The organism is Novosphingobium profundi, assembly GCF_020524485.1.
Taxonomy (GTDB): Bacteria; Pseudomonadota; Alphaproteobacteria; order Sphingomonadales; family Sphingomonadaceae; genus Novosphingobium; species Novosphingobium profundi_A.
Genome location: NZ_JAIVLF010000003.1, coordinates 1 through 230686, shown reverse-complemented (window position 1 = coordinate 230686; position 230686 = coordinate 1). Strand labels below are relative to the sequence as shown.

The window sequence follows — 230686 nt, the reverse complement described above, 5'->3', positions numbered from 1 at the left end:
ACTGGATTCGCGGCTTCGTCGCCTGCAGGCCGGACGCACGTCCGATCCGGCCCTGATCTCCCTCCTGCTCACGGCAAAGGAAACCCTTCGGAACAGGCTCCAGCGCCTGCCATCCCCCATGGCAACGGCCTGACAGCGGCCTGTTCCTGCGCCGGCGCGTAAGTCCCCCTCCGACGCGCCGGCGCTTCCTTTTCCCCGTACCAAGCAGGTCCTGATCCATGGAATTTCTATCGACCTACTGGATGGGCACGAGCCTGTGGTTCTGGTTCGCGTTCATTGCCATCGTCATCGCCCTGACCGCCTTCGATCTTGGCGTCCTGCACAAGGACGACAAGGAAATGGGCATTGGCGAATCGCTCAAGCTGTCGGTCTTCTACATCGGCATCGCCATGATCTTCGGCGGCTGGATCTGGGTCCAGAAGGGCCCCACCGCGGGCATGGAGTACTACACCGGCTACTTCATCGAGAAGGCGCTCTCGATCGACAACGTCTTCGTCATCTCGATGATCTTCAGCTTCTTTGCCGTGGAGCGCAAATACCAGTACCGCGCACTCCTGTGGGGTATCCTCGCGGTGATCGTGCTGCGCGGGATCATGATCGCGGGCGGCGCGGCAATGATCGAGAGCGCCTACTGGGTGATGTACCTGTTCGCCGCGTTCCTGATCTTCACCGGCCTCAAGATGCTGGTGACGGGCGAGAGCGAGCCGGACGTGGGCAACAACGCGGCCGTGCGCTGGATCTCCACGCACATGCGCGTCACCAAGGAGCACCACGCCGAGCACTTCTTCGTGAAGGTTCCGGCCAATCCCGAGGCCCCCGAGGGCGCGCGCGGGAGCCGTCTGGTATGGGCCGCGACGCCGCTGTTCCTGGCCCTCGTCGTCATCAACCTGGCCGACCTTGTCTTCGCGGTCGATTCGGTTCCGGCGATCTTCACGATCACGCGCGACACCTTCATCGTCTACACCTCGAACATCATGGCGATCCTGGGCCTGCGCGCGCTGTACTTCGCGCTCGCCGCGATGGTCCACCGCTTCCACTACCTGCAGTACGCGCTCGCGCTCGTCCTTGTCTTCATCGGGGGCAAGATCTTCGTCTCCGACTTCCTGCTGTCGGGCGCCAAGATTCCGCCGGTCTTCAGCCTGGGCGTGACCGTCGCGCTGATTGCGGGCGGGGTGATCTGGTCGCTGCTTATGACGCGCGGGGAAGAGGCGAAGAAGGTCTGAGGAATGAAGATTTCCGAGGGCCATCGCCCTCGGGCTCCCCATAATGTCTAGCTCACCTGCCGCGCGCCGCCCTGGCCGAGAAAGGTGAGGTCGCCCATTCCGGGGTCAAGGGGCGATGGCCCCTTGAATCAATCTTCCTTCTTCAATCCTCGCTCCTCAGCAGCGCGTGCCGTTCCCGCACCAAGGCAATGTCCGGACCAGAGAGGTGCTCGGCGGCCTGCTCGGCCAGCCGGTCCATCTCGTCCAGCAGCAACCGGCGCCGGTGCGCGGAGGTTACCTGCTGCGACGCGGTGTGGAGGGCTTCGAGTGCCATGAGCGCGGCAAGGCGGCTGGTCGCCACCGCGCTGCGCATGGCGATGAAGCCGCGCTGGAGAAAGTGCGCGAAGTCGCTGTGGAGGCGCGCGACGGGGCAGGCGGGATCGCCCCTGTTCCAGGTCTCGAAGGCAAGGTCCCGGCGCCCGAAATCGGCGGTCGCCGCGCCAATCCAGTGGAGCGCGGTAATCGCGGTGAAGGGATCGTTGATGCCCGGCGACAGCGCGCGCAGGGCAATCTCGACCAGTTCGTCCATCGAGAACTCGATATCCTGTTCGGCCGTGCGCGAGGCGCCGAGCGCCATCGTCGCGCGCACCTCATCGGGGAAGGCGCCTTCAAGGCGGCGCGCGTCGGTATGGGCAAGGACCACGCCGGGATAGACGAAGTCGCCGGTGCGCACGGCCAGGTTGACGAGGTGATCGTGGCGCGCGGCGACCTCGCACAGGGTGTCGAGTTCGATCACGCGCACGTAGCCGGTCTCCTGCGCGCAGATGGGCTCACCCTGCGGCGTCGCGCGCCGGGCCGGATCGCGCGAACCTTCCTCGGGATAGCGCGTGGCGATCTGGCGCAGGAGCCGCCGGCCGATCGATTCGAGCACGGTGTCGATGCGGATGCTGGCAGGGATGTGGTGGAGGAAATAGACCAGCACCGCCGTCGTCACGATCAGGAAGGCGAACGCGACAAGGAGCGAGATCTGGGGCACGAAGGCTTCGTCTCCGCCGCCGCCGCGCATCGCGCGCAGGACGGTGAGGCCATAGACGAAGGTGCCGATGAAGGTTGCGAGGCTGAGCTGGTTGCCCTTGTCCTCCATGAAATTAGTGAGGAGGCGGGGGCCATAGTTGCCGCTGGCATAGGCCACCGCGGCAAGCGTGATCGAGAACACCGTGCCCGCCACGCCCAGCATCGAGCCGGTGGCAACGCCCAGGAGATCACTTGCATCCGAGGCGTGCATCGGGCGCAGCCAGCCATCCTCGACGAACTGCGCGAGGGCGTCAGTATGGTCCAGTTCCACCGTCAGTGTGCCCAGCAGCACCGAGCACAGCGCAAAGAGGGCAGGGTAGAACCAGTAGCTGGCGCGCAGGGCGTACCAGTACGAATGCAGGCGGGCGATCATTGACGTTTTCCTTCCAACCGGCAAAGTGCACGAAAGCACACGCTTGTTCCCCCCAATCCGGTCGGAGACCCCTTTTCGCGATGGCGCGCCTCATCCTGTTCAACAAGCCTTTCGACGTGCTCTCGCAGTTCACCGATGCCCGCTCGCCCAGTCCGCGCGCGACGCTGTCGGACTATATCGACGTGCCCGGCGTCTACCCGGCCGGGCGGCTCGACCGCGACAGCGAGGGGCTCCTGCTCCTGACCGACGACGGGCGGCTGCAGTCGCGCATCTCGGACCCGAAGTACAAGACCGAGAAGACCTACCTCGTCCAGGTCGAGCGCGAGCCTGACGAAGCCGCGCTCGCCGCGCTGCGCAAGGGCGTGATGCTGAAGGATGGCATGACCCGCCCGGCCGACGTGCGCCGGATCGACGAGCCGGACCTGTGGGCGCGTACCCCGCCTGTGCGCTTTCGCAAGTCGGTGCCCGACTGCTGGCTGGAGCTCACTATCCGCGAGGGACGCAACCGGCAGGTGCGGCGCATGACCGCCGCGGTGGGCCACCCGACGCTCAGGCTGGTGCGCTGGCGGATCGGGGACTGGACCCTTGAGGGCATCGCCAATGGCGAATGGCGCGAGGCGTGAGGGGGATGCGCGCAAGGCTTGCCTTCGCTGCGGCTCTGGGGCTGGTCCTCGCGGGTCCGGCCTTCGCGCAGGACAAGGAGGACCCGCTCACCCGGCCCGTCGCGCTGCAATATGCCGAGGCTTTCGGGGAGCCCGGTCCGCCGCGTCTGGTTCATGGGGCGACCTGGTCGCTGGGCTCGCCCACGCTCGCGGTCACGCTGATCGACAGCGGGGCAGGGCTCGTGCTGATCGATGCCGGGCTTGCGCAGTGGGCTCCGGTCCTCGAGGCGCATCTGACCCAGATCGGCTATGACATTGCCGACGTGAAGCTGATCCTCAGCACCGAGCCGCACTACGATCACGCCAGTGGCCTGGCCGCGCTTGCCCGCGACAGCGGCGCGAAGGTGCTGGCAAGCGCGGCGGGGGCCAAGGTGCTGCGCGAAGGCCACTCGACCCGCAGCGATCCGCAACTGGACGAGCTGTTCGCCTATGCTCCGGTGCCTGAGGTGACGGTGGTTAGCGATGGCGAGGTGGTGCGTCTGGGCGGGCTGGAACTGACCGCGCACGCGACGCCCGGCCACACGCCGGGAAGCCTCACCTGGTCCTGGCAAAGCTGCGCGAATGCGGACGGCTGCCGCAATCTTGTCGCGGCGGCCAGCCTGACTTCGCGCACCGATGGCACCTATCGCTATTCCGCGCCCGAGAATGCCGGGGCGCTGGCCGCGTTCCGGGACGGGCTGACGCACCTGGCAGGGCTTCCCTGCGATCAGGTGCTCAGCCGCCATCCCGCCCATGCGCAAGCGGCGGGCGCGACAGGGGCGCAGCCGTGCAAGGCGCTCTCGGCGCATTTCGGCGCGGCGCTCGACGCGCAGCTGGAACAGGAAGCGGCCTCAGGGCAGCCCTGAGGCGGGCGCGGCCAGAACGCCGCGGGCAACCAGATCGCGGATGCGTCGGCGCTGCGCCTGAGCGTGATTCTCGCCGGGGGCGGGCGGCGCATCGAAGCGGGCGGCGGCGTAGTCGGGGGCATGGAGCCCGCTCTGAAGCTGGAGCAGCGCGTTGGCAGGCCCGGGGGTGCAGCGCGCGCGGCGCTGGGCCTCGATATCGAGCGTGGCCGTGATCGCGCGGGCACCGGCATCGGGGGAGGCGGCCAGCACGTTGCCGTGGTAGTCCACGATTTCGCTGGGCTGCATGTCGCCGAGCGGATTGCCGTCGGCCTCGCCTACCGGACCCAGGTTCGCGGTCAGCATGTAGGCCATGTTCTCGTAGGCGCGCAGGCGCCGGGCCATGACGGGCAGCGCCGGATCGTTTGCGTCAGGTGCGTCGGGGGCGCGTTTTGCCGGGGAACTGGGCGTCACGTTGGGCGAGGCGAGGCAGGTGGCGACGACTTCGGCGCCCCGCAAGGCAAGGCTGCGCACCATTTCGGGCCAGTTCGCATCGGTCCCCACCGTCAGGCCGATCCGGCCCAGCGGGGTATCGGCCACGGGAAACAGCGGATCCTCGCCGTACAACTCGCGCCATTGGGGCAGGACATCGCTCGGCCGGGTCTTGCCGGTAAGATCGTAGAGCTTGCGGTAGGTGAGCGCGGTCTCGCCTGAGGGGGAGAGCAGGAGCCCGGTCAGGAAATAGCGCCCGGGAAACGCGGCGATGGCCTCGACCGGATTGAGGACGAGGTAGGCGCCTGCGCGCTGCGCGGCGGCGCGAAGCCGGGCGATCTCGGGGCCGGAGAGGTCCACCGCGCCCGCTTCCCATTGCTCGGGCGCAAGGCGCACAAGCGGCATCTGCAGGCAGAACTCGGAAAAGACGAGGAGTTTTGCGCCGCTCTCGCCCGCCGTGCGTTCGATGGCGCGCGCGACGGTCTCGACATTGGCGGCGAGCGCCTCGGGCAGGGGTGCGCCGCTGGAGGACCAGGTGGGCCGCACGCGGGTCTGCACGCAGGCCGCTGTGTAGGGCGCGATGGCACGGGGCACACCCGCACGCGACGCGGCGGAAAGGAAGGGGGCGCCCGCCGCCAGTCCTGCGCCCAGCAAGGCGGCTTCACGCAGGACGGTGCGGCGGGCGGGCATGTCTCAGCGGTTTCCCAGGTCGCCCTTGCCGACCGTGCCCGAGGCCATTTCGAGCATGGCATCGAGGCTCTTCTTGGCGTCGAGGCGCAGGGTTTCCTCGATCTCGATCTTCGGCTCCAGGTCACGCAGCGCGATATAGAGCTTTTCCATGGTGTTGAGCGCCATGTAGGGGCAGATGTTGCAGTTGCAGTTGCCGTCCGCACCCGGCGCGCCGATGAAGGTCTTGTTCGGGAGCGCGCGTTCCATCTGGTGGATGATGTGCGGCTCGGTCGCGACGATCAGCGTGTCGCCTTCCATCGCCTTGGCGTAGTTCAGGATGCCGCTGGTCGAGCCCACGTAATCGGCGTGGTCGACGATGGTGGGCGGGCATTCCGGGTGCGCGGCAATCGGCGCGCCGGGATGCTGCGCCTTGAGCTTCAGAAGCTCGGTCTCGCTGAAGGCCTCATGCACGATGCACACGCCCGGCCAGAGCAGCATCTCGCGGTTGAACTTGCGCGACAGGTAGCCGCCCAGGTGCCGGTCGGGGCCGAAGATGATCTTCTGGTCGGCCGGGATCTGCTGGAGGATCGTTTCTGCACTGGAGCTGGTCACGATCACGTCCGAGAGCGCCTTCACCTCGGTCGAGCAGTTGATGTAGGTGAGCGCGATGTGGTCCGGGTGGGCCTCGCGGAACGCCTTGAACTTCTCGGGCGGGCAGGAATCTTCCAGGCTGCAGCCCGCTTCCATGTCGGGCAGGATCACGGTCTTCTCGGGCGAGAGGATCTTGGCGACTTCGGCCATGAACTTGACGCCGCAAAAGGCGATGACGTCCGCGTCGGTCTCGGCGGCCTTGCGGCTGAGTTCCAGGCTGTCGCCCACGAAGTCGGCCAGGTCCTGCAGCTCGGGCTTCTGGTAGTAGTGGGCGAGGATGACGGCGTTGCGCTCCTTGCGCAGACGCTCGATCTCGGCCCGCAGATCGAGGCCCTTCAGATCGGCACGATCAGGCATGGCAGTCATGGCGGATTTCCCTTCGGTCCTTGTCCGGGCGTCTCGGTTCGCGGCGCGCCTGCGCCCGGTCCTGTGCCCTTTTGCGGCTTACTTAGGGGCGGGTGTGCAAGGACCCAAGGGAAAAATGCGCAAGGGCGCGGCGGACGGCGGCCTGGCCGCCAGGTGGACGCGCTTAGCCTTGCGCGATGCGCTCGGCCAGCGCGTGGACGGCGGGGAGACGGCCCATCATCTCGACCAGGGTGTGCGAGAAGGCCACGGCTCCAAGCGAGACCAGCGTGGCGCGGTGGACCCGCCCGAACTGCGCCAGATCGTGGCGTGCGACCAGAGCCAGGACGCCCAGTTGCAGCACCATGACCGCAAATTCACCCCAGGGCTGCATCAGCGGGAAGGGGAGGAGCCGTCCCAGCGCGGGTTCCAGGATCATCACGTTGGCGCCCACGATCAGGCGCGGGTGCGCCGTGATGTCGCGGCCGAGCGCGATGACCGCGCCCAGCACCAAGGCGCCGAAAGTCGCGATGTTGATGGTGTTGAGCGTCAGGAAGTAGGACGGCGCAAAGAAGCCGGGCACATGGCGGCTCGCCACGCTCATGTAGGTGGAATAGGCGCCCAGCACCACGACGCCGAGCGCGAGGACGAGGGCGATGGTCCCGGTCTGGCGATGGCGGGCGACATCGCCGCGCGCGATCAGCGTGGGCTGGAGGACGAAGAAACCGAGCCAGGCGAGCATCGCGGCGGCGTGTAGATGGATCCACAGCGGCGCCGCGCCGACATCGACGAATCCGCGCGCGGTAAATTGCAGGAACGCGAAGAGATCAAACGCCGCGATTCCCAGCGCGACTTTTTGCCAGAAGCTCAGTGCCTTGGTCTTGGCAGGTGCCAAGCTTGCCATATGTCTTCCCCCAGTTTTTCGGTTTTTCTGGGGGGCAGAGTACGTCAACTCGTGCGATTTGCGAAATCCTGTTTTACATTTTCGCAATTATCGCCGGGGTGCTGTCAAGCGATTCCCTCGGGCAAATGCCACGCATCGCCGCAGCGCACGACCAGGTCGCGGCGCTCGAGGTCGATGAGGTGGGCCAGCACGGAGCGGCCTGCCGCGGGCCAGAGGCGCTCGTCGACGCCCTTGTACATGAGAGGGACCATGGCCGGGATGGTGGTGTTGCCCGCCTCGATCTGGCGCAGGATCTGGCGCTCGCGGCTGCGCCGGTGGCCCAGCATCCCGCGCACGAGCTGGTGGGGCTTGGTGATCGCAGGGCCATGCGCGGGAAAGTAGATGGTGTCCTGCGTACGCTCGTAGAGCCGCGCGAGGCTGGAGAGGTAGTCGCTCATGTCGCCGTCGGGCGGAGAGACGACGCTGGTCGACCAGCCCATGACGTGATCGCCCGTGAACAGCGCGCCGGTCTCTTCCAGCGCAAAGCACAGGTGGTTGGAGGTGTGGCCAGGCGTCGCAACGGCGGTGAGCGTCCAGCCTTCGCCCGAAATGCTCTCGCCGTCGGCCAGCACGCGGGAGGGGCGGTAGTCGGCGTCGAAGGCGGCATCGGCGCGCGGGCCGTCGTCCTCCAGCGTGAGCGGCGCGCAGCCGATGATGGGGGCGCCCGTGCGCGCGCTCAGCGGCGCGGCTGCGGGCGAGTGGTCGCGGTGGGTGTGGGTGCACGCGATGGCGACGAGGCGGGCCTCGCCCAGCGCGTCGAGGATCGCGGCGAGGTGCTCTTCTTGCGCCGGGCCGGGATCGATCACCGCGACTTCGGCGCCATCGCCCACGAGGTAGGTCTGGGTGCCGGTGTAGGTGAAGGGCGAGGGATTGCGCGCGAGCACGCGCCGTACCTTGGGGGCAATCGTCTCGGCCAGGGCATAAGGCCGCTCGGGTTCCGCGTCGCTCTGCATGGAGGCGCTATGGGGGCTTGGGGCGTCCATGTCGAGGCGTGTCGGCTGCGAGGAGCGCGCGCCGGGCGATCAGCTGGCGAGGCGGCCCTCGATGCGCTGGCGCAGCCGTTCGATGGCGCTGGCCGCCGCGGCCTCCTCGCGCGACAGGCTCCAGGTCTCGTCGAGGCGCTCCAGGCGCGCGTAGAAGGTGCGGGTGCGCGCGACGAGGCGGGTGATCCCGGCGTCAAGCAGGGCCTCGTCGCATTCGCGTCCCTCGCGGGCATGGCGCAGGTCCTGGGCCAGCCGTCCGTGGCGGCGCAGCTGCTCCTCTCCGATCTCGCCCATGAAATAGGCGCGGTGCTGGAGCAGCCAGGCAATCGCGTGCATCATGCGCGTGGTCGTGGCGAGCCCGACGCGCGAATAGGCGATGCGGATGCGCTCCTCGTCGGTGCTGGGCGCCTTCGCGCCGGACGCCGGACGGGCCGGGGGCGCAAGCTGGCCGGACATCCGGCCGGACGCGGAGAAAGTCCCGCGCACGTCCTCCGACAGCGCGAGCGCCTCGCGGTAGAGGCCCTCCACGATGCGGGGGCAGATGGCCAGCGTGTGGGTCATGGCCAACAGCTATTTCGCATGCGCGAATCAGGGGCAATGGGAAAGGTGCGCAAACCCGTGCCGGGCAGGGCATGTGTCCCTGACTGGCACGGTTTACGGTTGATGTACTTTAACCTTTATCACGGATTTACCCTGATTTTTCGCACGAGGCCGAGAGTTGCGCGCCGGATCGCGGTGAGTCTCAGGCGATGATGTCGGGAATCAGGTAGTCCTCGATATGGGTGATCTGGTCCTTTAGGCCCAGCTTGCGCTTTTTCAGGCGTGCAATCTGCATCTGGTCAGTGCCGCCCGCCGCGCGCAGGGCATCGATCGCGGCGTCGAGGTCGCGGTGCTCGATCCGCAGGATTTCCAGCCGTTTACGCATTTCCTCTTCGGTCACGGCGGATTCCTCGAACGCTAGAATGGGCCCGTTTGTGCAGTGCAATTGGTGAATCCGGCCTGACGCAGGTTTCACGCAACTCACCGATATGTAGCAATCCCGGACTTCGCAAGATGCTGTGAATGTGGTTCCCTTCGATTGCGCCGGTCCCTGAGAACCGAGTCGCCAATCCGGGCCACCGGAAAGAGGGATCGCGTATCCACGAAAGAGGAGACACCATTCATGGAAAGTTCTCACGTCAGCGCCCTGCAGCTCAAGCACGCCGGTATCGATCGCCGGCTTCACGACGAATTGAGCCGCCCGATGCCTGATGCCGTGGTGATACAGGCCCTCAAGAAGCGAAAGCTGATGATCAAGGAGGAGATCGGCCGGGGCTGAACGCTTCGCGCTGGGCCTCGCGCCGCGCGTGACGCGGCCTTTTCCAGCCCTGTTTTGGGACAAGCTCCTCCGGAAGCGGAGGCCTTATCCATAGCTGGGTCGATTTGCGCGCTCCAACCGCGTTTCCAAACGCCCGCGTTTGGGGTACTCCCCAAGGCATGACCAGCGGAGCCGTCGACGCAGCACGAAACATCCTCACCGGCCTTCACGAGGTGATGGCCTCGCGCCAACACGCGCAGGCCAAGCTCAATACGGTCGTGGAAGTGATCGGGGAGAGCCTCCATTCGGAGGTCTGCTCGATCTACCTCCTGCGTGAGGGCATGCTGGAGCTCTTCGCCACGCGCGGCCTGGCCCAGGAGGCCGTCCACGTGACGCGCCTGGCCATTGGTGAGGGTCTCGTCGGCACGATTGCCGAGAAGATCGAGACCCTCAACCTGGCCGAGGCTGCGGCCCACCCCGACTTCTCCTATCGTCCGGAAACGGGCGAGGAAAAATTCCACTCCTTCGCGGGCGTCCCCATCGTGCGGCGCGAGCGGGCCGTGGGCGTCTTGGGCGTCCAGCATGTCGAGCGGCGGCGCTACGAGGAAGTGGAAATCGAGGCGCTGCAGACCGTGGCGATGGTGCTCTCCGAGCTCATCACCAACGCAGGCCTGATTGACGACGAGGACACCGCCTCGCTCGATCCTGCGCACAACGCGCCCGAGCAGCTGCGCGGCCTGTCGCTGGTCAAGGGACTGGCGCAGGGCACGGCGGTCTACCACCAGCCGCGCGTCACCATTGAGCACATCGTCGCCCAGGACACCGAGGCCGAGCGCCAGCGCGTGATCCTTGCCTTCGACAAGATGCGCGAGCAGATCGACCGCATGGCCGGGCAGGCCGAGTTCGGCGTGGGCGGCGAGCATGAGGAAGTGCTCGAGACCTACCGCATGTTCGCCTATGACGAAGGCTGGACGCGCCGTATCAACGAGGCGATCGATTCCGGCCTTACCGCCGAAGCTGCCATCGAACGCGTGCAGCAGCGCACCCGCATGCGCATGCGCCAGATCGACGACGCGCTCCTGGCTGACCGCATGCACGATCTGGAGGACCTGGCGAACCGCTTGCTGCGCATCGTCTCGGGCCAGATCGGCACCGCCGCCTCGCTGGGTCTGCGCAACGATGCGATCCTGATCGCGCGCAATCTGGGGCCGGCCGAGCTCCTTGAGTACGACAAGCGACGCCTGAAGGGCGTGGTTCTGGAAGAGGGCTCGCTCACCAGCCACGTGGTGATCGTCGCGCGCGCGATGGGCATTCCGGTGCTGGGCCGCGTGCGGGGGCTTCGCGGCTACGTGCGCGAGGGCGACATGCTGCTGCTCGATGCCGAGCAGGGCATGGCGACCGTGCGCCCCTCGGCAGGGGCGATCGAGGCCTTCGAGGCGCGCTTTGCCAAGAATCGCGAGAAGCAGGCGGTCTACGCCTCGATGCGCGATGTCGAGCCGGTCACGAAGGATGGCACGCGCATCCAGGTGCGCATCAATGCTGGCCTGCGCGATGATATCGCCAATCTCAGCCTGACCGGCGCGGATGGCATTGGCCTCTTCCGCACCGAGTTCCAGTTCCTCGTCTCGGCCACGCTCCCGGCTCGCGAGCGCCAGACGCGGCTCTACCGCGACGTTCTCGATGCGGCGGGCTCCAAACCGGTGGTCTTCCGCACGGTCGACATCGGCGGCGACAAGACGCTGCCCTACCTGCGCCACGATGACGGCGAGGGTGAGGAGAACCCGGCGATGGGCTGGCGCGCGCTGCGCGTCGCGCTCGAACGTGAGGGGCTGCTCAAGGTTCAGGCGCGCGCGCTGCTCGAAGCGGCCGGAGGGCGCGAGCTCAACGTGATGTTCCCGCTCGTGGCTGAGCCCTGGGAGTTCGACGAGGCCAAGGCCGTGTTCGAGGGGCAGCTGGCGTACCTGCGCAAGACCAAGCGCATGCTGCCCGAGGCGATCCGCTACGGCGTCATGCTCGAGGTGCCTGCGCTGGCTGAGCAGCTCGACATTCTGGCCCCCAAGATCTCGTTCCTCTCCATCGGCACCAACGATCTGACCCAGTTCCTCTTTGCCGCAGACCGCTCCAACCCCAAGCTGGCCGAGCGTTATGACTGGCTCAGCCCCGCGATCCTGCGCTTCCTGCGCCGCGTGGTGACCTCGCTCGAGGGCAGCAACGTCGATATCGGCGTATGCGGCGAAATGGGCGGGCGCCGCCTGGAAGCGCTGGCGCTGCTGGGGCTGGGCATCCACCGCCTTTCGATCACCCCGGCTTCGGTCGGGCGCATCAAGGACCTTGTTGGCAAGACCGATCTGGGCGAGATCGAGACCGCGATGCGCGGCTGGCTGGCCGAGCCGCCCGCCAACTTGCGTGAGACGATGCACGCCTGGGCCTCGGCGCGCGGGCTTCTCACCGACTGATCCCTGCTGATCCTTGCATGGGGCCTGTGCGCCGTCGTGTCGCGCAGAAACGCGTGGGCGCGGACGGCAGACGTGCAAATTGCACGTTCTGGCGCGCGGTGGTGGGAAGGTGTCAAAACTTTTTGGTCCCAGATGCCCTCTTCGATTGACTTTGTCGTGTCGTAAAGGTTGGTTAGCGCGCGCAAACAGACCGTGTTCTGATCGCCGCTCGTGCCCCTCGGAGCCTAATGGATAACGTGGAAACACCCGAACCGACCTCGCAGCCCCTCACTGCGGGCCAGACCCTGCTCAAGGCCCGCGAAGAGGCCGGTCTCAGTCGCGCCGACATCGCCTCGCGCACCAAGGTTGCCGAGCGCCATATTCTCTCGATCGAGGAGGACCGTTTCGAGGACCTCGCCGCGCGCACGTACGCGGTCGGCTTTTCGCGCGCCTATGCCCGCGCGATGGGGCTCGATGAAAAGGTCATCGCCGACAAGGTGCGCGCCCAGCTTGACGCGCACGAGCCCTATGCGCCGGTCACCCAGCCCAGTTTCGAGCCCGGCGATCCCGCCCGCGTGCCCTCCAGCGGCCTCGCCTGGCTGGCGGGGGGCGCGGTCGTCCTGGTGATCGGCCTCGTCTTCTATTTCTGGAGCAGCGTGTTCTCGCCCGAAGGCGAGCTGCCCTCGCTTCTGCCCGGCGAAGAGCCGAGCGCGGCGCCCGCTCCGGCGCAGGCGGTCGCGGCGGCGTCCCCGTCGGCTGCGGTCCCGTCCGGCCCGGTGGTGCTGACGGCCAATGCCGACCAGGTCTGGCTGCGCGTCTCGGATGGCAGCGGCGCCACTCTGGTGGAAACGGTGCTGGGACGTGGTGAGAGCTGGACCGTGCCCGCCGATGCCGACGCGCCCAAGCTGCGCACCGCGCGCCCTGACGCCCTGGCGATCACCGTGGGCGGCGTCGCTGTGCCTGCGCTTTCGGACAAGCCCGAGACCGTCTCGGGTGTCTCGCTCGCGCCGCGTGATCTGCTGGGGAGCGCCGCGCCCGCGCCCGTCGCGAGCCCGGCTGGCACGCCCGCCCCAACGCCCGCACCCACGGCTACGCCGACGCCCCGCGCGACCTCGACGCCGACCCCGCGCTCCAGCCCGGCCGCCAGTCCGCGCCCGAACCCGACGCCGAGCCGCACGGCCACGGCGCGCCCGAGCCCGGCGCCCAGCCGCACCGCGACCGCGCGTCCGGCAACGGCCAGCCCGACGCCGAGCGCGTCGGCCACGCAGGAGAGCGGCGGCCCGGTCTCGATCCTTCCGACCGGCAACGCGAGCCCCAGTCCGACTTCGGGGCCGACTGCGGTATCCACGACTTCCGAATAAGCCAGCCTCGACAGGTGCAGGTGCCTTGCGGCAAGCAGGGGGCCTGTCGCCCGTGGTTCATCCCCTGTTCGATGCCGGGCGCCCATGGTTGCAGCCGCCGGGCCTCAGGGGCCCAGAGACGGAGAAGAATTAGGCGATGATTGCGTATCCCACGAAGACACAGGTGCTCCGCCGCCTGCCGCGCACTTCGGCCCTGGCCGCACTGGCTGTCGCGCTCGTGGCGAGCGTAAGCCCGGTTTCGGTGGCCGCGCAGGACAACACCGATGCGCGCCTGCGCAAGGTCGAGAAGGAAGTGAGCGCGCTCCAGCGCAAGGTCTTCCCCGGCGGCAGCGGCACCTTCTTCGAGCCCCAGATTACCGCGCCCGCAGCCGGATCGCCGGAGCCGCAGACGGCCACCAGCACCCCGGTCAGCGATCTCCTGAACCGCATGGAAGCGGTGGAATCGCAGATGGCGCGCCTGACCTCGCAGGTCGAGCAGAACAGCAACCGCCTGGCCCTCCTTGAGGAAAAGGTCGCCGCCAATGCCGCTGCCTCGGCTTCGGTTCCCGCCGCGCCCGCGGCCCAGAGCGCCCCGCAGGCCGAGCCGGTCAGCGCCTCGCAGAACAACCTCTCGGCGATGAGCGGCGGGGTCATCAAGACGCCCCCGGCTGCGGCGGAAAAGCCGGCGCCCGCCCAGCCTGCACCTGCCACCAGCGCCCGGGCGCAGGGCGTGCAGGCCATCGTCAAGCCGCAGACCGGCGATGCGGGCGAGGACGAATACACCTACGGCTTCCGCCTGTGGGACGCGGGCTACTTCCCCGAGGCGCGCCAGCAGCTCAAGATCTACCTTGAGAAGTACCCCAACCACCGCATGGCAAGCTATGGCCGCAACCTGCTGGGCCGCGCCTGGCTCGACGACAAGAACCCGTCCGAAGCGGCCAAGTGGTTCCTCCAGAACTACCAGGCCGACAAGCAGGGTGCGCGCGCAGCCGACAGCCTGCTCTACCTGGGCATCGCGATGAAGGAGCTGAAGGACACCAAGCGCGCCTGCATCGCGCTGGCCGAATTCAGCGAGACTTACGCGGCCGAGGCGGCGGGACGCCTAGGCTCGCTCTATTCCACCACGCGCAATGGGCTCGACTGCAACTGATCCCGCGCTGGTCCCGGCTCCCGAGGCGGTCGAACGGTTTCGCGCCGATCTGACCGCGCTGTGGGGCTGGGCGCTGGCCGATGAGGCCGTGCGTCTGGGCCTTGCGGTCTCGGGCGGGCCCGACAGCACCGCGCTGCTGCTGCTCGCCGCCGCCGCGTTTCCGCGCCGGGTCGAGGCGGCGACCGTCGAGCATGGCCTTCGCCCCGAAAGCGCGCAGGAAGCCGCCGATGTTGCGGCGCTTTGCGCGCGGCTGGGCGTTCCCCACGCCATCCTTCCCGTTACCGTGCCCGAGGGCAACGTGCAGGCCATGGCCCGCGCCGCGCGTTACGCCGCGCTGGCGAGCTGGGTCGAGGACCGTGGCCTCGCCGCGATCCTCTCGGGCCACCACGCCGATGACCAGGCCGAGACGCTGCTGATGCGCCTCAATCGTGCAAGCGGTGTCGCGGGCCTCGCCGGAACGCGCGCGCTGGGCCGGGTGCCCGAAACGCAGATCCCGCTTCTGCGCCCGGTGCTGGGCTGGCGCCGCAGCGAACTGGCCGAGATCGTCGAGAAAGCCGGGATCAAGGCCGCGCAGGACCCCAGCAACGCGAACGAGCGCTACGACCGGGTGCGGCTGCGCAAGGCTCTCGCGCAGGCCGACTGGATCGACGTTTCGGCGATCGCGCAAAGCGCCGCGCATCTGGCCGAAGCGGATGCCGCGCTCGCCTGGATGGCGGACCTGGAATACCGCTCGTGCCTCAAGAAGGAGCCGATGGGGGTGCGCTACAAGCCCCAGGCCCCGCGCGCGGTGGCCCTGCGCGTGGTCGCGCGCATCGTCACCGAACTCGACGGGCAGGAACCGCGCGGAAGCGCCGTTGCGCGCCTGTTCGACGCGCTGTGTGCAGGTGAGCCTGCCTCTATCGGCAATCTTGTCGTCCGTCCCAACGCGGGCGGGTGGAGCTTCGCCAAGGCGCCGCGCCGGGCGGTGAAGAGATAGAAGGAGGATATCCGAGGGCCATCGCCCTCGGGCTCCCCATACCGTCTAGCGCACCTTACGTGCGCTGCGCTGGCTGAGAACGGCAAGGTCGCCGATTTTGGGGTCAAGGGGCAATGGCCCCTTGAATCAATTCCTACCCTTCGACGAGGCTGTCGCCCATGCCGATCTGCTTGCCGCGGGTGATGTAGACCTTGTCGCCCAGCTTGGTCATCTGGAACAGCCTGGCCGCGAAGGGATCGGGCATGCCCACGCAGCCGTGGCTGGCGTAGCCTTTCTCCACTTTCGAGCCGTGCAGCGAGACCCCGTCGTTGGTCAGGCGCTGCATGTAGGGCATCGGCGCGCCGGTGTAGATGTTCGAGACGTGGTCGATGTCCTTCTCGGTGATGGGAAAGACGCCGGTGGGGGTGGGCTTTTCCTGGCTTCCCAGCAGAACGGCCGTCGCCCCGATCTCGTAGCCGCCGCGAAAGACCGAGAGCACGCGCGCGTCGAGGTCCACGGTGATGACGAGCGGGCCATCGGGCACGCCATCCTCGTCCCAGTGCCATTCGCCGTAGCGGATCGGCCCTTCGATGGGGAGGATGCGCTTGATGACGAAAGGTTCGTCCGGCGCGGGGGCGGGGGGCTCGGCCGGGGCTGGCGCAGTTTCGGCCTCGGCAACCTCCACCGGGCTCGGCGTGGCTTCGGGCGCCGGGTCCGAGCGGCCTGCGAGTGTCAGCACGCCGCCGATGACCACGATGGCGCCGAGGCCGGAAAGCAGGAGAAGGCGGGAACTCACGTCGGCTGGTCACTTCGTGTGGAGGCTGTCTAGCCCATCCTGATCGCAGATCGCCCGCCTGTGCGCCAGTGGCTTGGCACCGGGTGTCCCGCAGCGGGAAAGGGGCCTTACTCGGCCGGATCGTCGCCGTGCGCGGTGATCCCGCCGCGCAGGATGGCGTTGGCGATCTCGGCCACTTCGGCGGGGCTGCGGTCCTGCGTCCACACCGCATAGCGCAGGCCCAGGAACACGTTCATGCCCATGATCGCCCAGGCGTGGGCTTCTTCCACGTTGGCGCGGAGCTCGCCCTTGCGCACCCCGTCGGCGAGGCGCTCGGTGATGCGGCTCGCGGTGCCTTCGTAGTGCGCGCGGAAGGTCGCGGGGTCGACGAATTCGCACTCGTCGATGATCCGGTAGATCTCCTTGTGCTCGTTCGCGAACTTGAGGAAGTTCGTCAGCGCCACCCGTTCGGCTTCCAGCGCGGGCAGGTCGGTGCGCCGGGCCTCGCGCGCGGCTTCGCGCACGCGCGCGCTGAGGTCGCTGACGAGCGCGCGGTAGATCTCGTCCTTGGAATCGAAATAGGTGTAGAAACTGCCCAGCGCGGTTCCGGCGCGCTGCGTGATCGAGGTGATCGAAGCCTCGTGAAAGCCCCTTTCGCCAAATTCGATAGCCGCCGCGTCGAGCAGCTTGCGCCGCGTCTTGCGCCCGCGCTCGGTGCGCGGAACCTTGTCCGCTGGCGGGTTTGCGCCATTCTCGGCCGGGGGCGGCGCGCCGTTCGGATCCTCCAGGGGGGGCTTTTCTGTGCTCACGAAGCCACAGCTATCGGCTCTTGCGAGCCTTGGCAAATCTTTGGAGTTGAAACCCGGTTCAAGTATCAATAAGCAGGGCCCAACAAGAATTGGTTCATTGGGAGTGAATGCTATGAACAAGGCGCGATTCCGCGTTCGTGAGGCGAGTGCGCTGGCGCTTCTCGCCGGGTTGGGGGCTCTTGTCCTGACGGCTCCGGCCGCCGCGCAGGAGGCGCAAGCCACCCCCGCACAGGCCGAGACGCCGCCCGAGGCCACCGGCGGCGCGATCATCGTCACCGCCCGCCGGCGCGAGGAGCGCCTGGTCGATGTGCCCATCGCGGTGACCAGCTTCAGCGGTGAGCAGCTCGCCAAGACCGGCGCGCTCGATGTCACCGAGATCGCCCAGTCGGCCCCCAACGTGACGCTCGAACCCTCGCGCGGCACGAACTCCACGCTGTCCGCCTTCATCCGCGGCATCGGCCAGCAGGACCCGGTCTCGGGCTTCGAGCAGGGCGTGGGCATCTACCTTGACGATGTCTATCTCAACCGTCCGCAGGCCGCCGTCCTCGACATCTACGACGTCGAGCGCATCGAGGTTCTGCGCGGGCCGCAAGGCACACTCTACGGGCGCAACACCATCGGCGGCGCGGTCAAGTACGTGACCAAGAACATGCCGCTCGACCCGTCCATCAAGGTGCGCGGCACGCTGGGCACGTACGACCAGGCGGACGTGGTGGTGACGGCCTCGACGCCGCTGACCGACCTCATCCGCGTGGGCGGATCGTTCGCGCGCCTTTCGCGTGGAGGCTTCGGCGACAACCTCACCACGGGCGAGGAAAACTACAACAAGGACATCTGGGCGGGACGCGCCAGCCTTGAGATCGGCGGCTACGGCGAGCCGGTGCTGATCAAGATTTCGGGTGACTACACCAAGGACAATTCCAACGCGCGTGGCGGTCACCGTCTGATCCCGGGCTTTTCCAGCGGCGCGCCGGTGCTGGACGATGTCTACGACACCCGCGGCGGGCTGATGGACCCCAGCCAGTACGTCGAGGCCTACGGGCTGTCGATGAACGCGACGGCGGATCTCTCGGACACCCTGACCCTCAAGTCGATCAGCGCCTGGCGCAAGGATTCCAGCGCCTCGCCGATCGACTTCGATGCGCTGCCCGCGGTCGACCTCGACGTCCCGGCCTACTACCGCAACGAACAGCTGAGCCAGGAATTCCAGCTGCAGTACGATGACGGCGGCGCGCTCCAGGCGCTGGTCGGCTTCTACTACCTGACCGCAACCGCCGACACCCAGTTCGACGTGCGCCTGTTCACCGCGTTCGATGGCCTCACCGCCTTCACCCAGGCCGATGTCGACACCGACACCTGGGCGGCCTTTGCCGACTTCACCCTCGACATCACAGACCAGCTCAGCCTGTCGGGCGGTGGCCGCTACACCTGGGACAAGCGCTCGGCCTCGATCCTGCGCCAGAACTACCTGGGTGGTGGTTCGCCGGTCTATGGCGGTGCGGGCATTCCCTTCGGCGGGGCGAGCACCAACTTCTCGGGCTCGGCGACCTTCAAGAAGTTCACCCCGCGCGTCTCGCTCTCGTTCAAGCCGACCCCTGACCACAACATCTACGGCGGCTTCAGCCAGGGCTTCAAGGGCGGCGGCTTCGACCCGCGCGGCGTGGGCGTGAACGCACCGACCAGCAACCCGAGCGGCATTCCCAGCGACGGCGAGATTGCCGATTACCTCAGCTTCGATCCCGAAACGGTGAACAGCTACGAGATCGGCTACAAGGGCAACCTCTTCGGCGGTGATCTCTACGTGGCGCTCGCGGCCTTCCACATGGACTACAGCGACGTCCAGATCCCGGGTTCGGCGGGCTGCACGGTCGGCGGCATCCCCACCTTCTGCGGGGTCATCACCAATGCGGGCAAGGCCAAGATCGACGGTATCGAACTGGAGACCAACGCCACGCTTGCCCGCGACTTCATCGGCATGGGCGACCGCCTGACCTTCGCCGGATCGCTGGGCTGGATCGATGCGCGCTACACCGAGTACGAGGGCCTCATCGGCGGTCAGCCGACCGATGTTTCGGACTACCGCAAGATCCAGAACACGCCCGAATGGACCGGCAGCGGCACGCTGGGTTACGAAACGCCGGTCGGCGATGGCGACCTTTCGTTCAGTTCGACCCTCTCGTTCCGCAGCAAGACCTACCAGTTCGAGCTGCCCAACCCCTACCTCGACCAGGGATCGTATGCGCTCATCGATGCGAGCATCGTCTACACCGCGCCCGGCGGGAACTGGAGCCTGGGCGTCCACGGCAAGAACCTGACCGACAAGCGCTACAAGACCTCGGGCTACACCTTCATGGCCGCCGATCCGCTGACCGGCGCGCTGGCGAGCCCGCTGACCCCGACGCTGGGCACCGAGGGCACGCTGACCGCGTTCTACGGCAACCCGCGGCAGGTCTTCGTGACCGCGTCGCTGGAATTCTGAACGTAGACACGCACTAGAGGCAGGGCCTACCGGTCCGGCTGGGCGGCGATGCTGGGGGGCATGCCGCGCGGCCGGACCGGACCAGGAACGGGCTTTGCCAGGAAAGGATACCCCGACGATGGACTACGCGCTCCACCGCTATCGCAGCGCCTGTGGGCGGCTGGATCTGGTCGCGCGCGACTATCCCGCCGCGCGCCCCGACGCGCCCGTGCTGCTGCTCATGCACGGGCTCACCCGCAACAGCGCCGACTTCGCGCCGGTGGCGGCCTACCTTGCCGGCGACTACCGCCTGATCGTGCCCGACCAGCGCGGGCGCGGGCTCTCGCAATGGGACGATGATCCCGCGCAGTACCGGCCCGACGTCTACTGCGCGGACATGTTCGCGCTGCTGGACGGGCTGGGCATTGAAACCTGCGGGGTGATCGGCACCTCGATGGGCGGGCTCATGGCACTGGTCATGCAGGCGATGCGCCCGGGCTTTGCCAGGGCCATGGTCTTCAACGACATCGGCCCGGTTCTCGATACCGAGGGACTGACCCGCATCCAGGGCTATGTCGGGCCGGGTGGTCCGATGGCGGACTGGGACGCGGCGGCCGCCCGCTGCCGGGCCATCAACGCCCCGGCCTTCCCCGATTTCGGGCAGGCCGACTGGATGGCCTTTGCGCGCCGGACCTGCGTGGAGAACGCCGACGGCACCGTCGCCTTTGCCTACGACCCGGAAATCTCGAAGGGCGTGTCGGGCGAGGACGCGACTGTGGTGCCGCCCGATCTGTGGCCCTTGTGGGACGCGCTCGATGCGATCCCGGTGCTGGTCATTCGCGGCGCGATTTCGGACCTCCTGAGCGCGCCGACCGTTGCCGAGATGGCCAGCCGCCATTCCGGTCCCTATGAAGCGGTGGAGATCGCGCGCGTGGGCCATGCCCCGATCCTCGACGAGGCGCCTGCGCGCGCCGCGATCACCGCCTTCTGCAAGGAGCACATGGGCTGACATGGCCACACTGGACACCTCCCGCGCCGCGCCCCCACCCGCATCCGCTCCGGGGGAGCGCAAGGCCGCGTCGCCCAACCTGGTGCTGGCGATGCTGCTGCTGGTCTACATCTTCAATTTCGTGGACCGGCAGATCCTGGCGATCCTCGCCGCACCGATTCAGGCGGATCTCGACTTGTCCGACGCGCAGATGGGCCTGTTGGGCGGGCTCGCCTTCGCGATCCTCTATTCGACGCTGGGCGTGCCGCTGGCCTCGCTCGCGGACCGCACGAGCCGCTCCTGGGTGATCACCGGCTCGCTCGTGTGCTGGAGCCTGTTCACCGCCATGTGCGGTCTGGCGCAGGGGTTCTGGCACATCTTCCTGGCCCGCCTTGGCGTCGGGATCGGCGAGGCGGGTGGGGTCGCGCCGTCCTATGCCGTGATCGGCGATCACTTCCCGTCCGAGCGGCGCGCCTTCGCGCTCTCGATCTACTCGCTGGGCATTCCGCTGGGATCGGCCGCGGGCGTCCTTGCGGGCGGCTATGTCGCGGCGACGGTGGACTGGCGCGCGGCGTTCGCGGTCGTCGGCCTGTGTGGCCTGCTCATCGCGCCCGCCTTCAAGTTCGTGGTGCGCGACCGGCCCAAGCCCGCCGTGGCGGACCGGGGCCCGACCTCGCCCACGCTGGGCGCGGTGGCCCGCGTGCTGGCGCGCAAGAAGGCGTTCTGGCTGCTGAGCTTCGGCGCGGCCTCCAGTTCGATGCTGGGCTATGGCCTCGCGTTCTGGCTGCCGAGCCTCCTCCAGCGCAGCTTCGCGCTCGACCTTGTCCACACGTCGTGGTTCATCGGCGCGGTGCTGCTGATCGGGGGAACGGTGGGCGTCCTTCTGGGCGGTATCCTGGCCGACAAGCTGGGCAAGGCCGACCGGGCGTTCTACGGCTGGGTTCCGGCAATGGCCTATACCATCGCGGTGCCGCTCTTTGCCGCCGGGATCTGGACCTCGAGCGTGCCACTGGCCTTCCTCCTCTTCCTCGTGCCCCAGGCGCTGGCCTATGTCTGGCTGGGGCCGGTGACCTCGGCGATCCAGCACCTTGTCGATCCGCCCGCGCGCGCGACCGCCTCGGCGCTGTTCCTCCTCATCAACAACCTCATCGGCCTTGGCGGCGGGATCTATGCGCTGGGCGCGCTCTCGACCGCGCTGACGCCGGTTTACGGGAGCGAGGCGCTGCGCATGTCGATGCTCTTCGCGCTGGTGCTCTACCTTGTCGCCGCCACGCTGATGGCGCTGGCCGGGCCGTTCCTGCGCCGGGAATGGGTAGAGGAAGTAAAGTAAGTATCCGAGGGCCATCGCCCTCGGGCTCCCGGAACTGTCGACCTCAGGGCTCTCTCGCTACCTTGGCTGGGAATGGTGAGGTCGACAGTAACGGGGTCAAGGGGCGATGGCCCCTTGAATCAATCACTTCTCTCTGTCTCTTCAGATCGGAAGCTCGGTCGTCGACTTGATCTGCGAGAGCGCCACGATCGAGTTCACTTCCTGCACGCCGGGCAATTGCGAGAGCTTGCCGAAGAAGAAGCGCTCGTAGGCCATGATGTCCTCGGCCACGACGCGAATCATGAAGTCGATCGAGCCCATCATCACGTAGCAGTCGAGCACCTCGGGAAAGTCGCGGATCTGTGCGGCGAACTCGTCGAGGTTGGCGCGGCCGTGGGCGTTGAGCTTGACCTGGACGAAGACGTGCGCGTTGAGGCCCACTTTCTCGCGGTCGATGATGGCCACGCGGCGCACGATCACGCCTTCGCGTTCGAGCCGGTCGATGCGCCGCCAGCAGGGCGAGGCGGAAAGGCCGACCTTCTCGGCGATCTGCGCTGTGGTCTGGCTGGCGTCGCGTTGCAGCTCGCGGAGAATTTTTCGCTCATAGGCGTCAAGCTCGGTCATATTGACCTCTATAGTGCCTTCTGGAGGATGGTCCATTCACTGCGAGGCTCTACGGGGCCGGAATGAGAAAAGATTTTCCGTGGCGCACACGTTATAGGCGGTCTCCCAAGCAAAGGAGTGATACGATGGTTGTCGCCGCCACGCGCAGCGTGCCCGAAGAATGCATCCGCCTCGAAGATCCCAAGGCCGGTCTCGATGGCTACATCGTCATTCACTCCACCGCGCGCGGCCCGGCTGCGGGTGGCTGCCGCTTCTGGACCTACGATACCCCCGAGGCGGCGCTCGCCGACGCGATGCGCCTGGCCGAAGGCATGAGCTACAAGAACGCCTCGGCCGAGCTGCCGCTGGGTGGTGGCAAGTCGGTGATCCGCCGTCCGGCCGGAGACTTTGACCGCAAGGCCCTGTTCGAGGCCTTCGGCGAGGCTGTCGAGCGCCTGGGTGGCCGCTACGTCACCGCCGAGGACGTGGGCACGACGATTGCCGACATGGAAGCCATCGCCACCAACACCCGCCACGTTGCCGGGCGCACCGCGCGCCCCGGCTTTGCGGGCGGCGATCCCTCGCCCTGGACGGCGCTGGGCGTGTTCGAGGCGATGAAGGCGGCGGCCCGGCTGCGCTTCGGCGGCTCGCTGGCAGGTACCACCGTGGCCGTGCAGGGCGTGGGCAGTGTTGGTGGGCGCCTCGCGCGCCTGCTCGCCGAAGAGGGCGCAAAGCTGGTCCTCGCCGACATCGACGGCGCGCGTGCGTCCGCGCTCGCCGACGAACTAGGCGCGCAGCTGGCCTCGATCGACACCATCGCCGGGATCGCCTGCGATGTTTTCGCGCCCTGCGCGCTGGGCGGCGCACTTGACGCTGCTACCGTCGCGGGCCTCAAGGCTGGTCTCGTGTGCGGGGCGGCCAACAACCAGCTAGCCACCCCCGAGATGGCCGAGGCGCTGGCTTCGCGTTCGATCCTCTACGCGCCCGACTACGTCGTGAACGCGGGGGGCATCATCAACGTGGCCGCCGAATACCTTGGCGAAAGCGAAGATCAGGTGCGTGGCCGCGTTCTGGCAATCGGGCCGCGCACGGCAGGCATTTTGGAGATGGCTGAGGCGGAAGGCCTGACCAGCTCGGCGGTCGCGGACCGCGAGGCGGAAGCCAAGATGCGCCGCCCCGAGGTCGCGGAAACCGCCTGAATTCAGGCCGCGCGCAGGAGGTTGCGACCTTCGCGCTTGGCCCGGTAGAGGGCGCCGTCGGCTTCGGCGAGAAGCTGTTCGGCGCCTTCTGTCCCCTTGAGAGTGGCGACCCCGATACTGGCGGTGACCGTGTCGGGGCCATCGCTGCCCCAGTCCGCGGTCTCGATGGAGACGCGCACCCGCTCGCCCACGTTCTGCGCGGTGGCGCTGTCGGCGCCCGGCAGGATGAGCACGAATTCCTCGCCGCCGATGCGTCCAGCAAGGTCGGAAGAGCGCACCGCGCCGCTGCACAGGGCGGCGGTCTTGCGAATCACGGCATCGCCCGCACCATGGCCGAAGCGGTCGTTGATGCTCTTGAAATGGTCGATGTCGAGAATGGCGACGCTGAGCGGCGTTCCGTCTTCGAGCGCGAGACGCATCTCGGTCTCCAGAAAGCTGAGCGCGCTGCGCCGGTTGGCAATGCCGGTGAGGGCATCGGTCTGGGCCATGAGCATCGCCATGTCGGCCTGCCGCTCGGCCAGTTCGCGCGCTTCGGCCAGGCGCAGGTTGGTGATGGTGGCCTCGGTCACGTCCTGGAAGATCCCGAACAGGCCGACTGCATCGCCCGCCGCGTTGCGCTCCACATCGCCGCGGCTGCGCACGTAGCGTTCCTCCCCCTGCGCGGTGATCAGGCGGGCCTGGAAATCGAAGGGCTCGTGGGTTTCCACCAGCTTGGCGAGGAAGTTTTCGACCTTGGGGCGGTCGTCGGGGTGGTAGTAGCTGATCGCGCCTTCAAGCGGCGGGTTGGGGCCCGGCTCCAGCCCGTGGATGTGAAACACCTCGTCCGACCAGAACACTTTCTGCTTGGCCAGATCGAGCCGCCAGTGGCCGACGTGGGCAAAGTGCTCGGACATCTCCAGCCAGCGGTTGGCGCGGCTGACCTCGGTGATGACCCGGTCGCGCGCGCCCAGAAGAGCGGCCAGCGGCAGCGCGGAAAGCAGCAGCACGAGCAGGTAGAACTGCATGAACAAGGTGACGGCGAAGGGGGCCCGGTCGCGCATCAGGTGGATCGGGCCGCTGTCGGTCAGGGTCAGGCTTGAGCCGATCACGGCAATGATGAGGATGCTCGTCATCGCGCCATTGGGGCCGATCAGGTAGGTCGCGACGATGACCGCCATGAGCGGGACGAACAGCAGCGGGAAGGTGCTCTGGTGGAACACCGCATAGCTGACGATGGCCACGGCCGCGAGGATCAGCACCGGCGTGATGAGAAGCCGCGGATGCCGCATTAGACTTGCGGAATATCCGAGGGCGATGTTGAGGATGAGGGGCACCACGATCATGATGCCAAGGCTCACCGTGGTCGCCCAGGAGACGAACATGATGGACAGTCCCGCTCCTGTCAGCGCCGAGGCAATGGCGCCGCTGAGCGTGCCTGTCAGGAGCGCGGCGATGCAGAACTGCACGACGCTCAAGGGCCTGTAGATCGTCTCGCGCTCGCGATTGATCTCCCGGATGCAGAAATAGCCGATGGCCGCTTCCAGCGTGTTCGCGGTGGTAAAGGCTGCGATCTCCACAACCGGGATCTGGGCATAGAGGTTGGCCGCGAAGCTGGCGAGGGCGATGGCGAGAAACATGGCCAGGCGCTGGGCGGGACGGCACAGGAGAAGGCCGGAAATCGAGATGCCGCTCGCGGGCCAGACGGTCGCGATCCCGTCGGTGCCTTCGGTCAGCTTGAGCGCAATGGCCGCACAGGCAAAATAGGCAACGCCGACCAGCGCAGGCCAGATGCCCACATGAGTCGAAAGACGTTGGCCGTTTTGCATAAGGGCATTTCGCATTAGGGCAGTTAATTCCCACTAAACAGATTTGGGGAGCGTTGGAAAGTCCTGTGCGTTCCCCCAAGGGAAGCCGATCGAGCCCCGGAAAGTTCCATAACTGGCAGGGTCTTGGCCAGGATGCACCTGTGCATTCGATTGCCGGACGCCGGTGTGCAGGTTAGTTTCGCCACCGGACCGATGGGCCTGCAAGAGGGAGTGAAGATATGGTCGCAGCGCGGGCGCTTGGATTGGATCTGGCCTTGCAAGGCGGAGGCGCACACGGCGCCTTTACCTGGGGCGTGCTCGACCGTCTGCTGGCCGAGGAGCGCATCTGGATCTCTGCCTTGAGCGGGGCGAGCGCGGGCGCGGCCAACGCGGCGGTCTTTGCCAGCGGGCTCGTTACCGGAGGGCGCGAGGGCGCGGCGTCAGCCCTTGCGCGCTTCTGGGAGGCGATCCACCGCTCGGGGCGCAGCGCGGGGCCACTGCTGCCGATGATGGAGGCTTTCCCCGCCACCTTCGAGGCGCTTTCGCAGATGTGGAGCACGATGCTCGGCAATGTCGCCTTGCCCAGTTCGCCCGACATGGGCGCGCGCACGCAGGATCTTCTGCGCGAGGTCTTTGCCGAGCATATCGACTTTGCCGCGCTGCGCCGGCCCGAGGCACCGCGCCTGTTCATCTCGGCCACCGACGTGCGCACGGGAAACGCACGCATCTTCGAGAACGAGGAGCTGTCGAGCGACGTGCTGCTCGCCTCGGCATGCCTGCCGCTGCTCTTTCCGCCGGTCACCATCGATGGCGTGGACTACTGGGACGGGGGTTATAGTGCGAACCCGCCGATCTTCCCGCTCATCCAGAACAGCCCGAACGATGACATGCTGCTGGTGACGATCAATCCGATGTCGCGCGGGGACACCCCGCGCAGCGCGGCCGATATCTCCAACCGGCTGACCGAGTTTTCGTTCAACCAGACGCTTATCAAGGACATGCGCGGGCTGGTGCTGATCCAGAACGAGGTGGGGCCGCTGGCGTTCGGCAAGGGGCTGCTGGCACGCCTGCGGCGCCTGCGCGTCCACGAGATCCACGATGAGGCGACGCTGGGGGCGATGCCGGCAGGCTCCAAGATGATGCCGGTGCGCGAGGTGCTCGAGCACCTCCACGACGCCGGGCGCGATGCGGCCGAAGGCTGGCTGGCCGCCTACGGCGAGGACCTGGGGCGGCGCGGCACGGCGGACCTGGCGACCCGCTACGCACCCTGAGCAGAAGGGCCGGACAGTCCCTCAGGTGAATTCCTGAGGGGAGCTACAGGGGAGCATGCTTTCCAAAGCCCTGAAATCGGCTATTCTTGGATCTTCCAGGTACGGGCAAGCAGGCAGGACAGGCATGGATACAGGCAGCACCAGACCCGAGGGCGCCGAGCCGGGCCCCGGCAACCAGCCGATCGCGGGGCAACTCGCCGAGATTCGCGAGCGTCTGTGTGCCGCCTTTCCCCGGGCCAAGAGCGTGCTGCTGGAGTTTGATGGCACCTTCAAGGCGCATATCGACGTGCGCGAGGGAGAGCTTGTCCCGGCCATCGAGGCGCAGCTGGCGCATATCGACAATGGACGCTTTACCCGGGTCGAACACGGCGCGACGCCGCACCATCCCTTCCTCCATCGCATCAGCGCGGTGATCTCGGCCTGAGCGCACCCTTGCGGTGCATGCGAAAAGGGGCGGCTTTCCCGGTGTGGAAAGCCGCCCCTTTCGTGTCGGTTCATGCCCCGGATCGGGGCACGAGATCAGTGGTTGTCGCGCGGCAGACCACGGGTCTGGTGGATGCGCTGGAACTTCTCGGTGCCCTCGAGGATCATGCCGGTGTTCATCTGGCCGACGATGCCGCGCTGGATTTCCTGCCAGGGGGTCTGCGAGGCGGGATAGGGGTAGCCACCGCGCGCTTCGAGGTCCGCCTTGCGCGCCGCCATCTCCTCGTCCGGGATCAGCACGTCGACGCGGCCCTTGGCAAGGTCCATGCGCACGCGGTCGCCGGTCTGGATGAGGGCGAGGCCGCCCATCGCCGCCGCCTCGGGCGAGGCGTTGAGGATCGAGGGGCTGCCCGAGGTGCCCGACTGGCGCCCGTCGCCGATGCACGGGAGTGCGCCCACGCCTTCGGTGATGAGGTAGCTGGGCGGACGCATGTTCACGACCTCGGCCGCGCCGGGATAGCCGATGGGGCCCGCGCCGCGCATGAAGAGCAGCGTGTCGGTGGTGATGCCCAGCGCAGGATCGTCGATCCGCTTGTGGTAGTCTTCCGGACCATCGAAGACGACCGCGTTGCCTTCAAAGGCGTTGGGATCGTCGGGGTTGGAGAGGTAGCGCTCGCGGAACTGGTCCGAGATCACCGAGGTCTTCATGATCGCCTGGTCGAACAGGTTGCCGGTCATGACGATGAAGCCGGCTTCCTTCTTGAGCGGGGTGTCGAAGGTCTTGATGACCTTGTCGTCCTCGATCGTCGCATCGCGGCAGTTGTCGCCGATCGACTTGCCGTTCGCGGTGATCGCGTCCTCGGCGATGAGGCCCTGGCCCATGAGCTGGGCAACGACCGCAGGCACGCCGCCTGCATGGTAGTAGTCTTCGCCCAGGTATTCACCTGCGGGCTGGAGGTTCACCAGCAGCGGGATCTTGTGGCCCTTCTCCTCCCAGTCGGTGAGGGGCAGTTCGACACCGATGTGGCGGGCCAGCGCGGCCAGGTGGATCGGCGCGTTGGTCGAGCCGCCGATGGCCGAGTTGACGCGGATCGCGTTGTGGAAGGCATCGAGCGTCAGGATGTCGGAGGGCTTGAGGTCCTCGTGCACCATGTCGACGATGCGCTTGCCGGTGCGCCATGCGCATTCCTGGCGGTCGCGGTAGGGCGCGGGGATCGCGGCCGAACCGGGCAGGGACATGCCCAGGGCCTCGGTCAGCGAGTTCATCGTCGTCGCCGTGCCCATGGTGTTGCAGTAGCCGGTCGAGGGCGCCGAGGAGGAGACGAGCTTGATGAAGCCCTCATCGTCGATCTTGCCTGCGGCCAGCATCTCGCGGGCCTTCCACACGATGGTGCCCGAGCCGGTGCGCTCGCCCTTGTGCCAGCCGTTCAGCATCGGGCCGACCGACAGCGCGATGGCCGGGATGTTGACCGTTGCGGCGGCCATCAGCGCGGCGGGCGTGGTCTTGTCGCAGCCGATCGTCAGCACGACGCCGTCGAGCGGGTAGCCGTAGAGCAGTTCGACAAGGCCGAGGTAGGCAAGGTTGCGGTCGAGCGCGGCGCCCGGGCGCTTGCCGGTTTCCTGGATCGGGTGGACCGGGAATTCCATGGGAATGCCACCCGCCTCGCGGATGCCTTCACGCACGCGCTCGGCCAGCACCAGGTGGTGGCGGTTGCAGGGCGAAAGGTCGCTGCCCGATTGGGCGATGCCGATGATCGGCTTGCCCGAGCGCAGCTCTTCCAGGCTGATCCCGAAGTTGAGGTAGCGCTCCAGGTAGAGCGCGGTCATGTCGATGTTTTCAGGATTGTCGAACCAGGCGCGCGAACGCAGCTTGGGTTTGGTCTGATCGGTCATGGTGGGTCTTGCCTTGCTCAACGCTCGACCGAGACGCGGTAGACCATGACATGCCGGTAGGGCGTGCCGGGATCGACGCGGGCCGAGACGAAGTTGGAATGGTTGGGCGCATCGGGAAACTTCTGCGGTTCAAGCGCAATGCCGTCGCCCATGCGGTAGAGATGGCCATGCTTGCCGAGGAAGGTGCCGTCAAGGAAATTGCCGGAGTAAACCTGAAGCCCCGGTTCGGTCGTCAGCACTTCGAGCACGCGGCCCGATTCGGGGTCGGAGAGGCGTGCCGCGAGCTCGGGGGTCTTGGTGAGGCCCTTGTCGAGCGCGAAGTTGTGATCGACCCCGCGGCCATAGACGATCTGCTGGTCGGTGCCGTCGCGCAGGCCTTCTTCCATCGCCTTGCCCGCGCGGAAATCGAACGGGGTGCCCTCGACCGCGGCGAGTTCGCCGGTCGGGATCAGGGTCTCGCTGACCGGGGTGTAGTGGCTGGCGGGAACCGTCAGCACGTTGCCCATGGCGCCTTGCGGCGCGCCTTCGCCCGCCATGTTGAAGATGGCGTGGTTGGTCATGTTGATCACGGTCGGCTTGTCGGTGGTCGCGTCGAACGCGATCTGGAGCGTGCCGTGGTCATCGAGCGTGTAGGTGACGCGGGCCTGGACAGTTCCGGGATAGCCGGCCTCCCCGTCGGGGCTGGTACGGGTGAAGATCGCGCGCGCGACCTTGCCCGAGCTGACCTTCTCGACCTTCCAGTTCTGCACGTCGAAGCCCTGGCCGCCGCCGTGCAGCGAGTTTTCGCCGTCGTTCTGCGGAAGCTGGTAGGTCTTGCCGTCGAGCGTGAAGCGGCCGTGGTCGATGCGGTTCGCATAGCGGCCTACGGTCGCGCCCCAGAAGTTGGGCTTGTCCTTGAACAGCTGGAGGTCGTCGTAGCCCAGCGTGATGTCGGCCAGTTCGCCGTCACGGTCAGGCGCCATGAACTTCCACAAGGTCGCGCCGAAGGAGAGGATCGTGACCGAGACGCCGTCCGCGCCGGTCAGCGTGACCGAGGTCACCTTGGTGCCGTCGTCCAGCGTGCCCGCCGTGTCCTGGCTCGCCTCGGCGGCGAGGGCAGGCAGCGCGCCCGTGGCGGCAAGCGCCATCGCTGCACTCGACATGAATGCCTTGCTCAATAACCTCACAATCCTGGCTCCCGTAGTATTCTGCAGTCGAATTTTGACTTTCGCGTGATTTTCGTCGGCCATTGACGTGGCCGCTGGCTGCATATAGTCCGACAAATAGATAGAGCGCAAGCCGGATTGCGTCGATGGCACCCGGCCGATGTGACGAGAGGATCACCATGCCTTCAGTTGGAACTTCAACCAGCGCCCCGGTGGCGCAATCGCAGCCTGCGGGCGTGCGGTACGGCCCCGCGCTGGCTCTGCTGGCCAGCCTGTTTTTCATGTGGGGCTTCATTACGGTCATCAACAACACGCTGCTGCCACACCTGCGCAGCGTGTTCGAACTCAACTACACCCAGACGACGCTGATCGAATCGGTCTGGTTCATCGCCTATTTCGTGGCCTCGATTCCCTCGGCCAAGCTGATCGAGTGGGTCGGCTACAAAAAGTCGCTGGTCATTGGCCTGCTCACCATGGCCGCGGGCGCGGTGGGCATGATGCTGGCCGCGATGATCCCCTCCTACGGCGTGACGCTGGTGATGCTCTTCATCATCGCAAGCGGCATCACGCTGCTGCAGGTGGCCGCAAACCCCTATGTCGCGGTCTGCGGCAAGCCCGAGACCGCCTCGGCGCGCCTCAACCTGGTGCAGGCGCTCAACTCGATGGGCACCATGCTGGCTCCGATGTTCGGCGCCTACCTGATCCTGGGTCGCACCAAGGGCGGCACGGCGCAGGAGGGCACCGTCGTCCTGACTCAGGCCGAGCGCCTTGCCGACGCGCAGTCGGTCATCCTGCCCTACGCGCTGGTCGCGGGCGTGCTGGTCGTGCTCGCGATCATCATTGCCAGGTTCCCGCTTCCCGCGATGGTCTCGGACAGCGACGATGCGCGCGAAAAGCGCAAGCACATCATCAGCCCGGAGCTGTTCAAGCACCGCAACCTGGTGTTCGGCATCCCGGCCATCTTCATCTACCTCATTGCCGAAATCGGCGTGGGCAACCTCTTCATCAACTTCGTCTCGCGTCCCGACATCGGCAACATGTCGCTTGAACAGGCAGGGCACTACCTGACCTTCCTGTGGGGCGGGATGATGGTGGGCCGCTTCGTCGGCTCGGCGATCATGAGCCGCTTCGATGCCGCGCACGTCCTGGCCGTCTTCTCGATCGGCGCCTTCATCACGATGCTGGTAACGAGCTTTGCCGATGGCCATGTCGCGATGTGGTCGCTGATCCTGGTGGGCCTGTTCCACTCGATCATGTTCCCGACCATCTTCACGCTCGGCATCAAGGGCCTGGGTCCGCTCACCGAAGAGGCCTCGGGCCTGCTGGTCATGGCGATTGCAGGCGGCGCGCTGGTCTTCGTGCAGGGCTGGATTGCCGATGCCTATGACCTGCAGACCTCGTTCCTGCTGACCGCGGCCTGCGAGCTTTACGTCCTGTTCTATGCGCTGTGGGGCTCCAAGCCCACGCACGCCGAGCCGGAGCCGGAAGTCGCAAGTAGCTGATTTTGCTCTCCCTTCCTTGAGCAAAGTGCCCCGCGGGACCCTTCGTCAGGTTCCGCGGGGCTTTTTCCTGTGGGCCGCGGGCAAAAGAAAAGGGGGCGCGATGGCCCCCTTTTGCGTGTGTACAGGTGGCGGGGTCTATTCCCCGGTGAGCGCGTCGGGCTGTCCCTGCGGGGCGTCACGGTCCTCAATGGCGCTGCGGGTGTCCTCCAGTGCAAGGTCCACCAGCACGTTCATGGCCTCGGCTGCCGCGTTTTCGTCGCCTGCCGCGATGGCGTCGTAGACGCGCACGTGGTCGGGGATCGGGTTGCGGGGCAGGGCGCGGGCGCGCTGCTTGAACTGGGTCGTCCAGTTGACCGCCGCGCCGATCGAGGCGCTCAGCACCATCAGCGCGTCGTTGCGCGTGGCGGTGAGAATGGCGTTGTGGAAATCGCGGTCGGCCGCGCGCCCGGCGTCGGTCGTCAGCGTGTGACGGCGCATCGCGGCCAGCGCGTCCTTCATCGTCTTGAGGTCGTCCTTGTCGCGGCGCCTTGCGGCAAAGCGCGCGGCGGCGGGTTCGACAATGGCGCGCAGCTCGAACAGCGAGCGCACGAATTCGATGTCGGGTTCACCCGCGAAGGCCCAGCCCAGCACGTCGGGGTCAAGCAGGTTCCAGCGTTCGCGCGGCAGGACGCGCGTACCCGCCTTGGGGCGGCTCGCGACAAGGCCCTTGGCCGTCAGCACCTGGATCGCCTCGCGGTAGGCGCTGCGCGAGACTTTCAGTTCCTCGGCGAAGGCCACTTCGCCCGAGAGGACGTCGCCCGGCGCATATTTGCCTGACAAGATGTCGGTGCCCAAGCGGTGCGCGATCGCGCCATGGAGCCGGCGCCCCGGCCCGCGCGTTTCATCGGTCTTCCTGGACGTTTCGTCCACCTTCATATTTTTCCCAGTTGTCACAGAAATTCGCACCTCCCACGTGCAACCTACACGCCATCCCGTGCGGAAGGAATGACAAACATTGCGTTTCCTGATCGCACATAATATGTCGGAGTAAATAGGGAGACTTTTCTATGACCGAATTCCGTTCCATCGCAGCCGCAACCGGCGAGCCGCACGGGGACGCCTTTGCCGTCAACACGCCCGCCGATGTCGCAGAGGCCTGCGCCAAGGCGGCGGCCGCGTTCGACACCTACCGGGCGATCGACCTCGAATCGCGCGCCAAGTTCCTCGAGCGAATCGCCGACGAGATCATGGCGCTCGGCGAACCGCTGCTCGAAGCCTACCTTACCGAAAGCGGCCTTCCGCGCGCGCGTTCGGAAGGTGAGCGTGGCCGTACCTGCGGCCAGCTACGCATGTTTGCCGAGGTGGTCCGCAAGGGCCAGTTCCTGCAGATGCGCGTCGATCCCGCACTGCCCGACCGCGCACCGCCGCGCCCGGACCTGCGCCTGCGCATGATCCCGGTTGGCCCTGTCGCCGTGTTCGGCGCGTCCAACTTCCCGCTCGCCTTCTCGACCGCGGGCGGTGACACCGCCTCGGCGCTTGCCGCGGGTTGCCCGGTCGTTGTGAAGGGCCACCCGGCTCACCCGATCACCGGCGGTCTGATTGCCCAGGCGATCAGCAAGGCGGTGGCCGATTCGGGTCTGCCCGAAGGCGTCTTCCAGCACCTCGTTGGCCCCTCGAACGAGCTGGGCGCTGCGCTCGTGCAGGACCCCAACATCATGGCGGTTGGTTTCACCGGCTCGCGTGCCGGTGGTCTTGCCCTCACCAAGCTGGCGCAGGCCCGCGAAGTGCCGATCCCGGTCTATGCCGAGATGTCGGCAATCAACCCGGTCGTGATCCTGCCCGAGGCGCTCAAGGCGCGCGGGGGCGCGCTCGGCGAAGCTTTCGTCGGCTCGCTGTGCATGGGCGCTGGCCAGTTCTGCACCAACCCCGGCCTCGTCGTGACGGTCGAGGGCGATGGCCTTGACGAGTTCGTACAGGCTGCCGCCACGGGCGTCAGCGGCGCCAAGCCGCAGACCATGCTCACCACCGGCATCGCGGACGCCTATGCCAAGGGCGTCGAGAAGCTGGCAGGTGCGCCGGGCATCGAGGAAGTGGCCCGCGGCGAAGCCGGTTCGGCGACCACGGGCGGCGCGGTCCTGTTCCAGACCACCGCCGAGAAGTTCCTGGCCGACAAGGCGCTGGGCGAGGAAGTCTTCGGCTCCTCCTCGGTGATCGTGCGCTGCAAGGACGAAGCTGAACTCAAGACCCTTCTTGAAGGTCTCGAAGGCCAGCTTACCGCCACGATCCACATGGACGATGCCGACGAAGGTGCCGCCGCCAAGATCCTGCCCACGCTGGAGCGCAAGGTTGGCCGCATTCTCGTCAACGGCTGGCCCACGGGCGTCGAGGTGTGCCACGCGATGGTCCATGGCGGTCCGTTCCCGTCGACCACCGATGCGCGCACGACCTCGGTCGGCAGCCTCGCCATCGACCGTTACCTGCGTCCGGTGAGCTACCAGAACATGCCGCAGAGCCTGCTTGCGCCCGAACTGCGCGACGAGGCCTTCAGCGATGGCGCGCCGCGTCTCGTCGACGGCAAGCTCACCCTCAACTGATCCAATCCATGCCCCGCAGCGCGCCCACCGTATAAGAAGGCGCGCTGCGGACCCTGGGAGAGACCCCTGACATGACTACTCTTCGCCTGCTGCAGCACCGTGCCGAGGACGGCACCCGTTCCGTCATCCTCGCCGAAGGCGATGCCGCGCACGTCCTGACCGGCGTTGCCTCCGTGCGCGAACTCGCGCTGCGTGCCATCGAGGAAGGCAATTCGCTGGCCGCGACCGCACGCGCCTGCGGCATTGGCGATTCCATCGACATCGCGGCCGAGCAGGCGGCGGGCCGCCTCATCGCGCCGATCGACCATGCCGACGAAGCCCACGTGCTGCTGACCGGTACGGGCCTGACCCACCTGGGTTCGGCAGAAGGCCGCAACAAGATGCACCAGGCCGCGGCCTCGGGTGAAAACGTCACCGATTCCATGCGCATGTTCCTCGAAGGCCTCGAGGGCGGCAAGCCCGCTGAGGGCCAGGAAGGCCAGCAGCCGGAATGGTTCTACAAGGGCGACGGCTCGCAGCTGGTCGGCCCCGGTGAGGCGCTCACCATGCCCTCCTTCGCCAAGGACGGCGGCGAGGAGCCCGAACTGGCGGGCATCTACATCATCGGCAACGACGGTCAGCCCTATCGCCTGGGCATCGCGCTGGCCAACGAGTTCTCCGACCACGTAACCGAGCGCCACAACTACCTGTGGCTTGCCCACTCCAAGCTGCGCCAGGCCGCACTGGGCGCCGAGCTGCTGCTGGGTGAAGTTCCCGAGAAGATCGAAGGCACCAGCAAGATCGTGCGCGGCGGCGAGACGATCTGGGAAAAGCCCTTCCTCTCGGGCGAGGGCAACATGTCGCACAGCTTTGCGAACCTGGAGCACCACCACTTCAAGTACGACCTGTTCTGCCGCCCGGGCGACATCCACATTCACTTCTACGGCACCGCGACGCTTTCGTTCAGCGACGGTGTGCAGACGCAGGAAGGCGATGTCTTCGAGATCGCGGCCGCGCCCTTCACCCTGCCGCTCGCCAACCCGCTGGCCCGCGCCGCCGAGCGCGCCGTCACCGTCAAGGCGCTCTGAGCCATGGACCCGATCCGCATTGCCATCGTGGGCCTGGGCAAGATTGCCCGGGACCAGCACATTCCCGCCATTCGCGGCAACGGCAACTTCGACATTGCCGCGACCGTGAGCCCGCACTCCCCGCCGATGGAAGGCATCCCCCAGTTCGCCTCGATCGAGGAGCTGCTGGACAAGGGCCCGGCGGTCGACGCGGTTGCGCTCTGCACCCCGCCTCAGGTGCGCTATGACATTGCCGTCACGGCGCTGAAGGCGGGCATGCACGTCTTCCTCGAAAAGCCGCCGGGCGCCACGCTCGCCGAAGTCGAGGCGCTCAAGGACCGGGCCGACAAGGTCGGCGTCACGCTCTTTGCTTCCTGGCACTCGCGCTTTGCGGCCGGTGTTGCGCCCGCGCGCGCCTGGCTTGCCGAGCGCACGGTGAAGAGCGCGAAGATCGTCTGGCGCGAGGACGTGCGCGTGTGGCACCCGGGGCAGGACTGGATCTGGCAGCCGGGAGGCCTGGGCGTCTTCGATCCGGGCATCAACGCGCTCTCGATCATCACCCACATCCTGCCGCGCCCGATGTTCCTCAAGGACGCGACGCTGAGCCTTCCGGCCAACCGCGCCGCGCCGATTGCCGCCGACATCGACTTCCAGGACACGGCGGGCGCGCCGATCCACATGGACCTCGACTGGCGCCAGACCGGCCCGCAGTCCTGGGACATTACCGTCGAGACCGACGCGGGCGAGCTCAAGCTCTCCAGCGGCGGCGCGGTGCTGACCCTGCCGAGCGGGACCGAGCGCAACGAGGACCTGGAATATGCCGGGCTCTACGCGCGCTTTGCGAACCTCATTCGCGGCGGGCGCAGCGACGTCGATGTCGCGCCGATGCGGCTGGTGGCCGACGCGTTCCTGCGCGGCAAGCGACAGTCGGTCGACGAATTCCACGATTAAGAACGCCCTGGGAGGGGATAGAAGACATGATGAAGGCATTTCGCCACACCGCCGCCACCCTGCTTCTGGGGGCGAGCGTCTTTGCGAGCACGGGCGTCCTGGCCGACACCGCCGGGACCCCGACGCGCGCGACGATCCACGCCGATACGCCGGGCCCGGTCTACGACAAGGACATCTTCACCCAGTTCGCTGAGCATCTGGGTGAGGGCATCTACGGCGGCCTGTGGGTCGGCGAGGACAGCGCGATTCCCAACACCAACGGGTTTCGCAACGACGTGGTCGGCGCGCTGCGCGATCTGTCGGTGCCGGTGATCCGCTGGCCGGGAGGCTGCTTTGCCGACGAATACCACTGGCGCGAAGGCGTGGGCCCGAGGAAGGACCGTCCGACCAAGGTCAACACCCACTGGGGCGGCGTGACCGAGCCCAACACCGTGGGCACGCACGAGTTCTTCGAACTGACCCGCCAGGTCGGCGCGGAGGCCTATGTCGCGGGTAACGTCGGCAATGGCTCGCCGCGCGAAATGGCCGAGTGGATCGAGTACATGACCGCGCCCGCTGGCACGCTGGCCGAAGAGCGCGCCGAGAACGGCCACAAGGAGCCCTGGAAGGTCAAGTACTTCGGGGTCGGCAACGAGCTGTGGGGCTGCGGGGGCAACATGCGTCCCGAGTACGCCGCCGACGTCACGCGCCGCTACTCCACTTTCATCAAGCCGCCCGCAGATACCAAGATCCTCAAGGTCGCGGCGGGCGCCAATGTGGAAGACTACAACTGGACCGAGCAGATGATGAAGATCGCGGGCAACATGCTCGATGGTCTCTCGCTGCACTACTACGTCCACCCCGCAGGGGGCTGGCCGCCGCGCGCACCCGCCGTCGATTTCGACGAGAGCGGCTGGGCCGATGCGCTCCACGAAGCCTGGCGCATGGATGAGCTGATCACCAAGCACAGCGCGATCATGGACAAGTACGATCCCGAGAAGCGCCTGTTCCTGGCCGTGGACGAATGGGGTTCGTGGTATGCTCAGGATGAGGGCACGCACCCCGGCTTCCTGCGCCAGCAGAACACCATGCGCGACGCGCTGATCGCGGCGATCAACCTCGACATCTTCGCCAAGCACGCCGACCGCGTGCGCATGACCGCCATCGCGCAGATGGTGAACGTGCTCCAGGCGATGATCTTCACCAAAGACGACCAGATGGTGCTGACGCCCACCTACCACGTCTTCGAGATGTACAAGCCCTGGCAGGACGCGACCGTGCTGCCGATCGACATCGAGACGCCGACCTACAAGGTGGGGGATTACACCCTTCCCGCCGTCAGCGGCTCGGCGGTCAAGGGCACGGACGGCAAGATCCACGTCGGTCTCTCCAACGCCGATGCGAAGGAGGCGAACACCGTCACCATCGCGCTCGACGGGGTGAAGGCAGGGAAGGTCTCGGGCCGTATCCTGACGGCAGGTGCGATCAACGCGCACAACACCTTCGAGAACCCGGATGTGGTGAAGCCCGCCGCGTTCAACGGCGCGCGGGTGAAGGGCGGCACGCTTACCGTGACGCTTCCGGCGAAGTCCGTCGTGGTGCTCGAAGTGCAATGAGCAGCGTGCGCGTCCTTGGCGATTGGGGCACGACCAACCTTCGGCTCTACCGGGTTGAGGACGGGCGTGTCACCGACAGGCTCGACGGCCCCGGCGCGCTGAGCGCCGATCCGGCCGGTATCCTCGCCGCGCGCTTGGCGCGCTGGCAGGAGCAGGGCCCGTTCGAGGACGTGGTGCTGTGCGGGATGGCGGGCGCGAAGGGCGCGCTCGTCGATGCCGGGTACGTCACGTGCCCGGCCAACCGCGACGGCTGGCTGGCAGGGCCCACGCGCACCCGGGTCGCGGGGCTTCCCGTCACCGTTCTGGCGGGGGTTTGCGGCCACATGGGCGGCGCGGTTCCCGATGTGATGCGCGGCGAGGAAACGCAGATCTTCGGCGCCATCGCGCTCCAGCCTGAACTGGGCGAGGGGCGGCACCTGATCGTGCTGCCCGGCACGCACTGCAAGTGGGTGGAAGTGACGGGCGGTGTGCTCACCGGCTTTCGCACTCATCCCACCGGCGAACTCTTCGCGCTCCTCACCGGCCACTCGACGCTGACCGGCCCGGACACCGAGGGCAGCGGAAGTTTCGAGGACGGCTTTGCCCGAGGCCTTGAACGCGCGGGCGAACCGCTTACCGCGGCTCTCTTCGAGGCGCGCGCGGCGCGCCTGCTCGATGGCCGCTCCAAGGCTTGGTCGCACGGCTACCTCTCTGCGCTCCTTATCGGCGGCGAAGTCGTCGCCGAGGCGAACGCGGGGGCCTCGGTGGTTCTCATCGGCGATGGCAAGATCGTCGATCTCTACGAAAAGGCGCTTCCCCTTTCCGCCGCCGTGGCGCAGCGGATCGACGGCGAGGCGGCCGTACTGGCGGGCCTCGCGCTTGCCACAGGAGTGAAGGCATGAAGATCGCAGACGTTCTGGCGCAGGGCGCCGTCCCGGTAGTGGCCATCCTGCGCGGGGTCGAAACCCACGAAGTCGTCGCCATCGGCGAGGCGCTGGTGGAAGCGGGTGTGCGCCTGATCGAGGTGCCATTCAACTCGCCCGATCCGGCAGGCTCCATCGCCGCGCTCTCCGCCGCGCTTGAAGGCCGCGCGGCCATTGGCGGCGGAACCGTCATCTCCACCGGGCTGGCCGAGGACCTTGCAGGCGCAGGGGGCACCTTCATGGTCTCGCCCAACACTGACCGGGCGGTCATTACCCATTCGCTGCAACTGGGCATGGATGTCCTGCCCGGTTTCCTCACCCCGACCGAGGCGTTTGCGGCGGTGTCCGCAGGCGCGCGCGACCTCAAGCTCTTTCCCGGCTCGGTTCTGGGGGCCTCTTATGTGAAAGCCATCAAGGACGTGCTCCCAAAGGACACCCGCGTCTGGGCCGTGGGCGGCGTGGGCCCGGCCAACATCGCCGAATACCGCAAGGCCGGGGTCTTCGGCATCGGCGTGGGCGGCAGCCTCTACAAGCCCGGCGACACGCCCGCGCAGGTGGGCGAGAAGGCGCGCGCGCTGGTCGCCGCCTGGACCGCGTACGAGGGGTGAGGGCGATGGTCCGCACACTCTCCCGCTTCCTCGCCATCGGCGCGCTGGCGCTCTCGATGGGCGTTTCGGCCAAGGCGGCCCAGAGCGATGCTCCGGTTCTGAATGACCGCTTGAGCGGCGCGCTCGCGCCCACGCATGACCCCGTCATCATCCGCGAGGGCGACACCTACTACGTCTTCAACACGGTCGGCCGCTACATTGGCATCAAGACCTCGCACGACCTCGTCCATTGGCAGGAGGCCGGTTCGGTCTTCGCTGAGCTTCCGGAGTGGGCCACCAAGGCCGTGCCGGGTACCGAAGGGATCTGGGCGCCCGATATCCAGCGCGTGAATGGCGAATACCGCCTCTACTATTCGGTCTCGACCTTCGGCTCGAACCGTTCGGCGATCGGCCTTGCGACCGCGAAGACGCTGGACCCGACCTCGCAGGACTATGGCTGGAGCGACAAGGGCCTTGTCGTCCAGTCGACCCACGCCGACGATTTCAACGCCATCGACCCCAACCTGGTGATCGATGACAAGGGCGGGCAGTGGCTCTCGCTCGGCAGCTTCTGGACGGGCATCAAGCTCTTTGCCGTGAACCCTGCGACCGGCAAGGTCGATGCGGGCACCACGCCTGTTTCCATCGCGCGCCGCCCAGCCCCGGCAGGCGCACCCGCGCCGGTCGAGGCGCCGTTCATCCTCACCCATGGCGGCTGGTACTACCTCCTCGTCAGCTACGACTATTGCTGCAAGGGCGTGAACTCCACCTACTACACCGTGATGGGCCGGTCGCGCGACGTGAAGGGGCCCTATCTCGGCAAGGACGGCTCCAAGCTGATGGAGGGCGGCGGCTCGATCCTGCTGCGCGCGGACCTCGAAGAGAAGGAGCGCTTCCGCGGCCCCGGCCACGTTGGCGCCTTCACCGACACCGATGGCACCACCTATCTCGTCTACCACGCCTACGACCGCGAGGCGAACGGCGCGCCCACGCTGCGCATAGCGCCGCTGACCTGGGATGCGGACGGCTGGCCGGTGGCGCACGACTGAAACACCACCAACTGGCCCCCCGCATCCACGTGGGGCGGGGGGCCGTTTTTTTGATGCTTTTGCCGCGATCCGGCCTCCGCAAGAGAGGCCCCTCGCGTCCGACCAGAGACCGGAGAGGACTTATGCCGTTTTCCCTTTCGCGCCGCACCTTTGCCCTTGGCGCAGCCCTTCTTCCCATCGCCTGCAGCGAGGCGGGCCGCACGGTCCTTGCCGACGGTGAGGGCACAGACGGCGGCGCCACGCCCGCCGTCCCGGTCAACCCGCTGGTCAAGAACCGCGCCGACGCGCAGATCTTCCTCCACACCGACGGCTACTACTACATGACCGGCTCGGTGCCTGAGTATGACCGTCTGGTCCTGCGCCGTGCGAAGACCCTGGCAGGCCTCACCGATGCCGAAGAGCGTGTGCTGTGGCGCCACGAGGAAGAGGGGCCGCTCTCCGGCTTCATCTGGGCGCCCGAAATGCACCAGATCGACGGGCGCTGGTACGTCTACTTTGCGGCAGGGCCTTCGGGCGGCGGCGAGGATGTCTTCCGCATCCGCACTTACGCAGTCGAATGCGCGGGCGAGGACCCGATGACCGGCGAGTGGTCGGTGAAGGGCGAGTTCGAGGCGCCTTGGGACAGCTTCAACCTTGATTCCAAGGTCTTTGTTCACCGCGGGGAGCGCTACTTCACCTGGGCCCAGCGCGAGCCGGGCATCGAGACCAATTCCAACCTCTATATCGCGAAGATGACCGGCCCACTGACGGTCGGCCCGGCAACCCGCCTGTCGGTCCCGACCTACGACTGGGAAATCCGGGGCTTCAAGGTCAACGAAGGCGCGGCCGTGATCGAGAACGCGGGCAAGCTCTACATGACCTACTCGGCAAGCGCGACGGACGACCGTTACTGCCTGGGCATGCTCTCCATCGACGCCGAGGCCGACCTTCTTGTCGCCGACAACTGGACCAAGTCGCCCGAGCCGGTCTTCCAGACCAGCGTTGCGACCTCGGTCTACGGCCCGGGCCACAACGACTTCACGGTCGATGAGGAGGGCCGCCCGATGCTCGTCTACCATGGCCGCGACTACAAGGAGATTGAGGGCGATCCGCTGTTCAACCCGGACCGCCACACCCGCGTCCAGCGCGTCTACTTCGATGAAAAGGGCGCGCCCGATTTCGGCGTGCCGGTGGGCAATGGCCCGCTGCCCGAGCGCTTCATCAGCGAGGCCGCCGAGGGCGCATTCCTCGCGCACGAGGACGAGGCGCTGGTGATCGGGGCTCCCGCGCTGCCCCAGACCCAGATCCGCTCGCTTCCCGCCAAGGACGGCACCATCCAGCTCTCCCCGATCCTGCTGCGCGAGATGTGCCTCACCGTGGGCGAGCAGGGCACATGCACGCTGGCGCCGCGTAGCGAAGGCGGCGCACAGGACGGGGCCGACCGCTTCCGCCGCAAGGTGGAAGGCAAGGGCAAGGTGCGCTTCGAGTCGGTGGCGCAGGCCGGGCAGGGGCTTGCCGCAATTGACGGCACGGTTGCTCTGGCACCGCTCTCGGACCCGCGGACGCTGTGGACCGTGGACTGATACATTCGTTCTAAAACTCGGACAATAAATTCGCGGATTTTCGCGGTTTTGTGAGGGAGTGTGGCGCGCAGTGATGCGAAGATGCCACGCTCCCTTACGAGTTGCTGAATTGTAAGGCAGGCTTGCACTTTTCGCTTGCACAAAATAACTCCGACAAATAATCAGGCCCTCACGAACACGGCGCAGGAACCGCTGCGCGATTGAAAATTGGGAGGGTTGATCATGGCATTCCGGCCATTCGCATTCTGCACAGCTTCTGTTCTGGCCCTGGGCATCGCCGGCGTGGCGAACGCGCAGGAGGCCGCCCCCGCCCCGCAGGCCGATGGAGCCAGCGACCCCAGCGCCGAGGAAATCATCGTCACGGGCGTGCGCGCCTCGATCCTGGGCGCGCTCAACGTGCGCAAGAACAACGTCCAGATCGTCGATTCGATCGTGTCGGAAGACGTCGGCAAGCTGCCCGACAACAACGTCGTCGAGGCGCTCCAGCGCGTCACCGGCATCCAGATCACCGACCGCGCGAGTGGCGAGGCGCAGACCGTTACCATTCGCGGCCTGAACGACCCCGTCACCACGCTGAACGGCATCAACGTCTTCACCGCATCGGGCCAGAGCTTCTCGCTTCAGGATATCCCGGCGAACCTCGTGAAGCAGGTCAACGTCTTCAAGACCCGCTCGGCCGACCAGCTCGAGACCGGCCTTGCCGGCCAGATCGACGTCAAGACCCGCCGTCCCTTCGACTTCAGCGGCTTTGCCGTGTCGGGCCAGGCGCGCGGTACGTATGACGAGATCGCCGACACCTTCAATCCGAGCGGCGCGCTGCTTGTCGCGGACAGCTGGGACACGGGCATCGGCGAGATCGGCGTCCTCGTGAACGCCAGCTACATCCGCTCGAAGTACCGCACCGAAAGCGCGACAGCGGGCGCGCTCGTGCCCTTCCTCACCGACAGCAACCTGCCCACCGTCAGCTCGGCGCCGGGCGCGTGCGCGGGCGGTGCGGCCTGGGTCCCCTACGAGCGCATCCAGCCCAGCGACTGCCGCTCGGTCACGCCCGGTAATCCCGACGGCAACATCTGGCAGCCGGGCCTCAATGCAGGGCTTTCCACCGATGCGGGCGCCACGCTCAACATCAACGGCCAGGACGTGCCCTATGTCCTGTCGCGCGACGCGGTGTTCTCCTCGGACCTCTACGGCAAGCGTGAGCGCCCCGCGTTCAACGCCGCGCTGCAGTGGGCGCCCAACTCCAGCTCGGTCTACACCGCCGAGATGTTCTATACGGGCTACCGCTCCGAGACCTTCAACAGCCTGCAGTTCAGCTTTGTCGACTGGTGGGGCAACCCCGGCGCGGTCGAGCTCTACGATGGCACCAACATCGTCAAGTCGCGCACCGTGGCCGATGTCTACGGCTTCAATTCCTCCGACCTCAACAAGTCGAAGACCGACAGCTACGTCTACCACCTGAACGGGGCGTGGGAAGTCGGCGACGGCGATGGCAAGATCACCAGTGACCTCGCCTACCAGACCAGCACGTTCGAAAGCTCGTTCATCGCCATGCGCACGAGCCGCGTGGCCGACGAGATCACCGCCGACTTCAACGCGGGCGGCGGCATTCCCTCGTACCACTTCTCGGACGACAGCCTGCTGACGCAGCCCTCGACCTGGGCCGTGGGCGAGCTTTACGACAACGCCAACAAGGACAAGGGCAGCGCGCTCACCGGCAAGCTCGATGGCTACTACGGCTTCTACGAGGGCTTCCTGCGCCGCGTCGCTGCGGGACTTCGCGTCGACCGTCGCAAGGCGGCCAGCTACATTCGCACCGGTGATGCCGTGGCGCTGGGTGGCAACCTGACCGACCTGCCCGAAGACGCCCTGTTTACCAACTCGGGCTTCTACAAGGGCGAGGGCGACCTGCCGCGCAGTTGGGTCAACATCGACGGCAACTGGCTCTACGACAACGCAGACATGGTGCGCGGGCTCTACGGCCGCCCCACCAGCGACCAGCTTTCGCTGGGCCAGACCTTCGGCATCGAGGAAACCACGATGTCGGGCTACGTGATGGCCGACGCGCAGATCTCGATCTTCGGCAATCCGCTCGATCTCCAGGCGGGCGTGCGTTACGTCAACATCGACACCGATTACGACTTCTACGACCGCCTCGACAACTTCGCGCGCAGCTCGGTCTCGCGCGGGTCGGCCAAGTTCCTGCCCAGCTTCACCGCGCGCTACGAGATCACCCGCGATCTGCGCCTGCGCTTCAACTACGGCGAGACGCTGCGCCGCCCCAACTTCACCGACGTGAACCCGACCTACCAACTGACGGGTGACCTCACCAACGTGGGCTACGGCAGCGGTTCGGCCGGTACGGCCACGCTCAACCCGACGCATTCGAAGAACATCGACGTTGCGATCGAGTGGTACTTCGAGCCCAACAGCGCGATCACGGTCACCGGCTTCCGCCGCGAGATCTCAGGGCTTGTCGTGCCGATCTCGAGCTACGAGTACATCCCGAACAACGACATCGAGGCAGGCGCGACCGACTACTTCACGATCACCCGCCCGGCCAACGCATCGGACGGCGTGCTCAAGGGCGTCGAAGTGGGCCTGACCTACTTCCCGACCTACCTGCCCAGCGTTCTGGATGGCCTGGGCTTCCAGGGCAGCCTGACGGTGCTCGACTCCAACCAGTCGATCCCCGAGACCAACCAGCTGGGCGAAGTCGTGGGCTACACGCAGTCGGACTTCTTCAACGTCTCGAAGCTCTCGTACAACGCGACGCTCGCCTACCAGCGTGGTCCCATCGGCGCACGTCTCTCGTACGTGTGGCGCAAGGGCTTCCTGCACAACAACGAGGCGCGTCTCTTCGCCAACCCGATTGGCGTGTGGTACAAGTCCTCGGGCTACATGGACTTCCAGCTGACCGCCAATGTGACGGACGACATCGCGCTGACCTTCGATGCGCGCAACCTCACCAAGGAAAACCAGCAGAGCTTCTACAAGTACGGCGCGGCCGGCGGTGCGGAGACGATGAACCTGGGCACGACCCTGGTTCCGCGCACCTTCGCCATCGGCGCGCGCTTCACCTTCCAGTAAGCACTTTGGCGATCCTGGACCTCTCCCCTCGCTTTGCCATTCTGCGAAGGGGAGAGGGGCCGGGATCGGCATGAGGCGACCGTTTTCCCGGGGCACATTCTCCTCTCCCGACGCCCCGGGGGGACGGTCGCCTTTTCCTTTTTCAGGGACCATTCCTTCCAGACGACGGGGCAGAGTACATGATCGCACGAACGGCACGGGCACTTGGCACCAGCGCGCTGCTGGCCGGAACGGCAACGCTTCTGGCGGGCGCGGCCCCGCCTGCGACTCCGGTGATGGCTCCGATCATGGCGGCAGCCTCCGTCGCACCCTCCGCCGTTCCCGCGCTCGACACCAGGGCTATTGCCCGCGCGCGCTTTGGCAACGATGCGCCCTGGTACGAGGATCGCATCCCCTTCTTCGAAAGCGCGGACCCGAAGATCGACGCGGTGTGGTACTATCGCTGGTCGATCTACCGCGCGCACCAGCGCGATCTGGGCGACAAGGGCTTCATCACCACCGAGTTCGCCGACGATGTGGGCTGGCAGCGTGAGCCCTACGCCAGCCTCAACGATGCCAGCGGCTTCCACATCGCCGAGGGGCGCTGGCTCAACGACCGGCGCTTTGTCAGCGATTACATCGACTTCATGTACGAGGGCGGCAACGACCGCCACTTCACCGACCACATGGCGGACTCGACCTGGGGGCGCTACCTCGTCGATGGTGACGGCGCGGCAGTGACCCGTCACCTCAAGGTGATGCGCCATATCTACGGCCTCTGGGAAGACCACATGGACTGGTCCAAGGGGCTCTACTGGGTCGAGCCGCTGCTCGATGCGACCGAGTACACCGTCTCCTCCATCGATGCCTCGGGCGGCGAGGACGGCTTTGGCGGCGGATATGCGTTCCGTCCCTCGGTCAACAGCTATATGATCGCCAACGCCCGCGCGATCGCGCGCATTGCCGCGATGACCGGGGATGCCGCGCTGGCCGAGGAGTTCGAAGGCAAGGCGAAGGCGCTGCAGGATCGCATGGTGGCGGACCTGTGGAACCCGCAACTGGCGCACTTCACCGACCGCTACCGTACCCACAACGAGCACGTCTCCTACTGGGACTTCATCCGCGCGCGCGAACTGGTCGGCTTCCTGCCCTGGATGTTCGATGCCGTGCCCGACGAGGCCCAGTACGCGAAGGCCTGGGCGCACCTCCTCGATCCCCAGATGCTGGCGGGTGAGGCCGGGATGCGCACGGTCGAGCAGTCCTACGAATACTACATGCGCCAGTACCGCTATCTGGGCGATGCGCGCGAGTGTCAGTGGAACGGTCCGATCTGGCCTTACCAGACGACGCAAGTGCTGACCGGTATGGCCAATCTCCTCGACCACTACGAGGAGACGGGTCCGGTGACGCGCAGCACCTACATGCGCCTCCTGCGCCAGTACACGCAGCTCCACTTCCAGGGCGACACGCTGGACCTTGAGGAGGACTACGATCCCGCGACCGGCAAGCCCATCGTCGGGCTCGACCGCAGCCACCACTATTTCCACTCCGGCTACAACGACCTCATCCTGACCGGCCTTGTCGGCATTCGCCCGCGCGCCGACGACGTGCTGGAGGTGAACCCGTTGCTGCCCAAGGCGGGTGATGCCGAGGCCCTGGACTGGTTCCATGTCGAGCGCGTGCCCTACCATGGCCATAGGATCTCGGTGACCTGGGACGCGGATGGTTCGCACTATGGCAAGGGCGCGGGGCTGACCGTGGCGGCCGATGGCAAGGTGCTGGCCCACCGCGCGGATCTCGGCCGGATCGAGGTGCCGCTCGCCCGCAAGGCGCCCGCGCCCATCGTGCGTGAGACCGATCACGCGGTACAGCTGGTGCGCGGCGACTTCCCCAAGGCGAGCGCGTCGAGCGGGGCCGAGGCGGAGAACCTGCACGATGGTATCGACGGTCGTCTCTGGTTCTACCCCGAGCTTCCCAATGGCTGGACATCTGGGGCGGGCACGGCGTCGCAGTGGTACGCGGTCGACTTTGGCGCTCCCAAGCCGGTTTCCTCGGTGAAGCTCGCCTTCTTCGACAACGGCGCGGACATCCGCGCGCCTGGCAAGGTCACGGTGGAAGGCTGGCAGGACGGCGCCTGGCGCGACCTCGGCTCGGCGGCGCCGCTCGCCAACGGCGTGACCACGCTCACCTTTGCTGCGCGCCCGCTCACCAAGGTGCGCGCGGTGATGACGCCCACGCAGGGCAAGGCGATCCGCCTGGCCGAGCTGAAGGCGCTCTCGGACAGCTGACCTAGAAGAGGTATCCCGAGACCAGGAAGGCCGCCGCCGCAATGATCCCGGCGGCGGGCAGCGTCACCACCCAGGCCAGCGCGATGGGCTTCATCAGGCCCCAGTTGGTCTGGCGGTTGACGATGCCGATGCCCAGCACCGCGCCGATCAGGATGTGGGTGCTGGAAACCGGGATGCCCAGGCTCGAGGCGAGCATGACCACGCAGGCCGCGCCGAGCTCTGCGCAAAAGCCCGAGGCCGGGTGCATCGCGGTGAGGCCATGGCCCACGGTCGCGATGACCTCCTTGCCGATGAACCACAGGCCCACGACCAGCGCGATACCGAAGGAGATCATCACCATCGGCGGCACTGCGGCCGAGGAGGTGATGACGCCGGTGCGCAATACGTCGAGGATTGCGGCAAAGGGCCCGACCGCGTTGGCGATGTCGTTGGCGCCGTGGCTGAAGGCAAAGCCGCAGGCGGTGAAGACCTGCATCCAGCTGAAGAGTAGGAAAGTCGCGCGCTCGAGCGGGGCCTGGCGCAAGGTCCGCACGAAAAGGAAGGTCGTCGCCCAGGCAATGGCGGCGACCATTGCCATTATGAGGTAGTTGGTCAGCGTCGCAAGCCCCAGCTCCATGTGCTTGAGGCCCTTGAAGAGCAGCATCGCGGAAATGACCGCTGCGCCCAGCGCGGCGACCAGCGGCACCCAGAGCTGGAGCGCATGGTGGGTCTCCACCTCGTCGCGCTGGCGCTCGATGGCGTACCATTTGCGGTAGTAGTCGGTCTCCAGTTCCTCGGGGTGAAAGTCCTCGCTGCGCAGCACGTCCATGTCGCGCACCAGCATCGTGTTGTAGTTGACCTGCTGCAATTCGGTCAGGCTTTCAAAGGCGCTGCGGTGGTCGCGGCGCAGCGCTTTCTGTTCGGCGCGGATGGCGCGCACGCGCGCCTCGGCGCGTTCGTTGTAGAACAGGACATGGTGCTTGATGAGGCGGAACAGGCCATAGGAGACCAGCCCACCCAGCAGCGGGGAGAGCACCCAGGAGAGCGCAATGCGCGCGATCTCGCCCCACTGTACGAGGGCGAGGGCAGAGGACGTGCCACCCAGGCTCACGCCCAGCACCACCGAGGCCCCGACGATCCCGCCGATGATCGAATGGGTGGTCGATACCGGCCAACCCCGGCGGCTGGCGAACAGCAGCCAGAACGCAGCGGCGACCAGAGCGGCCATCATTACCCGGATGAACTGGAGCGGGCTGACCGTTAGGGCGCCGAGGTCGACGATGCCGCTGCGGATCGTGTCGGTGACATCGCCGCCCGCGATCACCGCGCCGCTGACCTCGAAGATGGCCGCGACGCCCAGCGCCTGCCCGATGGTGAGAGTGCCCGCACCCACGCTGGTGCCGAACGAGTTGGCGACATCGTTGCCGCCGATGTTGAAGGCCATGAACAGCCCGAACAGCGTCGCCAGGACAAAGACCAGGAGGCTGCCTGAGCCGATGTACCCCGCCCCCCAGACAAGGAAGGCGCCCCCGCTCAACGCCAGCAGCAGGGCAAAGCCGATATTGGGCAGGGCAAGCCGGGGCCGGGAACCGGACGCGGTGAGATCGGGCAGGGGGGAATTGAGCGTGGCCATCGTGTGCGCGGGCGGTCCGTGGTCGTTATCAGGGTTCAACCATAGGGACTTAAACAAGGTAAATGACCGTCGTGTGTCGAGCGGGCTGCGCCGGGGCAGGGCGCGACTCGGGAGGCCGGCCCCGCCTCAAACCGAGGAGCGCAGGGGCCTCGCGCGGGCCTGGCGCACTCTTCGCAGGCGCGGCAAAGCGGGCGCGGGCGGGCGATCTGTTCACGCCCCTTGCAAGATAACCTAGCTAAGTATATCGGCGGGGCACGCGTTCGGGCCTTGCGCCTTCACAGGGACGCAATCGTATGCCGATACGGGCAAGTCACTGATTGGCGATGACTTGCCGTTCGCCTTGGGCGGGCCGCGAGGCCACGCCGCAACCGTTCAGCCCAGCACGTGGAGGGCGCCGACAAACACCAGCAAGGCACTGGCACTTGCGCCGCACAGCAGCATGAAGGGGCACCGGCTGATCGCAGGATCGTACCGTTCCATGGGAACCTCTCCCGGTTCTTGTTCTTTCTGATGCGATTTTGCGCCTCTTTTCGCGGCAAGGCAAAAGATAATCGCGGGACCTGCGTGGGCCGCGTCCTCCATCGCGAGGGCGGTTTCCTGCAGGGTCTGCAACGCGCGGCGCACTGGCGTCCGCAACACGGAGTTGAGACTGGCAATGGTGAGTGAAAGCGCCGCGAAGGGGTCCGAACAGGCGGCAGGCGACAGCGATGCCGCGGACGCTGGCGGGGATGAGGCCAAGGACACGGGCCGCAAGGGCCTGAGCGGCAAGACCAAGCGCAACCTTCTCATCGCCGCGATCCTGATCGCGATCGGCGGCGGGCTCTGGTTCATGCGCTACGAAACCTACGGGCAGTACTTCCAGGAAACCAACGACGCGCAGATCGACGTCGACATGGTGGCGATCGCTCCCAAGGTCAGCGGCTATGTCTCCGAGGTCCTCGTCGAGGACAACCAGGACGTGGCGAAAGACGCGCCGCTCGTGCGCATCGATGCCAGCGACTACGATGCCCGCGCCGCGCAGGCCCGCGCCCAGATCGCGCAGGCCGAGGCTTCGGTCGAGAACGCGCGCGCGGGAATCGCCGAGCAGCAGGCCGCCATCGCGCAGGCCCGCGCGCAGCTGGCCGCCGCGCGCGCCAAGGCCCGCCATGATGCGGGCGAGGTTGATCGCTACGCTCCGCTCGTCGCCTCGGGCGCGGAACGGCGCGAGACGCTCGATCAGCTCAAGCTTGCCGCCACCCAGTCGGCCGAGCAGGTGCGCCAGCTTGAAGCCGCGCTCACCGCGCAGCAGCGCCGCATCGCCACGCTCGAAACGCAGGTCGCGCAGGCCCGCGCGCAGGGCGAGGGCGCGAAGGCGCAGCTCGAAGCCGCCGACGTGGATCTGCAAGCCACACTTATCCGCGCGCCCATCGCGGGCCGCATCGGTGACCGCACCGTGCGCACCGGCCAGTTCGTGCAGGCGGGCACGCGGCTCATGTCGGTGGTCCCGCTCGACAAGCTCTACGTGACGGCCAACTTCAAGGAAACGCAGCTTGCCCTCATGCGTCCGGGCCAGCCCGCGCGCATCTCGGTCGACGCCCTGGAAGGCACCGAGATCAACGGGCGCGTTGCCAGCGTGTCGCCCGGCACCGGCGCGCAATTCTCGCTGCTCCCGCCCGAGAATGCGACCGGCAACTTCACCAAGATCGTCCAGCGCGTGCCCGTACGCATCGCCATCGAGGCCCCGGCCAGCGCGCGCAAGCTGCTTGTCCCCGGCCTCTCGGTGACAGTCACGGTCGACACCCGCAGCGCCGAGGGCGAACTGGACCAGATCGAGGCGGCGAGCGAGGAAGCAGAACCGCGCGCCGAGGCGAAGGCTCGCGGGACGCGCTGACATGGCGAGCGCGGCTCTCGATGCAAACGCAGGCGGTAGCGGCAGCGGCGCACAGCCGCGCCGCAACGCGGATCTCGGCGCCTGGCTGGCGGTTGCGGCCGGTACGATGGGCGCGCTCATGGCGACGCTCGACATCTCGATCGTCAACTCGGCGCTTCCCACAATCCAGGGCGAATTGGGCGCGACGGGCACCGAAGGGGCCTGGGTCGCCACGGCCTATCTCGTGGCCGAGATCGTCATCATCCCGCTTTCGGCCTGGCTGGAGCGGATGCTGGGGCTGCGCAGGTTTCTCCTGATCGCCGTCACGCTTTTCACCATCTTCTCGGTGATCTGCGGGCTTTCCACCTCGCTTTCGATGATGGTCTTCGGGCGCGTGGGGCAGGGCTTCACCGGCGGGGCATTGATCCCGACCGCGCAGACGATCATCGCCCAGCGCCTGCCGCGCCACCAGCAGTCGATCGGCACCGCGGCCTTCGGCATTGTCGCCATCCTCGGGCCGCTGCTCGGCCCTCTTGTCGGCGGCTGGCTGACCGAGAGTGTCTCGTGGCACTACGCCTTCTTCCTCAATGTGCCGATTTCGGCGGTGCTTTTGACGCTCCTGTTCGTGGGGCTGCCGGCCGAGAAGTCGCGGCTCCACCTCATCCGCGAGGCCGACTGGTTCGGTATCGCGGGCCTCGCGCTCGGCCTTGGCGGCCTCACCGTGTTCCTGGAGGAAGGCGCGCGCGAGGAGTGGTTCGCCTCCGAGCTCATCGGGTACATGGCGCTCATCACGGTCGTGGGCTTCGGCCTCCTGTTCTGGGGGCAGGCAACCGCTCGGCGGCCCGTGATCAAGCTCAGCCTGCTGCTCGACCGCCAGTTCGGCGCCGTGGCAACGATGGGCATTGCGCTGGGCGTCGTGCTCTACGGCACGTCCTACGCGATCCCGCAGTTCCTGGCCGCGATTGCCGACTACAACGCGCTGCAATCGGGCAAGGTGGTGCTGCTATCGGGCATCCCCTCGATCCTGATGATGCCCTTCGTGCCCTTCCTTATCCGCAAGGTCGACATCCGCCTTGCGGTGGGCTTCGGGATGCTCATCATGGGGCTTTCGGCCTACCTGGAGACGAGCCTCACGATCCAGTCGACGGGCGGGGACTTTACCGAGTCCCAGCTGATGCGCGGGCTCGGCACGATCCTGGGCATGCTGTTCCTGAGCCAGGCCTGCGTCCAGTCGGTGCCGCCCGAGGACGCGGGTGATGCCTCGGGTCTGTTCAACGCGATGCGTAACCTCGGCGGCAGTTTCGCGCTGGCGGGCATCTCGATCCTCCAGCAGAACCGCGTCTGGCTGCACTCGCGCCGGATCGAGGAGAGCCTGCACGCCAACGACCCCGCCGTGCAGGACTATGTCTCCAGCATGGGCCGGATGCTGGGCAGCCCCGAGGCGGGCCTTCGCGTCCTCGGCCAGACCATCCAGGGCCAGGCGCTGACGATGACCTACAACGATATCTTCTTCGCGATGAGCGTGGTGACCGTGCTGGTGTTTCCGCTGGTCTTCCTGCTCAAACCGCTGCCCAAGGATGCCTCCGCAGGAGCCATGCACTGATGTTTGTCCCCCGTACCCCTCTCGCGTCCGTCGGCGCACTCGCCCTTCTTTCGCTGGCGAGTGCCTGCACCATGGGCCCGGATTACGCCGGCCCGCCCGAGGTAATCGCGCCCGGCAGCAACGGCGGGACCTTCGTGCGCGCGGACGAAAGCGTGCGCGCCGACGCGCCGCAGCTCGCCCGCTGGTGGGAGAGCCTCGGCGATCCGCTGCTCACCCGCCTTATCGACGACGCGCTGGCGCACAGCCCTACGATAGACCTGGCGCAGGCGCGCATCGCCGAGGCGCAAGGCAGTCTCGCCGAAGGCAAGGCCGGGCTCATGCCCAGCGTGTCGCCCAACGCGATGTACGTCCACGCGCGCCTGCCGGGCTCGGCCATCGGGGGAAGTGGAGAGGGTGAGGACGGCGCGGACGGCGAAAGCTCAGGCGGCAGCTCCTCGCTCGACTTCTACAACGTGGGCGCCAATGTCTCGTGGGAGCCGGACCTGTGGGGCGCGCGTCGCCGGGGGATCGAGGCCTCGCGCGCGCAGGTCGGCCAGCGCTACGCCGAACTTGCCGATGCGCAGGTGTCGCTGAGCGCACAGGTCGCGCAGACTTACGTCAACCTGCGCGATGCCCAGGCGCGCCTGGCGCTTACCCGCGAGGCGGTCGCCAAGCAGCGCCGCGCGCTGAATCTCACCCGCCAGCGGCTGGCCGCGGGCACGGCGTCGGATCTGGAAGTGGAGCGCCTGCAGGGTGAACTCGCCGCCAACGAAGCGCAGACCGTGCCGCTGGACACCCAGGTCCTCCTCTACAAGAACGCGCTTGCCGTCCTGACCGGACAGGCTCCGGGCGCGCTCGATAGTGAACTGGAGGACGAAGGCGCACTCCCGCTGCCTCCGGCCCAAGTTGCGGTGGGCGATCCGGCAGGGCTCCTCGCACGCCGCCCCGACATCCGCGCGGCCGAACGCGCGCTGGCCGCCAGCACCGCGCAGATCGGGGTCAAGGAAGCCCAGCGCCTGCCCGGGATCTCGTTCATGGGGATCCTGGGAATCGGCGGGACGGAGCCGGGCGACGTGCTGGACCCGGGCAACCTTGCCGCCCTTCTCATGCCGCAGATCAGCTGGCCGCTCTTCGACTTCGGGCGCACCGGCGCGCAGGTCCGGCAGGCCGAGGCGCAGGCCGACCAGGCCAAGGCGCAGTACCGCCAGAGCGTGCTCGAAGGACTGCAGGACGCCGAAGACAGCCTCGCGCGCTTCGGCGCGACCCGGCGCCAGTTGGCCCGGCTGGTCGCCTCGCAGCAGAGCGCCGAGCGCGCCGCGCATCTTAACCGCCTGCGCTTCGCGGCGGGGACCAGCTCGCTGATCGACCAGCTCGATATCGAACGCCAGGCGCTGACCGCCGCCTCCAACGTCGCGCAGGCCAAGGCGCAGCTCACCATCGACTATATCGCGGTGAACAAGGCGCTGGGGCTGGGCTGGAGCGAATAGGCTTTTCAAGGGGCCATCGCCCCTTGGACCCCAAAATGGGCGACCTCACCTCTCTCAGCCAGCGCGGCGCGCGGGAGGTGAGCTCGACAGTTTGGGGAGCCCGAGTGCGATGGCCCTCGGAATTCTTTCCTTCTCCTTGCCCCTGCCAGGTGCCTGCGGCACAGGGGAGGCCAGACCCGAACCAACAATCCAGCGGGAGCTTGCCATGGCCGTCACCCATCCTTTCCACCTTGCCTTCCCGGTCGACGACCTGGAGGCCGCGCGGGCCTTCTACCTGGGCGTGCTGGGCTGCAACGAGGGGCGTTCGAGCGACGAGTGGGTCGATTTCGACTTCTTCGGCCACCAGATCGTCGCGCACCTGGCGCCTGAGGAAACGGGCACGGTGAAAGCCAATGCGGTCGATGGCCACGGGGTGCCGGTGCGCCATTTCGGCATCGTCCTCTCGATGGCCAAGTGGCAGGCGCTGGCCGATACGCTGGAGGCCGCGGGGATCGACTTCATCATCGCGCCCTACATCCGCTTCGAGGGGGAACCGGGCGAGCAGGCGACGATGTTCTTCGCCGATCCGGCGGGCAACGCCATCGAGATCAAGGCCTTTGCCGACATGGAGCAGCTCTTTGCCAAGTGAGGCCTTGCGGCCCGTCACGGTCGCGATTGCGGGCTACGGCAATATCGGGCAGCAGGTGGCCGTGACGCTGCTGGAGCGGCGCGCGCGCTACGCCCAGGTCTATGGCTGCGATGTGCGTCTCGTGGCGGTGTGCGGTTCGCGCAGCGGCGCGGCGCGCGCGGACGGCTTTGCCGAGGTGCCCGGGTTTGCGCTGGAGGACGGCCAGACGGGGCCCGAGTTCCTGGCGCAAATCGCGCCCGACGTGCTGGTCGAGGCCGGGCCGACCGACTTTGCGACCGGAGGGCCTGCGCTGGGCTATCTGACGATGCAGCTTGGCGAAGGGCGCGATGCGGTGGTGGTCTCCAAGGGCGCGCTTGTCCATTCGGGCGCGCGGCTGCGCGAGCTGGCGCGTGCGCGCGGCGCTTCGCTGCGCATCAGCGGGGCGACGGCCGCCGCGCTGCCCACCATCGACCTCATCGAGACGGGGCTGCGCGGGGCGAAGGTGCTGGCGCTCGAGGGGGTGTTCAACGCGACCACCAACTTCCTTCTCAACGCGATGATGGCGCGCGGCTGCACCTTTGCCGAGGCGCTGGGCGAGGCGCAGGCGGGCGGCTTTGCCGAGCGCGATCCGAGCCGCGATATCGAGGGCTGGGATACCGCCTGCAAGCTCACCATCCTTGCCAATTTCGGGCTCGATGCCGGGCTGGCGCTGGAGGATGTCGCGGTGTCCGGGATTGGCGACGTGACCCCGGAGCGGGTCGAGGGCTGGAAGGCGCAGGGGCAGGTGCCGCGCCTTGTCGGGCGGCTCGACTGCACAGGACAAGCGCCGGTCGCTTCGGTCGCAGTGCGGACCTATCCGCTCGACCACGCCTTTGCGCATATTCCCGGCAAGACCAAGGCCCTGCGCGTCGAGACCGACTGCATGGGTGAGATCCTGACGATGGGCGGCGGGCCCGAGCCACTCGCCACCTCATGCGCCGCGCTCAAGGATTTCGAGCTGGTTCTGGAGCCGCGGGCGGGCCGGGGCTGACGCGAAGGTCACATCCCCGGCGCGCGTGTCCTCACACCTGCGCGAGCATCTGCTGCGAGGCGGCGAAGTAGTCGTTTGAAAGCTGGGTGGGATAGGCCGTTCCCAGGAGGCGCCCGGCAATCGCCGCGCCGCCGTTGGAGAGGGCGTATTCCGCTTCCTGGCCGCTCACCACGTCGATCCAGGCGGGAATCGGGCGGTGCTGCGCCAGGCACGAGCGCCAGTAGCTGGCGATGGGTGCGGTAAGATCGGTGCGGTTGCCCTGCGCGCCCCACAGCGCGACGCGGATCGCATCGTAGCCGAAGCGCGGCGGCTTGTCGGGGGCAGGCGCAACACTGCGCGTGCCGGTCACCCGGATCCAGTCGCAGGGAAGGTCGTGACGTCCAAAGCGCGAGAGGCGCAGGAGATCCTCGCTGTCTCGGATCACGCGGCCCCAGGTTGCCATCCCGTCGGCCTTCGCGAACTGGTCGAGCGCGGGCCACACGAAGTAGCTGGGGTTGAGCGTGACGCCTGCGTCCTCGATGAAGCCCTGCAGGCCCGGGATCAGCAGCTGGCGGTTGTAGCGCGAGATGACGCAGTGCTTGCGGATCGCGGCGCGGACCTCGCGGGCGCGCTCGGTCCAGCGCGGCTCGTTCCAGCGTTCTCCGGCCAGCGCCAGCGCCCAGGCGATCACGATGTCGCCGTCGGTCGCGTTGTTGGTGTCGGTCATCGCCCGCGCAGCCGGCTCCCAGCGCCAGCCGTAGAGCGCCATGTCGCTGCGCGCGAGGTTGGCCTCGGTCCACTCGGCAATGCGGGTGAAGGTGTCGCGTTCCCCGGCCTGATAGGCCAGCAGCAGGCCGTAGCTCTGCCCCTCGCTGTGGCTGATGTCGCCGTTGCCGGTGTCCACGACGCGGCCCTCGGGCGCGAGGAAGTGGGTGCGCCACGCGTTCCAGAACGAGGTGCCGACAGGGCTTGGTGGGGGAAGCGTGGGACGGGGCGCGGTGTGCATGCCGGGCATGGCGGCCTCGCTCTTCTGGCTCTTGTTGCAGGCGGCGAGCGCGGCCATCAGGCCGATCGCGAAAGTGCGCCTGTCGATACGTCTGTAATCATCGACCATGGCGAAGCTCGAGCGTATCCCCTTTCCATTCGGCGGTGGTGGTGAGCGCCGGGCCGCTGCCCAGCGCGCGGAACCAGCTGTCGTAGGCGCCTTCGAGAACGCCCGCGAGCATCGTGGCCCAGTGGCCGCGCGGATCGGGGGCGATGTCGCGCGGAAGATTGGTGTGCTGGACGACAATTCCCTCGTCGGTCAACTCGAGCCTGGCTTCCCCCCAGTCCAGCGCGCGCCAAAAATCGTTGATGCGCATCGAGAGCAGGGCCGCATCGGAGAGGCCGTCGAGGCTTTCGAGCGCGGCCATGCGCCGACCGATTGCGGCGAAGAAACCGCGGGCCTGAAGCTCGGGCACGGCCTCGCAGATCTCGGTCGCGCTCGAGATCGCGAGCAGGGCAAGGCCGCCCAGACCTGCATCGTCGCTGGATCGGCCGCGTGAGGGAAACGCCTGGTAGTTCATGTCACTTTGTACTCCCGAAGCTTTGGCGCACGCCGAGCATGCCGCGGAATTCATCGTAAGAACCGAACGTGTTGAAGCTGGCCTCGCCACCGATGCGGGTGGAGTTGCTCAGCTTGTAGTAAAGCTCGCCCTCTGCCGATAACGCGAAACCCGTCTCGCTGATCCCGTCATAATAGGATCGCACGTCGTCGTTCTCGAGCTTGAGGCCATCGAGCAGGCCCTGGAGCGCAGGTTCGGTCGGATAGAGCACGCTGCGATCCTGGCTGTAGCTTTGAAAACCGGGCGTGAACGAGGCGCGTCCGACAAAGCGCTCGTCCTCGATCGCGTAGTTCACCGGGAAGCCGACCGAGATGAAGCTCTGCGGACTGAAATAGCCGCCATTGCCGAAGGTGAAGTAGTTCTGGCTCTTGTCGTAGCCCTGGTAGTTCACGTTGAGGCCGACCGTGACCGAGTCGGTGCGGCCCTGATAGGCGCGCAGGTATCCGCCCGCGTTGGCCTCGAAGCCCGAGTTCTTCGCGACGTTGGTGCCGGTGAAGCGGTAGTAGCGGCCCTCGCCGTAGATGCCGTTGCCGTTGCTGTCGTAGGACAGCCCGCCGCCTGCACCAAAGCGCATGACCTGGCCCCAGCGCACCCCGGTGACGGGATCGCGGGTGCCCGCATAGGACACGACCGAATCGGTGACGGGCTTGCGCTCCACCCAGGCGCTCGCGCGCACATCGCGCCCGATCTTGGGAGTCGCCGCGGCCCGGTAGGTCACCTTGGTCTCGCCCATGCCGATGGGCGTCGTGCCCACTTCGACCTGTGCGAAGTCATTGCTGTACCCGGCCGAGAAGGCGACGCCCGAGGCGTGCTGGCTGTCTGCGTTGGCGAGCGGCGCTTCCTCTTGCGCGACGATGGCGGCGGCCTCGATGATACCGTTGGCCCCGAAGCGCGCGAGGCCCGAGCCGGTGGGCCTTCCTGCGTCGATGACGCTGGCTTCGGCCTTGGCGTAGACGCGCCCGCCCGCAAGTCCGGTCGAGAGTTCCGCCGAGCCCTTGATCTCGTCGAGCTGGCTGAGGCCGGTTTCGCCCGAACGGCGGCGGTAGGCGGTCTGGACGTCGGCGCGCGGGCCGGTGTCCTGTGCGAGTTCGGAGATCTCGGACTGGATCCGGGCCAGCACCGGATCGCCGCCGTAGCGCGAAGAGGTGCCCGATCCTGCCCCCTGTGGGGCTCCGGCAGCGGCGTAGGCGGGGGCCGGTGCGGCGCCTGCACCGTACCCGGCCGCGCTCTGCGTCGCGGTGGCGCTGCCGGCGAAGGCGGCGGGCGCAGAGCCGCTGCGGCTTGCGTACGCGGGGGCAGCGCGGCCCTGGCTGTAATCGGGGCCCGGATCGTAGCTCGGCGCGCTGGAGGCCTGGGCTCCGTAGCCCTGGGCGCCATACCCTTGGCCCCCGTAGCTCTCGTTCGTGGCGGCATAGCCCGCCGGAGCGGCATAGCCGCCCATCGGCTGGGCCTGGGGGGCGTAGGAGGGGGCGGGAAGGCGCGTGCCGCCGCCCAGCGCGAAGGGGTTGACCGGCTGGGGCTGTGCCATGGCCGGGCCCTGGTTGCGGAACGGGTTGGCTCCGGCCTGGCCCTGCATTCCGGCAAAGGGATTGCCGCCCAGAGCCACGACGCTGGTCGCGTTGTGCTGGCGGGCGTAGAGCTCGCGCGCCTGCTTGAGGTAGCGCACGGCCTTGCGTTCGTTGCCCGCGACCCGCTCGACATCGGCGAGCGCCATGTAGACCTGGTAGTCCTGCGGGTAGGAGCGCAGCAGCGCGTCGGCGGCTTCGTCGGAGAGCTTGCCGTCGCCCGCGCGTTGGGCGCTTTGGGCAAGGCCGATCAGGCCGTCCTTGTCGCCCGGCTTCTTGGCAAGGTAGAGCTGCCAGGTCTGCGCGGCGCGCGGCGCCATGTTGCCGTTCTCGTATAGCCGTGCGAGCCCGGCGAGGATCTCGACGTTGTCGGGGGCCGAGGAATAGGCGCTCTGGAGGATGTCGAAGGCTTCGGCGTAGCGCCCGGCAAGACGCGCGCGGTCGGCCTGCCCGATCATCAGCGTCGCCTGCATCCGGCCATAGGCCTGCTGGCCCTGCGGCGAGGACCCGGCCATCTGTCCGGCTCGCTGGAGGGCGGTCTGGGCAAGGTCGTCGCGGCCGGTCTGGACGAGAACGCCGATCAGGCCTTCGTATTCGCCAAGGTCGGTCACTTCGCCGTTGAGCGCGCGCTGGGCGACCTGGGCGGCTCCGGCCTGGTCGCCCAGTTCGAACAGGGCGCTGGCTATGGCAGCCTGCTTGCCCACGGGAATGGCGCGCATCTCGCCCAGCTGGCGCAGCGAACCCAGCGCCTGCTCGCGCTGGCCGCTCTGGGCAAGGGCCCGGGCCCGCGCGATCGCCGCGTCGGTTTTCACCCCGATCGCGAACGTGCGCATCGGCGCGGTGCGCTGGGTCTCGGGGATCATCGAAAGCAGGCGTTCGGCCTCGGCGGGACGCCCCAGGTCCTCGTTGAGGAGCGCGGCGGCATAGAGCGCGTCGGGCGCGCCGATGCTCACCAGCGAGCGCAGCAGCGATTCCGCCTCGGGCATGCGCCCGCGCTTGATCATGTATTGGGCGAACTCGTAGCGGATCCACGGGTCCTCGGGATCGGCCATGAGCCCGGCCTGGAATTCCTGGACGGCGCCGGTGTCATCGCCGCGCTCGGCGGCGGCAAGGGCACGGCCGCGCGCAGCGCGCATCTGCAGGCGGTTCTCGTCGGCGTTGGGGCCCTCGGCGGCCTGGCGGTAGAGGTCGGCGGCGTCGGCGTAGCGCCCCTGCTGTTCGTAGACCTGGGCGAGGATCTCCAGCGCGGGGGCCTGTTCGGAATAGTCCGAGCGCACCAGTTCCTCGGCGCGGGCCTGCGCTGCGCCCAGCTGCCCCCGGTCGAGCAGGTCCTGCGCGTCCTCGACGCCCGCGAAGTAGCGCGCCGAGGCAAGCCCTTCGGCCCATTGGCTGGCCTTGCCGCCGCGCGAGGCGCGTTCGAGCAGGTCGGCGGCCTCGGTGAAGTTCTTCTGGCGCAGGCGCACGATGCCCAGGCCGCCCAGCGCGTCCGGATCGCGGGAATTGACGGCGAGCGCCTTCTCGAACTCGGTGGCGGCGGCCTCGAGGCGTTCGGCTTCGAGAGCTTCGAAACCGGCAACGCGGGCGCGCCCTGCGCGGTCGGCCGCGCTGGGCCGGGCCGGGGCCGCGCGGCGAGCCGGTGCGGCACTGCGCGAGGTGCTTGCGCGGGCGGGGGACTGGCTCTGGCGCGAAGGCTTCTCGGCCTGCGGGGCGGGCGCGGGTGCGCTGCGGGCGGCGGCGGCAATCGCGGGATTGTCGGGGTCGATGGCGCGGGCGCGGCGCAGGGCCTGCTGGGCGAGGTCCTCGCGTCCCTTGGAGCGCCAGTACTTGGCCTGCTCGATCAGCGCGGCAACCCCGTCGTCCTGCGCGAGGGCGGCGACCGGGAGGACCGAGCCTGCCGCGCAGCCCCCCAGCAAGGCGGCCAGCGCCACCGTGCGCAGGGTGCGACTACGCGTCGGGAAGGGGGCACGGGGCTCGATCATGCGTTGTCGTCCTCGGCGCCGAGGCGGCGCTGCGCCTGTCGGCGGAAGTAGAAATAGGCGGGGCTGGCGAGCACGATGGCAAGCGCGAGCGCAAAGAAGCCCAGCAGCAGTGGGCGCTGGCTGATCCAGTAGGCGATCTTCATCCAGAACGGCAGCGAGCCGCTCCAGTACCGCTCACCCAGCGCGAAGCTGGCCATGCCATCGCCTTCGGTGACCGAGAGGTCGCCCTGGATCATGGCGTTGATCTTGGCATCGCCCATGCCTTCGACCAGCTCGGGCAGGGCCGGGCCGCTGTCGGCCAGAAGCGCGACGACGGTGCGGTCCGAGGCAAAGGGCGAGCGGAAGCTGACGATTCCGGAAAAGCCGCGCGCGTTGTAGATGATCGGTTCCGCCGCCATCGGATCGTCGCGTTCGGTGCCACCGAAGAGCGCGGCGACGTTCTGCAGCATCGAGCGCTCGGAGACCGCGAGGCGTCCGCCGGCAAAGCGCAGCGGCGAGCCTTCGAAGAGCTCTTCGTGGCCCGCGAGCGCGGTGTCGCCCACGACCAGCACGTCCTGTGCGGAAAGCGCGTCGGCATCGACGTCGGTGGCCACGGTCACCGCAGTGGCCGGCACGCCGGTGGAATCCCCGAAGCGGCCCATCAGCTCGAGGAAGGCCCGGATCGCGGCCGTGCTCGGCTTGTCGCCCATGATCACGGTCGTCTGCGACAGGTCCGGGCTGACGGTGAAGGGGAAGCCCGCGCTGGCGAAGGTCGCAAGGTCGGGCATCTGGATCGCGTGGTAGGCCGAGGTCAGGTCGATCGTGCTGTTGGGATCGACCGAGACGCGCACGTTCTCGGGCAGGGTGCCGGTGCACTTCTTCTTGTCGGCGATGATCATGTTGTAGTCGAAGGTGACCTGGTTCTGCCCGAACATGGTGTAGCGCGGCAGGGTCAGGGTGGCCTCGGAATCGTGGCTCTTGGCGCTGGCGTTGCCCAGCAGGCCATCCCACCAGTCACCGCCCAGGCCCAGCGTCCTCAGGTACTGGCCGTTGAGCGAGACATCGAGGCGCGAGGCGCGGCGGTCCATCCACTTGGCGACCGGGTAGCGGTAGCCCAGGTTGAGGCGGCCACCCTGGCGCGGCCAGAAGAACAGGTCGGGCGCGACGCGGAAGCGGGCGGAGATGGGCCCGGGGCGAATGCCCATGCCCTGGAGCGCGTAGGGCTCCATGATCTCACCCAGCTTGACCGGCTTTTCGGTCGAGACCCAGCGCAGTGCGCTGTAGCGGTCCCAGACCGGGATGCGCACGCCCTCGAAGTTCATGCGCGAACCGCCAAAGACGCCCTTGCCAATGGCGACGGCAGAGGCGGCGAGGCGCAGTTCACCGTCGTTGCGGCCCATGAGGACCAGCAGCGTGCCGCCTGCATCGGCCGGGTTGCGGACAACCGCCGCACTCGGCCCCTCGGCAGGGTCGATCTGGAGGCCGGGGAGCGACTGGCCGCTCTTGAGGAAGACCACGGCGTTGCCCCTCGGCAGGGTGCCGATGACCGGCTTGAAGGTGAAGCCGCGGTAGCTGGCAAGCGAGCCGAGCCAGGACGCCGAGGCGGCCGCCGCCTCCAGTTCGCCGCGGCCGGGCGCGCCGGCAAAGACGAAGGGCATGTCGAGCGGCATGTTCTGGCCCTTGTCGAAGAAGGGCAGCGGCAGGCGCGCAAGGTCAGGCTTGTAGGGCAGGCGCGCGTATTCGACATCGAGCCACGAGCGGGTGTTCGAGATATTGGCCCAGAGCGCGGAGTGGAACGGGTCCTCGCAGTCGCGCGCGTAGTGGCCGATGAGGCGCAGGTTGAGCTGGTTGTCGCCGGGCAGGAACAGCGCCGGGTTCACCTTGATGCGCACGATCCGGCCCTTGGCGTTGGCGCGCGTGAGGCGCAGCGTGTCCACCACCTCGCCGTTCAGCATCACCACCAGCTGGCTGAGGTCGTCGAGCATCGAGGGCGACCAGGCCATTTGCAGGACGAGCGTGGCCTTGGTGACGACGCGGTCCTGGCGCATGCCGAAGGGGATGCCCATTTCGCCCTGGGTACCCAAGAGGCGGATCGGGGTGGTGACGCGCAGGTCCTCGAACGTGAGGCGGTCGGTGAGATCATCGCCTTCGAGCGCGGCCGGGGTGGCCTCGGCCTCGCTGGCTGTGGCGGCATGGGCCTGGCTGGCGCCGAAGAAGATGCCCGCCGTGCCCACGAGCAGGGCCCCGGTGATGGCGGCGGCCTTGGCGATCCGGGCGGCTTTGCCCTTTTCCTTGTCCTTCGTCTTGGCCTTGCTCGCGCTCGTCTTGTCCGCGTCGGCGGCGCTGGCAGGGACGTTGTCGTTGTCCGCCTCGGCCTGGCGCATCGCGCGGCGTTCGGCAAAGTTGAGGCCCAGCATGCGCTTCAGGGTAACCAGGTCGACCAAGATGATATCCGCTAGTGAGCGAAGTCCGGTAACGGATTCGCGGGGAGCAACAGGCTGCCAGGCGTCGGCCCGGCCCATGACGGCGCGCACGAGGTGGCGGCCGGCCATGATATCGAGTTTTTCAAAGCGCACATAGGTGTTTGCGCCCTGGGTGCGCATTGTCTCGACGGGGATGCACAGCACTTCGTTGCCCATCGACATGGTGATGTGGCGGACCGATCGGTCCTTCACCGGCAATTCTTCGGGCAAGGCCAGCGCCGCGCCGCCCATCGAGATGTCGAGGGTGGTAGCCGGCACCACGTGCCCGCCTTCGAGGTAGGCGCTGACCGGCAGCTTGACCGGGATACGGATGTCCTGGCGGGCCTGGCGCGTCTCGCGCGCGACCGCGATGGCGGCAATGAGGATGATCAGGCTGAAGGTCGCCCAGGCCAGGTTCAGCACCAGCGTATCGGTCTGGATGTTGAACATGTAGGGGAAGAAGGCCCATTTGCTGATGGCCATGAGCATGCCCGCCACGATGATCCCGACGCAGATCAGGTGCGGCTTGACGATGGCCCAGTCGAAGTAGGTCTTGTCGAGCAGCGAGCCCTTGTCGGTCACGTTGAACTTGCCCTTGCGCGGCTGGAGCCAGGTCAGCACCGTCGGCTTGACGAGGTGGAAGGCCAGGATGGTCTCGTAGACCTCGCCCCAGAATGGACGGCGGTCCGAACCTTGCGTGCGCTCGTTGGCGACCGAGGAGCAGTAGAGGTGGGGCATGGCGTAGGCGAAGATCAGCGAGGCCGATGCCTGGATGATGTTCTGGCCGAACATGAGGTAGGCGAGCGGGCTGGTCAGGAACACGATCCGGGGGATCGGATACTGGAAGTGCAGCATGGCGTTGAGGTAGCACAGGCGCTGCTGCCAGGTGAGGCCCTTGCCGAAGAGCGGGCAGTCGATGCGCAGGATCTGCGTCATGCCGCGCGCCCAGCGGATACGCTGCCCGACGTGCAGAACAAGGCGCTCGGTGGCAAGGCCTGCGGACAGGCGCGCGCTGATATAGGCCGTGTTCCACCCGGTGCGCTGGAGCTTGAGAGCGGTGTGCGCGTCCTCGGTCACCGTCTCGCCCGCGAACCCGTTGGTCTCTTCCAGCGCTTCGCGGCGGATGATCGCGCAACTGCCGCAGAAGAAGGTCGCGTTCCACAGGTCGTTGCCGCCCTGGACCGGGCCGTAGAACAGGTCGCCTTCGCCCGGCATGTCGCCCATCGTCGAGGCGAGGTTCCGCTGCACCGGGTCGAGCGAGTACATGTGGTGCGGGGTCTGGATCAGGGCGAGGCGCTTGTCCTTCTGGAACCAGCCGATGGTCAGCTGGAGGAAGGCGCGGGTCGGAACGTGGTCGCAGTCGAAGATGGCGATCAGTTCGCCGTCGGTCTTCTTCATCGCCGCGTTGAGATTGCCCGCCTTGGCGTGGAGGTTGTTGTCACGCGTGATGTAGCCGCAGCCCGCTTCCTTGGCGAAGGCGCGGAATTCCGCGCGCTTGCCATCGTCGAGGATGAAGACGCGGTAGCGGTCGACCGGGTAGTCGAGATCCATCGCGGCGAACACGGTGTTGCGCACGATCTCGAGGCTCTCGTTGTAGGTCGGGATGTAGATGTCGACGGTCGGCCAGTCCTCGGGATCGCCCTCGGGTTCGATCACCGGGCGATCGAGGGGGAAGCTGGTCTGCAGGAAGCCGAGCATGAGGATGACCCAGGCGTAGAGCTCGGCGAGGTAAAGGACGCCGCCGAAAGCGAATTCGGGGAGCGTGCCGAAGGAGAGCGTCTGCGTCGTGCGCCACACGATGTAGCGGGTCGAGACGAGGATCGCGAGAAGGCCCAGTGCAAGCCCGCCGCGCGGGCTCTTCCAGCGGCGCAGCGCCACCGCGCCGGCAATCGTGACGCCGGCGCAGACCCACTGCGCGGTCCCATCCAGGGGCACCGCAATCACCACCGCTGCAATGAAGACGATGGGGATGAGGGCGAGGTAGCGCAGCGCGCGCGTCGACGTCAGCGCCTTGATCATGCGGCGTAGCTCGAGCTCTTTGCGCCGGACCAGATGCTGATGTCGGCATCGAGTGCGGGGAGGACGATGTCGACCAGGCGGCGCACGTCGGCGAGTGCGGCGCTGGAAGGCGCATAGCGCGCCAGGGTCTGGAGCATCGCGATCGATTCGGGCACCGATTCGTCAAGCCGGATACGCCCGATCAGGCGTGGGCCCATCAGTTCGCGCACGAAGGCGGCGTTGTGGCGCGCGAGGCGGCGGGTGTCATCGAGCCGGTTGATCACGAAAGAGGTGCGCGACAAGCCGCCCTTGCCCGCCTCGTCGAACATCTGCGGCAGCAGCGCGAGGGTCTCGGGCGCGGTGTCGAGCGCGCACAGGTGGGCGCAGGCGTGGTTGACGAGGCGCCGCGCGAGGTTGCGCTCGCACGAGGGCACATCGAGGATCAGCGTACGATCGCGGCCGGTCTGGAAATAGCCCAGGTCCTTGAGCATCGGGATGAAGTCGGGGTCATGGGGCGCGGTGCCCGCATGGCGCAGGTCGATTCCCGAGACCACCACCGAATCCTCGCTCGGGGCATGGAGCGTGGACAGCGTCGTCGAGGGGGGCAGCGCGAAGTGCAAGGGGAGCGTGTCGTGCGCGGCCATGGAGAGCACGGTCACGTCGGCTCCGGCCTCGGCCAGCCCGAGCGCCATGTGCGCGGCGAGGAAGGTGTTGCCGGTGCCGCCCTTGGGCGAATGGCAGACGATGAGGGCCATCAGATCTCTCCTCGCGAACCCAGCTCGGACAAGTGGCGCAGCATCGCGCGCACGTCCTGGCCCGATCCGGCAGGGGCAGGCGGGGCAGGGGCTGCGGCCGCGTTGGGGCCTTCGTAGCGGCGGAACAGGGCGCCAATCGAATCGGTGGCCGAGGGCTCGGGAGCCGGTGGCGCGGCCGGGCGCGGCGGTGTGGCGGTGAACTCGGCCGCCGGGGCATGCGCATGCGGCAGGCTTTCCGGGGAAGGGGAGGTTGGGCCGCTGGCCGCCGCGCCGTCGAGTTCGAGCAGGCGCGGGTCCTTGAGCAGTGCTTCGAGCATCGGCCACAGCTCCAGTTCGGTGAAGCGGTCCTCGAACTCCTTGTAGGAGAAGTCGTGACGGCCGAGCCGGTTCAGAAGGTTTGAAGCGTCAACTCTCATGCGGTGCCCCCTGTAAGTGCTCTTAGGGATTGGCACTTAATGGTTAACAAATGACTTAACCTTTTTCGCAAGTGTGCCAACTGCGAGGGGGCCTCACCGCCCTCAGAAGGCACTTATATACGAATACCTTAAGGCTGTAAGGAAATCCTAAACCTTCGGCGCTAGACGAGTCTACACCTTGCTAGCTACGTGAACGAGGACCATGGACGTCCAGCACTTTTCAACGTTCGACTGGGACGACGGCGTGGATGATTACACGCCGGAAGACTTGCTGCCGCCTCTCGATGGGCCGCAGGAAACCGACGATTGCGAGTCCGAAGTCGCTTCGGATCGGTACTCTTACGGAGGATTGATGAAGATGGGACGTTCGGAGCGATCCGGTGGGCGGCCGCGCAAGAAGCCGGTGCTCATGCTCGACGACAGTGAGCGCCGCGACGCGCTGCGCGAACTCGACATGGTTGCGGTCCAGGACTTCGGCGAAGCGATTCCCATGGAACGTCCGGTCCGTGTGCAGGGCCTCACGCCCGTCGATGCTGTCGATTCGGCCAGCCTGAACACCCCGGTTCCCGAGGCTCCGGCCCCGCAGGCCCCCGAGCCCGCGGCCTACATGCCTGCCGCGCCTGTAGATGCCCCTGCGCCGTCCAGTCCGGCCCCGCGCTTCGGTGCGCTGGGTGGCGAGGGCTCGGCGATCGGCCGCGATCCCTTCTCCGATACCTTTGAGGACGAGGGTGAGGATGACGGCGACCAGGGCCTCGACGAGGCGGCTTACGGTTCGCTCTTCGGAAAGGCTGCGCCGAGCGCCCAGCCCGCCCCGACGCCCGCTGCGCAGCGGGCCCCTGCGCCTGCGCCCGAACCGGTTGCAGCCCGTCCGGCTCCCATGCCCGAGCCTGCTCCCGCACCGCTGGCCCCGGCGCCTGTCGCGGCCGAGCCCGCGCCCGAGCCCGTTTTCGCACCGCAGGTCGAAGCCGAGCCGGCGGCTGTGCGTTCGGCCTCCGGCCATGCCCTGCGCGCACGCATGCAGGCCGAAGAGGTCTCGGCCCCCGAAAGCGAATCGCTTCTGGCGCGAATCGGTCGTTTCTTCGCCTGGCTGGGGAGCCTGCTGCGCCGCTGACGCGAGGGTGCCAGACACGGCAGGCGAATCGGAACCGCCTGCCTGTCCTTGCAATTCAGCAAGGTACAGAAAAGAAATGAAATGCCTTCCAAGGGGCGATCGCCCCTTGCCCCCCAGAATGGGCGACCTCGCCTTTCTCCGTCCGCGCAGCGTGCGAGAGGTGCGCTCGACATTTCTGGGAGCCCGAGGGCAATGGCCCTCGGACCAATTTTCCTGATTTCTGGGCTTTTCCTGCGTTCTCGCGTGTCCGAATACGCGGAGTAGCCTCTTCCTCCTTCCCCAAGATATTAAGGTGTTGGCTAACAGGTGCTGCGCCCCGGCCGAGAGACGCCGAGCCTATTGGTAGTAGTCCCTTTGCCGAACTTGCCGCGACGGGGCTCCAATGCTTTGCAAGGGGCCATGTTCGCGAGGGTTTCGCGAATTGCGTGACCAGTCGGGGAGGGAGGATGACGGCAGGCCAGTCCCTTGTTCAGGAGCCGGTCGTCCATGTCAGCTCCGGTCCCGATCAGCTTCCGCGCCATTTCCCCGCGCTTGATGGGGCGCGCGGTGTCGCGGCGATGGCCGTGGTGGTGTCGCACTGCGCGAACGCCGGGTTCTTTCCCCGCATCCTGGGGGAGGGCACCGGGCAGATGGGCGTCCTTCTCTTCTTCCTCCTGAGCGGTTTTCTCATGGCCTTTCTCTATGGTCAGAGGCCTTTGAACAGCGAACAGGTGCTGCGCTACGCGACCCATCGGATCGCCCGCGTGTTCCCGCTCTTCTACCTCGTCCTTGCCCTTTCGCTGATCGTGGGGGCGGAAGGGCCCATCCGGTTCTTCGATCTGTCCGGCGGGGAATGGGTGTGGCCGGTGGCTCTCGTGACGGGCACGAGTGTCCTTTGGACCATTCCCGTCGAGGTGCAGTATTATCTCGTCTTCCTGGTGATCTGGGCGGCGGCGAAGCGCTTCCCGCTCGGGGTCTGGATCGCGGCCGGGTTCGCCGCGCAACTGCTTGTCCTGGCCCTGCTGCGCCTCTCCGTTCGTGGCAACCAGTTCCTTCCCTACTGGTTTCACGCCTTCTTCCTGGGGACGATCGCGGGCTATCTGCTGCACCGCCATGCACGGGTCTTTCTTACGGTCGCGCGCGCGCCTGCGCTGCAGGTCCTTGGCTGGATCATTCTCCTGATGATCCCGCTGTCGCTGCCCGAATTCCGGCGCATGGCTGGCTTTCCCATGCTGCCCAACTTCATCGATCCCGTCACCTTCGGCGTGCCGGTTCTCGTCTTCCTCGCCGCGCTGGGCGCGCTGGGGCCCTTCCGGTATCTCGCCTTGCCCGTGTTCACGGGGCTGGGCGCTGTGTCCTACGCCATCTACCTGCTGCACAAGCCGGTCATGTGGTCGCTGGAGCCCTTGCTCGCGGGCCGGGTCCCGGACCTCGCGCTGGGTCTTGCCATCGTGGCGCTGAGCATCCTGATCGCCGCGGTCTCGACCTACGGCTTCGAACGCCCGGTCCAGAAGATCCTGAACGGCTATGGGGCGAGGTTCAGCCGCCGGTTGGCGTGATCGCCGGGAGCGCTGGAAAGAGAAGGTGGTGCCGGTTGCAGGAGTCGAACCCGCGGCCTGATGATTACAAATCAACTGCTCTACCAGCTGAGCTAAACCGGCACACGCTCTCACGAGACGGGGCCCTTACCAAGCTCGGGGCCATTTGGTCCAGCGGGATTTTCGCCAAGGTGGGGAAAAGCCGGACTTCTTAACTTTGGGAGGTTCCGCCGTGCTGCGCTTGCCAGTCCTCGTAGACGGGGCGGGGCATGTCGAACAGGTCGCTCTGGCGCGCGTACCAGCCGCCCCCGTGCATGCGCGCGACGAGGTCGAGGCCAACCGTGTCGACGTAGAGCTTCTCGGCGTCAATGTACTTATCCTGGATGTGGAAGTGGAGCACTTCGCCAAGGACGATGGTGGTGCTGCCTGCCGGGATCGCCTGATAGAGGCGGCATTCCATGGCAACCGGCGCATCGGCCAGGCGCGGCACGGCGACCGCGCTGGAGGGCACGCTCACAAGGTCGGCCAGCGCCGTCTCGTCGACATCGGCAGGCGCGTCCATGCACGTGATGTTCATCGCCGGCGCGAGCGCTTCGCTGACGAGATGGACGACGAATTCCCCTGTTTCCAGGATGTTCGATGCGGTGTCCTTGAGCTGGCCGTCGGCGCGGGTGATGAGGCCGAGCGCGATCAGCGGCGGGTTCGCGCCCATCGCGTTGAAGAAGCTGAAGGGGGCAAGGTTGCCGACCCCGGCCGCCGATTGCGAGGCAACCCAGGCGATCGGGCGCGGGGTGATGCTGGAGCCGAGCAGCTTGTAGCGTTCCTGCGGGCTCAGCGTCGCGAAATCGAAATCCATGGGGGCCTTCTCTCCTTGGGGCGCGTGTGCGGTGTGGTCCCGCCTAGCGCATCCGCTGTCTCTATAGGTGCGTCTGGATCACAGGGCGCCGAAGGTCCAGCCCTCGCGCGTGGCCAGTTCAGGGGTAAGTTCGGGAGGGTGCCACAGTTCCCGCCGCGCCGCGGCTGCGCGCAGCCAGGCGCTGGTCAGGAGCGCATCGGCGCTGTGGTCGTCGATCGGGCCGGTCTCGCCGCGTGGCAGCGATCCCAGTGCGGCCAGCGCGGTATCGAGGTCGCCCCGCTCGGTGATCTTGGCGCGGCCTGCCCGCCGTCCGGCCGCAACGGCGGCGAGCGTGGTGTAGATCTCGCAGACGAGACTTGCCGAACGGGGAAGCGGATCGATCGGCCAGACCGGGAGCGTACCTGTAAGGCGGTGGAGCAGGCGCATGCCGGTCAGGCTGGACTTGCCGACCTGCGCTGCGCCTACGAGGTTGAAATTGGAGTACGGCTTGCAGCCCAGGCGTGCCTGCGCCGCTTCGGTAACACGCAGGCGCCCGCGGCGGTGGTCGCTGCCGGGGAGGTGGAAGCGCTCCCCCTCGCGGCCGCCGTGTCGGCGGAAGTAGGGCGCGAAGTCGGGGTGGTCGACGAAGGCATTGGCGCCCAGGTCCTCATCCTCCTCGCAGATGCCCTCGATCCGTGCCCACAGTGCACGGGCCGTGTCCGGGCTTTGGGCAAGGCCGGGGAAGAACGCGCCCGCATCGGCAAAGGGAAGCGCGATGCCAAGATCGAGGCCGACCAGCGTGCGTGCGGGCAAGTCCTCGCGCAGGTAGCGCAGCACCTCTTCGCGCGACCAGCCGCGCCGGGAAGGCGGCGCCAGCAACTCGGGCGCGCCTGTCCCTTGCCCGCACAGGCCCAGCGCAATGCCCTTGTGATGGCGCCCGCGCGCACCCGACCAGTCGATGGCGAGGAAGTGGTCGAAGGAGGGGGACGCGGGCACTACCGGGCTCAGCCGCCGCGCCGTTCGACGCGCTTCTTCTGCCACCATTCGAGACGCTTCTTCAGTTCGCGCTCGAAGCCGCGCTCGTTGGGCTTGTAGAACTCCTGCGCGGGCACGCCGTCTGGCCAGTAGTTGTCGCCGGAAAAGGCGTCAGGCTGGTCGTGGTCGTAATGGTAGGCCGCGCCGTAGCCCATGTCCTTCATCATCTTGGTCGGCGCGTTGAGGATGTTCATGGGCGGGGCGACCGAGCCGGTCTCGCGCGCGAGCTCGGTCGCGGCGGCCTTGGCCATGTAGGAGGCGTTCGACTTGGGCGCGCTGGCGCAATAGATCACCGCCTGGGCGAGCGGGAGTTCGCCTTCGGGCGAGCCGAGAAACTCGAAGGACTGCTTGGCGGTCATCACCTGCACCATCGCCTGCGGATCGGCGAGACCGATATCCTCGCTCGCGATCGCGGCGAGGCGGCGCAGGATGTAGAGCGGCTCCTCGCCCGCCACCAGCATGCGCGCCATGTAATAGAGCGCGGCCTGCGGGTCCGAGCCGCGCACCGACTTGTGAAAGGCCGAGATGAGGTTGTAGTGTCCGTCGCGGTCCTTGTCGTAGACCGCCATGCGCCGCTGCAGGAACTTGCCAAGCGGGCCCGGACCCAGCGGTTCCTCGATGTGCGCGGCGTAGAGTGTCTCGGCCTGGTTGAGGAGGAAGCGCCCGTCGCCGTCGGCCGTGGCGATAAGCGCCGCGCGCGCCTCGTCGGTGAGGGGGAGCGGGCCTTCGAGCGCCTCGGCCTTGGCGAGCAGCGTGGAGAGCGCCACCTCGTCGAGGCGGTTGAGGACGAGCACCTGCGCGCGGCTGAGAAGCGCTGCGTTGAGGGCAAAGCTCGGGTTCTCGGTGGTGGCGCCCACCAGCGTGACCGTTCCGCGTTCGACGAAAGGCAGGAAGCCGTCCTGCTGGGCGCGGTTGAAGCGGTGAATCTCGTCCACGAAAAGCAGCGTGCGCTGGCCCGCCTTGGCCGCCGTTTCCGCTTCGGCAAAGGCCTTGCGCAGGTCCGCGACGCCCGAGAAGACAGCCGAGACCGCGGCAAAGCGCATGCCCACGGCCTTGGCCAGCAGGCGCGAGGTGCTGGTCTTGCCGGTGCCGGGCGGGCCCCACAGGATCATCGAGGAGAGCTTGCCTGCGGCCACCATGCGCCCGATCGCGCCTTCGGGTCCGGTCAGGTGCTCCTGGCCCACCACATCGTCCAGCGTGCGCGGACGCAGGCGGTCGGCCAGCGGGGCATCCTCGGCCAGCGGTTCCTCGCTCTCGGGCGGGGGCAGATCATCTCCGAACAGGTCAGCCATGGCGGTTCCCTAGCGCGTTGCGCGTACGAATGCATCGGTTCCGGCGCGGCGAAACAGCGCCTTACCCCGAAAAAGTGCGTGAGCGCGGCGCGGGTTGCCAAGCAGGAGCGGCTGCGTCAGAATTTGGGCCACTGCGCAAGTCAGGGCCGCGAGCGAGGTGCGTATGGTGGAGAAGGCACGGGCTCCGGCCTGGTATTGGATCGTGGCGGTCCTCGCTGTCATCTGGAACGGCTTTGGCTGTTTCGACTATGTGATGACGGTCACCCGCAACGCAGGGTATCTGTCCGCGTTCCCGCGCGAATACGTGGCCTATCTCGACACCTTGCCGCTGTGGCTGGTGGGGTTCTGGGCGCTAGGTGTCGGCGGCGGGCTGGCGGGGGCGCTGCTGCTATTGCGCCGGGCGCGCCTGGCCGCGGCGGCCTTCGGGGTCTCGCTCCTGGGGTTGGCGGTGACAAGTGTCTATCAGTGGAGCGACATCGAGGCGCCCGCACTCGGCAGCGCCGACGTAGCCATCAGCGTCGCGATCTGGCTGATCGCGCTTGCGCTGCTGCTCTTCGCGCTGCGGATGCTGCGGGCGGGCGTCCTGCGCTGAGCCCGCCGTGCCTCTCCGGTCTCAGGCCCGTGCGCGCTGGCGGATCAGGCGCAGGTAGGTGTCGGCGACGGCCTGGTTGATCTTGTCCCAGTCGAAGTCGTTGGCGCGCAGGGCTCCGGCCTCGCCGTGCGCGCGGCGCAAGGCCGGATCCTCGATGTAGTTGCGGATGGCATCGGAGAACTGGCTGACCGCGCCCGGCGGCACAAGCCGTCCCGAGACGCCGTCGGCGACCAGGCTCTGGCTGCCGGTGGCCGCCGCCGCGACGACGGGCAGGCCGCAGGCCATGACCTCGAGCGTGACGTTGCCGAAGGTCTCGGTGACAGACGGGTTGAACAGGACGTCCATCGAGGCCACCGCGCGGCCAAGGTCGGCGCCCTGCTGGAAGCCCACGAAGGCACCGTCCGGCAGGCGGCTCTCGAACCATTCGCGCGCGGGCCCCTCGCCGATGACGATGACCTTGAAGGGCGCGCCCCGGCGGCGCAGGTCATCGAGGGTGTCGGCGTAGACGTCGAGCCCCTTTTCCATGACGAGACGGCCCAGGAAGCCGATTGCGACCTCGTGGTCGGCGATGCCCAGGCTGCGTCGCCATTCCATGTCGCGGCGTTCAGGGTTGAAGGTCGTGCGATCGACCCCGCGCGACCAGATCGTGACGTCGTAGTTCATGCGCTGTTCGCGCAGGAGCTGCGCCATCGATTCGGACGGGGCTACCAGCGCATCGCAGCGGCGGTAGAAGCGGCGCAGGATCGCCTCGATCACCGGTTCGCCCCAAGCCATGTTGTAGTAGCGCAGGTACGTCTCGAAACGGGTATGTACCGAGGCCAGCACGGGCAGGTCCCGCTTGCGCGCCCAGGTGACCGCCCTGTGGCCGACCGGATCGGGCGAGGAGACATGCACCACGTTGGGGGCGAAGGACTTGAGATCGCGGCTCGCCTTGCCAGCAATGGCCAGCGGCACGCGGTACTCGGCGCGGCCCGGGATCGGCAGAGCGCCGACGCCGACAAGGTCGCCGGTTGCCGGGAAGGCCGGCTCCTTCACGACAGGCGCATAGACACGTACCTTCGCACCCTGACGGAGCAGGTAGTCGACTAGACGGTTGAGCGCCTGGTTGGCGCCATCACGAACGTAATTGTAGTTGCCCGAGAACAGGGCGATGCGAAGGTCGGAAATATCCATGGTGCGCGGCCCATAGCGTCCGCAGGCGGACTTGGCGAGGGGCTGCGGCGCGCTTTGCGCGCGTACGCGGTTGCCGTCCTCTCATCGCAAGGAGTGGCAACCGCGCCTGCTGCCCGTCCGGCTCAGCGCCGGCCGCGCCGATGATGGCCGTGCCGGCCGCGATCGTGGTGGCGGCCATGGCGGCGCGAATAGTGCCGCCCGCCACGCCAGTCGCGCCCACCCCGGCGCCAGTCGCGGCGGGCATGGTGACGGCGCGCCCGCCAGTCACGGCGATGGCTGCGGTAATAAGGTGCGTAGTAGCGGCTGTAATAGCGGTCGCGGTAATACCGGTTGGGACGGTCGGCGTAATAGTAGTAATAGCCGGGGCGCCCGCGAACGGTGACGTAGCGGCGCGAGGGGTACCAGTCGCGATCATAGTAGTAGCGGTCGTCGCGGTCTGCCAGGGCTGCGCCCACGGCAAGCCCAAGGACACCGGCGCCGATGGCAATGGCGGCGTCGTTGCCCCCATCGCGGTAACGGTCGCGGGCCATGGCCGGGGTGGCTGCGAGCAGGGCACCGGCCGCCGCCGCGGCGCCAATTCCCAGCTTCAAGCCTATGTTTCGAAACGCGGATTTCATCAAATTCAGCTCCCTTCCTGTGCCGGCCAAATACGGCGGGTTCGGCGGGCCGTGATGCCGCTCGGGCTAGCTCGTCGGGACTGAATGCCGACTGAATTGGGTGTTTGCAGGGATGGCGCGAGGCAGGTGTGCGGCGGCCTGATGTGCGCCGCGTTCTCTCATGACTCGAGCAGGTAAGACTTTCGTAGGTAAAAGTATCGCATTAGTGGACGCACAATGATTCGCCTCAGCATGTCTCTTTTGCGCCGTTCTGAAAGAGCCGCGCATGTGTCTGGACTGCTGCTGTTGCTTGTCTTTCTCATCTCTATGCTTCCGGCCACCTCTTCGGCTGCGACGTCGCATGTGCTCGCCCCGACATGCCATGCCGTGACGCCTCTGGGCCATCCCGGTGCGCCGCAAGCCAGCTTCCCACAATTCACGTGTGCGGGCGGGGCGCCCGAGCGCAGCCGTTACCAGCGTGCCAGCCTGTGGTACCGCATAGGCCTTGCCCAGTGGGACCGTGCCAACCATGCCGCAGAGGGCGGTCCGGTGTTGATGGTGGGGACATCGCGTTTCGATCGCCTCGAGGTCTATTTTCGCTACGCCGATGGCGAGGTACGGCGCCAGTCGGTGGTGCAGGGCGACTTTGGCGGGCACTGGCGCGCCGGGGGGCAGATCGCCTTCGAGCCGCCGGTGCGTGACCAGCCGCTCGCAGATATCGTGGTGCGCTTCGACCGGCTTGCGAGCGCCCGTCTGCTGCGCCTGCGGCTGGTCGATGTCGAGGATCTGCACTGGCAGGCAACGGCGCTTGCGGTTGCGGTGGGCGGTGCCCTGGTCCTGCTCGCGGTGGGGGCGATCTACAACCTGACGCTGGCCCTGACCGCGCACCGCCAGTTCGCGCTGTGGCAGAGTGGCTGGGCGGGGGTGATGTTCGTCTGGGGCGCTCTCTGGTCGCAACTGGCGCTGTTCATCTGGCCGGGAATGGCCGGGGCTCCGGCGGCGCAGGTGTGCACCATCCTGTCCTGTTTTGCCGTGGCACTGGCAACCCTGAGCGCGGTCACGGCGCTGGAAGAGGGCAAGCTGCCGGGGGGCTTGCGCCGGGCCGTACTGGCCCTGGCCGGGCTGATCGCGCTCGTTGGGATTCCCCTGGGTCTGCTGCGCACGGGGCCGATCGCGATGATCTCCAACCTGCTGGGCGTCGCGGTTCTTCTCGATCTACTGCTGGTGGCGCTGTGCCTTGCGCTCGCCTGGCGGCGGGGCAGCCGCAAGGCGCGGCTCTATACCGCGGCCTGGGCGCTGCCGATGGCCACGCTTGGCCTCATCGAGTTCGCCGACATCGATGTCTGGTTCTATGGCGCGGGTTCGCAGATCCTGGTGCTGTGCGCGGCGGCCTGGCAGACCATCATGCTGGCGGTCGCGGTTTCGAGAGCCAGTGGGCAGGTGCGCATCGAGCGCGATCTGGCGTTGCGCAGCGAAGCCCAGGCCCAAGCCCAGGCGCGCCTCGATCCGCTGACGGGCCTGCGCAACCGGCGCGGCTTCATGGAGGCCATCGCGCCCATGCTCGAGGCGGCAGATCGCGACGGGGCTTCCTTTGCGCTGCTGCTGTTCGACGTCGACCGCTTCAAGCTGGTTAACGACACGTATGGGCACGACATCGGCGATGACGTGCTGGTGGCCATTGCGCAGGTTCTGGCCGCGCGCGAAGGGCCCTACTGCCGGGTCGCGCGTCTGGGCGGCGAGGAATTCGCGATGGCCGTGGCCGGTATGTCGGGCTTTGCGCTGCGCCGTTTTGCCGACAGCGTGCGGCGCGCGGTCGAGGGAATCGAGCACACCGGCGTGCTGGCGGGGAGCAAGGTGACCGTTTCCATTGGCCTTGCCGGCGTGTCGGAGCAGAAGGACCGGACGCTCGAGGGCACCTTCGCGCCCCTGCCGACCTTTCGCGATTTCTACCACGACGCGGACGCGGCGCTCTACCGGGCCAAGCGCGAAGGTCGCAACCGGGTCGCGGCAGCCATGGACGGGGATAGCCCGGGAGAAGGCGACGGCGAAGGTGCCGAGGCCAGCGTGGTGCGCTGAGGCGCCTCAGCCGGGCAGGGCCCCTGTCTGGCGCAGCGCTTCGCCCAGGGCCAGCGCGGCTGCGGTCGCAAGATTGAGCGAGCGCACTTGTACGCGCAGCGGAATGCGCACGCGTGCATCACACACCTGCGCCACTTCGTCGGGCACGCCTGCGCTCTCCTTGCCGAACAGCAGGATATCGTCCGCGCGGTAGTCGAAGTCATAGGCGGACGTCGTCGCCTTCGTGGTGAAGAGCACGCGCCGCTGCCCGGCATGCGCGCCCTGGAAGGCGGCAAAGTCGGCGTGGCGGGTGAAGTCGACATGGTCGATGTAGTCCATCGCCGCGCGGCGCACCCGCCGGTCGTCCCAGGCAAAGCCCATGGGTTCGATGAGGTCGATGGCTGTCCCCAGGCACGCGCCCAGGCGCAGGACGGCGCCGACGTTGCCGGCGATCTCGGGTTCGTAGAGAGCAATGCGCATGGCTCCGCTTGGCGGGACGGGGCGCGGCTGGCAAGCCCCTGAGGCGAAGGGGAAGCGGCGTCGTTGTGGGTCGGGGCGTCTCTTTTTCCGATTCTGGCAACACTTCGTCACATTTCGGACGGGGGTTCGACACTGCACGTGTCCAGAAATGCGCCTGCCCATTGCGAAGAGAGGGGCACGCGTCTCATGCCTTCGGGCGGCTTTGGCTGCCGGGAGGAGGGGCCGGACGGGGCCAGAACGTCGGGGCCGGGGAGGACGCCCGGAGCCGCACGGGGCTGGCCTGCCCGAGTGCAATCCTTGCGCGCGGGGACGGCTATCCTGACGAAAGGTGGCCGTTTTCCTTCGTCGGATGCGGCCCCGGGAGCCTCTCCCGGGGAATTTCGTTTTCCTCCCGTCCTTTACTCCTCTCATCCCGTTTGCGTCCGGAATCGGGTGGGGGTATAGCCAGAGAAGAACCAGATGCTTGAGCCGATGAACGTGTCCTCCACCAATACCTTTTCCAGCCCGCCGCAGTCCGGCCCCGCCACCGTTCTTCTGGTCGAGGACGACGGCGCGCTGCGCACGCTGACCGCCCGCGCCCTGCGCCAGAGCGGCTTCAACGTGCTCACCGCGGCCACCGGCGCGGAGATGTGGGTGACCTTGCGCGAATCCCCGGTCAGCCTTGTCGTTCTCGACATCATGCTGCCGGGCACCAGCGGCTTCGACCTGTTCCGCCGCCTGCGCCGTGAGAGTGACATTCCCATCATCTTCATCAGCGCGCGCGGCAGCGAGGAGGACCGGGTGCTTGGCCTTTGAGCTGGGCGCCGATGATTACCTCGCCAAGCCTTTCAGCACGCGCGAGCTGGCCGCCCGTGTCAGCGCGGTCCTGCGCCGGGGCAACACCGTGGGTGAAAGCGTTGCCGATTTCGGGGGCGACACCCGTTCGGCCGACACCATCAGCTTCGATGGCTGGCAGCTGTCGCAGGCCCGCCGCGAACTGCGCTCGCCCGATGGCGCCATCGTCGATCTGACCGGCGCGGAGTTCGACCTGCTCTCCACGTTCCTGGGCTATCCCCAGCGCGTGCTGGGCCGGGAGCGGCTGATGGAGCTCTCGCGTTCGCGCATTGGTGACAGTTCGGATCGCAGCATCGACGTGCTGGTCAGCCGTCTGCGCCGCAAGCTCCAGGCCGAGGGCGGCGAATCGCCGATCGTGACCGTGCGCGGCGTGGGCTACATGTTCCGGGCCGAAGTGACCCGCCTCTGATGCTTCAGCGGGGGCTGGCCTTCGTCCGGCGCCTGGGATTGCCCGAGCGTCTGCTGGCCGTGCTCCTGCTGGTCGCGCTGGTCGATTTCGCGGCCAACACGCTCCTGTTCGAGAGCGCCAATTCCTTCGAGTTGCGGCGCGACGATGCCGAGCGCATTGCCGAGAACCTGCTGCTCGCTTCACGCGCGGTGGAGCGCGTGGCGCCCGAGGCGCGCCCGCAGGTGACCAAGGCGCTCAGCACCTCGCGCTTCACGCTTGAATGGATCCCCTCCAGCCGCCGTTACCGGGGGCCCGTGGGGCTTGCCAAGCTGCGCGAGCAGGTCGTCGCCTTCGAGCCCGACCTTGTGCGCTCGGATCTTGAACTGCATCTCGATGAGGTGCCCGGGCGCGGCAACATCGGCGGCTCGATGCTGCTGGCCGACAGCAGCGTCCTGAAATTCCACACCCACGCCAACGCGGCCTGGAAGCTGACGGCGGGACGGCTGGCGAGCATGATCCTGCCCACGCTGCTCCTGATCCTGCTGGCCTGGGTGCTGCTGCGCGCCGCGCTTGGGCCCCTGCGCTCGGTGATCGGGGCCACGCACGAGTTCGGCTCGGGGCCGCCACGCCTCGTGCCCGAACGCGGGCCCGATGAGATGCGCCAGCTCATCCGCGCGATGAACGCCATGCAGGAGCGCATCCACCAGTCGCTCAAGGACCGCACGCAGACGATGCTGGCGATCGGGCACGACCTGAAGACGCCGCTGGCGCGCATGCGCCTCAGGCTCGACGATGACCGCCTGGCCCCCGACATGCGTGAGGGGATGTCGCGCGACATCGACGAGATGCGCATGCTCATCGAATCGATCCAGGCCTATGTTGACACCGGCGGCGAGGCGATCCCGACCGAGCGCATCGACGTTGCCGTCATGGCCCAGACCCTCGTTGACACCCAGGCCGACCATGGCGCGGATGCGACCTACGAGGGGGCGTCCCACGCCGTGGTGCGGGCCCGTCCGGTGCAGATCCGGCGCGCGCTTTCCAATCTGATCGAGAACGCGCTGCATTACGGGGGCAACGTGCGCGTGTACCTGCGCAAGGACGGGGACGGGGTCGAGATCGTCGTCGAGGACGATGGTCCGGGCATCCCGGAGGAGCGCATCGCCGATGCCATGCAGCCCTTCGTGCGGCTCGACTCCGCCCGCGCGCGCGATACGGCGGGGATGGGCTTGGGCCTTCCCATCGTCCAGCGCGCGGTGCGCATGGAGAACGGGACGATCGACCTGCGCAACCGCGCCGAAGGTGGCTTGCGCGCAACGGTGCGGCTTCCCCTCGCGCCAAGCTCCTGAGTTTGTTTCAGAAAATGCAACAGGAATTGCTTTAACGGCAATCAGCAAGACTTCGTTACATTCACGAACATGGATGGACACCTGCCTGACATAGATTTCCGTGCAAGCTTGGCGTCTGTGTGCGCCGGGTTGCCCGATTCCTTTTGTGAGGTGACGAAACGTGAACGAACTCATTGGTCGCGTCTTCCATTTCGAGAAGTCCATCTTTCCGGCCAGCAGTGAGCTGTTCGGGAAACTCGCCACCCATGGTCAGTCGCCCAAGGCGCTGATGATTTCCTGCGCGGATTCGCGCATCGTGCCCGAGCAGATCATGCAGGCGCAGCCCGGCGACCTGTTCGTGTGCCGCAACGCGGGCAACATCGTGCCCACCTATTCCACCCACAACGGCGGCGTTACCTCGACGGTCGAATACGCCGTGGTGGCGCTGGGTGTCAGCGACATCATCGTGTGCGGCCACTCGGACTGCGGCGCGATGAAGGCGCTGGCCGATCCCACGGGGCTGGAGGCAATGCCCAACGTCGCGGGCTGGCTCAAGAACGGCGCGGCGGCCGAGCACATCGTCTCGACCTGCCACCCCGAACTAAACGGTGCCGAGCGCGTGCGCGCCATCACGCTCGAAAACATCATCGCGCAGATCGCGCATCTGCGCACCCATCCTTCCGTCGCGGCGGGTATCGCGCGCGGCGAAATCACCCTTCACGGCTGGTTCGTCGACATCCACGCCGGTCAGGTTCTCGGTCTCGATGGTGAGACCGGCGAATTCGTGGCCCTGCGCGAAGATCGCGAACTTCCCGTGGCCCTGCGCGCCAAGGCGCGCATCGCTACCGAACTTGCAGAGGCTGCCGAATAATGAGTACCTCCACCACCGCGCCGGCGTCCGAAGGGCGTACCGGCCTTTTCGCGCACTTCGGGCGTGACTTCACCGCTTCGATCGTGGTGTTCCTGGTGGCCATGCCGCTGTGCATGGGCATCGCCATTGCTTCGGGCGTGCCGCCCGAAAAGGGCCTGGTGACGGGCATCATCGGCGGCATCATCGTGGGCCTCTTTGCAGGCTCGCCGCTCCAGGTTTCCGGGCCCGCTGCGGGGCTTGCCGTCATCGTCTTCGAATTCGTGCGCGAGCATGGGCTCGAAGCGCTGGGTCCCGTACTTCTGCTGGCCGGCGTGCTCCAGCTTGTCGCCGGTTGGGCGAAGCTGGGCGGCCTGTTCCGCGCGATCAGCCCGGCGGTCGTCCACGGCATGCTGGCAGGCATCGGCGCGCTCATTGTGATCGGCCAGTTCCACATCCTCTTTGACAAAAAGCCGCTTTCCAACGGCGTCGAAAACCTCGCCGCGATTCCGGGCCGCGTCTTCGGCCTCGATTTCTCGAGCGCGGCGGCGACCGAGATCGCGCTGGGCCTGGGCGTTCTCACCATTGTCGTGATGGTCGGCTGGGAGAAGCTGCGTCCCAAATCGATGGCGCTTGTTCCGGGCGCGCTGCTCGGCGTTGTTTCGGCCACCGCAGTCGCCTGGGGCATGGGGCTCGACGTCGCGCGTATCGAGGTGCCCGCCTCGATCGGTTCGGCCTTCGCGCTGCCCACCAGCACCGCCTGGTTCGCCCCGCTTGCGAGCCCCGCGCTCCTCGTCACCGCGCTTGCCATCGCCTTCATCGCCAGCGCCGAGACGCTGCTCTCGGCCGCTGCTGTCGACCGTATGCACGACGGCGTGCGCACCAAGTACGACAAGGAACTGAGCGCGCAGGGCGTGGGCAACATGCTGTGCGGCCTTGTCGGCGCGCTGCCGATGACCGGCGTCATCGTGCGCTCCTCGGCGAACGTCCAGGCGGGCGCCAAGACGCGCCTGTCGACGATCTTTCACGGTGTCTGGATCCTGGGCTTCATCGCGCTGCTGCCCTGGCTCCTGCGCGAAGTTCCGATGGCCTCGCTTGGCGGTGTTCTGGTGATCACCGGCTGGCGCCTTGTCAGCCTCAAGCACGTCACACACCTCTACAAGAACCACGGGTATCTGCCCGCGGCGATCTGGGCGGTGACCTTCGTGCTGGTCGTCACGACCGACCTCCTGACCGGCGTTCTCGTTGGCCTTGCGCTCTCGGTCGTCGAACTGCTGCCGCACCTTCGCGACATCCGCCTCAAGGTGCACGAGCATGACGAGGAGCACGGCCGCCGCGTTGAGCTGCACGGGGCCGCGACCTTCCTGGGTCTCACCAAGCTCAACACCGTGCTGGAGCGCCAGCCCCACGGCGAGCCTGTTCACCTCGACCTCGAACGCGTGAAGGGTATGGACCACACCACGGCCGAAACGCTGGCCGAGTGGATCGCGCGCCGCCGCCAGGGTGGGCACGATGACCGCGTCACGGGGGATGCCTCGATCGTGGCCGCCATGCGCGCCTGAGGCCGCATTACCCTGAGTTTTGACATGCGAAGCGGCTCTTCGCTCGCGCCGGACCTGTCCGGCCGGGCGGAGAGCCGAATTCGTTTGCGATCCCAATATTGCGCTATTTGCACGACAAATATGCGTTTGTTGCAACAAGGCAACAATATTAGATCAAAGTGATCACTTATGAAATGAAGTGATTTGCAAAAGGGGGCGTTAAGCTTATTCCGAGCCTTGCTGTTTCGGAACGGGTCCACCTTGAAGTGAAGGCCCGGCGGGGGAGCCGCAGGATGGAACGTAAAAACCACATGAAAAATGAGGGACGTTCCAGAAATGAAGATTCGTATGCTCGCAGGCGCGGCCTGCCTTGCCCTTTCGTGCTTTGCCGTGGCCAATCCTGCGGCAGCCCAGGACGATTCCGGCCTCACCGTTTCCGGTGAAGCGACCCTGGTGACCGACTATCGCTACCGCGGCGTCTCGATGACCGACCGCGAAATGGCGATCCAGGCGGGCATTCAGGTTACCCATGACAGCGGCTTCTATGCCGGTACCTGGGGCTCGAACCTCTCGGGCTGGGGCACCTTCGGCGGTTCCAACACCGAACTCGATCTCTTCGCGGGCTACAGCACCGACATCGGCAACGGCATCAACGTCGATGCGGGCCTGACCTGGATCATGTTCCCCGGCGGCCTCGACACCACCGACTTCGCGGAACTCTACGCCACCGTTTCGGGCGATATCGGTCCGGTGAATGTCGGCGTTGGCATCAATTACGCGCCCAAGCAGGAAGCGCTCGGCACCTGGTATTACAGCGGCTTCTCGGACGGCTACGACGATCCGGGCGACAAGGGCGACAACCTCTACCTGCACACCGACCTCAGTGCGGGGATCCCGGACACGCCGCTGACGCTGAACGCGCACATCGGGTACTCGAACGGCAACGCAGGTCTCGGTCCCTGGGGTACCAGCCTCGCGCCGACCGGCGAATACGTCGACTGGAGCCTGGGCGCGGATTATGCGCTCGGCCCGCTGACGCTCGGCATTGCCTATGTCGACACCGACATCTCGCGCTCGGAATCGAACTACCTCGGTTCCGGCTTCCGTTCGAGCAAGAACGGTTCGGTGATTTCCGGCTCGACCGTGGTCTTCAAGGTTTCGGCCGGCTTCTGATCGCCTTTCCTTCGGGAATGCAGGAGGGCCCCTCGGCACATATGTGCCGGGGGGCTTTCCTTTTATCCGGTGCATGTGCGCATGCGTGGATTGCAGGGAGCCGGGCGCGGGGGCGGCGCGTTGCAAGGGCATCTGGCCCGAATTGCGGGCATCTTGAAAGACCCAAGGACCCCACATGCAACGCTTCACCGACAAGACCGTCATCGTCACCGGCGCCTCGAGCGGCATCGGCGCGGCCGCCATACGCCGCTTTGCCTCCGAGGGCGCCAACGTCGTTCTCAATGCCCGTTCGCGCGAAGATCTGGATGCACTCGCGGCCGATCTCGATCCGGCCCGAACGCTGTGTGTCGCAGGCGATATCGCGCAGATCGGGTTTCCGGACGATCTCGTCGCCAGGACGGTGGCGAAGTTCGGCGGCCTCGATGTGCTCTACGCCAACGCTGGCGTCGCGACGGCGGGACCGTTCGGCGAGGCCAGCGACGAGGACATCGACCGGGTGATCGATATCAACGTCAAGGGATCGCTGCGCTGCGCGCGGGCGGCTTATCCCGAGCTGAAGAAGAGCAAGGGCGCGATCGTCTTCACCTCCAGCGCTTCCGGGATCGGGGGCGACTACAACATGGTCATCTACACCGCCTCGAAGGGCGCGGTGACGCAGATGACGCGCTCGATGGCGCTCGAATGGGGACAGGATGGCATTCGCGTCAACGCGGTGTGCCCCTCGATGACGCGGACCAAGATGGCGGGCGACCTGATGGAAAACCCCGCGATCCAGGAGGCCTTCTACCAGCGCGCGGCGATCAAGCGCTTTGGCGAGCCCGAGGACGTCGCCGATGTCGTCGCGTTTCTCGCCTCGGACGATGCGCGCTTCGTGACGGGGGTAAACCTGCCGGTCGATGGCGGGGTGAGCGCCTCGAACGGCCAGCCCAACTTTCCCGCGCTCTCGTGAAGCCTTAGTAGCCGGTGTAGCGGCCCGGGCGGTGCCAGACGTAGAGGATGCCGCCCGTGGCCGCGACACCCAGCAGCGACCACAGCATGCGGGTGAGATCGAGACTGATGAGCGAGAAGGCGAGCACGCAGGCATCGAACAGCATCTGTGAACGGCCCGCGTTCCACCCGCGCGTGCGGTAGAGCCACAGGACGATGGCGCCCGATCCGCCCGAGCCCGCGGCGTGGCGGGCAAGGGCCAGTGCGCCCATGCCGATCACCGTCCCCCCGACAATGGCGGCCACCGGCGTGCTGATCCGGGCGATCTCGAAGACGTAGGGGGTGATCCCGGTCAGCGCGAAGACGCCGAAGGTGACGATCAGCGTCTTGACCAGGAAGGCGCGCCCCATCGCGCGGATGGTAATGGCCAGCATCGGCAGCGTCAGGCCGCCGTAGAGGACGCCGACGGGAAGGCCGGTCAGGTAGCTCAGCGTCAAGGCCATACCCGCAACGCCGCCCGTGGCAAGTTCGGCCTTCTGCAGGATGACCACGCCTAGCGAGAGCAGGACCGTACCCACGCACAGCGCATAGACGTCCTCGAACAGGCTGTGCGGCGTGCCATCGGGAATCGCCCCCTGACGTGCCCGGGTCAACTCGGGCCGGTCCATGGTCTCGGCGGGCACAGGGGTATCCGTCACAACGCAATCCTCTTCAAAGCCTTGCGCCTTTCCGGCACCGCGCCGCCGGATCATCCTGCCCCTGTTTTTATATTGCGCGATTGTAGTTCAAAATGCCTATCTTGTGCAAGGTAATATCTCTTCCGATTGCAACGGGAGGGCCGGGCATGCCGTGCGGTCAAGGGAAGGCGTTAGCCAAACGACAGGCATCTGAAATGGAAGAGTAAAAGGATAATTCCGAGGGCCATCGCCCTCGGGCTCCCGAAATCGGAGAGGGCAGGCCGTGCCCAAGAATAGGCGCCCTGCCGTCACCCTTGGCTTCCTGTGTTTCGCGGGCGTAGGTGCTATGGCGGCTGGGCGCCCTTGTAGGTCAGTCGAGAGCCGAATTGACCCGCCAGAGAGTGGCCCGCCCGGTTACGCTTGTTGATCCGATCGGCCAGCAGTCGGGATAGGTGGGAAGCGGACATAAAATTCAATCAGGGTCCCACCTTCAATTCGAGAAACTCGGATACTTCCATCTCAACTCAGCACGCCTGAGTCATGGGTAAAGCGCATTTGTTCAGTCGGGTTGTGAGAGTTCGTGTAGCAATGTAAAGAAAGGCCTGGTTGGTCTGACTTTACCTGTCAGTGCAATAGAAAAGTCTGTTTAAGGGGGGAGCCTTGAAGCAGATTGTCCACACGGCTTTTGTCGCTGTCGCACTACTGGTCGCCAGATCGCCGGCCATTGCGAACGATCTAGCTGACAACGTCGCCATCGTCGGAGCCGAAGTGCTTCAAGTGGACTGCGCGTGCTGGGCCAGCGCGCAGACGATCGTCTTGACCGGCAACCGTATTGCGGCCGTCGGCCCCCAGGATCAGATTGCTGTCCCACAGAACGCACGCCGTATCGATGCGAGCGGCAAATATGTGATTCCGGGATTGTGGGATGCCCATATCCATTCCCGCTACGAGGGCATCGATCATCTGCGTCTGCTCATCGCGCACGGCGTCACCGCCACGCGCGACTTGGGCGGACCGTGGGAACATCTGCCTGAACTCGTGCTCTGGCGCGATGAGATTGCGGCAGGGACGAGGGTCGGCCCAAGATTGTGGACCGCTGGCACGGTTCTGAACAACCCGGGTTCGGACTGGTCGCACATCACGATCGTTCACGAACCGCAAGAAGCACGCACCGCGGTACAACGACTGAGTCGCGAGGGTGCCGATTTCGTGAAAGTCTATTCCGATCTCAGTCCAGAAAACTATTACGCCATAATCGACGAGGCGAAGAGGCTCGGCCTGCAGGTCGACGGCCACGATCCCAGAACCATACCACCGCTGGAGGCTTCTAAGGCCGGGCAGCGCACGATCGAACACGCGCGCGAAGTGGCTCTGGCACTGGTGGACGGAGAAATTCCGGAACTGGAGAACGGCTACACCGATTGGGTCGCCCTTGAAGGGAGGCTTAGCGACGAAAAGGCGGACAGGTTGGCGAGGATCTTCCGTGAGAACGGAACATGGCTCGATCCGACATTGCACTTGAGGCGCCACTTCATCGCAATTGGCGAGAAAAGCGATACAGTCTTGGCCAGTCCGGCATTGCGCTTCATTCCAGCCCCCTATCTGAATGAATGGAGCCGCCGCGCTGAAGGCGAGACCTCAGTCGAAAAGTTGGCGCAGTGGCACGCAAATCTGGCGGTCGAAAGCGAGGCCGTGCGCATGCTTTCCGAACGAGGGGTGCCGATCATTGCCGGAACCGACACAGTGAAGCCCTTCTTCGTCCCGGGTTTCGCATTGCATGACGAACTGGCTGCATTGGTCGAAGCAGGTCTGAGCACGGGAGACGCGATCCGCGCTGCCACGATCACCCCCTCCCGGATGATGGGTGTGGAGGATTTGGGGCTGATCCAGCCAGGCTTTCTCGCTGACCTGCTGGTGCTGGACGGCGATCCATTGGCCAACATCGCCGAAACGCGCAACATCGTCGTCGTAGTCGCCAATGGGCGTGTTTTCGACCGCGCTACCTTGCAGGCACTGAAGGTCGACCTAGTTCGCGAAGCGGCATTATGGAACGGCGAGCCTACCGGTCGATAGGGTCTGCCCGCGATGCGTGGTCTGCTGTGTAAGCCAGCATTCCACCCCTAGTGCGTTACTGAACCAGGCTAACGCTAACGCCTGCAAAGGGGCGTGTGCAGAAATTCCGCCACGCGCCCATCAAAGTCATTCGACAGCGATTTTTCCGCGCTTGGAAGCTGACATTCAAAACATGATAGGGCCTGGGACATTGCGGCCTTTCACTCATTGGGCCTGAAATGTCCGGTTGCGCAAAACGCGCCGTTGGTGTGGCTGCGTTGGCCCTCTGCGCAAAGTCTGGCCGTAAGGATGATAATTAAAAACAGCTATCAAACTCACGGAGAGCCGAACTTATCACTCGCCACTCTCTCGTCTTGCCACGAACGGGCCGTAGTTGCCAAGTGGACCTCTGTTTAATCGATCTATAGTGCTGCCTTGATGATCTGGCTGATTGAGTGCGTGCTGAGAGTCATTAGATTGCCTTCGGTGTCGCACACTGGAGTTCTTGGAGTAGAAGGTCCTTCGTCGTCTGATGAACGTCCAATCGTAATTGGTTGCCCGCCGACATCACATGTCTTCACCAACGTCATCGCCGAGGAGCCAACTAGATCAAGTCGATGCAATACGCCATGAGGCAATTCGTAAAGTACACCGGAAGAATATTTTTCGCGACGCAGTTCGAATAGTTGGATATGTTTTCCGCTGCGCTGAAGAATGGACCCGCCACCGCTGTAGGAAACTTCTAGTACCTCGTGCGCCCCCTCGGAATCTGGGATCGCCTCGTAAATGGTCTGCTCTACAGACCCATCGACAACGAAACTTTGGTAATCGAACTTGTGGTCGTGCACCTCTAGGCCAACCTGCTTGAACCGGAAGCGCTCATCCCACAGATGTAAGCGCAACGCATTTCCGGCATCATCTTCCACCCGTGCAGCCAAAAAGTTCAATGGATGACGCCGCACCTCTGCTTCTCGCAGCATCGACGCGCTAATCGCAGCCTCGAACTCACCGGACCTCGCCGCTGCGATTAGCGCGATAAACTCCTTTTCTATGTCAGCCATATGGGCTCTCCGGCTTCTCGACACCCTGAACAATAGCGGTTCGATCCTCGTCGGTCAGTGTGATGGACAACGAAAGTGCGGCGAGTATGCCGTCCACGTCGCTAGACTGAAGTGAAGTCGGAACTGTCGCGAGGGACAGGTCAATAGACACAGCCCTGTTGGCCTCGTTCCTGAATTCCTCATGGTACGAAGCATAGAATTTTGATCGGCTAGAGCAGACGATACCCGGCCATTTCGGATCTTCGCGCGTCAGAACTAAACGGTCATCTGACATATCAAGTCGAAATAGCGCAAAATCGCTTTTCAAATAAATTTCCACTTCGAAGAAGTGGTTGGTATTCGCACGTTTCGCAGCGGAAATAATTGTTGCCAGAATTTCGTTTTGTATGCGTGACGCATCCCATTGCCCCTTCGCACCCTGCAATGACGCTCGGTAATGGGCGTAGTCTGCCAGCATCGATGTGTCGGCAGGATTAGGCAGGATCATATGCAAAGTTCTTGTGACTGATTCTCTTCGTCCAGCCGCATCGAGAGCAGGCATCACGGCGGTCCGGATGAATCTGCCCGACCTACCTCGAAACCAGTAGTTTTTCGTATCAGCCAGTGGAGCGTGCAGTAGCTCATGAATATTCCAGGGTTGAAGCGCCGCAATATCTTCCTCGAAGTGCGCCTTGGGTGAAATCAGCCAGAGCAGCAAAGAACTTACCATCGCAACTACGAGACCAGCGGCCAGATTATCGACGATGCTTTTCCCAAATGAGGATAGCCAGTGCTCGGACAAGCAGGAGGCCTGGACTATCAGCACGTGTTTGGAGCCGATCTGCACCAACTGTTCGTTGCATTGAGGATGATCGAGCCATAGCCGGAAAGCTGCTAGTGCGAAGAAAATGAAAGCCAATAGAACGTTGAACGCAATAATACCGCGCCCAAGGACACGGTAAGGCTGCACTGTGCTCAGCGCGAATCTCTTTGTGCGATCGAAAAGGTTCATTGCGGCGCCCATGGCAAGTTCATCGCAGCCCTTCAAGATCGGGGCAAGCGGTACTCGCAAGGCGGTGAGCCGCAATATCGCAGCGAGAAGCTTCGGCGCAACTGGACATTCGGGTGCTTCCTGCAGAACGACGAGCATTGGTCGGCAGTTAAAGTCGCGTGAGCGGCGGATATCCTCGTAGCCCGGCTCGGAACCGGACATTCGCCTACCGGCCCATCGGAGCCGTTCCATGTGCTGAAAACGCCCCCAGTCGGCTTTGGCCCGAAACACCTCTTCCTGAAACGACGAAGGGCCGCTCGACAGAGCGGCCCTTGTGCGTTGCCCCCGGCGCTCCCGGGGAGAGGGGAACGGAGCGCCGGGGGGCCGGGCGCGGGGCGCAGATCATGGGGGCGGCAGGAACCGGCGTGAGGACGGCCTCGAAGGTGCGACCCGAAGGGCGGCCTTGCGCTGCGCTGCCATGCGCCCCTTTTTTTTACTGCGCCGCGGAATCCTCCGATCCCGCAGGCCCGGTCTGGCTCAGCTTGTCGAGGATGTCCTGGCTGGAGGTCACGCCCGCCAGTTCACCGTCTTCGGTCAGCAGCACCGGATTGTCGGTCTGCGCGGCGATCTGCATGAGCGTGCGCACGTTGGTCTCGGCGGGAACCTGCGCGATGCCTTCGGGGAAGGTGTCCTGCGTCTCGGGATCGGCGATGGTGTTGACCGGCTGCCAGCCCGCATCCGAATGGACGCGTTCGCCTTCCAGACGGTAGTTGCCCCCCTCGTCGAGCAGCAGGCCGCCGTCCACTTCCTCCAGCTCGGCAACCGGGTGCATGACCGTGGCGCCGGTCATCACGTGGAGCGGATTCATGTGCTCGAGGAAGCTTGCGACATAGGGGGTCGCCGGGTTGTTGAGGATCTCCTCGCGGCTACCGCTCTGGACGATGCGCCCGCCTTCCAGAAGCGTGATCTGATCGCCCAGCTTGAAGGCCTCATCGAGGTCATGGCTGACGAACAGGATCGTCTTCTGGACCTCGCGCTGGAGTTCCAGGAGATCGTCCTGCAGCTTGGCGCGGATCAGCGGGTCGAGTGCGGAGAAGGGCTCGTCCATGAGGAGGATGTCCGCGTCCGTGGCAAAGGCGCGCGCCAGCCCGACGCGCTGCTGCATGCCGCCCGAAAGCTCGCTCGCGTAGCTGTCCGCCCAGTCGGACAGGCCAACCAGTTCGAGCTGTTCCTCGACGCGCCTGGCCATGGCCGCCTTGTCCTCGCCGCGCAGTTCGAGGCCAAAGGCCACGTTCTCGCGCACCGTGCGCCAGGGCAGGAGCGCGAACTGCTGGAAGACCATGGCGACGCGCTTGCGACGCACTTCGCGCAAGGTGGCGGGATCGCGCGGCGCGATGTCGACCACCTCCTCGCCTTCCCCGCCGTGGACGAGGACCTGCCCGCGCGTCACCTCGTTGAGGCCGTTCGCGGCGCGCAGCAGCGTCGACTTGCCCGAGCCCGACAGGCCCATCAGCACCGAGATGTGCCCGCGCTCGACCGTGAGCGAGGCGTCGTGGACGCCCAGGACCACGCCTGTCTCCTCGCTGATCGCGGCGCGCTCCTTGCCGGCCTCGGCCAGTTCCAGCGCGCGGGCGAGCGCGGCCTCGCGCTTGCGCCCCCGGCCGCTTGCAAAGAAGATATCGACGTTCCGAAATTCGATCGCCGTGGCCATCAGCTGTCTCCCTTGGTTTCGCGCCGGGTCACGCGGTCGAGAATGATGGCGAGCAGGACGATGGCGAAGCCCGCCTCGAAGCCCATGCCCACCTGCACGGTGTTGAGCGCGCGCACCACCGGCACACCCAGGCCGCCTGCGCCCACCAGCGCGGCGATGACGACCATCGAGAGGCTGAGCATGATGCACTGCGTGACGCCCGCCAGGATCGATCCGGCGGCGGCCGGAAGCTCGATCTTGAAGAGGAGCTGGCGCTTCGTCGCACCAAAGCTCTCGCCCGCCTCGATCAGCGGGCGCGGGACGGACGCGATGCCCAGCTGGGTCAGGCGGATCGGCGCGGGCAGCGAGAAGATGATCGTGGAGATGAGGCCCGGCACCACGCCCAGCCCGAAGATCACCAGCGTCGGGATCAGGTAAACGAAGGTCGGCAGCGTCTGCATCAGGTCCAGCACCGAGCGCAGGTATTCGTACGCGCGCGGGCGATGCCCGGCCCAGATGCCGATGGGAACGCCGATCACGGTCGAGGTTGCCGCGGCAAAGACCACGAGCGCGAGCGTATCGACCGTCTCGTCCCAGTAGCCCTGATTGATGATGAAGAGCAGCGCGAGCGGCACGAAGGCCGTGAACCCGTAGGACTTGCGCAGGAACCAGGTGAGCACGGTCGCCAGCGCCACAAAGAGGAGCGGCGGCACGGCGTGGAGCACGCCGGTCAGCCCATCGACGCCCGCGCTCACCGCGCCCGAGACGATGTCGAGAAGGCCGCTGTGCGCCTTGATCCAGTCCACCGCAACGGCAATCGAGGCACCGACCGGGATCTTGTTGGCGGTCAGCCACGAGCCCGTGGGGCCAGCCTGCTTGCTCGCCTTGATGGCCGCCTCGGCCGGCTCGCCTGCGAAGGTGGTGACGCCGTCGAGCCACTGCGCCACGCGGTGCGGGTTCTGTGCGATCCACGCGCGCGCCGCGTCCTGCGGATTGGCGCCGCCTTCGATGCGGCCCATCAGCGCGTTCTCTTCCTCGACCTCGAAGGAGAGGTTTTCAAGGAAGCGGCCAAGGTTGGGGCATTCCTCGCGGTAGCCCCGCCGCACGATGGTGCTCACCGTCGCGCCGCCGAAGTTGGGACCGAAGACATCGTCGCCGCCCGCCAGGTACTTCATGTCGAAGCGTTCGTTCATCGGGTGCGGCTGCCAGCCGAGGAAGACGATGGCGCGCTGTTCCTTCACCGCGCGCTCGACCTCGGAGAGCATGCCCTGCTCGCTGCTCTCGACCACCTGGAAGTCGCCGGTGTCGAAGGCGCCCCGCCCGATCATGTCGATGACCAGCTGGTTGCCATCGTTGCCCGGCTCAATGCCGTAGATCTTGTGGTCCAGTTCATCGGCAAAGCGCGCGATGTCGGCAAAACTCTGGAGGCCCTCTTCGTAGAGGTAGTCCGGGACCGCCAGCGTGTAGCGCGCATCGACGAGATTGGCGCGCACGCGTTCAAGCGTGCCGTCCTCGATGTGCCCCTGGATCAGGCTCTTTTGCGCAGGCATCCAGTTGCCGAGGAAAATGTCGACATCGCCGCGCGCCATGCCGTTGAAGGTGACCGGCACCGAGAGCACGCGCGTGGTCGGTTTGTAGCCGATCTCGCGCAGGACCTCGGAGGCGACGCTTGTCGTCGCGGTGACATCTGTCCAGCCTACGTCGGCGAGGCGCACCGCGCGGCACGCCGGGGGATCGGCGGCCGCACTTGCGGCGGTCGATCCCAGGACGAAGCTGCAGAGGAGGCCCAGGGCCAGGAGAAGTCGCGTTGCCAGACGGCGCATAGGCTTCCTTGAATTCGCGTGATGCCCTGTGCCTATAACGCCATTGAAGGCTTATTCAATGGCAACCTTCCACCTTTTTCAGCCAAGACTTGCAATGGCGCGGAGAGAGGTATAGCTGACGCTCAAATCAATTGAACGGTCATTCAGGACAAGATCATGGCAACAGGTTCGGCGACAACGAAAGCTCCGTCAAGGCACGATGCCCGCGCGCGCCAGCTGATCGAGATGACAATCGATTCGCTCGCCGAAGTGGGCTTCACCGGCACCACGCTCGCCGAGATCGGCAAGCGCGCCGACGTCTCGCCCGGCCTTGTCGCGCATTACTTCAAGGACAAGAACGGCCTTCTCGAAGCCGCGTTCCGCGCACTCGCCTTCCGCCACGGCGATGCGGTGCGCATGCGCATGGTCGCCGCCGACAGCCCGCGCGCGCGCGTCCAGGCGGTGATCGATGCTTCGCTCTCGCGCACCGAGATCGACCTGCGCACCAGCATGGCCTGGCTCGCCTTCTGGGGCCAGGCGCTGCAGCACCCGCGCCTCCACCGCGTGCAACGCGCCTACCAGAAGCGCATGCTCTCCAACCTCACCCACGCGCTGCGCGCCATGGAAACGCCCGAGGAAGCGCGCAAGACCGCCGCCCTCATCGCCGCCATGATCGACGGCGTGTGGCTGCGCGGCGCGCTCTCGGGCTGGAACGAGGTCGACCCCGAAGCCGCGCGCGAGATGCTCAATTTCGTGGTCGAGGATTCGCTGGCGCGCCACCCCATCGCCGCCGCCTCGGTTCCCGCCACCGTGCGTCCGGTGAACCCGGCCACTGGCGAAACCATCGCCGACCTGCCCGTCGCCAGTGCCCAGGACATCGACCGCATGGTCGCCAAGGCGCAGGATGGCCAGCGCGAATGGGCCGCGCTGAGCGGCACCGAGCGTGGCCGCGTGCTGCGCCGCACCAGCGACATCCTGCGCGAGCGCAACGATGAGCTTGCCGAGATCGAGACCCGCAACACCGGCAAGCCGGTGCAGGAAACCAAGGCGGTCGACATCATCTCGGGCGCGGATTGCCTGGAATACTACGGCGGCATCGCCTCGACCGTGGCGGGCCAGTTCCTGGATCTGGGCGCCGCGGCCTTCGGCTACACCCGCCGCGAACCGCTCGGCGTATGCGCCGGGATCGGCGCGTGGAACTACCCCATGCAGATCGCCTGCTGGAAGGCCGCGCCCGCGCTCGCCTGTGGCAACGCGCTCATCTTCAAGCCCGCCGAGCAGACCCCGATGACGGCGATGGAACTGGAAGGCATCTTCCGCGAAGCCGGCCTTCCCGAGGGCGTGTTCCAGGTCGCGCAAGGCTATGGCGAAACCGGCCGTTCGCTGATTGCGCACCCGGGCATCGCCAAGGTCTCGCTGACGGGCTCTGTTCCCACCGGCCGCCTCGTCATGGGCGAGGCCGCCAAGGGCCTCAAGCCCACGACGCTGGAGCTGGGCGGCAAGAGCCCGCTGATCGTCTTCGAGGACGCCGATCTCGACAACGCGGTGAGCGGCGCGATGATGGCAAACTTCTACTCGACCGGACAGATCTGCTCGAACGGGACACGCGTCTTCGTCCATCGCTCGGTGCTGAAGGACTTCCTCGCCCGACTGGAAAAGCGCACCAAGGCACTGCGCATCGGTGATCCGTTCAATCCCGAAACGCACCTGGGCCCGCTTGTCAGCAGGGTCCAGCTGGACCTGGTGCTGGGCCACATCGCGCGTGCCAAGCGCGAGGGCGTCAAGCTGCTGATGGGCGGCGAGCGCCTCACCGGCGGTGAGTACGATCGCGGCTACTATGTCGAGCCGACCGTGTTCCAGGCCGAGGACGACAGCGCCTCGATCGTGCGCGACGAGGTCTTCGGCCCGGTCATGCTGCTCCTGCCCTTCGACACCGAAGAGGAAGTGATCGCGCGCGCCAACGACACCGAGTTCGGGCTTGCCGCGGGCGTCTTCACCCGCGACCTGATGCGCGCGCACACCGTGATCGCCGCGCTTCAGGCCGGGAGCTGCTGGATCAACGACTACAACGTCACCCCCATCGAACTGCCCTTCGGTGGCTACAAGAACTCGGGCGTTGGGCGCGAGAACGGCCTCGCCGCGATCGAGCACTACACCCAGCTCAAGAGCGTCTACGTCGCCAAGGGCGATGTCGACGCCCCCTACTGAGCCCCGACCGACAAGACCGACAAACGGACAGAGACACCTTCATGAACGCGCAATTCGACTACGTCATCGTGGGCGCCGGCTCGGCCGGCTGCGTGCTGGCCGACCGGCTGAGCGCGGACGGCAAGACCACCGTCCTGGTGCTCGAATTCGGCGGGTCGGACCGCTCGGTACTGATCCAGATGCCCAGCGCCCTGTCCTACCCGATGAACATGAAGAAGTACGACTGGCGCTATTATTCGGAGCCCGAGGAGCACCTGGGCGGGCGGCGCATGCACACCCCGCGCGGCAAGGTGCTGGGCGGCTCGTCCTCGATCAACGGCATGGTCTACGTGCGCGGCAACCCGATGGACTTCGAGCGCTGGCACAACCTGGGCGCGCAAGGGTGGGACTACGCCCACGTCCTTCCCTACTTCCAGCGCGCCGAAACGCGCCAGGAAGGCGGCGATGCCTACCGGGGCGGCAATGGCCCGCTCAACACGAAGTACGGGACGCTGAAGAATCCGCTCTACTCCAAGTTCGCCGAAGCCGCGCAGCAGGCCGGCTACCCCTTCACGGCGGACTACAACGGCGCGCAGCAGGAAGGCTTTGGCCGGATGGACATGACCGTCCACAAGGGCCGCCGCTGGAGCGCGGCCAACGCCTATCTCAAGCCCGCGATGAAGCGCCGCAACCTGACGGTCGAGACCCACGCGCTCGCCGACAAGCTGCTGTTCGAGGGCACGCGCGCGGTCGGCGTGCGCTATGTGCAGGGCGGCGAAGTGCGCGAAGTGCGCGCCGCGCGCGAGGTCATCGTGGCAAGCGGCCCGATCAATTCGCCCACGCTCCTCCAGCGCTCGGGCATCGGCGCGGCCGAGCAATTGAAGAACCTTGGCATCGAGGTCGTCCAGGACCTGCCCGGCGTGGGTGAGAACCTGCAGGATCACCTGGAATTCTACTTCCAGATGGAATGCACCCAGCCGATCACGCTGTTCTCGGCCATGGGCCCGATCGCCAAGGCGCGCATCGGCGCGCAGTGGCTGGCGCTCAAGGAAGGGCTTGGCGCGACCAACCACTTCGAGAGCTGCGGCTTCATCCGCTCGCGCGCGGGGATCGAGTACCCGGACATCCAGTACCACTTCCTGCCGCTCGCGGTGTCCTATGACGGCTCCTCGATGGCCGACCGCCACGGCTACCAGGCCCACGTTGGCCCGATGCGCTCGAAGAGCCGGGGCACGGTGCGGCTGCGCTCGGCCGGTGCGCTCGACACGCCCGAAATCCGCTTCAACTACATGAGCCACGCCGAGGACTGGGAAGAGATGCGCGCCTGCGTGCGCCTCACCCGCGAGATCTTTGCGCAGGAAGCCCTTGCCCCCTACACCGGACGCGAGATGCAGCCCGGCGCCGATGTCGTGACCGACGAACAGATCGACGCCTTCGTGCGTGACAACGTGGAAAGCGCCTACCACCCCTCGTGCACCTGCAAGATGGGCGCACAGGGCGATCCGATGGCGGTGCTTGACCCTGAGCTGCGCGTGCGCGGCGTTCAGGGCCTGCGCGTGATCGACAGCTCGGCCATGCCCGCGATCACCACCGGCAACCTCAACGCGCCCACGATCATGCTCGCCGAACGCGGCGCGGACCTCGTGATGGGCCGCGAGACGCTGGCGGCCAGCGAGATGCCCTTTGTGCGCAGCGCGAACTGGCAGACCACGCAGCGCTGAAGAAGAAGGCGTTTTCAAGGGGCCATCGCCCCTTGACCCCAAAACGGGCGACCTCACCTTTCGCCGCCACGGTGGCGCGCGAAAGGTGAGGTTTCCTACATGCACCCGCGCTTGTTCACCCACACGTTCCAGGCGCGCTGGGCGTAGGGCAGGTATCCGCGCAGGCCCGCATCGGCCAGCCGCCCTTGCGCCTTGGCGGGAAAATCCCCGGACTTGCCGCAGTAGACCCGGTCGGTCCCGGCGGTCGAGAACTCGAGCAGGTGGACCACGTCGCACCCGATCTTGAAGGCCTTGATCGCCTCCTTCAGCCCGTCGCTCGGCCCCATCGTACTGGTGCGCTCGGCCTCGCGGTAGCAGGCGCTGAGGGCGCTGCCGCTCCAGTCCGGCGCGCGCGAGGTGGATGAGGACGACGACGAGCTCGACGAGGACCGCGCAGGCGTCGGCCGCGACACCGTCGTGCGCGAGGGCACCGAGCTGCTGCGGCTTGCGGTGCTCTGTGAAGGCCGGGTCGGCTGCTTGGTCAGCGCCGTGCGCGAACGGTTCGAGGAGGAGGGCGCGGCACTGGAGCTCGTCGAACGACTGCTGCGCGAAGAGGATGACGACGAGGACGAGGAGGATGGTGCCGCCTGCTGGCGCGACCTGGCCCTGTTGCGCGCCAACCGCTGACGATAGTCACGCTCGTACTGCGCCGCGCTGGTCGTGTTGCGCGACATCTGGCCAAGGAAATCCGCCGTCTGGGCGCGCAGGGCCGCCACCCGGGCCGCACCGCGCCGCCGCGACTCGGCCTGCTCGCGCTCCCAGCGCCGCGCTTGCGCGGCCCGCTCCGCCTTCCGTTTCGCCGCCGCCTGCCTTGCGCGTTCGAACCGGTTCAGGCCCGTCCGGCGCGTCTCCTGCTTCTCCCACAGAGAGTTGTTTTCCTGCTCCGCCAGATCGTAGGCGGTGAGCTTGTAGCGATCCTGCGCGCTCGTGTTGGCCCCTGCAAGGCGCAGAACCTCTTTCAGCTTGCGCAGGAACTCCATTTCGTATGCCCCCTTGATGGCCGGCGTATCGAAGGCCGCCTGCGTGTTGCTGGCCCACATCGCACGCGTTCGCGCCTGCTCCACCAGATGATAGAGCGTCCGGGAGTGCGGCTTGAAGGTCTGCGCCTGGTTGGCGCGGCTGGCCACCATCCGCACCACATCAAGGTCCTTCGTCTGCACCGCCGCGATGGCGTAGTCGAGCGTCAGGTGCCCCTCGTGTTCACGTTCCTTGAATATCCCCGCCTCGCGCATGTCCTGCAGTGCACTCATGTCCTTTGCCGTGATCGCGGCCATCACCTGCGCATGGGAGACCCCTGCCGCGACCTTCGCCTCCTGCACCTTGGCCGGAGATGCCTTGGCCGGGCTCGCCTTGGCTACGGCCGGCTTCACGGCAGCTGCCTTCCTCGCATCGGCCGCAGCGATCCGCGCTTTCCGGGCCGCCTCCTTGTCCCGCGCCTGCGCAAGCCTTTGCTCATGCGCGCGCTGCAGAGCGGCCACGGATGGCTGCGGCACGACCCCCAGGTTCGCAAGGTAGCTCTGCTCACTCAGCCCCGCCTGCTCCAGCTTCGCCTGTGCGGCCGCCACGGCCTTGCGGTCTTCCCGCACCCTGGCGAGCTCCAGTTCACGCATGGCGGGAACCGAAGTGCCGCCATAGTCCGCAGGAAAGTCGCTCAGCGGCGGGTTGCCCACGGTATGGCCCAGTTGACCGATCAGGCTCTCGGTCAGAGAGAGGACGCCCTTGTCACCCGCAGCCGCAGCGTTTTCATGCGCCCGCATCAGCCAGTAATAGGCGAGATCCGCGTTCGAGACGCCACCGGTACTCTCCGTCTGGCTCTCAAAATTGCGCATTCCAACCTGGACCTGGGCCCCCCTGTTACCCTTCCGAGCGGCCTCCAGGTGCCAGAAGTGCATCGAAGCAACGCTCTTGTAGGAAACCCCGAACTTAACATCGGATTCCGGGATGCCCACCATCGAGGCGAGCCCATGCATCCCATATGTGCTGCCCGCTTCGACACTGGCAAGGATCAGGCGCCGAGCCCGTTTCAGATCCTTGCGATATCCGTAGGTCCCGAACTGGTAGCTGGATCCGACGGCGGCCAGTGCATCGGGGTAGCCCTTGCGGGCCAGTTGCTCGTAACCGGACATGTGCGCTTGGGCATTGCGGGATGTGAACGTGCGCTGCAGTTGCTCGAACTGCGCCTTCATCGCCGCACGCTCCTCGGCCGGGGCCCGGGCATAAGGGCTTGTCTGTGGATCAAGCGGATAGGCCTGCGCCACGTCCTCACGCGCCAGCGCCGGAGCGCTTCCCACCGCGCCCACCACGCCCGCCGACAGAGCCCCCGCCATGACAATCGCGCAGAGCGCCTGCCCCGATACCTTCCGGTTATTCATGCCGTCCCCGTACTTGCTTGCCCCGGAACCGGATTTGCAACTCACCCGCCTGAGGTCAACCTAGAGGAAGTTGGAGGTTCGAACCTCCGCAAACGGCCATCGAAGAAAGGAAGGCAAAGCCCATGCGAGGGCCATCGCCCTCGCGCTCCCGGAATCGGAGAGGGCCGGTCGTTGCGACATGGTGGTGCCCTCTTTCCTCTTTGCGCCCAAGTTGGTCGCTCGAGGGCTAATCTGGAGCGTCTAGGAGCGGACTGACCGGTTCCCCTCACCGAGCAGGTTTGCGAGCAACTGGGATGGGGCGTTTCCTGGCGCGCCAACGGTCCCGAGGGGAGTCTTACGATCTATCGGCTGATTGGACGGGGGACATTCCCCAGGACCTATAAGCTGTCCCCGTTCGCCTCGCGCTGGAGCAAGCGGGAAATCGTCGGCTGGATCGACTGCATCAAGGACGGCTTCGAGGGCAAGAAGCGGCGTCTCTGAGCTCGCTTCTGGCATGAAAGTCCATTCTTTTCAGCGCGATCAAGGCCGCTTGATTTGTGCGGTATCTCCTGGGGCACAAGAGTGCCCGCGTGGAAGGTCTCCTCTGCCAAATCAGGGCCTTGGTGGCGTGGTTCGAGGCAGGGTGCGGATCGTGCTTTCGCCTTTAGCCCATCGACGCGCATTCGTGTTGACATTTCTCTGATTGGGATCATACAGTCCTAATTGGGATTGCAATTGATCTATTGTACTTCATTCACCCGGGGGAGCTCTCATGGTCTCATTGCGCAACACACTTCTGATGTCGTCCGCTGCTACAGTGCTCGCGCTTGGCGGAATGCCTGCGCATGGACAGTCTGGCGCGCCGACTGTGCGGTTGGATGAGGCTGCCAAGGAGATCGTCGTCACGGCGCAAAAGCGCGAGCAGACGCTGATCGACGTGCCCCAGTCAATCTCCGTGGTCTCGGAGGAGACCATTGAAAAGCAGAACATCACCAACATCGGCGACTATCTCGGCAATGTCCCGAGCCTCCAGCTTGTCCAGTCGACGCCGGGGCAGGGGCGGCTCGTCTTACGCGGAGTGAATACAGGCGGTGTCGCCTCGACTGTCGCAGTTTACATGGACGAGACGCCTTTCGGTTCAAGCAGCGGTCTTGCTAACGGCGCGGAACTCGCGGGTGATTTCGACACGTTCGACATCGCCAGAATCGAGGTCCTTCGCGGCCCTCAGGGCACCCTTTACGGCGCAAGTTCGCTTGGCGGTCTGGTCAAGTATGTCACCAACGAGCCGGATGCCGGTGTGTTTGAGGCGCGCGGGCGCATCTCGGGCGAGCTGACCCGGCATGGCGATCCGTCGTACCAGGGCAACCTCATGGTCAACGTCCCGCTGTCGCCAACGCTCGCCTTTCGTGCATCGGGCAGCTACCGCATGCAGGGCGGATTCATCGATTCCATCGGCACCGGCGGGTCCGATGTCGAAAGCAATATCAATGATTACCGCAGCTATGGTGGCCGCGCTTCGCTGCAGTGGATGCCGACTGACGCTCTTACGGTGCGTGCCACTGCACTGATTCAGAACATCGATGTCGATGGGCCTACGACGATTGAAGCCGACGGGGCGACGCTCAAGCCGTTGTATGGCGGCCTGACATACTCGCAGTTCGTGCCATCCTACAGCGATGTGGACTACCGGGTTTACAACCTGCAGGCCGATTATGACCTGGGTTTCGCCACGCTGACGTCTTCGACCAGCCGTAGTACGCAGCATCAGAGGCGGCGTGATGACCAGACGGTGTACATCAATAACGTCATCGGCGTCTATGCGCCGGCATTTGGGTTGCCGGACTACGGCAACGAGACCTACCTGCGGCAATTGACCAACAACCGCAAATGGACGCAGGAGGTTCGCCTTGCGTCCGCGCCCAACGACAAGATCGAGTGGCTGATCGGCGGGTACTATACCCACGAAAAGGCGCTGATTGATCAGGTGTTCGTCCCGGTTGCGCCGGGAACGTTGACCCCCCAGACCTACATCGAGGACCTGGGCGGACTCGGTGGTGCGGCCACGATCTCCAAGTACGAGGAATACGCCGGTTTCGGCAATATGACGCTGCATTTCGGCGAACATCTCGATCTCGACCTAGGCGGGCGTTACAGCCACAACAACCAGACGTCATTGAACACCGGGTTTGGTTTGCTGGGGGCGACGACACCTTATGCGGGGACGTCCTCGGATAACGTGTTTACCTATTCGGTTGCTCCCAAATACCGTTTCAGCGAACACGCCTCGCTTTATGCGCGCGTTGCCAAGGGTTACCGTCCCGGCGGACCGAACGTTGTGCCGCCGGGGGCGGGCGAAGGGTTCCCGGCCACGTTCGATCCCGATACCGTCACCAGCTATGAAATTGGCGTCAAGGCCGAGACGCTCGACCGTTCCTTCGGGATCGAAGCGGCCATCTATCACATCGATTGGAGCGATATTCAGCTGCTTGCCGTCGTCAACAATTTCGGGGTCAACATCAACGGCACATCCGCAGACATCGACGGAGCGGAACTGACGGTCACGCTGCGCCCGGTTCGCGGCTTCACCACCACGGTCAACGGCGCCTATACCCGGGCTATGCTGGCGGGTGACACTGATCCGATTACCCTTGGTGCGGTGAAGGGCGATGTGTTGCCTTACACCCCCAAGTTCTCGATCGGCGTGAATTCCGACTATGAATGGTCGATCGGCGAGGCTGTCACGGCTTCGATCGGCGGCAGCATCCGGTCCCTTTCCAAGCAGAGTGGCAACTACGACGCGACCTACCTTGCGCTCTACGGGCATTTCCCGCGGGTGCCTGCTTACGCCGTCGTCGATCTGCGTGCGGGCATCGATTTCGGACGCTTCTCGCTTCAGGCCTATGTGAAGAACCTTGGCGATGTGCGCGGTGTCACCTCGGTACTCAGTCAGTATTCGAGCGGTCTGCCGTACTATCCCAATGCGGCGATTGGAACCGGGATCAACCGTCCGCGGACCTTTGGCCTGTCGCTGACGGCAGGAATCTGATGATGGTCACGAAGACGGAGCGGCCACGTCCGCGAGCCGAGGAAAACGACGTGCTGGCGTTGCCGAGGCCCTATCTCTTGTTCTTAGGCGATGCGACTGATGCCGGCTTTGCCAAGACGGCTTTCGGTCTGCGGGACTGGGCCGGTGACAATGTCGTCGGCGAATTCGCGCTACCCGAGGCCACGGTGACCACCGGACTCGATTTTCTGACGCCGCGTGAGGCCGCCGAACGGGGCGCGAAGGCACTGCTTATCGGTGTCGCGAATGCGGGTGGGATAATCCCGCTGGCCTGGATGCCGACATTGTTCGAAGCGCTTGATGCGGGGCTGGACATCGTTTCGGGCATGCACGCGCGCCTGACCGATCTGCCCGGTCTTGGCGAAGCCGCGCAAACGGCCGGGCGTCGTCTGGTGGACGTGCGATGCCCGCCTGCCGGTTTGCGCGTGGGAACGGGCGCGCGGCGAACAGGACGGCGCATCCTTACCGTCGGCACTGATTGCGCCCTGGGCAAAAAGTACACCGCGCTGGCGGTGGCAAGGGCCTTGCAAAAACGCGGAGTCGACGCTGATTTCCGGGCGACCGGTCAGACGGGTATCATGATCTCGGGCAGCGGCATTCCGATCGATGCGGTTGTCGCGGACTTCGTGGCCGGCGCCGCCGAGATGTTGAGCCCGGCGGCACCCGATGGCCATTTCGATGTGATCGAAGGGCAGGGATCGCTGTTCCATCCTGCCTATGCCCCGGTCTCGCTTGGCTTGCTGCACGGCAGCCAGCCCGACAGCTTCATCGTTTGCCACCAGCCCGGCCGCACGCACATACTGGGCAATGCATCGTACAGCCTGCCAAGCATCGAGGAGGTGATCGCGCGGACCGTCGCGCTGGGGCAGCTCACCAGCCCGGCTATCCGTTGTTCCGGCGTTTCGCTAAACACCAGCGGTATGGATGAAAGCGAGGCATTGCGCGAAATCGAGGCCGTGTCGATGCGGCTGGGTATCCCCGCTGCGGACCCGATCCGGGGCGGGGTGGCATTTGAACGACTGCTCGACGCGTGCCAGTCATGAAGCGACTGACTGCCCTGCTGTTGATTGCGCTTTGTCCGGGTGTGGCTCTGGCCGCACCGCCGCCCGGTTTTGCCGAAAAGGCAGACGCGGTGCGCGCGCAGGCGGGCGTGCCGGGAATGGCAATTGCCATTGTCGAAAATGGCAAGGCCACGATGGTGCGGGGATTTGGCCATCGGCGGGTCGGCGGTGGGACCGTGGATGTCCATACGATCTTCCCGACAGGATCCACCGGCAAGGCGTTCACTACGGCGGCATTGGCGACGCTGGTGGATGCCGGCAGGATTTCCTGGGACGACAAGGTCATCGATCACCTTCCCTATTTCCGGATGTACGACCACTGGGTCACCGGTGAGATGACCATCCGCGATCTGCTGGTGCATCGCAGTGGTCTGGGGCTCGGGCAGGGCGATTTGCTGTTTGTGCCGCGCGGCAAGGTTTCGCGCGCGGAACTGGTGCGCCGTCTGCGCTACCTCAAGCCCGCCACGAGCTTTCGCAGTGGGTATGCCTACGACAATGTGCTTTACGCAGTGGCGGGGCAACTGGTCGAGGCGGTATCCGGCCAGCCCTGGGAAGACTACGTCCGCGACCATGTGCTGCAACCGGCGGCCATGATCGATTCCACGACCGACAACGACCGCCGCTTCCGCATTGCGAACCGCGCCTATCCTCATGCGCGCACGCAGCAGCCGGTACGCGGCCTGGGGCCGTTGTCTAGGCTGGATGAGCGCGACGAGTTGGGCCGGGCGGCTGCCCCCGCCGGAGGCCTTGCCATCAGTGCCAGCGACATGGCCAAGTGGCTGCGGCTGCAACTGGCCCATGGCAAATTGCCAGATGGCACCCGCCTGTTCAGCGAGGCGCAGCACGAAGCGATGTGGACGCCTGAGGTGATCCAGCCGATTGCACCTGTTTCCCCTGCATTGCAGCTCACGCGTCCCAATTTCGATACATATGCCCTTGGCTGGGAAGTGCGCGACTATCGCGGTGCCAAAGTGGTCTGGCACGCCGGCGGCGTACTTGGTTTTCAGAGCATCGTTGTCCTGTTGCCTGAAAAGGATGTGGGGTTTTCGGTCGAGATCAACAGCGAGGACAGTGAAGTCCTGTTCGGGCTGATGTACGATCTATTGGATCACTACCTGGATCTGCCATCGGCAGACTGGCCCGCCAGATTTGCCGCCGACTACAAGGCGCGCCGGGAAAAGGCCGCGGTGGCGCTGGCGCAGGAACAGGCCAAGCCGGCCGATGCAGGACCGTCACTTCCATTGCAGCGTTATGCCGGACTGTACCATGATGACTGGTACGGCGATATCCGGATCGAGCAGGGCGATGGCGGGCTGAGTATCGATTTCCTCTCTACGCCGCGCATGCAGGGGCGCCTTGAACACTGGCAGTATGATAGTTTCGTCACCCGATTCACCGATCAGACGATCGAACCGGCCTATGTGACGTTCGCTCTGGATGCCGATGGCAAGGTTGAGCGAATAACCCTGAAAGCGGTATCCCCGCTGGCCGATTTCAGTTTCGATTATCACGATCTGCTGTTCAGGCCGGTGCCGCAGGATGCGGACCAGGAAACGGGCAGGGCGCCTGATTGACCGCTATTCGCGCCGCCGCCTGATTGCCGGGGGTCTCGTTTGCTGGGCTGCTTCGCTGTTGGCGATCAATATCTTTGCCGGGGCTGTGGTGGCCACGGTGGGCGTGATCGCCAGCACCTTGCTGATTGCCAATGATGTGTCCCGCGTTCTTGCGAGCGGCCGGGCATGTCGCTAATTGCAGTTACAGCATCAAGAGTCGGACCTTGCGGTCCGGCACCAACCTGCTCCCGAGCAAGGTGGTGCCTTCGCTTCAGCGAAGGGATGTGGCCGAACCGGCAACCTCGGGTTCACGTCACACGAATCGCGTCCGGCGCTTGATCCAAAAGACCAAGGAAAGGACAAGAGCATGACTGACGCGCATCTGCAGCAATTTGCCAGTGACAATTATGCCGGTATCTGCCCGGAGGCTGGCGCGGCCATGGCCGCGGCCAATGTCGGACACGTGGCCGCCTATGGCGAAGATGCCTGGACGATGCGCGCGGCAGAGGCGATGCGCGAACTGTTCGCTACGGATTGCGACGTCTATTTCTGCTTCAACGGGACGGCTGCGAATTCATTGGCGCTGGCATCGCTGTGCCAATCCTATCACAGCGTCATCTGTTCCCGGTTCGCGCACGTCGAAACCGACGAATGCGGGGCACCTGAATTCTTTTCCAACGGTTCCAAGCTGCTGGTTGCACCAACCGAGGATGCCAAGCTTACGCCCGATGCGATCCGGGCAGTGGCAACCAGCCGGTCGGATATTCACTTTCCAAAAGCGCGGGCGGTAACGATCACCCAGCCAACGGAAACAGGTCAAGTCTATACCCTGGCGGAAATTCGGGCGATTGCGGCGGTATGCCGCGACCTTGGCCTGCGTTTGCACATGGATGGCGCCCGCTTTGCCAATGCCTGTGCCGCATTGGGATGCACACCTGCGGAGATGACCTGGCAGACGGGTGTGGACGTGTTGTGCTTTGGCGGCACCAAGAACGGCATGGCGGTTGGCGAGGCCGTTCTGTTTTTCGATCGCACTCTTTCCGAAGACTTTGACTATCGTTGCAAGCAGGCAGGACAGCTGGCCTCCAAGATGCGCTTTCTGGCGGCGCCATGGATCGGCATGATCGAGAGTGGCGCATGGCTGTCCAATGCGGCCCACGCCAATCGCAGCGCCGCGACGCTGGCCGAGGGGCTGGTGGGACTGGAGGAAATCGCCTTCGTTTTCCCGGTGGAGGCCAACGCTGTGTTCGTGCAGGCACCCGACGCCGTGCTGGAAGGCCTTCGCGCCCGTGGCTGGCGCTTTTACACCTTCATCGGCGGTGCGGCCCGCTTCATGTTTGCCTGGGATGCAGACATCGGCCGCGTTGAAGCCCTTGCCGCCGACATCCGTACGCTGTGCGCAGAGCAGCGCTCCCGGGTCTGCGCGTAAGCGCAGGCCCTAGCGCACCGCAGTGTCTTGGGCAGCCTTGAGCACACGCAGGACATTGCCGCTCCAGATCTTCTCGATATCCTTGTCGCTGTAGCCGGCATCGCGCAGACCTTGCGTGATCTTAGGCAGGCTGGTGGCATCTTCCAGGCCGGGCAATCCGCCGCCGCCGTCCCAGTCCGCGCCGACGCAAACGTGCTCGACCCCGGCCACCTTGATGACATGCAGCATCATTTGCATGAAATCGTCGAAATCGGCTTGCCACAATGGCTGCGTTTTATCGAGCTTGCGCCACTTGCGGGCAACATCGGCCTGCTGTTCCGGCGTCATTTCGGCAAGGCGCTCGGATTCGTCCCAGAGACGTGCGCGGTCGTCGGCAAGGTTGATGGCCGAAAGGTAGATGGTGGAAACGCAGATCGCGCCTCCCTTGGCGGCGACCTTGCGGATATGCGCGTCGTCCAGATTGCGGGGATGGTCAAAGGCGGCGCGCGCGGTGCTGTGCGACAGCAGGATCGGGGCGTTGGACAGTTCCAGCATCTGGTCGAGCGCCGCATTCGAGGCGTGGCTGGCATCGATGACGATGCCCAGGCGGTTCATCTCCTTCACCCATTGCCGGCCAAGGGGGCTCAGCCCGTTCCAGCGCGGCGTATCGGTGGACGAATCGGCGAACTGGTTGTTCTGGCTGTGCACCGGGCCAGCCAGGCGCACTCCCTTGTCGAAGAATTCGCGAAGCAGGGAAAGGTCCGTGCCCAGCGGATAGCTGTTTTCGATGCTGCGAAATGCAAAGAACCGGCCGTTGCCATCCAGCCGAAAGGCATCGGCGGGCGTCAGGGCCTGACCGATCTGGTCGGTATATTGCGTCAACATGCTGTCGATTTCATCTGAGCGCTTGCGTGCGGAGGCCAGCGCCGTGGCGTAACCAGCCGGATCGAGAGGCCCCTGCGGGGTGAAGATTGCAAAGAACCCACCGTCGAGGCCGCCTTCATGCATGCGCGGCAGGTCGATCTGGTCGAGGTCGGTGGCCAGATCGTGCCTGTCGCCGAAGTGCCAGCCGGGCCGCGCAAAATGAACCGGCGTATCAATGTGCGTATCCAGTACCGTGAAATCCTGGTGCCGGCGCTGCGGCGGCGTGGTGCCGCCAGAGACCGTGGCGCAGGCGGAAAGCAGGAAGATCAGCGGGGCGAAGGCAAGGGCCTTTGTCATGAAACCTCCGAAGGTGGCGTGCGGCGCATCATCTGCCACGCGCCGAGCGTGAAGAGCGGGAGCACGAAGACGAGAATGATGGCAAGGGAGAGTGCGCGATAACCTTGCGCGATCAGTGTGACGAGGCCGATCCGGTCGGCAATCAGCATGCAAAGCGAGAGCAGTGCGATCGTGAACAGCCCCCTTGTGGCCGCACCTGGCGGGGCGCCGCGATGGTGCACCCACACCGTTACCAGCCTTTCGTTGAGGGCATGGACTCCACCCACGCCGCTTTCCAGCAGCGCGGCAAAGATCATGGTCTGGAAGGCTGCGTGAAAGAGCGGTCGGCCCATTTGCGTAAGCAAAAAGTCCGAGGGCAGTACCAGCCCGGCGATCTGCGGCGTGAAGGCGGCCATGCTGATGAAGAACAGTACGGCCGGCAGGACCGCCAGCGGTCCGGCCAGCAGCCCCGCTATTACGGCATCGCGCTTGCCGGTGAGATGCCGCAGCATCGGCAAGACCATGACCGCGCCGATGATATTGTAGCCGGCGTATGTCACGCCGCCGAAGAGCCAGTTCCCGGTGGAAAGCTGCGCGTGGGCGTAAGTTTCGGCGATGCGGCTTCCGAAGCTGTCCAGTGCGAAGACCAGGAAGGCGACGTAAACGGTGTAGAGCAAGAGGGAGGCCCAGGTGAACAGCCGCTCGACGGCGCTATTGCCGAACGCGGTTACCAGAGCGATCGCGATCATCAGGGCAAGTGTCCCCGCCAGAGGGGGCAGGGCCAGCGTAGCGGTGCCGATCGCAGCGGCGGCGGCGCCGAAGACCGCAAGGATCAACACGAGAAAGATGCAGTAGACAAGCTCAAACGCGATTGCCCCGCGGCCGAGCAGGTTCGTGAAGAACGTGCGGTAGTCATAAGCCTTGAGGCGGTGCGCCAGCAGAAATGTCAGTGCGCAGGTTGCGCTCCACAGGAGCATGGCGATTGCAATGCCTGTCAGTCCGCCCCACGGACCGGCGGGAAGGAAAAATTCGGCCAGCTCGCGCCCTGTGGCATAGCCGCCCCCTATGATGACGCCCTTGAAGGCCAGTCCCGGCAGAAGAAAGCGCTGAAACCGGTCTGTGAAGGCAGCGGCCAGGGTCATGGCTGCAGTCGCTGGAATGGCTTGTCGAGAGTCCAAAGCATGATGGCCGCGATACAGCCCAGGGCTGCAAGCAGGAAGAAGAAGCCGCTATGGCTCATCCGGCTCCACAACGATCCGACCAAACCGGCGGACAAGCTGCCCGAGAAGATGACAAAGTACCATGCGGCCACGGTTGTCGCTCCCAGCCCTTCGGGCGCCAGCCTGGCGAAGATGCCAAGGCCCGTTGGCAGTACGAAGAGTTCGCCGAGTGTGAAGACGAGGAAGAACAGTGCGAGCCACAACCAGCTTGCCGGGCCGCCGCCTCCGGTCAGTTCCACCGCCCCCAGCATGGCATAGGCTGTGGCGACGATCAGCGCCCCCCATGCCATGCGGCGCAACAAGGCGTCCCGGGCGCCATGCCGCGCGCGTCTGCCCCACCAGGCGAGCAGGCCGGGGGTCAGCAGCATCACCATCAAGGGGTTCAGCGACTGGAACCATGTCATCGGGATCGTCAGGCTGCCGACCGAGCGGTCAACCCCGCTATCGGCCCAAAGGGCAACCGTATTGCCGACCTGCTCGTAGGCTCCGCGAAAGACCGTTACCGACAGGGCAATACCCAGCAGTAGCATGACAACCGGCCGGGTGAAGCGGCCAGGTGCGATGGCTTCGCCGGGTTTCAGGGCCATGGCGATTGCAGTGCGCGATGCGGGCAGGTGTCGCTGTCCCCAGAGGTATATCAGCAGCCCCGCGAACATGCCGATGCCCGCCGCGCCGAAGCCATAGTGCCAGCCATAGACTTCGCCCAGGGTGCCGCAGATCAGCGGGGCCAGAAACCCGCCGATATTGATGCCGACATAATAGACGTTGTAGGCCCAGCTCCGCCGGGGGTCGTCGCGTTCATAGAGATCGTCGATCTGGCTGGGCAGGCTGGGCAGGAACAAACCGTTACCCAGTGCGATCGTGGCGAGGGCGGGGTAGAGCAAGGGATCGAAAGTCATCATCAGATGGCCGAGCGCCATGATCGATGCGCCCGTGATGATGGCGCGTCGTTTTCCCAGGAAGCGGTCGGCAATCACCCCACCGATGATCGGGGTGAAATAGGCGCATGCCGTGTAGGCGCCATAGACGAACGAGGCATGTGTCTGCGTGAACAGCAGTTCCTTGGTCATGTAATAGACCAGCAGCGCGCGCATGCCGTAATAGGAAAACTGCTCCCACATATTGGTCAGGAACAGCACGGTCAGCCCACGGGGCTGACCGAACCATGTCGGCTGGGATGAGGGAACGGCCCCGGTCATGTTGCCTGGGCCGGCGCTCCCCAGACCTCCTCTCCGGCCCACAGCGCGCCATCCGCGTATACGACATGGCGGGCGCGGTCTTCGGCAAGGAACGTGGGGCCGTCGAGATCGACAAGGTCGCAGACCTGACCGAGTATGAAGCCTGGTGCGGTGGCAAGGCTGGAGCCAACCATCGTTCCCACCATGACCCCGAGGCCAAGGCGACGTGCCTCGGCTGCCATCAGCAGACCTTCGGTAAGGCCGCCGCACTTGTCGAGCTTGATGTTGATGACGTCAAAGCGGCCCTTCGCCTGCGCAACGTCGTCGAGTGACAGCACACTTTCATCTCCCGCGAGGGGGACCGCTGAGACAAAGCCTTCGAGCTCGGCCTCGTGCCCGCGCGCGAGCGGTTGTTCGAGCAGGGCGATACCGGCTTCCTCCAGCACGGTCACAAGCGCGTCGAGTTGATCGCGCTGGAAGCCCTGATTGCCATCCACGCCCAGCCAGGCATCCGGACGGGCCGCGCGGATCGCCCGGACTCGTGCGATATCGAGGTCTAGATCGCCAGTCAGCTTGATCTTGATCGATTTGGCCTGCGTATAGCCGCGTGCCTTTTCAGCCATCCGCTCGGGCGTATCGGCGCCAAGAGTGAAGGTGGTTCGCAGCGGCCGGGGAGGCCGATCGAGACCTGCCAGTTGCCAGACCGGCTTGCCGGATCGTGCGGCTTCCAGTTCCCACAAGGCACAATCGAGCGCGTTGCGTGCGCCGCCGGGGGGAAGGATCGAACGCAGCGCTTCACGGGTCGGCCCCGCTTCGATGGCAGGGCGCACGCTTTCGATGGCGGCGATCATGCCGGGCACGTCTTCCTGCAGGAAGAACACGCCCGATGCCTCGCCGCGGCCGGTATGTGTGCCATCGTCCAGCGTTACGACGATGATCGGAGAGGTGTCGAAGACGTGCCCGGAAATCCGGAAAGGTTCCGCGAGGCGCAGCGTTTCCGAGGCGATGGTCAGTTGCAGCTTGCTCATCAGTAGGTCACCGTCATGGCGATCAGGCCGAACTGCGCTGCGAAATAGAGCAGCGTCAGGCTCGAAAGAAATACCAGGAGGCTCCACGCCTTGCGCGTCCAGGGGCGCTGGCCGGTCCAGGTGAGGTAGAGATTCCAGCCAGTGATCGGCAGGGCTCCGACGAGGATGATGGCACCTGCGATCTGCAACACCCATGCCCACGGATCGAACATCGCTGGATCGTCAGGGAACAGTTCGAGTATCATCAGGAACAGGGTGATCCATCCCGCCATCAGTGCGACGCAGAGGCCTGCCATGATGCGCGCGGCGCGGCAGGCGCGCAGGGCGTTTCCGTTCAGTGGCGGATCAGCCTTATAGCGCCTGCGCACGAGCCAGGCGGCCGGCCAGAACAGGAATGTCAGTAGCAGGACGGTCAGCCCGGCAATCAGCGCGGGCTTGAGCCAGCTGCCGGATTTTGCGGCGGGCACGCGATCGAAGACTTCCCAGGGGGAGGCAAGGTCGAAGCTCCAGCGTACGACCTCGCCGTCCACGACTTGCGCGGCCAGGCGTTCCTGCCCATTGCGATCCTTCCACACGAAGGGGGCCACTTCAACCCATTCGCGCGGGCGGCCGTTGGTCGCGAGGATTGCGGGGACCGACAAGGTTCCGTCCTCGTTTACGGCGATCTGCGTCTGTCCGACGAAGTACAAGGCGGAGAAGAAGGTGGTCTGGCCGCGGCGGCTGGCCTCCCACAGACCCGTCATCATCTGCGCGTGCTTTCGGGCGTCTTCAATTGAAACGCCCAGCTTCGCGGGCTCGGGTGCGGGCAGATATCGTTTGGCGAAGTCGCTCGGCAGGCTGAGACGAAGACTGCCGCCAGCACCCGCTTTTCCCGAACCGTTCACCGATATGTAGATGCCCAAATTCTGTGCCGGCAGCAGGTCCAGCGAAGTGTGAAAGGCATTGAGGTCACCGAGATGGCCAACCGCCGTGTGCCCATTGAGGTTGATCTCGAAAAAGCCAAGTTCCATCCGGTTGAGCGGAGCGACGAGCGAGGCCGGATCGACGGGGGCAAGCGGGCTGTCGAGCATCATTCGCGCGGTTTGCGCGGACAGGATCCGCTTGCCTTCGAACTCTCCGCCCTGAAGGTGCGCGATCATGAAGCGCGCCATGTCGAGGCCGGTCGATGCCAACGAACCGGCAGGGGCGGGGCCGACTACCTCGAAGCCCTTGGAAACGCCCGGCTTTGGATACCCTACCGCCATATATTCCTTGAGACGGGCGGGCAGAGGCTGGCGGAAGGTGGAATGGCGCATGCCCAGCGGCGCGAAGATGTGACGTTCCACATAGTCGTCGAACGTCTCGCCTGAAACGCGCGCCACGATGTAACCGGCGAGCGCTGTGGCATAGTTCGAATAGGCGGGCGTGGTGCCCGGGACGAAAATCCGCTTGGGCAGGTGACTCTTGATGTAGGTGGCGAGCGGTTGATCGTACTTGGCGTCGTAAAACACCACCCCCTTGCCGCTTTCCTCGAAGCCTGCCGTGTGCGTCATGATCTGGCGCATTGTGATGGGTTTGCCGTCGCGGGGCGGGATGCGGAAATCGAGATAGGCGTTGACGTCCGCGTCGAGATCAATCTTCCCGGCGTCGACCTGCTGCATCACCGCAGTCCACGTGAAGAGCTTGGAAACCGAACCGGGCCGGAACAGGGAGCGAGCAGGATCGACCGGTTTGCGTTTCGCAACGTCGGCATATCCAAATCCGCGTGCAGTCAGAACCTTGCCGTCCTTGACGATCACCACGACTGCTCCCGGGATATCGTTGATATCAAGGGCGTAGGGCATGTAGCCATCGAGCCAGGTGTCGACGTCAGCCTTGGTGATGGGAGGGAGGCTGCTCGCACCACCCGCTTTCGAGGAAGACGCACCGGGAATGAAGTGGCCCGATTCTGCGATTTTTGGCGCTAGGGGATTGGCTGAATCCTGTGCGGTCAATGCCGTACAACCGAAAAGCAGCGCGAATGCTGCAAAGATCCTCAACAGAACCATTGGCCCACTCCTGTTCCGCGGATAGTGTTGTCTTCTCGCCCGTTTGAGCATAGCAGGCGAAAAATACATCCTGATTGGGACATCATGGTCTTAATTGGAAATATCGTCAAGGAGAAGGAATTCGTGACGTCACATGCACCAACGCTCGGGGCACTGCTTCGAAGCTTGCGTTCGCGCGAAGGTTGGACGCTCAAGGAAATGAGCGAAAAGAGTGGCATACCGGTGTCGACGCTCTCGAAAGTGGAGCATGATCGACTGACCTTGACCTACGACAAGCTTCAGCAGTTGAGCCGACGTCTGGGTATCCGCATGTCCGAGCTCTTCGCCGAGGAGCCGGAAGACACGAGTGCCCAGGTGACGGCCCGGCGCAGCATGGGCGACCTTGAAAGCGCAGTACGGGTAGAGACGCCGAACTACGACTATTACTATCTGTGCACCGAATTGCGCCGGAAGCGCATGATCCCGGTGCTCACGAAGATACGTGCAAAGTCCGCGCAGGAATTTGGCAAGCTCGTTCATCACAGCGGCGAGGAGTTCATCTACGTCCTCAAGGGCAAGGTCATCATCCATACCGAATTCTACGATCCGGTCACGCTCGAACCTGGACAGGCTCTCTATATCGATTCGAGTATGGGTCATGCCTATGTTGCGGCATTGGATTGCGACGAGGCGGAAGTGCTTGGCGTGATGTCCAGTTCGGACGAGGACCTGATGGAATCACTGCTCAATATTCACGAGCAGGAAAACGCTGCTTAGGAGTACGATCTAGATCGGCAGCGCCCGCGTGTCTTTCACGCATTTGAGGGCGAAGCTGGAATTGGCAGCATATAGTCGCTGTCGCCGCTCATGGAGAAGCACTCGATGATCTTCGGGTGTTTCCTCATGCTGGTTGGTCAGCTTGATATGGGCGAATACGTTGACGTTCAGCCCCAAGGCTGCGGCGTCGAGCAGCACCGCTCGGCCGCGGATGACGCCTTACAAAGGGATAGGGGCGTAGCTGCGGGGGGATCGGAAAGAAAACGACTACACCTTGATCAAACTTGTGATCCGCTGGCTCCGTCTGGGGTGGTCCCCTCCCCGAAAGCGATTACGGAATAGCTACATTGCCGTCAGGACCCAGATTCGGCAGCTACCTACCGATTGCCATTCCAAAGCGGAGATTCCGCAACCGGCCCGTCGATGGCGCTCTGGATAGGGGGCTTCGAATACAGCGGCCATCCTTTATAGATTGAGGCGAAAAGGCAGGGCTGCGCTCGACAGTTTGGGGAGCCCGAGGGCAATGGCCCTCGGAAACTACTTTTTGTCCTGTCTTCTCGAAAAAGATCGGGCGATTAGATTCCGCCGAAGACGGCGGTGCGCCCCAGCGCCTGAAGGCCGGTGGTGAGGTCGCGAGTGCAGGCGGCGAGGTCGTCGGCTTCGGTGGAGCGCACGACGAAGTTGGCGCCGGTGCGGCCTTCGCCCCAGAACGGGTAGGAGCCGATCTGGCAGGAGGGGTGGGCCTTTTCGGTCTCGCGCAGGAGCTCGGCGACTTCGCTCTCGCCGACCCAGCAGCCGATGGTCTCGGACAGGAGCGGCGCGCCGCCTTCGAGCGTGCCGGTCAGCGCATCGAGCATGCCTGCCGTGATGCTGGGGACACCGGCCATGATGAAGATGTTTTCCGCGCGGATGCCCGGGGCGCCGGTGTAGCGGTTGGGGATGAGGCTCGCGCCTTCGGGCGTGCGAGCCATGCGCAGGCGCGCTTCGGTGAGGCCGCCGCGGGTGGTGTAGTACTCTTCGAGGATTGCGCGCGCCTCGGGGTGGACGATGGCGGGCACGCCCAGAGCTTCGGAAATGGCATCGACGGTGATGTCGTCGTGCGTGGGGCCGATGCCGCCAGTGGTGAAGAGGTAGTCGTTGCGCGCGCGCAGGGTGTTGACCGCCTCGACGATGGCGTCGGTCTCATCCGCGACGACGCGCACTTCCTTCAGGCGGATGCCCTGGATCTGCAGCCAGGTGGCGACTTGCGCGATGTTCTTGTCGTGCGTGCGTCCCGAGAGGATTTCATCGCCGATGACGACGAGGGCGGCCGTGTAGATTCGCGAAGGAGTAGGCATGTCCCCTCGCTAGGCCAAATGGCCGCAGGGGGCCAGACCCCGCAGGCGCAAGGGCCTGTTTCGCGCTGCGAAAAATGGCTCTGACCGCAGGGCAAAAAAAAGGCCGGCCCGAAGGCCAGCCTATGGAAGTTTTTTGGGAGAGGATGCCTGAAAGGCGCATTCTGTATGCGCCGGGACGGGCTTCGCTGCAAATGCGAAAAAAGCTGGCAACATTGCGTTCTGCGCAATCGAATGGTGCATGAAATGCGTCTTTCCTCGATCTTAACCTGCCAAGTATCTGATTAGTAGCCCTTATTCTGCATCGTGCAGATACGAAAAAGGACCCCGCGCCGGGCGCGGAGTCCTACCAAGTTCGACTATAGTATTACGCCTGGGCGATGGCGCCGAACAGATCGTGCTCGTCGGCGTCTTCAATGTGCACTGCAACGATGTCGCCCGGAGCCAGATTCGGGTCGACGTCGCGCAGGTACACAGCGCCGTCAATCTCCGGCGCGTCGGCCTGCGAGCGGCCGGTTGCACCGACATCGCCATCCTCGTCGGGCGCACCGACCTCGTCGATGATGACGGGGAGTACGCGGCCGATCTTGGCCTGGAGCTTGGCCGCGCTGATGGCGGCGGTCTTCTCCATGATGCGCGCGTAACGCTCTTCCTTGACCTCTTCGGGTACGGCGCCCGGAAGGTCGTTCGCGGCCGCGCCTTCGACGGGTTCGAAGCGGAACGCGCCGACACGGTCGAGCTGGGCCTCGTCGAGCCAGTCGAGCAGGTACTCGAAATCGGCCTCGGTCTCGCCGGGGAAGCCGACCACGAAGCTGGAGCGGATTGCGATGTCGGGGCAGATCTCGCGCCAGGAGCGCAGGCGGTCGAGGACCTTGGCCTCGTTCGCCGGGCGCTTCATCGACTTGAGGACAGACGGCGCGGCGTGCTGGAAGGGAATGTCGAGGTAGGGCGTGATCAGCCCCTCGGCCATCAGCGGGATGACCTGGTCGACGTGCGGGTAGGGGTAGACGTAGTGCAGGCGCACCCAGGGGCGCTGGCCGCTGGCGTCGGTCAGCTGACCCAGCTCGCGCGCGAGGTCGGTCATGTGGGTGCGGACCGCGTGGTCCTTCCAGGTGCGTTCCTCGTGGCGCACATCGACGCCATAGGCCGAAGTGTCCTGGCTGATGACGAGCAGCTCGCGCGTGCCGGCCTGGACCAGCTTCTCCGCCTCGCGCAGGACCGCGTCGATCCGCCGACTGGCGAGCTTGCCGCGCAGCGAAGGGATGATGCAGAACGAGCAGGCGTGGTTGCAGCCCTCGGAAATCTTGAGATAGCCGTAGTGGCGCGGGGTCAGCTTGATGCCGCCATCGGCGCTGTCGGTGGTGAATTCGCCGCCGCGCGCCTGGGGGATAAGATCGACGTAGGGCGAAAGCTCCGGCGGGGCTGCGTCGTGGACGGCGCCCACCACGTCCTCGTACTGGTGCGCGCCGGTGATGGCGAGCACGTCGGGGAAGCGCGCGCGGATCGCATCGGCCTCGTTGCCCATGCAGCCGGTGACGATCACGCGGCCGTTTTCGGCCATCGCTTCGCCGATCGCGGCAAGGCTTTCCTCCTTGGCGGAATCGAGAAAGCCGCAGGTGTTGACGAGGACGACGTCGGCACCCGCATAGTCGGGGCTCATCGTATAGCCGTCGGCACGCAGACGCGTGAGGATACGCTCGGAATCGACGAGCGCCTTGGGGCAGCCGAGGCTGACCATGCCGACCTTGGGCGGAGAGGGAATTTCAATAGCCATGGGATGGGGCGCCCGATACGCGCTTTGCGGCGCGGAGTCACGCAAAACGAACGCTTGGTCGCGACCTGTGGAGTTCACGAGGGCCAAGGCCTTGTTTCCCAAGGCTCAGGCTGCAAGGACAGGGCAATTCCGAAGAACGAGGAAAGAGATGGGTCCTGTAAACTGGCTGGCAGTGGTGCTGGCGACGATCGTGGCGATGGTCATCGGCCTGTTGTGGAATGGCCTTCCGCTGCAGGAGAGGCGCTTTCAGCCGCGTCCGGCCCGCCGCGTGGGGGCCTATGTCGGGGTCACGCTCGCCTGTTTCCTCGCGGCAGCCATGTTCGGCCATTCCTTTGCCCGGATCGGCGCGGCAACGCTGGAGGCCAAGCCCTGGCTCTACTTCATGCAGACCGGCGGCATCGCGCTCGCCTTCGTGATCCCGGCGGTGTGGATCACCAATTCGCGCAACCGCACCCAGGCGCCCCAGTTCCTGGCGGACTGCCTGTTCTGGCCGGTGATCTACCTTGCGATGGCGGTGGTGTTCTGGCTCTTGGGCTGAGGCTCCTGACCGGGATCAGGGTCTGGGATCGTCCTCTTCCCAACCCGTGGAGCTGATCTCGACGATGACATCGCCCGGCTCCAGCGTGTGCGCCTCGTCCTGCCAGAAGCCGATGGCCCTGGTGCCGCGATAGATGCGAAGGCCCTTGCCGGTGGTGATCTCGGCGAGGGGGCGCCCGATTTCGCCCTTGGTAACGGGGCGCTCGACAAGCTGGACCCGGCCGGTGACCGAGGCGAGGTCGGAGAGGTATTCCGAGATATGCTTGCCCTCGGCGGAACCCGCCAGCAGCAGACCTGTGAAGCGCACCGGGTTGATGACGTTGTCCGCGCCGGCCTGGCGAGCGAGCAATTCGTTGTCGTCCGCACGCACGACCGCGGTAATCGGCACCTTGGGCGCCATGTGGCGGGCGGTCAGGATGATGAGGATGGTGGTATCATCGCGCCCGGCCGAGACCAGGACCGTGCGCGCGCGGTTGATGCGCACCGCGCTCAGCGTCTCGTCGCGGGTGGCGTCGCCCTCCAGCACGTTGCACCCCGCCTGTTCGGCCAGCGCGAGGCGTGCCGGGGAGGGGTCGATGACGACGATGCACGAGGGGTCGGTGTCGCGGGCGATCAGCTCGGCCACCGCTTCGGAGCCGCTGACGCCGTAGCCGAGCACGACGATATGGTCCTCGAGGCGTTCCTGGATGCGCTTCATGCGCCACTTCTCCCAGCTGCGCTTGATGATGAAATTGTAGGCCGTGCCGACGAAGATGTAGATGACGGCCAGCCGGATCGGGGTGACGATGATCGCTTCGACCAACCGCGACTTGTCGCTGACCGGCGCGATGTCGCCAAAGCCGGTCGTGGTGATCGAGATCATCGTGAAATAGACGACGTCGAGGAAGCTGACTTCGCCATCGAAGCTGTCGCGCAGGCCATCGCGGTCGAGCCAGTGGACCAGCACGACGATCGAGATCAGCGCGAGCGCCGCCCCGATGCGCAGCGCCACGTCCGCCCAGACCGGCACGGCGAGCGCGCGGCGCAGCGGCTTGAACATGGCGGGAAGGGGGCGTCGCCGGGGGCGCTGTGATTTCAGCATGGGGCCAAGGCTTAGGGAGCCTTGGGCAATTCGTCCACCGGGTTCACCGGCGTGCCGTCGTGGCGAATCTCGAAGTGGAGCTCGTTGCCTTTCGCTTCGCCCGTATCGCCGACGAGGCCAATGCGCTCACCCTTCGCGACGTTGGTGCCGTTCTTGACGGTGATGCGGCTGAGGAAGGCGTAGGCGGTGAACCAGCCCTCGCCATGGTCGAGGACGACCAGGTTGCCGAACTGCTCCTTTTCCAGCCCCGCAAACCGCACGGTTCCAGCTGCAGCGGCGCGCACCATCGTGCCGCGCGCGGCCTTGATGTCGAGCCCGTCGTGGTAGTCGCTCCCGGTCTTGAAGCCCTTGGTGATCGGGCCTTTTACCGGCCAGAGGAAGCGAGCGTTCGTGACAGGGGCTGCGGGCCTGGGCGCCGTGTCTGCCTGCGCAGGCGCCGGACTGGCCTTGGCCGCGACAAGCGAGGGAATGACGAGTTCCTGCCCGGGCCGCACGGGGGCATCCGGTTCAACCCCGCTGGCGACGGCAATGGCGTCCCAGGGCACGCCGTATTCAAGCGCGATGGAGAAGCCGCTGTCGCCCTTGGCGACGGTGTGGCGGCGGGTGCGCGGAATGGCGAGGCGCTGGCCGACCTTGACGACGTAGGGCGGCTCGAGCCCGTTGGCCTCGGCGATCAGCACGCGCGCGACGCCGGTGCGCTGGGCGATGCCGCCCAGCGTCTCGCCGCTCTTCACGAGGTAGGTTTCGCCCTTGAATTCGGGGGCGGCCTGCGTCGCCGGAGCGGGAGCGGGAGCGGGAGCGGGTTGCGTCTTGGGAGCCTGTGTGCCCGGAATGGTGAGCGTCTGCCCGATACGCACCACATAAGGCTCGGCAATGCCGTTGGCCCGGGCGAGCTCGGCCGGGGAGACGCCGGTGCGGTTGGCGATGCCGTTCAGGGTCTCACCCGAGGTGACCGTGTAGGTGCGCGCCTCCCGGGGGAGCGGGGCTCGGGGCGTGGCGGCGCTGCGCGGGATGGTCAGGCTCTGGCCAAGGCGCACGATATAGGGCGGCTCCAGCCCGTTGGCGCGCGCCAGCGCGTCGGGCGAGATTCCTGCGCGGTTGGCGATGCCGTTGAGCGTTTCGCCGGGCTCGACGACATGCGTGCGTTCCTGAGACGCAGGCGCGGCAACGGCGACAGCGGGCAGGGCCAGCGCGAGGGCCAGCGCCCCGGTGAGATGCCTCATGCCTCGAAACGCTGGGCAAGCGCGGCGAGCGAGGCCTCGTGCGTCAGGTCGAGCTGGAGCGGGGTGACCGAAACGAAGCCTTCCGAGGTGGCTTCAAGGTCGGTGTTGGCGCCGATCGTGTGCTCGATGCCCTGAAGGCCGAACCAGAAGTAGGGGAAGCCGCGCGGATCGACCGATTCGATCAGCGTGCCGCGCGCGTAGTCGTGGAAGCCCTGACGCACGACGCGCACGCCCTTCACGTCCTTGCCCGGCAGCGCGGGGAAGTTGACGTTGAGGAGGGTGCGCGGGGCGAACTCGGCATCCATGAGAGGCTTCAGCACCTTGGCCCCCCATTCCTCGGCGGCCGAGAAGCTGACGTCGTGGCCGGAATCGTTGCGGGCGATGAGCTGGCTGAGCGCAATCGCGGGAATGCCCGCCATCGCACCTTCCATCGCCGCCGAGACGGTGCCCGAGTAGGTAATGTCATCGCCCAGGTTCGCGCCGCGATTGACGCCCGAGAGGATGAGGTCGGGCTTGCCGGGCATCACCTTGCGCAGCGCCATCGTCACCGAATCGGTGGGCGTGCCCGTGACCGAAAAGCGGCGCGGGGCATGTTCGCGCAGGCGCACCGGCCGATTGAGCGTGAGCGAGTGGCCCGCCCCCGACTGCTCCTCGCTCGGCGCGCAGATCCAGATGTCGTCCGAAAGTTGGGCGGCGATCTTCTCCAGCACATAGAGTCCGGGGGCGTTGATGCCATCGTCGTTGGTGAGGAGGATACGCATGGAAATCTCGCAAGGGCAGTCGGTGATAGGTCGGGGGCGGGAAGGGCGGGGCCCGCTGCAGGGGCCCCGTCACCTGCCTCAGCTGCGCGGGGTGAGGACCTCGAGGCCGCCCATCCAGGGCTTGAGCACGTCAGGCACGCGCACCGTGCCGTCCTCCTGCTGGTAGTTCTCCAGCACGGCGACAAGGGTGCGGCCCACGGCAAGGCCCGAGCCGTTGAGCGTGTGCAGGAACTCGGTCTTCTTGGAGCCTTCGGGCTTGTAGCGCGCGTTCATGCGGCGGGCCTGGAAGTCGCCGCAGTTCGAGATCGAGCTGATCTCGCGGTAGGCGCCCTGACCGGGCAGCCAGACTTCAAGGTCGAAGGTCTTCTTCGCGGTCGCGCCCATGTCGCCGCTGCACAGCAGCACCTTGCGGTAGGGGAGCTCCAGCGCCTGGAGGATGCCTTCGGCCGCAGCCACCATCTTCTCGTGCTCGGCTTCGCTCTCCTCGGGGCGGCACACGGTGACAAGCTCGACCTTCTCGAACTGGTGCTGGCGGATGAAGCCGCGCGTGTCGCGCCCCGCCGCGCCCGCCTCGGAGCGGAAGCAGGGGGTGAGTGCGGTCATGCGCAGCGGCAATTCCGCGTTGTCGACGATCTCACCTTGCACCGCATTCGTCAGGGAAACCTCGGCGGTCGGAATCAGCCAGCGGCCATCGGTGGTCTGGAACAGATCTTCCGAGAACTTGGGCAACTGGCCGGTGCCGTAGGCGGTCTCGTCCTTGACGAGCAGCGGCACGTTGCATTCCATGAAGCCGTTCGTTGAGGTCTGCGTGTCGAGCATGAACTGCGCGAGCGCGCGGTGGAGACGCGCCATCTGGCCCTTGAGGAAGGTGAAACGCGCGCCCGAGATCTTGGCGCCGGTCTCGAAGTCGAGGCCGAGCGCGGGGCCGATGTCGGCGTGTTCCCTGGGCGTGAAGGCGTAGGTGCCCGGCGTGCCCCACTTGGCGACTTCGACGTTGTCGTTCTCGTCCGCGCCCTCGGGCACCTCATCGACGGGGATGTTGGGGAGCGCGGCCAGCAGCTCGTTGAGCTGCGCGGTCACCGCCTTTTCCTCGGCCTCGAGCGCGGGCAGGCTTTCCTTGAGCGCGGCGACTTCGGCCTTGAGCGCCTCGGCGGTCGCGGTGTCGCCCTGGCCCATGGCCTTGCCGATGGCCTTGGACGCCTCGTTGCGGCGGCTCTGGCCTTCCTGCGCGCGGGTGGCGAGCGCGCGGCGCTGCTCGTCGAGGGCCAGGATCTGGGCGGACTGCGGCTCCACCGAGCGACGCGCCATGCCGGCGTCGAAGGCTGCGGGATTCTCGCGGATCGAACGGATATCGTGCATGGGGCGGGCTATGCCGCCTCCGCCGTGCCGGCGCAAGCGGGAGAACGCGCCTGTGGTGCAGGCGTCAGTCTCTGGGACAGGTGCGAATCCCCAGGAGCGTATAGAGCGGGCAGATCCGCACGAACCCGGTGACGAGCGGGATCACGCCGATCCAGCCCCACGGCGTCTTGGGTCCAACAAAAACCAGCGCGATCAGAACGATACCAAGCGCGATGCGAAGCAGGCGGTCGATCCCGCCGACATTGGCCTTGAACATGGCGTATCTCTCCCAAGGAATGATGGGAGGCAGGATACACCAGGGCGCACGAATGCCTATTGATGTCGCGCAATCTGCAAATATCGGGAAAGTCGCCTTGGTGCGAATGTCGAAACCATCCGGTGAGGATGGTGGGCGCGACAGGGATTGAACCTGTGACCCCACCCGTGTGAAGGGTGTGCTCTACCGCTGAGCTACGCGCCCGCTACCAAGTGCGGAAGGCGCCACTAGGCGATCCAAATGGGCTTGGCAAGCCCTCTTTTTCATCGCTTGATTGACAGGGGCGCAAGGGGCTCTAAATCGCACCCCATGACCGAAGAGACCACTGCCGGCCCCGACGTGCCGCCCGATCACATCGCGATCAACCCGCGCAGCCCGCACTTCGATGCGGAGAAGCTGCAGCGCGGCATCGGTATCCGCTTCAAGGGTACCGTGCGCACCAACATCGAGGAATACTGCATTTCCGAAGGCTGGGTGCGCGTGCAGGCGGGCCGTTCGCTCGACCGCCACGGCAACCCGCTGACGATCAAGCTGAAGGGCCCGGTCGAAGCCTGGTACGAAGACCTCGGCGACGACGCTCCGGTGGCCAAGGCATGATTGTCTGATTCGTAAGGTGCTGTCCTCGCCGGACCTCAGAAGGCTCCGGCGATGATGGTGCCGATCGGATCGGAGCGGGACGAGGAGGCGGCCCTGATCGTCTTTGTGTCTTCGCTCCGATTCGCCGATGCGGCCTCCATGCGCGCAAGCTGCGTGTCGGGGCTCGCGTTGTAGATGAAGCCATCGACCGGCCAGTGCGAGGCGCCCAGCGTCTGCGACGGGCCGTACCAGATGCGCACTTCGCTCCAGTCGCCCATGGGCGACACGTCGAGCGCGGCCACGTCCCGCTCGACCTTGCCGGGGTAGGACCAGTTTGCGTGGGTGAGCAGCACCGTGCGCGAATCGATCACTTCGCTCACCATCGCAACATGGCCGTTGTGCGAATTGCCGTGCGGCCGGATCGCCATCACGGCCCCGACGCGCGGCGTATGGCCCCTCGCATAGCGCCCCTTGGCCTGCGTCCACCAGGTATAGGCATCGCCCGAAAGGCGGATTCCGGAGACTTCGCGGGCGAAAGGCACGCATTCGAGCAGGCCCGAGGCGGCGTGCCCGCGCACCTCGCTGATGTCGGCGCGGGCCCCGGCAGGGGCCGTGAACAGACCCCAAGCGGCGAGGCTGAAGGCCATGCAAAGCGCTGATCGGGCGGCGAATGTCCGTGCGGTGCGATGTTCCGTCATGGCTCCGGGTTTGCCCGGAGATAGTTATTCATGGACTGTCAGGTTCGGTTAATGGGCGGGTAAGAATTTGCCTTGCCTGCGCACAGTTCTTGCCAAACCGCTCCGAAGTCCCCAATCGGGTGGGAATCATGCTTCCACAAGTCATCATCATCGGCCGACCCAACGTCGGCAAGTCCACGCTGTTCAACCGGCTCGTCGGCAAGCGCCTTGCGCTTGTGGACGATCAGCCGGGCGTGACGCGCGACCGTCGCTTCGGCGATGCGCACCTTCTCGGCCTCGATTTCACCATCGTGGATACCGCCGGGTGGGAGGACGACGAGGCCGAAACGCTGCCCGGGCGCATGCGCCAGCAGACCGAGGCCGCACTCGCCACCGCGGACGTGGCGCTCTTCGTGATCGACGCGCGCGCCGGGCTGACCCCGCTCGACGAGGAAATCGCGCAGTGGCTGCGCGCCTCGCCGGTGCCGGTCATCCTCCTTGCCAATAAGGCCGAAGGGCGAGCGGGCGAATCGGGCCTGCTTGAAGCCTATTCGCTGGGCTTGGGCGATCCGGTCGCGATCTCGGCCGAGCATGGCGAGGGCATGGGCGACCTCTTTGAAGGTCTGCTCCCTCATCTCGAGCCGCTCCAGCCGCCCGAAGAGGACGAGCTGGAGGAAGAGGACGAGGAAGCGCTGCTGCGTGGCCCCCTCAAGCTGGCCATCGTCGGGCGTCCCAACGCGGGCAAGTCCACGCTCATCAACCGCTATCTCAAGGAAGATCGCCTGCTCACCGGCCCCGAGGCCGGGATCACGCGCGATTCGATCGCGATCGACTGGGTCTGGCACGATCCCAAGGCGGACGAGGACCGTGAGGTGCGCCTGATCGACACGGCGGGCATGCGCAAGAAGGCGCAGGTCACCGAGAAGCTGGAGCGCCTCGCCGTCCAGGACGCGCGCCACGCGATCGACTTTGCCGAAGTCGTCGTGCTCGTCCTCGATGCGACGCGCGGGCTTGAGCACCAGGATCTCAAGATCGCCTCGATGGTGCTCGAGGAAGGCCGCGCGCTGATGATCGCGATCAACAAGTGGGACGTGGCCGAGGACGCCAGTTCGCTGTTCAACGGCATCCGCGATGCGCTCAACGAAGGCCTGGCGCAGGTGCGCGGCGTGCCGCTGATGGCAATCTCAGGCCGTACCGGAAAGGGCCTCGACGATCTCATGGCGGCGGCCTTCTCGATCCGCGAGGCGTGGAGCCGCCGCGTGCCGACCTCGGCGCTCAACCGTTGGTTCGACGATGCGCTGTCGGCCAACCCGCCGCCGGCTCCTGGCGGCAAGCGCATCAAGCTGCGCTACATCACGCAGGCCAAGACCCGTCCGCCGGGCTTCGTCCTGTTCGGGACCCGTCTCGACATGCTGCCCGAAAGCTACAAGCGCTATCTCATCAACGGGATCCGGCGCGAGCTGGGCTTTGATGCGGTGCCGATCCGTCTCAACCTGCGCAGCGCGAAGAACCCCTTCGCAACCAAGAAGTAAGGGCGCAGGACCTCACACGAAAAAGCCCCCCGGAAGCCGCGCTTCCGGGGGGCTTTTTCGTGCGCAGGGTCCGCCGGTCAGCCCGGGTGGGCTTCGGCCTCGCGGCGGGCGGCGTCGGCCTCCTCCTCGCTGAGCGCGGTGTCGAGCGGGCGGCGCGCTTCCTCGCGCTGCTCGCGCACGATGTTCCACATGGCGATGAACAGGGCCGCGATGACAGGCCCGACGATAAAGCCGTTGAGGCCGAAGAGCTGGAGTCCCGAGAGCGTTGCGATCAGCACCACGAAGTCGGGCAGCCGCGTGTCGCGCCCGACGAGGATCGGGCGCAGGACGTTGTCGATCATGCCGATGATGAACATGCCCGCGAGGATCAGCACCACGCCCTGCCAGACAGCGCCGGTGGCGAGGAGGTAGATGGCGACCGGCACCCACACGAGCCCGGTGCCCACGGCCGGAAGCAGCGAGAGGAAGCCCATGAGGACACCCCACAGGAGCGCGCCCTCGATTCCCAGCAGCGAGAAGATGATCCCCCCGACAAGCCCCTGCATGACGGCGACGACCACCGTGCCCTTCATCGTCGCGCGCACGACGACGGTGAAGTGGGCAAAGAGCGAGTCGCGCATCTTGGGGCGCAGCGGCATCGCGCCGCGCACGAGCTCGGTGTAGCGCTGCCCATCGCGCAGCAGGAAGAAGGTGAGGTAGAGCATGACGCCCAGCGCGGCGAGGAAGCTGAGCGCGCCCTGGCCCAGCACCAGCGCCTGCGAGGCGACGGTCTGGAGCCCGGTGGTCACGCTCGATCCGAACATGCGGCGCAGTGTGTTGAAGTCGGTCAGGCCGTACTGGCGGATGAACTGGAGTATGCTGTCGGGCAGTGACCCCTCGATCTGCTGGAGCATGCCCGGGATCGAGATGTCGCCCGCCTTGATCTTGGCGTAGAGCGCGGAGGCCTCGTTCACGAGGCTGATGCCAAGCACGATGGTGGGCAGGATGACCAGCGCCAGCAGCAGGATCAGGACCAGGGCTGCGGCCAGGTTCTTGCGCCCGCCGAGTGCGCCTGCGAGCTTGCGGGTCATGGGCTCGAACATGATCGCGGCGACCACGCCCCACAGTACGGCTCCGAAGAAGGGCGCGACCAGGTAGGCAAAGGCGAAGGTCACCAGCACGAGAAGGGCGACGTAGCCGCCGTCCTCGACTTCAAAGGCGGGCTTTTTCTTTTCGATCATCGGATGTGTGCGCTCGTTCGTGAAGTTGCCGGCCTGAACAACACGGCCGTGCGAAAGTCGCGCCAAGGGTGGATTTTTTCACGGCGAGGCGCAAGACTTGGCGCGTCCGAAGTATGGGGAGAACGAGTGTGGTCGCAAAGCGTTGGATGCTGTTCGTGGCAAGCGCCATGGTCCTGAGCGTGCCGTGCGCGCAAAGTGCCCTGGCGCAGGAGGCTCCCGCGACGGCTAGCGCCGTTCAGGCCGGGCCCGAACGTGGCTTCGTGCCCAGCGACCTGTTTCGCCTCCAGGGCGTGACCGATCCGCAGATCTCGCCCGATGGCAAGCAGGTGGCCTACGTGCGCCAGGCCGCGGACATCATGACCGACCGCGCCGTGCCCTCGCTCTGGCTGGTCGATGTGGCGAGCGGGGCGCAGCGCCCGCTGGTTGCGGGCAAGGGCGCGCACTTCGCGCCGCGCTGGTCGCCCGATGGCGCGCGCCTGGCCTATATCTCCAGCGATGGCGAGGGCGCTCCGCAGTTGCACGTGCTCTGGATGGAAGGCGGCGCGGATGTGGCGGTGACGGGCCTGCCCGACAGTCCGGGCAGCCTCGCCTGGTCACCCGATGGCTCGCAGATCGCCTATGCGACGCGGGTTCCGGGCGAGGGACTTTCGCTGGGCTCTGCGCCCTCGGGCAAGCCCGAAGGGGCGCAGTGGGCCGAGCCGCTCGAAGTCATCGACAAGGTTACCTACCGCAGCGATGGCGGGGGCTACGTCAAGCCGGGCACGGCGCATGTCTTCGTGGTTCCTGCAACCGGCGGCGCGCCGCGCCAGCTGACCTTCGGCAACTTTGCAGATGAGGGCGCGCTTGCCTGGAGCGGGGATGGCACGCGCATCTTCTTTACCGGCAACCGCAAGCCCGACTGGGACGTGAAGCCCTCCGACCGCGAGATCTACGCCGTCGATTTGGCGAGCGGCGTCGTGAGTGCGATGACGAGCCGGTTCGGTCCCGACGCAGGCCCGCTGGTATCGCCCGATGGTAAGCGCATTGCCTACTTTGGCTTCGACGACGCGCTCCACTCCTACACCAACACCGAGCTTTACGTGATGAACGCCGATGGCAGCGCCAAGCGTTCGCTGACGGCAGGCCATGATCTCAGCATCGATGATGCAATCTGGGTGGGCAATTCGACGCTCTACGTGCTCTATGATGAGAAGGGCGTGCGCAAGGTCGGCAAGCTGGGCCTCGATGGATCGCTCAAGGTGCTGGTCGAAGGGCTGACGCAGGGCGGGCATTTCGACCGGCCCTACACGGGCGGCAGCTTCTCGGTCTCGAAAGGCGGGCGCATCGCCTATACCGCGAATGGCACTGACCGCCCGGCGGATCTGTGGGTCAGCGACGGGGGCGGGAAGGGTGAGCGTCTCACTGACCTCAACGGTTCGTGGATCGACCACAAGGCGATGGCGCCGGTGCGCAAGCTGGCCGTGACCGCGCCCGACGGACGGCCCGTCGATGCCTGGCTGGTCACGCCGCCAGGGCTCCAGCCGGGTGAGAAGGCGCCGCTGATCCTGGAAATCCACGGCGGCCCGATGGCGGCCTACAGCGGGACCTTCTCGACCGACGACCAGCTTTACGCAGCGCACGGCTATGCGGTCCTCTACACCAACCCGCGCGGCTCGACGTCTTACGGGGAGGAGTTTGCCCGGCTGATTGACCGCAACTACCCGGGGCCCGACTACGAGGACCTGATGGCCGCGGTCGACGCCGCGATTGCGGACGGCGTGGCGGATCCTGACAACCTTTTCGTCACCGGCGGCTCGGGCGGGGGCGTGCTGACCGCCTGGATCGTGGGCAAGACCGACCGCTTCAAGGCCGCGGTCTCGCAGAAGCCGGTGATCGACTGGGGCAGCTTCACACTGACCTCGGACGGGGCGCCGGTCTACCACGATCATTGGTTCGACAAGCCGGTCTGGGAAGAGCCGATGGTCTACTGGAAGCGCTCACCGCTCAGCCTGGTGGGCAACGTGACCACGCCCACGCTCGTGGTGGTCGGCGCGGAGGACTACCGTACGCCGGTCAGCGAATCGGAGCAGTATTATACTGCGCTCAAGATCCGGGGCGTGCCGACCGCGCTGGTGAAAGTGCCCGGCGCCAGCCATGGCGGCATCGCGGCGCGGCCCTCGCAGTCGGCGGCCAAGGCCTCGGCCATTCTCGACTGGTTCGACCGCTACCGCACCGATACTACTGCGGCACAGACGCCTACGCCTGGCGCTGAATAGCGGCGAGTTCGGCGCCCAGGGTGCGGACGAGATCGGCCGCGCCCATAGGGCGCAGGCGGGGCGCGCCGGTTCCTGCCCACTGCGCGCCGTAGCCGGTCTCCCCGACGGCTTTGGCGGCGGCGTTGAGCGCCTTTCCGGCATCGTAGGCGCGCGGATAGGCAGGCACGTCGGGCAGGCCGGGAATGTCCGCCAGAGCGGTGAAGTCGTTGGCAAGGCAGCGCGCGGGCCGGCCCGAGATGAGGTGGGTCATCACCGTGTGATACGCCGCATCGGAGGCAAGGCGCGCGCGGTAGGCCCCGTCGCTGGCGCTTTCGGGGCAGGCGAGGAAAGCGGTGCCCATCTGGACGGCGGTGGCCCCGGCCTGGAGCGCGTCGGCGATGCCGCGCCCGTCCATGATGCCGCCCGCCGCGACGACGGGCAGTTCGCCCCAGGCGACAAGATCGGCAAGGAGCTGCGCGGTGGAGAGCTGCGCGTCCTGCGCCTCGGGATCGAATACGCCGCGATGGCCGCCCGCTTCCCAGCCTTGCGCGATCACCATGTCGATCCCGGCCCGGCGTGCCGCTTCGGCCTCGGCGCGCGAGGTCACGCTGGCGAGCAGCCGCGCGCCTGCGGCTTTCAGTGCGGCAATCGCGGGCGCTTCGGGCAGGCCGAAATGGAAGCTGACGACGCGCGGGGCGGCAGCCAGAACGACGCTGAGCATGGCCGCGTTGCCGGTGAAGCTGTCGTAGATGGTGGAGAGCGCTGCGGGCGGTGTGGCGCCGAAGGCGGCAAAGCGCGGGCGCAGGGCGTCAAGCCAGGCAGCCTCGCGGGCAAGGTCGACGGCCGCAGGCGCGTGGGCAAAGAGGTTGACGTTGAAGGGCTGGTCGGTGCGGCTGGCAAGGTCCGCCAGCGCCGCGGCGGCTCCGGCCGGATCGAGGTGGCCGATGGCGAGCGAGCCGAGCGCACCGGCGCGGCAGACTTGCGCGGCCAGGGCGGGCGTCGAGGTGCCCGCCATCGGGGCCTGGATCAGCGGAAGGGCCAGATCCAGGCCTTTGCAGAAGTCTATCATCGCGCGCGGTGCGTCCGGTTCGTGTCGGCTCAGGCCTGGGCCGCCTCGCTCTGAAGCTGGCAGTAGTTCTGCAGGCCCATGCGCGCGATCATGTCGAACTGCTTTTCGAGGTAGTCGACGTGCTCTTCCTCGCTCTCGAGGATGCGCTCGAAGATTTCGCGGCTGACATAGTCGCGTACGGCTTCGCAGTGGGCAATCGCTTCCTTGAGGAGCGGGATGGCGTCATGCTCGAGCGCGAGGTCGCACTTGAGGATGTCTTCCACGTCTTCGCCGACGCGCAGCTTGCCGAGCGCCTGGAAGTTGGGGAGGCCGTCGAGGAAGAGGATCCGGTCCGCCAGGATGTCGGCGTGCTTCATCTCGTCGATGGACTCGTGGCGCTCGTAGTCGGCGAGCTTCTTGATCCCCCAGTTGTCGAGCATGCGGTAGTGCAGCCAGTACTGGTTGATCGCGGTAAGTTCGTTGAACAAGGCCTTGTTCAGGTAGTCGATGACCTGTGCGTCGCCCTTCATGGCGCATCTCCTGCTGGGAATTTGCGCACGAGTATGATCGCCCAAAAGCGTATGGGCAAGGCAAGGCAATCGATTTTTACCCGCCTGTCCCGAGACGCGGGCAGGCTTTTTGCCAGTCTCTCAGCAGAATAGGAGAGACTTCAGGCGGCCGCGGGGTAGCTGGCGGCTTCCACTTCCTCGGCGATGATCTCTTCGGCCTCGTCGAGACATTGTCCGCATTGGGGCTTGCGGCCCATGGCGGCGTAGACGGCTTCGGCATCGCCGTTCATACGCCGGGCGGCGCAGCGCAGGTCCTTCTCGCGGATGGCATTACAGATACATACGTACATGAGCGAATCCTCGTTGAGGTCCACTATACGCATGTGAGAATGGATCGCAATAGTATTGCTAACGATTCTTAGAAGCCGTTATGGAGCCAGCGTTTTTCGACCAGTGAACGCCACAGCCACTCCAGCGGACCGCGCCGGAATCGCGTGAGGAATGGCGCGCTCAGCCCCAGCATGAGCGCCCAGCCCAGAAGCACGAAGGGCACTTGCGCGGCGGGCCCGAAACGGGCGAACAGGCCCAGCCCCCAGCCATAGAAGATCGCGGTCATGACAAGGCTGGTGGCGATGTAGTTGCTGAAGGCCATGCGCCCCGTCGCGATCAGGCGTTGCCCGAGACGCGTGGGCGCAAGGCGGGGCGTGGCATGGACCAGCAGCGCGGCGTAGCCCATCGCGGTGAGGAGGTGGGGGAGCGCGAGGCCCCAGGACAGGGCTGCCTCCATTGCGACCGGCGGGAAGTCGTGGGCCAGGGCCCAGGCCGTGAACGTGGCGCTGAAGGCAAGGCCGCTCAGGCCGCAGGCAAGACCTGCGTAGAGCCGCAGCTTGACCGCCTTTGCCGGATCGAAGAAGCCGCTGCGCACCAGCACCATGCCCAGCAACATGAGCGGAAGCGTCTCGGAAAAGATGTTCCAGGTCATGCTGACCTGCCAGAACGGACGCTCGCGCAGCTTGGTCAAGGCAAGCTCGAGGTAGGGGTAACGCGCCTCGGCAAGATCCTCGGTGATCCCGGCGCGCACCGCCTCGAACCAGGCGGCGACGCTCTTGGCCTGCGCCGCGCTGGCATGACCCTCGCGAAGGGCCGTCTCGGCGCGCACGAGCGGGGCCAGTTCGAACAGTCCCCACAAGTGCCAGCCATAGAAGAGCGCGAGCGCCACGATCACCAGCGTACGCGTGGGCAACGGGCGAAGCATCAGGGCGGCGAGGCCGCACAGCGCGTAGACAAAGAGGATATCGCCCCACCACAAGAGAACATAGTGGAGGAAGCCGAAGCCCAGCAGCCAGGCGAGGCGTCGCACCTGCAGGACATCGCCGTCCGCCCCGCGCCGCTCCGCACTTTGCCAGAACAGCATCACGCCCGCGCCAAAGAGCAGCGAGAAGAGCGCGCGCATCTTGCCCTCGAAAAGGACGAGCGAGACCGCGAAGGCGGCGTTGTCCCAGGAAGAGGTGACGAGGGTATGGGCGCGGGTCAGTGCCGGGCTGATTGTCCCGGCAAGTGGACCTGCAAACCCGGCGATGTTGATGGCAAGGATGCCCAGCACCGCGACGCCGCGCAGCAGGTCGAGCGAGAGGAGCCGCGCTCCGGCGGCGACCTCCTCGGGTGAGGGGGCGCTGGGGCTGGGGCTGTCCGCGATGGGGTCAGTTCCGGGTCACGAGGCAGTCGTACCCGCCCGCCTTGAGCTTGGCGCAGGCCGAGCTCGCTGCGCTGCGCGAGGGATAGCCACTGGCGAAGAGTACGGTCAGCCGTCCGGCCGGTTCGGTGCGCCTGGCGGTACCCTGGATCTCGGGGCGGGTGCGCACCTTGCTCCAGAGCTTCTGGGCATTGCCCTCGACTCCGAAGGCGCCGAGTTGCAGTTCCCAGGGGCCTGTCATGTCCGGTGTGGCCGATGTCTTGGAGGTGAGGGCGGTCGTGGCAACCGGTGGTCGCGCCTGTGAGGCAGGCGTTGCTGTGTCGCTGCTGGGCGCGAACGCGACGCCGGGCGCGGGCCATGCGCTGGTTGCAGGTGCAGGGGGCGTGTTCCCGGCGGCCGGGCGGGCGTAGTCGGCGCCTGCCTCGGCGGCGCTTGCACTGCGGGCACGCGCCGCAGCTTGCGTGAGAGGATCGGCCTCGCGGGATGCCGTTTTCGCCCCCGGAGCGGTCTCCTGCGAAGGGCCTGCAAGTTCGTTCGTGGCGGCCTGGCGTGTGCGCTCGGCCCGGCTCTCCTGCGCGAGTTGGCCCGCGCGCACGATGCCTTGCTGGCGCTGTTCGAGCGGAATGTAGCCGTCCATCTGCGCGAGGGCCTTGCCGGCCTGCGGGAGCCCGTCCTGGCGGGCCAGTGTCAGCAGGGCATAGGCCTCGACCCAGTCCTTGGGCACGAAGTCGCCGTTGAAGTGGGCAATGCCAAGGACGTACTGGGCGCGCGGATCGCCGCGCCTGGCGGAGGCCTCGATGTAGGGCAGGGCCGCCTCGCGTTCGCCCTCCTGGAAGAGCAGCAGGCCATAGATGTCGGCGGCCTGGACGTGGCCGAGCGCGGCGGCACGCCCGTAGAGGCTGCGCGCCTGGTCAAGATCCTCGGGGACGCCGCGTCCCAGTTTGTAGGCTTGGGCAAGGTTGAACAGGGCGTCGGGATCGTCCTTCGCGGCAAGAGGCTGCCATAGGACGACAGCCTCGGCGTAGTTTCCGGCCGACCAGGCATCGACGCCCGCCTTGACGTCTGCGCGCGCCGCAGCGCCTGTGTCCTGCGCCGCGTGTGCGGGCGGGGACACGGCGAGCAGCGCCAGTGCGGCGAATCCCCCCGTGAGCGCGCGACGAAGCGGCAGGTGGGGGCGGCGGCGGTGGATCAAGGCAGGTCCCTTCGCGAATCTCATGGCGCAAGCATAGGAGGGCGCGCGACTTTTGTCCTCGCCTGCGGAGTCGCAGGTGCCTGCCCGCAATCTGCATGGTGCCGGTAAAGGCCGAGTTAGGGGAAAAGTCCCCGGCAAAAGCCGCGAAAAAGCCGGGCTGCACAGGCCGGGTGTGCAAAATTTACGCTGATTAACGGTAAATTAGGAACGGTCTGCGATTCCAGTTCCCGACATTCTTCAGACCCCGCTTCGGGGTTTTCGTGGGGGACCGACTTTGCGAGTACTGGCACTGGCTTCACAGAAGGGCGGATCGGGCAAGACGACTCTGTCCGGTCACCTTGCCGTTCAGGCGCAGCGTGCCGGCGCAGGACCGGTCGTTTTGATCGACATCGACCCGCAGGGCTCGCTCGCCGACTGGTGGAACGAGCGCGAGGCCGAGCTGCCCGCCTTTGCGCAGACCACCGTTGCGCGCCTTGCCAACGATCTCCAGGTGCTTCGCCAGCAGGGCTTCAAGCTCGCGGTGATCGACACCCCGCCGGCCATTACCATGGCGATCCAGAGCGTCATCTCGGTGGCCGAGCTGATCGTCGTTCCGACCCGCCCGAGCCCGCACGACCTGCGCGCCGTGGGCGCGACTGTCGATCTGTGCGAACGTGCCGGCAAGCCGCTGATGTTCGTGGTCAACGCGGCAACCCCCAAGGCGCGTATCACCGCCGAAGCCGCAGTCGCGCTCTCGCAGCACGGTACGGTGGCCCCGGTCACGCTGCACCAGCGCACCGATTTTGCGGCCTCGATGATCGACGGGCGTACGGTCATGGAAGTGGACCCCAACGGTCGCTCCTCGCAGGAAGTGGGCGCGCTGTGGAACTACATCGCCGACCGCCTGGAAAAGAACTTCCGCCGCACCGTCTTCGCCGCGCCCGGCCAGAGCGCTCCGGCACAGGGCATGGCCCGCCCGGTTGGCGGTTTCGGTCGCCGCGTCGCGGGCTCGTAAGAGCCCTCGCACCCGCGCCCATCGACGAGGAGCTGCCGGATGTCCCGAGTGAACCTTTCCCCGCGCCAGGCTGGTCTTGCCGTCTGTTCCGCGCTTGCCGCGTCCCTCCTGGGCGGGTTCGTCAGCCACGCCGCGCTCGCGCGCAGCGAGGCGGAAGCCGTGTCGAGCGAGGCTTACGCCGCAGAGGTCTCCAAGGACATCCTCAAGGCCGAGAAGCGGGTCGAGCGGTCGTTCGAATCGGCCTCGCGCCGCAGCGACCTCGCGCATACTTATCTGGCCGCTGGGCGCTTCCAGTCGGCCGAGACGACGTTCCGCGACGCGCTCGCGCTGGGCGATGAGGACCCGCGCACCGCGCTCGGCCTCGTCCTCTCCAGCATCGGCGCCGGACACAATGCGGATGCGCTGCGCGTCTTGGCGCAGTGGCGTGACCGCATCCCGGCGAGCGATCTTGGTCTGGCCGTCGCGCTGGCAGGGCGTCCGAGCCAGGGCGTCGCCATTCTCACCGATGTCGTGCGCGGCGGGGAGAACACCCCCAAGTCGCGCCAGAACCTTGCCTATTCCTATGCCCTGAGCGGCCAGTGGGCGCAGGCCCGCATTATCGCCTCGCAGGACGTTCCGGGCGACCAGCTCGATGCGCGTCTGGGCGAATGGGCCCGCAGCGCGCGCGATGCCGACAGTGGCCTGCGGATTGCAGGGCTGCTGGGGACGCCGCTCGATGTGCGTGATCCCGGCCAGCCGGTGGCGCTTGCCCTGAACGGCCGCCCCGACGGTGCGGCTCTCGCCAAGGCCGACGCGGTGCCGCAGTCGCTGGCGATGCAGGATGCGCCGGTCAAGGCAGAGGCCGAGCTTCCGGCTCTCGCGGCTGCCGCGCCGATGGCTTCGACCCTGCGCGGTCCAGCCAAGGCTGACATCGAATCCATTCCGGCGCCCAAGCCCGAGGCCGTCCTTGCCGTGGCGCCCGAGACCGCCGGTTCGGTCCGCTTCGTGTCGACGCCTGTCGTCCAGCGCCTTCCCGAAGTGCGCATGGGCCGTTCGGCTCTGGCCAAGGCTCCGGCGAAGATCGCTGCTCCGGTCCGCACCGCGTCGGCGCAAAAGGCGGCGGACGATGGCACGCATCTCGTTCAGCTTGGCTCGTTTCGCACGATGGAAGGCGCCGAGCGCGCCTGGGGCATCTTCGTGGCGCGCGATCCGCGTCTCAAGAACCACACCATGCGCATCACCGAGGCCGAAGTCGCCGGGCGTCGCTACTTCCGCGTGGCCGCCGAAGGTTTCGATGGGCGCGCGGCCAAGTCGATGTGCGCGGCGGTGAAGAACCGCGGCGGTGGCTGCTTCGCCTACGCCGAGACGCGCCCGCTACCCGGTGCGCTCCTTGCTCGCAATTCAAGCGGTCCGCGCCACGCGCGCCGCTGACCCGTTTCTAGCAGTTCCATGTGAACCTGAAGGCCATCGTCCCCCCGGGGACGGTGGCCTCTTTTTTGGGCTGGTGAAGCGGGCCGGAATTTCAAGGGGCCATCGCCCCTTGACCCCGGAATCGGCGACCTCACCTTTCTGGGCCATCCTGGCCCGGGGAAGGTGAGGTCGACAATTCGGGGAGCCCGAGGGCGATGGCCCTCGGATCTATCTTTCTGTTTTCGTGCCTGTTCGGCCACGTGAAGAGGGGGCTCAGGCCGCCTTGGTCTTGAGCGTCATGCCGCCCTTGAACAGCGCGAGCACGCGGCCCTGGACGGGCTGCTTGTCGAAGGGGGTGTTGCCCGCCGTCGCGGCCATCTTGTCCGAATCGACGATCCAGGGGCGGTCGGGGTCGATCACCGCGATGTCGGCCTCGGCGCCCACTTCGAGGCGTCCGGCAGGAACGCCCAGGAGCCTTGCTGGGGTCGCGGCGAGGAGATCGAAGGCGCGGGCCATGTCGATCACGCCGTCGCGCACCAGGTTCATGGTGAGCGGGAGCAGCGTTTCGGCCCCGGCGGTACCGGGCGCGGAATCGGCGAAGGGCAGGCGCTTGTCTTCCGAGCCGCGCGGATCGTGGCCCGAGGCGATGACATCGATGGTGCCATCGCCGATGGCCGTAATCACGGCCTTGCGGTCCTCCTCGCAGCGCAGCGGGGGCGAGAGGTGGGCGAAGGTGCGGAACTGCGCGACGGCCAGGTCCGAGAGCATGAAGTAGCCGGGCGACACACCCGCGGTAACCTTGAGGCCGCGGGCCTTGGCCGCACGCACGAGGTCGAGTCCGGCGCGCGTGGTCACGTTGCGGAAGTGGATGGCCGCGCCCGCCAGCTCGGCCAGGGCGACGTCGCGTGCGATGGCGATGGCTTCGGCTTCGGCCGGCGCGCTGGGCAGGCCAAGGCGCGTGGCGATCTCGCCCGCGGTCGCCACGGCCTTGCCGGTAATGCCGGCGTCCTCGGCGTGGGCGATCACGGTCATGCCCAACATCGAGCAGTACTGCAGGAGACGCAGCATCGTGCCCGAATCGCCGATCCAGCGGCGGCCGGTCGCCACGGCTTTGGCGCCAGCTTCGCGCATGAGTGCGATCTCGGCGAGCGATTCGCCTTTCAGTTCACGCGTCGCGCCGCCCAGCGGGTGGACCCAGAAGTCAGGCTTCCCCGACAGCGCGGCGAAACGCACGCGCGAGGGAATGTCGAGCGGGGTCGGCTGGTCGGGCATCAGCGCGGCGCGGGTGATACCGCCGAAATGGAAAGCGGGCTTGTCGATGGCAAAGACACCCAGATCGACAAGGCCGGGGGTGACGAGGCGCCCGCGCGCGTCGTGGACGGTGTCGCCCTCGCGCGCGGTGACGTCCGGGCCCATCTCGGTGATGAAGCCGCCCTCGGCGCGCAGGGTGCCCTCGGCAATGGTGCCGTCGGCGTGGAGGATGCGCCCGTTGCGGATCGTCAGCGGTGCGTGCTGGCTCATGCCCAACCCTCCATCTTGCGGCCCTTGCGGGTGAGCACTTCGAGGCAGGCCATGCGCATGGCAACGCCCATCTCGACCTGGGTGGTGATCTGCGAGCGGTCGATCATGTCGGCAACGTTGCTTTCGATCTCGATGCCCCGGTTCATGGGGCCGGGGTGCATGACCAGCGCGTCGGGCTCGGCCAGCTTGAGGCGCTCCTGCGAGAGGCCATAGAGGTGGCGGTATTCGCGCGGCGAGGGGATGAACTGGCCCTCCATGCGCTCCATTTGCAGGCGCAGCATCATGACCACGTCCGAACCGGCCAGCGCGGCGTCGAAATCGTGGAAGACCTTGACGTTCATGCGCTCGATGTCGGCGGGCATGAGCGCGGGCGGAGCGCAGACGCGTACGTCCGCGCCCAGCGAGGTCAGGCACAGGATGTTCGAGCGTGCGACGCGGCTGTGCAGGATGTCGCCGCAGATCGTCACGCGAAGGCCGTTGAAGGCGCGCTTGGCGTGGCGGATGGTGAGCGCATCGAGCAGCGCCTGGGTCGGGTGCTCGTGCTGCCCGTCGCCCGCGTTGAGGACCGGGCAGTCGACCTTGTCGGCGATGAGCTGCACCGCGCCCGAACTGGAGTGGCGGATGACGATGGCATCGGCGCGCATGGCGTTGAGCGTCATGGCGGTGTCGATGAGGGTCTCGCCCTTCTTCACGCTGGAGGTGGCGACGGCCATGTTGACGACGTCGGCGCCCAGGCGCTTGCCCGCGATCTCGAAGCTGAGCAGCGTGCGCGTCGAGTTCTCGAAGAAGGCGTTGATGATGGTCAGCCCGGACAGGACGTCGCGGCGCTTTTGCGCTCCCCGGTTGAGTTCGACCCATTGTTCCGCCTCGTCGAGGAGGAACCAGATCTCGTGGGGCGCAAGGCCGGCGATACCGACAAGGCCCTCGTGCGGGAATGCCGCACGGCCTTCGGGATAGGTATATTCTGGAGCTGTCATCGAAGACAGGGCCTTAGGCCCGCTCCCGGTCCCACTCAAGCCCCATTCGCACGACGCTGGTCGGTGTGTGTCGGACACCGGGCGATGAGGCCCTTTCCCAGCTGCGGGCAGGGCGCTAGGTTCGGCCGATTTTATCCGGGAGTTCCAATGCAATTCGCCTCCAAGGTGTGGAAGTTGCTGGTCGGCATCAAGGACGCGCTCGTCCTCCTTTTGCTGATCGGCTTTTTTACGGTGCTGTTTGCCGCGCTGAGCCTGCGCCCGAGCCCGGCAAAGGTGGAGGGCGGCGCGCTGCTGCTCCAGCTCGACGGCGTCCTGGTCGAGGAAAAGAGCACGCCCGACCCCTTCCAGCTGCTGCTCGCGCAGCAGGCGCCGGTGGGCGAATACCCGGTGCGCGACGTCGTGCGCGCGCTGGAGAGCGCAGCAAAGGATGAACGCATCACCGCGGTCGTGCTCGACCTGTCGCGTTTTCTGGGCGGTGGGCAGGTCCACGAACGCGCGGTGGCTGCCGCCATCGACAAGGTGCGCGCGGCGAAGAAGCCGGTGCTCACCTTCGCCAACGCCTACGCCGATGACGGGGTGCTGCTGGCCGCGCACGCGAGCGAGGTCTGGGTCGATCCGATGGGCGCGGCCTTTGTTTCGGGGCCGGGGGGCAACCACCTGTTCTACAAGAACCTGTTCGACCGCTTCGGGGTCAATGCCCATGTCTACCGGGTGGGCACCTACAAGAGCGCGGTCGAGCCCTACCTTCGCGCCGACATGTCGGACGCGGCCAGGGCCAACTACGAGGACATCTATAGCGCGCTGTGGGAGGGCTGGAAGGCCGATCTCGCCAAGGCGCGTCCCAAGGCGAGCGTCGCGCAGATGACGCAGGACCCGGCGGCCTGGATTGCGGCGGGCAAGGGCGATCTGGCCGACGCCTCGAAGGCGGCCGGGCTTGTCGACCGGATCGGAGACAAGACCGAATTCGAGCAGCGCGTCGCGAAGATCGTGGGCGAGGCGAAGGGCAAGGACACGAGCGATCATGCTGCGCGCTATCGCCACACCGCGCTGGCGACCTGGCTCACCGCCAATCCTGCTCCCACCAAGGGGGAGACGATTGGCGTCGTCACGGTGGCGGGCACCATCGTCGATGGCGATGCGGGGCCGGGAAGCGCCGGGGGCGATCGCATTGCGCGCCTGCTCGACGACAATCTCGACAAGGGCTTCAAGGCGCTGGTGGTGCGGGTCGATTCCCCGGGCGGCTCGGCGATGGCCTCCGAGCGCATCCGCCGGGCGATTCTGCGCTACCGCGACAAGAAGATCCCGGTGGTCATCTCGATGGGCAACCTGGCGGCGAGCGGGGGATACTGGGTCTCGACAGCGGGCGAGAGGATCTTTGCCGAGCCCGACACGCTGACAGGCTCGATCGGGGTCTTCGCGGTCGTCACCAGCTTTGAAAAGACGCTGGCGGACCTGGGCATCACATCGGACGGGGTGAAGACTACGCCGCTGTCGGGCGAGCCGGACATCCTGGGCGGTTTCTCCCCCGAAGTGGACGCGCTTTTGCAGGGCTCGGTCGAATCGACCTATGCCAAGTTCCTGAGTGTGGCTGGCAAGGCCCGCGACATGTCCCCCGAAGCGGTCGACGCTGTGGGGCAGGGCCGCGTCTGGTCGGGGCGCGAGGCGATGGAACGTGGTCTGGTCGATGAGATGGGTGGCCTCGATGCCGCGCTGGCCTATGCCGCGAAGAAGGGCGGTGTGGGCAACAAGCCCTGGCACGCGCAGTACCTGGCCGAGCCTGCCGATCCCTTCGACTCGCTCCTGGCGCAGGTCCTTGCCCGTCCCTCGGGCGAAGAGGCGGCGATCTCGGACTACGCCGCGCTGGCCGCGCGGGGCCATGCGCGGCGTCTGGAGCAGGCGGGCCGTGCACTCGAGGCGCTGGCCGGGACCAGCGGCATCCAGGCCTACTGCCTTGCCTGTACGGCCGTGGAAGCCCCCGTTTCCGGCGCGCCCGGGCACTCCCTGTCGGCCCGGTCAACTGGCTTTCGCGGCTGGCTGAGCCTCCTCATGGCCGGGTCGTAAACGAGGCTCTAAAGGCCCGGCAATTCGGCTGGCCCCGTATCGGGGGCATCGGTGTCGGGCCCGGGGAAGGGGGCCTCGTCGGGTACAGGCGCAGGGCCCGGGTCGCTGGGCACGGGCGGGGTTTCGGGCGGTGTCTGGCCGGGCGTATCGTCGGGACGGGTTGCCATCGGGACCTCCTCGCGTTGGCCTCGCCAGGCACGGCGAGGCTTGTCTCCTCGAAGTGGGGAGGGCGGATTTGGCCTGCAAGGGCCTCGGCTGCGGGACGTGCGCGAAGGGCAATGCGACTCGCGGAGCTTGCCCTTTTGCCCGTGGCCTTATAAGGGCACGTCCCTTGAGTTTTAGGCTTCATCCGAATGCGGGCGTGGCGGAACTGGTAGACGCGCCAGATTTAGGTTCTGGTATCGCAAGATGTGGGGGTTCGAGTCCCTTCGCCCGCACCAGTCCGTCGCGCATGGCCGGATGTGGCATGCGAATCGGTCGCGCCCGGCATTTGGCCGTGCACGGCTCCACGGATTGCACAGGAAGGCATTGAGATGCAGATCGTCGAAACCACCAACGAGGGCCTGAAGCGCGCCTACACGGTGACCATCCCGGCCACCACCATCACCGACCGCATCGAGGGCGAGATCAAGAAGATCGCTCCGCAGGTCCGCATGCCCGGTTTCCGTCCCGGCAAGGTTCCCGCCAACCTCGTGCGCAAGATGCACGGTGACGCGATCCACCAGGACATGCTGAACAACGTCATCCGCGAAGCGATGGACAAGCTGGTCGCCGACAACGCGCTGCGTCCCGCGATGAACCCCGACGTCTCGCTCGGCGAAGGCTACGAGCAGGGCAAGGACGCGGAACTGAGCGTTGCGCTGGAAATCCTCCCCGAGATCGAGACCCCCTCGATCGAAGGTCTCAAGCTGGAAAAGCTGACCGTTCCCGTCGCCGACGACGCCGTCACCGAGCAGGTCGAGAAGATCGCCAGCCAGCAGCAGCGCTTCGAAACCAAGGACGGTGCAGCCGAGGACGGCGACCAGGTCATCTGCGACTTCACCGGCAAGCTCGACGGCGAGCCCTTCGAAGGCGGCGCGGCCGAAAAGCAGCCGATCACGATCGGTTCGGGCATGCTGATCCCGGGCTTCGAAGAGCAGCTCAAGGGCATCAAGGCGGGTGACGAGCGCGTCATCACCGTGACCTTCCCCGAGGACTACCAGGCCGCGCACCTCGCCGGCAAGGAAACCACCTTCGACATCGTCGCCCACGAGATCAAGGCGCCGGTCGAGAGCACCGTCGACGACGAGTTCGCCAAGCAGCTCGGCCTCGAAAGCCTCGAGCAGCTCCAGGGCCTCATCAAGGGCCAGCTCGAGCAGGAGACCGCCGGTCTCACCCGCACCGCAATGAAGCGCCAGCTGCTTGACCAGCTTGCCGCCGGTCACGATTTCGACGTGCCGCCCTCGATGGTCGAAGCCGAGTTCAACCAGATCTGGCAGCAGCTCGTCCAGGAAGCCTCGAACGAGGAAGATCCCGAAGCCGCGCTCAAGGAGATCGAGGACGAGAAGGACGATTACCGCAAGATCGCCGAGCGCCGCGTGCGTCTTGGCCTGCTCCTGTCGGAAATCGGCCAGGCCAACGGCGTCGAAGTGAGCCAGCAGGAAATGTCGATGCTGGTCTCGCAGGCTGCCCAGCAGTACCGCCCGGAAGACCGCCAGCGCTTCATGGAATATGTCCAGCAGGACCCCATGATGGCCGCTCAGCTGCGCGCGCCGCTCTATGAGGACAAGGTCGTCGACTTCCTCATCGAGAAGTCGGAAGTGACCGAGCGTGAAGTGACCCGCGAGGAACTCCAGGCCGCGATCGAGGCCGAGGAAGGCGAAGCCGAAAAGGCCGAAGCCAAGCCCGCCAAGAAGGCGCCGGCCAAGAAGGCTGCGGCCAAGAAGGCGGACGACGCCGAAGCCGGTGACGAGCCGGCCGAGAAGAAGGCCCCGGCCAAGAAGGCTCCGGCCAAGAAGGCCGCTGCCAAGAAGACCGAGGACGGCGAAGCCAAGCCCGCCGCCAAGAAGGCGCCCGCCAAGAAGGCTCCGGCCAAGAAGGCCGCTGCCAAGGACGAGGCTGCCAAGGAAGACTGATCGCGTTCGCGGGCCTGGCCCCGCGTTCGATCGGCTCACGAAGGCCCGGCATGGTCGTCATGCCGGGCCTTCTTGCGTCCGGGCTGCAGGCTTAGTTGGCGATGTGCCCGAGGGGACCGTCGCTGGCGATCCAGCCGTAGCCGACGCGCGTCAGCGTGAGTGTGTCGAGCGCGAAGCCCTTGCCGCTCAGGTGGGCCCGGATTCGGGCGGCGGTGAAATGGCTGTCCGGGTCGTGTTCGGCCCAGAACAGGTTGGGGCAGTCGCGCGAAAGGGTGTGGGAGCCTTGCGGGGCGAGCGTGAAGCCCAGGCGCCGGGCGACCTCCCGATAGGCGAAGGGCATGACGCGGGCGTTGTCGGCCGGGGGCATCGCAATGAGATCGGCGTTCCAGTAGGGATCGATGAAGACCCGGGTTGTAGGGCAGGCCGCCTGCACGCGCGCGATGATCCGGCCGGTCCCGTACCAGCTCTCGCGCTCGGCCGCCCACAGGGCGTTGTGGCGTAGTCCGAGGCCGCCCACCACCAGCGCGGCCAGGAACAGCAGACTGGCAAGATGGGTGGGCCAGGCGCGCACCAGACGCGCGGTGCACAGACCCAGGAGAACGGCCAGAACGCCGACGGCGGGGGCCAGATACTTTTCGATCAGGATCGGTCGCAGACCAAGGTGGAGCGCGCTCAGCACCAAGAGCCCAAGTGCCAGTCCCGCACCCAGCAGCAGGGTTGCCGCCGTGAGGGCTGCAAGGCGGCGCGTCCTCCAGATATCGCTGAAGAGGAGGAGCCCGCCCCCCGTAGCGGCGGCAAGCAGCAGCAGATTGGCCTCAAGCGTGCGCTGCAGGGCATAGCGCAGCGTGTCCAGCAGTGGGCCCAGTCCTCCCTCGATCCAGAAATGAGCCGTGTTGGCCCCCCAGTAGCGCGCCTGGATGGCGGTGATCCCCAGAAAGACCGTGCCCGCGATCAGCGGCGGGGGCAGGAGCGCGCGCAGGCGCGGGCCATCGCGCGCCGCCAGCGCCGCGCCCACGAAGGGCACGTAGAGCGCGCCGCACAGCAGCGTCGTCACGATATGCGTATTGAAGGCGAGGAAGGTCGCGGCGAAACCGGTGACAAGGGCAGCCCGGTCGCGGTCCTTGGGAGCGGTCCAGCTGCGCACGAGGCAAAGCGCCAGGACCGCGCCCAGGCACAGCGACAGGAAATAGGAGCGCAGCTCGCTCGCCGTGTGGATTGTCGCGCGCGCACCGAGCAGCACGAGCAAGGCGGCAAGGGCGCTGGCGCGCAACTGCGGATCGCGCTGGACAAGGGTCCACCCGGCAAGCCCGGCGGCGCCAAGGATGGCAAGATGGACGAGCCGGTGGCGCGGGACAGGTCCCAGCCAGGCGCTCGCGCGCATCAGCGCATAGTAGAAGGGGGGATGGTTGTCGCGCAGCCAGCTCGTGCGCAGCGCGTCGCTCCAGCTGCGCGTGGGCAGGGTGACCGCCTGGGTATAGAATTCGTCGTACCAGGGGCCTCGGTACAGGCTGACCCAGGTAATCGCGAAAAACAGGAGGGCAAAGGCGCTCGCCGTGATGAGAGCGTTCCAGGGGATGCGCCCTGCCGCGGGGCGGGCTTTCATTTCGACGTCATGCCGTGTCTCCGGGCCATGTGCGGCAGCCCGGTCTGTACGTTGACCGGAAACTGTGCGGATTCGGTGGCTGCGTCTATGTGGTGGGCAGAGCAGGCAGGCCTGTCAATTTCCCCGGCTTCAGGCGTCCGCGTGCGGGACAGAGCGGGGGCGGTTTCGGCAATTGTGGAGCAATTGTCGCAATCCATACACCGATTGATGGGTTTATGCCCTTGAACATCGGGATAGGGCACGCGAAATAAGGCAGGCAACCAGATGAGGAATCCCATGCTCGACCTGTTTGGCGCGTCAGGCGCTCAAGGAAAATTCACCACCGATCCCGTGACCGGCGCGCTCGTGCCGATGGTCGTCGAGCAGACCAGCCGGGGTGAACGCAGCTTCGACATCTATTCGCGCCTCCTGCGCGAGCGCATCGTCTTCGTGACCGGTCAGGTCGAAGACCACATGGCCTCGCTGATCGTCGCGCAGCTGCTGTTCCTGGAATCGGAAAATCCCTCGAAGGACATCTCGATGTACATCAACTCGCCGGGCGGTGTCGTCACGGCGGGCATGGCGATCCATGACACCATGCAGTACATCAAGCCGCGCATCTCGACCGTGTGCATCGGCCAGGCCGCCTCGATGGGCAGCTTCCTGCTCGCAGCCGGTGAGCCGGGCATGCGCATCGCGCTTCCCAATGCGCGCATCATGGTACACCAGCCCTCGGGCGGCGCGCAGGGCATGGCCTCGGACATCGAGATCCAGGCCCGCGAGATCCTGCGCATGCGTCGCCGCCTGAACGATCTCTACGTGAAGTACACGGGCAAGTCGCTCGACGAGATCGAGAAGGCGATGGACCGTGACACCTTCCTCGAGGCCGAAGAAGCCCTGGCCTTTGGCCTGGTCGACAAGGTCTTCGAGACCCGTCCCGACGCGGACAAGCCGGAGGGCTGATCGCCTCCCGGGCGTGGACAGGGAGGGACCGGAATTGGCGGATCGGTCCCTTCACCCCCTGTCAACGTTGACCGCCTAGGATTGCTAAACCGCCCCCGTCCAAGGTAGACTCTGCGAGTCGCCCGCGATGGGGCCTTTAGATGGAATGCGAAGAAATTGAGCGGATCTGACGCGAAAAGCACCCTGTACTGCAGTTTCTGCGGGAAATCGCAGCACGAAGTGCGCAAGCTGATCGCGGGACCCACGGTCTTCATCTGTGACGAGTGTGTCGAGCTGTGCAACGACATCATTCGCGAAGAGACGAAGGCGGGGATCGCGGGCAAGAAGGATGGCGGCGTGCCGTCCCCCCGCGAAATCTGCGAGACGCTGAACGACTACGTGATCGGCCAGGAGCGCGCCAAGCGCGTCCTGTCGGTGGCTGTCCACAACCACTACAAGCGCCTCAAGCACGCGGGCAAGCAGGGCGACGTCGAGCTGTCGAAGTCGAACATCCTGCTCGTCGGGCCGACCGGCTCGGGCAAGACCCTTCTCGCCCAGACGCTGGCCAAGACCTTCGACGTGCCCTTCACCATGGCCGACGCCACCACGCTGACCGAAGCCGGTTACGTGGGCGAGGACGTGGAAAACATCATTCTCAAGCTGCTGCAGGCGTCCGACTACAACGTCGAGAAGGCGCAGCACGGCATCGTCTACATCGACGAGATCGACAAGATCAGCCGCAAGGCCGAGAACCCGTCGATCACGCGCGACGTGTCGGGCGAAGGCGTGCAGCAGGCGCTGCTGAAGCTGATGGAAGGCACCACGGCCTCGGTCCCGCCGCAGGGCGGGCGCAAGCACCCGCAGCAGGAATTCCTGCAGGTCGACACCACGAACATCCTGTTCATCTGCGGTGGCGCCTTCGCGGGGCTCGAAAAGATCATCGGCGATCGCCTCCAGAAGCGCTCGATCGGCTTTGGCGCGCACGTCGCCGATCCCGACAAGCGCCGCGTGGGCGAACTGCTCCAGAAGAGCGAGCCCGAGGATCTTCTCAAGTTCGGTCTCATCCCTGAGTTCGTCGGCCGTCTGCCGGTCATCGCGACGCTTGAGGACCTCGACATCGCCGCTCTGGTGATGATCCTCAAGGAACCCAAGAACGCACTGATCAAGCAGTACGCCAAGCTCTTCGACCTGGAGGACGTCGAACTGACGTTCACCGACGAGGCGCTCGAGGCGATTGCCCAGAAGGCGATCGACCGCAAGACCGGCGCACGTGGTCTGCGTTCCATCGTTGAAGGGCTGCTGCTCGACACGATGTACGACCTGCCGACCGAAGAGAACATCGCCGAAGTCGTCGTCGATGGTGACGTGGTGGCGGGGCGCAAGGAACCCGTCCGCGTCCTCAAGGGCGACAAGGCCGAGGAAGCCGCCTGACCGGCACGCCTCCCGCCTGAGCGGAAATTCGAAAAGGCCCGGGGATCACAGGATCTTTCCGGGCCTTTTTCATGGAGAGTGGAAAAAGATGCAGATCCGAGGGCCATCGCCCTCGGGCTCCCAATACCGTCTAGCTTACGTCCCGCGCGCCACCTCAAACCGAGAAAGGTGAGGTGGCCGGGTATGGGGTCAAGGGGTGATGACCCCTTGCAAATTTCTCTCTTTCTGAGCCTTAGCGCCCTTCCATCTGCGGTCCGGCAATGGCCACCGCGCGGGGAGGCGGCGTATCGTGAAGCGGCTCGGGGGCATCGTCCAGACGGGCCTGACGGATCACCTTGCCGTCCTGCGTGACGGTCATCTCCTGCGAGGTCGTGGTCTTCAGTTTCCACCCGTCTTCGCCGTGGATCCAGGTGTCCTCGGCCAGCGCGATCATCTCCATCGCGTGCCCGCGCACCTGTGCGCTGGCGGTCATGGTCTGGCGCACCCTCGCTTCCTTGCCATCGAGGGTCAGGGCCTTGATCGTGGTGCGGGTGTCGCGGTTGGGATCGGCGGGGGCATCCTGCACCTCGGCGATCATGGCCTTGGCATCAAGCGTGCGTCCGCTGAGTTCGGTGCTGGTGAAGCCGGGGGCAAGCAGGGCCTCGATGCCTGGGGCTGAGCGCTGCTCCATTGCGTGCCTGAGCTCGTCGTAGCGCTGCTGAAGTTCGGCACGTGCCATGTCGGCCTGCAGGGCGGGCGCGTCCGGGGAGGTCGCGGCAAGGCTGGCGCCGCTGGGCACGGCGAGGCCGAGAAGAGCGCAGCTGGCAAGCAACGACTTTGCGGAAATCAACGGCATGGACGGGCGGCTCCTTGAACAGCTTCGCGCATCGGTGCGCCAGAACGGCACAACCGGGTGGGAGCTGCAATGCGCCAGATGGGGCGCGGTGCCGCGTGTGCCGACGAGGCGGCCCGCCTTTGCGTCAGACCGTGTCGGGGCTTGCCAGCGCGCAGCTCTCGGCGTGCCCGGTCTCGATCTGGATCGTGGGATGGCCGATGCCGAAGTCGTGCGCCAGCTGCTCGGCGAGGACGGCGAGAAACGCGTCGTCGGCGGGGCCATCGGGCTTGACGAGGTGAGCGGTGAGCGCGGTTTCGGTGGTGCTCATCGGCCAGACGTGAAGGTCGTGGACATGGCTGACACCCGGTTGGCTTTCAAGCAGGCGGCGGACCCTGGCGATGTCGATGCCATCGGGCACGGCGAGCATACCCATGCGCAGCGAATCGCGCAGGATGCTCCAGCTCGACCAGGCGATGACCAGCGTGATGACAAGCGAGGTGATAGGATCGAGAAGGGCGATGCCGGTCGCCCAGATGAGGCCGCCCGCGATGACCACGCCGGCCGAGACGGCGGCGTCGGCCATGAGATGGACAAAGGCGGCGCGCAGGTTGAGGTCCGACTTCGAGCCCTTGGCGAAGAGCAGCGCGGAGAGCGCGTTGATGGCAATGCCGATGGCCGCCACCACCATCATCGTGGTGCCCGCGACCTGGGCGGGCTCGAACAGGCGGCGCAGGGTCTCGACCAGGATCGCGCCGACCGTGCCCCACAGCAGTGCCGCGTTGGCGATCGAGGCCAGGATGGACGAACTCTTGAGGCCGTAGGTGTAGCGCTCGGAGGGAGGGCGGGCGGCGAGGATGGCCGCGGCCCAGGCCAGCAGCAGCGAAACCACATCGGTCAGGTTGTGCCCGGCATCGGCGAGAAGCGCGATGGAACCGCTGACGAAGCCCGCGATGGCCTCGACGATCACGAACACCACGTTGAGACTGACGGCAATGGCAAAGGCCATGTTCGCGCCGCCCGGGGGAGGGCCGTGATGGTGGTGATGGCCGTGCCCATGCCCATGCCCATGCCCATGATCGTGACTATGGGAATGTCCGTGGTGCCCATGGGCGTGCGGAGGTGTGGCTAAGGTCTCGTGTTCCATCGCAAATGTGTCTCTCATGCCACGCCCGGGCGATTCAACTGTTGTTGTAACATGTCATTCACAATTCTCGCTTTCTCCAGACGGCGGATAAGAGAACTTGCCTCGTGACATTTTTGCCGCAGTGCAAAAATGTACGTTAAAAAATAATCTATTAAAAACAATATCTTGTTTTGGTCATTTGGATGATAACGCTCGCCACGTTGCAAAATTGCGCCGTTGCAGCAGCAAATGGCTCCCAACCGTCAGAAAGCTGTCATATGTCACTGCGCATAGCCACCGCAGCGCATGCAGTGGCTCACAAATCCCATCGCATGTTGAATTTACCCAGTCTGACACCTTCAGGGGGCACTGATGAAGTTTAGTTCTGTTCTCAACACCGCGACGAGCGCGCTTGCCGTCGGTGTTGCTTTCCTGGCCGTCCCGGCCTTCGCGCAGTCGACCGGTTCGGTCGACTTCGAAGAGGACGCGATCGTCGTTACCGGCCTGCGCGCCGAAGACGTCGCCGGTCTCGAGATCCCCGCGACCCCCAAGGCCAAGCAGGTCCTGACCGCCGAGCAGATCCAGCGCGCGCGTCCGGGTCAGACGATCAACGACATCATCAACCTGGTGCCGGGCGTCAGCTTCCAGAACAACGACCCCTGGGGCTCGATGGGTGGTGGCTTCACCATCCGCGGCTTCGGCGCGGACCGCGTGTCGCAGACCCTCGACGGCCTGCCGCTCAACGATTCGGGCAACTACGCGCTCTACACCAACCAGCAGGTCGACACCGAGATCCTGGAATCGGTGAACGTGAACCTGGGCGTGACCGACGTCGACAGCCCGACCGCGTCGGCTTCGGGCGGTACCGTCAACATCCGTACCCGTACCCCGGGCGATGATTTCGGCGTGTTCACCACCATGACCATCGGTGACGTGCTGTCGCCGGGCAGCTACTCGGACAGCCTCTACACCCGCGTGTTCGGCATGGTCGACACCGGCGATTTCACCGGCGTTGGCACCAAGGCGTTCATCTCGGCGAGCTACCAGAACTACGGCGTTCCCTACAATCCGTACGGCCGCGTCGACAAGACCCAGCTCAACGCCCGTCTCTACCAGGACCTGGGCAGCAACGGTGACTTCATCTCGGTGGCCGGCCACTGGAACCAGAACCGCAACAACTTTGCCGGTTCGGAAAACGTCAACGACCTGCTGGACTACTACGACGGCAACATGAGCAAGCGTGATCGTTTCTCGATCTACGCCAAGGACGCCGAAGCTCCCTATCCCTGCTCGGTTCCGGCCGGCCAGGTCTACGGTGCGGGCGGCATCGCCGGTGAGAGCGAGCGCTACGACGACCGCAACGGTTGCGGCGCGCCCTTCTACCGTCGTTACAACCCGTCCGACACGGGCAACATCCGCGGCTCCTCGCGCTTCACGCTGGCCGACGGCCTGCTGCTGACCGTCGATCCGAGCTACCAGTACGTCAAGGCCAACGGTGGTGGTCCCGACGACCTGCGCGAAGCTTTCTTCACGGTCGACGGCGTCAACTACACCGGCGCGTTCAACGGCGGCTACTACTTCGGTCGTGACCTCAACGGTGACGGCGACATGCTCGACCGCGTTGCTGGCAACGATCCCAGCCAGACCCGCACCGACCGCCTCGGCGTGATCGCCAACCTGATCTGGGAAATCAACGACGACCACCGTGTCCGCGTTGCCTACACCTGGGACCGTGCGCGTCACCGTCAGACCGGCCAGATCACCCCGATGCTGGCCAATGGCGAGCCGAGCGACGTCTTCGCAATCGACAACGCGCTGCTCGACCTCAACGGTGAGGAAGTGAACAAGCGTGACCGTCTGTCCTGGGCGATCCTGCACCAGGTCTCGGGCGAATACCGTGGTACCTTCGGTGACTTCACCGCCGTTCTGGGCCTGCGCGCGCCGTTCTTCACGCGTCGCCTGAACCAGAACTGCTACACCACTTCGATCAGCGGCTATGTCGACTGCCCGACCCCGGGTCAGGACATGACGGCCTACGAAGCGGCCAACCCCGACTACGCCCGTCCGCAGTCGCGCAAGTACACGTACGACAAGCTGCTCCCGAACGTCGGCTTCACGTACAACTTCCTGCCGACCGCCTCGGTCTTCGCGAACTACGCCAAGGGCCTTTCGGTCCCCGGTACCGACCCGCTGTACGACTCGCTCTACCTGCCCGACGGCGACTTCGCCCGTCCGGTTCCCGAGACGACCGACAGCTTCGACGTCGGCGTTCGCTACCGTGAAGGCCGTATCACCGCGCAGCTCGCAGGCTGGTACACGCAGTACAAGAACCGCCTGGCTTCGGCTTTCGACCCCAACGCCAACAACGGCGAAGGCGCGACCGTCTACCGTAACCTCGGAACGGTCGACAAGTGGGGCGTCGATGGCTCGATCGCTTATCAGCCGACCAGCAACTCGCTCATCTACATCTTCGGTTCGTACAACGACTCCGAGATCCAGGATGATGTCGTGTCCTCGGACGGTGTCATCGCTACGGCTGGCAACATGGAATCGGGTTCGCCGAGCTATTCCTACGGTGCTCGCGGCCAGGTCTCCTTCGGGGCTCTGGAACTGGGTGGCCAGGTCAAGCGTACCGGCAAGCGTTGGCTCGATGATGCGAACACCCAGCGTGTCCCGGCCTACACGCTCGTCGACCTCGACGCGCGCCTGATCATCGGCGAAGGCCCGACGGGCGGCGATGTTGCACTGCAGCTCAACCTCACCAACCTGTTCGACGAATACTACGTCGGCTTCTTCGGCGGTTCGCTGAACGGCGAGAGCTTCGCCCAGATCGGCGCTCCGCGTGCGGGCAGCCTGGCGCTTTCGGTCGGCTTCTGATCTGATCGATCAGGCCGAACGGCACGAAAAGAAGGGGAGGGGCTTTCGGGCCTCTCCCTTTTTTTGTGCCCTGTCAGGGTCAGCTGAAAGTGAAGATCAGGCTAGCCTCTTGATCCCGGACATCGGCGACCTCACCCGTCTCGGCGGTGGTGGCCGGAGAGCCCCAAGGTCGACAGTTCGGGGAGCCCGAGGGCCATGGCCCTCGGAACTATCCTCTTATCTTTTCAGCTCAGTAGCGATGCGCTGCGGTTCGCGGCCAGGGCCTTACTCGTAGACACAGGCGTCGAAGCCGCTGTTACGCACCGTGCCGATGCGCGCGGAGATCGTGTTGCCATAGCGGCGGGTAAAGCCCGCCGGGTTCTTCACGCTGCGGGTCTTGGGGCTGGGGAGGGCGGCGGCCATGCGCGCGGCCTGGAGCGGCGTGAGGCTGGCGGCGGACTTGCCGAAATAGCGCTGCGCGCCTGCTTCCACGCCGTAGGTGCCGATGCCGGTTTCCGCGACGTTGAGGTAGACCTCCATGATCCGGCGCTTGTCCCAGAGGTGCTCGATCAGGAAGGTGAACCAGACTTCCAGGCCCTTGCGCGCATAGCGGCTCCAGCCTTCGCCCTGCCACAGAAACACGTTCTTGGCGGTCTGCTGGCTGATTGTCGAGCCACCGCGCAGGCGTCCGCCTTCGGCGTTGCGTTTCATCGCGTTCTCGATGGCCTCGGTGTCGAAGCCGTTGTGGGTGCAGAACTTTCCGTCCTCGGCCGCGATGGCAGCGGCGACCATGTTGCGGTCGATGTCGGAAAGCGGTGTCCAGTCCTTGGTGATGCCGTTCGAATCTGTGAGCATGGTGATCGTCACCGGCACCGGCACGAAGCGGTAGAGCAGGGTGATCCCCGCGCTCAGCAGCAGGAAGGCAAACACGATCTTGAGGAGCAGACGCATCGAGGTAGGGGCTTTCCGCGTGGGAGAGAAACGAATGCGGGTGATAAACGCGCGCTGCAGGAGCGTCCAGCGCCGCGCGTGCGGGGCGGAGGGCTGAGCCTAGTTGGGGACAGGTTCCAGCTGGCCGAGATCACGCGGCGCATCGTTACCCGGCGCGGCGAGGACCACGCGGTCGCGGCCTTCATGCTTGGCGCGGTAGAGCGCGGCGTCGGCCTTGCGATAGAGATCGCGGAAGACTTCCCCGGGTATGGCGGGGCAGACGCCGATGCTGACCGTCATGGCAAGGCCGGGGACGGGAGGCAGGACGGTGCCTCCGGCATCGGGATCGCCGGGCCGCGCGGCGGCCATGGCGCGGCGTAGGTCCTCGGCGATCATGGCCGCGCGAAGCGCTGCGGGCCCGCTCAGGAGCAGGGCGAACTCTTCACCGCCCAGGCGCGCGGCGATGCAACGCGCGTTTTCGCGCGCCGCAAGAGTGCGCGCGAGTGCGACCAGCACATCGTCCCCGGTGTCGTGCCCATAGGTGTCGTTAATGTGCTTGAAGAAGTCGATGTCGAGCAGCAGCAGCGCGGCGACCTCGCGCCCGTGGGTGACTTCGGCGAGGATCGGCTCGATCATCTCGATGAAACCGCGCCGATTGCGCAGCGAGGTCAGCGGGTCGCGGCGGGCCAGTTCGCGGGCCTGGGCCTCGGCGCGCCGGGCGGCGGCGTGCTCCTGGCGCAGGCGCGCGTGGGTGCGCGAGGCGGCGGCGGCCAGCCACAAGGTCTGCCAGGCCGCGGCGAAGATGACCATGAGCTGCGGGCCGCCGCCGCGGAACAGCGTGCTCGAGCCGACGAAATCGGCCGTGCTGAGAAGGATGATCGGGAAGATCCAGGCGGTCGCGAAGTTGCGGGCCTCGGGCGACCCCTTACGCCAGGCGAAGGCAAGGCAGCCGCCCACGCTCAGCATCGTCAGCATCAGGAGCACGCCGATGATCGCGGCGAGCAGGTCGACAGGGCCGGTGCGGATAAAGGAGACGGGAAGGCCGAACAGTGAACACAATGTCGCCAGGGTCAGCACCGTGCGGCGCACGAGGCGGGGGACGTCGTGCGAGCCGATCGAGGTGATCGCGCTGAAGGTCGCGCAGGTAATGGCAAGGCAGGCAAGGGCCGAGCACAGCTGTGCCGAGAAGGCGCCAGCAAGGCCGGGCACGAGCATCAGGTGTGCCTGCGACCAGACCGTGCCCCACAGCAGCATTCCCCCGGACCAGGCCGCCTGCCAGAGCGGGAACTGGCGCCGCAGCGAGACGGCGAGGACCGCGTTGTAGAGCGTGCCGATCAGGAGGAGCGTCAGCGCACCACCGACCCACAGAGCCAGGGTGGTCGTCCGGCTCGCGGCCTCGTCGCGTCCTGTCAGACGCAGGCGCAGCATGTCCTGGCTGGCCAGCCGGGTGAAGTGGAGGACGATGTCCTGAAGCGGTGCCGTGCGTACCGGCGGCGCGAACTCGAGCTGGCCGCCGATGCGCCAATGCCCCGCAAAGTCCCCGTTGCGCACGCTCTCGCGCTCGCGCGTTCCATCCGCGTAGAGGAAAGTGACGTCGAGCCGGTCGAAACGCGAGTAGTGTACGAGGAGTGCAGGTTCCTCGGCAATGTCAGCGGGCAGGTCCCGGGCGGGGATGCGCAGCCACAAGCTGCCCTCCTGGTAGGCTTGCGGTGTGCCCGCGCATGCAAATTCGGTCGGAAGCGTATCTGCGGACTTTGGCTGAGGGCTGGTGGCATGGCACAGATCCCCCCCATTGAAGACCTGCGCCTGCGCCTGCGCAGGCGACAGGCCCGCCAGCAGTGCGGCTCCAAATAAGGCCAAGAGGGTTACGCACAGCGCCCGGGTAATGCGCAAGACAGTCAACATCTTACGCGAGTGCCTACACACTCCTCCAAGCGTTGGCTAGGCAAAGGCAGGCTTAACCCTGACCTACAGACATGAAAAAGGCCGGGGATGCCCCGGCCTTTTCGTTTCTGGTGTCCCGAGCTGAGTGCGCAGATCAGGCCGCGGGCAGAAGCTGCTTGTCGGTGGCGATGCGGTTCATCGCCTTTTGCAGCTTCTCGAAGGCGCGCACTTCGATCTGGCGCACGCGCTCGCGGCTGACGTTGTAGACCTGGCTCAGTTCCTCAAGCGTCTTGGGGTCTTCCGACAGGCGGCGCTCGGTGAGGATGTCGCGTTCACGCTCGTTGAGCGCGTCCATCGCCTCGACCAGCATGTCGTGGCGCACGGTCTTTTCCTCGGCCTCGGCGACGATCTCGTCCTGCAGTGGATTGTCATCCTGCAGGATGTCCATCCACTGGCCTTCGCCTTCCTCGCGCAGCGAGACGTTGAGCGAGGCGTCGCCCCCCATCATCATGCGGCGGTTCATGTTGACGACCTCGGTCTCGGACACGCCCAGCGTCGTCGCGATCTTGGTCACGTCGTCGGGGCGCAGGTCCGAATCCTCGTAGGCGTCGAGATTCTTCTTCATCCGGCGCAGGTTGAAGAAGAGCTTCTTCTGCGCGGCGGTGGTGCCCATCTTCACAAGGCTCCACGAACGCAGGATGTACTCTTGAATCGAGGCCTTGATCCACCACATAGCATACGTGGCAAGTCGGAAACCGCGATCGGGTTCGAACTTCTTCACGCCCTGCATGAGGCCGATATTGCCTTCGGAGATGAGCTCGGAGACGGGCAGGCCATAGCCGCGGTACCCCATCGCGATCTTCGCGACGAGGCGCAGGTGACTGGTCACGAGCTGGGCTGCGGCGTCGGAATCTTCATGTTCCTTGTAGCGCTGGGCGAGCATGTATTCCTGCTCGGGCTTGAGCACCGGGAACTTGCGGATCTCGGCGAGGTAGCGGTTGAGGCTCTGCTCACCGCCCAAGGCCGGGATTGCCGGTAGGTTTCGTTGGGTGTTGCTCACAGTTTCCGTCCTTCTTTTCGGTCGGCGCGCGGTCTAAGACCCTTCGCTAGGCATCTTAACTTGCGGCCACCTGTTCATCATAGCACACAAATCCGATTTCAGAGTCGCAATTCGTCGATCAGGGTCCGCATGTCGTCGGGCAGAGCGCTCGCGAAATGCTCGTTGTTACCTGTAACGGGATGGACGAAGCCGAGTTCCGCAGCGTGGAGAGCCTGCCGCGAAAAAGCGAGTCGGGATAGGAGGGCCCGGAGGGGCTTTGGTGTGCGTCCATATACAGGATCACCCAATAGCATGTGCCCGATTGACGACATGTGAACACGCACCTGGTGGGTGCGGCCCGTCTCCAGGCGGCATTCGATCAGGCTGGAGTGAGCGAGATTTTCCAGCGTGCGGTAATGGGTGACGGCGTGCTTGCCGCGTCCGTCCTCGACAATCGCCATCTTCTTGCGGTTCTGGCTCGAGCGCGCGATGGCGCCGCGCACGGTTCCCGCAGGCGGGATCGGGCGTCCGGCCACGACCGCCTTGTATGCCCGGGTGATCGAGTGATCGGCGAACTGGGCGGCCAGGCCTTCGTGTGCACGGTCGGTCTTGGCGACGACCAGGAGCCCGGAGGTGTCCTTGTCGATGCGGTGGACGATGCCTGGGCGCGCCACGCCGCCAATGCCTGAGAGCTGGCCCCGGCAATGGTGCAGGAGCGCGTTGACGAGCGTGCCGTCGGGATTGCCCGCGGCCGGGTGGACGACGAGCCCGGCGGGCTTGTCGATCACGATCAGCCACTCGTCCTCGAAGACGACGTTGAGCGGGATGTCCTGCGCGATCGCCTCGGCGGGCGCGGCCTGGGGTACGGCAATCGCAAAGGGCGTTCCCGCGGCCACCTTCACCGAGCCTTGGCCCGCGGGCTTGCCATCCAGCGTGACATGGCCTTCGGCCAGCAAGGCTTTCACGCGCTCGCGCGAGAGACCGCTCGCCTCGGCCAGCGTCTTGTCGAGGCGGCCTCCGGGCGGCGGGATAAGTCCTTCGAGGATGTTTTCGCCACGCTCCATGGGCGCTAGCCTTCGGCCATGGATATCGACGTGACAAGAGAGGTGCTCGAAACGCTCCACAGGCTGGCCGCGGCCGCGCACCCGCACGAATGCTGTGGGCTGCTGCTCGGCGCGCCCGGCAGCCCAAGGGCGGGGGAGGGCCGCGAGAGCATCGTTGCTGTTCAGGAGAGTGCGAATGTCGATCCCGACCCGGCGATCCGATTCGCGATCGATCCGCTGATTCTCCTTGAGGCGCACAAGGCCGCGCGCACGGGTGGTCCCCCGGTGCTGGGCTACTACCATTCGCACCCTACGGGAAAACCGGCGCCATCCGTCACGGATTGTGAACATTCCACCGGCGATTGTCGCATATGGGCGATCGTTGCAGGAGGCGATGTTGCTTTCTGGCGCGATCGTGGGAATGGCTTCGATCCGCTCGCCTTCCAGGAGGTGTGAGGCCGCGCTCTTTACTTCGCGCCCGGCCTCTCCATCTGGAGGGACCATCCATCACGTCCCCCCGCGCCTTCGCGACACCAAAAACGGAAAGACGATCATCATGACGACGAGTTCGCTCGACCTTGCCAGCCTGCTGTGTTCGCGCCTGTGCCATGACATGCTGAGCCCCGTGGGGGCGCTGTCGAACGGGCTGGAACTGCTCGCCGACGAGAAGGACCCGGAGATGCGCCAGCGCTGCTTCGAACTGCTGGAGCAGAGCGCGCGGATCTCGGCGGACAAGCTCAAGTTCTTCCGTCTTGCCTATGGCGCAGCGGGTGGTTTCGGCGAGCATGTCGCGGTGGCCGAGGCGCGCGCGCTGGTCGATGCGCTGGTTGCCAGCAACGCGCGCATCACCGTCAACTGGCAGGTCTCCTCCGATGCGCTGCCCAAGAGCGCGATCAAGACGCTGCTCAACTTTGCCATGTTCGGGATCGAGGCGCTGCCGCGTGGCGGCACACTGGACCTCGCGGCCGAGTGGCGCGCGGGCGAGGCGGGCGGACACACCGCCGAGATCGTCGTGCGCGCGGCGGGCCCGCGGATCGCCTTTGATGCGGCGGTAGGGCGCGCCCTTGAAGGAACGCTGCCCGAAGAGGAACTGACCAGCCGCACCGCGCCCGCCGCGATGCTGCACCAGCTTGCGCAAGGGGCGGGCGGGCAGATGCAGTTTGCCATCGAGGAGGATGCCCTGATATTGGGAGCCGTGCTGGTCGACGCCTGAGCCCTGAACGTGGTGGCGCAGGTCTCGGGGGCGGCACCTGTATGATGGCGCGAAGGAGTGATGGGCGACGATGAACCGATGGCTGGTCAACAGGTTCGTGCAATCGCCCAACTGGAACGAGCGCAAGCGCCCGATCCGCATGGTCGTCCTGCACTACACCGGAATGCAGAGCGCCGAGGAAGCCCTCGAGCGCATGTGCGATCCGGCCGCCGAGGTCTCGGCCCATTACATGATCGACGAGGAGGGGATCGTCACCTCGCTCGTCTCCGAGGAGAACCGCGCCTGGCACGCGGGGCGCTCGTACTGGCGGGGCGAGAGCGACGTGAACTCCGCCTCGATCGGGATCGAGCTGGTCAATCCGGGGCATGAGTGGGGCTACCGTCCGTTCCCCGAAGCGCAGATGGATGCGCTGCTGCCGCTTCTCGCCGACATTCTGGAACGGCACGATATCCCGCGCGCCAATGTGGTCGGGCATTCCGACATCGCGCCCGCGCGCAAGCAGGACCCGGGCGAACTCTTCGACTGGGGGCGGCTTGGGGATCTGGGCCTCGCGCTCGAGATCCCGGCGGCGCGCATGAACCTGTTCTACGACAATCCGGGCAAGTTCTACCTCGCGCTTGAACGCTTCGGCTACGACATCACCGATGGGCGCGCGGCGGTCACCGCGTTCCAGCGCCGCTGGCGCCCCGGGCTCATCGACGGCGAGATTGACGGGGAAATCGGCGGCATCCTGTTCGAACTCCTGTTGGAGCGCGACACCGGCCGTGCTAGATGAGCGCCCGTGCCGGGGAGCCGGGCAGCCGCGGGTAGGTGTGTCGTTTCATCGAAACACCTGCGCGAGGAAAGTCCGGGCTCCACGAAACAAGGGTGGCGGGTAACACCCGCCGGACGAGTGCGGTTTTCAGGCCGTGCGAAGTTCAGGGACAGTGCCACAGAGAGCAGACCGCCGATGACCCCCGCTTCCTTGTGGAGTGACGGGAACAGGTAAGGCTGAAAGGGTGCGGTAAGAGCGCACCGCGCTGCCGGTGACGGTAAGCGGCATGGTAAACCCCACCCGGAGCAAGACCGAATAGGGACTGCGCGCCATCTTGAATGGCCGGTCGGTTTCGGACCGAGGCAGTCCGGGTTGGTTGCTTGAGCGCATCCGCAAGGGTGCGCCTAGAGGAATGGCTGCCGCCGCGGCGTAAGGTCCCTCCTGAAAGGGAGACCACGCCAGGCACAGAACCCGGCTTACAGGCTCCCTGGCACACGCGTTTTTCCGGACGCTGCGAGGCCTTCTCAGGCTGCGACCGTGGCGCCTATGGGATGGTTCTCGTGCGTCCCGTCTTCGGCAGTGAGGTACCAGCGTTCGGTGCCCTCGATCCCGACGGCGGTCAGCGTGCCGTGAACATAGGCGCCGGTGTCGATGCCCAGGCGATTGTCGCGCTCATCCGGTTCCTCGGTGATCGTGTGTCCATGAACCACGAAGCCCCCGAAGTTGCCGGTATGGCTGAGGAAGGGCTCGCGAATCCAGCGGCAGTCGCTGCCCAGCTGGGTTTCGATGGAGACGCCCGGGCGCAGCCCTGCGTGGACGAAGATGTAGTCGCCAATGCGCACGAGCTTTCGGAAGCTGCGTATGAATTCGAGATCCTGCTCGGGAATGGCCCGGCGTGCCGCATCCCGCAGTTCATCAATCTCCATCTCGGCGATCGATTCGGCGGCAAGGCCGTAGGAGACCAGAGTTTCCAGGCCGCCGAAGCGCAGGAAACTGCGCAGCGCCTTGCTGTCCTCGAGGCTGGTCAGGAGCATTTCCTCGTGGTTGCCGCAAAGGATCTCGACGTGCCGCTCCTTCGTCAACTGGCGCGCGCGCGCCAGGACCCCGGCGCTATCCTGGCCGCGATCGATCAGGTCGCCCAGCAGAACGAGCGTCGTCTGGGCAGGTCCACGCGTGGCTTCGTCGTGCGCGATCGTTTCGAGCAGCTTCTCGAAAAGGTCGAGGCGCCCGTGGATGTCGCCGATCGCGTAGACACGCTCTCTATGCGGCAGCGAGGGCCTTTGCGCGGGTGTCGGATTGGCGAAGAGTTTTCGAAGTTTTCCAAGCATGGGCCTGACATAGATACGTTTGCAGTCTGGGAGGGGCAAGAGTGGGTTGATCCATAGTGGCGTACGTGTCGGGCATGTGGCCGCGAAGACGCACCTTGATGGCTTTGGTCTTGGTCGCCGCGGTGTGATTGGCTAGAGCAGGTGGCGAGCGCGGCGTGCGGCCCGAGCGGCAGGGGAGACTCCCCCTGTTCGGACGCTCCGTGCAGCTCTTCTCCCTCCAGACCAAGGATAGCTTTTCTCGTGACCCGCTACCTCCACACCATGATCCGGGTGACCGACCCCGATGCCACGATCCGCTTCTTCAATCTCATCGGCCTTGAGGAAACCCGCCGTATCGAAAGCGAGCAGGGGCGCTTCACGCTGATCTACCTCGCGCCCAAGGGGCAGGAGGAAACCGAGGTCGAGCTGACCTGGAACTGGCCCAACGCGGATGGGACGCCCGCCGAGACCTACACCGGTGGCCGCAATTTCGGTCACCTCGCCTTCCAGGTCGAGGACATCTACGCGACCTGCCAGACGCTGGCGGATGCGGGGGTGACTATCAACCGCCCGCCGCGCGATGGCTGGATGGCCTTCGTGAAGACTCCGGACGGGATCTCGATCGAATTGCTGCAGGATGGCAAACTCGAGCCCAAGGAACCCTGGCTCAGCATGGAGAACACCGGCTCCTGGTAATAGAGAGCCTGAAAAGGGGAGGCGGCCGAACAGGTTTCGCCTCCCCTTTTTCCTGTAAGGGTTAACTTTCCTTCATATCCCATATTACGGGTATGATATTAACCAGTCTGGCCTAGGCTTTTCCCTAAGCATTGAGGGGGCGGTGCATTTGCGCGCCAACGTGCCCAAACGTGCGACGGGGGTGATCGTGGCGGAACTGGAAGCTGTGAACACGGTAGTGGCCTGGCTCGCGACCTTCGAGCGGGAACTCCTTCTGTTCTGCGCGTTCTGGTTCGTGCTGGGCGCACTCGATGACCTTCTGGTGGATGGCCTCTGGGTCGCCATCAAGCTTCGCGGCAAGGCGCGCGAGGGTTCGATCTCGGAGCTTCAGGCCCGTGCCCCGCTACGCGCAGAGGCGGCCATTCTCATTGCCGCCTGGCACGAAGAGCAGGTCATCGCGCATACCATCCGGCATGCGCTCGGCGCCTGGCCGCAACAGGGCTACATTCTCTACATCGGCTGCTACGCGAACGATCCGGGCACCATCACGGCGGCGATGGCGGCGGCAGGCGGCGATCCGCGCGTGCGTGTGGTGATCCATGCCAGCGCCGGTCCCACGACCAAGGCCGATTGCCTCAATCGCCTCTACGCTGCGCTGTGCCTCGACGAGCAGCGCCGCGGCACGCGCTTTGGTTTTCTCGTGCTCCACGATTCTGAAGACATGGTCCACCCGGCCGAACTGGCCGTCTATGACCGGGCACTGGCTACAGCAGACTACGTGCAGTTGCCGGTACGTCCCGAGCCGGTGCGCGGGTCGCGCTGGGTCAGCGGCCATTACTGCGACGAGTTCACCGAGTCCCATGCCAAGGGGATGGTCGTGCGCGATGCTCTGGGCCTCGGGATCCCGGCGGCGGGGGTGGGATGCGCCTTTGACCGCGCGATGCTGGATCGCATCGCCAAGGTGCGCATGGCTGCCCAAGCGCAGGGCCCCTTTGCCTGCGAATGCCTCACCGAAGACTACGAGATGGGGCTGCTCGTGCAGCGTGAGGGGGGGCGCTCGCGGTTCCTGCGGGTGCGCGATGCCGATGGTGAACTGGTGGCGACACGGGCGTGCTTCCCGGCCAGCTTGCAAGCCTCGGTCCGGCAGAAGACGCGCTGGATTCTGGGGATCGCCTTCCAGGGTTGGGACCGGCTCGGCTGGGATGCGCGGCTGCGCGATGCCTGGATGGTCCTGCGTGACCGGCGCGGACCTCTGTCCGCGCTCGTACTGGCCTGTTCTTACGCGCTGCTCCTGACCGAGACGCTTCTGGCCGGGGCCTGGCTGGGCGGCGTCTATACCCGCGCGCCTTTCCCGCCGCTCCTGGAGGGCCTGCTGTTGGTGTGCCTATGGGCGTTTGCCTGGAGGGTGGCGAACCGGTTTGCCTTCACCGCGTCCGAATATGGTCTTGGCGAAGGGCTTTGCGCGATTGCCCGGATACCGGTGGCGAACGTGATCGCGATCATGGCCGGTCGCCGGGCCCTTGCCGCCTATGTGCGCAGTTTGCAGGGCACCATGCCGACCTGGGACAAGACCCAGCACGCCGAGCACGCGGCCCATCACGGGAGAGCGGGCGCATGACCGCGGCGAGGCGCAACCGGGGCCAGCCCCTCGTCGTGTTCGTGGCCCTTGTTGCCGGGTGGCTGGGGGGACGCGTGGCCGCGTTGGACCCGGTCTCACTTCTGGCGGTGAGCGCGCCGCGTACCGTGACGACGGGGCCTGATCGGGGCGCCTCGTCCGAGGCGCATCCGGTTGGCGAGGGCGTGCCCCTTCGGCTAGCAGGGCCCCAGTCGTTTGCGCGGATCGATCCTGCGCCCGGCGGATCGGAGAGGGAGGGGCAGATGCCCGCCGGGATCGACCTTGCCGAACTCGTGACGGTCCTGCTCGACACGCGCCGAGTTACGCTGGCCGCGCACAGGGGACCTGTTCGCGCGGCTCTCCCGCAGGAGGGAGGCGCCAGGGCAGGCTCGGGCACGCTGGGGCCAGGCAGTGGGGAGGGGTACTATCTCGCGCCTGGCCGCATGGGGTTTGGCGAGGGGGATCCCATGCCGCCCGGCTACGCTCCGGCGCCCTCCGGCGGTGCTTCGTCTAAAGCGAAGGCGGCCGCCACGCCCGGCACCGCGCAGGACGCGGCGCGCGAGGGGCGGGTAAAACCACGACGCTGGTCAGCCGATGCCTGGGCCCTCGTGCGCGGAAAATCGGCGAGCGGGCTAGGCGCCGCGCCCCTGCCTCCCACGTATGGCGGGAGCCAGGCAGGGGCGGTCCTGCGGTACCGGCTGGCGCTCAAGAGCGCTCTGCAGCCCCAGCTCTACATGCGCACGACGTCGGCGCTGGGCGAGGTGTCCGAAACCGCCGCCGCGCTTGGCGTATCGGCACGGCCCGTGCCGGGACTCCCCCTCGATGCGGCGCTGGAGGGGCGGCTGGTCAACGGGATCGGTGGCAACCGGGTCCAGGCCGCGGCGATGGTGACCACGCGCTTCGCGCCGCTGCTTTTGCCGGGTGACCTCCGAGCGGAGGCTTACGGGCAGGCGGGCTACGTGGCCGGTACGTACGCGACCGCGTTCGGGGACGGCCAGGCGCGTCTCGACAAGGGTGTCGTGAGGGTCGGCAAGGTTGAGGCGCGGCTGGGCGGCGGTGTCTGGGCGGGCGCCCAGAAGGGGGCCTGGCGGGTCGATGCAGGCCCCTCGGCGATGATCACGATGCCGCTCAACAAGAGGATGTTCGGGCGCCTCGCGCTCGACTGGCGTCAGCGCATGGCTGGCGATGCCGAGCCCGGCTCGGGCCCTGCCATAACCCTGTCGGCAGGTTTCTGAGACTTTATCGCCTTTTCGGGAACCTGACCGGGCAGAAGCGCCTTTTCACGCAAGCCCCGCTGCGGTAGCGAGAAAAGCGGTATGGACGTCTACCTTCCCATCGCGAACCTTTCGGTCAACGGCTTCGTCATCGTCGGGCTCGGGGCACTCACGGGTATCCTCTCGGGGATGTTCGGCGTGGGTGGCGGCTTTCTGACCACCCCCTTGATGATCTTCTACGGCATTCCGCCCACGGTCGCGGCGGCCTCGGCCGCCAGCCAGGTGACCGGGGCCAGCGTTTCGGGCGTGTTTTTCCAGTCGCGCCGGGGCGGCGTGGACTACCACATCGGCACGGTGATGGTGGTGGGCGGCATCATCGGCACCGGGATCGGCGCGCTGCTGTTCCGCCTGCTCGAGCGGATCGGCCAGATCGATACCGTCATCAGCATTCTCTATGTCCTGCTCCTGGGCTCGATCGGTGGGCTCATGGCCAAGGAAAGCATCCAGGCGATCCGGGCCGAGCGTTCGGGCAAGAAGATCGCGGCGAAGAAGCGCCGCCACCATCCTATGGTCGCCAGCCTGCCGATGCGCTGGCGCTTCTACCGCTCAGGCCTTTACATTTCGCCGCTCGCCCCGCTGCTGCTGGGCTGCGCGGTGGGCATCCTGACGATGCTGATGGGCATCGGCGGCGGCTTCATCCTCGTTCCCGCGATGCTCTACATCCTGGGCATGAGCGCCAATGTAGTGGTCGGTACGAGCCTGTGGCAGATCCTCTTTACCACCATCGCGACGACCATGATGCACGCGCTCACGACGCAGGCGGTCGATATCGTCCTGGCCTCAATGCTGCTGTTCGGCTCGGTCACGGGCGCGCAGGTCGGCTCGCAGTTCGCGCAGAAGAGCAGCCCTGTGAAGCTGCGGCTGGTGCTGGCGGTCATCGTCCTCTTGGTTGCGCTACGCATGGCCTTTGGCCTGACCTACATTCCCGACGACATCTACACCGTGGCGCCGCTGTGAACCGGCTGCTTGTCTCCCTTCTGGCGCTGTGCGCGCTCGTGTTCCTGGGCGGCGCGCGTGATCCCATTCTCGTGCCCGAGGTTTCGCAGCACCAGATCAACCTGCAGCAGGGCTTTAACGGCACGGACCTGTTGCTTTTCGGCGCGGTGCTGACGCCCGAAGGTTCGCGCGCGGCACAGGACTACGACATCGTCGTCGTGCTCAAGGGGCCGACCCAGTCGGTGGTGTTGCGCGAGAAGCAGAAGGTCGCCGGGATCTGGGTGAACGCGGCGAGCACCGAACTGCGCTCGGCCCCGTCCTACTATGCCGTCGCCTCGACCCGGCCCATTGCTGATATCGTCGATGAGAAGACGGCCGCGATCTACGAACTGGGCCTGCAGTGGCTGCAGCTCTCCCCCATCGGCGCGATCGATCCCGAGGAACAGGCCCGCTTTTCCGCTGGCCTCGTCGCGCGTAACGTCGATGCCGGGCTCTACCGCGAGGATGAAGGCGGCGTCAGCGTGAGCGAGCAGGTCCTCTACCAGGCGCGCATTCGCCTACCCTCGCAGGTGCCCATCGGGCGCTACACCGCCGAAACTTTCGCGATCAGCGAGGGGCGCGTGGTCGCCTCGGCCAGCAGCGAGGTCGAGGTGCGCAAGCTCGGCATCGAGCGCGCCATCGCCGACTTTTCCCAGAACTGGGGCTTCGCCTATGGTCTTCTGGCCGTCTTCGTTTCGGTTGGCATGGGCTGGCTGGCTGGCCGCCTCTTCGCTCTGGTCTGACCTGGCGACTGCGCGGGCTGAAAAGCGGCCCTGCAAGGCGTCGGTTTAGGCTTACATTAACCGCCTGCCTTCTAGGCTGAAAACGATAACAGGTTTCGGCTTTCAGCAGCTTTCGGTGTGCGATGAATCAGATGGATATGGGTGGTTTCGGTGCGGCGCCGGGTGGAGCCGCTGCGCAGGCGAGTTCCTCGGCGCGCGAGCCGATCGGCTACATCGTCGAGATCGGCGGTTCGGGCAGCCGTATCGCCTTTGACCTCGGCCGCCTCACCGATATTGCCCAGGAAGAGGACCCCTCGGTTTCGATCTCCGGGCAGGTCGGCAGCCAGGTCAAGGTGCGCGTGGGCAACGGCTGGCTCCTTGCCAGCGTGCGCAACCAGAAGCAGGACGGGAATGTCAGCGGGGGGATCGTTGCCGATGTCGACTTCCTCGGCGAAGGCGAGGAAGAACGCCTGACCGGCCGTATCCACGGTTTCCGCCGCGGTGTCACGGCCTACCCCATTCCCGGAGCGCCGGTCTATCCTGCGACCAGCCAGGACCTCCAGCAGATCTATTCCAGTGACGGGCGCGCGAGCATCGGCATCGGCAAGGTCTTTCCGACCAAGGATATCCGAGCAGGGCTTTACGTGGACGCGCTGCTCGGCAAACACTTTGCCCTCCTCGGCTCGACCGGTACCGGCAAGTCGACCAGCGCCGCCCTGATCCTTCACCGGATCTGCGAACATGCGCCCGAAGGCCACATCATCATGGTCGACCCGCACGGCGAGTACTCGGCCGCGTTCCGCAATTCGGGCATCATCCTCGATGTCTCGAACCTGCAGATGCCCTACTGGCTGATGAACTTCGAGGAGCATTGCGAGATCCTCCTCTCGACCCATGGGGATGAGCGGCAGCTCGATTCGGAGATTCTCGGACGCGCGCTGCTGGAAGCCCGCTCGAAGAACCGATTGGCCGAGAAGCTGGGCAAGCTGACCGTGGATTCGCCCGTCCCTTACCTGCTCTCGGACCTCTCCAACATTCTCAACAACGCGATGGGCAAGCTCGACAAGGGCCATTCCAGCGCGCCCTACATGCGCATCAAGAACCGCCTCGATGAGCTCAAGACCGACCCGCGCTACCAGTTCATGTTCTCCGGCATGCTGGTGGGCGACACGATGACCGACTTCATCGGCAAGATCTTCCGCCTGCCCTCGCGCGGGCGGCCGATCTCGATCATCGACGTGTCGGGCGTGCCGACCGAGATCACCAGCACCGTCGTTGCCGTGCTTTCACGCCTCGTCTTCGACTTCGCGGTCTGGGCGCGCGATGAACAGACCCGCCCGATCCTCCTCGTCTGCGAGGAAGCGCACCGCTACGTCCCCAACGAGCGCAACGCAGACGGCTCTTCGGTCGGGCGCATCCTGTCGCGCATCGCCAAGGAAGGGCGTAAGTACGGTATTTCTCTGGGCCTTATCACCCAGCGCCCCTCCGACCTTGCCGAGGGCGTGCTCTCACAGTGCGGCACGATCATCTCGATGCGCCTCAACAACGACCGCGACCAGGCTTTCGTGCGCGCGGCCATGCCCGAAGGCGCGCGCGGTTTCCTCGACTCGATCCCGGCCCTGCGCAACCGTGAGTGCATCATCTGCGGCGAGGGCACCGCGATCCCGATGCGCGTGCGCTTCGACGATCTGGAAGAGTACAAGCGCCCGGCCTCGGCCGACCCGTCCTTTACCGACCTGTGGAGCCAGGCGGGCGGTGAAGAGGACATGGTCATGCGCACCGTCCAGCGCTGGCGCGCGCAGGGGCGCTGAGCCTCCCGTTTCTTCGGGATTTCAGGAGTCAGGGCGCGCGAGGGACTTTCCCTTCGCGCGCTCTTTCGTTTCTCAGCGGCTCTTTCGCCAGTTGGCCATGCGGTAGTACGCCATGGTCAGCGCCACGGTGACCACCGAGCCGAACGGGAAGGACCACCAGACCGCATCGCCCGCCAGTTGCGGTTCGAGCAGGTAGTAGAAGCCCAGGCGACCCGGATAGAGCCCGATGCCCATGATGATGAGCGGGGCAATGACGACGCCATAGGCGCGCAGCGTGCCCTGCATGATCATCGTCACCGACACGATCACGAACGAGGCGGTGCAGATCAGCTGGATGTGCTCGGCAATCGGCATCGCCGGGCTGTCCCAGCCCAGGAACAGCGAGAGCAGCGGGCGGTCGAAACCCACGATCAGAGCGGCCATCGCGGTTGTCAGCACGAGGTTGGCGATCATGCCGACATTGGCCACGGCATCGACGCGTTCGTGGTTGTCCGCGCCGATCGCCTGCGCGACCATGGCGCTGACCGCGGTGCCCATCGCGAAGGCGGGCATCTGCAGGTAGTTCCACAATTGCAGCGAGGCGCCGTAGGCCGCCGAGGCGTTGAGGCCGAGCTGGTTGACGAGGCCGATCATGATGAGCCCGGCCGAGGAGACGAGCAGCATCTGCGCGCCCATCGGCAGGCCCTTGGTGACGATGTAGGCCAGCTCGTCGCGGCGCGGGCGCAGAAAACCGAGTTCCGGGCCGCGCAGGCGCATCGGCAGGTCGTGGCGGTAGATGCGCCAGATAAGGAAGACGAGACCGCCCAGGTTCGCGATGGCCGTGGCGATGGCCGAGCCTGCGATGCCCAGCTCGGGCAGCGGCCCTGCGCCCATGATGAGCACCGGGTTGAGGCCGATGTCGAGGAGGACGACCATGATCATGGCGTAGAGCGGGCTGCGCGAATCGCCCGCGCCGCGCATGCCCATGGACACCATCATCGAGACCGAGCCGAAGGGCAGGGTGATGAAGATCACCTGCAGGTAGGCCAGCGCCTGCGCCTTGCTGGCGCCCGGCGTGCTCATCAGGTCAAGCAGGGTGTCGGCAAGGAACCAGCCGGCAATCCCTGTGAGCGCGGCGACGAGCGAACAGAAACCGACGCCGCTGCCGAAGGTGCGGCGTGCGGCAACCAGGTCACGCGCGCCAAAGCTTTGCCCGACGCGCACCGTGGTCGCCATCGAGAAGCCGAAGACGGCGGCAAAGAGCAGGAACATGATGACGTTGGCGTTGGCCGTCGCGGCCAGAGCGCTCTCGCCGATCAGGCGCCCGACCCAGATCGCGTTGACCGAGCCGTTGAGCGTCTGGAGGACGTTGGACAGCAGCATCGGGAGCGAGAAGAGCATCAGCGTCTTCAGGATCGGGCCCTGCGTCAGGTCCCCCTGCATCGCCCCGGCCTTGGGCGGGTGGGCGGCGTCCTCACCCGGTTCCCATTCCCCTTCGGGTATCGGCGATGCTTCGTTCATATGTCCCCCAGATGCGGCGCCCGGTGCGCGATGGTGCGCCATCGCTCAGGTGCCGCGCGTGTCGCCCCACAGGTGAATGTGGAGGCGGTCGGTAAAGTTGAACCCGTGGTCCGCGCACAAGTCGCCGAGCCAGCGTGCCCGTGCGCGCAAGGTCGCGCTGTCGCGCCCCTCCGGCATCAGAAAGACCCGCGAGGGCAGGATGGAGTGGGCCGCGACAAGGCCAAGAACTTCTTCGATGTCTGATCGCTCGGCGATCACGAACTTGAAGTAGGCACGCGGATCGGCGGCGTAGGCGGCGAGGCGCTCAGGGATGAGGGCGAGTCTGGCCGGGTTGCCGCTGTGCGCCAGCTTCGGGCTGACGTTGAACTGGTCGATCAGGGGATCGAGCGCGGGATGCGGGGCAACCGACCCGTTGGTCTCGATCTCGATGTGGAATCCGGGGCGCAGCTCTTTGAGCGCCTCCACCATGCGCGCCAGCGCCGCGCCCTGGAGCAGCGGTTCGCCGCCGGTAAGGACAAGCCGGTCGGGCTTCAGTGCGGCGACCATCTGCGCGACCTCGGCCTCCTCCAGCTTCACCTGGTTGGCCTCGCGCGCGAAGTCGAGGCCGTCGGTGTGCGGGCGGTTGTCGCCCGAAAAGCGCCAGGTGTAGGCGGTGTCGCACCAGTGGCAGGCGAGGTTGCAGCGCGAGAGGCGCACGAAGGTGCTGGGCTTGCCCACGCTCGCCCCTTCGCCCTGCAGCGAGGCGAAGATTTCCGGTTCTCCAGGTCTGGTGGTGGCAAGGGTCAGCATGGCAGGCGCTTCAGTCGCGAAAAGGGGATGGTTACGGGGTGGGGCAGGTTGACACGGTTGACACTGTCCAGGGGGGGGCACCTGCAAGGCCGCCCAAGAGGCGCTTTTGCGCGGTTTTGCAAGAAAATTCGCGGGCAGGGCAGCATGGCCGGGACTGTGTCAGGTTTGGCGCGTGTAGGAAAATGCTTTTGCTTTCCCTCCTTTCGATATTACCAATGCGGCAATTGGTGATAACGAAGCGGAGGCGAAGACATGGCGGGACTGGGACGGGCGCTGGCGGGACTCGCGGTGCTGCTGAGCGCGGGGGCAGCCTCTGTCAGCACCACCGCCGTGACGGCCGAGGCACCGGCCAAGCCATCCCTTGTACCTGCCGACTTCACGGTGCCGACGCGCGTAGAAGGGAAGGGCTTCCAGATCGTGCCGCTAGGCCCCGACCTCGCCGCGATCGACAAGGCGGCCTACATGTCCTCGATTGCGCACCTCCAGCAGACCTTTACCCGCAGCACCGCCTGGCCGCACGAAGGCATCACCGATGCCGAGGCCCTGACCGACATGGAGACCGAACAGGCCCGCTTTGCCGCGCGCACCTCGTTCGCTTACGCCGTCCTCACCCCCGACGGCACACGTGAACGCGGCTGTGTCTATGTCCAGCCCAGCCCCGTCCCCGGCTACGACGCGGTGGTGCGCCTGTGGGTGACCAAGGCCGAATACGAGGCCGGGTTCGAGGAGGAACTCTACGCCTTCGTGCGCGGCTGGATGGCAAAGGACTGGCCCTTCACCCGCGTCGCTTATCCAGGCCGGACCATCGACTGGGCGAACTGGGACGCGCTCACCGCCAAGGACTGAGCGTTCAGCCGCCCGGGTGCGGGGGGAGGTCCTTGCCCTCGGCGCGCTCGCGGTTGAGGCGGTCGACGATCAGCTCGATCTCGTCCGGGTTCAAAATCCAGGCGCGGGTCTTGCGGCCCGGCTTGAAGACGGGGCGCGTTAAGAGGATGCGCGCCTGCTCCTTGGCGAAGGGCTTGAACAGCGAGAAGTGCATCACGCATTCGAGGAACGATCCGATCACCGGCGTCTTGCCGTCGAGATCGATGAGCGTCGCGGGCTGGTCCCAGGGAATGTCCATCATGGCTCCGGCCTATCGCGTGAGAGAGCAAAAGCAAGTTCGGGGGAAGAAAAGATCAGGTCCGAGGGCCATCGCCCTCGGGCTCCCCAAACTGTCTATCGTGGTTCGTTCCTGCCGCGTCCGGCGCCCACTGCGGGGGCCGGGTATACAGGGTCAAGGGATGGTAAATCCCTTGAATCGCCTTTGTTTCTTCAAAAAAGAAAGGCCCGCGAAGCGGGCATAGCTTCGCGGGCCTTCCGGCATCTTATGGGACTTTACCCTTAGCCCAGACGCTCCAGCGCGGCGGCGAGGCGCTGCGCTTCGGCGGTGTGGTGGGCGTGGTCGGCGCGGGCCTTTTCGACCGCTTCGGGCTTGGCCTTTTCCACGAACTTGGGGTTCGAGAGGCGCCCGTCGAGCGCCTTGGCCTCCTTCTGCGAGGCGGCGAGCGCCTTTTCGAGGCGGCTCTTTTCCGCCGCGATGTCGATCACGCCTTCCAGGGGAATGGCCAGCATCGCATCGCCCGCGCCCACCTGCAGGACCGGCCCCGCGGGGGCGGCCTCGAAGTGGATTGCATCAAGACGCGCGAGGCGGTCGATCACGGTGGCGTTGGCGCCGATGATGGCGCGCGTCGCGTCCGAGACCTGCGCGATGTAGGCGGTGAGGCGGGCGCCGGGCGCAATGCCCAGTTCCGCCTTGGCGCCGCGCAGCGAGCCGATCAGCGCGATCAGCCACTCGACCTCGGCCTTGGCGGCGGCGTCGACGTCCGCTTCGGGAGCGGGCCAGGCCGAGACGATGAGGTCCGCCTCGCGCGCGCCCATCTTCGACCACAGCTCTTCGGTGACGAAGGGCATGAAGGGGTGGAGCATGACGAGGATCTGGTCGAGCACCCAGCCGGCGACGGCGCGGGTTTCTTCGTCGAAGTTGCCCTTCACCAGTTCGATGTACCAGTCGCAGAAGTTGTCCCACACGAAGTGGTAGATCGCGTTCGCGGCGGCATCGAAGCGCATGTCGGCCATGGCCTTGTCGAGCTCGGCCACGGTCTCGACGACTTCGCCGATGATCCAGCGGTTGACCGCCGAGGTCGCGGCGGGCGCGGCGACGGAGGTCGAGGCGACGACACCGTTCGACTGGCAGAAGCGCGCCGCGTTCCACAGCTTCGTGGCGAAGTTGCGGTAGCCCTCGATGCGCTTGTCATCCATCTTGATGTCGCGGCCCTGGCTTTCCATGGCGGCCATGAAGAACCTGAGCGCGTCGGCGCCGTACTGGTCGATAAGGCCCAGCGGATCGACCACGTTGCCCTTCGACTTCGACATCTTCGCGCCATCGGCGGCGCGCACGAGGCCGTGCAGGTACAGCTTCTTCCAGGGCACCTCGTCCATGAAGTGCAGGCCCTGCATCGCCATGCGCGCGCACCAGAAGAACAGGATGTCGAAGCCCGAGATCAGGAGATCGTTGGGGTAGTGCTTGGCGAGGAGGTCGGTCTTCTCCGGCCAGCCCAGCGTCGCGAACGGCCACAGCGCCGAGGAGAACCAAGTGTCGAGCACGTCCTCGTCGCGGGTCAGAGCCACGCCGTCGCCCGCAAGCGCCTGCGCGGCCTCTTCGGTCTCGGCGACGTAGACTTTGCCATCTTGCGCATACCACGCCGGAATACGGTGGCCCCACCAGAGCTGGCGTGAGACGCACCAGGGCTGGATGTTGTCCATCCAGTTGAAGTAGGTCTTTTCCCAGGTCTTGGGGACGACTTCGATGTCGCCGTCCTGCACCGCCGCGATGGCGGGCTTGGCGAGCGTTGCTGCATCGACGTACCACTGGTCGGTCAGCCAGGGTTCGATCACCACGCCGCCACGGTCGCCGTAGGGGGTCTGGATGGTGCGCGGTTCCGCGTCCATCTCGGTGGTTTCGGTTTCGCCGTCCTTGTTGGTCTTTGTGACGACATGGGGGATGAGGAAGCCCAGTTCCTTCATCTCGGCGACAATCGCCTCGCGCGCGGCGAAGCGTTCCATGCCCAGATACTTCTCGGGGACGAGGCCGTCCTCGGTCTGCACGACATTGGCGTCGGCATCGAACATGTTGAGCATCTCGGCCGGCTTGAAGCCCGCGCGCTTGCCCACTTCAAAGTCGTTGAAGTCATGCCCCGGGGTGACCTTCACCGCGCCCGAGCCCAGTTCGGGATCGGCGTGCTCGTCGGCGACGATCTTGAAGCGGCGCCCGGTGATCGGCTGGAGGATCTCCTTGCCGATGACGCTCTTGTAGCGCGCGTCCTCGGCGTTCACGGCGACCGCCATGTCGGCCAGCATCGTTTCGGGGCGCGTGGTCGCGACCTCGATGAAGTCCTGCCCGTTATCCAGCGTCACGCCGTCGGCGAGCGGGTACTTGAAGTGCCAGAAGCCGCCCTTAACCTCCTTGGTCTCCACTTCAAGGTCGGAGATCGCGGTCTTGAGCTTGGGGTCCCAGTTCACCAGCCGCTTGTCGCGGTAGATGAGCCCTTCGTTGTAGAGGTCCACGAAGACCTTGACCACGGCCTGGGTAAAGTGCGGGTCCATGGTGAACTGCTCGCGGCTCCAGTCCATCGAGCAGCCCAGGCGGCGCAGCTGGCGCGTGATCGTGCCGCCGCTCTCGGCCTTCCATTCCCAGACCTTCTCGACGAAGCCTTCGCGCGAATAGTTGGTGCGCTTGTCCTGGCTCGCTTCCATCTGGCGCTCGACCACCATCTGCGTGGCGATGCCCGCATGGTCGGTGCCCACCACCCACAGCGCGTCCTTGCCCTTGAGGCGTTCGTGACGGATCACGATGTCCTGCAGCGTGTTGTCGAGCGCGTGGCCGATGTGCAGCGAACCCGTCACGTTGGGCGGCGGGTTGACGATGGTGAAGGGCTGCGCGTCGGGGCGCTCGGGACGGAAGAGGCCGGTCTCTTCCCAGTGCGCGTACCAACGGGCCTCGATCGCGGCGGGATCGAAGGTCTTGTCGAGGGTGCTTTCCGGCGTGGTTTCGGGCGTGGTCTCGGTCATGGGGCGGGCTTTGCCAGCGCCTTTCCCCTTGCGCAAGCGGCCAGTTGCACGATTGCAACCGCAAGCGGTTCCCACTGCCGCAGTTTTGCCTTATCGGCCTGCCACATAGCGGCAATCACAGGGCGGTATGCGCCCTCGGCGGCGCATTTCGTCGCTGACCGGGAACCACTTGCCGGGGAGGGTGTTCTTCCCCATTACGGGCGCACACGAGATAACATGCGACAATGGGCTGATTTCACGGTGTCGGAGAGCGACGGGGGCAAGGCGCCGGTACTGGCGTTGAGCGGCTCGCTGCGCGTCCACGCCATCGGCGATCTGGAAAAGCGCCTGAAGGACCTCGACGGCACCTATTCGCGCCTCGATATCTCGGGCCTCACCGACATCGACACCACCGGCGCCTGGATTGCGCTCGACTTCGCGCACGAGCGCGGGATCGAGATCAGTGGGGCGAGCGAGCGCGCCCAGCGCCTGTTCAAGGCCATCGGCGATGTCGACGATGCGGAAACGCCGCCCGAGCGCCTGCCCTTCGTGCAGCGCAGCGTGGGCGAACTGGGCATTCTCGTTAGCGGCTGGGGCCGGGGCTTTGGCCAGACGGTCGGGTTCCTGGGCGAACTGATCTGCGCCTTTGGGACCACCATCGCGCACCCCTCGCGCTTTCGCGGCAAGGCGCTGGTTCACCACATGCAGCACGTGGGCGTTAACGCGCTGTGGATCGTGGGCCTGATGAGCTTTCTCATCGGCATCGTCATTGCCCAGCAGGGCGCGGTGCAGCTCGCCCAGTTCGGCGCGGAATTCTACACCATCAACCTGACGGGCCGCCTGTCCATGCGCGAGCTTGGCGTGCTGATGACCGCGATCATGGTCGCGGGCCGCTCGGGTTCGGCCTTCGCCGCGCAGATCGGCACGATGAAGCTGACCGAGGAAGTCGACGCGATGCGCACCATCGGTGTCTCGCCGATGGAGGCGCTGGTCCTGCCGCGCGTGCTGGCCGCGATGATCATGATGCCGCTTTTGGGCTTCTACGCCGCGATCTGCTCGATCATCGGGGGCGCGTTCATCTCGAACTTCGCGCTCGACATTCCCTTCTTCGCCTTCCTGCGCCGCACCCAGGAAGTGGTGCCGCTGACCGACGTGTGGATCGGCTTCATCAAAGCCCCGGTCTTCGCCCTGATCGTGGCGCTCGCGGGCTGCTACCAGGGCATGCGCGTCTCGGGTAACGCGGAGGAAGTGGGCACACGCACCACGCAGGCCGTGGTCACCGCAATCTTCACCGTGATCGTGCTCGATGCCTTCTTCGCCGTATTCTTCACGGAGCTCGGCTGGAAATGACCGACCTTACCGACGATTATACGGGGGACTACCCGATCAAGGTGCGCGGGCTCACAAATGCCTTTGGCGAGCACGTCATCCACGAGGAGCTGGAACTCAAGGTCCGCCGCGGCGAGGTCCTGGGCGTGGTCGGCGGCTCGGGCACCGGCAAGTCGGTGCTGATGCGCTCGATCATCGGGTTGCAGCAGCCCTCTGCCGGCGAGGTCGAGGTGCTGGGCCACGACATGATGACCGGCGGCGTCGAGGACGACATCGACATCCGCTCGCGCTGGGGCGTGCTGTTCCAGGGCGGCGCGCTGTTCTCCACGCTCACCGTGGGAGAGAACGTGGAAGTGCCGCTCAAGCAGTTCTACCCCGAGATTTCCGACCAGCTGCGCCAGGAGATCGCGCGCTTCAAGGTGCGCCTGTCGGGCCTGCCCGACGAGGCCGCCTTCAAGTTCCCGAGCGAGCTTTCGGGCGGCATGAAGAAGCGCGCCGGGCTTGCCCGCGCGCTCGCGCTCGATCCCGAACTGCTCTTTCTCGACGAGCCGACCGCCGGGCTCGACCCCATCGGGGCGGCCGCGTTCGACAATCTCACGCGCGAGCTGAAGGAAACGCTCGGGCTTACCGTCTTTCTCATCACCCACGACCTCGACACTCTCTACGCGATCTGCGACCGCGTGGCGGTGCTGGCGGACAAGAAGGTGATCGCGGTGGGCACGATCCCGGAACTCCTCGCGCTCGACCATCCCTGGATCCAGGAATACTTCAACGGCCCGCGCGGGCGCGCTGCGCTTGCAGGCAAGGAGGACCCCCGGATCGACGCCGCCGTGGAGGATGCGCCCGAAAGCGCGGACACCGGCGGGAGTGACACAACCCGAGAAGCGGGGGCATAAGGCACAACCATGGAAACCAAAGCCAATCACGTCTGGGTCGGGGCCGTCACCCTCATCCTGCTGGCGCTTGCCGCGGGCTTCGTCGTCTGGCTGGCGCGCCTCAACGAGGGTGACCAGCAGCAGTACGACATCTTCTTTACCCAGTCGGTGGACGGCCTGGCGCTGGGCTCGGAAGTGAACTTCTCGGGCGTGCCGGTGGGCCAGATCTCGCAGATTGAACTGTGGCCCAAGGACCCCAGCTTCGTGCGCGTGCGCGTCAAGGTGAACGAGCGCGTGCCGATCACCGTGGGCACGACCGCCACGATCCAGGGCAGCTTCACGGGCGTTTCGGACATCCAGCTCGAAGGCGCGGTCAAGGGCGCGCCGCTGCTGGAGGAGCCCGGCCCCGAAGGCGTACCGGTGATCCCGACCAAGCGCGGCGGCTTCTCCGAGGTGCTGGCCAACGCGCCGCTCCTGATGGAGCGTCTCGCGACGCTGACCGAAAACCTCAACCAGTTGATGTCGGCCGACAACCGCCGCTCGATCACGGGCATTCTCGCCAACACCGAGAAGATGACCCGCGACCTCTCGCAGGCGACCCCGCAGATGCGCGGCGCCATGGCCGAGCTGCAGGGCACGCTCGACCAGGCGACCAAGACGCTGGCCGCTTTCGAGGGCGTGGCGAACAAGACCGACGACCTGCTCGGATCGAAGGGCACCTCGCTCGCCGAGCAGATGCGCAAGACCTTGAAGTCCGCGCAGGAATCGATGGACCAGCTCAACGAGACGATGGCCCACGCGCAGCCCGCGCTGGATCAGGTGTCGCAGAGCACGCTGCCCGCCGCCGAATCCGCGATCCGCGACCTTCGCGCGACCAGCCGGGCGCTGCGCAACGTGACCGAGACGATCGAGGAACAGGGGGCCGGTGCCCTGCTCAAGGGCCAGAAGCTGCCCGACTACAAGCCCTGAGCCGGGCAAGGACGAGACGATGATGACGATGAAAAGCCACTCCTGGATGTCCTCCCCCGCGCGCGCGCTGGCTTTCGGGCGCTGGCGCCTGGGCGCGGCCGCCGCCACGGCGAGCCTCGCGCTCGCGGGCTGTGTCAGCTTTGCCCCCGAGGTGCCAGACACGCTCATCCGCCTGACCGCCGATCACAGCGCGCCTGCAGGATCGGTCGCGCGCGGCAAGCTCTCCGATGCGATCGTGGTGCTCGAGCCCGAGACCGAGCGCAGCCTCGAAGCGCTGCGCGTGCCCGTGCGCATCGACCCGGCGAATATCGCCTATCTCAAGGGCGCGGGCTGGATCGAGAAGCCCACGCGCCTGTTCCGTACGCTCCTCGCTGAAACGATCCGCGCCGACACCGACCAGATGGTGCTGGAAGGCGCGGACTACGAAGTGAAGGGCAAGACCTTCATCGGCGGGCGCCTGCGGGACATGGGCTACGACGCGCAGACCAGTTCGGTGATCGTGCGCTACGACGCGGTGCGCTGGCAGCGCGGCAACGAGGAACTGGAGCGCCGCCGCTTCGAGGCGGTCGTACCCGGCATCGCGGCCGAGGCCGCAGCCGTGGGGCCTGCGCTCAACCGCGCCGCGAACCAGGTCGCGGGCGAAGTTGCAGCCTGGGTCAAGGAGGGCTGATCGCCGCCGCGACGATCCTTCGCACAGGATTAGCCAGGGGCCTCGCTTCGAAAGGAGCGGGGCTCTTGTCGTTTGGGGATTGGGAAAGGGGATGTTCCGAGGGCCATCGCCCTTGAGCTCCGGCGACATGTCAAGCTCAAGGCTCTCGCGCCGCGTTGGCTGAGGGAGGTGAGGTTGCCCGGTTTGGGGGCAAGGGGCGATGGCCCCTTGAAAAGCCCCCCTTCCTTCCCTTGGCGGACGCTCAGCGGCCCGTTTGTATGTCTGGTTCGTTTCCCAATCGTCAGATTACGTACGCGCATGCAGGCGGCGCAAGCGCGCGAAATGGGCTCGAATCACGTAAAACCGTCAATGTGGGGGAGGAGCGAGTGATTCGCTCTGTTGCAGAATTGTAAACAGCAAGTTCTGCAATATCAAAAACATAGGTGTCCATTCTGCGAATTAAAGACCCTTCATGACAAAAAAATTACAGCTACTCGGCGCGAAATTGGCGTGGGCGGCATTTTTGGCGGAAAGCCGGGCTCTGCGCACATGTGGTCACAAATCAGGGTGTGTTCCCCGGGACACAGTTCCCGGCCGTGACAGGGCGGAATGGGGGGCGGGGCATTGCGCCGGGGACGTCGAGGCGTATGTGGCGGCGGCCCGCTGGCCACGTGACCAGATAAGGGCAGGTTTTCAGGAGTTTACAATGAAGAAGATTGCTCTTCTCGCTGCCAGTGCTGCACTGTTCGCCCTCCCCGCTGCTGCCAACGCCCAGGCGTTCGTGCAGATCGAAGGTGGTCTCGACGTGGCGCAGCACGACGGCGATTCCGAGGCGGGCGTTCAGTACGGTGTGTCGGCAGGTTACGACTACCAGCTCTCCAACAGCTTTTTCGTCGGCGTGCAGGGCAGCTACGGTGACAGCTCGGCCCGCGACTGCGCGCATGATGTTCTCGAAGCTGGCGATCGCGCCTGCCTCGAAGCCCGTCGCGATCTGGCCGCTGTCGTCCGCCTCGGCACCAACCTGGGCGCGCGCAACAAGCTCTACGTGCTGGGTGGTTACACCAACACCCGCGTCGGCGTGAGCTACAAGGGCGAGACCGCGAGCCAGGCGCTCGGCAGCTTCAGCGACCTCGGTGCGCACGACACGCTCAACGGCTTCCGCCTTGGCGCGGGCTACGAGTACGACGTGACCAGCAATCTCTTCATCAAGGCGGAATACCGCTACTCGAACTACGGTTCGGACTACAGCCGCCACCAGGGCGTGCTGGCTGTCGGCACCAAGTTCTGATCCTTCTTACAGGCTCAAGAAGAGGGCCCGCTCCGGTTTTGCCGGGGCGGGCTTTTTCATGTGCGAAGTAAAGGCGAAGAAGCATTGAATCCGAGGGCCATCGCCCTCGGGCTCCTCGAACTGTCTACCTCAGGGCTCTCGCGCTTCGCGGGCTGAGAAAGGTGAGGTAGCCGATTCCGGGGTCAAGGGGCGATGGCCCCTTGAAAGGTTCTGCCTTCTTTCACCCTTCCCCCTCAATGCGCGCCACGATCTCGGCCAGCCACGCGCGCGGGGCCTCCGCGCGGCCGATGTCGCAGATGAATTCCTGCCCGCGCTTTGCGGAATCGAGGCGGGGGCCGTGGTGGGCGCTCGCGCGTTTCCAGCGTTCGGGGCGCTCGTGGTAGGTAAGCCCGCGGCGTTTGAGCCAGGGCGGCACGTCCCACAGGTTGAGCGGGCCGCCTGGCGTGGTCAGGCGCAGCGCCGGGTCGGCGGTGCTGGCGCAGGTGCCGGGTCCGATCCACAAGCTGTTGTTGGCGCTCCATTCCCCGATCTCGTGGGGATGGGGGAGCGGTGGCTCGGGCCAGTCGGGCCGGGCGCGCAGGTCCTGAGGCGCACCGGTCATGCGCACCTGCATATGAGCAAAGATGCGGTGGTGGCGCTCGCCCGTGTCCGGGTCGGCGAAGAGGCCGAAGAAGAGGAAATGGTCGCCTACCCCCACGCCGTGCTTGGCCAGATGCCCTTGGGCGGCGCCGAACTGGCCGAACCAGCACAGTTCCTCTCCCTTTGGGGAGAGGCCGAACATCGGGTCATCATGGCACAGCGCGTCGGCGGGAATGCGCCCGCGGGTCACTTTCTCGACCAGATCGCCCAGTCCGCGCCGGGCGTAGGTCGTGGCCGAGCGGCCCGGCGTCGGGATCGGGAGTGAGACAGGCGCGCCGTCCACGATGGGCGAGGGGACCCCGCCCGCCGTGGTGTCGAAGCCCTTGCGGCTGAAGATGATCTTCATGCGCGCAGGGCAGGGGGGTAAGCCCCTGCGATCAGCGCGCCTTTGCGAGCTTGGCGACGCGCATGGCGAGTTCGAAGGCGGCAAGGCGCGCGGCGCGGTTCTCCGCCGCCTCGGCGTCCTCGCCCCACAGTTCCACCTGCCAGTCTTCTTCCAGGTTTGCCGCCTGCCACAGCGCGGCCGCATCGGCCTCCTCCTCGAGCGCGGCGAGCGCGATGATGAGCGAGGCCGCCAGGCTTGCCATCATCTTGAGCGCAGCGAGAGTGAAGGCATCGTGGCGCGCCAGTTCCCCGGCGATCCGGCTGAGGGTTTCCTCCGGGTGGGCGCGGTGGATGATCCCGGAGATGCGCGCAAAGCGTACGCCCAGACGCGCTTCGGTGGCGGTGAGGATCGGCTCCCATACCGCGAGCTGGCGCTTGTAGAGCGCCTCGTCGGGATCGGCGCGGTAGCACAGCGTGTCGGTCTCGGCGTAGGGCAGCAGTTCGGCGAGCGCGGTCTCGCGCTGGGGCGCCACGGCGTCGAGCGCGAAGTCGACAAGGTCGCGCGTGACGAAGCGGGCGGTGTCGATCTCTTCGCCTTGCGCGGCCCATTCGGCGGCGAGTTCCTCGGCGAGCGCCTGGCTCGGCACGATCTGCGGGCGACCGCCAGCGGTCTTGATCGCGCGGCCATCGAGGCGCACGCACCAGCCCGAGCCGTCCTCGAGCGGGGTGGCGGTCACTTCCTTGTAGAAACGTTTCACGAAACTTCAGCTCTCTGGTTGGTCGCCCGGTCGGCTGCGCCACTTGCGGGCGAGGAGGGCGGGGATGAGGAAGAGGTCGACAAGGCCATTGGCGACAAGGACATAGCCCAGCGCCGGCGGGGCGGGCGCAAAGAGGCCGCCTTTGGCGATGAGGATGCCCACGACCACGCAGGCCACACCCAGAAGGCGCACGGCCTGGATGATGAAGAAGCGCCGGGCGGCGGGATCGGGCGCGCCGGAGGGGGAGGGCGGGGGCGCGCTCATGCCAGCAGGTGCGCGCGCAGCTGGCCGGGCGTTTCGGCGACGAATTCCGCGCCCGCCTTCATCAGCTCTTCGGGATGGTGGTAGCCCCAGTCGACGCCCACGCCGCGCACCCAGGCGGCCTTCGCCATCTCCATGTCGTAGGCGGTGTCGCCGATCATCACGGTCTGCTCGGCGTTGGCGCCCGCCTCGAACATGGCTTCCTCCAGCATCGCGGGGTGCGGCTTGGAGGGGTGGCGGTCGGCGGTCTGGAGGCTGACGAAGAGCTCGGCGATGCCGTTATTGGCAAGGCAATGGGCAAGGCCGCGGTCGGACATGCCGGTGGCGACCGCCAGCGTCCAGCCCGCCGCCTTCAGCGCTTCGAGGGTCTCGCGGATGCCCTCGAAGAGCGGCTGCGAAACCCGGCCTTCGGTGCGGGCCTGGCGGAAGGCCAGCTTGTAGGTCTCGGCCATGGCGTGCTGCTGCTCGCCGTCGCTTTCGGGGAGCAGCGCGCGCATCGCCTGGGGCAGCGAGAGGCCGACCGCGCGGCGGATCGTCGAGCGCGCGGGCGCTGTCAGATCATGCGCGGCGAAGGTGGCCTCCATCGCCTCGCAGATCGCGGCCTGCCCGTCGATCAGGGTGCCGTCGCAATCGAAGACCGCCAGTTTCATCGGCGCGTTTCCTTTCTCAGCACTTTGGCATCGGCACGTGGGGCATCAGCACGTGGGGCCTCAGCGCTTGGGCGCCTTGCCCTTGGGGACGGGGCTGCCCTTGCCCTTCTTGGGGCCGGACTTCTTGGGCACGCGGGTGCCCGGAGGGCCTTTGTGCAGGCCCTTGCCCGGCGTCTTGCCCTTACCGCCACCGGCGCGCGGGCCCCGACCGCCTTCGTCCGAACGGCCGACCGTGCGGGTGCGGCGCTCGCCCCGGCGCTCCTTGCGGATCTGCTTGGAGTGCTGCTTGGCGACGCGCTTTTCATCTTCCTTGGTGAAGGGCGCGGGGCCGGGGGGCAGCTCGGCGCCGTCGGCCTCGTCGAAGCCCAGGTTCTCCATCGAGTTGGCGAAGTGCTCGGGCAGCGGTGCGGTCACGTCGAGCGGGGCGCCATCGGGGTGCTCGATGATGAGGCGGCGCGCGTGCAGGTGCATCTTGCGGCTGATCGTGCCCGACAGGAACGCGTCCTGCCCGCCGTACTTGCCATCGCCCACGATCGGGTGGCCGATCGCGGCCATGTGGACGCGCAGCTGGTGGGTGCGGCCGGTGAGCGGGTGCAGTTCGACCCAGGCCGCGCGGTTGCCCGCACGGTCCAGCACGCGGAAACGGGTGCGCGCGCTCTGGCCGTTCTCCTCATCGACGTGCATCTTTTCGCCGCCGGTGCCCGGCTGCTTGGCGAGCGGGAGTTCGATCATGCCATCATCGATGTTGGGCACGCCCATGACCAGCGCCCAGTAGATCTTCTTGGCCGAGCGCCCCGAAAAGCGCTTGGAGAAGTAGGCGGCGCTGCCCGGCGTGCGCGCGATGAGCAGGACGCCCGAGGTGTCCTTGTCGAGGCGGTGGACAAGGCGGGGGCGCGGACCGTCCGGGGCATAGGCGTCGAGCAGGCCGTCGACATGCTGCTTCATGCCCGAGCCGCCCTGCGTGGCGAGGCCCGGAGGCTTGTTGAGGACGATGGCGGCGCGGTCCTGCGTCAGCACCATCTGATCGGCGAGTTCGAGTTCCTCCTCGGTCAGCTCGCGCTTGGGGCGGGGCGCCTTGCCGCCGGGCCTGGCCTCGCCGCCGGGGGGCACGCGCAGGACCTGGCCTGCGGTGAGGCGTGTGTCCACGTCCGCGCGCTTGCCGTCGACGCGGATCTGGCCGGTGCGCGCCCAGCGCGAGACCATCGCGAAGCCGACCTTGGGCAGGTGGCGCTTGAACCAGCGGTCGAGGCGCACGCCCTCGTCGTCGTGGCCGACGGTGAACTGGCGGACGATGTCGTCGTTACCGGCCATGAATTAGATGCTCCGCATGATAAGGAGGCCCAGAAACAATCCGGCGAACCCTGCAAGCAGCGAGGCGCCGACATAGAGCGCGGCAAGGCCAGGTTGCCCGCGCTCGAGAATGGTGATGAAGTCGAGGCTGAACGAGGAGAAGGTGGTGAACCCCCCGAGCAGGCCGACTGCGATGAACAGCCGGGTGCCTTCGCCGTGGCTCCCATAGCGTGCAAGTGCGCCGATGAGGAGTCCCATGAAGAGCGAGCCCAGCACATTCACGGTGAGCGTGCCATACGGGAAGACTCCCGCGCGCGCGGAGCCGAGCGCGGCGGTCCAGGCGCGGCCGACGAGAAACCGCAGCCAGGCGCCGGTTCCGCCGCCCAGCGCCACGAAAAGCGAGGCGGCAAGGAAGGATGGTTGGGGCATAGAGGCCCGCCTTACCCGCGATTCGCGCAATTTCCAATCGCTGCTTGCGCCGCTTGCGAGGTGGCTAAAGCCCGGTTCTTGGCGGTTTTGGGGCTTTTGGGGAGTCTTTGGGTTGTCTTGGGCGCGTCACTTTGATATTGGCGCCACCAACCCAGTCGGACCTTTAGCGGGATTCGGCGCTTTTGGTTCCATTTGATTCGCGGTTCGTCTCGCCATGTAGGAGGTGTGGGACGGGCTTCGTTCGTATTTTTGAGGTGTGGTAGTTTTATGCAGATCATGGTTCGCGACAACAATGTTGACCAGGCCCTTCGTGCGCTCAAGAAGAAGCTGCAGCGTGAAGGCGTCTACCGCGAAATGAAGCTGCGTCGCCACTTCGAGAAGCCGTCGGAAAAGCGCGCCCGCGAAAAGGCCGCTGCCGTGCGTCGCGCTCGCAAGCTCGAGCGCAAGCGCATGGAGCGTGACGGCGTCAAGTAAGACGGCGTTTGCCGAACGTGCATCTGTTGGTGCGCGTTCGGGCACCTCGATACAGGCCTTGGACTTGAATGCCGGGGCCGCTTGAGCCATGAGGGCGCGACCGTAACCGGTTCGCGCCCTTGGTGCATCTGGCAACCCTTGAAAAAGGTGGCTTTGCGCAGAGGCTTGGGGGCGCTATCTGCGCACATGTGCCGAGTCTGCGGCACACATTCGTCACGAGGCCACACGATACGATGACTGAGATCACCCGCGTCCCGCTCCAGCCCGTCAAGAAGGGCTCCCTGTCGAAGATCTGGGTGGGCGCGCTTGCTCTCGCGCTGGCCGGTGCCGGCGTTGCCTATGCCGCGATGCCCGCGCAGGTCCACGTCAAGACCCTGACCGAAGGCCACGGCCCCTCGCCGACGACCGAGGACATGGTTCTCATCAACTACAAGGGCACGCTTCCCGACGGCAAGGTCTTCGACGAGGCCCAGCAGGTCCCGATGGAACTGGACGGCGTGATCCCCGGCTTCTCGACCGCGCTGCAGAAGATGCAGGCGGGCGGCAAGTACACCGTCGATATCCCCTCCGAGCTGGCCTACGGTGAAAAGGGCCAGGGCGAGATCGCGCCCAACACCGACCTCACCTTCGAGATCGAGCTGCTCGACTTCCGCAGCAAGGCCGAGATCGAACAGCAGCAGCGCATGATGCAGCAGATGATGCAGATGCAGCAGATGCAGGGCGGCGCTCCGGGCGCGCCCGAGGCTCCCTCCGAGTAAGTCGGAGCTTCCCGCAATGAAGAGCATCACGACCGCTGTGGCCGCCCTGGCCGCGGCGGTCTTGTTCGTTCCGGGCAGCGCCGCTGCGGTGCGGGCCCAGGAGGCCGCGACCACCCCGGTTCCCCCCGAGGAGGCCGAGCCCGAAGTCATCGTCGAGACACTGCAGGAGGGCGAGGGCGATCCGCCGCCCGCCGGCTCCTTCGTGCTCGTCAACTACAAGGGCATGCTGACAGATGGCACGGTGTTCGATGCCAACGAGCGCGTGCCGATGGACCTCAACGGCGTCGTCCCCGGCTTTGCCCAGGGGCTCATGCAGATGAAGCGCGGCGGGCGCTACCGCCTGACCATCCCGCCCGAACTGGGCTACGGCGCGCGCCAGTCCGGCCCGATCCCCCCCAATTCCAAGCTCGTCTTCGAAGTCGACCTGATCGACTACAAGACCCCGCACGAGATCCGCGAGATGATGGCCGCAATCCGCGCCGAGCAGGAAGCCGCGGCGAGAGCGCGCATCGAGGCGGCGCAGGGGGACGCCAAGGAAGAGCCGAAGAAGTAGGCCACCTTCCTCCAGTAAGAGTGGGCGGCAAAAGCAGAACACTCGGAAAAGACAGATCCGAGGGCCATCGCCCTCGGGCTCCCCGAACTGTCCAGCTCACCTTTGTCGCGCCGCCCTGGCTGAGAAAGGCGGGGCTGCCGATTTTGGGGTCAAGGGGTGATGACCCCTTGAAGAGGCTGTGTCCTTCTGCCGTCCCCTGTTCCAGCCCCGTCCCTCTCCCGCTTGAAGCGCGGGCCCGCCGGTGCTAGCGGCTTTGGCCTGCTGCGCGGCGCGTGTTCGCCGCCGTGAAGAGAACAACCTTCGAAAAGGAACGTCATGTCGGTCGATACCGCAACCGTTGCGAAGATCGCGAGCCTTGCCCGCATCAAGGTGACCGAGGGTGAGCTGGAGGCGATGGTGCCCGAGCTCAACGGGATCCTCAACTGGGTCGAGCAACTCGGCGAGGTCGACACCTCGAATGTCGAGCCGATGACCGCGGTGATCCCCAACACGCTGCGCCTGCGCGAGGACGTGGTCGATGCCGATCCGCTGACCGGCGGCGGCAAGCGCGAGGAAGTCCTCGCCAACGCGCCGGTGGCCGAGCACGGCTTCTTCGGTGTGCCCAAGGTCATCGAGTGACCTGGCGGGCATCCGCCCACCCTTTCGTCCTTCCCGCACAGCCGGGAAGCCCGCTTGCTATCTGCCCTGCGGCGCGCCTCTGTGCCCGGGCGACAGGTGAGAACCAATGACCGATCTTACAGAACTTGGCGTCGCGCAGATCCGCGACGGCGTGAAAGCCGGTGACTTCACCGCCGTGGAAGTGGCCGAGGCGTTCAACGCCAACGTCGCGGCCGCGCAGGAGGCCCTGAACGCCTTCATCGTCGCCACTCCCGAAATGGCGCTGGACGCCGCCAAGGCCACCGACGCGAAGCGCGCGAAGGGCGAGGACCTTGGCAAGATGGGCGGCGTGCCCATCGGCATGAAGGACCTCTTTGCGACCTTCGACGTGCAGACGACGGCCGCCAGCCACATCCTCGAAGGCTTCAAGCCGCAGTACGAATCGACCGTGTCCCAGAACCTGTGGAACGCGGGCGCAGGGATGCTGGGCAAGCTCAACCTTGACCAGTTCGCGATGGGCTCCTCGAACGAGACCAGCTACTTCGGCAACGTGATCTCGCCCTGGCGCAAGGCCGGCTCGAACGCGCAGCTGGCACCGGGCGGTTCCTCGGGCGGTTCCTCGGCGGCCGTGGCGGCCCGTCTCGCTCCGGCGGCGACCGGCACCGACACCGGCGGCTCGATCCGCCAGCCCGCCGCCTTCACCGGCACCACCGGCATCAAGCCGACCTACGGGCGCTGCTCGCGCTGGGGCGTCGTGGCCTTTGCCAGCTCGCTCGACCAGGCGGGCCCGATGGCGCGGGACACGCGCGACTGCGCGATCATGCTCGAAGCCATGGCCGGGTTTGATCCCAAGGACGCGACCAGCCTCGACATGCCCGTGCCCAATTGGGAGGAGCTCCTCTCGGCCGATCTTTCGGGCAAGACCGTGGGCATCCCGCGCGAATACCGCATGGACGGCATGGACGCCGAAATCGTCGCGCTGTGGGACCAGGGCGTTGCCTGGCTCAAGGACGCGGGCGCGAAGGTCATCGACATTTCGCTGCCGCACACCAAGTACGCGCTGCCGACCTATTACATCATCGCACCGGCCGAGGCGTCCTCGAACCTCGCGCGCTATGATGGCGTGCGCTATGGCCTGCGCGACCTTCCCGAGGGCGCGAACCTCCAGGACATGTACGCCGCCACCCGCGCCGCCGGCTTCGGTGACGAGGTCAAGCGCCGCATCCTGATCGGCACCTACGTGCTCTCGGCGGGCTTCTACGATGCCTACTACACGCAGGCCCAGAAGGTGCGCACGCTCATCTCGCAGGACTTCCAGAAGGCCTTCGAGGAATGCGACGTGATCCTCGCGCCGACGACCCCGACCCCGGCCTTCGCGCTGGGCGAGAACGTCGACGATCCGCTTTCGATGTACCTCAACGACGTGTTCTCGGTCCCCGCGTCGCTGGCGGGCCTTCCGGCCATGTCGGTGCCCGCCGGGCTCTCGAAGGACGGTCTGCCGCTGGGTCTCCAGATCATCGGCAAGGCGTTCGACGAACAGGGCGTCCTCAACGCAGGTCTCGCGCTCGAGCAGCGCGCACAGTTTACGGCCAAGCCGGAGAAGTGGTGGTAATATGAGCACCTATCGTATTCAGGGCGCAACGGGCGAGTGGGAGGTCGTGATCGGCCTTGAAGTCCATGCGCAGGTCTCCTCGCAGGCCAAGCTGTTCTCGGGCGCGGCGACCGAATTTGGCGCCGAGCCCAACACGCAGGTCGCGCTGATCGACGCGGCGATGCCCGGCATGCTGCCCGTGCCCAACAAGGAGTGCATCCGCCAGGCGGTGCGCACCGGCATGGCGATCAATGCGCAGATCAACAAATACTCGCGCTTCGACCGCAAGAACTACTTCTACGCCGACCTTCCGCAGGGCTACCAGATCAGCCAGCTCTACCACCCGATCGTGGGTGAGGGGCAGCTTGTCATCGAAGCCGACGAGAAGGCGGGGATCCCCGAAGACAAGGTCATCGGCATCGAGCGCATCCACGTCGAGCAGGACGCAGGGAAACTGATGCACGATCAGCACCCGACGATGTCCTACGTCGACCTCAACCGCGTGGGCGTGGCGCTGATGGAAATCGTCAGCCGCCCGGACATGACTTCGCCCGCCGAGGCCGGGGCTTACGTTTCCAAGCTGCGCCAGATCCTGCGCTACGTGGGCTCGTGCGACGGCAACATGGACCAGGGCTCGATGCGCGCGGACGTCAACGTCTCGGTGCGCAAGCCGGGCGAGGAGCTGGGTACCCGTACCGAGACCAAGAACGTGAACTCGGTGCGCTTCGTCATGCAGGCGATCGAGCACGAGGCGATGCGCCAGGTCGACGTGCTGGAAGCGGGCGGCAAGATCGTGCAGGAAACGCGCCTGTTCGATCCCAATACCGGCTCGACCCGCTCGATGCGTTCGAAGGAAGACGCGCACGATTACCGCTACTTCCCCGATCCCGACCTCTTGCCGCTGATCCTGGAAGACGACTTCCTCGAGGATTGCCGCAACTCGCTGCCCGAGCTGCCCGACGCGAAGAAGGCGCGCTACGAGAACGAGCTGGGCCTCTCGGCCTACAACGCACAGGTGCTGACCGCCGACGTCGACACCGCCAAGTGGTTCGAGCGCCTTCTGGCCGAAACCGCCAAGGCGTCGGGCAAGGCGCCCGCCGAGGTGTCCAAGCAGGCCGCCAACTGGCTGATCTCGGAACTGTTCGGCGCGCTCAACAAGCTGGGCACCAGCCTTGAGGAATCGCCCGTAACCCCTGAAAAGGGCGGCGATCTTCTGGCACTCATCGCCAAGGGCACGATTTCGGGTTCGGCGGGCAAGCAGGTCCTCGAAATCATGCTCGACACCGGCGACGAGGCGGAGACAATCGTCGAGCGCGAAGGCCTCAAGCAGGAGTCCGACACCGGCGCCATCGAGGCCGAGATCGACAAGGTCCTCGAAGCCAACGCCGACAAGGTCGAACAGTACAAGGGCGGCAAGGTCGCGCTCTTCGGCTTTTTCGTCGGCCAGACGATGAAGGCCATGAAGGGCAAGGGCAACCCGCAGGTCGTCAACGAGATCCTGAAAGCCAAGCTCGGCTGATCTCGCCCGTTCGGCACACCAAAAAGCCCCGGTGGATCGTTCCACCGGGGCTTTTTCGTGGCTAGGTCGGATGTGCGCTCCACGCGACGTCGCCGTCAGCGCCAGGATAGGGCCGTTACGCGAAACACCCGCGAAGAAAGGGAAGGCAAAGCCCATGCGAGGGCCATCGCCCTCGCGCTCCCGGCATCGGAGAGGGCAGGTCCTTCCGACTGGTGGCGCCCTCTTTCGGCTTTGCGCCCTTATCGGTCGTTCGCGGGCCGATCTGGCGCGCCAGAAAGCGGCCTGTCCGGTTAGGCTTGCTATCCGAGCGGCCAGCAGTCGGGATGGGGTGGAAAGCGGATGTTAGCGGTCAGCTCTAAACGTTGCGATGGCTAATATGGCCTCGTCGAACTTGCGATCAGTTCCCAACAATGTGATGGAAACATCACCCCCAGTGATCGCCCGGTTTGCGCGCCCTGATAGTCCTGTTAGGACTGCAGGACCCTCCACCGGAAAGCGCGACGGATCGCGCAGATGCAATATGATAGATTTGGTGCCTTTGTGCCGCCATTCCGTCACGTCACTAATCTCTTCCCATGGGATGGTCTGATTGGACCACCCTGCCCACCGGATACCTGACCGACTGATGTGAAGGCGCTCAGCATTCGTCCACCAAAGCTTTGCGCCACCAATCGCACACATTCCGAAGAAAAGAATACAGAACCACCCCCAAATCTCGGTCATCAACAGGCCAGCTCTGCGTGTAACCGGGACCGGTCCTACCAATCCTGCCATCCATATTCCGATTGCAACAAAGCCGAGCGAAGTGGCGACAATAAGTGCGGCCCGCCAGCGCGAGGTATGTGCGACGAAATCATCCATTCAACTTCATGTAAAGCTACCGCGAATATACGCAATGGAGTGATGCTGCTGGGCTGGCCTCGGGCCAAATATTTCGACGGCTTCAGCACTCGTTATGAAACCGGGGCTGGAAGCTCCGACTGATCGAGGAAGGTAATCTGGGAGACGCGATCTGGCCACGGATCTGGGGCTTGAAGCGGTGCGCTGACTGGATTCCCGCCTTCGCGGGAATGACGAAGAGTTGGATGCTCACTCATGCGGCGCCAATCTACTTTATCAGTCCGCAATCGGACCTTCCGTTACTCGGCCCATTCGACGCCTGCGATCTTAAATTAACAGGGGCGGGCAGAGCTGCCTTCGACGAGTTCGGGGAGCCCGAGGGCGATGGCCCTCGGAATCAATTTCTTCGAGTTTGTCCTTGTTAGGTGTCTGCCCTCATTGGCCCATCGCACCAGGCACGCGCGTCATCTGGGCCTCGGGGGGTGGGGGCGGCTTAGCCGATCCGGGTGCCCTTCAGCTCCATCGTGCCGAAGAAGCCGGCCTTGATCGTGCCGGTGAGGTCATCGCCTTCGATGGAGGCCTTGCAGTCGAGGTCGATCTTCATGGGCGAGGTCATCGTCATCTTCCAGGCGATGGTGTTGCCGGCAATCGTACCGTTCTCAAGGTCCATGGCGCCAAGGTCGCCTGCGATCGTGCCGGTGAAGGTGTCGCCTTCGGGCACGATGGTGAGCACGCCCTTCTGCGTGCCCATCGGCGTCTTCGTGGTGCATTCGTAGCTTCCGGCTACCGACATCGTGTTCTCTCCCTGATCGCTTATTCGCTGTCCGTGGTGGGGGCGGGCATGACCTCGACCGGCAGGCCGAGGCTTTCGAGTTGCGGCTCGACCACGGCGCGGTCGCCAACGACAACGAAGGTCAGCTCGCCCGGTTGCAGGTAGGCCTGTGCGGCTTCGCCGATGTCCTCGGCATCGATGCCCCGGTAGGTCTGCGCGAGCGTCGCGTAGTAATCCTCGGGCCGGCCGAGGCGCTGGTTCAGGCGGATCGCGCCATCCACTGACGCGTTGGTCTCGAACTGGTTGGGAAGGCCCCGGATCGCGCCTTCGGTAACGCGCTGAAGCTCCTCTGCGGTGACCGGCTTTTCGCCCGGAAGCGCGGCCATGTCGGTGCGGATCGCGGCGATGGCATCGCCGGTGCGGTCGGCCTGGACGGGCGCGCGCACCAGGAATGTACGGGGGCCTTCGTTCTTCGTGACGCCCGAGTTGACGCCGTAGCTCCAGCCCTTGTCCTCGCGGATGTCGGCGTTGAGGCGCGAGAGGAAGCCACCGCCAAGGACGTCGTTGGCAAGGTCAAGCGCCTCGCCGTTCTTCGCGGTGCCGTCCATGGGCAGGACGCGGCCCGCCATGATCACCGACTGGGGCGAATTGGGGCGGTCGACCAGCAGGATGCGCGCGCGCGCCTGCGGGGTGGCCGCGTCGAGGTGCTTGACGGGCGCCGGGGTCGCGGGCGCCGTCCAGCCGCCAAAGGCGCGTTCGAGAAGGGGCTTCAATTCGGCCATCGTCACATCGCCCACGACGGTGATGCGGGCCAGATCGGGGCGCATCCACTTGGCGTGCGCGGCTTTCAGGTCCTGCGCGCTCAGCGCAGCGAGCGAGGCGGCATCCCCCAGGCCATCGCTGGGCTGGGCATAGGGGTGGGTGCCGTAGAGCGCGGCGCCAAGGGTGCGCTGGGCCAGCGAGTTGGGTGAGCTGAGCGCCTGCGAGAGCTGCGCCTGGCGGGTTGCCTTGAGCCGCGCGACGTCCTCGGGGGCAAAGGTCGGATGCAGCAGGATCCCGGCGGCAAGATCGAGCGAGGGGGCGAGGTTGTCGCTCAGCGCGACAAGGTTGAGCACGCTGGTGTCGGTGCTTGCCCCGGTCTCGATGCTGGCGCCGATGCGCTCCTGCGCTTCGGCAAGCTGGGTCGCATCGAGGCCGTTCGCGCCCTCATCGAGCATGTCGAGCATGAGCGCCTGTGTGCCCGGCGTGTCGAGCGCGTCGGCCGAGGTGCCCGCATCGAACGCGATGGTGAGCTGCAGCTTGGGCACCGCGGTGCGGCGCGCGAGCGTGACAGGCACACCGTTCGAAAGCGTGGCGTGTTCGAGCGTGGGGAAGGCGAGATCGCCGATGGTGCCGAGCGGGGGCGCTGTGCGTTCGGGCGCCGGGGCCAGTTCGGGGGCGGGGGCCTTGTCGTCGGGAGCGGGGGCTGGGGTGGTGTCCTCATCGCCCCAACCGCCCAGCGCGCCGCCATCGAGCGTGCGCTCGCCCGGCACCGTTGCGAGCTTGAATACCGGGCGCGAGAGCCACTTGGCAAGGACAGCGCGCACCTTCTCGGGCGTGAGCGCGGCCATGGCCTCAAGCCGCGTCTTGTAGAAGGCGGGATCGTCCGAATAGACCATGCCCTCGGCCAGTGTCGCGCCCTTGCCCGCAAAGCCGCCGACGCGTTCGAGCGCCCCGATCTCGTCGGAAAGGGTGGAGACGACCGCACGCTTCAGTTCGTCCTCGCTCGGGCCTTCCTTCAGGTACGTGGCGAGGACCGCATCGAAGGCGGCTTCGGCCTTGGCGCGCTCGACGCCGGGCTTCACCATCATCGCCATCGAAAGCTGGCTCATCGCCTCGTAGGTCTGCGCGCCGGCGGTGACGCCGACCGCCAGCTCCTGTCCGCGCACCAGTGCGTTGTCGAGGCGCGAGGAGGCAAGGCCGCCCAGGATGTGCATACCGACCTCAAGCGCGGGCGCGTCGGGATCGTTGAGGCCGGGACCTGTCCAGGTGCGCGTGAGGCGCAGGACCGGGACCTGGTCGGTGATGTCGCGCGAGGCGCTCTTCTTCAGCGTCACCGGGCCCGCCATCACCGGGTGGATCGCAGGCCCGCGCGGGATCGCGCCGAACCACTTTTCGACCATGGGCTTCGCGCTCTTCGCGTCGATGTCGCCCGAAAGGACGAGGACGACATTGTTGGGGCCGTAGTGGTCGGTGAACCAGGCACGCACGTCGGTGAGCGAGGCCGCATCAAGGTCCGCCATCGAGCCGATGGTGCTGTGGCGGTAGGGGTGGCCGACGGGGAGCAGGCCATCGGAAATCACGTAGTCTTCAAGCCCATAGGGCTGGTTGTCGCCCTGCCGCTTCTCGTTCTGGACGACGCCGCGCTGCTGGTCGAGCTTCTCCTGGCTGACCGCCGGGAGCAGGTAGCCCATGCGGTCGCTCTCCATGAAGAGCGCAAGGTCGAGCGCGCCGGTCGGCACGGTCTCGACGTAGTTGGTGCGGTCGTACCAGGTCGAGCCGTTGGTCGGTGTGGAGCCCGCCGCCTCGAGCGGAATGTCGAAGTTGGGCACGTTCGCCGAGCCGCCGAAGAAGAGATGCTCGTAGAGGTGGGCAAAGCCGGTGCGCCCGCGCGGCTCGTTCTTGGAGCCGACCTTGTAGTAGGCGGTGACGCCCACGATCGGGGCCTTTCGGTCGGTGTGGACGATGGTGGTCAGCCCGTTTTCAAGCTGGAAGCTCTCATAGGGGATGTCGACCTTGGCGACGAGCTCTTCGGGGGTGGCGGCGCCCGGTGTAGCGGCAGGCGCGGACGTTTCGGTCCGGTCGCGGGCCGCAAGCGGCAGCGGCGCGAGGCTGGTGACGAGAAGGGCGGCGGCAAGAGCTCCAAGGCTCGCACGGGTTCCGATACGCATGGCCGCGAAGCTAGCAAAGTTGCTGCGCCGCGCAATCGAAATACCGTGCGGAAAAAGGGAGCAAATTCCTCCTCTTTTGCACGCGTGCGCGGGCCAGGACACGCTTGCCGGGCGGGAGCGGGTCTGCAATCGTTCGCGCACAGGATTACGCACGGCCCAGCGGCCGGAGAGGAGTGGACATGGACCGGGACGCGAAGGCGCCGATGTGGAACCGCCGAGGGCTGCTGCGCAGGGGCGCGGGCTGGGGACTGGCGGGCCTGGGAGCCGGATTGGGTATGGGCCTGGCCTTTCCGGCAAACGCGCAGGGGCTCGGCGGGACGCTGACGGGGCTGCTGGTCCAGGCCAGCGACAGCTCGCTCGACAAGCTGGCGCGGCCCGGTGCGTTCTACGATGACCCGGACGTGCGCATCGACCTGCCGCTGATCGGCGGACTCCTGGGCGGAAAATCCGGCACCAGGGGCGGCTTCGGGCAGGGGCTCGGCGCGATCCTGGGCGCGGGCAGCCCGCTCGATCTCACCGGCGGGCTGGTGCGCGCGGTGAACGATGCGGCGGGCGTCGCGGCGGGGGCGGCGAAGCCGGTATTCCGCACCGCGATCCGCGACCTCGACGTGACCGATGTGCCGGGCATCGCCTCGCGTTCCGACGGGGCGACGCGGTACTTGCGCACGAGCGCGGGCGAGGAACTGCACGGCGCGCTGCGCCCGCTCGTCGACGGCGGGCTGGACGAGGTCGGCGCCTACCGCCAGCTCGACCGCCTGACGACCTCGTCGCGGCTGGTGAAGAGCGCCGGGCTCACCCGCGACGCGCTGGGCGGCTCGGTCACCGAACAGGCGCTCGACGGGATCTTTGCCTACATCGGGCGAGAGGAAGCGAACCTGCGGGCCGATCCGCTGAAGCCGCTGGGCGGTTTGCTGCGTGGGGTTCTCGGGCAGTAAAGGATGGATTTTCAAGGGGCCATCGCCCCTTGACCCCCGAACTGTCTGGCGCACCTCTCTCAAGCATCGGGGTGCAAGGGCCCTGAGGTAGACAGTTTTGGGAGCCCGAGGGCGATGGCCCTCGGACCAATTCTTTTCCTTTTGGCTGATTTGATCCCGGGCAATTGAATTGGCCGGAAAAGGGCCCAGATAAAGCCATGGAAAATTTTGGTGGGGCACCTCTTGTGTTGCAAAATTGCAACACCATATCCGGGGTGTCAGGAGGCAAAACAGACCATGAATCTCGAAAAGTTCACCGACCGCGCGAAGGGTTTCCTTCAGGCCGCGCAGACCGTGGCCATCCGCAACAACCATCAGCGCATCAGCCCTGAGCACATCGCCAAGGCCCTGCTCGAAGATGGCGAGGGTATGGCCGCGGGGCTGATCCAGCGCGCCGGTGGCAATCCCAAGATCGCGGAAAGCGCCATCGACAAGGCGCTGGGCAAGATGCCCGCCGTGTCGGGCTCGGGCGCGCAGGCGACGCCGGGGCTCGACAACGACGCGGTCCGCCTGCTCGACCAGGCCGAGCAGCTCGCGACCAAGTCGGGCGACAGCTACGTGACGGTGGAGCGCATCCTGCTCGCGCTGGTCCTCGCCGCCACCACCGAGGCGGGCAAGGCGCTGGCCTCGGCCAACCTCAACGCCAAGGCGCTCGAAGCGGCGATCACCGAACTGCGCGGCGGGCGCACGGCGGACAACGCCTCGGCCGAAAACGCCTACGATGCGATGAAGAAGTACGCGCGCGACCTCACCGAGGCGGCTCGCGAGGGCAAGCTCGACCCGGTCATCGGCCGTGACGAGGAGATCCGCCGCACCGTCCAGATCCTTGCCCGCCGCACCAAGAACAACCCCGTCCTCATCGGCGATCCGGGCGTCGGCAAGACCGCCATTGCCGAAGGCCTTGCGCTGCGCATCGCCAATGGCGACGTGCCCGACAGCCTCAAGGACCGCACGCTGATGGCGCTCGACATGGGCGCGCTGATTGCGGGCGCGAAGTACCGGGGCGAGTTCGAGGAGCGCCTGAAGGCCGTGCTCGACGAAGTGAAGGGCGCCGAGGGGCAGATCATCCTGTTCATCGACGAGATGCACACGCTGATCGGCGCGGGGGCGTCCGAGGGCTCGATGGATGCGGGCAACCTCTTGAAGCCCGCGCTCGCACGCGGCGAACTGCACTGCATCGGCGCGACCACGCTCGACGAATACCAGAAGTACGTCGAGAAGGACGCGGCCCTCCAGCGCCGTTTCCAGCCCGTCTTCATCGGCGAGCCCACGGTCGAGGACACCGTCTCGATCCTGCGCGGCATCAAGGAGAAGTACGAGCTGCACCACGGCGTGCGCATCACCGACGGCGCGCTGGTGGCGGCCGCGACCCTGTCCAACCGCTACATCACCAACCGCTTCCTGCCCGACAAGGCGATCGACCTCATGGACGAGGCCGCGAGCCGCATTCGCATGGAAGTGGAGAGCAAACCCGAGGAAATCGAGAAGCTCGACCGCCGCATCATCCAGCTCAAGATCGAGGAGCAGGCGCTCGCCAAGGAGAACGACAGCGCGTCTGCCGACCGTCTCGTCACCTTGCGCGAGGAACTGGCGAACCTCGAACAGCAGTCGAGCGAGCTGACCACCCGCTGGCAGAACGAGCGCGACAAGATCGCGGCGGAAGGCAAGATCAAGGAGAGCCTCGACAAGGCCCGGATCGAGCTCGATCAGGCGCAGCGTTCGGGTGACCTTGGCCGCGCAGGCGAGCTGTCCTACGGCACGATCCCCTCGCTGGAACGCCAGCTGGCCGAGGCGCAGGCCCAGTCGGCCAACGCGCTCCTGCGCGAGGAAGTGACCGAGGACGACATTGCGGGCGTCGTCTCCAAGTGGACCGGCGTGCCGGTCGACAAGATGCTGGAGGGCGAGCGCGAGAAGCTCCTCAAGATGGAGGAGGTGCTGGGCAAGCGCGTGATCGGGCAGGGCCAGGCCGTCCAGGCTGTCTCCAAGGCGGTGCGCCGTGCGCGTGCCGGCCTGCAGGACCCCAACCGTCCGCTCGGCTCGTTCCTGTTTCTGGGCCCCACGGGCGTGGGCAAGACCGAGCTCACCAAGGCGCTCGCCGAATTCCTGTTCGACGATGACAGCGCGATGGTGCGCATCGACATGTCCGAGTTCATGGAGAAGCACGCGGTCGCCCGCCTGATCGGCGCGCCCCCGGGCTACGTGGGCTACGAGGAAGGCGGCGTCCTGACCGAGGCCGTCCGGCGCCGTCCCTACCAGGTCGTGCTCTTCGACGAAGTGGAAAAGGCCCACCCGGATGTCTTCAACGTCCTGTTGCAGGTGCTCGACGACGGGCGTCTGACCGACGGGCAGGGGCGCCAGGTGGACTTCACCAATACGCTCATCATCCTGACCTCGAACCTGGGCAGCCAGTTCCTCACCCAGATCGAGGACGGCAAGGACGTCGAGAGCGTCGAGCCGCAGGTGATGGAAGTCGTGCGCGGGCATTTCCGGCCCGAGTTCCTCAACCGTCTGGACGAGGTCATCATGTTCCACCGTCTGGGTCAGGACCACATGGGCCCGATCGTCGATATCCAGGTGGCGCGCGTGCAGAAGCTGCTCAAGGATCGCAAGATCGTGCTCGACCTGTCCGATGCGGCCAAGGCCTGGCTGGGCCGGGTGGGCTACGATCCGGTCTACGGCGCACGGCCTTTGAAGCGCGCGGTGCAGAAGTACCTGCAGGACCCGCTCGCCGAAAAGCTGCTGGCGGGCGAGATCCCCGACGGCTCACAGCTGGCGATTGGCGATGGCGACGGGGCACTGACGATCACCGTGGAGTAATAAGGGAGATTCAAGGGGCCATCGCCCCTTGGACCCCCAAACGGTCGACCTCACCTTTCTCAAGCGCCGTGGCGTGAGAGCCCCGGGCAAGACGGTATGGGGAGCCCGAGGGCAATGGCCCTCGGATCTACCTAATTCTCCCAACCCAAATGAAAGGGCCCCGGGATCGCTCCCGGGGCCCTTTTTGGTGTGCCGTGCGGCGCGGCTATCAGAAGCGCGCGGTCACGCCGACCTTGTAGTAACGGCCCATGAAGCCGCTCCAGTAGGTGTCGAGGCCGCCACCCGCGGGCGCCGGGTAGGGCGCGTTGGTGTCGAACACGTTGTCGACCATCAGGCGCAGGGTGTAGTCTTCGTTGATGTCGTAGCTGATCGAGCTGTTGACGAAGGCCACGGCCGGACGGGTCGGGTACTGGTAGGTGTTCGCCGATGCGTCGGGATCGCGCTCGGCCTTCCCGATGTACTGCACCTGCGTGTAGGCCGTGAAGGGCCCGTTCATGTAGCTCGCGTTCACCGTGAACTGGTGCTTCGAGTAGCCGATGCTGCCACGGTCGGTCTGGATGTCACCCGTGCCGATGCGCGTTTCGAGCGTGTCGATGTACTGGTACGAGGCGCCCAGCTGGATCGCGCTGTTGGCGCCCAGGAAGGGGGTGTCGGTGAAGTAGTGCAGTTCGCCGATCAGACCCTTGTACTTGTACGAGGCCGCGTTGAGGTAGCCGGTGCGGATGAATTCCACCTGGCCGTCCGCGTCGCGGTCGATCTGGTCGCAGGCCGCGCTCGGGAAGCTGGTCGCATCGTAGCAGGCTTCCAGCGTGCCGTCGGCATCGACGCTGACGATCGCGTTCTTCAGGTTCACGCTGACCCAGTCCACCGCGAGCGAGAAGCCGGGCAGGAAGGTCGGGGTGAAGATACCGCCGATGGTCCAGCTGTCGGCCACTTCGTTTTCCAGGCTGGTGTTGCCCGAAAGCGAACCGCGCGAGGTGAAGTCGACGATGGTCGAGGTGAAGTCGGCGGGAAGACCGTCCGCTGCACAGTTCGCCGCACGGTTGGCCGGGTTGGGGCCTGCGGTGATGAAGCGTGCATCGCACGGATCGTCGGCGGTGGTGAAGATCTGGCTCGTCGGGTTGTAGAGCTCGGTGATCGCGGGCGCGCGGATCGAGCGCGTGAAGTTGCCGCGAATGCCGAAGTCCTTGAGGAAGCTGACCTTACCGCCTGCGGTCCAGGTGAGGTCACCGCCCGCCAGCGAGTTGTCGACGTAGCGCCCGGCGCCGTGCAGCTCGGCCGAGTACAGGAACGGGACGTTCATGTCGGGCGAGATGAGCGGAACCTGGAGTTCGCCGAAGACTTCGTTGGTGTGGTAGCTGCCGCGGACCGGATCGATCGGGATCGAACGGCCGTACTGGGTGCGCGCGCCATCGGGATCGTTGGGGTCGACCGCGCCGTAGAAGAAGGCACCCGGATCGAACGAGGACTTCTCGTTGCGGTGTTCATAGCCCAGCGCGAAGCCGACGCCGCCTGCGGGCAGGTCGAACAGCGTGCCGGTGATGTCGGCGGTGACCATCCACTGCTCGTTCAGTGCGGTGGGGTGCGCGGTCGTGGTGATGTACTCACCCACTTCCGGACCGTTCTGGTTGCCGAACGGGTTGAACGGCACGCAGGTGGCCGAACCGGTCTGGATCGGCGAGTTGGTGTAGCCGTCCTGGCAGCCGGCCAGCGCGTTCTCGAAGTTCTGCTGGACCAGCTCGCGGCTCGAACCCTTGGTCTTGGAACGGCCGTAGTTGCCGATCACTTCCCAGGAGATGTCGCGGCCCGCGACGTTGAAGTCACCCTCAAGACCGCCGGTGATGCGGTAGAGTTCCACCGTCGAGCTGCCACGGCCCGACACGAGGTCGGTGTTGGCACGGCCCAGGTAGAACACGTCCTGGCCCTCGGGCAGCTGCGCGGCGATGGTCTGGCGCGCGGCATCGCTGAGGAACGGGTTCGACAGCGGGATGATGAGGTTGCCGTCGGGATCGCCCGCGTCGCCGAACAGCCAGGTGTTGTAGACCGGCTGGGTGCGCAGTTCGGTGCCCTTCGAACGGGCGTAGTTGAAGTCGACCGTCGCCTTGATGCCGTCGGTCAGCTCGTAGTCGGCGTGGGCGTAGCCCAGGTAGCGCTCAACCGGCGAAAGCAGGTTCGAGAGCGGGACCAGGCTCATGCCGTTGCCGCCCGCCGAGGCCGTGGCGCCGTGCACGGTGCCGAAGTCGATCGGGGCGAGGTTGCCGTTGCGGTCGAAGCCCAGCGTGTTGCCCTGGTCATCGAGGATGCCGTAGTTGAGGCCCGGCGCGCCGAGCGGGCCGAGATCACCGGGGATGATGTCGATGGTGGAGGGAAGGCCGTAGGGGCTCAGCGCGGGGATGCGGCGATCCTCGATGATGACCTGGCTGTAGGGCGAATCCTCGACCGGCGAGGTGTAGAACAGGCCCGCAGCGGTGCGCTTGCGCGCTTCGTAGGTCATGCCCTCGGTGCGGTTGTATTCGAAGGAGCCCACGATGTGGCCGCGCCCGCCACCGAAGCTGGTGCCGGCCAGCGCGCCAAGGCGGTGGTTCGCACCGTCACCGCGCCTGGACAGGCCGGTCTGCGCGTTAAGCTCGATGCCCTCGTATTCCTTCTTGAGAAGGATGTTGACGGTACCCGCGATCGCGTCGGCGCCGTAGATCGGCGCGCCGCCCACGGCGACGGTCTCGATGCGGTCGAGCGCGAGGGTGGGCAGGGTGTTGAGGTCGACCTGCGAACCGGCGGCAGAGGGGCCGAAGATCGAGGCGGTGTTCGAGCTGACGAAGCGGCGGCTGTTGACGAGGGTCAGCGTGCGCTGCGAGCCCAGGCCGAAGAAGTTGATGAAGCTCTGGCCCGAACCGAAGCTGCCACCCTGGCTGCCCGTGGCGCTGGCGCCGGGGGTGCCGAAGGCGGGAACCATGCTCAGCGCGTCGGCAATGTTGGTGAGGCCGCGCTTCTGCAGAAGCTCGCTGTCGAGGATGATCGAGGGCTCGTAGGTGTCCGCGTTGGTGCGCGCGATGCGCGAGCCGGTCACGATGATCGCGTTGTCCGGGCTCTCTTCGGTGGCGGCCGGAGCGCTATCCTGCGCGAGGACGGGGGTGGCGCTCAGTGCCACGGTCGTGAGACACGTAGCCCCGATGAGCGCGGTGCGCATGATGTTGGTCTTCAATGGTTTGCCCCTTGTTTTACACATACGCCGCGGTCGCTCGCCAGCACCGGGGGGTGTTGGATCGGCAAGCGCAACGGGGTAGGAGGGCTACCCCCTCGCGGCGTCGGGGGACGGATCGCGCTGATGGCGCTCCGGGGCAACACCTAAGACAACTGACTTAGGACATTTCATAAGTAGTGTAATAAAGTTGCCACACTTGAGTGGCGGGCATGTGCTCTGCTGCCAAATTTGTGTTTCAAAATGTACAAAGAGTGCAACTTTACGCATCGCTGCGCGTTTTGGCCGGGGTTTTATTACATGCGCGCGAAATGTTCGTAGGCAGCCAGCCTCCCGCTAAGCCCGCGAGCGGCTGCCCGTCAGCGCACGCGGTGCGCCTTGACCCCCATGTGGCCGTTGAGCCGCATCCAGTAGGTGCCAAAGGCGGCCGCTTCGAATTCCACGCTGTCGCCCACCTTGGGGGCGGACGCGCTGCGCCGCTTCGTGGTGGTCTCCCAGACCGCATCGGCCTCGGCAATGGTCACGCGGTAGTAGCCGCGCGGAAGGCCCTCGACCCGGGTGATGGTCGAGACGAGGGTGTCCTCGTCGCCGTCGCGGGCCTCCTCGTTGTCCGCTTCGGCGGTTTCGGCCCTGGCGCTGCGGGTCTTGGAGAAGATCGCGATCTCGGGCACGGCAAAGCCATAGAGCGAGCGGCGGACCTGGCGGGCCTCGTCCTCGTCGACGATGGCGACCGCGCCGGTATCGCTCGCGGCCAGAAGCGCGGCGCTTTCCGTGTCGAAGCAGGCGAGGCGGGCGGCATCATCGGCAAGCGCGCGGCACTGGGCGAGCCCGCGCAGCGCGGCGGGCGGCTCGCCACTTTCCTGCGCACCTGCGGCGAACGGCGTCAGGGCCAGCGCGGCGCCGAGGGCGGCGAAGGTGGCGAACGGGGCGCGCAGGCGCTGAGTGCGGGCAGAACGGGCGGTCTTGGCAGCCATCGGTCTTCAGGTCTCCTCGGCACGCGTGGCGGTGCTTGTGGCCGAGCATAGCAGTGGCCTGCTCAAAATGAAAAGCCGGATCATGTCCCGGAAAAGGCGTCGGAAAATCTCAGGCCGGGACAGGCCCCTTGCGCATCCATCCGGTGACCGCATAGCGCCGGTTGGGGGCCGCGCGGGTCACTTCGCTGACCGAATGGGCCTGCCCGACGCGGATGAGGTCGAGCGTGTTGAAGGCGGGCACGGCGATGCGGCCCTGCTCGCCCCCGTCATGAAGCAGCAGCAGCCCGCCCCATTCCGCGCGCCAGGCCGGATTGAGGCCCAGCACATAGGCCGCGTGGCGCCGCTTGCCCGCCACCGCGTCGTCGTGCGCGGTAAGAAAGTCGCCCGGCGCATAGGCGGTTCCTTGCGCGTCGGCGAAGGTCAGCGCGCTCTCGCCGGTGACCGCGCCCAGCAGCGCGCGCACGGGCGCCGAGGACATCCAGGTGGCAAAGCGGGCCAGCGGATCGGTGCTTTTTTCCCGTGCCTTGGCGCCGTCGGGGACGCGCAGGGCCTCGTAGCGGAACTGGAAGCCGCTGCGGGCGCCCGCGTAGACCGCATCGTCCATCGCTTTGGCCTGCTCGGGCGAGAAGCTCTTGCGGGTCGGGCGGTCGAGCTCGAAGCTCTTGTCCCCGCTGTTGATGACCTGCACCCAGTCCTCGCGGGCGCGCAGCTCGCGCCACAGCGCCTCGGCGCAGCTCTCTTCGAGGAAGTCCTTGAGGCGCGTGTGGCCGCCTTGCGCGAATTCGTCGGCGGCCGCCTTCGTGTCGAGAGCGGGATTGAGCGCGAAGGTCAGGGACGTTGAGGTCAGGGACATGGTCGGGGGCGCGGCTTCGTCTGTGATTTCCATCAATGCACATCGCCGGGCGGCTTGGGAAAGACGCGGGGCCTGTGCTACTTGCGGAGCCACGATGACGCTATCCCTCTTCGAGATCAATCCCGCGCTCGACCGCGCGGCCCTTCGCGCGAAATTCCTGGAGCATGGCCGGGTGCAGGTGCGCGATTTCCTGAAGCCCGAGGCCGCGCAGACGATCCGCGGCGTCCTGGAAAAGGAGACGCCCTGGGGGCTCGCCTGCCAGGCCGGGGAGGAGCCGCACACCACGCTGCGCCCCGAGCAGATCCAGGCGATGAAGCCTGAGGAGCGCCAGGCGCTGGCGCAGAAGATCTACGGCGCGGCCGGCAAGGGCGAATACGCGGTGCGCTTTGCCAATTACCCGATGCTCGACGCGTACCTGCAGGGCTGGGACCGCAACGGCCCGCTCGCGCTCCTGCTTGAACACATCAACGATGCGCCCTTCCTGCAACTGGCGCGCGACATCTGCGGTATCCCGGAGCTGCGCAAGGCCGACGCGCAGGCGACCCTGTTCGCGCCGGGTGACTTCCTGGGGCCCCACACCGACAGCCACGTCGCCGAGGGCTGGCGCGTCGCCTACGTGATGAACTTTGCGCAAGCGGACTGGCACCCCGACTGGGGCGGCTACCTCCACTTCCTTGATGAGGACGGCGACGTGGTCGAAGGCTGGCGCCCGCGCTTCAATGCGCTCAACCTGCTGCGCGTGCCGCAAAGCCACATGGTGAGCTACGTCGCGCCCTTCGCGCCCGCGCGGCGCCTCGCCATCACCGGCTGGCTGCGCGATCGGTGAGCGTCTCGCTCGACATGGCGCGCATCGGCCAGTTGCGCGAGGCCGCGCTCAGCGCCGAAAAGGCAGGCCGCGCAGGCGAGGCGCAGGGCCTCTTCGATAAGGCACTCGCGCTGGCACCCCATGAACCGCGCCTCCTTAACAGCGCCGGGGGCAGCGCGCTGCGGCTGGGCGATACGACGCGGGCCGAGGCGCTCTATGCGCGTGCCTGCAAGGCCGCGCCGGGGGAACTGGAATACGCGGTCAACCACGCCATCGTGCTCGAACAGCTGGACCGCGCAGGCGAGGCGGCGCGGCTCCTCCAGGGGCTTGAGGCGAAGGGACGTCACGAGGCGCGCTACTGGTCGACACGCGGTTCGGCCGAACGGGCGAGCGGCGATCTGGCCGCGGCCTCGGCCAGTTACGAGGCGTGCCTCGCGCTCAATGCGGGGCATGTGCGCGGCCTGCACGGACGCGCGCGCATTGCGCTCGAACGCGGCGAAGGGGATGCGAGCGCGCGCTACGCCAAGGCGCTCGCGGTCAACCAGGGCGATGCGAACCTGTGGCTCGGCCGCGCGATGGCGCTGGAAGCCGAAGGCCAGTTTGCCGAGGCGCGCCAGATCGCCGATGCGCTCAGCGCGCAGATGCCCGGCTGGCTCGACGCGCACCGCTACCTTGCCGAACTGCGTCTCAACACCGAGGAGGGCGCGCTGGAAAGTGGGCGCTTTGCCGACCACTACGCGGCAGCCAGCCGCGCGCTGCCCGGTAACGCCGCGCTGGCGCTGGCCTGGGTCGGTGCGCTGAGCGGCGCGGACTGCACCGCCCAGGCTCACGCGGCGGGGGAAGACGCGCTGGCGCGTATGCCGCAGGACCCTGACGTGCGCGTGGCCGCCGCAACCGCAGCCAGTGCCGCGCGTGATTTCGCGCGCGCCGATGCGCTCTTTGCCGATCTGCCCGCGCGCGAGGGGCGCCCCGGTGTGCTTGCTCGGGTCGAGGAAGCGCGCCACCGCCTGCGCTGCCGCGACCCGGAACACGCCGAGGCGCTGCTGGCGCGCGCGCTGGCGGATGCGCCCCATGATGTGTCGGGCTGGGGGCTGCGCTCGCTGGCCTGGCGCATGCTCGACGACCCGCGCGAGGAATGGCTCCACGGCCAGCCGAACATGGTGCGCCGCCTGCCGCTCGCCATCTGCGATGCCCAGTGGGCCGAGATCAAGGCGCTGCTCCACGCGCTGCACGAAACCTCTTTCGTGCCGGTCGGCCAGTCGGTGCGCGGGGGCAGCCAGACGCGCGGCGGGCTCTTTGCGCGCACCGAGGCACCGCTCAAGGTCCTGCACGATGTGATCCTTCAGGTGATCGAGACCTACCGGACGGGCCTGCCACCGCGCGACAACGGCCACCCGCTGCTCGCACAGCGCGACGAAGAACTGGCCATCGCAGGTTCGTGGTCGGTGCGGCTGGGGCCAGGCGGACGCCACACGGTCCATATCCACCCCCAGGGCGTGCTCTCCTCTGCACTCTACATCGACCTGCCGCCACTTGCTCAGGATGTCCCCGGCGCCGGCTGCCTCGAGGTGGGCGGCGCGCCGCCCGAAATGGGCCTCGACCTGCCCCCGCGCCAGATCGTGCCCCCGCTCGAAAAGCACCTGACGCTCTTTCCCAGCACGCTCTTCCACGGCACCGCGCCGTTCGCGCAAGGGCGCCGCATGACCGTGGCTTTCGACGTGGCGGTGCGCAGCTAAGGCTCAGAGGGGTCTCAAAAAGGGCAGGGGAAAGGAAGAAGGAATTCCGAGGGCCATCGCCCTCGGGCTCCCCATACTGTCTGGCGCACCTTTCGCGCGCTGCGGTGGCGCGGAGAGGTGAGGCCGCCCGTTCTGGGGGCAAGGGGCGATGGCCCCTTGAAAAGAGGTCTTTCCAGCTTCCCTCGTTCGCTGTTCCCGATCAGGGGCCTCGGGCCGCGCGGACAAATACAGCATCGATTGGAGCATCTGAAGTGGGCCGGTTGCGGAACGTCGGATTACGGACGGACAAAGTAGATTGGCGCCGCATGAGTGAGCATCCAACTCTTCGTCATTCCCGCGAAGGCGGGAATCCAGTCAGCGCACCGCTTCAAATCCCAGATCCGTGGCCAGATCGCGTCACGCCGGATTACCTTCCTCGATCAGTCGGAGCTTCCAGCCTCGGTTCCATAACGAGTGCTGAAGCCGTGGAAATGATTGCTGCGGTGCTGGGCGAGGCGGTGGATCAGATTCGACGTAACTCCGGTGTAGAGCGTGCCGTTTCGGCCCGAGGCAAGCATGTAGACTGAGGGCGCGAAGGTATCCTTCATGGCGAGGTTGCTACTGGATTCCCGCCTTCGCGGGAATGACGAAGGCGGTGAAAGGTTGGGCCCTGTGCAGCCGCTGCATCAAAGCCGCCCGCTCTGCCTGCTGTCCGTTGAGCGCGAAGGCAGCTTCGAAGACGACCAACCCGGCTGCTGAGCGTCGCAAATGAGCGCGAACCCGACGTAGGAATTTGTCCACGCCGCCAAGCCATTATCGGCCGTGATCGGTTGCCTGCGCCAGGCTCGACAATTTGGAGAGCCCGAGGGCGATGGCCCTCGGAACATCTACCTTTTACCTTCTCTCTCAGTCCTTCTCGCCGAAGAGGCGGCAGGCGACCGCGTCGAGGCGGCGGACGAGGGCGGGATCGCGCGCGTCGGGGGCGGTGATGAGCGCGTATTCGAGGGCGGTGTCGATGCCGACCGGCTCGCGCCGTTCGGGCAGCCCCTTGGCGAGTTCGCGCACCGTTTTGCGTGCGATTTCCGCGTTCTTGTGCATGACTTCGAGCACGTGGCTGACTTCCACGCCCTCTTCCTCCTCGCGCCAGCAGTCGTAGTCGGTGACCATGCCCAGCGTGGCGTAGGGGAGTTCGGCTTCGCGTGCGAGGCGCGCTTCGGGCATTGCGGTCATGCCGATCACGTCGGCGCCCCAGGCCTGGTACATGCGGCTTTCCGCGCGGCTGGAGAACTGCGGGCCTTCAATGCACACGTAGGTGCCCTTGGTGTGGACGTGCCCGCCCGCCAGGCTCGCGGCCTCGCCCAGCGCTTCGCGCAGGCGCTCGCAGGTAGGGTCGGCCATCGAGACATGGGCGACGAGGCCCGTGCCAAAGAAGCTGTTGGTGCGCTGGCTGGTGCGGTCGATGAACTGGTCGACCATGACCATGTGCCCGGGCGCCATGTCCTCGCACAGCGAGCCGATCGCCGAGAGCGAGACGACATCGGTAACGCCGCAGCGCTTGAGGACGTCGATATTGGCGCGGTAGTTGATCTGCGACGGCGGGATCGCGTGGCCCGCGCCGTGGCGCGCGAGGAACGTGAAGCGCACGTTGCCGATACGTCCGGTGGTGACCGGGCCGGATGGTTTTCCGAAGGGGCTGGCGACCTCGATCTCCTGCGCGTCCTCCAGTTCGATACCGGCCGCAAGACCCGATCCACCAAGGACCCCGATGTGCCAGAACGGCGATTTTTCAGCGCGCAAGGATACCTGCCATGATGATGTCGAGAGTGTGTTCGCGATAGCGGTCGCGCAGGGTCTCGGTCAACGTGTCCTGGTCGAAGCAGTGCTTGAGGACGAGGCGCGCCGAGAAGAAGCGGTCGGCCGCCCCGGTCACGGTGAAGTAGAAGAGCTGCGGGTCGGTGGGGCGGAAGACCCCGGCCGCCACGCCGTCGCCGATCAGGCTTTCGTAGGCGCGGTACATCGGCGACAGGTAACAGTCAGCGATGCGGCGTGCCTCGGCATCGTCGCTCTCGCGGATGACGCGCATGGTCAGGCGGTTGAGGTAGGGCACCTCGTAGAAGGTGTCGACGACCTTGAGGATATGGCGCCGCAGCTTGGCCTCGGGGGCCCAGCCGTCCTTGGCGACCAGCGCGTCGACCGAGGTGACGATGGCCTCCCAGTCGCGGTCGAGGAGGGCCTTGAGCAGCCCCGCCTTGTTGCCGAAGTAGTACTTCACCAGTGCGGAGTTGAGCCCGGAGCGCAGCGAGAGTTCGGAGAGCGAGATGTCGATGACATCGCCGTCGCGCATGATCGCGCTGGCCGTGTCGAGCAGCAGCGCGCGCGCGCCCGGGGGGGCATTGAGATCCTGTTTGTCCGCCATGTCCTGATCCTTCCTCGCTCCCGCCGCGCGGTGCAAGCCCTTTTGCAGGCTCTCTTTTCCGGCTTGGCTTTTTACTTCGGTCCCATGCGCACCGCGCCGTCGAGACGGATCGTGGCGGCGTTGAGGTAGTCGTTCTCGGCGATGAACAAGGCCAGGCGCGCGTATTCCTCGGGCTGGCCCAGGCGCTTGGGGAAGGGGACCGCGGCGCCGAGCGCCTCCTGGACGGGGGCGGGCATTCCGGCGACCATCGGCGTTGCAAAGATGCCGGGCAGGATCGTGTTGACGCGGATGCCGTCGGCCATGAGGTCGCGCGCGAGGGGGAGCGTCATCGCCGCCACCCCGCCCTTGGACCCGGCGTAGGCGGCCTGGCCGATCTGCCCGTCCTCGGCCGCGATCGAGGCGGTGTTGACGATGACCCCGCGCGCGCCGTCCGGCCCTTGCGGGGGCAGCGTGGTCATGCCCTGTGCGGCATAGGTGCAACACCGGAAGGTGCCGACGAGATTGATCGCGACCGCTGCCTCGAACAGCGCCATGTCGTGGCGCGTGCGCGCCCCGCTGTCCCGCTCGCGCCCGACAGTGCGGGCGGCTGGCGCGATCCCGGCGCAGTTGACCAGGATCCGCTCCTGCCCGTTGGCCGCGCGGGCCTGCGCAAAGCCCTGCGCCACGCTGTCTTCATCGGTAACGTCGACCACGCAAGCGACGGCTCCGATCTCCTCGGCCAGCGCCGTGACGGCCTCGCGGTTGCGGTCGAACAGGGCGACCTTCACGCCCTGCGTGCGCAAGGCGCGGGCGGTGGCGGCCCCCAGGCCCGAGGCCCCTCCGGTGACGATCGTTGCGACATCCTCTGCCAGTTTCATGGCTTGTGATTCCCTTCTTTGGGCCGCGCCATTTTGCCCTTGCAGCATGGGCTGCAGGGGCACCGTTGCATTCTTGCAATCGGCTTGATCCGGGTGCGGCTTGTTTAACCGCGTGATTAAGTCGGAGGATTGAAAGGGTCAATTGCGCTCGGTCGGAATATCGGAGCTAAGCAATAAGATTTCACAATCATGTGCTTTTCCGAAAGATGGTCACGTGTAAACCAAGCGCATGCGCATTTGTCGTGCGGGGCTGCGATGCAGCGGAAATCGACCGACAAAACATGAGCAACAAACGGCGCCCACAGTGATGTTGCAACAAGGCAACAGGCGTCGCGTCATTTTTCCGTCATGCACAACATGGGATTGAAAGGCGCCCGCGAGAACGCAACAAAACTGACGCATGGCGGTCCTGCGCGCAACGCGTGTTGGACCACCGGCATCCGGGTCACCTGGCAGGATTGGTCACGCACCTGTCGGGAGATCTGAAGCAACAAGGGACACACAACTAGTGAAAACACACCTGAAGAAGGCCGCGCTGATCAGCGCGACGAGCCTGACCGCGGCGGCGGCTCTGGTCTCGACGAACGCCTATGCCCAGACCGGGCCGGCCGAGGCGTCCGAGCCCAGCGGCGAGATCATCGTCACCGGTTCGCGCATTGCGCGCCGCAACGTGGAATCGGCAGCGCCTGTCGCCGTCGTCGACAGCGAAGAGTTCGCCCTGTCGGGTGCGGTGAACGTCGAAAGCGTCATCAACACCCTGCCGCAGGTTGTTCCGGGCACCACCTCGTTCTCGAACAACCCGGGTGGCGGCGTCGCGACGCTCAACCTGCGCGGTCTGGGTTCGGCACGTACCATGGTCCTGGTCAACGGCCGTCGCTGGATGTTCTACGATACCCAGCAGATCGTCGACCTCAACACCATCCCCTCGTTCCTGCTCGAGTCGGTCGACGTCGTGACCGGCGGTGCTTCGGCCGTGTACGGTTCGGACGCGCTTGCAGGTGTCGTCAACTTCCGCCTCAAGGACGTGCAGGGCCTTGAAATGGGCGCGCAGTACGGCGTTACCAGCCGTGGCGACGGCCAGCGCCTGACCGCCAACTTCGCCTTCGGCGGCGAATTCGCCGACGGCCGCGGCCACGCCACCGTCTACGGCGAATACTACGACCGCAAGGACGTCTTCGCCTCGGCCCGCAAGTTCTCGGAAGACGTGAACTGGGACGACTACGAAGGCGGCATCATCCCGGGCGGTTCGTCGACCACCCCGCAGGGCCGTTTCACCTCGACCCTCGCGGCCGCTGACTGCCCCACCGGCAACGTCTACTGCTCGCCGGGCGCCTTCTACGAGACACCGGGTTCGTCGCGTCCGCGCGTCGGCACCGATCTCTACAACTACGGTCCCGTCAACTACCTGATGGTTCCGCAGGAACGCTACCTGATGGGTGGCTATGCCGACTACGAATTCTCGGACGGCCACACCGCCTACACCGAAGTTTCGTACGTCAACAACCGCGTTGCCAACGAACTGGCCGCCACCCCGGTGACCGGCACGTTCAACATCGACATCGCGACCGCCTCGCAGTTCATCTCGGCTGCCGACGTTGCCGCGATGAACCAGCTCGACACTGATGGCGACGGCCAGGTGGCCATGTCGGTCCAGCGTCGTACCCTCGAGGTCGGTGCGCGTAACTCGCTCGACGAGCGTAGCGCCTTCCGCGTCCTGCTCGGTGCGCGTGGTGAGATCACCAGCAACATCAACTACGACGCGTACTACATGTTCGCGCGTACGCGTAACTCGAACATCCAGAGCGGCAACGTCTCGCGCTCGGCCTTCCAGGCCGGTCTCGACGGTTCGGCTCCGGGCATCAACATCTACGGTCCGGGCACGCTCACGCAGGCCATGGCCGACCAGATCGCGATCACCGCGCAGAACACCGAGATCTCGACCCTCCAGGTCGCTTCGGGCGTCATCAGCGGTTCGCTGTTCAACACCGGCATGAGCCGCGACGATGTCGGCTTCGCGATCGGTGCGGAATACCGCCGCGTCTCGTCGGAGTTCATCCCCGACACCGCGCTGTCCTCGGGTGACGTGATCGGCTTCAACGCTGGCCTGCCGACCCAGGGCGCCTACGACGTCAAGGAGCTCTTCGCCGAGCTTCGCGTGCCGCTCGTGACCGACACCCCGGGCGTCTACCGCCTCGAGGCGACCGGCGCTGTGCGCTATTCGGACTACTCGCTCGGCGCCGTGGGCGGCGTGTGGGCCTATGCCGGTGGCCTCGAATACGCGCCGATCCCGGACGTGACCCTGCGCGGTCAGTACCAGCGTGCGGTCCGTGCTCCGAACGTGGACGAACTGTTCGGCGGCCAGTCGCAGGGCTTCCCGGGCGCAACCGACCCGTGCGGTGCCAACCAGGCTGCGGCCGGCCAGACCGACGTCGTGCGTCAGCTCTGCGTTGCCAGCGGCGTTCCCAACAGTGCCGTCTGGACCGACACGATCCAGCTCAACACGCAGATCCAGGGCCTGTTTGGCGGCAATGCCGACCTGCAGGAAGAAACCTCGGACTCGTGGACGGCCGGTGCGGTCTTCACGCCGACCTTCCTGCCGGGCTTCGTCGCCACGGTCGACTGGTACAACATCAAGGTCGACGGTGCGATCTCGACGCTGGGTGGCGGTCTCGCGAACTCGCTGAACCTGTGCTACAACGTGATCCAGGACATCAACAGCGAGTACTGCCAGGCCTTCGTTGGCTCGCGTAACGCTCTTGGTCAGCTCGACGGCGAAAACCCGCCGGCGATCCTGAACGCCAACACCGGCGCGCTGGAAGTCGAAGGTATCGACTTCGAAGTCAGCTACATGACCAGCATCGGCAAGGGCCTGATGGGCGAAGATGCGCGCATCTCGTTCAACGTCCTGGGCAACTACACGATCAGCAACATCTACACTCCGGTGGCCGACCTGCCCGAAGAGACCTATGAGTGCGCCGGCCAGTTCGGTACGCTGGTCTGCGGTCAGCCGACTCCGAAGTGGAAGTGGACCTCGCGTCTGAGCCTCATCGATGGACCGCTGACCACCAGCATCCGCTGGCGCCACGTGGGTGCGGTGAGCGACGACGATCCCTCGACCGAGTACGCGGTGGAGCGTCTGGGCTCGTACGACCAGTTCGACCTCACCCTTTCGGCCGACGTCAGCGAGAACTTCACGCTGACCGCAGGTGTCAACAACCTGTTCGACAAGCAGCCGCCGATCATGGGCGACAACCAGCAGCAGACCAACACCTGGCCGGGTGTCTACGACGTGCTGGGCCGCGACTTCTTCATCTCGGGCCGCATGACCTTCTAAGGTTTGCAACCGGGACGAAAGTCCACGTGAATTGGGGGCGCCGGGCATCTGTCCGGCGCCCCTTTTTCATGGGCGATGGTCCCTTGAAATCATTACAGTCTTCCTCCGCTTCCTTCCTGGCGAAGGAGGGAAGATGAACTTTCCGAGGGCCATCGCCCTCGGGCTCCCCAAACTGTCGAGCTTACTTTGCGCGCGCTGCGGTGGCGGAGAGAGGTGAGGTTGCCGATTTCGGGGGCAAGGGGCGATGGCCCCTTGGATCTGGATTGCCCTCTTCCGCCTCCTTCCTCGCGAGGGAGGGAAAGATGAACTTTCCGAGGGCCATCGCCCTCGGGCTCCCGGAACTGTCGAGCTTACTTTGCGCGCGCTGCGGTGGCCGAGAGAGGTAAGGTCGCCCGTTTTGGGGTCAAGGGGCGATGGCCCCTTGGATCTGGATTGCCTTCTTCCGCTTTCTTCCTTGCAGGCCCATTCGCATTCGTCTGGACGGGGTCGGAACTCTGCGGGTAAGGCGCAGGACATGGCCCGCAAATCCCGGAAGAAGCGCTATCTCACCGCCACGCTGCCCGATGGCTATGTGAAGACGATTGGCCCCACGGCAGATCCCTTCACCCACTACTGGCGCATCGTGGCCGAGCTGGAGAATGGCAAGACCGAGGTCTTCTGGGGACACACCCGCAGTCTGGCAGAGGCGAAGAAGTTGAAAGGACCCGCTGGCGACGGCGCGCGCAAGCGGGGCTGGGCGGGTTATCGCTTCGAGATTGCCGAACTTGTCGAAAACGAGGAGCCGCCCGAATCCCAGCCATAGGCGGGCCTCCCTGAAGCCTTGCCTGCTGTCGCGGGGCGCGTGGGCGGGATCAGTGGTTCGAGAACCTGCCACAGCCGGTCTCCGGCGGCGTTCCAGCTCAACTGGGCGGCGCGCTGGCCCCCTCGTGCGACAAGGTGGCGGGCAAGCTCGCGGCTGGAGAGCAGGGCGTCCACGGCTTCGCGCCAGGCCCGCGGATCCTCGGGCGATACGAGGAGGGCGCCATCGCTGCAAACCTCGGGCATGGCACCGGCATGGGCGGCGATGACGGGCGTGCCGCTGTGCATCGCCTCGACAGGAGGGAGGCCGAAACCTTCGGTCAGGGAGGGAAACAGGAAGGCGCTTGCGCCTGCATAGAGCGCGCGCAGTTCGGCATCGCTGACGAAGCCGGTGAAGAGGGCATGGGCGGGGGGCGTCCAGCCCCGGTCATGGTAGGCGAGCGCTCCCGGCCCACCGGCAACGACCAGCCGTTGGCCCCCGGCTAGTGGGGCCTGCAGCGCCTCAAATACCGTGCGCATGTTCTTGTAACCCTTGGCCGATCCCATTGTCAGGACGTAGCTGCCGCGGGAAAGGCCGAGCCGCTCGAGCACTTCGTTGTCGGGGGGCTCGCGGGTCAGGTGGTCGGTGCCGTTGTGGACCACATCGATCTTGTCGAGCGGGGCGATGCCGAAGCTGGCGAGGCTTTGCCGGGCGAATTCGGAGACGGTGAGGACGCGGCGGGCGCGGCGACCGATCCAGGGCAGCAGGTGGCGATAGGCGCGCGCCTGGCGCCCGGAATAGTCCTCTGGGTAGAGGAAGGTCTGCGCGTCGTGGATCATCACCGCGCTGTTTGCGTGCAGCAGCGGGGCCAGATTGCAGAAATTGACGAGCAGAGCGCGGCGTGCGGCGCGCGGAAGGGTGAGCATTTCCCAGCCCTGACCGGTGCCGAAGGCGCCTTTGCGCACTTCGGGCGTGAGCCCCGCCAGCGCTTCGGCGCCGGGGGGGCTGAGCAGACGGACCGTGTGCCCGTGTTCCTCGTGCCCGCTCGGGCCACGCGTGCGCGAGGTCGCCTGCCCTCCCGGCTGGCGGGCCCGGCGCACCAATTGCTGCGTGAATTCGGCCGCAGTGCGGTGGACCCCGTTGAGCCCGGCGCCCAGGAACTTGGCGTTGACGTGGATCTCACCCATGGACCTGCCCCCCGGTCCGCGCCACGGGGGCCAGGGTTCCTGCGCAGGCTGGCCTGTCGACCTTGCCGATCCGGGCGGGATGCGCGCTGAGCGTGGGGCGGTTGGGGGCGGCAACGGGGAACCTGGGCATCGTGATTACTCCGTGAGGCCAAAGGGCAGGGTGGGCATGACGCCTCACCCGGAGAAGACCGAAAGGTCGAGGACGCGCAGGCGTAGCGCGAGCGCAAGGGTGGGCAGTGCCAGCAGGGCGGCAAAGGCGAGGCGTCCTCCCAGGGCCGGGAGGAGCCCCGGCGGCAGCAGCGCCTCCAGCCCATGGCACCCCAGCCCCAGCAGCAGGCCGAAATTGGCGGACAGCAGGATCGCGAGCGCGAGGTTGCGCAGGCTTGGCCATACGTCGAGCCGGCCGCGCCGCGAGAGCAGGGCGAAGGCATAAAGCGTGGAGGCCGCGACCACTGCGACCTGCGCCCAGGCCAGCGCGGCAAGGCCCCAGGGCGAGGCGGCGAAGACCGCCGCCACCGCGACCAGGCTCGTCACCAGGTTGAAGTACATGACCGAGCTGGTGCGTCCGAGCGCGGCGAAGGCGGGCTCGATGAGAAGCTTGCCCGCGCCTGCAAGCGCCCGCAGCGCCATGGCATAGGTAACGACGAGGCCTGCGGCGTAACTGGGTTGGAAGAACAGCGCGATCATGTCGTCGGCGAGCACGATGATCCCGGCGCCCAGCATGCCGGCTGCCAGGGCCAGCGTCCCGGAAAAGCGGGCAAGCGTGGCGGACAGGTCGTGCCCCTTGCGCGCGGCGGCGCCCATCTGCATGGCCGCGAAGCTGGCCATGGGCTGCATGGCAGTGTCCGTGATCCCGGTCGCGACCCGGTTGCCGAAACGGTAGAGGCCGACGGCCGTCGGGCTGTGCAAGAGGCCGAGCAGGAGGTCGGCGGCGTATTGCGCCAGAAAGCCGAGCCCGCGTGAGCCGTAGAGCCCGGCCGAGAAGCGGGCGGCGCCGCGGGCGAGGGCAACGTCGAAGCGCAGCTGTGGGCAATCGCGCGCGAGGAAGGCGTAGAGCAGGGCTCCCGAAAGCACCCGGATGGCTCGGAACGCGACAAGCGCGTAAAGCGAATGCCACGACCACACCAGCGCTGCCCCGCCCACGAGCGCGAGCAGGTTCTGCGCAAACATGATCCGGAAGTTGAGCATGGCCGCGCCCCGGCGCAGCAGCGCGGCGGAAGACCAGGCCCCGATTCCCGCAAGGGGTTGGAGCAGGGCAAGCAAGAGGATCACGCCGCCCAGGTCCGGCGCCTGGAACAGCCATTGCAGGGGCCAGGCCACGAGCGCGAGCAGGGCCGAGGCCGCGCCGACGAGCCCCAGAATCAGCCAGAAGCAGGTCGAGAGAACCACCTTGTCCGGCTCCCGCGAGGTCAGGATGAACTGGTAGAAGCCGGTGTAGGTCAGTGTCTGGATCAGGACGATGAAGACGATCGCGAGGCTGTAGACGCCGTAGTCGCCAGGGGCGAGGAAACGGGCCGCCAGCAGGGTGATCACCAGCGTGGAAACCTGTTGCAGCGAGCGGGCGGTCATCGCGAAGAGCGCGCGCGCACCCTGCCGCGTTGCCTGGGCAAGGCCCTGCCGCCGGTTCCTTCGCGGGGCTGTCATCTCGCCCATCGTTGCCGCCATGCTCCCTCTCAATTCCCGCCGTGGCGAAGCCCGGAGGCGTTCGCAGGTCCCCCGGACGCCCCCGAGTGCCCTTTCGTTCTACGTGGAGACGCGGGGGTCCGGAACGCGAAGTACCGCCATGTTGGACCTAACTCGCCGGGTGTCGGACGGCCCTGGGTCTTACCCTCGGGACACGGCGCGCGATCTGCGCCGATTCAGACCCTCGCCCGGGTCAAGGAACAGGGGGAACGCATGCACGGGGACACGGGACTGACCTTGCCGAAAGGAGAGTTTGGCCAGGAGCCAGTGGAAGGGCGCGAGGTGCGGGACGGGGCGGGCCGCACCGTCCTTGCTCCGCGCGCGTACTTGCGCGATGCGGGCAAGCGCGGGTTGGGCTGGCTGGTCGGGAGAGCGCTTCCGCACGGCCGCTACGACAGGTGCCTCTTCGTGCTGGCGCATATGCGCTGCGGGTCGACCGCGCTTTCCAACATCGTGTGTTCGCGGCCGGATTTTTCCGGCTACGGAGAGAGCCACGTCACGCATGACGGGCTCGATGCGCCCGGCCGGCTCGCGGTCAACTGCGCACGGCGCAAGGGGTGGGATGCGCGGGCGCCCTGGCAGTTCGACAAGATCCTCCATTCCCGTCTCGACGCCGCCGCGCCCCCCGCCTTCTTCTCGGCGCGGGCGATCTTCCTCGTGCGCGAGCCATTCGCCTCGGTCCGCTCGATCGTCGATCTTTTTGCGCGGCTGGGACGGGACGAATACCGCACCCACGAGGAGGCCGCGTCCTACTATATCGGGCGCCTCTCCGCGCTGGCCGAGATGTGGCCGCGCTTCGATCCCGGACATCGCATCGGTCTCACCCACGAGGCGCTGCTGCGCGATCCCGATGCTGTCCTTGCCGCCATTTCCACGCAGCTGGGCATCACCCCGCCGCTGGTCAATGCCTATCGCAGCAAGGCGGCATCACGCCGGGGCGGCGGGGGCGATCCGTTGGTCAGCGGCCGCCATTCCCGGATCGAGCCGAGCCTGCCCGGACGGCCGGTGGATCCCTCCGATCTCGATCTGTCCTCGGCGACCTGCGCCCAACTGCAGGAAAGCTATGCGGCACTGGCGGAGATCTTCGGACGGGACGATCTGCGGGGCGCGCCGCGGACGGAGCGAATAGCCCCAAAGTGAACCTTGATCCTGTTGCAGCTGCGAGATGCGCATGGATAGTCGCAGGACAACAAGATCGCATCGGGCCGCATCGTCACAATCACGTTCAGGGAGACCTGCCGATGTCGCAGAAAACGTACCACACTGGGCCGGGTCCCCTGGCGGGACAGTCTTTCGCTCTTGCCGCGGGGGGCGGGCCGCTTGGCGGTGCGAGGGCGGCTTCGAGGCCCGAGCCGGGCACACCTTCGGCGTTGCAGCATGCGGTCTGGCGGATGTTCGATATTCTGATCGCCATGGCTATTCTTGTCCTGATCGCCCCGTTCTTGCTGCTGCTCACCGCGCTGCTTTTCCTCAACGATCCTGGGCCGGTCTTCTACGCGCACCGCCGAGTGGGCTATCGGGGGCGCTTCTTTCCCTGCCTCAAGTTTCGTACCATGCGCATCGACGGCGATGCGATCCTGCAACGCTACCTGGCGGAAAATCCCGCAGCCCAGCAGGAACTGGCCGTGACCTACAAGCTTCGGGACGACCCGCGTGTGACTGCAGTCGGTGCCATTCTTCGCAAGTTCAGCCTCGATGAATTTCCCCAGCTCTTCAATGTTCTCGCCGGGCAGATGAGCATCGTGGGACCGCGTCCGGTGGTTCTCGCCGAAGTGGAGCGCTACGGTCGGCAGTTCGAGGTCTATTGCCGGGTTCGTCCGGGGCTGACGGGACTGTGGCAGATCAGCGGACGCAGCGACGTGTCCTACGCTACCCGAGTGCGGATGGACATCGATTATGTCTGCCGCAAAGGGCTGGCCTTGGACCTTTGGTTGCTGTTCCGGACCATTCCCGCGGTTGCCTTCTCACGAGGGGCATATTGAGGCGACCCGGGCGAGACAACACTACGCCAATATCACGCTGCAGCGATGCTGAGGCATCAGCACCATGGAACGCGCAGCCGTATTTGCCGCCCCATCCAGGCGATCAAGACACTGCGTCGGAGCGGAGCCAAGGATCCCAGAACTTCCAGCCTCGGGCGCCCCAATCCGACGAGCTCACCACGTGCGCTGTCTTGGCCCAGAACGGAGCCTCGCGGGGGCCGTTTCCCGGGGCGAGGCGCAATAGCTCCTGGGAAAAGGGTCTTTCCAGCTATCCTCTTTTTCCAGCTTGGAGACGGGTGACGCGCAAGCTCTCTTTGCGACCACGTTGTCACCGGCACCGGGGTCGGCTCGGTATCGGATGGGTCAGCCCACCCGGCAGACCTTGGCAACGAAGCCACGATGGTCGGACCCGAGCCAGGGCGAGGCCTTGAAGCTTTCCACCTGCCAGTGGCGCCCTGTCAGCAGGTGGTCGATCTGCCACAGGCCTTCGAGGCGCGTCTCCCCCAACTCCAGCGGCCAGGTTGGCCGGTCTGCCCGGGTGATCGTCAGGCCGTTGCGTGCCACGAAGTCCTGGAGGACCGGCAGACGCGGCGAGAGGTTGAAATCACCCAGAATTAGCGTGTCGGCATCCGCGCCCATGCGGGCCTCGAACTCGCGCAGTTCACGGGCTTGTGCATCGGGCGATGTCGGCCGCGACAGATGGACGGCGGCGATGCTCCAGGCACGTGTGCCCGAACCTGCCGGAAACACGAGGCCCGCCCCCGATAAAGTTCGCCGCTGCTCGGCATCGCCACGGGCCAGGCCGAGTTTCTCGCTAGGGGGAATCCGCGAGTAGAGCCGGGTCGAACATTGCCCCTTGCGCTGACAGTTCTGCATGAAGGCATAGTTGCGATCGAGATACTCTTCGAGGTCCCCTGGCCATGATGGCATCTCGGCTACGCCGATTATGTCGGGACGTGCGCGCTGCAGCCAATGGCGGATCCGACCGGGTTGTTGCGTGTGGCGGGTATTCAGCCATGCCAGGGTCAGCCGCTGCGCATCGGCCGGGCACGGGGCCGGGAGGCGTGTCGCCGGTTGCAGGGCAAGGACCAGGATGAGGGCAATCCCGAGAAACCCGGCCCCGGTACGACTGAACTGCGCACGGCGTACTTGCAGCGCGCGCAGGACAAGCAGACCAAGCAGACCAAGCGTGGATACCAGGCCCAGCCACATGGCTGGCACGTGGATCAGGGCCGCAAGTCCCAGGTACGGCCACTGTCCGGCCAGTTTCGGCAAGAGCAGGACAAGCCCGGCGATGGCCAATCCCAGGACCGCGATCCGAACCAGCCATCTGCGCAGGCGCACGCCGGTGGAGGTGTGCGATGTGGAGGGATCAACCGGTGCGTGCATGCTCAGCTGTGTAGGCTGCGCGGCGGGTGGGTCAAAGGGTTTCGATCCTTTCGGGGGTCAGGCGCCCGCGGACGAGGTCGAACAGGCCGATCCAGTTGCCCCAGGCCCGGCCGCGACGGTCCACCCAGGGTTCGGGCCTTAGAATTTTCACGTGGTTAGCCACAAGGTTACCCAGTATCAGGCGCAAGGCGAAGCCAAGCGGCATCGTTCCCTTACGGACCAGGTAGGATGGGTTGATGACCTGCGAATACCCCAACCGCAACCCGGGTGTTCGGCCATGCTTGACCCCCTGGTGCACGCCGCAGAAGGCAAAGGTCTTCACAATGCGGCCGCGCGGGCGAAGGGAGGCGGCAAAGTCGATATCCTCCTGCCATGCATAGAGCCTGAGCCGTTCGTCGAAGCGCTGGGTACCGATGGCGGCGGTGCGGTAGGCCATGTTGCATCCATAGAGGCCCGCGAGGTCGGTGACGATGCAGTTGGGCGCGCACTTGTGCGTAGCACCGTGGGATTGCAGCAGTTGCTGGGCCTTTGCGAAATCGATCCCGGGGGTGTTGATCCCATCGGCGATCACGTGCCCGGTGGCGCCCGCGACGTCGGGATGGGAGGCAAAGAACTCCCGGATGCGGGCCAGGCTGTCCGGTGCAGGTATGAAGTCGTCATCGTAGAACACGATCACGTCGTAGTCGCTGCCCAGCTGTTCCAGCGCGGTATTGCGCTGCGCGCACAGGCCCTTGGGGCCCGTCACGATTCCGATGCGCTGGTCCTCGGGCGGAGGGGAGGGGAGATCCTGCGGACCGGTGACCGAGAACAGGAGCCGTTCGGGCGGCTGGCATTGCCGGGCCATCAGCTCCTGCATCTGCGTGATCAGTTCCGGACGGCCGAGACTGGCGACGACCACGGCCACGCGCAGGGAAGCGGCATCGGCAACGGGCGCAGGGGCGGCGACGTCCGGTCCGCGCCGCGCCGTGCCTGCAGAGACGTCGTTGGCCGGTGCTGGCACCGCGGGGGCGCGGGCGAGAAGGGGAGGCAGGATAGGGTGCATACGAACCTCGATGCAGGATGAGAGCCCGCCGCAAGGGCGCCGGATATCCTGCGACGCCCCGCGTGGCTTGCCATGTGCAGACGCGCGAAGCGGGAAGTCCGCCGGTACCTTACGAGTAGGCACGTGTTCATCCTCAGGGTGCCCCACGTGCCGGCGTCTGCCCACGCCATTTGCATCCGATTACGAGTTAGCACGGGGCGCGGCCCGCAAGGTTGGACACCGCAGCCCCGCAGGCCGCGCCTTTCCGGCTCCTGCATACGTGATGTGAAGGGGCCTGGATAAGGTTGCAGCGCAGCATGTGCGGGCGGCTGGAGGCGTTTTTTCCCGGCGTTCCGGACATCTGCGCGATGCCGCGGGAGCGATGCCACCAAAATGGAGACTCCTGCGATACTATGCAGGTCTGCGTAGGGATAGTCTGGCTGCGCTGACCGGCCATGGAGAGACGCAGGATGCAGGAGACGATCGAACGCCGCACAGGCATCGCCGCCCAACCGGACCAACGCCCGGAAAGACCGGCCCCGTCTGTGGGGACGGGGGATCGCGCGGTGGCGCTGACGCAGGTGGCGGCGGCCCCCGGGCGGCCCAACCTGTTCGTGATCGGCGCATCGAAGTCGGGCTCCAGCGCGCTGCATGCCTACTTGCGCCAGCACCCCGATATCGCGATGAGCACCGAGAAGGAGCCCTGCTTCTTCGTCGATCCGGCCGAGCTGGCGCAGGCCTGGCCGATCATGGCGCGGCGCGCTTGCTCGCACGAGCCTGAGGCCTATCTTGCCTTGTGGGAGGGGCGCGCCCAGGCCCGCTACCGCGGCGAGGGCAGCGTCTACTATTCGCAGGCTCCCGCGCGAAGCGGCGTGGCGGCGCGGATTGCGGCGACCGTGCCCGAGGCGCGCATCATCTACGTCGTGCGCGAACCGGTCTCGCGGGCCATCGCGCACTACTGGCAGCGGGCCAAGGAATTTCAGGAGCGCCTGCCGATCGAACGGGCCATGCGGGAGAACCCGATCTACCGCGACACCTCCGACTATGCCCTGCAACTGGCCGAATACCGCGCCCATTTCGCGCCCGCGCAGATCCATGTCTTTGCCGCCGAGGAGCTTCGCCGTGACCGGCGCCGCGTGCTGGATGAATGTTTTGCCTGGCTGGGGCTTCCCGGCCTTGATTATGCCAAGGCGGACCTGGCGGACCGGCACCGCTCGCCGCCCATCAGCCGGCGCGAGCGTTTTCCTTTCGTGCGGGCCTTGCGCGATTCCGCGCTCTGGGCTGGGATGCGCGGACACCTGCCAGACAACCTCGTCGGAAAATTGCGCGCGGCGGCAACGGTGTCCTTCGACAAGCAGGACATCGATGAAGCGGCGGCGCGCGCCTACCTTGCCGAGTACCTCGCGCCGCGCCGGGCCGCCTTCGAGGCGATGATCGGCCGAACGATGGACGCCTGGTAGGATGGCCTGTCGGGGAGGCGTCAAAGCGGTGCGCAGCCATGGGGGTGGTCTCGCAGCGGTGTGCTTGGGGGCGGATTCGGGGGGCGCGCGATGACACTGCTTCCCATCCTCGCTTTCTGGGCGCTTCTGGCCTGGGGGATCGCCGGGCCGCGCAGCGTCCTTCTCTACCTCTTCTTTGCGACGATGCCGTTCGGCGCCTTCGCGGTGCTGCCGACGGGGCTGACCGGGGGGCTGACCTTCACGCCCACGCCGCTGGTGGCGCTGGCGCTGGTTGTGCGAACCTTCGTGCGGCCAGGCGGTGCAGGCGCGCTGCTGGGGATGGCGCTGCGGCCCGAACGGCTCCTGCTGCTGGCCTCGTTCGGCGTGGTGGCGGTCATCGTCACGCTGTTCATGCCGCGCCTCTTTGCCGGGGTCATCGAAGTCGTGCCTGTACGCGGCGACCTGGACCAGACGGTGCCCTTGCGGCCCAACCAGCAGAATATCTCGCAACTGGCCTATCTGTTGATCGCGCTGGCCAGTGTCTTCGCCTTCGCCCGGCTCCTGCGCAGCCCGCGCCTGCGCCAGCACGCCTATCGCGCGCTGTGCCTGGGGGGCGCGGTCGCGGTGCTGACCGGGCTGCTCGATCTGGCGGCGGGGAGCCTGCCGCTCAACGGCCTGCTCGCCCCGTTCCGCACCGCGAGCTACGCCCTTGCGGTCGATGTCGAAGTGCTGGGCGGCAAGCGCGTGGTGGGCCTCATGCCCGAGGCTTCGGCCTATGGCGGATTGTGCCTGGGCTTCCTGTGCGCGATCCATTTCTATCGCCGGGCCATGTGGCAAGGGCCGGTGCGCGACGTCGCGGCTCCGCTTCTGGTCCTTGCCCTGATCGGGTGCATCTGGCTGGCGCGTTCGAGCGGCGCCTATGTGGGGTTTGCCGTGTTCGTGATGCTGGCTGTGCTGGACTGGTGCCTGCGGCTGGGCGCGCGCGGACGACGCAGGCGGCGGGGCGTCGCAGGCGAACTGGGCTTCGTGGTGGTGCTGGTGATCGGCCTGTGCCTGGTGGTGATCGTCACGCCCCATGCGTTGGACCCGCTCTATGAGCTGGTGGATCGCATGGTATTTCAGAAGGGTTCGTCGGAATCCTTTGAGCAGCGCGGCATGTGGCGGCGGGTGGCCTTCGAGGGGCTGCTCTCAAGCCAGGGGCTGGGGCTGGGGCTGGGCAGCGCACGCACCTCCAGCAGCCTGGTCGCGATCCTGAGTGGAACCGGCCTTCTGGGCGGCGCCCTGTACTACGGCTTCTTCCTGCAGTGCCTGCTGCGCACGGGTCGCGATCGGACCGGGGAGGCGTCCTTCGTCTTCAGCGCCTTCCGCTTTGCCGCCATGCCGGGCTTCGTCGTGGGCCTGATGGTGGGGAGCGCGGATTTCGGCGGCATGCTGGCCTTCGGCTTCGGTCTGGTCAGCGCGCTGGCCGACGACGTGCGCAGCGCCACCCGGCGACGGCCGGTTCGCCACGCGCATCTGTGGGGCCCGGAGAATGCGCTCGCCGTGCCGTAAGGGGGGGAATTCCTGGAATGGAAAGCATCCCCAAAGGGCGCTGGAAGGAAGTCGTTTTCAAGGGGCCATCGCCCCTTGACCCCAGAATCGGCGACCTCACCTCTCTTGGTCAAGGCGGCTGGCACACGGTGAGCTAGATCGTTTGGGGAGCCCGAGGGCAATGGCCCTCGGATCTGTTTTTTCCTTCTGACTTTCGCCTTCTTCCGGCTCACAGCGCCTTGCGCATCCGCCGGAAAGGGATGGTGAGACCCGCCGTTTCGGCCTCGACATCCTCGACCGTGACATAGCCGCAGGCGCGGTAGAGCGGTTCACCGCTCAGCGTGGCCATGAGTTCGGCCTGGGTGAAGCCCCTGGCGGCGGCCGCCTCTTCGCAGCGCTGCAGGACAAGGCGGGCGATCCCCCGGCGGGTGAAGTCGGGGTGGGTGTACATGGCCCGGATGCGTGCGGGATCGCGCGCCGGATCAAGCGTGGCCGGGTCGCGCAGCCCGGCGCTGTGATCGCCGCCATAGAGCGTCGCGCGGTAACTCCAGCCTCCGCACCCGGCGAGCTGGCCGTCGATCTCGGCCAAAAGGTACGTACCATCTGCAATCAGCTGGGTGTCGAGCCCCATGAGGTGGTGGCTTGCGGCCACCTGCTCGGGGCTCAGCCAGGAGGTTTGCAGCGTGTCGATTGCGCTCTGCATGAGATCGCGGATGCGGGGCAGGTCCTGCGCGCTGGCCCAGCGGGTGGTGATTTCGGAAGGCTGGGGGCGGGTCATGCGATTGGTCCGTAACTGGGGCAGGGGGAGGGCGCGGACTGGTACGCGATGGCTCGCAGTCTGCCCAGAGGGGGCTGGCGCCAAGTCGTGGAAACAGGAAGACGAATGCCGAGGGCCATCGCCCTCGGGCTCCCCGAACTGGCGAGCGCAGGTCGAGCGTGCCGCCTTGGCTGCAGAAGGTGAGGTCGCCGATTTCAGGGGCAAGGGCGATGGTCCCTTGAAGGAGAGACCGTCGCTTTCATCTCTGCCGCACGCCTTTCAGGTGTACCGGCTTGTCTACTCGGGGTATCCCCGAGTGCCTCCCCTCTCGCCTTCATGACAGCTTCTCTTTGCGAGATGTAGGCGCGGGCCTGGCTGGATGGGGCGATGACAATGAAATTGTTTGCAAAGCTTGGCGCGGCCTTGATGGCCTCGTGCAGCGCGGCGGGATTGTCCATCCCGGCGCAGGCCCAGGAACCGGCCGAGCCGCTGGCCGCGCAGGATGGGCAGGTGACCTTGCCCTATGCCGAGAAGAAGTACTCGGGCTCTGTGGGCACGACCTACCTCAATTCCGATGCGCCGCAGTTCCCCGCGCCGATCACCGCGCCCGACGGCGCCCCCAACGTGCTGCTGGTCCTGCTCGACGACGTGGGCTTCGGGCAGTTCAGTGTGACGGGTGGGGCGGTGCCTTCGCCCGCCATGGAGAAGCTGGCGGCGGACGGTGTCACCTACAACCGCTTTCACACCACCGCGCTGTGCTCGCCCACGCGCGCCGCGCTGCTGACAGGGCGCAACCACAATGTCTCGGGCACGGGCGTCATCACCGAGCTGGCGACGGGCTATGACGGCTATACCGGGATCATCCCGGCCGACACCGCCACCTTTGCCGAGACGCTGCACCAGAACGGCTATGTCACCGCCTGGATCGGCAAGAACCACAATACGCCGATCTACGAGACCAGCGTGATGGGGCCCTTCAACCATTGGCCCAATGGTCTGGGCTTTGACTATTTCTACGGTTTCATGGCGGGTGATACCAACCAGATCCGCCCCTATCTCTACGAGAACCAGACCGCGATCGGCACCCCGACAGGGGATGATTACATCCTCTCCACCGACCTTGCCGACAAGACGATCAACTGGCTCCAGCAACTGGAATCGGTGCAGCCCGACAAGCCCTGGCTGGCCTACCTCGCGCCCGCCGCCACCCACGCTCCGCACCAGGCGCCGTCCGAACTGATCGCGAAGTTCAAGGGGCAGTTCGACATGGGCTGGGACGCCTACCGCGAAGTGACTTTCCAGCGGCAGAAGGAAATGGGGATCATCCCGGCCGACGCGAAGCTGACGCCCCGGCCCAAGAGCCTGCCCGCCTGGAACACCCTCGATGCCGACCAGAAGCGGCTGTACGCGCGGATGATGGAGGTCTTTGCGGCCTTCGGGTACCAGGTCGATCAGGAAGTGGGCCGGGTCATCGACTACGTGGAAAGCCTGCCCGATGCCGACAACACGATGATCATCTATATCGTGGGCGACAACGGGGCCTCGGCGGAAGGTGGCTTTGACGGCACGCTCAATGAGAACGCGTTCTTCAATTCCTACCTGATGACGCCGGACGATATGCTCGCGCGGATCGACGAGATCGGCACCGAGATGCACTTCAACCACTTCCCGGCGGCCTGGGCCTGGGCGGTCGACACGCCCTTCCAGTGGACCAAGCAGGTCGCCAGCCACCTGGGCGGTGTGCGCAACCCGATGATCGTGAAGTACCCGCGCGTGACCGCCGCCAAGGGACAGGTGCGCGACCAGTTCGTCCACGTCATCGATGTCGCCCCCACGATCCTGGAGGCCGCGCACATCGCGCAGCCGCGCAGCGTGAACGGGGTCGAGCAGACCCCGATCCAGGGCAAGAGCTTCCTCTCCACCCTCAACGATGGCAACGCGGCGGAAGTGCGCAACATGCAGTACTTCGAGATGTTCGTGAACCGGGGCATGTACAAGGACGGCTGGTGGGCGGCCTCGCTCGCTTTCGAACCCTGGCAGCCCGAGCGCGGCGAATTCGACCCGATGACCGCGAAGTGGGAACTCTACAACCTGGAGACCGACTTCAGCCAGGCGGTCGACGTCGCCGCCAAGTACCCCGAAAAGCTGGAGGAACTGAAGGCGCTGTGGTGGGCGCAGGCCTCGGCCAACAAGGCGCTGCCGCTCGACTGGCGCGGGGCCGAGCGCTTCAGCGCGGAAGCCACCGGCAAGCCCAATCTGGCCGCGGGCCGCACCACCTTCACCTACCATGGCATCATGGCGGGCCTGCCCGAGGCCTCCGCGCCCGATCTCAAGAACAAGTCCTTCAGCGTGACCGCCAACGTGATGATCGATGCCAACGCCAATGGCGTGATCTTCACCCAGGGCGGCAACACCGGCGGCTGGTCGTTCTACCTCAAGGATGGCCTGCTCAAGGCGGCGCACAACTTTATCGACGTGGAGCGCTACGCGGTTGCCAGCACCACGCCCGTACCCGCAGGCGAGCACCAGCTGACGATGCAGTTCGCCTATGCGGGCGGCAGCGAAATGGGCAAGAACGGCACGCTGACCCTCTCGGTCGATGGCCAACAGGTCGCCACAGGGCCGGTCGCGCGCACCACGCCCTTCAAGTACTCGCTGTCGGAAAATCAGGACATCGGGACCGACACCGGTACGCCGGTGACCTACGACTACACCGGCCCCTTCACCTTCGAAGGGGTGCTCAAGGACGTGACCGTGAACCTGGGCCAGTAAGCAGGGCCGATAGGGGCTCGAAGCGGGGAGCTGTCGTGCGACGGCTCCCTGTTTCTGTCCTGCCCGTCAGGTGCGGGCGTGGCGCAGCTTCTTCTGGGCATACATCGCAGCATCAGCCTGTTTCAAAGCCTCCTGCGGGGTGCTGGAGGCCGGATCGATGCCGATGACGCCGAGACTGGGGCCTCCATATTCCAGTGTGCAGGCATCGAGCACGAAGCGTCCCTGCAGCAAGGGAGCGAGGCGGGCGCGCCAGGCCTCGGTTGCGTTCGTGTCGGAGGGGGCGAGCCCGGCCACGACGAACTCGTCGCCGCCAAAGCGCCCCAGGATGTCGCTGGTGCGCACCGCGTCCTGCAGGCGCCGGGCGAACTCGACAAGGAAGGCATCGCCGACCTCGTGGCCATGGGTATCGTTGATGGCCTTGAAACCGTCGAGGTCGATGAAGGCGACGAGGACCGTGCGCTCCTCGCGCCGGGCAAGCGTGAAGAGGCGGTGCAACTCGCGGGTCAGCGCCCGGCGGTTGGGAAGGTGGGTCAGCGGGTCGGTGTTGGAAAAGGCCTCAAGTTGGCGGTTGGCCTCGCGCAGCCGGTCGAGCATGTGTTCGCGCTGAAGGTGTTGCTCGATCAGCGTACCGAACAGGGTGAGCGCCTGGCGCCCCTGCGCACTGAGCGGCTGGCAGGTGGTGCTGGCCGCGCACAACGTGCCGAACAGGGCCCCATCTTCCAGATGCAGCGGGGTGGTGACGTAGGTGCGGATGCCGAGTGCGCGGGCGGCCTCGGAATCGCCCCAGCAGCCTTGCGCGTCCTCGGTCATGGGACGACCCTCGTCGAGCGCGCGCTTGCACAAGGTGTCGTGCCAGGGCACCGAAAGCCCCTCGGGGATCTGCATCTGCGCGCTGTTGCGCGCATAGAGGATGGTTTGCAGCCCCTCGTCGAGGTCGATGCGGGTGAGGTAGGTGCTCTCCAGTCCGGTGATGAGCTCGAGCAGGTCGAGCAGCGGACGTGTCAGTTGCTCCGTCGACTGTGCGCCCGCGACGGTTTCCGACAAGCGATCGAGCAAACCATTCGGAGTCATGCGAAATTCCGTTCCCGGCAAAGGCGACCTGCTGCACCAATTAGTGCGTTCTTCTAGGCATTTCTACCTTATCGTCGCTGCCAAATGGTGAACGGATCGGACCGCAATGAACGCTTGCACGTGGGAAACATGCGTTCGGGGGGCAGGGAGGATGGCCCCTTGGTTCCGATCTCCTTTCTTGCCTTCTTCCATGCAAACGCCCCGCCATGGCCAGAGCCACGACGGGGCGCTTTTGCTTTGTGGTGTGCCGCGATCAGAGGCCGTCGAGGCCCTTGCTGACAAGAATGTTCACGGCGACGCGGCGGTTCTGCGCCTTGCCGTACTCGGTCGTGTTGTCGGCCAGCGGATCGGCTTCGGCCATGCCGGTGGGGGTGAGCATGCGGTAGGGCTTCCAGCCGCAGGCCTGCTGCAGATAGTTCACGACGCCTGCGGCGCGCTTTTCGCTCAGCATCTGGTTGAATTCCTGGCTGCCGGTGGAATCGGTGTAGCCCACGACCAGCATCAGCGCATTGTCCATGCCTTCGGCGGCGCTGGCGGTGGCGCACAGGTCCGCCTTGGCCTCGCTCGACAGGTTCCACTTGCCGGTGGCGAAGTTGACGTTGGTGGTGCCCTTGATGTTGTACTTGTCGATGTCGCCCATGCGCCCGCGCAGGGCCTCGGTGGCGGCGGTCTGCTCGGCAAAGCCCTGCTCCGTGCCGTTGCGGATCATCGCGGCGGTCTCGAAGTCGTTCTTCTGGAACTTGATGCGGCTGGCCACCAGATCGCCCGAGGGGCTCTGCATGGTGCGCACGTCGACGGGCAGGCCGTTCAGCAGCGCCTGGTCGGTGCGGTCCTTCGAGCTGATGCCGAAGATGCCCGACTTGGAGACGATCTGCGTGGTCTGGTCGAGCGTCACGACGTTGCGCGCGCCGTCCTCGCCGGTGATCTGCAGGCGGTTGCCGTCGCGTGCGGAGATGAAGCCTTCCAGTTCGGGGCCCTCGATCATTTCGGCGGTCTCGGCCGGCGCGTCACTGTACATGGTCGCGGTAAGTTCGGCATCGGCGTTGCCCTGGTCCTGCGCCGAGGCGGTGCCCGCGGCGGCCAGAGCCCCCAGCGCGAGAGCAATGGCCGGTGTGTTCGAAATGACTCGCATTGTGCTTCTTCCTCCGTTCGGTGTCCGCCGGGACAATCGCTCCGCGCAAGAATGACGATGCATCCTTGCGCCCCCCTCTCGGCTGTGCCCGGCGCTCAAAAACCCTTTGTCGGTCGCGTGCCGCGGAAACGGGGGCGCCCCATGGGACGCACCCTGATCCGCGAACGCGGTGGACTTGCTGGTTGTTGACCCCATGCTTGCCCATAAATGAACACACGGCCGCAGAGGCCGTCTTGTGCGGGTATCCGAGTGCCCGGTGCGATGAACCGTTGGGGCCGATCCGGGCGAGCAGGCCTGCCCGAGGAGAGGGCGCATACGAAGAAGGAGCCGGATTGCTCCGGCTCCTTTTTCTTTCAGCCTGTGAACTTCGGGACGGAAGTTGCAGGGATCAGGCAAACATCACGTCGGCCATGGTCACTTCGGAATCGTAGAACGTGACCGTGGTGGCGCCGTAGGTCATGATCGTGTTGCCCGAGTTCTCGAGATAGGTGAAGCTGGGGCCCGAACCATCGTCTTCGATGAGGACCACGTGGTCGATCCCGACTTCAAAGTCGAAGACCTTGTCGGTGCCATCGTCCATGTCGAAGACGAAGAAATCCTCGAAGCCCTCGTTGTCGTTGTCGTCGTTCGGGTTGTCGCCGTAGAGGACGTCGTTGCCGTCGCCGCCGATGATCACGTCGCTGCCATCGCCGCCATAGATGCGGTCATCCTGGCCGCCGCCATCGAGATAGTCGTCGCCCGCGCCGCCCCACAGCTTGTCGTTTGAGCCTTCGCCGTAGAGTGTGTCGTTGCCGTCACCGCCGTAGAGCTTGTCACGGTTGGCACCGCCCTTGGCGCTGTCGTCGCCCGCGCCGGCCTTGATGATGTCGAGGGCGCCGCCGCCGTCCAGTTCGTCGTCACCGGCCGTGCCGTTGATGACATTGTCGAGCTCGTTACCTTCAACCAGACCGCCACCTTCTTCGGCGTTGATGATCTCAGCCATGTAAACTTCCTTTCGCATCTCACTGCATCTTGCATTTGTCGAACCGGACATCGTGTGCCCGGCGGTGTGCACAGCTTGCAGCGACCCCCTGTTGTGTGCTCCGCGGGCAGGTGCGCGAGCGAAGCCGTCGTTCTTGCAAGTCCGGCGGGAGCGGGCTCCGCGCCATCTGTGACACAGGGGATAGCACCGAGCGGTGGCGGGCGTTTCACAGTTAAGGGTCCGAAACCGAGTTTGTTTACTATGGTCTCGTACTTAGGTCGCTGAAGTGCTCCGGAAAAATGCAGTGGTCGGAGGGGGTTACCGGCTGCCCCAAAAGGAGATCCCCGCCGTACTGGAGGCACATTGCCCCATTCATCGCAAGACCTGCACGCCTTGTGGAGGTGCAGGCACCTCGGAAATCTCCGTAGTATGGCGGCAGGCTGGGCAGGGGCCGCGCACGCGAAAAGGCCGGACCCTGCGTGCAGGGCCCGGCCTCTCCCGGTCGTGATCCGAACTGTGAAGTCAGTGCAAGGGGATCAGGCGCAGAGCAGGCCCAGGTCGGTTTCGGCCATCGACAGGTCGAGCTCGCCGTAGCCGCGCAGGCGCACGACATCGTGGGTGGACCCGTTCAGGGTCATCTGCAGGATCATGGTGGTGCCCGCCTCGGTCAGGGTGAACTCGGCGCCGGTCATGTCGTCTGCGCCCACGCCGGTGAGGAGGATGCGGTCGCCCTCGGCGGTGTCGAAGTCGAAGATCGTGTCGATGTTGTCGATGTCGTCGAAGTCGAGGACGAAGGTGTCCGCGCCGTCGCCGCCATAGAGACGGTCCGAACCCTCGCCGCCATAGAGCCAGTCGTTGCCATCGCCGCCCTTGAGCACGTCGCGTCCGGCATCGCCCAGCAGCATGTCGGCACCCGCTTCGCCTTCGAGACGGTCATCGCCCGCACCGCCCGAGATGTGGTCGGCGCCTTCGCCGCCTTCGAGGCTGTCGTCGCCGTTGGTGCCGGTAAGGTAGGTGGCGTAGTCGGCGCGGCCCTCGTCCGCAGGGGGCGTGGCGGCCGGTTCGTCCGCAACGGGTTCCTCGGCGACGGGTTCTTCCGGAGCGGGAGCTTCGGGGGCGGGCTCGGCAGGAGCTTGGGCATCGGGCGTGCCGTCCACAGGCGCGGTGTCGACCGGCGCGTCGACCGGTTCATCGCCCAGCGCGGCGGAAAGCTGCGCGAAGCTGTAGCTCTCGCCTGCCAGCACGAAGGTCTCCACGTTGGCAACGCTGCTCACTTCCCCGGCGCGGGCCGAGATGTGGAGGGTCCCGTCCGCCGCAAGGTCGCCGGAGAGCGAGCCCAGGCTTGCGTCGATGATCAGCGTGTCCTGGCCTGCGCCGCCATCGAGCACGTCGTTGCCGAAGCTGAAGTAGATCGTGTCGTTGCCGCGGCCCGTGCCGATGACATTGGCGGCGTTGCTGCCACGCACGGTGTCATCGCCGTCGCCGGTGAAGGCGTTCTCGATGCTCGCGTCCATGGCAATGGTCACGCCGGCCAGCTTCGTGGCGCTCTTGCCCGAAAGGTCGATGCTCGATCCCGAGGTGATCGCCGCTGCGTTCAGCGTGTCGGTGCCGCCATCGGTGTCGCGCAGCACGCTGCGCTCGGCCAGGTCGGCGCCGTCATAGAGCAGGCCCAGCTCGTCGGTGTAGACATAGGTGTCGTCGTCGAGATCGGTGGCGTTGCCCAGCACGGTCAGGGTGACATCGCGCAGGTCCCCCGACATCGGATCGCCGCTCTTGAGCGTGGCGTCGGGATTGCGGTTGTGAATCTCCAGCGTCCAGGTGCCCTTGGCCATCTCGCCCATCGAGGCGACCGAGGAGAAGGTGAAGTCGCGCACGTTGCCCACGCGGTCGGTGCCGGGCAGATCGTACATCAGACGCACCTTGGTGCCTTCGGGCGAGACGAGGTAGACATCGAGGTTGCCGGTTTCGATCCAGCGCAGGTCCATCGAAAGCTGGACGTGCTCCACCGACATCGCCTTGTCGATCACAAGGTCGACCGCGATCATGTCGTTGCGGCCCGCGACAAGGGTCTGGTTGGCAGTGACGGTCTTCGAGACAGTGCCGAGGTTGGCGTAGGTCTGCTGGTCGGTCCAGGTCTCGGCGAGGCGCACCGCGTCGTGGACGTTGAGAAAGCCGTAGCCGACAGCGTCGCTGAAGTGCAGGCCGCCGCCGTTGAAGTTGGTCGCACCGTTGGTCGTCCAGCCATCGTTGAAGGTGACGGTGTCCGAGAGGCCCTCACGGCGGGCCGAGTAGGCCAGGATTTCCTGCACGTCGCGGTAGCCCAGTTCCGGGTTGGCCTCGAGCATGAGGGCAATCGCGGCCGAGACGGCGGGCGCGGCGAACGAGGTGCCGTTGAAGTGGTCCCAGCGCTCGTTGAGGGTGGTGGTGAAGACATCGCGGCCCGCCGCCGAGATCAGCACGTTGGCGCCCACGCTGGTGAACGAGGAGGCCGCGCCCGTCGGGTCCACCGCGCCCACCGCGATGGTGTAGGGCGAGTTCTGGAAGTTGTGGTAGTTCGACGAGCCGCCCGTGCCCACGTTGCCCGCGGCAAAGACGAGCGAAGTACCAAGGCCGTCACGCCCGTTCATGACAGGGTTGAGGAGCGCCGCGCCGTATTCGGGGTTGCGGGCGAAGTCGTCGGCGAAGTTGGAGGAGAAGCTCCAGCTGTTGTTGACGACGTCGAGCTCGGCCGAACGGTCCAGCGCGGTGAGGATGTCGGAGACGGCGGTCGACGTGTTGTAGTCGATGCCATAGCCGACCAGCGTGGCACCCGAGGCAATGCCCACGGTGCCGACCTGGTTGTTACCCTCGGCCGAGATGATCCCGGCGACGGCGGTGCCGTGCAGGTGCGGCAGGTTCGAGGGATCGATGGTGACATTGCCGGTGCCGAGCGCGAAGTTGTAGTCGAGCGACGTGTCGTAGGCACCCTTGAGATCCGTGTGGCGGAAGTCGATCTGGCTGTCGATCACGCCGACCTTCACGCCCTTGCCGGTGTAATCCGCCCAGACGGGGAAGACATCGATGCTGAGCAGCGAGTCCTGGGTCGAGCCATCCAGGTACCACTGCTTCTTCTCGTACTTGTCGGTGGTGTAGAAGGCGTCGGGCGAAACGAGCGTGGCGGACGAAGCGATGACAGTCTTTTCCATGTGATCAATCCCTTGTTTTTAAATTGTTTGTCGGCGTGTCTGTCGTTGGATGCAGACGGTGTGCCGCTCGACTGATCGGCGAATTAGGTGTCCGCTGGTGAACGTCTCCTAATGGGGCGTGGTGAACTTATTTTAACGCGATATCTGCGTATTTCTTACTTGAATCCAAAGGTTTGGATGAGGGTTTGCTCTGTGTTTCGGGGGATGCGTAGTCGCCTGCAATCGTTGCGCGCGCCAATTTCCGCGACTGGGCCAATTTCGCGTTAGGCTCATGTTCACCATGTTGGGGCGGGGAGATCGAAGCTGACCGCGCGGGGAGGGCGGACACCTTCAAAACTAGGGGGTCGTCCGGGATGGTGCTGCCCCCGCTTGCGAGGTTCCCAAACCGTCCGCCGCGCATTTTTTTCAAGTCAGCCCCCTCTTTTTGTCGGACGCGGGGAGGGGCGACGACTCAACCCGCGCGATTCGCCGCGCATGGTCGAGGCGATTCGGTGTGGGGACGGGGCAACTGCGGCTCCGGTGCCTTCATATAAGGAGCGCCTTGGCGCGGAGCCGGAAGAGGAGGGCGCTTGCCAAGGGGCATGGATCCCGCACCCTATATAGAGGGACGTATCTGCGAGGCCCGGAGGTCGGCCAGGAGGAATAGGACTTTCCGAGGGCCATCGCCCTCGGGCTCCCGGAACTGTCGGGTGCAACTCCCACACGGGGCCTTGGTTGAGACGGGAGACGTGGCAGGGGAAAGGAAAGGAGCCCAACTTGCTCGGCTCCATGTGCTCCTTTGTCTGGAAAACAGGGCCTGCGCGGGCGCGTCAAAAGCGATTGGTCATGGGAGCCCGAGGGCAATGGCCCTCGGATTCGTCCTTCTTCCTGTTTTCGGCAAACCCGGCTTCAACGCATTTGCGGGGCTCAGGCCAGTTTTCCACAAGAGCCGTAATCGGCTTTGAAAAAAGGGTTTGACCGAATCGCGGGGCTCACTTAGAGGGCCTCTCACCGCAGCGAAGCACGCCGCCAAACACGGCGCTTTGGGGTGGTCGCCACGATAGACGGACAGCTTGTTCCCCGGGTCTTTGAGAAGCGGGGATGGATGGTT

186 protein-coding genes, 3 tRNA genes, 1 other RNA gene, 1 pseudogene and 1 riboswitch (1 of these 192 cut by a window edge) are annotated in these 230686 nt (G+C 66.2%); of the genes and pseudogenes, 95 read left to right on the top strand and 96 right to left on the bottom strand.

Annotation, left to right across the window (positions count from 1 at the left end):
• Positions 1-133: the 3' portion of a hypothetical protein gene (locus tag LC060_RS07265; RefSeq protein ID WP_226634042.1), read on the top strand. It extends 41 nt beyond the left edge of the window; the window shows 133 of its 174 coding nt (coding positions 42-174); the start codon falls outside the window, past its left edge; it ends in the stop codon at positions 131-133.
• Between the two features lie 85 nt (positions 134-218).
• Positions 219-1223, top strand: coding sequence for a TerC family protein (locus tag LC060_RS07260; protein ID WP_226634040.1), 1005 nt, complete (start codon positions 219-221; stop codon positions 1221-1223).
• A 142-nt stretch (positions 1224-1365) separates the two neighbouring features.
• Here the strand turns inward: LC060_RS07260 and LC060_RS07255 are convergent, their stop codons facing one another.
• Positions 1366-2649 (bottom strand): DUF2254 domain-containing protein, encoded by a 1284-nt coding sequence (locus LC060_RS07255; RefSeq protein ID WP_226634038.1) that lies wholly within the window; start codon positions 2647-2649, stop codon positions 1366-1368.
• Between the two features lie 80 nt (positions 2650-2729).
• Between LC060_RS07255 and LC060_RS07250 the strand changes: the two genes are divergently transcribed.
• Together LC060_RS07250 and LC060_RS07245 are read left to right on the top strand one after the other, a co-directional pair.
• Complete coding sequence (locus LC060_RS07250; protein ID WP_226634036.1) at positions 2730-3272, top strand: pseudouridine synthase; 543 nt, start codon at positions 2730-2732, stop codon at positions 3270-3272.
• A gap of 5 nt (positions 3273-3277) precedes the next feature.
• Positions 3278-4156 (top strand): MBL fold metallo-hydrolase, encoded by an 879-nt coding sequence (locus LC060_RS07245; RefSeq protein WP_226634034.1) that lies wholly within the window; start codon positions 3278-3280, stop codon positions 4154-4156.
• On the opposite strand, the gene LC060_RS07240 is transcribed toward LC060_RS07245, so the two are convergent.
• The 6 genes from LC060_RS07240 to LC060_RS07215 all read right to left on the bottom strand — a co-directional run bounded on the left by LC060_RS07240 (position 4142) and on the right by LC060_RS07215 (position 9152).
• Entirely contained in the window at positions 4142-5314 is a 1173-nt protein-coding gene (locus LC060_RS07240) for a nitrilase-related carbon-nitrogen hydrolase (protein ID WP_226634032.1), read from the bottom strand. The genes LC060_RS07245 and LC060_RS07240 overlap by 15 nt on opposite strands.
• 3 nt (positions 5315-5317) lie before the next feature.
• Positions 5318-6310, bottom strand: a complete 993-nt coding sequence (nadA, locus tag LC060_RS07235; protein ID WP_226634030.1) for a quinolinate synthase NadA — start codon at positions 6308-6310, stop codon at positions 5318-5320.
• A 163-nt stretch (positions 6311-6473) separates the two neighbouring features.
• Positions 6474-7190 carry a hypothetical protein gene (locus LC060_RS07230; protein ID WP_226634028.1) on the bottom strand — a complete coding sequence of 239 codons (717 nt, stop codon included), beginning with the start codon at positions 7188-7190 and terminating at the stop codon, positions 6474-6476.
• Between the two features lie 104 nt (positions 7191-7294).
• Positions 7295-8182: an MBL fold metallo-hydrolase gene (locus LC060_RS07225; RefSeq protein ID WP_226634027.1), complete on the bottom strand. Its 888-nt coding sequence runs from the start codon at positions 8180-8182 to the stop codon at positions 7295-7297.
• Between the two features lie 69 nt (positions 8183-8251).
• Entirely contained in the window at positions 8252-8773 is a 522-nt protein-coding gene (locus LC060_RS07220) for a DUF1465 family protein (protein WP_226634025.1), read from the bottom strand.
• 181 nt (positions 8774-8954) lie between these two features.
• Positions 8955-9152, bottom strand: coding sequence for a YdcH family protein (locus LC060_RS07215; protein WP_148629274.1), 198 nt, complete (start codon positions 9150-9152; stop codon positions 8955-8957).
• Positions 9153-9374: 222 nt separating this feature from the next.
• Between LC060_RS07215 and LC060_RS07210 the strand changes: the two genes are divergently transcribed.
• From LC060_RS07210 to tilS, 5 genes are all read left to right on the top strand, one after another.
• Positions 9375-9530 carry a YdcH family protein gene (locus tag LC060_RS07210; RefSeq protein WP_084592079.1) on the top strand — a complete coding sequence of 52 codons (156 nt, stop codon included), beginning with the start codon at positions 9375-9377 and terminating at the stop codon, positions 9528-9530.
• Between the two features lie 158 nt (positions 9531-9688).
• Positions 9689-11965, top strand: a complete 2277-nt coding sequence (gene ptsP, locus LC060_RS07205) for a phosphoenolpyruvate--protein phosphotransferase (protein WP_226634024.1) — start codon at positions 9689-9691, stop codon at positions 11963-11965.
• Positions 11966-12192: 227 nt separating this feature from the next.
• A complete protein-coding gene (locus tag LC060_RS07200; RefSeq protein ID WP_226634022.1) occupies positions 12193-13305 on the top strand; it encodes a helix-turn-helix domain-containing protein in 1113 nt (370 codons plus the stop codon).
• Between the two features lie 136 nt (positions 13306-13441).
• A complete protein-coding gene (locus LC060_RS07195) occupies positions 13442-14434 on the top strand; it encodes a tetratricopeptide repeat protein (protein ID WP_226634021.1) in 993 nt (330 codons plus the stop codon).
• Complete coding sequence (gene tilS / locus LC060_RS07190; RefSeq protein WP_226634019.1) at positions 14415-15410, top strand: tRNA lysidine(34) synthetase TilS; 996 nt, start codon at positions 14415-14417, stop codon at positions 15408-15410. Before LC060_RS07195 ends, tilS begins: the two co-directional genes overlap by 20 nt.
• 133 nt (positions 15411-15543) lie before the next feature.
• Here the strand turns inward: tilS and LC060_RS07185 are convergent, their stop codons facing one another.
• Both LC060_RS07185 and LC060_RS07180 read right to left on the bottom strand, forming a co-directional pair.
• Positions 15544-16185: a L,D-transpeptidase family protein gene (locus tag LC060_RS07185; RefSeq protein WP_226634016.1), complete on the bottom strand. Its 642-nt coding sequence runs from the start codon at positions 16183-16185 to the stop codon at positions 15544-15546.
• A 107-nt stretch (positions 16186-16292) separates the two neighbouring features.
• Positions 16293-16973: a TetR/AcrR family transcriptional regulator gene (locus LC060_RS07180; protein WP_413465094.1), complete on the bottom strand. Its 681-nt coding sequence runs from the start codon at positions 16971-16973 to the stop codon at positions 16293-16295.
• 112 nt (positions 16974-17085) lie between these two features.
• Between LC060_RS07180 and LC060_RS07175 the strand changes: the two genes are divergently transcribed.
• The 3 genes from LC060_RS07175 to LC060_RS07165 all read left to right on the top strand — a co-directional run bounded on the left by LC060_RS07175 (position 17086) and on the right by LC060_RS07165 (position 21749).
• Positions 17086-19452 carry a TonB-dependent receptor gene (locus tag LC060_RS07175; RefSeq protein WP_226634015.1) on the top strand — a complete coding sequence of 789 codons (2367 nt, stop codon included), beginning with the start codon at positions 17086-17088 and terminating at the stop codon, positions 19450-19452.
• A gap of 118 nt (positions 19453-19570) precedes the next feature.
• A complete protein-coding gene (locus tag LC060_RS07170; RefSeq protein WP_226634013.1) occupies positions 19571-20440 on the top strand; it encodes an alpha/beta fold hydrolase in 870 nt (289 codons plus the stop codon).
• Between the two features lies 1 nt (position 20441).
• Positions 20442-21749, top strand: a complete 1308-nt coding sequence (locus LC060_RS07165) for a spinster family MFS transporter (protein WP_226634011.1) — start codon at positions 20442-20444, stop codon at positions 21747-21749.
• Between the two features lie 141 nt (positions 21750-21890).
• On the opposite strand, the gene LC060_RS07160 is transcribed toward LC060_RS07165, so the two are convergent.
• Positions 21891-22352, bottom strand: coding sequence for an Lrp/AsnC family transcriptional regulator (locus LC060_RS07160; protein WP_226634010.1), 462 nt, complete (start codon positions 22350-22352; stop codon positions 21891-21893).
• A 125-nt stretch (positions 22353-22477) separates the two neighbouring features.
• Between LC060_RS07160 and LC060_RS07155 the strand changes: the two genes are divergently transcribed.
• Positions 22478-23530: a Leu/Phe/Val dehydrogenase gene (locus LC060_RS07155; RefSeq protein ID WP_226634007.1), complete on the top strand. Its 1053-nt coding sequence runs from the start codon at positions 22478-22480 to the stop codon at positions 23528-23530.
• Positions 23531-23532: 2 nt separating this feature from the next.
• On the opposite strand, the gene LC060_RS07150 is transcribed toward LC060_RS07155, so the two are convergent.
• Positions 23533-25335: a sensor domain-containing diguanylate cyclase gene (locus LC060_RS07150; RefSeq protein WP_226634005.1), complete on the bottom strand. Its 1803-nt coding sequence runs from the start codon at positions 25333-25335 to the stop codon at positions 23533-23535.
• Between the two features lie 218 nt (positions 25336-25553).
• On the opposite strand from LC060_RS07150, the gene LC060_RS07145 reads away from it, so the two are divergent.
• Positions 25554-26585, top strand: a complete 1032-nt coding sequence (locus LC060_RS07145) for a patatin-like phospholipase family protein (RefSeq protein ID WP_226634003.1) — start codon at positions 25554-25556, stop codon at positions 26583-26585.
• 124 nt (positions 26586-26709) lie between these two features.
• Positions 26710-27009, top strand: a complete 300-nt coding sequence (locus LC060_RS07140) for a hypothetical protein (RefSeq protein WP_052322268.1) — start codon at positions 26710-26712, stop codon at positions 27007-27009.
• A gap of 95 nt (positions 27010-27104) precedes the next feature.
• On the opposite strand, the gene LC060_RS07135 is transcribed toward LC060_RS07140, so the two are convergent.
• Together LC060_RS07135 and LC060_RS07130 are read right to left on the bottom strand one after the other, a co-directional pair.
• Positions 27105-28901, bottom strand: a complete 1797-nt coding sequence (locus LC060_RS07135; RefSeq protein WP_226634001.1) for an IlvD/Edd family dehydratase — start codon at positions 28899-28901, stop codon at positions 27105-27107.
• Positions 28902-28918: 17 nt separating this feature from the next.
• A complete protein-coding gene (locus LC060_RS07130) occupies positions 28919-30043 on the bottom strand; it encodes an aldose epimerase family protein (RefSeq protein WP_226635260.1) in 1125 nt (374 codons plus the stop codon).
• A 182-nt stretch (positions 30044-30225) separates the two neighbouring features.
• On the opposite strand from LC060_RS07130, the gene LC060_RS07125 reads away from it, so the two are divergent.
• On the top strand, positions 30226-31548 hold the full coding sequence (locus tag LC060_RS07125; protein WP_226633999.1) for a sugar MFS transporter: 1323 nt from the start codon (positions 30226-30228) through the stop codon (positions 31546-31548).
• Positions 31549-31683: 135 nt separating this feature from the next.
• Here LC060_RS07125 and LC060_RS07120 read toward each other — a convergent pair whose 3' ends face one another.
• Positions 31684-32463, bottom strand: a complete 780-nt coding sequence (locus LC060_RS07120; RefSeq protein WP_226633997.1) for a FadR/GntR family transcriptional regulator — start codon at positions 32461-32463, stop codon at positions 31684-31686.
• Between the two features lie 131 nt (positions 32464-32594).
• On the opposite strand from LC060_RS07120, the gene LC060_RS07115 reads away from it, so the two are divergent.
• The 10 genes from LC060_RS07115 to LC060_RS07070 all read left to right on the top strand — a co-directional run bounded on the left by LC060_RS07115 (position 32595) and on the right by LC060_RS07070 (position 47167).
• Complete coding sequence (locus LC060_RS07115) at positions 32595-34121, top strand: aldehyde dehydrogenase (NADP(+)) (protein WP_226633996.1); 1527 nt, start codon at positions 32595-32597, stop codon at positions 34119-34121.
• Positions 34122-34192: 71 nt separating this feature from the next.
• A complete protein-coding gene (gene araD1 / locus LC060_RS07110) occupies positions 34193-35188 on the top strand; it encodes an AraD1 family protein (protein ID WP_226633994.1) in 996 nt (331 codons plus the stop codon).
• A gap of 3 nt (positions 35189-35191) precedes the next feature.
• Positions 35192-36118 (top strand): Gfo/Idh/MocA family protein, encoded by a 927-nt coding sequence (locus LC060_RS07105; RefSeq protein ID WP_226633992.1) that lies wholly within the window; start codon positions 35192-35194, stop codon positions 36116-36118.
• A gap of 26 nt (positions 36119-36144) precedes the next feature.
• Positions 36145-37713 (top strand): alpha-N-arabinofuranosidase, encoded by a 1569-nt coding sequence (locus LC060_RS07100; RefSeq protein WP_226633990.1) that lies wholly within the window; start codon positions 36145-36147, stop codon positions 37711-37713.
• On the top strand, positions 37710-38594 hold the full coding sequence (locus LC060_RS07095) for a 2-dehydro-3-deoxygalactonokinase (protein ID WP_226633988.1): 885 nt from the start codon (positions 37710-37712) through the stop codon (positions 38592-38594). The genes LC060_RS07100 and LC060_RS07095 overlap by 4 nt, the downstream gene beginning before the upstream one ends.
• Positions 38591-39223: a 2-dehydro-3-deoxy-6-phosphogalactonate aldolase gene (locus LC060_RS07090; protein ID WP_226633986.1), complete on the top strand. Its 633-nt coding sequence runs from the start codon at positions 38591-38593 to the stop codon at positions 39221-39223. The genes LC060_RS07095 and LC060_RS07090 overlap by 4 nt, the downstream gene beginning before the upstream one ends.
• A gap of 5 nt (positions 39224-39228) precedes the next feature.
• Entirely contained in the window at positions 39229-40251 is a 1023-nt protein-coding gene (locus tag LC060_RS07085) for an arabinan endo-1,5-alpha-L-arabinosidase (RefSeq protein ID WP_226633984.1), read from the top strand.
• Positions 40252-40373: 122 nt separating this feature from the next.
• A complete protein-coding gene (locus LC060_RS07080; RefSeq protein ID WP_226633982.1) occupies positions 40374-41813 on the top strand; it encodes a family 43 glycosylhydrolase in 1440 nt (479 codons plus the stop codon).
• Positions 41814-42035: 222 nt separating this feature from the next.
• A complete protein-coding gene (locus tag LC060_RS07075) occupies positions 42036-44900 on the top strand; it encodes a TonB-dependent receptor (protein ID WP_226633980.1) in 2865 nt (954 codons plus the stop codon).
• 179 nt (positions 44901-45079) lie between these two features.
• On the top strand, positions 45080-47167 hold the full coding sequence (locus LC060_RS07070) for an MGH1-like glycoside hydrolase domain-containing protein (RefSeq protein WP_226633978.1): 2088 nt from the start codon (positions 45080-45082) through the stop codon (positions 47165-47167).
• 1 nt (position 47168) lies between these two features.
• On the opposite strand, the gene LC060_RS07065 is transcribed toward LC060_RS07070, so the two are convergent.
• Complete coding sequence (locus LC060_RS07065) at positions 47169-48779, bottom strand: inorganic phosphate transporter (protein ID WP_226633977.1); 1611 nt, start codon at positions 48777-48779, stop codon at positions 47169-47171.
• A gap of 655 nt (positions 48780-49434) precedes the next feature.
• Between LC060_RS07065 and LC060_RS07060 the strand changes: the two genes are divergently transcribed.
• From LC060_RS07060 to LC060_RS07040, 5 genes are all read left to right on the top strand, one after another.
• Positions 49435-50649: an HlyD family secretion protein gene (locus LC060_RS07060; protein ID WP_226633975.1), complete on the top strand. Its 1215-nt coding sequence runs from the start codon at positions 49435-49437 to the stop codon at positions 50647-50649.
• A 1-nt stretch (position 50650) separates the two neighbouring features.
• Positions 50651-52231 carry an MDR family MFS transporter gene (locus LC060_RS07055; RefSeq protein WP_226633973.1) on the top strand — a complete coding sequence of 527 codons (1581 nt, stop codon included), beginning with the start codon at positions 50651-50653 and terminating at the stop codon, positions 52229-52231.
• Positions 52231-53697, top strand: coding sequence for an efflux transporter outer membrane subunit (locus tag LC060_RS07050; protein WP_226633971.1), 1467 nt, complete (start codon positions 52231-52233; stop codon positions 53695-53697). The genes LC060_RS07055 and LC060_RS07050 overlap by 1 nt, the downstream gene beginning before the upstream one ends.
• Positions 53698-53902: 205 nt before the next feature.
• Entirely contained in the window at positions 53903-54325 is a 423-nt protein-coding gene (locus LC060_RS07045; RefSeq protein ID WP_226633969.1) for a VOC family protein, read from the top strand.
• On the top strand, positions 54315-55334 hold the full coding sequence (locus tag LC060_RS07040) for a homoserine dehydrogenase (protein WP_226633967.1): 1020 nt from the start codon (positions 54315-54317) through the stop codon (positions 55332-55334). Before LC060_RS07045 ends, LC060_RS07040 begins: the two co-directional genes overlap by 11 nt.
• Positions 55335-55365: 31 nt before the next feature.
• Here the strand turns inward: LC060_RS07040 and LC060_RS07035 are convergent, their stop codons facing one another.
• From LC060_RS07035 to LC060_RS07010, 6 genes are read right to left on the bottom strand one after another with little or no spacing between them, the layout of a single operon-like run.
• Positions 55366-56427, bottom strand: coding sequence for a glycosyl hydrolase family 8 (locus LC060_RS07035; RefSeq protein ID WP_226633965.1), 1062 nt, complete (start codon positions 56425-56427; stop codon positions 55366-55368).
• Entirely contained in the window at positions 56417-56878 is a 462-nt protein-coding gene (gene bcsD, locus LC060_RS07030) for a cellulose biosynthesis protein BcsD (protein ID WP_226633963.1), read from the bottom strand. Before bcsD ends, LC060_RS07035 begins: the two co-directional genes overlap by 11 nt.
• A 1-nt stretch (position 56879) precedes the next feature.
• Positions 56880-60461 carry a cellulose biosynthesis protein BcsC gene (locus LC060_RS07025; protein WP_226633961.1) on the bottom strand — a complete coding sequence of 1194 codons (3582 nt, stop codon included), beginning with the start codon at positions 60459-60461 and terminating at the stop codon, positions 56880-56882.
• Entirely contained in the window at positions 60458-64921 is a 4464-nt protein-coding gene (bcsA, locus tag LC060_RS07020; protein ID WP_226633959.1) for a UDP-forming cellulose synthase catalytic subunit, read from the bottom strand. Before bcsA ends, LC060_RS07025 begins: the two co-directional genes overlap by 4 nt.
• Positions 64918-65655 carry a cellulose synthase operon protein YhjQ/BcsQ gene (locus LC060_RS07015; protein ID WP_226633957.1) on the bottom strand — a complete coding sequence of 246 codons (738 nt, stop codon included), beginning with the start codon at positions 65653-65655 and terminating at the stop codon, positions 64918-64920. Before LC060_RS07015 ends, bcsA begins: the two co-directional genes overlap by 4 nt.
• The gene (locus LC060_RS07010) at positions 65655-66071 is read right to left on the bottom strand and encodes a hypothetical protein (RefSeq protein WP_226633956.1); all 417 of its coding nucleotides are present in this window, start codon (positions 66069-66071) and stop codon (positions 65655-65657) included. The genes LC060_RS07015 and LC060_RS07010 overlap by 1 nt, the downstream gene beginning before the upstream one ends.
• Before the next feature lie 352 nt (positions 66072-66423).
• Between LC060_RS07010 and LC060_RS07005 the strand changes: the two genes are divergently transcribed.
• Entirely contained in the window at positions 66424-67182 is a 759-nt protein-coding gene (locus tag LC060_RS07005) for a hypothetical protein (protein ID WP_226633954.1), read from the top strand.
• Positions 67183-67628: 446 nt separating this feature from the next.
• Complete coding sequence (locus LC060_RS07000) at positions 67629-68720, top strand: acyltransferase family protein (protein WP_226633952.1); 1092 nt, start codon at positions 67629-67631, stop codon at positions 68718-68720.
• A 26-nt stretch (positions 68721-68746) separates the two neighbouring features.
• Here the strand turns inward: LC060_RS07000 and LC060_RS06995 are convergent.
• The 4 genes from LC060_RS06995 to LC060_RS06980 all read right to left on the bottom strand — a co-directional run bounded on the left by LC060_RS06995 (position 68747) and on the right by LC060_RS06980 (position 71861).
• Positions 68747-68822 (bottom strand) — tRNA-Thr (locus LC060_RS06995).
• An 88-nt stretch (positions 68823-68910) separates the two neighbouring features.
• The gene (locus tag LC060_RS06990) at positions 68911-69555 is read right to left on the bottom strand and encodes a flavin reductase family protein (RefSeq protein WP_226633950.1); all 645 of its coding nucleotides are present in this window, start codon (positions 69553-69555) and stop codon (positions 68911-68913) included.
• A gap of 78 nt (positions 69556-69633) precedes the next feature.
• Positions 69634-70578, bottom strand: coding sequence for a hypothetical protein (locus LC060_RS06985; RefSeq protein WP_226633948.1), 945 nt, complete (start codon positions 70576-70578; stop codon positions 69634-69636).
• A complete protein-coding gene (locus LC060_RS06980; RefSeq protein ID WP_226633946.1) occupies positions 70539-71861 on the bottom strand; it encodes a replication-associated recombination protein A in 1323 nt (440 codons plus the stop codon). Before LC060_RS06980 ends, LC060_RS06985 begins: the two co-directional genes overlap by 40 nt.
• Before the next feature lie 163 nt (positions 71862-72024).
• Between LC060_RS06980 and LC060_RS06975 the strand changes: the two genes are divergently transcribed.
• Positions 72025-72453 carry a hypothetical protein gene (locus LC060_RS06975; RefSeq protein WP_226633945.1) on the top strand — a complete coding sequence of 143 codons (429 nt, stop codon included), beginning with the start codon at positions 72025-72027 and terminating at the stop codon, positions 72451-72453.
• A 21-nt stretch (positions 72454-72474) separates the two neighbouring features.
• Here the strand turns inward: LC060_RS06975 and LC060_RS06970 are convergent, their stop codons facing one another.
• Together LC060_RS06970 and LC060_RS06965 are read right to left on the bottom strand one after the other, a co-directional pair.
• Positions 72475-73626 (bottom strand): glycosyltransferase family 4 protein, encoded by a 1152-nt coding sequence (locus LC060_RS06970; protein WP_226633943.1) that lies wholly within the window; start codon positions 73624-73626, stop codon positions 72475-72477.
• 122 nt (positions 73627-73748) lie between these two features.
• A complete protein-coding gene (locus LC060_RS06965; protein WP_226633941.1) occupies positions 73749-74216 on the bottom strand; it encodes a hypothetical protein in 468 nt (155 codons plus the stop codon).
• Between the two features lie 294 nt (positions 74217-74510).
• Between LC060_RS06965 and LC060_RS06960 the strand changes: the two genes are divergently transcribed.
• Positions 74511-76298 carry a sensor domain-containing diguanylate cyclase gene (locus LC060_RS06960; protein ID WP_226633939.1) on the top strand — a complete coding sequence of 596 codons (1788 nt, stop codon included), beginning with the start codon at positions 74511-74513 and terminating at the stop codon, positions 76296-76298.
• Between the two features lie 6 nt (positions 76299-76304).
• Here the strand turns inward: LC060_RS06960 and LC060_RS06955 are convergent, their stop codons facing one another.
• On the bottom strand, positions 76305-76757 hold the full coding sequence (locus LC060_RS06955; RefSeq protein ID WP_226633937.1) for a tRNA (cytidine(34)-2'-O)-methyltransferase: 453 nt from the start codon (positions 76755-76757) through the stop codon (positions 76305-76307).
• Between the two features lie 471 nt (positions 76758-77228).
• On the opposite strand from LC060_RS06955, the pseudogene LC060_RS06950 reads away from it, so the two are divergent.
• The 6 genes and pseudogenes from LC060_RS06950 to LC060_RS06925 all read left to right on the top strand — a co-directional run bounded on the left by LC060_RS06950 (position 77229) and on the right by LC060_RS06925 (position 83817).
• A pseudogene (locus LC060_RS06950) lies at positions 77229-78000 on the top strand (response regulator transcription factor).
• Complete coding sequence (locus LC060_RS06945) at positions 78000-79328, top strand: ATP-binding protein (RefSeq protein WP_226633935.1); 1329 nt, start codon at positions 78000-78002, stop codon at positions 79326-79328. The pseudogene LC060_RS06950 and the gene LC060_RS06945 overlap by 1 nt, the downstream one beginning before the upstream one ends.
• Positions 79329-79488: 160 nt before the next feature.
• The gene (locus LC060_RS06940) at positions 79489-80178 is read left to right on the top strand and encodes a carbonic anhydrase (RefSeq protein WP_226633932.1); all 690 of its coding nucleotides are present in this window, start codon (positions 79489-79491) and stop codon (positions 80176-80178) included.
• Entirely contained in the window at positions 80178-81716 is a 1539-nt protein-coding gene (locus LC060_RS06935; RefSeq protein ID WP_226633930.1) for a SulP family inorganic anion transporter, read from the top strand. Before LC060_RS06940 ends, LC060_RS06935 begins: the two co-directional genes overlap by 1 nt.
• A gap of 315 nt (positions 81717-82031) precedes the next feature.
• Positions 82032-82868: a TorF family putative porin gene (locus LC060_RS06930; RefSeq protein ID WP_226633929.1), complete on the top strand. Its 837-nt coding sequence runs from the start codon at positions 82032-82034 to the stop codon at positions 82866-82868.
• 175 nt (positions 82869-83043) lie between these two features.
• Positions 83044-83817: an SDR family NAD(P)-dependent oxidoreductase gene (locus LC060_RS06925; RefSeq protein ID WP_226633927.1), complete on the top strand. Its 774-nt coding sequence runs from the start codon at positions 83044-83046 to the stop codon at positions 83815-83817.
• Between the two features lie 4 nt (positions 83818-83821).
• Here LC060_RS06925 and LC060_RS06920 read toward each other — a convergent pair whose 3' ends face one another.
• Complete coding sequence (locus LC060_RS06920) at positions 83822-84493, bottom strand: YitT family protein (RefSeq protein ID WP_226633925.1); 672 nt, start codon at positions 84491-84493, stop codon at positions 83822-83824.
• Between the two features lie 639 nt (positions 84494-85132).
• Here LC060_RS06920 and LC060_RS06915 point away from each other — a divergent pair.
• Positions 85133-86545 (top strand): amidohydrolase family protein, encoded by a 1413-nt coding sequence (locus LC060_RS06915; RefSeq protein WP_226633923.1) that lies wholly within the window; start codon positions 85133-85135, stop codon positions 86543-86545.
• 401 nt (positions 86546-86946) lie between these two features.
• Here LC060_RS06915 and LC060_RS06910 read toward each other — a convergent pair whose 3' ends face one another.
• From LC060_RS06910 to choW, 4 genes are all read right to left on the bottom strand, one after another.
• Positions 86947-87585, bottom strand: coding sequence for a hypothetical protein (locus tag LC060_RS06910; RefSeq protein ID WP_226633921.1), 639 nt, complete (start codon positions 87583-87585; stop codon positions 86947-86949).
• A complete protein-coding gene (locus tag LC060_RS06905; RefSeq protein ID WP_226633919.1) occupies positions 87578-88777 on the bottom strand; it encodes a hypothetical protein in 1200 nt (399 codons plus the stop codon). The genes LC060_RS06910 and LC060_RS06905 overlap by 8 nt, the downstream gene beginning before the upstream one ends.
• A 271-nt stretch (positions 88778-89048) precedes the next feature.
• Entirely contained in the window at positions 89049-90266 is a 1218-nt protein-coding gene (gene choV, locus LC060_RS06900; RefSeq protein ID WP_226633917.1) for a choline ABC transporter ATP-binding protein, read from the bottom strand.
• Positions 90266-92068, bottom strand: a complete 1803-nt coding sequence (gene choW / locus LC060_RS06895; protein ID WP_226633915.1) for a choline ABC transporter permease subunit — start codon at positions 92066-92068, stop codon at positions 90266-90268. The genes choV and choW overlap by 1 nt, the downstream gene beginning before the upstream one ends.
• A gap of 156 nt (positions 92069-92224) precedes the next feature.
• Between choW and betB the strand changes: the two genes are divergently transcribed.
• The gene (gene betB / locus LC060_RS06890) at positions 92225-94255 is read left to right on the top strand and encodes a betaine-aldehyde dehydrogenase (protein WP_226633913.1); all 2031 of its coding nucleotides are present in this window, start codon (positions 92225-92227) and stop codon (positions 94253-94255) included.
• Positions 94256-94296: 41 nt separating this feature from the next.
• Positions 94297-95955 (top strand): choline dehydrogenase, encoded by a 1659-nt coding sequence (betA, locus tag LC060_RS06885; RefSeq protein WP_226633911.1) that lies wholly within the window; start codon positions 94297-94299, stop codon positions 95953-95955.
• 95 nt (positions 95956-96050) lie between these two features.
• Here betA and LC060_RS06880 read toward each other — a convergent pair whose 3' ends face one another.
• On the bottom strand, positions 96051-98366 hold the full coding sequence (locus LC060_RS06880; RefSeq protein WP_226633909.1) for a hypothetical protein: 2316 nt from the start codon (positions 98364-98366) through the stop codon (positions 96051-96053).
• Positions 98367-98654: 288 nt separating this feature from the next.
• On the opposite strand from LC060_RS06880, the gene LC060_RS06875 reads away from it, so the two are divergent.
• From LC060_RS06875 to LC060_RS06855, 5 genes are all read left to right on the top strand, one after another.
• Positions 98655-98846 (top strand): helix-turn-helix transcriptional regulator, encoded by a 192-nt coding sequence (locus LC060_RS06875; RefSeq protein WP_226635258.1) that lies wholly within the window; start codon positions 98655-98657, stop codon positions 98844-98846.
• Between the two features lie 271 nt (positions 98847-99117).
• Positions 99118-101391, top strand: coding sequence for a TonB-dependent receptor (locus LC060_RS06870; RefSeq protein WP_226633908.1), 2274 nt, complete (start codon positions 99118-99120; stop codon positions 101389-101391).
• Entirely contained in the window at positions 101391-102452 is a 1062-nt protein-coding gene (locus LC060_RS06865) for a DUF1611 domain-containing protein (protein ID WP_226633906.1), read from the top strand. The genes LC060_RS06870 and LC060_RS06865 overlap by 1 nt, the downstream gene beginning before the upstream one ends.
• Positions 102449-104044, top strand: a complete 1596-nt coding sequence (locus LC060_RS06860) for a serine hydrolase (protein WP_226633904.1) — start codon at positions 102449-102451, stop codon at positions 104042-104044. Before LC060_RS06865 ends, LC060_RS06860 begins: the two co-directional genes overlap by 4 nt.
• A 181-nt stretch (positions 104045-104225) precedes the next feature.
• Positions 104226-104337, top strand: a riboswitch (SAM-I-IV-variant riboswitch).
• Positions 104338-104390: 53 nt separating this feature from the next.
• Positions 104391-105452, top strand: coding sequence for a threonine aldolase family protein (locus LC060_RS06855; protein WP_226633902.1), 1062 nt, complete (start codon positions 104391-104393; stop codon positions 105450-105452).
• 9 nt (positions 105453-105461) lie between these two features.
• Here the strand turns inward: LC060_RS06855 and LC060_RS06850 are convergent, their stop codons facing one another.
• The 5 genes from LC060_RS06850 to LC060_RS06830 are packed head-to-tail and all read right to left on the bottom strand — an operon-like array spanning position 105462 to position 112084.
• Positions 105462-106652, bottom strand: a complete 1191-nt coding sequence (locus LC060_RS06850) for a dipeptidase (RefSeq protein WP_226633900.1) — start codon at positions 106650-106652, stop codon at positions 105462-105464.
• Entirely contained in the window at positions 106649-107773 is a 1125-nt protein-coding gene (locus LC060_RS06845) for a hypothetical protein (protein WP_226633892.1), read from the bottom strand. Before LC060_RS06845 ends, LC060_RS06850 begins: the two co-directional genes overlap by 4 nt.
• Complete coding sequence (locus tag LC060_RS06840) at positions 107770-109050, bottom strand: peptide MFS transporter (protein ID WP_226633890.1); 1281 nt, start codon at positions 109048-109050, stop codon at positions 107770-107772. The genes LC060_RS06845 and LC060_RS06840 overlap by 4 nt, the downstream gene beginning before the upstream one ends.
• Positions 109047-110057, bottom strand: coding sequence for a dipeptide epimerase (locus LC060_RS06835; protein ID WP_226633888.1), 1011 nt, complete (start codon positions 110055-110057; stop codon positions 109047-109049). The genes LC060_RS06840 and LC060_RS06835 overlap by 4 nt, the downstream gene beginning before the upstream one ends.
• Positions 110057-112084: a serine hydrolase domain-containing protein gene (locus tag LC060_RS06830; RefSeq protein WP_226633886.1), complete on the bottom strand. Its 2028-nt coding sequence runs from the start codon at positions 112082-112084 to the stop codon at positions 110057-110059. Before LC060_RS06830 ends, LC060_RS06835 begins: the two co-directional genes overlap by 1 nt.
• Before the next feature lie 84 nt (positions 112085-112168).
• Here LC060_RS06830 and LC060_RS06825 point away from each other — a divergent pair, with 84 nt between their 5' ends.
• Entirely contained in the window at positions 112169-112840 is a 672-nt protein-coding gene (locus LC060_RS06825; RefSeq protein WP_226633884.1) for a helix-turn-helix domain-containing protein, read from the top strand.
• A 35-nt stretch (positions 112841-112875) separates the two neighbouring features.
• Here the strand turns inward: LC060_RS06825 and LC060_RS21115 are convergent, their stop codons facing one another.
• The 3 genes from LC060_RS21115 to rimO all read right to left on the bottom strand — a co-directional run bounded on the left by LC060_RS21115 (position 112876) and on the right by rimO (position 115948).
• On the bottom strand, positions 112876-112968 hold the full coding sequence (locus tag LC060_RS21115; protein ID WP_413465093.1) for an Lrp/AsnC ligand binding domain-containing protein: 93 nt from the start codon (positions 112966-112968) through the stop codon (positions 112876-112878).
• Positions 112969-113415: 447 nt separating this feature from the next.
• A complete protein-coding gene (locus tag LC060_RS06815; RefSeq protein WP_226633880.1) occupies positions 113416-114177 on the bottom strand; it encodes a competence/damage-inducible protein A in 762 nt (253 codons plus the stop codon).
• Positions 114178-114541: 364 nt separating this feature from the next.
• Positions 114542-115948, bottom strand: coding sequence for a 30S ribosomal protein S12 methylthiotransferase RimO (rimO, locus tag LC060_RS06810; protein ID WP_226633878.1), 1407 nt, complete (start codon positions 115946-115948; stop codon positions 114542-114544).
• Between the two features lie 148 nt (positions 115949-116096).
• Between rimO and LC060_RS06805 the strand changes: the two genes are divergently transcribed.
• Positions 116097-116486 carry a DUF1761 domain-containing protein gene (locus tag LC060_RS06805; RefSeq protein ID WP_148627749.1) on the top strand — a complete coding sequence of 130 codons (390 nt, stop codon included), beginning with the start codon at positions 116097-116099 and terminating at the stop codon, positions 116484-116486.
• Positions 116487-116501: 15 nt separating this feature from the next.
• Here LC060_RS06805 and LC060_RS06800 read toward each other — a convergent pair whose 3' ends face one another.
• The 6 genes from LC060_RS06800 to LC060_RS06775 form a co-directional block, all read right to left on the bottom strand.
• Positions 116502-117566: a potassium channel family protein gene (locus LC060_RS06800; protein WP_226633876.1), complete on the bottom strand. Its 1065-nt coding sequence runs from the start codon at positions 117564-117566 to the stop codon at positions 116502-116504.
• Between the two features lie 11 nt (positions 117567-117577).
• On the bottom strand, positions 117578-118789 hold the full coding sequence (locus LC060_RS06795; RefSeq protein WP_226633874.1) for a LysM peptidoglycan-binding domain-containing protein: 1212 nt from the start codon (positions 118787-118789) through the stop codon (positions 117578-117580).
• Positions 118786-119550, bottom strand: coding sequence for a 5'/3'-nucleotidase SurE (surE, locus tag LC060_RS06790; protein ID WP_226633872.1), 765 nt, complete (start codon positions 119548-119550; stop codon positions 118786-118788). The genes LC060_RS06795 and surE overlap by 4 nt, the downstream gene beginning before the upstream one ends.
• A gap of 78 nt (positions 119551-119628) precedes the next feature.
• On the bottom strand, positions 119629-120909 hold the full coding sequence (gene serS / locus LC060_RS06785) for a serine--tRNA ligase (protein WP_226633870.1): 1281 nt from the start codon (positions 120907-120909) through the stop codon (positions 119629-119631).
• A 64-nt stretch (positions 120910-120973) separates the two neighbouring features.
• Positions 120974-121165: a DUF2892 domain-containing protein gene (locus LC060_RS06780; protein ID WP_039391330.1), complete on the bottom strand. Its 192-nt coding sequence runs from the start codon at positions 121163-121165 to the stop codon at positions 120974-120976.
• A 129-nt stretch (positions 121166-121294) separates the two neighbouring features.
• Positions 121295-121369 (bottom strand) — tRNA-Val (locus LC060_RS06775).
• 105 nt (positions 121370-121474) lie between these two features.
• On the opposite strand from LC060_RS06775, the gene LC060_RS06770 reads away from it, so the two are divergent.
• Entirely contained in the window at positions 121475-121762 is a 288-nt protein-coding gene (locus LC060_RS06770; protein WP_039391332.1) for a DUF3297 family protein, read from the top strand.
• A gap of 35 nt (positions 121763-121797) precedes the next feature.
• Here the strand turns inward: LC060_RS06770 and LC060_RS06765 are convergent, their stop codons facing one another.
• Entirely contained in the window at positions 121798-122388 is a 591-nt protein-coding gene (locus tag LC060_RS06765) for a CHAP domain-containing protein (RefSeq protein ID WP_226633868.1), read from the bottom strand.
• 179 nt (positions 122389-122567) lie between these two features.
• Between LC060_RS06765 and der the strand changes: the two genes are divergently transcribed.
• Complete coding sequence (der, locus tag LC060_RS06760; protein ID WP_226633866.1) at positions 122568-123950, top strand: ribosome biogenesis GTPase Der; 1383 nt, start codon at positions 122568-122570, stop codon at positions 123948-123950.
• Positions 123951-124027: 77 nt separating this feature from the next.
• Here the strand turns inward: der and LC060_RS06755 are convergent, their stop codons facing one another.
• On the bottom strand, positions 124028-125170 hold the full coding sequence (locus LC060_RS06755; protein ID WP_226633865.1) for an AI-2E family transporter: 1143 nt from the start codon (positions 125168-125170) through the stop codon (positions 124028-124030).
• A 167-nt stretch (positions 125171-125337) separates the two neighbouring features.
• On the opposite strand from LC060_RS06755, the gene LC060_RS06750 reads away from it, so the two are divergent.
• Positions 125338-127425 (top strand): prolyl oligopeptidase family serine peptidase, encoded by a 2088-nt coding sequence (locus tag LC060_RS06750; RefSeq protein WP_413465101.1) that lies wholly within the window; start codon positions 125338-125340, stop codon positions 127423-127425.
• On the opposite strand, the gene LC060_RS06745 is transcribed toward LC060_RS06750, so the two are convergent.
• The 5 genes from LC060_RS06745 to LC060_RS06725 all read right to left on the bottom strand — a co-directional run bounded on the left by LC060_RS06745 (position 127406) and on the right by LC060_RS06725 (position 131846).
• Entirely contained in the window at positions 127406-128470 is a 1065-nt protein-coding gene (locus LC060_RS06745) for a nitronate monooxygenase (protein WP_319005419.1), read from the bottom strand. The two genes, LC060_RS06750 and LC060_RS06745, sit on opposite strands and share 20 nt — an antisense overlap.
• A 32-nt stretch (positions 128471-128502) precedes the next feature.
• Positions 128503-128982 carry a bacterioferritin gene (gene bfr / locus LC060_RS06740; RefSeq protein ID WP_226633862.1) on the bottom strand — a complete coding sequence of 160 codons (480 nt, stop codon included), beginning with the start codon at positions 128980-128982 and terminating at the stop codon, positions 128503-128505.
• Between the two features lie 140 nt (positions 128983-129122).
• Positions 129123-129311, bottom strand: a complete 189-nt coding sequence (locus LC060_RS06735) for a bacterioferritin-associated ferredoxin (RefSeq protein ID WP_039392418.1) — start codon at positions 129309-129311, stop codon at positions 129123-129125.
• Positions 129312-129379: 68 nt separating this feature from the next.
• Entirely contained in the window at positions 129380-130564 is a 1185-nt protein-coding gene (locus LC060_RS06730; protein WP_226633860.1) for a DUF418 domain-containing protein, read from the bottom strand.
• 97 nt (positions 130565-130661) lie between these two features.
• The gene (locus LC060_RS06725; RefSeq protein ID WP_226633859.1) at positions 130662-131846 is read right to left on the bottom strand and encodes an SPOR domain-containing protein; all 1185 of its coding nucleotides are present in this window, start codon (positions 131844-131846) and stop codon (positions 130662-130664) included.
• 274 nt (positions 131847-132120) lie between these two features.
• Here LC060_RS06725 and LC060_RS06720 point away from each other — a divergent pair, with 274 nt between their 5' ends.
• Positions 132121-132840, top strand: coding sequence for a ParA family protein (locus LC060_RS06720; protein WP_039391344.1), 720 nt, complete (start codon positions 132121-132123; stop codon positions 132838-132840).
• A 39-nt stretch (positions 132841-132879) separates the two neighbouring features.
• On the top strand, positions 132880-134250 hold the full coding sequence (locus LC060_RS06715; RefSeq protein WP_226633857.1) for a tetratricopeptide repeat protein: 1371 nt from the start codon (positions 132880-132882) through the stop codon (positions 134248-134250).
• 252 nt (positions 134251-134502) lie between these two features.
• On the opposite strand, the gene LC060_RS06710 is transcribed toward LC060_RS06715, so the two are convergent.
• The gene (locus LC060_RS06710) at positions 134503-135750 is read right to left on the bottom strand and encodes a dihydroorotase (protein ID WP_226633855.1); all 1248 of its coding nucleotides are present in this window, start codon (positions 135748-135750) and stop codon (positions 134503-134505) included.
• Positions 135747-136727, bottom strand: coding sequence for an aspartate carbamoyltransferase catalytic subunit (locus LC060_RS06705; RefSeq protein WP_226633853.1), 981 nt, complete (start codon positions 136725-136727; stop codon positions 135747-135749). The genes LC060_RS06710 and LC060_RS06705 overlap by 4 nt, the downstream gene beginning before the upstream one ends.
• A 147-nt stretch (positions 136728-136874) precedes the next feature.
• Here LC060_RS06705 and sppA point away from each other — a divergent pair, with 147 nt between their 5' ends.
• Complete coding sequence (gene sppA / locus LC060_RS06700) at positions 136875-138788, top strand: signal peptide peptidase SppA (RefSeq protein ID WP_226633851.1); 1914 nt, start codon at positions 136875-136877, stop codon at positions 138786-138788.
• 8 nt (positions 138789-138796) lie between these two features.
• Here sppA and LC060_RS06695 read toward each other — a convergent pair whose 3' ends face one another.
• On the bottom strand, positions 138797-138955 hold the full coding sequence (locus LC060_RS06695) for a hypothetical protein (protein WP_199904381.1): 159 nt from the start codon (positions 138953-138955) through the stop codon (positions 138797-138799).
• Between the two features lie 188 nt (positions 138956-139143).
• On the opposite strand from LC060_RS06695, the gene LC060_RS06690 reads away from it, so the two are divergent.
• Both LC060_RS06690 and tig read left to right on the top strand, forming a co-directional pair.
• Positions 139144-139228 (top strand) — tRNA-Leu (locus LC060_RS06690).
• 93 nt (positions 139229-139321) lie between these two features.
• On the top strand, positions 139322-140902 hold the full coding sequence (tig, locus tag LC060_RS06685) for a trigger factor (RefSeq protein ID WP_226633849.1): 1581 nt from the start codon (positions 139322-139324) through the stop codon (positions 140900-140902).
• Between the two features lie 91 nt (positions 140903-140993).
• Here the strand turns inward: tig and LC060_RS06680 are convergent, their stop codons facing one another.
• A complete protein-coding gene (locus LC060_RS06680; protein WP_226633848.1) occupies positions 140994-142505 on the bottom strand; it encodes a hypothetical protein in 1512 nt (503 codons plus the stop codon).
• Positions 142506-142781: 276 nt separating this feature from the next.
• On the opposite strand from LC060_RS06680, the gene clpP reads away from it, so the two are divergent.
• Together clpP and clpX are read left to right on the top strand one after the other, a co-directional pair.
• Entirely contained in the window at positions 142782-143447 is a 666-nt protein-coding gene (clpP, locus tag LC060_RS06675) for an ATP-dependent Clp endopeptidase proteolytic subunit ClpP (protein WP_039391357.1), read from the top strand.
• Positions 143448-143558: 111 nt separating this feature from the next.
• Complete coding sequence (gene clpX, locus LC060_RS06670) at positions 143559-144857, top strand: ATP-dependent Clp protease ATP-binding subunit ClpX (protein ID WP_319005418.1); 1299 nt, start codon at positions 143559-143561, stop codon at positions 144855-144857.
• A gap of 232 nt (positions 144858-145089) precedes the next feature.
• Here clpX and LC060_RS06665 read toward each other — a convergent pair whose 3' ends face one another.
• Positions 145090-145692, bottom strand: coding sequence for a nuclear transport factor 2 family protein (locus tag LC060_RS06665; RefSeq protein WP_226633844.1), 603 nt, complete (start codon positions 145690-145692; stop codon positions 145090-145092).
• 124 nt (positions 145693-145816) lie between these two features.
• The gene (locus LC060_RS06660) at positions 145817-146815 is read right to left on the bottom strand and encodes a cation diffusion facilitator family transporter (RefSeq protein ID WP_226633842.1); all 999 of its coding nucleotides are present in this window, start codon (positions 146813-146815) and stop codon (positions 145817-145819) included.
• 351 nt (positions 146816-147166) lie between these two features.
• Between LC060_RS06660 and LC060_RS06655 the strand changes: the two genes are divergently transcribed.
• The gene (locus LC060_RS06655; protein WP_226633840.1) at positions 147167-149671 is read left to right on the top strand and encodes a TonB-dependent receptor; all 2505 of its coding nucleotides are present in this window, start codon (positions 147167-147169) and stop codon (positions 149669-149671) included.
• 264 nt (positions 149672-149935) lie between these two features.
• Here LC060_RS06655 and mtgA read toward each other — a convergent pair whose 3' ends face one another.
• The 4 genes from mtgA to LC060_RS06635 all read right to left on the bottom strand — a co-directional run bounded on the left by mtgA (position 149936) and on the right by LC060_RS06635 (position 154567).
• Positions 149936-150601, bottom strand: coding sequence for a monofunctional biosynthetic peptidoglycan transglycosylase (gene mtgA, locus LC060_RS06650; RefSeq protein WP_226633838.1), 666 nt, complete (start codon positions 150599-150601; stop codon positions 149936-149938).
• Positions 150602-150700: 99 nt separating this feature from the next.
• Complete coding sequence (locus LC060_RS06645) at positions 150701-152266, bottom strand: sensor domain-containing diguanylate cyclase (protein WP_226633837.1); 1566 nt, start codon at positions 152264-152266, stop codon at positions 150701-150703.
• A 352-nt stretch (positions 152267-152618) separates the two neighbouring features.
• Positions 152619-153524: an RNA polymerase sigma factor RpoH gene (gene rpoH / locus LC060_RS06640; RefSeq protein ID WP_148629156.1), complete on the bottom strand. Its 906-nt coding sequence runs from the start codon at positions 153522-153524 to the stop codon at positions 152619-152621.
• 98 nt (positions 153525-153622) lie between these two features.
• Positions 153623-154567 carry an RluA family pseudouridine synthase gene (locus tag LC060_RS06635; protein ID WP_226633835.1) on the bottom strand — a complete coding sequence of 315 codons (945 nt, stop codon included), beginning with the start codon at positions 154565-154567 and terminating at the stop codon, positions 153623-153625.
• 18 nt (positions 154568-154585) lie between these two features.
• On the opposite strand from LC060_RS06635, the gene LC060_RS06630 reads away from it, so the two are divergent.
• From LC060_RS06630 to rnpB, 4 genes are all read left to right on the top strand, one after another.
• Complete coding sequence (locus tag LC060_RS06630) at positions 154586-155002, top strand: M67 family metallopeptidase (RefSeq protein WP_226633833.1); 417 nt, start codon at positions 154586-154588, stop codon at positions 155000-155002.
• A gap of 100 nt (positions 155003-155102) precedes the next feature.
• Positions 155103-155759 (top strand): histidine phosphotransferase family protein, encoded by a 657-nt coding sequence (locus LC060_RS06625; protein WP_226633831.1) that lies wholly within the window; start codon positions 155103-155105, stop codon positions 155757-155759.
• A gap of 70 nt (positions 155760-155829) precedes the next feature.
• A complete protein-coding gene (locus LC060_RS06620) occupies positions 155830-156534 on the top strand; it encodes an N-acetylmuramoyl-L-alanine amidase (protein ID WP_226633823.1) in 705 nt (234 codons plus the stop codon).
• Between the two features lie 9 nt (positions 156535-156543).
• Positions 156544-157008: RNase P RNA component class A (rnpB, locus tag LC060_RS06615), an RNA gene on the top strand.
• Between the two features lie 29 nt (positions 157009-157037).
• Here rnpB and LC060_RS06610 read toward each other — a convergent pair.
• Positions 157038-157841: a metallophosphoesterase gene (locus LC060_RS06610; RefSeq protein WP_226633821.1), complete on the bottom strand. Its 804-nt coding sequence runs from the start codon at positions 157839-157841 to the stop codon at positions 157038-157040.
• A gap of 240 nt (positions 157842-158081) precedes the next feature.
• Here LC060_RS06610 and LC060_RS06605 point away from each other — a divergent pair, with 240 nt between their 5' ends.
• The 6 genes from LC060_RS06605 to LC060_RS06580 all read left to right on the top strand — a co-directional run bounded on the left by LC060_RS06605 (position 158082) and on the right by LC060_RS06580 (position 164892).
• The gene (locus LC060_RS06605) at positions 158082-158516 is read left to right on the top strand and encodes a VOC family protein (protein WP_039391371.1); all 435 of its coding nucleotides are present in this window, start codon (positions 158082-158084) and stop codon (positions 158514-158516) included.
• Between the two features lie 142 nt (positions 158517-158658).
• Positions 158659-160113 (top strand): glycosyl transferase family protein, encoded by a 1455-nt coding sequence (locus tag LC060_RS06600; RefSeq protein WP_319005409.1) that lies wholly within the window; start codon positions 158659-158661, stop codon positions 160111-160113.
• Complete coding sequence (locus tag LC060_RS06595; RefSeq protein WP_226633819.1) at positions 160110-161345, top strand: hypothetical protein; 1236 nt, start codon at positions 160110-160112, stop codon at positions 161343-161345. The genes LC060_RS06600 and LC060_RS06595 overlap by 4 nt, the downstream gene beginning before the upstream one ends.
• A gap of 81 nt (positions 161346-161426) precedes the next feature.
• Positions 161427-162341 carry a sulfite exporter TauE/SafE family protein gene (locus LC060_RS06590; RefSeq protein ID WP_148629173.1) on the top strand — a complete coding sequence of 305 codons (915 nt, stop codon included), beginning with the start codon at positions 161427-161429 and terminating at the stop codon, positions 162339-162341.
• Positions 162338-163102: a TIGR02186 family protein gene (locus LC060_RS06585; protein WP_226633817.1), complete on the top strand. Its 765-nt coding sequence runs from the start codon at positions 162338-162340 to the stop codon at positions 163100-163102. Before LC060_RS06590 ends, LC060_RS06585 begins: the two co-directional genes overlap by 4 nt.
• 131 nt (positions 163103-163233) lie before the next feature.
• Positions 163234-164892 carry an ATP-binding protein gene (locus tag LC060_RS06580; RefSeq protein WP_413465100.1) on the top strand — a complete coding sequence of 553 codons (1659 nt, stop codon included), beginning with the start codon at positions 163234-163236 and terminating at the stop codon, positions 164890-164892.
• Between the two features lie 72 nt (positions 164893-164964).
• Here LC060_RS06580 and LC060_RS06575 read toward each other — a convergent pair whose 3' ends face one another.
• Both LC060_RS06575 and LC060_RS06570 read right to left on the bottom strand, forming a co-directional pair.
• Complete coding sequence (locus tag LC060_RS06575) at positions 164965-166392, bottom strand: MATE family efflux transporter (RefSeq protein WP_226633815.1); 1428 nt, start codon at positions 166390-166392, stop codon at positions 164965-164967.
• Positions 166393-166437: 45 nt separating this feature from the next.
• A complete protein-coding gene (locus LC060_RS06570) occupies positions 166438-167181 on the bottom strand; it encodes a 7-carboxy-7-deazaguanine synthase QueE (protein WP_226633813.1) in 744 nt (247 codons plus the stop codon).
• A 252-nt stretch (positions 167182-167433) separates the two neighbouring features.
• On the opposite strand from LC060_RS06570, the gene LC060_RS06565 reads away from it, so the two are divergent.
• Positions 167434-168027: a twin-arginine translocation pathway signal protein gene (locus LC060_RS06565; RefSeq protein ID WP_226633811.1), complete on the top strand. Its 594-nt coding sequence runs from the start codon at positions 167434-167436 to the stop codon at positions 168025-168027.
• A 4-nt stretch (positions 168028-168031) separates the two neighbouring features.
• On the opposite strand, the gene LC060_RS06560 is transcribed toward LC060_RS06565, so the two are convergent.
• Together LC060_RS06560 and LC060_RS06555 are read right to left on the bottom strand one after the other, a co-directional pair.
• Positions 168032-168307: a hypothetical protein gene (locus LC060_RS06560; RefSeq protein ID WP_039391387.1), complete on the bottom strand. Its 276-nt coding sequence runs from the start codon at positions 168305-168307 to the stop codon at positions 168032-168034.
• 257 nt (positions 168308-168564) lie between these two features.
• Entirely contained in the window at positions 168565-171291 is a 2727-nt protein-coding gene (locus LC060_RS06555; protein ID WP_226633809.1) for a valine--tRNA ligase, read from the bottom strand.
• Between the two features lie 216 nt (positions 171292-171507).
• Between LC060_RS06555 and LC060_RS06550 the strand changes: the two genes are divergently transcribed.
• The 5 genes from LC060_RS06550 to LC060_RS06530 all read left to right on the top strand — a co-directional run bounded on the left by LC060_RS06550 (position 171508) and on the right by LC060_RS06530 (position 176380).
• The gene (locus LC060_RS06550; protein WP_226633801.1) at positions 171508-172620 is read left to right on the top strand and encodes an ABC transporter permease; all 1113 of its coding nucleotides are present in this window, start codon (positions 171508-171510) and stop codon (positions 172618-172620) included.
• Positions 172617-173495 carry an ABC transporter ATP-binding protein gene (locus LC060_RS06545; protein ID WP_226633800.1) on the top strand — a complete coding sequence of 293 codons (879 nt, stop codon included), beginning with the start codon at positions 172617-172619 and terminating at the stop codon, positions 173493-173495. Before LC060_RS06550 ends, LC060_RS06545 begins: the two co-directional genes overlap by 4 nt.
• A gap of 9 nt (positions 173496-173504) precedes the next feature.
• Complete coding sequence (locus tag LC060_RS06540) at positions 173505-174443, top strand: MlaD family protein (RefSeq protein ID WP_226633798.1); 939 nt, start codon at positions 173505-173507, stop codon at positions 174441-174443.
• 19 nt (positions 174444-174462) lie between these two features.
• Positions 174463-175113, top strand: coding sequence for an ABC-type transport auxiliary lipoprotein family protein (locus LC060_RS06535; RefSeq protein ID WP_226633796.1), 651 nt, complete (start codon positions 174463-174465; stop codon positions 175111-175113).
• Between the two features lie 685 nt (positions 175114-175798).
• Positions 175799-176380, top strand: coding sequence for an outer membrane protein (locus tag LC060_RS06530; RefSeq protein WP_226633794.1), 582 nt, complete (start codon positions 175799-175801; stop codon positions 176378-176380).
• A gap of 220 nt (positions 176381-176600) precedes the next feature.
• Here the strand turns inward: LC060_RS06530 and LC060_RS06525 are convergent, their stop codons facing one another.
• The 6 genes from LC060_RS06525 to crcB are packed head-to-tail and all read right to left on the bottom strand — an operon-like array spanning position 176601 to position 180731.
• Positions 176601-177365 (bottom strand): hypothetical protein, encoded by a 765-nt coding sequence (locus tag LC060_RS06525; RefSeq protein ID WP_226633792.1) that lies wholly within the window; start codon positions 177363-177365, stop codon positions 176601-176603.
• A gap of 31 nt (positions 177366-177396) precedes the next feature.
• Entirely contained in the window at positions 177397-178101 is a 705-nt protein-coding gene (locus LC060_RS06520; protein WP_226633790.1) for an ATP12 family protein, read from the bottom strand.
• Between the two features lie 6 nt (positions 178102-178107).
• Positions 178108-178365: a hypothetical protein gene (locus tag LC060_RS06515; protein ID WP_226633788.1), complete on the bottom strand. Its 258-nt coding sequence runs from the start codon at positions 178363-178365 to the stop codon at positions 178108-178110.
• Positions 178362-179012 carry an HAD-IA family hydrolase gene (locus LC060_RS06510; protein WP_226633785.1) on the bottom strand — a complete coding sequence of 217 codons (651 nt, stop codon included), beginning with the start codon at positions 179010-179012 and terminating at the stop codon, positions 178362-178364. The genes LC060_RS06515 and LC060_RS06510 overlap by 4 nt, the downstream gene beginning before the upstream one ends.
• Positions 179013-179072: 60 nt before the next feature.
• Entirely contained in the window at positions 179073-180323 is a 1251-nt protein-coding gene (locus LC060_RS06505) for an RluA family pseudouridine synthase (protein WP_226633783.1), read from the bottom strand.
• Between the two features lie 3 nt (positions 180324-180326).
• Positions 180327-180731, bottom strand: coding sequence for a fluoride efflux transporter CrcB (gene crcB, locus LC060_RS06500; protein ID WP_226633760.1), 405 nt, complete (start codon positions 180729-180731; stop codon positions 180327-180329).
• 267 nt (positions 180732-180998) lie between these two features.
• Here crcB and rpsU point away from each other — a divergent pair, with 267 nt between their 5' ends.
• From rpsU to gatB, 6 genes are all read left to right on the top strand, one after another.
• Positions 180999-181205 (top strand): 30S ribosomal protein S21, encoded by a 207-nt coding sequence (gene rpsU, locus LC060_RS06495; protein WP_039391404.1) that lies wholly within the window; start codon positions 180999-181001, stop codon positions 181203-181205.
• 233 nt (positions 181206-181438) lie between these two features.
• Positions 181439-181963: an FKBP-type peptidyl-prolyl cis-trans isomerase gene (locus LC060_RS06490; protein WP_226633752.1), complete on the top strand. Its 525-nt coding sequence runs from the start codon at positions 181439-181441 to the stop codon at positions 181961-181963.
• Between the two features lie 16 nt (positions 181964-181979).
• Positions 181980-182516: an FKBP-type peptidyl-prolyl cis-trans isomerase gene (locus LC060_RS06485; protein WP_226633750.1), complete on the top strand. Its 537-nt coding sequence runs from the start codon at positions 181980-181982 to the stop codon at positions 182514-182516.
• A gap of 315 nt (positions 182517-182831) precedes the next feature.
• Positions 182832-183134, top strand: coding sequence for an Asp-tRNA(Asn)/Glu-tRNA(Gln) amidotransferase subunit GatC (gene gatC, locus LC060_RS06480; RefSeq protein WP_148629203.1), 303 nt, complete (start codon positions 182832-182834; stop codon positions 183132-183134).
• A 106-nt stretch (positions 183135-183240) separates the two neighbouring features.
• Entirely contained in the window at positions 183241-184725 is a 1485-nt protein-coding gene (gene gatA / locus LC060_RS06475; protein ID WP_226633748.1) for an Asp-tRNA(Asn)/Glu-tRNA(Gln) amidotransferase subunit GatA, read from the top strand.
• A gap of 1 nt (position 184726) precedes the next feature.
• Entirely contained in the window at positions 184727-186223 is a 1497-nt protein-coding gene (gatB, locus tag LC060_RS06470; protein ID WP_226633747.1) for an Asp-tRNA(Asn)/Glu-tRNA(Gln) amidotransferase subunit GatB, read from the top strand.
• 342 nt (positions 186224-186565) lie between these two features.
• Here gatB and LC060_RS06465 read toward each other — a convergent pair whose 3' ends face one another.
• From LC060_RS06465 to LC060_RS06455, 3 genes are all read right to left on the bottom strand, one after another.
• On the bottom strand, positions 186566-187084 hold the full coding sequence (locus LC060_RS06465) for an STM3941 family protein (RefSeq protein ID WP_226633745.1): 519 nt from the start codon (positions 187082-187084) through the stop codon (positions 186566-186568).
• Positions 187085-187556: 472 nt separating this feature from the next.
• Positions 187557-187856, bottom strand: a complete 300-nt coding sequence (locus tag LC060_RS06460) for a hypothetical protein (protein WP_226633744.1) — start codon at positions 187854-187856, stop codon at positions 187557-187559.
• A gap of 20 nt (positions 187857-187876) precedes the next feature.
• Positions 187877-190765: a M16 family metallopeptidase gene (locus LC060_RS06455; RefSeq protein ID WP_226633742.1), complete on the bottom strand. Its 2889-nt coding sequence runs from the start codon at positions 190763-190765 to the stop codon at positions 187877-187879.
• 179 nt (positions 190766-190944) lie between these two features.
• Here LC060_RS06455 and LC060_RS06450 point away from each other — a divergent pair, with 179 nt between their 5' ends.
• Together LC060_RS06450 and clpB are read left to right on the top strand one after the other, a co-directional pair.
• Positions 190945-191700 carry a DUF4197 family protein gene (locus LC060_RS06450; protein WP_226633740.1) on the top strand — a complete coding sequence of 252 codons (756 nt, stop codon included), beginning with the start codon at positions 190945-190947 and terminating at the stop codon, positions 191698-191700.
• Between the two features lie 276 nt (positions 191701-191976).
• On the top strand, positions 191977-194556 hold the full coding sequence (clpB, locus tag LC060_RS06445; protein ID WP_226633738.1) for an ATP-dependent chaperone ClpB: 2580 nt from the start codon (positions 191977-191979) through the stop codon (positions 194554-194556).
• A gap of 208 nt (positions 194557-194764) precedes the next feature.
• Here clpB and LC060_RS06440 read toward each other — a convergent pair whose 3' ends face one another.
• From LC060_RS06440 to LC060_RS06430, 3 genes are all read right to left on the bottom strand, one after another.
• Positions 194765-197758 (bottom strand): TonB-dependent receptor domain-containing protein, encoded by a 2994-nt coding sequence (locus tag LC060_RS06440; protein WP_226633737.1) that lies wholly within the window; start codon positions 197756-197758, stop codon positions 194765-194767.
• A 356-nt stretch (positions 197759-198114) separates the two neighbouring features.
• Positions 198115-198729, bottom strand: a complete 615-nt coding sequence (locus LC060_RS06435; RefSeq protein ID WP_226633735.1) for a hypothetical protein — start codon at positions 198727-198729, stop codon at positions 198115-198117.
• Positions 198730-198838: 109 nt separating this feature from the next.
• Complete coding sequence (locus tag LC060_RS06430; RefSeq protein WP_226633733.1) at positions 198839-199615, bottom strand: 2OG-Fe(II) oxygenase; 777 nt, start codon at positions 199613-199615, stop codon at positions 198839-198841.
• Between the two features lie 61 nt (positions 199616-199676).
• On the opposite strand from LC060_RS06430, the gene LC060_RS06425 reads away from it, so the two are divergent.
• Together LC060_RS06425 and LC060_RS21020 are read left to right on the top strand one after the other, a co-directional pair.
• Positions 199677-200408, top strand: coding sequence for a 2OG-Fe(II) oxygenase (locus LC060_RS06425; RefSeq protein WP_226633732.1), 732 nt, complete (start codon positions 199677-199679; stop codon positions 200406-200408).
• Positions 200405-202123: a putative 2OG-Fe(II) oxygenase gene (locus tag LC060_RS21020; RefSeq protein WP_226633730.1), complete on the top strand. Its 1719-nt coding sequence runs from the start codon at positions 200405-200407 to the stop codon at positions 202121-202123. Before LC060_RS06425 ends, LC060_RS21020 begins: the two co-directional genes overlap by 4 nt.
• Positions 202124-202542: 419 nt before the next feature.
• Here the strand turns inward: LC060_RS21020 and LC060_RS06415 are convergent, their stop codons facing one another.
• From LC060_RS06415 to LC060_RS06400, 4 genes are all read right to left on the bottom strand, one after another.
• The gene (locus LC060_RS06415; RefSeq protein WP_319005408.1) at positions 202543-202710 is read right to left on the bottom strand and encodes a GIY-YIG nuclease family protein; all 168 of its coding nucleotides are present in this window, start codon (positions 202708-202710) and stop codon (positions 202543-202545) included.
• Between the two features lie 298 nt (positions 202711-203008).
• Complete coding sequence (mtnP, locus tag LC060_RS06410; protein WP_226633728.1) at positions 203009-203899, bottom strand: S-methyl-5'-thioadenosine phosphorylase; 891 nt, start codon at positions 203897-203899, stop codon at positions 203009-203011.
• The gene (locus LC060_RS06405) at positions 203889-204518 is read right to left on the bottom strand and encodes a TetR family transcriptional regulator (protein WP_226633727.1); all 630 of its coding nucleotides are present in this window, start codon (positions 204516-204518) and stop codon (positions 203889-203891) included. Before LC060_RS06405 ends, mtnP begins: the two co-directional genes overlap by 11 nt.
• Before the next feature lie 71 nt (positions 204519-204589).
• Complete coding sequence (locus tag LC060_RS06400; RefSeq protein ID WP_226633725.1) at positions 204590-205375, bottom strand: SDR family oxidoreductase; 786 nt, start codon at positions 205373-205375, stop codon at positions 204590-204592.
• 508 nt (positions 205376-205883) lie between these two features.
• Here LC060_RS06400 and LC060_RS06395 point away from each other — a divergent pair.
• Entirely contained in the window at positions 205884-208709 is a 2826-nt protein-coding gene (locus LC060_RS06395) for a TonB-dependent receptor domain-containing protein (protein ID WP_226633723.1), read from the top strand.
• A 514-nt stretch (positions 208710-209223) separates the two neighbouring features.
• Complete coding sequence (locus LC060_RS06390; protein ID WP_226633721.1) at positions 209224-209511, top strand: hypothetical protein; 288 nt, start codon at positions 209224-209226, stop codon at positions 209509-209511.
• Here LC060_RS06390 and LC060_RS06385 read toward each other — a convergent pair.
• The 3 genes from LC060_RS06385 to LC060_RS06375 are packed head-to-tail and all read right to left on the bottom strand — an operon-like array spanning position 209451 to position 212327.
• Positions 209451-210674 carry a glycosyltransferase family 4 protein gene (locus LC060_RS06385; RefSeq protein ID WP_226633720.1) on the bottom strand — a complete coding sequence of 408 codons (1224 nt, stop codon included), beginning with the start codon at positions 210672-210674 and terminating at the stop codon, positions 209451-209453. The two genes, LC060_RS06390 and LC060_RS06385, sit on opposite strands and share 61 nt — an antisense overlap.
• Positions 210667-210804: a hypothetical protein gene (locus LC060_RS06380; protein ID WP_226633718.1), complete on the bottom strand. Its 138-nt coding sequence runs from the start codon at positions 210802-210804 to the stop codon at positions 210667-210669. The genes LC060_RS06385 and LC060_RS06380 overlap by 8 nt, the downstream gene beginning before the upstream one ends.
• A 44-nt stretch (positions 210805-210848) precedes the next feature.
• Entirely contained in the window at positions 210849-212327 is a 1479-nt protein-coding gene (locus LC060_RS06375) for an oligosaccharide flippase family protein (RefSeq protein ID WP_226633717.1), read from the bottom strand.
• Positions 212328-212570: 243 nt separating this feature from the next.
• On the opposite strand from LC060_RS06375, the gene LC060_RS06370 reads away from it, so the two are divergent.
• Together LC060_RS06370 and LC060_RS06365 are read left to right on the top strand one after the other, a co-directional pair.
• Entirely contained in the window at positions 212571-213497 is a 927-nt protein-coding gene (locus LC060_RS06370; RefSeq protein ID WP_226633715.1) for a sulfotransferase, read from the top strand.
• Positions 213498-213748: 251 nt separating this feature from the next.
• A complete protein-coding gene (locus LC060_RS06365; RefSeq protein ID WP_226633713.1) occupies positions 213749-214339 on the top strand; it encodes a sugar transferase in 591 nt (196 codons plus the stop codon).
• A 363-nt stretch (positions 214340-214702) separates the two neighbouring features.
• Here the strand turns inward: LC060_RS06365 and LC060_RS06360 are convergent, their stop codons facing one another.
• Both LC060_RS06360 and LC060_RS06355 read right to left on the bottom strand, forming a co-directional pair.
• The gene (locus LC060_RS06360) at positions 214703-215728 is read right to left on the bottom strand and encodes an endonuclease/exonuclease/phosphatase family protein (protein WP_226633711.1); all 1026 of its coding nucleotides are present in this window, start codon (positions 215726-215728) and stop codon (positions 214703-214705) included.
• Positions 215729-215759: 31 nt separating this feature from the next.
• Complete coding sequence (locus LC060_RS06355) at positions 215760-216770, bottom strand: glycosyltransferase family 2 protein (RefSeq protein WP_226633710.1); 1011 nt, start codon at positions 216768-216770, stop codon at positions 215760-215762.
• Between the two features lie 449 nt (positions 216771-217219).
• Here LC060_RS06355 and LC060_RS06350 point away from each other — a divergent pair, with 449 nt between their 5' ends.
• Positions 217220-218209, top strand: a complete 990-nt coding sequence (locus LC060_RS06350) for a sulfotransferase family protein (protein ID WP_226633708.1) — start codon at positions 217220-217222, stop codon at positions 218207-218209.
• Between the two features lie 90 nt (positions 218210-218299).
• Positions 218300-219739, top strand: a complete 1440-nt coding sequence (locus LC060_RS06345) for a hypothetical protein (protein WP_226633706.1) — start codon at positions 218300-218302, stop codon at positions 219737-219739.
• 208 nt (positions 219740-219947) lie between these two features.
• On the opposite strand, the gene LC060_RS06340 is transcribed toward LC060_RS06345, so the two are convergent.
• Positions 219948-220496, bottom strand: a complete 549-nt coding sequence (locus tag LC060_RS06340) for a GNAT family N-acetyltransferase (protein WP_226633704.1) — start codon at positions 220494-220496, stop codon at positions 219948-219950.
• A 372-nt stretch (positions 220497-220868) separates the two neighbouring features.
• Here LC060_RS06340 and LC060_RS06335 point away from each other — a divergent pair, with 372 nt between their 5' ends.
• On the top strand, positions 220869-223247 hold the full coding sequence (locus LC060_RS06335; protein ID WP_226633702.1) for an arylsulfatase: 2379 nt from the start codon (positions 220869-220871) through the stop codon (positions 223245-223247).
• Between the two features lie 66 nt (positions 223248-223313).
• On the opposite strand, the gene LC060_RS06330 is transcribed toward LC060_RS06335, so the two are convergent.
• From LC060_RS06330 to LC060_RS06315, 4 genes are all read right to left on the bottom strand, one after another.
• Entirely contained in the window at positions 223314-224318 is a 1005-nt protein-coding gene (locus LC060_RS06330) for a sensor domain-containing diguanylate cyclase (RefSeq protein WP_226633700.1), read from the bottom strand.
• Between the two features lie 253 nt (positions 224319-224571).
• Positions 224572-225450 carry an OmpA family protein gene (locus tag LC060_RS06325; protein WP_226633698.1) on the bottom strand — a complete coding sequence of 293 codons (879 nt, stop codon included), beginning with the start codon at positions 225448-225450 and terminating at the stop codon, positions 224572-224574.
• Positions 225451-225838: 388 nt separating this feature from the next.
• On the bottom strand, positions 225839-226432 hold the full coding sequence (locus tag LC060_RS06320) for a calcium-binding protein (RefSeq protein WP_226633696.1): 594 nt from the start codon (positions 226430-226432) through the stop codon (positions 225839-225841).
• A 515-nt stretch (positions 226433-226947) separates the two neighbouring features.
• Positions 226948-229596, bottom strand: coding sequence for a S8 family serine peptidase (locus LC060_RS06315; RefSeq protein ID WP_226633694.1), 2649 nt, complete (start codon positions 229594-229596; stop codon positions 226948-226950).
• Positions 229597-230686 lie beyond the last annotated feature (1090 nt).

What these genes read in the sequence shown, in the direction of transcription:
- LC060_RS06755 (WP_226633865.1), bottom strand. Translation starts at nt 125,170, where the DNA reads ATGATCGAAAAGAAAAAGCCCGCCTTTGAAGTCGAGGACGGCGGCTAC.
- LC060_RS07035 (WP_226633965.1), bottom strand. Translation starts at nt 56,427, where the DNA reads ATGGTCGATGATTACAGACGTATCGACAGGCGCACTTTCGCGATCGGC.
- LC060_RS06575 (WP_226633815.1), bottom strand. Translation starts at nt 166,392, where the DNA reads ATGAACGAAGCATCGCCGATACCCGAAGGGGAATGGGAACCGGGTGAG.
- LC060_RS06350 (WP_226633708.1), top strand. Translation starts at nt 217,220, where the DNA reads ATGCAGGAGACGATCGAACGCCGCACAGGCATCGCCGCCCAACCGGAC.
- clpB (WP_226633738.1), top strand. Translation starts at nt 191,977, where the DNA reads ATGAATCTCGAAAAGTTCACCGACCGCGCGAAGGGTTTCCTTCAGGCC.
- LC060_RS06415 (WP_319005408.1), bottom strand. Translation starts at nt 202,710, where the DNA reads ATGAAGGATACCTTCGCGCCCTCAGTCTACATGCTTGCCTCGGGCCGA.
- gatC (WP_148629203.1), top strand. Translation starts at nt 182,832, where the DNA reads ATGTCGGTCGATACCGCAACCGTTGCGAAGATCGCGAGCCTTGCCCGC.
- LC060_RS06505 (WP_226633783.1), bottom strand. Translation starts at nt 180,323, where the DNA reads ATGGCCGGTAACGACGACATCGTCCGCCAGTTCACCGTCGGCCACGAC.
- LC060_RS06945 (WP_226633935.1), top strand. Translation starts at nt 78,000, where the DNA reads ATGCTTCAGCGGGGGCTGGCCTTCGTCCGGCGCCTGGGATTGCCCGAG.
- LC060_RS06805 (WP_148627749.1), top strand. Translation starts at nt 116,097, where the DNA reads ATGGGTCCTGTAAACTGGCTGGCAGTGGTGCTGGCGACGATCGTGGCG.
- LC060_RS06835 (WP_226633888.1), bottom strand. Translation starts at nt 110,057, where the DNA reads ATGAGCAAGCTGCAACTGACCATCGCCTCGGAAACGCTGCGCCTCGCG.
- LC060_RS06515 (WP_226633788.1), bottom strand. Translation starts at nt 178,365, where the DNA reads ATGAGCGCGCCCCCGCCCTCCCCCTCCGGCGCGCCCGATCCCGCCGCC.
- LC060_RS06535 (WP_226633796.1), top strand. Translation starts at nt 174,463, where the DNA reads ATGATGACGATGAAAAGCCACTCCTGGATGTCCTCCCCCGCGCGCGCG.
- LC060_RS06465 (WP_226633745.1), bottom strand. Translation starts at nt 187,084, where the DNA reads ATGGATGATTTCGTCGCACATACCTCGCGCTGGCGGGCCGCACTTATT.
- LC060_RS07155 (WP_226634007.1), top strand. Translation starts at nt 22,478, where the DNA reads ATGGTTGTCGCCGCCACGCGCAGCGTGCCCGAAGAATGCATCCGCCTC.
- mtgA (WP_226633838.1), bottom strand. Translation starts at nt 150,601, where the DNA reads ATGCGTCTGCTCCTCAAGATCGTGTTTGCCTTCCTGCTGCTGAGCGCG.
- LC060_RS06680 (WP_226633848.1), bottom strand. Translation starts at nt 142,505, where the DNA reads ATGAAAGCCCGCCCCGCGGCAGGGCGCATCCCCTGGAACGCTCTCATC.
- LC060_RS07085 (WP_226633984.1), top strand. Translation starts at nt 39,229, where the DNA reads ATGGTCCGCACACTCTCCCGCTTCCTCGCCATCGGCGCGCTGGCGCTC.
- LC060_RS06870 (WP_226633908.1), top strand. Translation starts at nt 99,118, where the DNA reads ATGGTCTCATTGCGCAACACACTTCTGATGTCGTCCGCTGCTACAGTG.
- LC060_RS06660 (WP_226633842.1), bottom strand. Translation starts at nt 146,815, where the DNA reads ATGGAACACGAGACCTTAGCCACACCTCCGCACGCCCATGGGCACCAC.
- LC060_RS06750 (WP_413465101.1), top strand. Translation starts at nt 125,338, where the DNA reads ATGGTCCTGAGCGTGCCGTGCGCGCAAAGTGCCCTGGCGCAGGAGGCT.
- LC060_RS07025 (WP_226633961.1), bottom strand. Translation starts at nt 60,461, where the DNA reads ATGATCGAGCCCCGTGCCCCCTTCCCGACGCGTAGTCGCACCCTGCGC.
- LC060_RS06830 (WP_226633886.1), bottom strand. Translation starts at nt 112,084, where the DNA reads ATGGTTCTGTTGAGGATCTTTGCAGCATTCGCGCTGCTTTTCGGTTGT.
- LC060_RS06320 (WP_226633696.1), bottom strand. Translation starts at nt 226,432, where the DNA reads ATGGCTGAGATCATCAACGCCGAAGAAGGTGGCGGTCTGGTTGAAGGT.
- LC060_RS06840 (WP_226633890.1), bottom strand. Translation starts at nt 109,050, where the DNA reads ATGACCGGGGCCGTTCCCTCATCCCAGCCGACATGGTTCGGTCAGCCC.
- LC060_RS06955 (WP_226633937.1), bottom strand. Translation starts at nt 76,757, where the DNA reads ATGCGCATTGCTCTCTACGAACCCGAGATCGCCGGCAACGTCGGCGCC.
- LC060_RS06985 (WP_226633948.1), bottom strand. Translation starts at nt 70,578, where the DNA reads ATGGTGGCAGAAGAAGCGCGTCGAACGGCGCGGCGGCTGAGCCCGGTA.
- LC060_RS06705 (WP_226633853.1), bottom strand. Translation starts at nt 136,727, where the DNA reads ATGACAGCTCCAGAATATACCTATCCCGAAGGCCGTGCGGCATTCCCG.
- LC060_RS06325 (WP_226633698.1), bottom strand. Translation starts at nt 225,450, where the DNA reads ATGCGAGTCATTTCGAACACACCGGCCATTGCTCTCGCGCTGGGGGCT.
- LC060_RS06850 (WP_226633900.1), bottom strand. Translation starts at nt 106,652, where the DNA reads ATGACAAAGGCCCTTGCCTTCGCCCCGCTGATCTTCCTGCTTTCCGCC.
- LC060_RS06370 (WP_226633715.1), top strand. Translation starts at nt 212,571, where the DNA reads ATGCACGGGGACACGGGACTGACCTTGCCGAAAGGAGAGTTTGGCCAG.
- araD1 (WP_226633994.1), top strand. Translation starts at nt 34,193, where the DNA reads ATGACTACTCTTCGCCTGCTGCAGCACCGTGCCGAGGACGGCACCCGT.
- LC060_RS06435 (WP_226633735.1), bottom strand. Translation starts at nt 198,729, where the DNA reads ATGGCTGCCAAGACCGCCCGTTCTGCCCGCACTCAGCGCCTGCGCGCC.
- LC060_RS07080 (WP_226633982.1), top strand. Translation starts at nt 40,374, where the DNA reads ATGCCGTTTTCCCTTTCGCGCCGCACCTTTGCCCTTGGCGCAGCCCTT.
- LC060_RS06385 (WP_226633720.1), bottom strand. Translation starts at nt 210,674, where the DNA reads ATGGGTGAGATCCACGTCAACGCCAAGTTCCTGGGCGCCGGGCTCAAC.
- LC060_RS06610 (WP_226633821.1), bottom strand. Translation starts at nt 157,841, where the DNA reads ATGCTTGGAAAACTTCGAAAACTCTTCGCCAATCCGACACCCGCGCAA.
- gatB (WP_226633747.1), top strand. Translation starts at nt 184,727, where the DNA reads ATGAGCACCTATCGTATTCAGGGCGCAACGGGCGAGTGGGAGGTCGTG.
- LC060_RS06825 (WP_226633884.1), top strand. Translation starts at nt 112,169, where the DNA reads ATGGTCTTAATTGGAAATATCGTCAAGGAGAAGGAATTCGTGACGTCA.
- LC060_RS06855 (WP_226633902.1), top strand. Translation starts at nt 104,391, where the DNA reads ATGACTGACGCGCATCTGCAGCAATTTGCCAGTGACAATTATGCCGGT.
- tig (WP_226633849.1), top strand. Translation starts at nt 139,322, where the DNA reads ATGCAGATCGTCGAAACCACCAACGAGGGCCTGAAGCGCGCCTACACG.
- LC060_RS06715 (WP_226633857.1), top strand. Translation starts at nt 132,880, where the DNA reads ATGTCCCGAGTGAACCTTTCCCCGCGCCAGGCTGGTCTTGCCGTCTGT.
- LC060_RS07165 (WP_226634011.1), top strand. Translation starts at nt 20,442, where the DNA reads ATGGCCACACTGGACACCTCCCGCGCCGCGCCCCCACCCGCATCCGCT.
- LC060_RS07140 (WP_052322268.1), top strand. Translation starts at nt 26,710, where the DNA reads ATGGATACAGGCAGCACCAGACCCGAGGGCGCCGAGCCGGGCCCCGGC.
- LC060_RS06555 (WP_226633809.1), bottom strand. Translation starts at nt 171,291, where the DNA reads ATGACCGAGACCACGCCCGAAACCACGCCGGAAAGCACCCTCGACAAG.
- LC060_RS06405 (WP_226633727.1), bottom strand. Translation starts at nt 204,518, where the DNA reads ATGGCGGACAAACAGGATCTCAATGCCCCCCCGGGCGCGCGCGCGCTG.
- LC060_RS06580 (WP_413465100.1), top strand. Translation starts at nt 163,234, where the DNA reads ATGGATATGGGTGGTTTCGGTGCGGCGCCGGGTGGAGCCGCTGCGCAG.
- LC060_RS07130 (WP_226635260.1), bottom strand. Translation starts at nt 30,043, where the DNA reads ATGTCGAGTGCAGCGATGGCGCTTGCCGCCACGGGCGCGCTGCCTGCC.
- LC060_RS06935 (WP_226633930.1), top strand. Translation starts at nt 80,178, where the DNA reads ATGAGTACCTCCACCACCGCGCCGGCGTCCGAAGGGCGTACCGGCCTT.
- LC060_RS07045 (WP_226633969.1), top strand. Translation starts at nt 53,903, where the DNA reads ATGGCCGTCACCCATCCTTTCCACCTTGCCTTCCCGGTCGACGACCTG.
- LC060_RS06485 (WP_226633750.1), top strand. Translation starts at nt 181,980, where the DNA reads ATGAAGAGCATCACGACCGCTGTGGCCGCCCTGGCCGCGGCGGTCTTG.
- LC060_RS06455 (WP_226633742.1), bottom strand. Translation starts at nt 190,765, where the DNA reads ATGCGTATCGGAACCCGTGCGAGCCTTGGAGCTCTTGCCGCCGCCCTT.
- LC060_RS07090 (WP_226633986.1), top strand. Translation starts at nt 38,591, where the DNA reads ATGAAGATCGCAGACGTTCTGGCGCAGGGCGCCGTCCCGGTAGTGGCC.
- rimO (WP_226633878.1), bottom strand. Translation starts at nt 115,948, where the DNA reads ATGGCTATTGAAATTCCCTCTCCGCCCAAGGTCGGCATGGTCAGCCTC.
- LC060_RS07150 (WP_226634005.1), bottom strand. Translation starts at nt 25,335, where the DNA reads ATGCAAAACGGCCAACGTCTTTCGACTCATGTGGGCATCTGGCCTGCG.
- rpsU (WP_039391404.1), top strand. Translation starts at nt 180,999, where the DNA reads ATGCAGATCATGGTTCGCGACAACAATGTTGACCAGGCCCTTCGTGCG.
- bcsD (WP_226633963.1), bottom strand. Translation starts at nt 56,878, where the DNA reads ATGAACTACCAGGCGTTTCCCTCACGCGGCCGATCCAGCGACGATGCA.
- LC060_RS06570 (WP_226633813.1), bottom strand. Translation starts at nt 167,181, where the DNA reads ATGCTGACCCTTGCCACCACCAGACCTGGAGAACCGGAAATCTTCGCC.
- LC060_RS06655 (WP_226633840.1), top strand. Translation starts at nt 147,167, where the DNA reads ATGAAGTTTAGTTCTGTTCTCAACACCGCGACGAGCGCGCTTGCCGTC.
- nadA (WP_226634030.1), bottom strand. Translation starts at nt 6,310, where the DNA reads ATGACTGCCATGCCTGATCGTGCCGATCTGAAGGGCCTCGATCTGCGG.
- LC060_RS06970 (WP_226633943.1), bottom strand. Translation starts at nt 73,626, where the DNA reads ATGGATATTTCCGACCTTCGCATCGCCCTGTTCTCGGGCAACTACAAT.
- LC060_RS07100 (WP_226633990.1), top strand. Translation starts at nt 36,145, where the DNA reads ATGATGAAGGCATTTCGCCACACCGCCGCCACCCTGCTTCTGGGGGCG.
- LC060_RS06525 (WP_226633792.1), bottom strand. Translation starts at nt 177,365, where the DNA reads ATGAAGATCATCTTCAGCCGCAAGGGCTTCGACACCACGGCGGGCGGG.
- LC060_RS06450 (WP_226633740.1), top strand. Translation starts at nt 190,945, where the DNA reads ATGGACCGGGACGCGAAGGCGCCGATGTGGAACCGCCGAGGGCTGCTG.
- LC060_RS06880 (WP_226633909.1), bottom strand. Translation starts at nt 98,366, where the DNA reads ATGAATAACCGGAAGGTATCGGGGCAGGCGCTCTGCGCGATTGTCATG.
- LC060_RS07010 (WP_226633956.1), bottom strand. Translation starts at nt 66,071, where the DNA reads ATGAGAGTTGACGCTTCAAACCTTCTGAACCGGCTCGGCCGTCACGAC.
- LC060_RS07145 (WP_226634003.1), top strand. Translation starts at nt 25,554, where the DNA reads ATGGTCGCAGCGCGGGCGCTTGGATTGGATCTGGCCTTGCAAGGCGGA.
- LC060_RS06860 (WP_226633904.1), top strand. Translation starts at nt 102,449, where the DNA reads ATGAAGCGACTGACTGCCCTGCTGTTGATTGCGCTTTGTCCGGGTGTG.
- LC060_RS06625 (WP_226633831.1), top strand. Translation starts at nt 155,103, where the DNA reads ATGACGACGAGTTCGCTCGACCTTGCCAGCCTGCTGTGTTCGCGCCTG.
- LC060_RS06335 (WP_226633702.1), top strand. Translation starts at nt 220,869, where the DNA reads ATGAAATTGTTTGCAAAGCTTGGCGCGGCCTTGATGGCCTCGTGCAGC.
- LC060_RS07055 (WP_226633973.1), top strand. Translation starts at nt 50,651, where the DNA reads ATGGCGAGCGCGGCTCTCGATGCAAACGCAGGCGGTAGCGGCAGCGGC.
- LC060_RS07195 (WP_226634021.1), top strand. Translation starts at nt 13,442, where the DNA reads ATGATTGCGTATCCCACGAAGACACAGGTGCTCCGCCGCCTGCCGCGC.
- LC060_RS07070 (WP_226633978.1), top strand. Translation starts at nt 45,080, where the DNA reads ATGATCGCACGAACGGCACGGGCACTTGGCACCAGCGCGCTGCTGGCC.
- LC060_RS07245 (WP_226634034.1), top strand. Translation starts at nt 3,278, where the DNA reads ATGCGCGCAAGGCTTGCCTTCGCTGCGGCTCTGGGGCTGGTCCTCGCG.
- LC060_RS07135 (WP_226634001.1), bottom strand. Translation starts at nt 28,901, where the DNA reads ATGACCGATCAGACCAAACCCAAGCTGCGTTCGCGCGCCTGGTTCGAC.
- LC060_RS06925 (WP_226633927.1), top strand. Translation starts at nt 83,044, where the DNA reads ATGCAACGCTTCACCGACAAGACCGTCATCGTCACCGGCGCCTCGAGC.
- LC060_RS07250 (WP_226634036.1), top strand. Translation starts at nt 2,730, where the DNA reads ATGGCGCGCCTCATCCTGTTCAACAAGCCTTTCGACGTGCTCTCGCAG.
- LC060_RS06590 (WP_148629173.1), top strand. Translation starts at nt 161,427, where the DNA reads ATGGACGTCTACCTTCCCATCGCGAACCTTTCGGTCAACGGCTTCGTC.
- LC060_RS06800 (WP_226633876.1), bottom strand. Translation starts at nt 117,566, where the DNA reads ATGCTGAAATCACAGCGCCCCCGGCGACGCCCCCTTCCCGCCATGTTC.
- LC060_RS07170 (WP_226634013.1), top strand. Translation starts at nt 19,571, where the DNA reads ATGGACTACGCGCTCCACCGCTATCGCAGCGCCTGTGGGCGGCTGGAT.
- LC060_RS06430 (WP_226633733.1), bottom strand. Translation starts at nt 199,615, where the DNA reads ATGGAAATCACAGACGAAGCCGCGCCCCCGACCATGTCCCTGACCTCA.
- choV (WP_226633917.1), bottom strand. Translation starts at nt 90,266, where the DNA reads ATGGCCACGGCGATCGAATTTCGGAACGTCGATATCTTCTTTGCAAGC.
- LC060_RS06375 (WP_226633717.1), bottom strand. Translation starts at nt 212,327, where the DNA reads ATGGGCGAGATGACAGCCCCGCGAAGGAACCGGCGGCAGGGCCTTGCC.
- choW (WP_226633915.1), bottom strand. Translation starts at nt 92,068, where the DNA reads ATGCGCCGTCTGGCAACGCGACTTCTCCTGGCCCTGGGCCTCCTCTGC.
- LC060_RS06490 (WP_226633752.1), top strand. Translation starts at nt 181,439, where the DNA reads ATGACTGAGATCACCCGCGTCCCGCTCCAGCCCGTCAAGAAGGGCTCC.
- LC060_RS06560 (WP_039391387.1), bottom strand. Translation starts at nt 168,307, where the DNA reads ATGATGGACATTCCCTGGGACCAGCCCGCGACGCTCATCGATCTCGAC.
- LC060_RS07015 (WP_226633957.1), bottom strand. Translation starts at nt 65,655, where the DNA reads ATGGCCCTCATCGTCTGCCATTCGCCCAAGGGCGGCACCGGCAACACC.
- LC060_RS07240 (WP_226634032.1), bottom strand. Translation starts at nt 5,314, where the DNA reads ATGCCCGCCCGCCGCACCGTCCTGCGTGAAGCCGCCTTGCTGGGCGCA.
- LC060_RS06345 (WP_226633706.1), top strand. Translation starts at nt 218,300, where the DNA reads ATGACACTGCTTCCCATCCTCGCTTTCTGGGCGCTTCTGGCCTGGGGG.
- LC060_RS07200 (WP_226634022.1), top strand. Translation starts at nt 12,193, where the DNA reads ATGGATAACGTGGAAACACCCGAACCGACCTCGCAGCCCCTCACTGCG.
- betA (WP_226633911.1), top strand. Translation starts at nt 94,297, where the DNA reads ATGAACGCGCAATTCGACTACGTCATCGTGGGCGCCGGCTCGGCCGGC.
- LC060_RS07075 (WP_226633980.1), top strand. Translation starts at nt 42,036, where the DNA reads ATGGCATTCCGGCCATTCGCATTCTGCACAGCTTCTGTTCTGGCCCTG.
- LC060_RS06815 (WP_226633880.1), bottom strand. Translation starts at nt 114,177, where the DNA reads ATGCCTACTCCTTCGCGAATCTACACGGCCGCCCTCGTCGTCATCGGC.
- LC060_RS06400 (WP_226633725.1), bottom strand. Translation starts at nt 205,375, where the DNA reads ATGAAACTGGCAGAGGATGTCGCAACGATCGTCACCGGAGGGGCCTCG.
- LC060_RS07220 (WP_226634025.1), bottom strand. Translation starts at nt 8,773, where the DNA reads ATGACCCACACGCTGGCCATCTGCCCCCGCATCGTGGAGGGCCTCTAC.
- serS (WP_226633870.1), bottom strand. Translation starts at nt 120,909, where the DNA reads ATGCACGATATCCGTTCGATCCGCGAGAATCCCGCAGCCTTCGACGCC.
- LC060_RS07005 (WP_226633954.1), top strand. Translation starts at nt 66,424, where the DNA reads ATGAAGATGGGACGTTCGGAGCGATCCGGTGGGCGGCCGCGCAAGAAG.
- LC060_RS06665 (WP_226633844.1), bottom strand. Translation starts at nt 145,692, where the DNA reads ATGCCGTTGATTTCCGCAAAGTCGTTGCTTGCCAGCTGCGCTCTTCTC.
- LC060_RS07065 (WP_226633977.1), bottom strand. Translation starts at nt 48,779, where the DNA reads ATGGCCACGCTCAATTCCCCCCTGCCCGATCTCACCGCGTCCGGTTCC.
- gatA (WP_226633748.1), top strand. Translation starts at nt 183,241, where the DNA reads ATGACCGATCTTACAGAACTTGGCGTCGCGCAGATCCGCGACGGCGTG.
- LC060_RS06695 (WP_199904381.1), bottom strand. Translation starts at nt 138,955, where the DNA reads ATGGCAACCCGTCCCGACGATACGCCCGGCCAGACACCGCCCGAAACC.
- LC060_RS21115 (WP_413465093.1), bottom strand. Translation starts at nt 112,968, where the DNA reads ATGAGGAAACACCCGAAGATCATCGAGTGCTTCTCCATGAGCGGCGAC.
- LC060_RS06355 (WP_226633710.1), bottom strand. Translation starts at nt 216,770, where the DNA reads ATGCACCCTATCCTGCCTCCCCTTCTCGCCCGCGCCCCCGCGGTGCCA.
- LC060_RS07095 (WP_226633988.1), top strand. Translation starts at nt 37,710, where the DNA reads ATGAGCAGCGTGCGCGTCCTTGGCGATTGGGGCACGACCAACCTTCGG.
- sppA (WP_226633851.1), top strand. Translation starts at nt 136,875, where the DNA reads ATGCAATTCGCCTCCAAGGTGTGGAAGTTGCTGGTCGGCATCAAGGAC.
- betB (WP_226633913.1), top strand. Translation starts at nt 92,225, where the DNA reads ATGGCAACAGGTTCGGCGACAACGAAAGCTCCGTCAAGGCACGATGCC.
- LC060_RS07230 (WP_226634028.1), bottom strand. Translation starts at nt 7,190, where the DNA reads ATGGCAAGCTTGGCACCTGCCAAGACCAAGGCACTGAGCTTCTGGCAA.
- LC060_RS06340 (WP_226633704.1), bottom strand. Translation starts at nt 220,496, where the DNA reads ATGACCCGCCCCCAGCCTTCCGAAATCACCACCCGCTGGGCCAGCGCG.
- LC060_RS07050 (WP_226633971.1), top strand. Translation starts at nt 52,231, where the DNA reads ATGTTTGTCCCCCGTACCCCTCTCGCGTCCGTCGGCGCACTCGCCCTT.
- bcsA (WP_226633959.1), bottom strand. Translation starts at nt 64,921, where the DNA reads ATGATCAAGGCGCTGACGTCGACGCGCGCGCTGCGCTACCTCGCCCTC.
- LC060_RS06795 (WP_226633874.1), bottom strand. Translation starts at nt 118,789, where the DNA reads ATGAGGCATCTCACCGGGGCGCTGGCCCTCGCGCTGGCCCTGCCCGCT.
- LC060_RS06620 (WP_226633823.1), top strand. Translation starts at nt 155,830, where the DNA reads ATGAACCGATGGCTGGTCAACAGGTTCGTGCAATCGCCCAACTGGAAC.
- LC060_RS06550 (WP_226633801.1), top strand. Translation starts at nt 171,508, where the DNA reads ATGCGACAATGGGCTGATTTCACGGTGTCGGAGAGCGACGGGGGCAAG.
- LC060_RS06905 (WP_226633919.1), bottom strand. Translation starts at nt 88,777, where the DNA reads ATGTCCGGTTCCGAGCCGGGCTACGAGGATATCCGCCGCTCACGCGAC.
- LC060_RS06845 (WP_226633892.1), bottom strand. Translation starts at nt 107,773, where the DNA reads ATGACCCTGGCCGCTGCCTTCACAGACCGGTTTCAGCGCTTTCTTCTG.
- LC060_RS06595 (WP_226633819.1), top strand. Translation starts at nt 160,110, where the DNA reads ATGACCGCGGCGAGGCGCAACCGGGGCCAGCCCCTCGTCGTGTTCGTG.
- LC060_RS06765 (WP_226633868.1), bottom strand. Translation starts at nt 122,388, where the DNA reads ATGGCCTTCAGCCTCGCCGCTTGGGGTCTGTTCACGGCCCCTGCCGGG.
- LC060_RS07060 (WP_226633975.1), top strand. Translation starts at nt 49,435, where the DNA reads ATGGTGAGTGAAAGCGCCGCGAAGGGGTCCGAACAGGCGGCAGGCGAC.
- LC060_RS07175 (WP_226634015.1), top strand. Translation starts at nt 17,086, where the DNA reads ATGAACAAGGCGCGATTCCGCGTTCGTGAGGCGAGTGCGCTGGCGCTT.
- LC060_RS06630 (WP_226633833.1), top strand. Translation starts at nt 154,586, where the DNA reads ATGGATATCGACGTGACAAGAGAGGTGCTCGAAACGCTCCACAGGCTG.
- LC060_RS06315 (WP_226633694.1), bottom strand. Translation starts at nt 229,596, where the DNA reads ATGGAAAAGACTGTCATCGCTTCGTCCGCCACGCTCGTTTCGCCCGAC.
- LC060_RS07115 (WP_226633996.1), top strand. Translation starts at nt 32,595, where the DNA reads ATGACCGAATTCCGTTCCATCGCAGCCGCAACCGGCGAGCCGCACGGG.
- LC060_RS07260 (WP_226634040.1), top strand. Translation starts at nt 219, where the DNA reads ATGGAATTTCTATCGACCTACTGGATGGGCACGAGCCTGTGGTTCTGG.
- LC060_RS06910 (WP_226633921.1), bottom strand. Translation starts at nt 87,585, where the DNA reads ATGGCTGACATAGAAAAGGAGTTTATCGCGCTAATCGCAGCGGCGAGG.
- LC060_RS06865 (WP_226633906.1), top strand. Translation starts at nt 101,391, where the DNA reads ATGATGGTCACGAAGACGGAGCGGCCACGTCCGCGAGCCGAGGAAAAC.
- LC060_RS06390 (WP_226633721.1), top strand. Translation starts at nt 209,224, where the DNA reads ATGGCCCGCAAATCCCGGAAGAAGCGCTATCTCACCGCCACGCTGCCC.
- LC060_RS06635 (WP_226633835.1), bottom strand. Translation starts at nt 154,567, where the DNA reads ATGGAGCGTGGCGAAAACATCCTCGAAGGACTTATCCCGCCGCCCGGA.
- LC060_RS07120 (WP_226633997.1), bottom strand. Translation starts at nt 32,463, where the DNA reads ATGAAGGTGGACGAAACGTCCAGGAAGACCGATGAAACGCGCGGGCCG.
- LC060_RS06770 (WP_039391332.1), top strand. Translation starts at nt 121,475, where the DNA reads ATGACCGAAGAGACCACTGCCGGCCCCGACGTGCCGCCCGATCACATC.
- LC060_RS06780 (WP_039391330.1), bottom strand. Translation starts at nt 121,165, where the DNA reads ATGTTCAAGGCCAATGTCGGCGGGATCGACCGCCTGCTTCGCATCGCG.
- LC060_RS07105 (WP_226633992.1), top strand. Translation starts at nt 35,192, where the DNA reads ATGGACCCGATCCGCATTGCCATCGTGGGCCTGGGCAAGATTGCCCGG.
- LC060_RS06930 (WP_226633929.1), top strand. Translation starts at nt 82,032, where the DNA reads ATGAAGATTCGTATGCTCGCAGGCGCGGCCTGCCTTGCCCTTTCGTGC.
- LC060_RS06975 (WP_226633945.1), top strand. Translation starts at nt 72,025, where the DNA reads ATGGTGGAGAAGGCACGGGCTCCGGCCTGGTATTGGATCGTGGCGGTC.
- bfr (WP_226633862.1), bottom strand. Translation starts at nt 128,982, where the DNA reads ATGAAGGGCGACGCACAGGTCATCGACTACCTGAACAAGGCCTTGTTC.
- LC060_RS06425 (WP_226633732.1), top strand. Translation starts at nt 199,677, where the DNA reads ATGACGCTATCCCTCTTCGAGATCAATCCCGCGCTCGACCGCGCGGCC.
- LC060_RS06980 (WP_226633946.1), bottom strand. Translation starts at nt 71,861, where the DNA reads ATGGCTGACCTGTTCGGAGATGATCTGCCCCCGCCCGAGAGCGAGGAA.
- ptsP (WP_226634024.1), top strand. Translation starts at nt 9,689, where the DNA reads ATGACCAGCGGAGCCGTCGACGCAGCACGAAACATCCTCACCGGCCTT.
- surE (WP_226633872.1), bottom strand. Translation starts at nt 119,550, where the DNA reads ATGCGTATCCTCCTCACCAACGACGATGGCATCAACGCCCCCGGACTC.
- LC060_RS06540 (WP_226633798.1), top strand. Translation starts at nt 173,505, where the DNA reads ATGGAAACCAAAGCCAATCACGTCTGGGTCGGGGCCGTCACCCTCATC.
- LC060_RS06990 (WP_226633950.1), bottom strand. Translation starts at nt 69,555, where the DNA reads ATGGATTTCGATTTCGCGACGCTGAGCCCGCAGGAACGCTACAAGCTG.
- LC060_RS06530 (WP_226633794.1), top strand. Translation starts at nt 175,799, where the DNA reads ATGAAGAAGATTGCTCTTCTCGCTGCCAGTGCTGCACTGTTCGCCCTC.
- LC060_RS07125 (WP_226633999.1), top strand. Translation starts at nt 30,226, where the DNA reads ATGCCTTCAGTTGGAACTTCAACCAGCGCCCCGGTGGCGCAATCGCAG.
- crcB (WP_226633760.1), bottom strand. Translation starts at nt 180,731, where the DNA reads ATGCCCCAACCATCCTTCCTTGCCGCCTCGCTTTTCGTGGCGCTGGGC.
- LC060_RS07225 (WP_226634027.1), bottom strand. Translation starts at nt 8,182, where the DNA reads ATGCAGAGCGACGCGGAACCCGAGCGGCCTTATGCCCTGGCCGAGACG.
- LC060_RS06330 (WP_226633700.1), bottom strand. Translation starts at nt 224,318, where the DNA reads ATGACTCCGAATGGTTTGCTCGATCGCTTGTCGGAAACCGTCGCGGGC.
- LC060_RS07160 (WP_226634010.1), bottom strand. Translation starts at nt 22,352, where the DNA reads ATGACCGAGCTTGACGCCTATGAGCGAAAAATTCTCCGCGAGCTGCAA.
- LC060_RS07000 (WP_226633952.1), top strand. Translation starts at nt 67,629, where the DNA reads ATGACGGCAGGCCAGTCCCTTGTTCAGGAGCCGGTCGTCCATGTCAGC.
- LC060_RS07255 (WP_226634038.1), bottom strand. Translation starts at nt 2,649, where the DNA reads ATGATCGCCCGCCTGCATTCGTACTGGTACGCCCTGCGCGCCAGCTAC.
- clpP (WP_039391357.1), top strand. Translation starts at nt 142,782, where the DNA reads ATGCTCGACCTGTTTGGCGCGTCAGGCGCTCAAGGAAAATTCACCACC.
- LC060_RS06380 (WP_226633718.1), bottom strand. Translation starts at nt 210,804, where the DNA reads ATGCCCAGGTTCCCCGTTGCCGCCCCCAACCGCCCCACGCTCAGCGCG.
- LC060_RS06460 (WP_226633744.1), bottom strand. Translation starts at nt 187,856, where the DNA reads ATGTCGGTAGCCGGAAGCTACGAATGCACCACGAAGACGCCGATGGGC.
- der (WP_226633866.1), top strand. Translation starts at nt 122,568, where the DNA reads ATGCTTCCACAAGTCATCATCATCGGCCGACCCAACGTCGGCAAGTCC.
- LC060_RS07210 (WP_084592079.1), top strand. Translation starts at nt 9,375, where the DNA reads ATGGAAAGTTCTCACGTCAGCGCCCTGCAGCTCAAGCACGCCGGTATC.
- LC060_RS06710 (WP_226633855.1), bottom strand. Translation starts at nt 135,750, where the DNA reads ATGAGCCAGCACGCACCGCTGACGATCCGCAACGGGCGCATCCTCCAC.
- LC060_RS06360 (WP_226633711.1), bottom strand. Translation starts at nt 215,728, where the DNA reads ATGCACGCACCGGTTGATCCCTCCACATCGCACACCTCCACCGGCGTG.
- LC060_RS06365 (WP_226633713.1), top strand. Translation starts at nt 213,749, where the DNA reads ATGTTCGATATTCTGATCGCCATGGCTATTCTTGTCCTGATCGCCCCG.
- LC060_RS06565 (WP_226633811.1), top strand. Translation starts at nt 167,434, where the DNA reads ATGGCGGGACTGGGACGGGCGCTGGCGGGACTCGCGGTGCTGCTGAGC.
- LC060_RS06510 (WP_226633785.1), bottom strand. Translation starts at nt 179,012, where the DNA reads ATGAAACTGGCGGTCTTCGATTGCGACGGCACCCTGATCGACGGGCAG.
- LC060_RS06545 (WP_226633800.1), top strand. Translation starts at nt 172,617, where the DNA reads ATGACCGACCTTACCGACGATTATACGGGGGACTACCCGATCAAGGTG.
- LC060_RS06735 (WP_039392418.1), bottom strand. Translation starts at nt 129,311, where the DNA reads ATGTACGTATGTATCTGTAATGCCATCCGCGAGAAGGACCTGCGCTGC.
- tilS (WP_226634019.1), top strand. Translation starts at nt 14,415, where the DNA reads ATGGGCTCGACTGCAACTGATCCCGCGCTGGTCCCGGCTCCCGAGGCG.